Here is a 230,686-nt window from a genome sequence, read left to right as displayed (position 1 = left end):
ATAACGCAAAATTGCTGTGTAACTCAGATTCGTTTTATACCGCTTAGTTCCGGCGATAAGTTTATGGAAAAAGTAAAAATTTATTGGTCGTCTTTACAAAACTCCGGGATTATTCCACCGCCATCAGCTTGCGGTACTCATCCCAGGCATACAAATCGGTCATTCCGCTGATATAGTCCTGGATGAGACGACAGCGATAATAATATTCGAGCACCGGCCACTGCGGTGAGTGGCGATCCAGTTTGCCGATGGCTTCAACGTAAGCCAGACGATGACGGGTAGAAAGTTTCTGATAAAGCCGGGACTCAATCGGTATTCGTCGCACGCGCTCTTGTTCCACCAGCTCGCTGAATTCATCGACCGACAATTGCAGCAGAGGGCGATATATTTCCAGTAAGCCGCTGATTACCCGGTATCCCTGCAGCTCTAACTGTTCAACATCCGGGTGGCTGAATACATGACGCATCGCGACATGTTTATATAACTCAAGCAACTGGCTGAAGCTACTGTCATCCTCCAGCAAGGCATGATTGAACTCGCCGCTAAAAATCATCGGCAAATTATCAATAAAGCGCGAGGCGGCGTAAGGCACCAGTTTATTTAATGTATTGACCCGCAAATACATAAAGAACTGATCTTCGGTGCTCCGGCTTAATGTATTTGCACGCGATTTTTCCCAGGCATTTTCAACCACCTGGGCAAACAGCGAACCTTTTTCATGTTTCCCCCATGCATCATAAAGATGCTGATAAAGCTCCTCGACGCTAAATATTCTTTTTTCAACCGCGTCTTCCAGGTCAGCAACGCAATAGGAGATGTCATCGGCGGCTTCCATAATCCACGTCAACGGGAAGCGGCCATTTGCAGTCAATGAAAGTTCTTTACGTAACCGCTCGATATAGGCCTCTTCGGAGAGGTAATAGCCCGGCTTTTTCATCAGATAGCTGTGCGAAGCGGGCGTTTCGCCCATCCACCAGGCGGGACGGGTATATTTGAGGATGCATCCCACCTGTGCCCAGGTCAGATTCATGCGCATCAGGGAGTGCACCAGCCGTATCCCCTGCGCATTGCCTTCAAAATGACAGAGATCCTGACGCACCTTACGACGCAGATCGTTTAGCCCGTCTTCGCCTTCACGCAGGCGTAAATCCCGCACCACGCAGCGGTCATCACTGAGCGGCTGGCTGACGGCATCCGACGGGAAGAGTCGCTGCCTGAACCAGTCGTTGATCGCCGCCTCGCCAAAGTGACCAAACGGCGGGTTGCCGATGTCGTGCATCAGGCAGGCCATCTCAACAATACTTTCAAAGGGCCCGGTCAACTCATCCAGACCGTAGGTTTCCAGCAAGCGCTGCTCTTTGAGACGGCTTAAAATCTCTTTGGCAATGTAGCGCCCCACCTGCTGAACTTCCATTGAGTGGGTAAGGCGTGTGCGCACGGCAGCGTTACGCTCAAGCGGAAACACCTGGGTCTTTTGCTGCAGACGACGAATGGCAGGCGAGTTAATGATCCGCCCGCGATCGCTTTCGAAGATACGCAGGATCTCATGTTCGCTCTTTTCACCCTGCGGCGAACGGAAACGTCGGTGCCAGTTAATTTTGGTGCGAAAATCGATCTGTGACATGTGCTCCCCCGCGTGAGAATGCGTTTCCCCTTAAGCGCATGATAGACTATGCATCTTAACAAGGCACATCGCGAGTAAATCTATGAAAATCGGCATTATTGGTGCAATGGAAGAAGAAGTTACGCTGCTGCGTGACAAAATTGAGAACCGTCAGACTCTCTCTCTGGGGGGTTGTGAGATCTATACCGGTCAACTGAACGGTGTTGACGTGGCTCTGCTGAAATCAGGCATCGGTAAGGTTGCTGCTGCGCTGGGCGCAACGCTGTTGCTTGAGCGCTGTAAGCCAGACGTGATCGTTAACACCGGCTCTGCAGGCGGTCTGGCACCGACCCTGAAAGTGGGTGATATCGTCGTCTCCGATGAAGCGCGTTACCACGATGCAGACGTTACCGCATTCGGCTACGAATACGGTCAGCTTCCAGGTTGCCCGGCCGGCTTTAAGGCCGACGATAAGCTGGTTGCGGCGGCAGAAGAGTGCATTGCTGAGCTGAACCTCAACGCCGTACGCGGCCTGATTGTGAGCGGTGATGCCTTCATCAATGGCTCCGTCGGCCTGGCAAAAATCCGTCACAACTTCCCGCAGGCTATCGCCGTTGAGATGGAAGCGACCGCGATTGCCCACGTTTGCCATAATTTCAACGTCCCGTTCGTGGTGGTCCGCGCCATCTCTGACGTGGCCGATCAGCAGTCTCATATCAGCTTCGACGAATTCCTGGTTGTCGCGGCAAAACAGTCCACCGTGATGGTGGAGAGCCTTGTGCAGAAACTGGCTCGTGGCTAAACATGCCATCAGGGCGCTGGTCGCCCTGCTTCTGCTCGCACCGGCCTGGCTCTGCGCCGCGCCGCGTGTGATTACCCTCTCCCCCGCTAACACCGAACTGGCGTTTGCCGCCGGTATCACCCCCGTTGGTGTAAGCAGCTTTTCCAATTACCCACCGCAGGCCACGCATATTGAACAGGTCGCAACCTGGCAAGGGATGAACCTTGAGCGCATCGTGGCGCTTAAGCCCGATCTCGTGCTCGCCTGGCGTGGCGGCAATGCAGAGCGGCAGGTTAATCAACTGACGTCGCTTGGGATCAAGGTCATGTGGGTGGATGCCGTGAGCATTGAGCAGGTCGCGCAGGCGTTACGCGCTCTGGCGCCCTACAGCCCAACCCCGGCCAAGGCCGAAGATGCGGCAAAACAACTGCTCAGCGACTATGCGGCACTCAAAGCAAAATACGATACCCCCGTTAAAAAGCGCATCTTTTTGCAGTTTGGCAGCCAGCCGCTGTTCACCACCGGAAAAGGCTCCATTCAGAATCAGGTCCTGGAAGTGTGCGGCGGAGAAAATATCTTTGCGGCCAGCCGGATACCGTGGCCTCAGGTCAGCCGGGAACAGGTTCTTGCTCGCCGACCACAGGCGATCGTTGTGGTCGGAAATGAGAGCGAGATTCCTAAAATTGAACAATTCTGGCAAAGCCAGCTAAAAATTCCGTTGATCCCTCTCACCAGCGACTGGTTTGAACGCGCCAGCCCGCGTATTATCCTCGCCGCAAAACAACTCTGTGCCGCACTGGCCGAGAGTCATTAACATAAGACCCCCTTCGAGGATTTAACGATGCTCGTTTATTGGCTGGATATTCTTGGCACAGCCGTTTTTGCTATCTCCGGCGTCCTGCTCGCCGGAAAGCTGCGCATGGATCCGTTTGGCGTGCTGGTGCTTGGCGTGGTGACCGCCGTAGGCGGTGGAACGATCCGCGATATGGCGCTGGATAATGGCCCGGTATTTTGGGTGAAAGATCCCACCGATCTGGTGGTGGCGATGGTCACCTGCCTGTTAACCATCGTGCTGGTTCGCCAGCCCCGCCGCTTACCAAAATGGATCCTCCCGGTGCTGGATGCCGTCGGGCTGGCTGTGTTTGTCGGCATTGGGGTGAATAAAGCCTTTAATGCGGGTACAGGGCCCATGGTTGCCATCTGCATGGGCGTGCTGACTGGCGTAGGCGGCGGGATTATTCGCGATATTCTGGCACGAGAAGTGCCGATGATCCTGCGTACCGAAATCTATGCTACGGCCTGCATTATTGGCGGGATTGTACACGCCACGGCGTACTATACCTTTGCGATACCGCTGGAAAATTCAGCCATGCTGGGAATGGTGGTGACGCTGGCGATACGTCTGGCGGCGATACGCTGGCACCTTAAATTGCCGACGTTCGCGCTGGATGAGAATGGAAGATAAACGCCAAACGGTAACCGCAAGGTTACCGTTTTTATTCTTTTCTCCCTCTCCCTGTGGGAGAGGGCCGGTGTGAGGGCATCAGCCCGCCCCCGCTTAAATACTGAACGAAGACCCACACCCGCAGGTGCTGGTGGCATTTGGGTTCGTCACCACAAAGCGTGAACCTTCCAGACCTTCTGTGTAATCTACCGAACCGCCCACCAGATATTGCAGGCTCATCGGGTCAACCACCAGCGCGACGCCCTGTTTCTCGATAGTCATATCGCCGTCGTTAACCTGGTCGTCAAAGGTAAAACCATACTGGAAGCCGCTGCAGCCGCCACCGGTAATATAGACACGCAGTTTCAGATCCGGATTGTCTTCGTCGGCAATCAGGGTTTTCACTTTGTTGGCTGCTGCTTCGGTAAACTCCAGCGGCAACGCTACGTCATCACTCATCTTATGCTCCCATGAATACTGCTACTGCAATTGGGTAAAATTCACCCAATTCTTTTTGTCATTATCTAATACCCTGGTAATTCATTCAAGTATTCTGCATTGCGGCCCGTTCTGCCTCCTGCTTCGCCAGGGTGCGTGCAAGAATGGTGGAGTATAGCGGTTTTCCACCCAGGAATTGGGCTAATAGTGTCGCGCCGAGACAGGTAATGATCATTGGCAAAATGAGCTGGTAATTATCCGTCATCTCCAGCACCAGCACGATGCCGGTGAGCGGCGCGCGCAGGGAGGCCGCCAGCAGCGCTCCCATCCCGGCAACGGCAAAGGTACCCGCATCCAGATGGTATGCCGGAAAACCGACCTCAGCGGCCATGCCAAAGGCAGTACCAAGCAGCGTTCCCAGCGCCAGCATCGGAGCAAAGATACCGCCAGGCGCACCGGAGGAAAAACAGAGCACCGTCGTGATGACGCGAGAAATAAACATAAACAGAAGCAGACCCACGCTGAAGTTGCCCGCAGCCGCAATCGGGATCAGCCCGAACCCGCCCCCCGCCGCGTTCGGTTCAATGAACCCCAGCACGCCGCACAGGCCGCCCAGCAGACCGCCCATCAACACCCACTTCGTGGTATTCCCGCCGTGGATGCGCTGGAACATATCCTGCATACGCAGAATAAAAGTGTTAAACAGCGGGCCGACAATGCCGAATATCATGCCGAGGATCAGGTACAGCCACAGCGTGTTGACCGGCGCATTGGTCAGTTTGCCCACTTCGATCACCGGGCTTTCGCCATTGAAAATGCGAAACACAATGCTCGACATGATCACACCGGTAAAGACCGCTTTGATCGAGATAAGGTTGTAACGGAACTGGGCGCGCATCTCTTCGATGATAAACAGGATCCCCGCCAGCGGCGCGTTAAACGCCGCCGAAAGCCCCGCTGCGGCACCTGTCGCCAGCAGCGTATGGCGCGCTTCCGCGCTGCGCATCCGGAACAGATCCCCCACCATGCGCCCGACGTTCCCGCCCAACTGCACGGTTGGCCCCTCTCGGCCCAGTACCATACCCGCACCAAGCGTTCCCATGCCGCCGATAAACTTCACCGGGATGACGCGCCACCAGCGCACCGGGCGCAGCTCTTCCAGCGCGCCTTCAATTTCAGGGATCCCGGAACCGCCCGCTTCCGGCGCAAATTTACGCACCAGAAAGTAACCCACCATGGCAAATAGCGCGGACAACCCGAACGCCCAGACCCAGACCAGCCATCCTTTGTCGGCGAAACCGGCCACCGTACCAATACGCCAGTTCAGCACCGCATTGACTGCCTTTTCAAAGGCGACCCCCGCCAGCCCGGCGAGCGTACCGACTACAGCGGCGGCCAGTAAAATTGCCAGCGGTGTCTTATCGCGGTTGAGCAAGCGCCGGATGCTGATCCGGTGTTGCGCGCGTCGGAACTGTTGTTCTTCAAAAGAGGGAGAGTCTGCTTTCATTACCATGTCTTTTCGTCATACAAATCGCCGCAGGGATTTTACCAGAGTGCGTCAGGTCGTCCCGTGAAAAATACTTAAAAATTGTTTAGCAATGAAAGGGGGCAAAAATTTCATTACCTTCCGCGGATCACTTAGAATAGTGTGCTTAATCATTTTATACGAACCAGGAACGACGCCATGAGCAAGTCTGAAAACCTCTACAGTGCAGCCCGCGAGCTTATCCCGGGCGGCGTGAACTCGCCTGTTCGCGCCTTTACCGGCGTAGGCGGAACGCCGCTGTTTATTGAACGTGCTGATGGCGCGTACCTGTTTGATGTCGACGGCAAGGCCTATATCGATTACGTCGGCTCCTGGGGCCCGATGGTGCTGGGTCACAACCACCCTGCCATCCGCAATGCGGTGATTGAAGCGGCCCAGCGCGGCCTGAGCTTCGGCGCGCCTACCGAGATGGAAGTCAAAATGGCGGAGCTGGTGACCGAGCTGGTGCCAACCATGGACATGGTGCGTATGGTGAACTCCGGTACCGAAGCCACCATGAGCGCTATTCGTCTGGCGCGCGGCTTTACCGGTCGCGACAAAATCATCAAATTTGAAGGCTGCTACCACGGCCATGCGGACTGCCTGCTGGTGAAAGCAGGTTCCGGCGCACTGACCCTTGGCCAGCCAAACTCCCCGGGCGTACCGGCTGATTTCGCGAAACACACCCTGACCTGCACCTATAACGATCTGAACACCGTTCGTGCGGCATTCGAGCAGTATCCACAGGAGATCGCCTGCATCATCGTTGAGCCGGTTGCGGGCAACATGAACTGCATTCCACCGCAGCCCGATTTCCTGCCGGGCCTGCGCGCCCTGTGCGATGAGTTTGGCGCGCTGCTGATTATCGACGAAGTGATGACCGGTTTCCGCGTTGCGCTCGCGGGTGCCCAGTCATATTATGGCGTAGAGCCGGATCTGACCTGTCTCGGCAAAATCATCGGCGGCGGTATGCCGGTGGGCGCGTTCGGGGGGCGCAAGGATGTGATGGAAGCCCTGGCACCAACGGGGCCGGTTTACCAGGCGGGTACGCTCTCCGGTAACCCGATTGCTATGGCGGCGGGCTTCGCCTGCCTGACAGAAGTCTCCCAGCCTGGCATTCACGAAACCCTGACTGAGCGCACGACGCAGCTGGCAAACGGTCTGCTGGAAGCGGCTGAAGAGGCGGGTATTCCGCTGGTGGTAAACCACGTGGGCGGGATGTTCGGGATCTTCTTCACGGAAGCCCAAGCCGTGACAAGCTATCAGGATGTGGTGAAGTGCGACGTTGAACGCTTCAAGCGTTTCTTCCACCTGATGCTGGAAGAAGGCGTCTACCTGGCACCGTCTGCTTTTGAAGCTGGCTTTATGTCCGTGGCGCACAGCGAAGAGGATATCAATAACACCATCGACGCGGCGCGTAAGGTGTTTGCGAAGTTGTAAGCACGTGCGGCGTGATGCCCTCACCCCGGCCCTCTCCCACAGGGAGAGGGAGCAAACCCTAAAACGTCAATCTTAGGATTGACGTTTACTTTTATTACCGACTCTGCTTTCTCAACAGATAAATAAAATACGGCGCGCCGATAAAGGTCGACAGCAAACCCGCCGGGATCTGATACGGGAACAGCACCATTCTTCCGCACCAGTCCGCCACCACCAGCATCACCCCGCCCGTCAGGGCAGACATCACGATATGCGGCATCGTCCGACGGAATCCCATCATTCTGGCGATATGCGGCGCCATCAACCCAACAAAACTCAGTGGACCAATGGTCATGGTGGCCGTGGCCGTCAGGCACGCCGCCAGCAGTAACAGCGCGACGCGCGTTGGCGTTAACGCCATGCCGACCGCACGTGCGGTTTCCCCCCCCAGCGGCAGGATCGTCATCCAGCGGCGGCACAGGGGCACAATCGCCAGCAGCACGATCATTACGATCCCGGAATGCACCACCTGACTACCGGTGGCGTTGTACGTTGAGCCGGAGATCCAGGTCAGGATCTTCGCCATCCGCGGATCGCCGCTCGCCTGCAGCATCATCAGCAGCATGGTAAAGGCGGTGCTGAGCGCCATCCCGGCCAGCAGCATCCGGTGAGGCGAAAACCCGCCGCGGCCTGACGCAATCAGAATGATCATCAGCGTCACCGCCGCCCCGATGCTTCCGGCAGGCATCAGCCAGCCAAAGGCATTTCCCGGCACAAGGAACAGCATCAGCACCACGCCAAACGCGGCTCCCGAACTGATCCCCAGCACTTCCGGGCTGGCCATCGGATTGCCGGTCAGGCGCTGGATAATACAGCCCGCGACCGCCAGCATCACCCCGGCAATCAACGCCGAGAGGATCCGCGGCCAGCGCCACTGCAGCAGTTCCTGGAGCAAATCGCCCGTTGCCCAGTGCCAACCCGTCGCATCGCGCCCGAAAGCAAGCGCCACAAACGAGACGATGATCAGCACCGCCAGCCCGGCGAGGCTGAACCACAGCACCGACTGACGCTCGGCATAAACTTTATCCCCCGCGTCCATCGCGGGAGCGCTCATACTGCGCAGACGTGGCAACAGCCACAGCAACAGCGGCGCGCCAACCAGTGCCGTTACCGACCCGGTAGAGACTTCCATCCAGACGCGCGCCAGCCAGAGAATGATTTGATCGGAAAGCCAGAGGATCAGCGCTCCAATTAGCGGGGCCAGCAGCAGTCGCGCCAGCAGGCGACGCGCACCGAGCATTTTTGCCAGCAGCGGGGCAAACAGTCCGATAAAGCCGATAATCCCAACTGCATTAACCAGCAATGCGCTGAGGACAATCGCCAGCGTCAGCGCCGCCAGACGCGCCAGGGAGAGCGCCAGCCCCAGATTGCGGGCTACACCGTCATCCAGCCCCATCAGCGTCAGCGGACGTAACAACAGCAGCGTCAACATGGCGCCGCCAACAAGCTGCGGCCACAGGCGCTGCACAATACTCCAGTCGGTCTGGGTCAGCGTGCCAGTACTCCACAGGAACATGCTTTGCAGCTGATCGTGATGAAACAGCACCAGCAGCTGGTTGATTGCCCCACAGTAGAGGCTCACCACCAGCCCTGCGAGGATCAGCGTCACTGGCGAGAGGCGTTTCCCCCACGCCACGCCGAAGACCAGCGCGCCTACCACGCACGCGCCCGCAAGCGCGGCAAACTGCGAGGTTAACGCGCCAGGCAGTGCCCACAGCGTGGTCACCGTGATCCCAAGCTGGGCACCGGTCGCGACGCCAAGCGTTGTAGGCTCGGCCAGCGGGTTACGCAAAACCTGCTGGAACAGGACGCCCACCAGCCCTAACCCGGCCCCGACCAGCAGCGAAATCGCCAGACGCGGCAGCAGGCTGTAGTGGAACAGCATTTGCTGAATATTATCGATATCCGGCGCAGCCAGGGCCGCGCCCCACTGCCCGCGCGGTAAGGCGGTCGAGAGGTTAAACCAGGTCAAAGCCAGCGCGGTCAGGAAAATCAGAGCCAGCAACAGCGCCGGGAAACGGGCAATACGCGTACTCATGCTTTTCCCCCCAGCGCGTTATCCAGCACCCGGGCGAAGTGCATGGCCGACAGCGTCGCGCCGTAGAACCAGACCGCCGGTGCACGCGTAAAGCGTTGCTCACGCACGAACGGCATCGCCTGCCACAGTGGTGTCGCCATCAGCGCCTGCATTTCACGCTCGTTGCCGTGATCGAAGCACAGCACGTCCACATCGCGGAACGCCGCCAGACGGTCGATACCGACGGCGGTGCTGCCCCAGAAGGTCATCTCCCCTTCCCAGGCATTAGGAATGCCAAAGCTATCGAGCACTTCCTGGAACAGACAGTTTTTGCCGAAGACCAGCATATGGCGCGCATCCAGCAGCGTCACCATCAGCAGCGGGCGGTCTCCGCGATGGGCAAAACGCGGCTTCAGGGCGTCAATCAGAGCATCAAACTCTGCGAAATGTTGTTTGGCTTCCGCCTCACGGTTGAGGAAATGCGCCATCTCGTTGATGGATTTTTTCGCCATCGTCAGCGGTTTTTTACCGTCACTGAAGGAGAACCCCCGCCCAGGCGCAATACGCGCCATTGTCTCTTCTGACGGGCCATAACCCGCGGACCAGAACAGAAATGACGGCTTCATCTGCGTCAGCAGCTCAAGATTAGGCTCCGTACGCAGACCAATATCAATGACCGAATCGGGTAGCGCCGGCTCGTTCACCCACAGCCGGTAGTTGGGAATATCGGCCACGCCATACGGCGTGACGCCCAGCGCCATCATCAGTTCAACAGGCAGCCATTCCAGCGCCACAATACGGTGCGGATCGACGGCAGCAGCCCGCGCGAGGTTCATCTTTAACAGCAGCGGTGAAAGTGCCATGGCCGTCAGCAGGCGACGGCGGCTCAACAAGGTAGAATTCAGCATCAGTAAACAAAGCTCACCGGAGCAGCCCCGCCAGGATGAGGCAGGATCCCCATAGGAATACCGTAGATGTGTTCCAGCGTTTCGCTCCGCATCAGTTCAGACGGCGAACCCTCGGCAATCATCTCCCCACCGCGAAGGGCGACAAGATAATCACAGTAGCGCGCCGCCATGTTGATATCGTGCAGCACCGCAATAACCGTCAGGCCACGCTGCTGGCTCAGGCGATGAACCAGCGCGAGAACATCAACCTGGTGAGCAATATCCAGTGCGGAAGTGGGTTCGTCGAGCAGCAGGCAGCGGCTGTCCTGCGCGACCAGCATCGCAATCCACGCGCGCTGACGTTCGCCCCCGGAAAGGCTGTCGACCAGACGGTGCGCCAGCGGCTTTAATCCCACCAGCGCAATCGCTTCTTCCACTTTCTCTCTGTCGGCGACACCGAAGCGCCCGAGTGCGCCATGCCACGGATAACGCCCGATTGCCACCAGCTCACGCACCGTCATCCCTTCTGCCTGAGGCAATTGCTGCGGCAGATAGGCGACTTTGCGCGCAAAGGCTTTACTGCTCCAGCTCTCCAGAGGCTGTTCGTCCAGCAAAATATCCCCTTCAGAAGGCGGCTGATGACGGCCCAGCATTTTAAGTAACGTCGATTTACCGGAACCATTGTGACCAATCAGGCCGGTAACTTTACCTGCGGGGAACGTCAACGAGAGCGGATGCAGCAAGGTGCGCCCGGGAACACGAAAGGAGAGTTGATTGAGCGTAAAGGTGGTATCGGATTGCGTTTTATTATCCTGCATATCAGCCAACTTAAATAAAAAGGGCACGGCGAACCGTGCCCGAAGAGAGATTAGAAGCGGAAGGTCGCGGTAGCCACAACCTGACGTCCTGCTCCCCAGTAGCATGCGTATTCGCTATAGCAGCTGGAAACGTACTCGCGGTCAAAGATATTGTTCACGTTAACGCCAACTGAAGAGCCTGGCAGCCCAAAACGCGCCAGATCGTATTTCACCGTCGCGTCCGCCAGCGCGTAACCCGCGACGTTAAACGATTCGTAGGCTTTCGGAGACGTTGAGGAGTAGTAGGAAACGGTGTTGCCGATATAGCGCGCACCCGCCCCCAGCGTCAGACCGCTCAGTGCCGTCTCGTGGAAGGTGTAATCCGCCCACAGAGAGGCCATGTTACGTGGCACTTCCGCCGGGCGGCGGCCTTCAAACCAGGTATCGTGAGTGTATTTCGCATCGGTGAAGCTGTACGAGGCCGTCACGTTCACATTGGCTGATACGGCCGCTTTCGCTTCCAGCTCAACACCACGGGAACGAATTTCGCCCCCTTGTACGCTGAAGCCGCTGGTCGGGTTGGCCGGATCGGCCGTCAGATTATTGTTTTTGGTCAGCTGATACACCGCTGCCGTGACCACAACAGGCAGATCTTTCGGTACGTATTTCACACCGGCTTCATACTGCTTGCCGCGTGCCGGATCGAACGGTTTTCCGCCCTGAGTGGTACCCGAAATCGGTTCGAATGATTCGCTATAGCTGAAGTACGGCGTGATACCGTTGTCGAACAGGTAGTTAATCCCGCCACGCCAGGTGAATGCCTGATCGTTAATTTCCGCGGTAGTACCGGTAGTACGGGTCAGCGCAGAGGTTTTCGCAAAATCATAGCGACCACCCATTGTCAGTACCCACTTATCCCACTCAGCCTGATCCTGAGCGTACAGACCAGTTTGTTCCTGACGATTAAGCACTTTGTACAGGTAGTAAACATCGACGTTCGGATTGCCGTACGCAGGCTTTGTCATGCTGATCGGATCGGCAGTACCGTAGTCTGCGTTGATGTCATTACGCATACGAAGGTAATCGACCCCGGTTAAGAGGGTATGATCCACAGCGCCGGTCGCGAATTTTGACTGGAGCTGAGTATCCACGGTGAACGAGTTGAGATCTTCGTCTGAACGTACATACGCGCGGCTGATTTGCGCCGGGGCAATATAGCCGTTGCCGTAGACGGAACGATACAGCGTGTTGATTTTGGTGTAGCGCAGGTTTTGACGCAGGGTAAAGGTGTCATCAAACGCATGCGAGAAGCTGTATCCCACCATTTTCTGGCGACGGGCGATCTTGTTGTCCTCTTCCCCTTCGTTGAAATTGGTCGGCAGCTTGTGCGCTTTACCGTTGGCATCATAGTAAGGCACAACGGTACCTTCCCGCGGCAGCCAGCCGTAATAGCCCGCATCCGGATCGCTCTGGAAGTTGCTCAGGAAAGTGAAATCGGTTTTATCGTCAGGACGCCAGCTGAAAGCCGGTGCAATGGCATAGCGGGTGGATTTGGCCATCTCCTGCTGCGCATTTTCACTACGGCCCAGACCGGTCAGGCGGTATGACCACACGCCGTCATCATCAATTGCATCGCTAAAATCAAACCCGGTCTGCCACAGGTTATCGGTGCCCATCTTGAACTGAATTTCTTTCAGCGGCTCAGTGGTCGGTCGCTTGCTGACCATGCTCACAACACCGCCCGGATGGCTTTTGCCGTACAGTACAGATGTTGGGCCACGCAGCAGCTCCACGCGCTCAAGGAAGTACGGATCCATGGACGCTTCAGAATAGTTATCGCCCTGCAGCTTCATCCCATCGAGATACTGGTTGGTATTCACGGTGCTGGAAGTGGTGAAACCACGAATCGACACCACATCATATGTCGTTGAGGCGCCGCGGGTGGCAAAAACGCTCGGCGTATAAGCCAGCGCTTGCTTCACCGTTCCCGGCTGCTTCATGTCAATTTCTTCACGCGTGACGACGGAAATCGACTGCGGCGTCTTTTCTATAGGTGTATCGGTCTTGGTTGCCGTTGCGGTACGTTTCGCCGCAATCGTTGGTGCAGGCCCCCAGGCACTTTCCTGTGCAGCCGGAGCGGCAGTGACAGTGATGGTTTCTTCTTTTTTCGGGGTTTCGGCAGCATGGGTATAAGCAGACATGCCTGCAACCGCTGTGGCTACGACAACTGCGATTTTACGCAGCGACGTGTTAATTGGCTGAGCAGTATTGGAAAGCGCCATGGTGTATCTCTGATAGAAAAGTGAATGATAACGTAAACGAGAATTATTATTATGACCGCAGCATAATAGGCGAAACGTTGGCTGCATAGCAAGCAGGAAGCGGCCCTACGAGAATTAAGGGTTTAAGAAATAACCAGGAGAAAACGAAGGGTTAATCAGAATTAAAACGAGGGTTAATAAAATGGGGAAAACGGGTAAAAAAATCCCCCCTTTCGGGGGGACCTTGAACGGTTAGTTACCGCCGAACATATCTCTAATCCAGCCCGCGACACCGTCGCTGTCTTTCTTCTCGTTCTGCTGCTGCGGCTGTTGTTGTTGCTGCGGCTGCTGAGGCTGAGAAGACTGGTCGAACGGGTTGCCCGTCGGCTGCTCTGGCTGGCTCTGCTGGCACAGGGAATCCGGGTTCGTTGTCCAGACAGGCAAGCTACGCATACCGCCGCCACAGACAAAGTTTCCGGAACTGTCCACGCCCATATCCACGATATCCTCCGGCGCAACCAGGTTTAGCGGCACCGGAGACTGATTCGCCAGATAACGCTGGTAAATCGACATCGCCCCGCTCGCACCATACAGTTTGGTTGGCTGGTTGTTGTCGCGGCCCACCCAGGTGATCACCACTTCACGACCATCGATACCGGCAAACCAGGTATCAACGTTGTTGTTGGTCGTCCCGGTTTTGCCCGCCAGATGCAGGCCCGGATACTTCGCCCCCAGCTGACGGCCGGTACCACGCTGCACAACCTGCTGCATCGTCCACAGCGTCATGTAGGCTGCCTGCGCCGGAACGGCGCGTTCCGCCTGCGGGAAGCTCTGATACAGCACGGAGCCATCTTCGGCAATCACCGAGCGCAGGGCTGACAGCGGTGCACGGTTACCACCGCTGGCAATGGTCTGGAACGCCTGTGCCACTTCGATTGGCGTCAGGTTTAACGCCCCCAGGATCATGGCTGGTACAGGGTGCAGCTGATCTTTAGCGACGCCCAGCTTCTGCCATGTATCAACTATCGCAGGCAGACCCAGTGCCATCCCAAGGTTTACCGTCGGCACGTTCATGGAGCGGGTCAACGCATCCACCAGCATTACCTGGCCGCTGAACTGTTTATCATCGTTCTGCGGTGACCAGACCTGGCCGTTAGGCTGACGCAGGGAGATCGGCGCGTCGGCAATCCAGGTATTCAGGCGATAAAGATTTGGCTGGCTCAGGGCAGTGAGATAGGTTGCTGGCTTCGCCAGTGAACCGATCGAACGACGCGCCTGCATAGCACGGTTGTAACCTGCAAACTGCGGCTCAGCCCCGCCCACCATCGCACGGACTTCACCCGTGTTACGGTCAACCACCACCATCGCGGTTTCCAGGTCGCTCAGCTTACGCTGTTTCTTCAGCGCCGGAATGCCCTCAACCGCCGCTTTTTCTGCCGCATCCTGCGCCACGGAGTCAAAGGTGGTAAAGATCTTCACGCCGGAGAGATCTTTCACTTTATCACCGAGCTTGCTCTGCAGCTCCTGACGCACCAGCTGCATAAACGCAGGCTGAGGCGAAATCACACCGCCGCGCGGCTGCACGCCAAGCGGACGTGCGCTCAGCATGTCGTACAGCTCCTGGTCAATCACCTGCTGTTGTTGCAGCAGACGCAGCACCAGGTTACGACGCTCCAGCGCCAGTTTCGGGTTACGCCACGGGTTATAGATGGACGCCCCTTTCACCATACCCACCAGCAGCGCCTGCTGGTCCAGGCTCAGCTCTTCCACCGGACGGCCAAAGTAGTACAGGCTCGCCAGCGGGAAACCGCGGATTTCGTTATCACCGCTCTGACCGAGATAGACCTCGTTCATATACAGCTCAAGGATACGATCCTTGCTGTAACGCGCATCCATCAGCACGGCCATGTACGCTTCGTTGGCTTTACGCCAGTAAGAGCGCTCGCTGGAGAGGAAAAGGTTCTTCACCAGCTGCTGGGTAAGCGTACTTGCCCCCTGTACCGTACGGCCCGCCGTCAGGTTGGCCAGCACCGCACGACCAATGGAGTAGAGGCTGATACCATCGTGCTCATAGAAGTGACGGTCTTCGGTTGCCAGCAGCGTATCCACCAGCAGGTCCGGGAAACCGTTACGGGCGACGAACAGACGCTGTTCACCGTTCGCCGAAGAGAGCATGGTGATAAGACGCGGATCGAGACGGAAGAAACCGAACTGGCGGTTGTTATCCATGTTCTCGATGGTTTCCAGACGATCGCCGTCAAAGGTCAGACGCGCACGCACCTGCCCCTCTTTGCTGTCCGGGAAATCGAACGGACGACGGATCATCTCAATGCTTTTCGCCTGCACGGTAAATTCGCCAGGACGCGTCATTTTCGACACCTGACGATACTGGGTGGCCTCCAGCAGTTTCACCATCTCGTTCTTGCTGATCGACATGTCAGGCTCAAGGTTCACCATGCGGCCATACACTGCCGCCGGCAATTGCCAGACTTTTCCGTCGATACGGCTGCGGATCTTCTGATCCAGATAAACGCCGTAGATCGCCATCAGTACAACAAAAACAATGAACAGCTTCAGCAGCAGCCAGAACCAGCCGCGTTTACCCCGAGGCTTACGTCCTTTGCCTTTTCCTTTACGCGGCATCGGTTCTTCATCCTCATAATCGTCTTCATAGTCATCGTCATAGTCCTCATCTCTGAGGCGACGACGGCTCACCTTTTCTTTGGCCGGACGCGTTGGTTTTCCCTTACGCCCAATTGGCTCGCGGTCATTCCCCGCCATGCTTTTTCTCCGCAACGTTCAGGCGCAAAGGCCCGATTCTCATTTCTTCCACTGACCTGTGAAAGAAGAAATCTCTCAAAGTTTGTTTTCTCCCTCTCCCTGTGGGAGAGGGCCGGGGTGAGGGCATCAGGCCGCACTCCCCTTTTACGAATATTTCTTCGTCCGCCGTGTCGGCGCGGTGTTCGCCGGATCGTCCGGCCAGACATGTTTGGGATAACGCCCTTTCATCTCTTTTTGCACTTCACGGTAGCTCCCCGCCCAGAATGCGCCCAGATCGCGGGTAATCTGCAGCGGGCGATGCGCAGGTGACAACAGCTCAAGCACCACGGCCACGCGCCCTTCGGCAATGGATGGCGTGGTCGCCTCGCCAAACATCTCCTGCATCCGTACCGCCAGCGCCGGTGGATTATCCTCGTGATAACGAATGGCAATCCGGCTGCCGGTCGGCACAGTGTAATGCCCTGGCAGTTCACTATCCAGACGTTGACGTAACGACCAGTCGAGTAAATTCTGTAACGCGACCTTAACATCAAGCGCTTTTAACGCCCGCAGCGAGTGTACACCGCTCATTTGCGGCAGGAGCCAGGTTTCCAGCGACGCAAGTAACGTGTCATCATCCACCGCCGGCCAGGCATACTCGGGCAACCAGCGCGCGGCGCAGTGCAGACGAATACGGTACTGCTCGGCCTCCGGGGTCCAGTTCAGAACACCTAGTCCTTTTTCCCGGATACCGTTCAGCATTGCCTGGTGCAGCTCCTCTTCCGATGGCTTTGCCAGCGGCTTCGTCCCCAGGGTCAGTTTACCTATCTGGCTACGACGAAATGCCTTCAGGGTACCCTGCGCATCATCCCACTCGACGATGTCGGACTGCTGAAGCAGCTGCGGACAGGCGCGCGTGAGGGCATCGATATCCACAGCCACGGCCTGCAAAATTCGGGCATCGGGCGAGTGACTACCCTGCAACAAGAGCGGCGCAATCAGCCATTCATGGCGCGTCAGGGCGTCATCGCTGTCCAGCATAGCCCCCATGCCGTTTGCAAGCTGGTAGCGTCCATCCAGCCCGCGACGACGCGCAATCCTGTCGGCAAATGCCTGCGCCAGGAGAGGCGCAATGCTGTCAGCGTCCGGCGTACCACCACGGCTGTTAAGCCGTTTACAGAGCTGCTGCGCGCGCTGCTGCCAGTTCCCCTGATTACGTGAAAAGGCCTGCACCAGATCGCAATTTGCACCACGAGGCGGCTCCTCAAGGATAGCCGCCAGTTTCGCCGCCGTAGCAATTTCATCATCCCCCTGAGCGGACACCAGCATCGCGGCCAGCCGGGGATCGTTACCCAGCGCGGCCATTTTCTGCCCACGTGATGATAGCCTTTCGCCGTCCAGCGCCCCTAGCTGGGTCAGCAACGCGCGCGCCGCCGCCAGGTTTACCGCGGGAGGTGCATTGAGCCAGGTTAACTGCGCGGGATCGGGGCAACCCCACTGCAACAGTTCCATGATCAGCCCCGAAAGATCGCTTTGTAAAATTTCCGGCGTGCTCTGCACAGCCGCGCGTTCGGCCTGTTCTGCACTGATGAGATGCAAACAGATGCCTGGCTCAAGACGCCCGGCACGGCCAGCTCGCTGAACCATCGACGCCTGGCTGATGCGTTGCGTCAGCAGCTTTGTCAGCCCGGTGCGCGGGTCAAAACTGGCTACTCTCTCCTGGGCGCTGTCCACCACCAGGCGAATGCCTTCAATGGTCAGACTGGTTTCGGCAATATTGGTGGCCAGTACCACTTTACGCTGCCCCGTCGGCGCGGGAAGGATGGCCTTGCGCTGGTCACTCAACGACAGTGCGCCGTAGAGCGGGCAGAGCAATACGTCGCTGCCCACCCGGGCGGCAAGCTGCTCCTGCACCCGCTGGATTTCGCCAACGCCCGGCAAAAACAGCAGCAGCGAACCGGATTCCTGACGAAGCAAATCAGCCGTGGCGATCGCCACCGCTTCATCGAAACGCTGATGGGCAGGAAGCGGCTGATAGCGGCGCTCAACCGGAAACGCGCGCCCTTCGGAGGTGATGACCGGCGCATCCGGTAACGTCTGCTGTAGCCGCTCGTTATCCAGCGTGGCCGACATGATGAGCAGTCGGAGATCGTCCCGTAACCCCTGCTGGACGTCCAGCAACAGCGCCAATGCCAGATCCGCCTGCAGGCTGCGCTCGTGGAACTCATCCAGAATCACCAGCCCGATGCCGGACAGTTCCGGATCGTTTTGCAGCATACGGGTGAGGATCCCTTCGGTCACCACTTCAAGCCGCGTGGACGGGCAGACGCAGGTTTCGGCGCGCATACGGTAGCCTACCGTCTCGCCCGGTTTTTCATTCAGCAGTTCCGCCAGGCGCTGCGCCACGTTGCGCGCGGCCAGCCTGCGCGGCTCCAGCAGGATAATCTTCCCGCTGATAATGCCTGCGTTGAGAATGTGCAGCGGTAGCCAGGTGGATTTACCGGCACCCGTAGGGGCGTTAAGTAAAACCTGCGGGGCATCCTGCAAGGCAGCGAGCAGTTCAGGAAGGACGACGGCGACCGGCAATGAGGACACTAACAGCTCCAGAGGGTTAACATTAGTCGGCGTACATTGTAGCATCGGCGCATATCATTACCGAGTCCCCTGTATGTCTGAGTCGAAACGACTGTTTTTCGCCATTGAGCTGCCCGCGCCGATCCAACGGCAAATTGTTCGCTGGCGCGCCGAACACTTCCCGCCCGAAGCGGGCCGCCCGGTTGCTGCGGCAAACCTCCACCTGACGCTGGCTTTTCTGGGCGACGTCAGCGGCGAGAAACAGCGCGCCCTGGCGGCGATGGCCGGTCGGATTTCCCAGCCGGGATTTACGCTGACCCTTGACGATGCGGGGCAGTGGCTCCGCTCCCGCGTCGTCTGGCTGGGCACGCGCCAGCCGCCGCGCGGATTATTACAGCTTGCGAATATGCTGCGCGCCCAGGCGGCACGTAGCGGCTGTTACCAGAGTCCGCAGCCGTTTCATCCTCACATTACGCTACTGCGCGATGCCGGTCAGGCCGTTGCTATCCCGCCACCGGGCTTTCACTGGGCCTTTCCGGTAACCTCTTTCGCGCTGTACGAATCTTTTTTTTCACAAGGACGCACCCGCTATACGCCGCTCCAGCGCTGGACGCTGGGCGATACCCTAAGGAATTCTGATGAAGTTTAGTCCTGCACTGCAACACGCCACGCTTATTCAACGCTACAAGCGTTTTCTCGCTGATGTCGTCACCCCTGAAGGGGAGCCGTTAACGCTGCACTGCCCCAACACCGGGGCAATGACAGGATGTGCGACACCGGGTGACACGGTCTGGTATTCCACTTCAGAAAATACTAAACGCAAATATCCTCACACCTGGGAAATGACGCAAACCCAACAAGGGGCTTTTATTTGCGTTAACACCCTGCGCGCGAATCAATTAGTTAAGGAGGCTCTGACTAACGGAACCCTTCCCGAACTGGTGGGTTATGGCACCCATAAATCTGAAGTGAAATATGGCGATGAAAGCAGCAGAATTGACTTTATGTTACAGGCGGAAGACCGTCCCGAGTGCTATATTGAAGTCAAATCAGTCACGTTAGCGGATCAGGAAAACGGCTATTTCCCGGATGCGGTCACGCTACGGGGACAAAAGCATCTGCGGGAGCTGATGAGTGTTGCGGCGGCGGGCAAACGCGCCGTACTGCTGTTTGCGGTTTTGCACTCAGCCATTGAACGGTTTTCTCCAGCCCGCCATATTGATCTCAAATACGCGCAATTGTTGAATGAGGCACAAAAGCAGGGGGTAGAGGTTTTGGCTTATAAAGCGGAACTTTCTGCCGATAATATGACTCTGAGATCCTCTCTTCCCATTGTCTTATAAGGGAATAGACGATTGACGAATAAGTGTTCTGGCCGCGTGCGCAAATACGCTTTTCCTCACAGGCTTGTCAAGTGTTACGTTTAGATAATTGCCATACGGAAAAGCATCTGCTATTTATAGCGACCTGATTTTTCCCCCAACACGGGGATCGATAGTGCGTGTTAAGGAGAAGCAACATGCAAGAAGGGCAAAACCGTAAAACATCGTCCCTGAGTATTCTCGCCATCGCTGGGGTGGAGCCGTATCAAGAGAAACCGGGCGAAGAGTATATGAATGAAGCCCAGCTGTCGCACTTCAAGCGTATTCTTGAAGCATGGCGTAATCAACTCAGGGATGAAGTCGATCGCACCGTTAGTCATATGCAGGATGAAGCGGCTAACTTCCCGGATCCGGTAGACCGTGCCGCTCAGGAAGAAGAGTTCAGCCTTGAACTGCGTAACCGTGACCGCGAGCGCAAACTGATCAAAAAGATCGAAAAAACGCTGAAGAAGGTCGAGGACGAAGATTTTGGCTACTGCGAATCCTGTGGTGTTGAAATTGGCATTCGTCGCCTGGAAGCGCGTCCGACCGCCGATCTGTGCATCGACTGTAAAACGCTGGCAGAAATCCGCGAAAAACAGATGGCGGGTTAATCCCGGTCCTGTTTACCCACTCCAAAGGCGGGAGTCTCTCCCGCCTTATTACTGTTGATATGTCTGAATCTCACTATATCGGGCGCTTCGCGCCATCCCCCTCCGGTGAATTACATTTCGGCTCGTTAATTGCCGCTCTCGGCAGCTACCTGCAGGCTCACGCACGCCTGGGTAAATGGCTCGTCCGCATTGAAGATATTGATCCTCCACGTGAAGTTCCCGGTGCAGCAGACACCATTCTGCGTCAGCTGGAACATTACGGTCTTCACTGGGACGGCGAAGTTGTCTGGCAATCAACACGTCACGACGCCTACCGGGAACGTCTGGCCTGGCTCGCTGAGCAGGGGCTCTCATATAACTGCACCTGTACCCGCGCGCGCATACAGAGCGTGGGGGGCGTCTATGACGGCCACTGCCGCACGCTCAACCACGGCCCGGAAAACGCCGCCGTTCGTCTGATCCAGCGTGCCCCTGTGCTCCACTTTAACGACCTGCTCTCTGGCGACATTCATGCGGATGAACGGCTGGCGCGGGAAGATTTTATTATCCACCGCCGTGACGGGCTGTTTGCCTATAACCTGGCGGTGGTGGTGGATGACCACTTTCAGGGCGTCACCGAAATTGTGCGCGGAGCCGATCTGGTTGAACCTACGGTGCGGCAAATAGCGTTGTATCACCAGTTTGGCTGGACGGCACCGGATTACATTCATCTGCCGCTGGCCGTCAACGAGCGGGGCGATAAGCTGTCGAAGCAAAACCACGCCCCCGCCCTGCCAGATGGCGATCCGCGCCCCGTTTTGATCGACGCGTTACGATTTCTCAACCAGAATGTAACCAACGAATGGCAGGATCTTTCCATTGACGAATTGCTGAAACTGGCCGTTGCCACCTGGTCGCTCACGAGCGTGCCAAAAATCCAGCATTCTCAAATGCGTTGCGCTGAGCTATGATTAGCCGCTTTTTTCATAACAAAACACACTACGAGGTGTACCATTTTTACCCGAGTCGCTAATTTTTGCCGTAAAGTGCTAAGCCGCGAAGAGAGCATGGCGAATGACGCTATTGCGCAACCACAGATGTCGGTTATCCCGCGTGAGCAGCACAATATTTCCCGCAAAGATATCAGTGAAAATGCCCTCAAGGTGCTCTATCGTCTGAATAAAGCGGGCTACGAGGCCTATCTCGTTGGCGGTGGAGTACGTGATTTACTGCTGGGCAAAAAACCCAAAGATTTCGACGTGACGACCAGCGCCACGCCCGAACAGGTGCGTAAATTATTCCGCAATTGCCGTCTCGTTGGTCGCCGTTTCCGTCTGGCACACGTCATGTTTGGGCCGGAAATTATTGAGGTGGCGACGTTCCGTGGTCACCACGAAGCGGGCGCATCCGATCGCACAACTTCCCAGCGTGGCCAGAACGGTATGCTGCTGCGCGACAACATCTTCGGTTCGATCGAAGAAGATGCCCAGCGTCGCGATTTCACCATCAACAGCCTTTACTACAGCGTGGCGGATTTCACCGTGCGTGATTACGTCGGCGGCATGCAGGATCTGAAAGAGGGCCTGATTCGCCTGATCGGCACGCCGGAAACCCGGTATCGCGAAGATCCAGTGCGTATGCTGCGCGCCGTGCGTTTCGCCGCCAAGCTGGATATGCGCATCAGCCCGGAGACGGCAGAGCCGATCCCGCGTCTGGCGACGCTTATCAATGACGTACCGCCAGCCCGCCTGTTCGAAGAAGCGCTCAAACTGCTGCAAGCCGGTCACGGATTTGCCACCTATAACCTGCTGCGCGAATACAACCTTTTCCAGCCTTTATTCCCGTCCATTACCCGCTACTTCACCGAAAATGGTGACAGCCCAATGGAACGCATGATTGCGCAGGTGCTGAAGAATACCGACACCCGTATCCGCAACGATATGCGCGTGAACCCGGCGTTCCTGTTTGCGGCGATGTTCTGGTATCCGCTGCTGGAAACGGCTCAGCGCATTACCCAGGAAAGCGGCCTCGCCTATTATGACGCTTTTGCCCTGGCGGCAAACGACGTACTGGACGAAGGCTGCCGTACGCTGGCCATTCCGAAACGTATTACCACGCTGGTGCGCGATATCTGGCAGCTTCAGCTGCGTATGTCCCGTCGTCAGGGCAAACGCGCCTGGAAGCTGATGGAGCATCCTAAGTTCCGCGCGGCCTTTGATCTGCTCTCTCTGCGTGCTGAAATTGAACGCAACCAGGAGCTGCAGCGTCTGGCGCAGTGGTGGGCCGAGTTCCAGGTCTCCGCACCGCCGGAGCAGAAAGACATGCTCACTGGCCTTGATGAAGAGCCGGCGCCGCGTCGTCGTCACCGTCGTCCACGCAAGCGTGCACCGCGTCGCGAAGGCACGGCATGACCCTCGCGTATATCGCTATCGGCAGCAATCTTGCCTCTCCTCTGGAGCAGGTTAATGCTGCCGTTCAGGCGCTGGGTGAGATCCCCCAGAGCCGCATTGTGGCGATCTCCTCGTTTTACCGTACACCGCCGCTCGGCCCGCAGGATCAGCCTGATTACCTGAACGCCGCCGTGGTGCTGGACACCGCGCTGGATGCCGAAACGTTGCTGGATAACACCCAGCGCATTGAGCTGCAACAGGGTCGCGTGCGTAAAGCAGAGCGCTGGGGGCCACGTACCCTTGACCTCGACATCATGCTGTTTGGCAACGAGGTGATTAACACATCACGCCTGACGGTGCCGCATTACGACATGAAAAATCGCGGATTTATGCTCTGGCCGCTGTTTGAAGTCGCCCCCGATCTCACCTTCCCGGACGGCATCCCGCTCAGGGAGATCCTGGACAACCTCCACGCAGAAAAACCCGCTCGCTGGTAAGCCTGTGCCCCCGCGCATTAGCCACAAAATAATTGTGGCTAATAGACGACCTAAAATCATTGTTCCCTCGAATGTTACTGTTAGAATGCGCAAAGATTCGCTTTGGGTTATCAGGAAACAGTATGAAACCAACCACCATCTCCTTACTGCAGAAATGCAAACAGGAAAAGAGACGCTTCGCCACCATCACCGCATATGACTACAGCTTCGCCAAACTGTTTGCCGAAGAGGGGATCAACGTCATGCTGGTCGGGGACTCGTTAGGGATGACGGTACAAGGACATGACTCTACCCTGCCGGTCACGGTCGAGGATATTGCTTACCACACCCGAGCCGTGCGCCGTGGTGCACCTGCCTGCCTTCTGCTTTCCGATCTGCCGTTTATGGCCTACGCCACGCCGGAGCAGGCTTTCGACAATGCGGCGGCCGTGATGCGCGCAGGTGCTAATATGGTCAAAATCGAAGGCGGCGCCTGGCTGGTGGAGACGGTAAGAATGCTCACCGAACGCGCCGTGCCGGTGTGCGGACATTTGGGCCTTACGCCACAGTCCGTCAATATCTTTGGCGGTTACAAGGTGCAGGGCCGCGGTGATGCCGCGCAGGCGCTGTTTGACGATGCCCTCGCGCTGGAAGCGGCGGGCGCACAGCTGCTGGTGCTGGAATGTGTACCGGTTGAGCTGGCAAAACGCATCACCGACGCGCTGTCTATTCCGGTCATCGGGATTGGGGCTGGCAACGTGACCGACGGTCAGATTCTGGTGATGCACGACGCCTTTGGCATCACCGGCGGCCATATCCCGAAATTCGCCAAAAATTTCCTTACTGAAGCGGGCGACATGCGCGCCGCGGTCAGGCAGTATATTGCCGACGTCGAATCCGGTGTTTACCCGGGTGAAGAACACAGTTTCCATTAAGGAGTCTCGTTGTGCTAATCATTGAAACCCTGCCGCTGCTTCGCCAGCATATTCGCCGTGCACGACAGGAAGGTAAACGTATCGCACTGGTCCCGACCATGGGTAACCTGCATGACGGCCATATGAAACTGGTCGACGAAGCGAAAGCTCGTGCAGATATCGTGGTGGTCAGTATCTTCGTTAATCCGATGCAGTTTGACCGCGCGGACGACCTGGCGCGCTATCCTCGTACGCTGCAGGAAGATTGCGAGAAGCTGAAAAAGCGCCATGCGGACTTCGTCTTTGCGCCGGCACCTGCAGATGTCTACCCTCAGGGTACGGAAGAGTCAACGTACGTTGATGTTCCGGGCATTTCGACCATGCTCGAAGGGGCCAGCCGTCCAGGCCACTTCCGCGGCGTATCCACCATCGTCAGCAAGCTGTTCAACCTGGTGCAGCCGGACGTAGCCTGCTTTGGTGAGAAAGATTTCCAGCAGCTGGCGCTGATCCGTAAGATGGTTGCCGACATGGGTTATGATATCGAGATCGTGGGCGTGCCGATTGTACGTGCCAAAGACGGTCTGGCGCTCAGCTCCCGTAACGGCTATCTGACCGCTGACCAGCGTAAGATTGCCCCAGGATTAAGCAAAGTCATGAATACCATGGCAGAGCAACTGTCGGCGAAAGAGTTGACCGCTGAAGAGATCGTGGCCCTAGCTGAACAAGCGCTGAACGATAAAGGCTTCCGCGCTGACGATATTCAAATCCGTGATGCTGACACGCTGCTTGAGTTAACCGACGCCAGCAAGCGCGCGGTTATTCTGGTGGCTGCATGGCTCGGCCAGGCGCGCCTTATCGACAACAAAGTGGTTGAACTGGCATAACCTTCTTACCCTCCCCTCTTACAGGAGGGGTTAACGCATGATTAAAGGTACACGTAATGATTCGCAAAATGCTGCAAGGTAAGCTTCACCGTGTGAAAGTCACGCAGGCCGACCTGCACTATGAAGGCTCCTGCGCGATCGATCAGGATTTTCTCGACGCGGCGGGTATTCTTGAAAACGAAGCGATTGATATCTGGAACGTGAACAACGGCAAACGCTTCTCCACCTACGCGATTGCCGCAGAGCGCGGGTCTAAGATCATCTCCGTCAACGGTGCCGCCGCGCACTGTGCAGACGTAGGGGATATTGTGATCATCGCGAGCTTCGTCATGATGTCCGACGAAGAGGCGCGCCGCTGGCAGCCTAAAGTCGCCTATTTTGAAGGCGACAACGAGATGAAACGCACCGCGAAGGCGATTCCGGTGCAGGTTGCCTGATGCCGCCAGGAGCGGAGCCTTCAGGTTCCGCTCCTCAAAGGTAAAGAAAACATCCTTTTTTTGTATACATAGCCTCTCCTCTATTTATTTCCCCTATTTTCTCCTCTCTCAGCGTTTCTCTTGGTTTAAAAAAAACATTATTCTGAATGATATAATTAAAGGAATGATCTTTGTCATTTATAATCTAAACAATCCAATACAATTTGGCTGCAATAAAAATCGTCTCTCTCCGTTCATTCAAAAAAAATTTAAAGATCATTTTCAATAACTTATCAAACATTCAATTTTTCTAATAATGGCTTTTAGCAATTTTAAATACCCAACCCATTCATAGATCCCTATCATCATTTTGCTTAAATTAAATCTGTACAATGTTTTTTAAATGGAATTTAAATTATGTTAAAAAAAACGTTATTAGCTTCAGCTGTAACTTTGTTTGCAATGGGTTCTTTTTCAGCAATAGCAGACACCGATATCGGTTTAATCACCTTTGACGGTGCGGTAACAGACACAACGTGTAATATTTCCACCGCCAATGGCGAATCACAAAATAATATTACTATTACCTTACCGGTTGTTAAAAAATCTGATGTTGAATCAACCACCGTCGATACCGGTGTCGGCTCTAAAAATTTTGAACTGCTGCTCACCAACTGCCCAGGAACATTAAAGACTGCTTCAGCAAGCTTTATGTCAAAAAATATGGGTGCCATTGCAAACGGTACTATTGAACCTGACGCCAGCGTAGCAGGCGCAGCAACCAACGTTGCACTTGCCTTGTATAATAATGCCCCTACCGAATCTTCTCGTATTATGGTCGGCCAGCCTGCTAATAATACGCAGAAAGCCAATCTCACCGCCGGTTCCGGCAAGCTGTTCTACCGCGTTGCATACGTTCCGGGCTCCAACTGGGTGAAAGACACGAACCCAGTGCAGTCAGGTAAAGTCAGCGCCAACGCGTACTTCACCATGAGCTACGAATAATTTTATCCCTCCCGTTAATGTGCCCTGTTGGGCACATTTTTGCGTATTTATTGAGAGTTTACATGTACGTACTGAATATTAAGAGCGGATTAAAAGCCCTGCTGCTGGCCTCGATGAGCGTGTTTGCTCTTAACGCCAGTGCAGATATTGTGATTTCCGGCACCCGTGTCATTTATCCTGAATCGGCAAAAGACGTAACGGTGTCAATGGATAACCGTGGCACCCGGCCTCTGCTGGTACAGACCTGGCTCGATGATGGAAGAGATACCACTAACCCTCAGGAGCTGAAACTGCCTTTTATTGTGACGCCGCCTGTTTCGCGTGTTGAACCGCAAAAAGGGCAAACCGTCAGAATCACCTGGCTGGGTCAGGCATTGCCAAAAGATAAAGAGTCGCTGTTCTGGTTTAACGTTCTGGAAGTTCCGCCGAAGGCTAAGGAGAGCGATAACCAAAGTATGCTTCAGCTTGCTTTCCGCACCCGCATTAAACTCTTTTTCCGTCCCACTGGGTTAAAAGGGGAACCGACAGACGCGGCCAAAAATCTTAAGTGGTCCCAAACCCGACAAGGGCAAAAAATCGTTTTAAGTGCGAAAAATGATTCGCCTTATTATGTTTCGCTGGCAAGTGCGGCGCTTATTTCAGGCGGTAAAAGTTACGAGATCGAAACGCATTATATTGAACCGTTCTCAAGCCAGACGATGAATGTGAAAAATTACACCTCATCTGGAAATAGCAAAATAACCTGGCAAGCCATTAATGATTTCGGTGGAATTGATAAGTATGAGTCTATACCGCATTGATTCCCTGTCAGCTTCAGAACATTCACAAAAAGTATAATTAGCGTTGCCCTGGGACAGAGTTCATCATGCACTTTAGACGTTCGCTACTATGTTTATCGATAAGTGCGGTATTGCCGTTATGTGCATTTGCTGCTGAAAATAATAACGAAGAAGACGTGCAGTTTAACGAGCAGTTTCTTTATAACACTGGCGCATCCATTGATATCAGTCGTTTTTCAAAAGGCAACCCTGTTATTGCCGGAACCTATAAGGTGAAGATGATCGTTAACGGGAAACCTTCCGTTACCACGGATCTTCTGTTTAAGGAGAATGGCACACCGCGCGCCACTCCCTGCATCACCCCGAAACTACTCACGCAGGCAAATGTCACCACCGAGCAACTGAAACACCCTGAGGAGGATTCTGCTGACACCTGTGTCTCTATGCCAGACGCCTATCCCGGCTCGCGTGTGGCTTACGATCCCTCCACACAGGAGTTAGACCTTTCCATTCCTCAGGCTTTCGTCATTCAGCGTCCTGCGGGATTTGTCGATCCTTCACTGTGGGAAGACGGGATCCCGGTGGCCATGCTCTCATGGGATCTTAACGGCTGGCACGCAGACATGCCGGATTCCAGCACTGATACGGCCTATGCAGGTCTGCGCTATGGGGCAAACCTGGGGCCATGGCGACTCCGGGCGCGAGGCAACCTGAACTGGGATCAGGATTCCGGTACCCATTACGCCAGTCAGGATATCTATCTTCAGCGTGATATCACGCCGCTGAAAGCGCAGTTTATCGCCGGCGATTCCTATACCCGTGGCGACGCCTTCGATTCCATTAGCCTGCGCGGGGCGCGTTTGTATAACGATGACCGTATGCTTCCAAATGGTATATCGACCTATGCGCCGGTGATCCGAGGGGTTGCAAACAGCAACGCCAAAGTCACGATCGCCCAAAGCGGCAATACGATTTACGAAACCTCCGTCCCCCCAGGACCGTTTGAAATCACCGACCTCAGTACAACAGGTTACGGTAGCGATCTCATCGTCACGGTAGAAGAGACGGATGGGAGCAAACGTTCCTTCTCAGTCGCCTATTCTTCCGTCGCACAAATGCTTCGTCCTGGCTATTCCCGATGGGATGTCGGCGTGGGTGAACTGCGTGACGACAGCCTGCGTGACAAACCAAAGGTGGGATATGCGACGGGCTACTATGGCTTAACCAATACCTTCACGGGGTATGCGGGACTGGAATATACCGATAGCGATTTCTACGCCGCATTGTTGGGTATTGCCATGAATACCGGAGTCGGCGCATTCGCTCTTGATGTCACGCATTCAGATGCCCGGATAGACGGCTTACGACATCTCACGGGCGAAAGTTATCGCGTCTCCTACAGCAAACTTATGGAAGCCACGAATACCTCTTTCAACGTCGCCGCCTACCGGTTTTCAACGTCTGACTATCTCAGCCTGAACGATGCGGCCTCGTTGACCAATGAGATCAAATACCGTGACAGGGAGCGTAACCCGGAACGTAACAATAGCGACGTGTATCAGACCTTCCAGCGCATGAAAAACCAGATCCAGGTGAATATCAGCCAACCGCTGAATATTGCCGATCTTGATTTGGGATCGCTGTATGTCAACTCAACCTGGCAGGACTACTGGAATGAAAGCAGTTCGTCGGCGCAATACTCGGTTGGCCACAGTCATTCGTTAAGCTGGGGAAGTTATAGCCTCACCGTGCAGCGCACCTACAATGAGTTTGGGGAAAAAGATGACAGCGTCTATCTGAACCTCACGATTCCATTCGACACGCTGATGGGTAACAGCAAGCGAGCGGGTGGATTCTCCTCACTCACGACGGGCATCGGCAGCGATTTAAAAGGCGGCAGTAGCTTTAACGCCAGCGCCAATGGCAACACCGAAGATAACCGTTTCAGTTACAGCATTACCGAAAGCACCACGCGTTACGACGATACGTTAAATCAGTTAAGCGGGTACGGCAGTTACAACGGCCCGCATGGACCGCTAAGCCTTTCCGTCTCCGCCTCAGATGACGGTACACGACAATATTCTGCCAGCTATAGCGGCGGAATGGTTCTGCACTCGGGTGGCGTAACACTTGCTCCAGGCAGCATCAGCGAAAGCGATACGCTTGCCTTAATTAAAGCTGAGGGGGCAGAAGGCGCCCGCGTCTCTATCGGTAACGGTGAAATCGGCGCCTCAGGCTATGCCCTTATGCCCTATCTGTCCGCTTACCGTGAAAACAGCGTTGGTCTTGATATCAGTGAAATGCACTCTGACGTGGAAGTGAAAAATACCCGCTCCACCACCGTTCCCCGTAGCGGTGCCGTTGTGCTGGTTAACTTTGAAACCGATCAGGGGCGCTCAGTGTTAATGGAACTGATGCGTGACGATGGCGGGTTTATCCCGTTAGGCGCCGATGTGCAAACCGACCAGGGCGTATCCGTGGGTAGCGTGGGTCAGGCCGGGCAGGCCTGGATCCGCGGAATTGAAGATAAAGGGACGTTAAACATCGTCTGGGGAAATGAGCCCGGCACATCCTGTACCGTCTCCTACCACATCCCACCGGATGCGAGAAAGATTGGACCGACAACGCTGCTGACGGGCCAGATCTGCCGCGTCACAGCCTTATAAAGGGAGTTAAAACATGCTTTTTAGAGCCTGGAAAAAAACAGGGTTAGTTATTTTAAGCACGGGGCTAATGGCGCTGTCGCTGGCAACACACGCCGATAATCTCGATATTACTTTTACCGCGAATATCCGTGACACCACCTGCGATATGAAAATCGAAGGCGGCAGCGGTGATGGCACCAGCAACGTTATCCCCATTGGGACTAACGGCAAGGTGCGCCTGGATTACATCATCCTGAAAAATGCCAAAGCCACGACCAACTTTAAACTCAAAATGGTCTCATGCCCGCCGAGTCTGGCATCGCTGAAAACCACCATCAGCGGTAGCGCCAGCCCGCTGACGACGGCCATTAAGAACTCACTTTCCGGCGATGGCAGTGCGGAAAATATTGGCGTGGCGATTTCCCGTACCGCCACCCCGAATACCCCCTTCGTCATTAATTCATCCACCGATACACAGCGCCTCGTCTGGTCGAGCGGAGAGATAAGTGCTGGCGAGGTACCACTTCTGGCGACGCTGGTGGAAACCGCAAACGGCCAGGGCACGACCGGCAATTTTAGCGGTATCGCTACGTTTAATTTCACCTATGAATAACTGGCAGCAATGCGGAGCGTTGATATGAAAATGAAAATGACATTACTGGTGCTTGCAATGACTGCCACCCTGCCTTCCGTTGCGTTAAGTGCGATTACGGGGACGACGAGCGTGCAGGCAACGTTTACATCCACCATAGAGGCCGGGACCTGTAACGCGGAGATTCAAAACGCCAGCGGAGCCCCGATTGACATTTTGCCGTTTGGCGATGTGTTTAAGTCTGACCTGGTGAGCCAGAGCCGACGAGAAACCTTCAAAATCGCCTTCACGAACTGTGCCGGGGTAAAAAACGCCGCCATTCAGGCCATGCCGGGTGCAGGCGGGTCGTGTACCGGTAACGCATATGCAGCCGGGCATAACGTCGGCTTTGAAATCTGGAAAGGCTCTGTCGACTCAGGCTCCATATTGAACTGCGCCACTGTCCCGACGTCTGTCATCAACCTGTCTAACGGGACGGGGAATTTTGAGATGGATGCGCGCATCGTCATTGCAAATGGTAAAACGATTTCGGACGTGACGACAGGTTCGGTCAATGCGCCCGTGACGTTTACCGTGACCTATCAATAATGTTTATTCAGACAGGTAGCTTAAACAGGATGTTCCAGTCCCGCTTAATCTTAAGAAATGCGATGTCATGGCTGGCCCTCTGCATGGGGTTTCCCGCAGCGGGTTTTGCCTCCAGCCTGGAAATGGATATGACGGCAAATATTATCAACAATACGTGCCAGGTCAGTATTCCAGAAAGTGGAAACGTAACGCTGCCAACGGTGGGAAAAACGTGGTTTTATACCGCGGAGGGCACCGATCGGCTTCAACCAGCAGACCCCGCGGGAGGAACACGCTTTATGATTCAGGTTGAGGACTGCAGCGGGGATGAATCGGGATCCGGACAAGCGCTGTACTTTACCTTTAAACCGCAGTCTGCCCAAATTGATGGGATTTCAAAACAGATATTCAGTAATGAAACATCCGCCCTTGCTGGCGGCGCTGAAAACGTGGGGATTGTTATTTTTTCTGAATCCAATAATCAAAACGTCCTCGACAGCGAGGGGCAGTCTGATGTGGAGGTCAAAATAGCGACCCCATCAGACCAACAAAGCTATTTGAAAGCGTATAACTTTTACGCCCGCTACCAAAATTACGGCCCGGTCAGCGCAGGAAAAGTGACCGCGCGCGCATTAGTCAGCGTGACATATCGCTAACAGGCAACGCTAAAAAGGAACAATTATGGCACAGCGTCCTGGGATAACTGTTTCCCCACGTTTTAACGGTTTTATCATTTTATTTATGTTTTTAACCATGAACGCTTTTTACGCCCATGCAGATATTGAGTGTAAATTTCGATTTGGCGACACGCAGTCCATCGGCGACTTTAATGGCGCAAAGCCGACTCTGCAAATCGTGGATAATGTCGCTGTTCCTACAAAAATCAGCTCGCTATATCGCCTGAATCTGAGCCCCGGATTAAGTAGTAAATGCACGATAGGAAAACATGGCGAAAACATTTTCACCCTGGCAGACGCCAGTCTGTTAGTCGGCAGTATTGATGGTAAAGCTTTATTCAAAACCAATGTAACCGGAATAGCCTATGCTCTGGCTTTTGGCACAGTAGACAATACCGCCACGGCCTATTTCGCTCCCAGTACGAGCTGGTTTCTTGCATTACACATGAATGACCAGGATGAGCTGCTGGATAATCGCGCCTGGCGGGTCATGGTCGAATTTTACCAACTTCCCACGTTTGCCGGTATTCCTGCTAACGTAGTATCTATTGGCCCGGTTGGTGGAACAATTGGAAAAATTACCATTGGAGACCCGGTGGGATCCGATCCAGACGATCATCCCAAACCGACCATTACCATAGCTAATATGGCCTTCATTACACCAATAGAAAAACCCACCTGCACGCTCACGGCTCCCAAAACCGTAGACCTGGGGGATTATGGTGTATCCGATATCGAGAACGATAAAACCATAAACGCCGATTTTGGGGTGACAGGGAATTGCACCAACACCCGTAAAGTCACCGTGAAGTTGACCACCAGTAAAACAACCGGGACCGATGGCTCATTACTCGCCAACACCGCATCGTCGAACGCGGCAAAAGGCGTGGGCGTGTTACTGTTGTGGCCGAACAACAAGCAGATAGTGCCTAATTCAACTAGCAGCTTTACCGCACAAGAGAACACTACCCTTGCCCTATTCAGCTGGTTACTTACGGCCCGGTTAGTTAAGTCTGGTACAGAAAAAGTCACCTCAGGCACGTTCAGCGCCATCGGCACCCTGCAGTTCACCTACGAGTAGCTTAGCCCTGCGGCTGGTTGCTGATCAGCCGCGACATGGTCTCCAGCGAATCCGTTCTTAAGATGTACAGGCGTTTCAGTAAGAACGGATTATCCCCCGGCTTGACCTTCCCTTTTACCGTTGTCACTGCGAGGTGAAAACCGGCGTCATTCGCGGCTTTTATGGCTTTATTGTCATAGCCACCAAACGGATAAGAGAGATACAGCACGCGCGGGTTAAACTGCGCCAGCGCCCGGCGCGAGCGTTCGAAATCAAACAAAATCACGTGGTAGCTGCGGCTCAGTAGAATCGGATGCTTGTTACCATCCACGCGGTGCAGGAAATGCGTGTGGGACTGAATATCAAACACGTCCTGGATGCCCTTCAGCTCCTGAACGCTCATAAACTGCAGTGATTTCGGATCCCACTTCTGCGGATGCCGCTTAATGCGGGATGAGATGATAAACGCCGTGGCGTTAAACCCGTACTCTTTCAGAATCGGGTAAGCATAGCGGCTTACGGATTTCAGTCCGTCATCAAATGTGATCACTACCGATTTGGCCGGCAGGTTCAGTTTGTTACGTACATACCCTTCCAGCTGATACATCGTCAGGGTGGTATACCCCTGGTCACGCAGCCAGGCCATCTGGTTATTGAACGCGCGCACGCTGGTGGTGGTAGAGGTATGCCGGAAGCGCGTGTTCTCTTCATCACGCAGAATATGATGGTAGGTCAGCACCGGGAGGCCATTATCTTCCTGCGCGTCCAGGCTGCTGATCCATGCCAGTCGGTTGCCGATACGGATCTGGTACCACGTCTGGTTTAAGCGGTCTTTGAGTTTGCTTAAAACCGGATACCGAAGATTGGCGCTCAGCGTACCGAATGGCGCACTGCCGCTGGACGGCGCGTTGTAGACCGGTGTGTCTTTCCAGGTGATCAGGTTTTGATTACTGAGCGGCTTATTAAGATCGCCAAGGCTGTCCTCAACGCGCTGCTTTCCCTGCACCTGCTCCAGATGGCCTTTATCGATAAATCCTGTCCCGAAGCCGAAGCGAAACTCGTAATAATCCGCAGCGGTAGGCACAACGGCAAGGATCTGTCCGGCTCTGACATGGCCGACGTTAACGACCTCGTTTCCCACCTGCGCCCAGATAGCCGCATCTTCAGTGGTTTGCATGTACTGGGCTGGAAGACCTTGCTGACTTAATAAACTGGCTGATGCCCCGCCAGAGAAAACCAGCAGGCACAGGAACAAAATACGCGTGAACATGTATGTGATATCGGTACGAATAAACTGGTGCCATTGTAACAAATGCACCATCAATACCAATGTTTAATTCTTATACAGGTCGTGAAGAAGAACGAAGGGGGGATTTTTCTGCTGCTGATGCCACAAGCTGCTGACGCCCGGCTTACCCTGCGCCACGATGGCATCGCGAAACTCTGCGCTGCTTAATAATTCACGCCGTGGATACATTAACTCAAGCAGGGGAAGATCAATACCGGAGATCACTTCGCAGCAGTCGTGTTTGTGGCTCAACAGAGCGGCCGCGCGATACGGCGCAGCGCCAGATTTATCGGTAAGAAAGATAACGCCTTCGCCAGTGTCGGTTTCATGCAGGGCATCGCACATCATCCGGCTCAGCATGTTGGTGCTCAGACCTTGCCAGTAATTCACCGCACGACACTGCGCCAGTGGACCAAACCTGGCTTCAAGCTTTATCAACATCTCCTGCGCCTGTTCATCGTGGCAGGTAATGACCCATCCCAGCATAACTCTCTCCTTAGCAGGCGAGTAGTTTAGCGAAGTGAAGATTAGCTTACGGTGATAACAGTCAAAGAAAAGGCCCGGCAACCCGAAAGTCACCGGGCGGAAGGTTAGCTGCGCAGTCCGCGTCCGCGCTGGATTAAGTACCAGCACAGCAGGTAGAAGGCGACGATAAACACCACCAGCACCGCAGCGGTAGTGAACAGCGGTACGTCAGTAATGCCGAGGAAGCCGAAGCGGAAACCGCTGATCATGTAGACAATCGGGTTCAGGTGCGACAACGCCTGCCAGAACGGCGGCAGCAGCGTCAGGGAATAAAACACCCCACCCAGATAGGTCAGCGGCGTCAGCACAAAGGTCGGGATCAGGCTGATATCGTCAAACGTTTTGGCAAACACCGCGTTCAGCAGACCGGCAAGCGAAAACAGGATCGCCGTCAACAGCAGCGTCAGCCCCACGAACAGCCAGGAGTGCACCTGGAACGGCACGAAGAACAAGGAGATAGCCGTCACCAGGATCCCGACGCACAGGCCGCGCGCTACACCACCGCCGACGTAACCCGCGATGATCACATGCGTTGGCACCGGTGCCACCAGCAGCTCCTCAATGTTGCGCTGGAACTTAGCGCTAAAGAAAGACGAAGCCACGTTGGCATAGGCGTTGGTGATCACCGCCATCATGATCAAACCCGGAACGATAAACTGCATATAGGTAAAGCCATGCATCTCACCAATGCGGGAACCAATCAGATTACCGAAGATGATGAAATAGAGCGTCATGGTGATCACCGGCGGCACCAGGGTTTGTACCCAGATGCGCATAAAGCGGTTAATCTCTTTCGCCCAGATGCTTTTCAGCGCGACCCAATAAAGATGCGTCATGCCTTGTCTCCTTGTTTATCCTGCACCAGAGAGACAAACAGCTCTTCCAGTCGGTTCGCTTTGTTACGCATACTTAAAACCTGAATGCCCTGGGCACTCAGCTGGGAGAAGACGCTGTTAATGCCCTGTTCCCGCAATACTTCCACCTCCAGCGTGGAGGTGTCGACCAGGCGATACTGGTACCCTTCAAGCTTCGGCAGCGCGCTTTTTGCCGCCAGATCCAGAATGAACGTTTCTGATTTGAGCTTCGAGAGCAGATCCTTCATTGAGGTGTTTTCCACCAGCTCGCCGTTCTGAATGATGCCGATGTTGCGGCACAGCATTTCCGCTTCTTCAAGGTAGTGCGTCGTCAAAATAATGGTGGTGCCTTTGTCGTTGAGATCTTTCAGGAACCCCCACATTGAGCGACGAAGCTCAATATCTACCCCAGCGGTGGGCTCGTCGAGGATCAACAGTTTTGGCTCATGCATCAGCGCACGGGCAATCATCAGACGCCGCTTCATGCCGCCAGACAGCATACGCGCACGTTCGTTACGTTTTTCCCATAGATCAAGCTGCTTCAGGTACTTTTCGCTGCGAGCTAACGCTTCTTTTCGCTCAACGCCGTAGTAGCCCGCCTGGTTGACGACGATCTGCTGCACCGTCTCAAACGGGTTGAAGTTGAACTCCTGCGGTACCAGACCGAGCTGACGTTTGGCGTTGACCACATCTTTTTGCAGATCGTAGCCAAACACGCAGACCCGGCCAGAGGTCTTATTGACCAGCGAGCTGATAATGCCGATGGTCGTCGATTTCCCCGCGCCGTTCGGCCCCAGAAGCGCATAGAAATCCCCCGCTTCTACTTTGAGATCTATCCCGCGTAGCGCCTGAACGCCGCCCGGATAGGTTTTTTTAAGCTGCTCAAGCTCCAGTGCAATCGCCATGAATTAAACTTACCTTAGGTTCTGACACACGTTGTGTGGTTTCATTAAAAGTCGGGTTACCCTATAGTAGCGCAACGCAATCACTTGGTTACAGGTCGCTAACCTCCATGAACAACATAGATACACTCATCAGCAACAATGCACTATGGTCAAAAATGCTGGTGGAGGAAGACCCCGGTTTTTTTGGAAAGCTCGCGCAAGCGCAGAATCCACGCTTTCTCTGGATTGGATGTTCCGACAGCCGTGTTCCGGCTGAGCGACTGACGGGCCTTGAGCCCGGCGAACTGTTTGTTCACCGTAACGTTGCCAACCTGGTGATTCATACCGATCTCAACTGCCTGTCTGTCGTTCAGTACGCCGTAGACGTCCTGGAGGTCGAGCACATCATTATTTGCGGTCACTACGGCTGCGGCGGCGTGCAGGCCGCTGTGGAAAATCCGGAACTGGGGCTCATCGATAACTGGCTGCTGCACATCCGCGATATCTGGTTCAAACATAGCTCACTGCTGGGTGAAATGCCGCAGGAGCGCCGGATGGACACGCTGTGTGAACTGAACGTGATGGAGCAGGTGTATAACCTGGGTCATTCAACGATCATGCAGTCAGCGTGGAAGCGCGGGCAGAAGGTCTCTATCCACGGCTGGGCGTACGGCATTCACGACGGCCTGCTGCGCAATCTGGAAGTGACCGCCACCAACCGCGAAACGCTGGAGCAGCGTTACCGTTCGGGCATTGCCAACCTCAAGCTTAAGCATGTGAACCATAAATAAAGCGGGGATTTTCTCCCTCTCCCTGTGGGAGAGGGCTGGGGTGAGGGCACCAGGCCGCACTACTCGTCCAGAAGCACAACCTTCCCAACATACGGCAGATGGCGATAACGCTGCGCGTAGTCAATACCGTAACCGACGACGAACTCGTCCGGAATAGAGAAACCAACAAACTCCACCGGTACCTGCACTTCACGGCGGTCTGGTTTATCCAGCAGAGTACAGATGGCCAGGGATTTCGGCTCACGCAGGCTCAGGATCTCGCGCACTTTAGAAAGCGTGTTACCGGAGTCGATGATGTCTTCGACGATCAATACATCTTTGCCACGAATATCTTCATCCAGATCTTTCAGGATTTTCACATCACGGGTTGTGGACATGCCGCTGCCATAGCTGGAGGCGGTCATAAAATCGACCTCATGTGACACCTGCACTTCACGGCACAGGTCTGCCATGAACATGAAAGAGCCACGCAACAGACCAACCAGCACCATTTCGCTGCCGCTGTCCTTGTAATGTTCGGTGATTTGACGACCCAGTTCGGCGATACGCGCTTTGATCTCGGCTTCCGGGATCATCACTTCAACAGTATGTTTCATATTACTAACCATATGATTTTAATGAAAATCTCTCAATGCGGATGAATGTTATTCCGGCATCGATACGCAAGCCAGCCATTATATCAGCAAATGGCTAAGCCTGGCGTATGAGTTATAAAAAGCAAATATTGTGATTCCGATCACACTTGTTAATACCTATAATTAGTTGCTAGCAAATTATTAACAAAAACTGACGAGTACACTTTCTATGGCTGAAACAAACTCTAAACAGCCGCGTCTACTGGTGACACTAACAGCGTTATTCGCCGCCTTCTGCGGCCTGTACCTGTTAATCGGTGGCGTCTGGCTGGTCGCAATTGGCGGCTCCTGGTACTACCCCATTGCGGGCCTGGTTATGCTTGGCGTAACTGTTCTGCTCTGGCGTAGAAAACAATCCGCACTGTGGCTTTATGCGGCATTACTCCTCGCAACCATGATCTGGGGCGTCTGGGAAGTCGGGTTCGACTTCTGGGCACTAACGCCACGCAGCGACATTCTGGTCTTCTTCGGTATCTGGCTGATCCTGCCGTTCGTCTGGCGTCGCCTGATTGTACCTTCCAGCGGTGCCGTTGCGGCGCTGCTTGTCGCTCTGCTAATCAGTGGCGGTATCCTGACCTGGGCCGGCTTTAACGACCCGCAGGAGATCAACGGTACGCTGAATGCGGAATCCACCCCTGCAGCGGCTATCTCGCAGGTGGCTGACGGCGACTGGCCAGCGTATGGCCGTAACCAGGAAGGTCAGCGCTACTCCCCGCTGAAGCAGATCAACGCGGACAACGTGAAAAACCTGAAAGAAGCCTGGGTATTCCGTACCGGCGATCTGAAGATGCCAAACGATCCGGGTGAACTGACCAACGAAGTGACGCCAATTAAAGTGGGCAACATGCTTTATCTGTGTACGGCGCACCAGCGTCTGTTCGCGCTCGACGCGGCCACCGGTAAAGAGAAATGGCACTTCGATCCGCAGCTGAACTCCAACCCGTCGTTCCAGCACATCACCTGCCGCGGTGTCTCTTACCACGAAGCGCGTGCGGATAATGCCAGCCCGGACGTCATTGCCGACTGTCCTCGCCGCATTATGCTGCCGGTGAACGATGGCCGCCTGTTCGCGATTAACGCCGAAACGGGCAAGCTGTGCGAAACCTTCGCCAACAAAGGTATCCTGAACCTGCAGACCAACATGCCGGACACCACGCCGGGTCTGTATGAACCCACCTCACCGCCAATCATCACCGATAAAACCATCGTGATTGCTGGTTCGGTCACGGATAACTTCTCCACCCGCGAAACCTCTGGCGTTATCCGTGGTTTCGACGTGAATACCGGTAAACTGCTGTGGGCCTTCGATCCGGGCGCGAAAGATCCTAACGCGATCCCGTCTGATGAACACACCTTTACCTTCAACTCGCCAAACTCCTGGGCACCGGCTGCGTATGATGCGAAGCTGGATCTGGTCTACCTGCCAATGGGCGTGACCACGCCTGATATCTGGGGCGGTAACCGTACCCCTGAGCAGGAACGTTATGCCAGCTCCATTCTGGCGCTGAACGCGACCACTGGTAAACTGGCGTGGAGCTACCAGACCGTACACCACGATCTGTGGGATATGGATATGCCGTCCCAGCCAACGCTGGCGGACATTACCGTTAACGGCAAAACCGTTCCGGTGATTTATGCTCCGGCGAAAACCGGTAACATCTTCGTACTGGACCGCCGTAACGGCGAGCTGGTTGTGCCTGCACCGGAAAAACCGGTTCCTCAGGGTGCGGCTAAAGGCGATTACGTCACTAAAACGCAGCCGTTCTCCGAACTGAGCTTCCGTCCGAAGAAAGACCTCAGCGGCGCAGACATGTGGGGTGCCACCATGTTTGACCAGCTGGTGTGCCGCGTAATGTTCCATCAGCTGCGCTATGAAGGCATCTTTACCCCGCCTTCTGAGCAGGGCACGCTGGTCTTCCCGGGTAACCTTGGGATGTTCGAATGGGGCGGGATCTCCGTTGACCCTAACCGCCAGGTAGCGATCGCCAACCCGATGGCGCTGCCGTTTGTCTCTAAACTGATCCCACGTGGTCCGGGTAACCCGATGGAGCAGCCGAAAGACGCGAAAGGCAGCGGTACCGAAGCCGGTATTCAGCCGCAGTATGGCGTACCGTTTGGCGTGACCCTGAATCCGTTCCTGTCTCCGTTTGGTCTGCCGTGTAAACAGCCTGCCTGGGGATATATCTCCGGTCTGGATCTGAAAACCAACCAGATCGTGTGGAAAAAACGTATTGGTACACCGCAGGACAGCATGCCGTTCCCGATGCCGGTTCCGGTGCCGTTCAACATGGGTATGCCAATGCTGGGTGGCCCAATTTCCACCGCCGGTAACGTGCTGTTCATCGCGGCAACCGCAGATAACTACCTGCGCGCGTACAACATGACCAACGGTGAGAAACTGTGGCAAGGCCGTCTGCCAGCCGGTGGACAGGCAACGCCGATGACCTATGAGGTGAATGGCAAGCAGTACGTTGTCATCTCTGCGGGCGGTCACGGTTCGTTTGGCACGAAGATGGGCGACTATATCGTCGCGTATGCGTTGCCGGATGACGCAAAATAAATGCAAAACGGCAACCTCGGTTGCCGTTTGTTATGTTTGTTCCCTCTCCCACCGGGAGAGGGCCAGGGTGAGGGCATCAGGCCGCACCTGCGAAATGTAGGCCGGGTAAGGCGAAGCCGCCACCCGGCTTTTTTATACGGTAAAACCCAGCATCATCCCCGTATCTTCATGCTCCAGCAGATGACAGTGCGCCATATAGGCAAACTCCTTTGGCGCCTCGTGGTCAAACTTCACCAGCACCTCGCTGACGCCGCCTTCCACTCTCACTGTATCTTTCCAGCCCGCGCGATGCGCATCCGGCGTTTTGCCGTTCTCTGAAAGAATACGGAACTGGGTGCCGTGAATATGGAACGGATGCAGCATCATGTCGCCTTCGCCTGAAATCACCCAGCGCTCAAACTGCCCTTTTGTAGCAGCAAACATTGGCGTGTTCATATCGAACGCTTTGCCGTTGATCATATTGGCATTGTGGAAATCAAACCCGTGACCGCCGTGATTCATACCGCCCATCTTGCCGTGATCCATGTTCATATGGCCCATCATCTGCCCGTGGTGCATCCCCGCCATCGCCTGATCGCCATACTTTTTCATCAGCACCTGCATGCCCATCATGTCGAGCATCGGATCCATGGAGAGCTGCAGCTTACGTTGCGTAAGCCCAGCCAGCGACGGAAGTCCCGGCAGCGTGGTTAAGGTGTCCGGCAGCGTACCGGAGGCGGTGATCTGCAGCGGCTGAATACGTAAAACCGGGTGCGGCTTATCGAATGGCGCAACGGCCATCCCCATCTGGCTGACCGGGAGCGTCACCAGGTCAAATGATTTACCGTCGCTGATGTCCACCAGCACCTCAAAGCGCTCGCCCATCAGCACAGGGAGTTCATTCACTTTGACCGGCTCAGGCAGCAGTCCTCCGTCGCTCGCCACGACGTACAGCGGACGATTATCGCTGGTGGCAAAGTTCAGCGAGCGCGCGTTGCATCCGTTGAGCAGACGTAACCGCAGCCAGCCTTTTGGTGCAGCGTGCTGGGGGTAGATCGCGCCATTGGTCAGCAGCGTATCGCCAAACCAGCCTACCGCCGCGGTCATCACATCCAGCTGATAATCAATCTGACCGTCTGTGGAGAATTTTTTGTCCTGCACAATGACCGGCACATCGTCGATACCCCACTGTTTGGGCAGACGCAGCAAGCGACTTTCGTCATCTTCAATCAGCACCAGGCCTGCCAGCCCCATGGCCACCTGATGGCCCGTTTTACCATGCTGATGCGGGTGGAACCAGCAGGTCGCCGCCCGCTGCTCGGGGGTAAAGGTCACGGTACGCTTCCCACCCGCTTTTATAATCCCTTGCGGGCCGCCGTCGACCTCACCCGGCACTTCCAGCCCGTGCCAGTGCAGCGTCGTCTCTTCTGCCAGCGTGTTGTGAATATCAACGGTGACGGCTTTTCCTCTGCGCAACTGCAACGCCGGGCCAAGCACATTGCCGTTATAGCCCCAGGTGGTGGCGTTATTTTTACCAAACGCCGTTTTACCGGACTGAACCACCAGCTGGATACGGCCACGGGCATCGGCGGTCAATAAATCAGGAATGGGTAAGGCAGGTCTGTCAGCCGCCAGAACCGCGCGACTCCACAGTGGTAATGCGCTGGCAACCCCCAACGCAACGGAATATTTTAGAAATTCACGACGTTGCATATTCATTTCCTTATTTCGTGCAGACGATCTTTTGAGCATAAACCCTCCCCTTACCGGAAGGTCAAGTAACGCGGCAATAATAAAGATCGTCGCACTGGCACCAAATATGCTAACGTTGATTTTCCGTGATGCAGTGGTAGAAGCAATGAAGACGTTTTTCAGGACAATTTTGTTCACCAGCCTGATGGCAATGTGTGCGAACAGCTATGCGCTCAGTGAAAATGAAGCGGAAGATATGGCCGATCTGACGGCGGTTTTTGTATTCCTGAAAAATGATTGTGGCTACCAGAATTTACCCAACGGGCAAATTCGTCGCGCACTGGTCTTTTTTGCCCAGCAGAACCAATGGGACCTCAGCAACTACGACAGCTTCGACATGAAAGCGCTCGGTGAAGACAGTTACCGTGATTTAAGCGGTATTGGCATCCCAACGGCAAAAAAATGCAAAGCGCTGGCCCGCGATTCGCTTAGCCTGCTCGCCTACGTGAAATAACCTTCCCGACGCCTCTTGTTTCGCCTGGAACCGTGCAACCACGGTTATAGTTAGCTATCATGTTTCGCTCATTTTTCGTGAGTGTAACGGATGTTAACGAAGAGGAGTCCGCGTATGGCCGACCACACGTTGTGGCATGAAACACTGCATGACCAGTTTGGTCAGTACTTTGCCGTTGATAACGTGCTTTATCATGAGAAAACCGATCATCAGGATCTGATCATCTTCGAGAATGCCGCTTTTGGCCGCGTGATGGCGCTGGACGGCGTGGTGCAAACCACCGAGCGAGATGAGTTTATCTATCATGAGATGATGACCCACGTCCCGCTGCTGGCCCATGGCCACGCGAAGCACGTGCTGATTATCGGCGGCGGCGACGGGGCGATGCTGCGCGAAGTCTCCCGCCACCAGTCCATTGAAACCATCACCATGGTAGAGATCGACGCGGGCGTGGTCTCATTCTGTCGTCAGTACCTGCCTAACCATAACGCGGGAAGCTACGACGATCCGCGCTTTAAGCTGGTGATTGACGATGGCGTGAACTTCGTCAACCAGACGACTCAGACGTTTGACGTCATTATCTCCGACTGTACCGACCCTATCGGCCCGGGAGCCTCGCTGTTTACCTCATCGTTCTACGAGGGTTGCAAGCGTTGTCTGAACCCTGGCGGTATCTTCGTGGCGCAAAATGGCGTCTGCTTCCTGCAGCAGGATGAAGCGCTCGACAGCCACCGCAAACTGAGCACCTATTTTGGCGATGTTAGCTTCTATCAGGCTGCCATTCCGACCTACTACGGCGGGATCATGACCTTTGCCTGGGCGACGGATAACGACGTCCTGCGTCATCTCTCCACGGAGATTATCCAGGCGCGCTTCCATCAGGCAGGACTCCAGTGCCGTTACTACAATCCGGCGGTCCATACCGCAGCCTTCGCCTTGCCGCAGTACCTGCAAGATGCACTGTCCTCCCAGGGGGTGAACTAATTGAAAAAGCTTAAACTGCATGGCTTTAACAACCTGACCAAAAGCCTGAGTTTTTGTATTTACGATATCTGCTACGCCAAAACAGCGGAAGAGCGCGATGGCTACATCGCCTATATCGATGAACTCTACAATGCCAACCGACTGACCGAGATCCTGTCGGAAACCTGCTCTATTATCGGCGCAAATATTCTGAACATCGCCCGCCAGGATTATGAACCTCAGGGCGCCAGCGTGACCATTCTGGTCAGCGAAGAGCCGGTCGATCCTAAGCTTATCGACAAAACCGAGCATCCGGGCCCGCTGCCTGAAGTGGTTGTCGCCCACCTCGATAAAAGCCATATCTGCGTGCACACCTACCCGGAGAGCCACCCGGAAGGCGGCCTGTGTACGTTCCGCGCCGATATCGAAGTATCCACCTGCGGCGTGATCTCCCCGCTAAACGCGCTGAACTATTTAATTCACCAGCTGGAATCCGATATCGTCACCATTGATTATCGTGTGCGTGGTTTTACGCGCGATATCAACGGCATGAAGCACTTTATCGATCACGAGATCAACTCCATTCAGAACTTTATGTCCGAGGACATGAAATCGCTGTACGACATGATGGACGTGAACGTGTATCAGGAGAACATCTTCCACACCAAGATGCTGCTTAAGGAGTTTGACCTTAAGCACTACATGTTCCACACAAAGCCAGAAGATTTAAGCGAAGAAGAGCGTAAGGTCATTACCGACCTGCTCTGGAAAGAGATGCGCGAAATCTACTACGGCCGCAATATTCCGGCCGTGTAAGACTCGCACGGAGCAAGGACGCTCCTGTGTGCTATTTCTGTTTCATAAACTCCCGGTACGCCGCCACGACCTGCAGAAAGTCCTCCACGCCACACAGCGACAGGCTCTCTTCGTCGTAATAGCTCATCCCCTCTTCCATCTCGTCGCCCGAGAATTCCAGCTGGTTGGCCCGCACCATCACCTCTTCGCCATCCATCCACAGCGTGTATTCATGACCCGCACGTTGCCAGGAGCGTTCACTGCCTTTTATCGTATTCGCCGCCTGTTCAACTTCATCAAGAAGCGCAAGATTTTCTTTCACCTCTTCGTTAAACCAGTGTCCAACGGCTTCGTGGCCCATCGACATACGCACTTTCACCACCCCGGTGATGTCGCGCAGAAATTCGTAATCCATAGTGTTTTCCTCTGCAAAGCCATTACGGTAATTATCGCAGCAGAGAGGAAGAAAAAAAGCGTGTGAGGTGGGAGGAATGAAAATAAAAAGGTGAGAGCAAGGCCCTGCGGCCTGATGCCCTCACCCCGGCCCTCTCCCACGGGAGAGGGTGCAAACACTAAAAACCGTCTCGTGGAGACGGTTTTGCTTTTATACCGCCGTCTGGAAGATAACCCCGTCAGCTTTTTCGGTGTACTGAGAGAGCTGGTCGAAGTTCAGATAGCGATAGGTATCCACCGCCGTCTTATCAACCTGAGCAACGAAGGTCTGGTACTCTTCCGGCGTTGGCAGTTTGCCAATCAGCGCCGCAACCGCCGCCAGCTCAGCAGACGCCAGGTAGACGTTCGCACCGGTACCTAAACGGTTCGGGAAGTTACGGGTAGAGGTGGAGACCACCGTCGCACCGTCTGCCACGCGCGCCTGGTTACCCATACACAGGGAACAGCCCGGGATTTCGATGCGCGCACCGCTCTTACCAAACACGCTGTAGTAACCCTCTTCAGTCAGCTGCGCCGCATCCATACGGGTTGGTGGCGCTACCCACAGGCGGGTTGGCAGCTGGCCTTTGTGAGTATCCAGCAGTTTACCGGCAGCACGGAAGTGACCGATGTTGGTCATACAGGAACCGATGAACACTTCGTCGATCTTATCGCCCTGCACGTCAGACAGCAGACGCGCATCGTCAGGATCGTTCGGTGCACAGAGAATTGGCTCTTTAATGTCTGCCAGATCGATGTCGATCACCGCCGCATATTCTGCGTCAGCATCGGCTTCCAGCAGCTGCGGATCCGCCAGCCATTTCTCCATCCCCTGAATACGACGCTCCAGCGTACGACGGTCGCCGTAGCCTTCCGCAATCATCCACTTCAGCAGGACGATATTAGAGTTCAGATACTCAATGATCGGCTCTTTGTTCAGCTTGATGGTACAACCCGCGGCGGAACGCTCTGCAGACGCATCGGTCAGCTCGAATGCCTGCTCAACTTTGAGATCCGGCAGCCCTTCAATTTCCAGGATGCGGCCAGAGAAGATGTTTTTCTTACCTTTCTTCTCAACGGTCAGCAGGCCCTGTTTGATGGCATACAGCGGGATAGCGTGAACCAGGTCGCGCAGGGTGATACCCGGCTGCATTTTACCTTTGAAGCGCACCAGTACCGATTCCGGCATATCCAGCGGCATCACGCCGGTCGCTGCGGCAAACGCCACCAGACCGGAGCCCGCCGGGAAGGAGATACCAATCGGGAAACGGGTATGGGAGTCACCGCCGGTACCTACAGTATCCGGCAGCAGCATACGGTTCAGCCAGGAGTGGATAACGCCGTCGCCCGGACGCAGGGAGACGCCGCCACGGTTCATGATGAAGTCTGGCAGCGTGTGGTGCGTGGTTACGTCAACCGGCTTCGGATACGCCGCCGTGTGACAGAAGGACTGCATGACCAGATCGGACGAGAAGCCCAGGCACGCCAGGTCTTTCAGCTCGTCACGGGTCATTGGGCCAGTGGTGTCCTGAGAGCCCACAGAGGTCATCTTCGGCTCGCAGTAAGCGCCAGGACGGATACCGGCCACGCCGCACGCGCGGCCAACCATTTTCTGCGCCAGCGAGAAGCCACGATTGCTTTCTGCTACGTCTTTCGCATGACGGAACACGTCTGAGTGCGGCAGACCCAGCGCTTCACGCGCTTTGGTGGTCAGGCCACGACCGATGATCAGCGGGATACGGCCACCGGCACGCACTTCGTCGATCAGCACATCGGTTTTCAGCTCGAAGCTCGCCAGCAGCTCGTTGGTGTCGTGGTTACGGACTTCACCTTTATACGGGTAAACGTCAATCACGTCGCCCATGTTCAGGTTAGAGACATCCACTTCGATTGGCAGTGCGCCAGCATCTTCCATGGTGTTGAAGAAGATTGGGGCAATCTTACCGCCCAGGCACAGGCCGCCACCGCGTTTGTTCGGCACATGCGGAATATCGTCACCCATAAACCACAGGACGGAGTTAGTGGCGGATTTACGGGAAGAACCGGTACCGACAACGTCACCGACGTAAGCCAGCGGGAATCCTTTTTTCTGCAACGCTTCGATCTGTTTGATCGGGCCGACAACACCTGGCTGATCCGGCTCAATGCCTTCACGGGCGTTTTTCAGCATCGCCAGTGCGTGCAGCGGGATATCCGGGCGAGACCATGCATCCGGTGCCGGAGAGAGGTCATCGGTGTTGGTTTCACCGGTGACTTTGAATACGGTAACGGTAATTTTTTCAGCCAGCGCAGGACGGTTCAGGAACCATTCGGCATCGGCCCAGGACTGCATCACCTGCTTCGCATAGACGTTGCCTGCTTTGGCTTTTTCTTCCACATCGTAGAAGTTATCGAACATCAGCAGCGTTGAAGAGAGCGCTTTAGCGGCAATCGGTGCCAGCTTGTCGTTATCCAGCGCGTCAATCAGCGGATGAATGTTATAACCACCCTGCATGGTGCCGAGCAGTTCAATGGCTTTTTCAGGAGTAACCAGTGGGGAGGTGGCTTCGCCTTTGGCGATAGCAGCAAGGAATCCGGCTTTTACGTAGGCAGCTTCATCTACGCCAGGCGGTACGCGGTTGATCAGCAGATCTAACAGGAATTCTTCTTCGCCCTTAGGCGGGTTCTTCAGCAGCTCGACGAGCGCGGCCATTTGGGTTGCATCTAACGGTTTGGGTACAATTCCCTCGGCGGCACGTTCTGCTACGTGCTTACGGTATTCTTCTAGCACGACGGTTCTCCTCGCTCTCATTGTCATATGCGGCGGGCGTTCTCTTCACGCTCCTGTGAGACAGCAGTTTGTAGGGTAAATGCCCGATACCGCGTCGGGCAGCATAGCAGGATTTCTGCACAGTGTTAATCCGTTTACAAAAAAGCAACATTAAAAAATTTGCTGAATCGTTAAGCATGGTGTAGAGGGCTGACGGGGGGAATGTTGGCAACAAAAAAACCGCCTGAAAGCGGTTTATTTGTTGCCTTGCGGTGGTAGCACACCGGGTTGGCAGATTTGCGGCAACACCAACGTGAAATATTGTGCATCACTCCCTGTGGGCTTGCAAGCTGCTATCACGATTTTGCGTAGCGCCTTCCCATTTCGTATGAAAGCCCATGTAATTGCATTTTTTGCCTTCTTCAGATCCATTGAATTGACTATTCTTCTCCGCGGCCTGCTCCGCTGGTGTAGCAACCAGTCACCGGGCCCGGGAGCAGTTCCGTCATCTACGCGGCAACATCAACTTGCCAGGTTCTGCCTTTCCCGGTGAAGAATAAACCCGCGTAGCCTGTACAGGAACGCACGCAATGGAGATGCGAATCACTGCGCTGATCGTTGCGCTCGGTTTACTGCTTACGGCACTGCACGGTGGCTGGAACATATCCGACATCACAGTGCTGTTTGTTGTCAACCTCGGCAACTAGCTGCTGGCCGCTCGCAAGAGCGGCCTTCTGAAATCCCAGCGGCTTTTCAGCTATCACATATAATTGTGTAATAAATACTCACACTCTTTATCCGGACGTACCGGCAGTTCCCCAACAAAAGTCAAAACAGTAAAAGGCGAGTGAATAATACTCACGCCAACCGTAACGCCTCACGGCACAGCGCCTGTCTCGTTGGAGTCATTTTATGAAGTTGCCCTTTAAACCACATCTGCTTGTTCTTCTGTGCAGTGCCGGGCTGTTTGCCGCCTCAGGTGTCATGTTTGTCAAAAGTCGGGAGACAGAGCCTGTCGTCCCCGCTCCCGTCGCACAACAACCGGTACCCCCCGCAGCAGCGCAACCCGCCCCCGTCGTCGCCCCAGCCTATACGGCCGCGCAAATCGATCAGTGGGTTGCTCCCATCGCACTCTATCCGGATGCCCTGCTGTCACAAATTTTAATGGCCTCGACCTACCCGGCCAACGTCATCCAGGCGGCGCAGTGGTCCAAAGACAACCCTAAAATGGAAGGAGACGCCGCTATCCAGGCCGTTGCCAGCCAGCCCTGGGATCCCAGCGTAAAATCGCTGGTCGCGTTTCCTCAACTGATGTCGCTGATGGGTGAAAACCCGCCGTGGGTACAAAATCTGGGGGATGCGTTTCTCGCGCAACCGAAGGATGTCATGGATTCCGTCCAACGCCTGCGCGCGCTGGCTCAAAAGACCGGCGCCTTACAATCGACGCCTCAGCAGACGGTCACCACCGTGACGAAACCTGCCCCGGCCAAATCGGCCACCAGCGAATCGACGACTTCCACCACGCCTGCCCCGACGGTGATCAAAATTGAATCCGCGGATCCGCAGGTCGTTTACGTCCCCACCTATAACCCCAATACCGTCTACGGTACCTGGCCAAACACTGCCTATCCGCCAACCTATCTTCCTCCTTCACCGGGAGAGCAGTTTACGGACAGTCTGGTTAAAGGCTTAGGCTTCAGCCTGGGTGTGGCGACAACCTACGCCATCTTCAGCAACATCGACTGGGATGATGACGACGACTGGGACCACCATCATGACGATGACTGGAATCACGGCGGCTATAACCGCAACGGTGATAACAATATCAATATCAACGTTGAGAACTTCAACAAAATCAGTGGTCAACGCCTGACGGATGCCAACCGCACCTGGCAGCATAACCCGGCGTATCGGGAAGGTGTGCCCTACCCCACCAGCCAGCTTAATAACCGCTTCCATTCCACTAACACGGTAACGGGGCTCAGTTCTACGCAGCAAAAACCGGTTAACCGCGACAGCCAGCGTCAGGCGGCCCTGAGCCAGATAGAGAAATCGACGGGTAAAACCTTCCCGCAAACCGCGCGTCCGGGAACCAGAGATGCACAGCGCCAGGCTTCAGGCGAACAGCTGAAGCAGATATCCCAGCGCAACAACTACCGTGGCTACGACACCAGACCGCAAACGGCAAAGCGAACCACCTCGCAGCAGCGTGATAATCACCCTGCCGTAACCCAGCGACAGGAGAAACGGATCGCGCAGCCAGCCCAGCAACGCCATATCCCGCAGCGAACCAGCCAGCCTCGCGCAAATGCCTTGAGCGGCAACGACAGCCGCTCTGCCAACTGGCAAGCCCAGCAGCAACGGGGGGCGCAAAGCAGACAACTGGCTGCCCGTCATCAGCAGCCGCGTCAGGCCCCTGCCGGACGTGCTGAACACCGTGAATTCCGTCATCGTTAAGGGAGCCAACATGAAAAAGAATCTTGTCTGTGGAATGGTGTTGTTCATGATGTCCACCGCTGCGATGGCACAGCAATCCTTCAGCACGCCCGCTCAGGCGACCGATGCGCTGGCGCATGCCATCAGTGAGCAGAATGAAACGGCGATGAACAATCTGCTTGGAGAGAACTGGCGCGATTTTCTGCCGCCAGAAGGGGTCGATCCTGATGCCGTCGATCGTTTCCTCCGCGACTGGAAGGTGCGGCACAACACGGTTATCGATGGTAATACGGCGCATCTGGTCGTCGGAAATAACGACTGGCAGTTGCCCATCCCGGTTGTCAAAACCGCTACCGGATGGCAATTCGATATCAAGGAGGGCGCCGAGGAGATCCTGACCCGCGAGATCGGGCGTAACGAGCTTGCCGCCATCGAAGCATTACATGCCTATGTGGATGCCCAGCAGAGCTATTTCGCCATGAATCAAAAATACGCGCAGAAAATTGTCAGCTCTGAAGGGAAAAAAGATGGTCTCTACTGGCCCGTTTCGCCGGGTGAAGCCCCCAGCCCGCTGGGACCAGCCTTCAGCCCCAAAGAGCCCGGTGCAGGCTATCACGGCTATCGGTTCCGTATCCTGCCTGATGAGAAAGGCTTTGCGATGGTGGCATGGCCCGTCAGTTATGGCCAGACAGGCGTCATGAGTTTTGTGATAAACCAGGATGACAAAGTGTACCAGGCCGATCTCGGCAATGACTCTGAGCAGAAAGCCCGGGCGTTAACTACCTATAATCCGGATAAAACCTGGCAGCCTGTGGCTCCCTGAATCCAGCACATAAAAAAAGCGGCCACAGGCCGCTTTTTTTGTCTGAAGAAACTTATTTCTTCTTCGCTTTCGCGTTTGGCAGGTCGGTGATGCTACCTTCAAACACTTCTGCCGCCAAGCCCACGGACTCGTGCAGAGTTGGGTGAGCGTGGATGGTCAGCGCGATGTCTTCCGCGTCGCAACCCATTTCGATCGCCAGACCGATTTCACCCAGCAGCTCGCCGCCGTTGGTACCGACAATCGCACCACCGATAACGCGGTGAGTCTCTTTGTCGAAGATCAGTTTGGTCATACCGTCTGCGCAATCGGAAGCGATAGCACGGCCAGAAGCAGCCCACGGGAAGGTGGCGGTTTCGTAGCTGATGCCTTTCTCTTTCGCTTCTTTCTCGGTCAGACCGACCCATGCCACTTCTGGCTCGGTGTACGCGATAGATGGGATCACTTTCGGATCGAAGTAGTGTTTCATGCCGGCGATAACTTCAGCGGCAACGTGACCTTCGTGAACACCTTTGTGCGCCAGCATTGGCTGACCGACGATATCGCCGATAGCAAAGATGTGCGGCACGTTAGTGCGCAGCTGCTTGTCAACGCGGATGAAGCCACGGTCGTCCACTTCCACGCCAGCTTTGCCCGCGTCGAGGTTCTTACCGTTCGGCACACGGCCGATCGCCACCAGCACGGCGTCGTAACGCTGTGGTTCGGATGGCGCTTTTTTACCTTCCATGGAAACGTAAATACCGTCTTCTTTCGCTTCAACGGCAGTCACTTTGGTTTCCAGCATCAGGTTGAATTTCTTGCTGATACGCTTGGTGAAGACTTTAACGATGTCTTTATCCGCAGCCGGGATAACCTGGTCGAACATTTCAACCACGTCAATGTCTGAACCCAGTGCATGGTACACGGTACCCATTTCCAGACCGATGATACCGCCGCCCATAACCAGCAGACGTTTTGGAACGGTTTTCAGTTCCAGGGCATCGGTGGAATCCCACACGCGTGGATCTTCATGTGGAATGAATGGCAGTTCGATTGGACGAGAGCCCGCCGCGATGATCGCGTTGTCGAAGTTGATTACGGTTTTGCCGTTTTCGCCTTCCACTTCAAGAGTGTTCGCGCCGGTGAATTTACCCAGACCGTTAACCACTTTCACTTTACGGCCTTTCGCCATGCCAGCCAGACCACCGGTCAGCTGAGTGATAACTTTCTCTTTCCAGGTACGGATTTTATCGATATCGGTTTTCGGCTCGCCGAAGACGATACCGTGTTCAGCCAGCGCTTTGGCTTCTTCGATAACTTTCGCTACGTGCAGCAGCGCTTTAGAAGGGATACAACCTACGTTCAGACAAACACCACCAAGGGTGTTGTAACGTTCTACGATGACGGTTTCCAGACCTAAATCAGCGCAACGGAAGGCTGCAGAGTAACCTGCGGGACCTGCCCCAAGTACCACGACCTGAGTTTTGATTTCAGTACTCATCATGACCTCTTATTGATTTCCGGCGGTCCAGGTACTTGTCGCCCTTCATCCACCGGGACGTTCTATCCGCTCGCAGTTTACAAAATTGTTAACAATTTTGAAACAACAAACGGCTCACGAATTGTCGCTTTCGCCAATAACCTCACAAACCACATGAGATTAACAGAAAAAAGCCGGCCGACTGGCCGGCTTTTCACTTACATCACCAGGCGGCGAATGTCACTCAGCATGTTGTTGATGATGGTGATGAAACGCGCACCATCAGCACCGTCGATCACGCGGTGGTCGAAGGACAGAGAGATTGGCATCATCAGACGCGGCACGAACTCTTTGCCATTCCACACCGGCTCCATCGCGGACTTGGACACACCGAGGATAGCCACTTCCGGCGCGTTAACAATCGGTGCGAAGTGGGTAGTACCCAGGCCGCCGATGCTGGAGATAGTGAAGCAGCCGCCCTGCATTTCGCCGGCAGTCAGCTTACCATCACGCGCTTTTTTGGAGATGGTGGTCAGTTCACGGGACAGCTCAGTGATGCTCTTCTTGTTCACGTCTTTGAAGACCGGAACAACCAGACCATTTGGCGTATCAACCGCAACACCGATGTTGATGTATTTCTTCAGCGTCAGCTTCTGGCCATCTTCGGACAGGGAGCTGTTGAAGCGAGGCATCTGCTCCAGGGCAGCGGCAACGGCTTTCATGATGAAGACCACTGGGGTGAATTTCACGTCCAGTTTACGCTTCTCAGCTTCGGCGTTCTGCTGTTTACGGAACGCTTCCAGATCGGTGATATCGGTTTTGTCGAAGTGCGTAACGTGCGGGATCATGACCCAGTTACGGCTCAGGTTAGCACCAGAGATTTTCTGGATGCGGCCCAGTTCCACTTCTTCAATTTCACCGAACTTGCTGAAGTCCACCTTCGGCCATGGCAGCATGCCCGGGATACCGCCGCCTGCGGCTGCAGCTGGTGCAGCTTCAGCGCGTTTCACCGCGTCTTTCACATAAGCCTGAACGTCTTCGCGCAGGATACGACCTTTACGGCCAGTCCCTTTCACTTTCGCCAGGTTCACGCCGAATTCGCGCGCCAGGCGACGAATCAGCGGGGTCGCGTGGACGTAAGCGTCGTTTTCAGCGAACTCAGATTTGCTTTCCGCTTTTGCAGCAGGTGCCGCTGGTTTAGCAGCCTGAGCCGGAGCAGCAGCCGGTGCTGGAGCAGCCGCGGCAGCCGGAGCGGCAGCAGGCGCAGCGCCTTCCACTTCGAAGACCATGATCAGAGAGCCGGTAGAGACTTTGTCGCCGGTGCTGATTTTGATCTCTTTAACGGTACCCGCGAACGGCGCAGGCACTTCCATAGAGGCTTTGTCGCCTTCAACGGTGATCAGTGACTGTTCAGCGGCAACTTTGTCGCCCACTTTCACCATCACTTCGGTCACTTCGACTTCGTCACCGCCGATGTCAGGAACGTTAACGTCTTTCACGCCGCCTGCTGCTGGTGCAGCCGCTGGAGCCGGAGCAGCAGCCTGAGCTGGCGCAGCGGCAGGTGCAGCACCCGCCACTTCGAAGATCATGATCAGAGAGCCGGTAGACACTTTGTCACCGGTGTTGATCTTGATCTCTTTAACGGTGCCCGCGAACGGCGCCGGCACTTCCATAGACGCTTTATCGCCTTCTACGGTGATCAGAGACTGCTCAGCTGCAACGGTATCGCCCACTTTCACCAGGATTTCAGTGACTTCAACTTCGTCACCACCGATGTCAGGCACGTTAACTTCTTTCGCTGCCGCGGCAGCTGCTGGAGCAGCGGCGGCCGGAGCTTCTTTCTTCTCTTCCTGCGCAGGTGCAGCAGCTGCTGCACCGTCGGCGGAATCGAAAATCATGATCAGTTTGCCAGTCTCGGTTTTATCGCCAACAGAGACTTTGATCTCTTTAACGATGCCAGCCTGAGGAGACGGGACTTCCATAGAGGCTTTGTCGCCTTCTACGGTGATCAGCGACTGTTCAGCTTCAACTTTGTCGCCTACTTTGACCAGGATCTCGGTGATTTCAACTTCATCAGCCCCGATGTCCGGTACATTGATTTCGATAGCCATTATTCTTTTACCTCTTACGCCAGACGCGGGTTAACTTTTTCTGCATCGATGTTGAATTTGGTAATTGCGTCCGCAACCACTTTCTTATCGATTTCGCCACGTTTAGCCAGTTCGCCCAGTGCTGCTACAACCACGTAAGAAGCATCAACTTCGAAGTGGTGACGCAGGTTTTCGCGGCTGTCAGAACGACCGAAGCCGTCAGTACCCAGTACGCGATAATCATCAGCTGGAACGTAAGTACGAACCTGCTCAGCGAACAGTTTCATATAGTCAGTAGACGCCACCGCTGGCGCGTCGTTCATCACCTGAGCGATGTACGGAACGCGTGGGGTTTCCATTGGGTGCAGCATGTTCCAGCGCTCACAATCCTGGCCATCACGCGCCAGTTCAGTGAAGGAGGTCACGCTGTACACGTCGGAACCCACACCGTAGTCTTTCGCCAGGATCTGCGCTGCTTCACGAACGTGACGCAGAATAGAACCGGAGCCCAGCAGCTGAACTTTACCTTTGCTACCTTCAATGGTTTCGAGTTTATAGATACCTTTACGGATACCTTCCTCGGCACCTGCTGGCATTGCCGGCATGTGGTAGTTTTCGTTCAGGGTGGTGATGTAGTAGTAAATGTTCTCTTGCGCTTCGCCGTACATGCGCTGCAGACCGTCATGCATGATGACTGCCACTTCGTACGCGTAAGACGGGTCGTAAGAGATACAGTTAGGGATAGTCAGAGACTGAATGTGGCTGTGGCCATCTTCGTGCTGCAGACCTTCACCGTTCAGGGTCGTACGACCGGAAGTACCACCAATCAGGAAGCCGCGAGCCTGCTGGTCGCCTGCCTGCCAGCACAGGTCACCGATACGCTGGAACCCGAACATGGAGTAGTAGATGTAGAACGGGATCATCGGCAGGTTGTTGGTGCTGTAGGAGGTCGCAGCAGCCAGCCAGGATGCGCCTGCGCCCAGCTCGTTGATACCTTCCTGCAGGATCTGACCTTTCTCGTCTTCTTTGTAGTAAGCAACCTGCTCACGGTCCTGCGGGGTGTACTGCTGGCCGTTCGGGCTGTAGATACCGATCTGACGGAACAGACCTTCCATACCGAAAGTACGCGCTTCGTCAGCGATGATTGGCACCAGACGATCTTTGATCGACTTGTTCTTCAGCATCACGTTCAGGGCACGAACGAAAGCGATAGTGGTGGAGATCTCTTTGTTCTGCTCTTCCAGCAGCTGAGAGAAGTCTTCCAGCGCTGGCAGTTCCAGTTTCTCGGTGAAGTTAGGCTGACGAGCTGGCAGGTAGCCTTTCAGCGCCTGACGACGTTCGTGCAGGTATTTGTACTCTTCAGAACCTTCCGGGAAGGTGATGTAAGACAGGTTTTCTACCTGCTCATCGGTCACTGGCACGTTGAAACGGTCGCGAATATAGCGCACGCCGTCCATGTTCATTTTCTTAACCTGGTGAGCGATGTTTTTACCTTCTGCGGTATCACCCATGCCGTAACCTTTGATGGTGTGGGCCAGGATTACAGTCGCTTTACCTTTGGTTTCGCGCGCTTTTTTCAGTGCTGCGTAGATTTTCTTCGGATCGTGACCACCACGGTTCAGCGCCCAGATCTGCTCGTCAGTCCAGTCTGCAACCAGTGCGGCGGTTTCAGGATATTTGCCGAAGAAGTGCTCACGAACGTAGGCACCGTCTTTAGATTTGAAGGTCTGGTAGTCACCGTCAACGGTTTCGTTCATCAGCTGGATCAGTTTACCGCTGGTGTCTTTACGCAGCAGTTCGTCCCAACGGGAACCCCACATTACTTTGATAACGTTCCAGCCAGCACCTGCGAAGATGCCTTCCAGTTCGTTGATGATCTTACCGTTACCGGTTACCGGACCATCCAGACGTTGCAGGTTACAGTTGATGATGAAGCACAGGTTGTCCAGCTTCTCACGGGTAGCGATGGTGATCGCACCTTTAGATTCTGGCTCATCCATCTCACCGTCACCCAGGAAGGCGTAAACGGTTTGCTCAGAGGTATCTTTCAGACCACGGTGTTCCAGGTACTTCAGGAATTTCGCCTGATAGATTGCACCGATTGGGCCCAGACCCATGGATACGGTCGGGAACTGCCAGAATTCAGGCATCAGTTTAGGGTGCGGGTAAGAAGACAGACCTTTACCGTGAACTTCCTGACGGAAGTTATTCATCTGCTCTTCAGTCAGACGACCTTCCAGGAATGCACGTGCATAGATGCCCGGAGAGATGTGGCCCTGGAAGTACACCAGGTCGCCGCCGTCTTTCTCGTTAGCAGCACGGAAGAAGTGGTTGAAGCACACTTCGTAAACGGTCGCAGAGGACTGGAAGGACGCCATGTGGCCACCCAGCTCCAGATCTTTCTTGGACGCACGCAGAACGGTCATGATGGCGTTCCAGCGGATAGCAGAACGGATACGGCGTTCCAGATCCAGATTGCCCGGGTATTCCGGTTCGTCTTCAACGGCAATCGTGTTTACGTAGTTGCTAGCCCCTGCACCTGAAGCAACCTTCACGCCGCCTTTGCGGGCTTCAGAAAGCAGCTGATCAATCAGATACTGAGCGCGCTCAACACCTTCTTCACGGATGACCGATTCGATCGCCTGTAGCCAGTCGCGAGTTTCGATCGGATCCACGTCATTTTGGAGACGTTCTGACATGGGGGTATTCCTTATCTATCTAATACGTTGATTTGTCTGGAACCTGTCCCATTGTATTTTCGTCAGAAAACACAATAAGACAGGTTCTGCGTTTAGTTGCCGCGCTCTAAAAGTACCTGGCGCTTAATCCTTTCGTTGCTGTATGCGGCGTAATGAACGTTCGCGACGCGATTGTTCTCGGCTGCGGTCCAGCAAGATTTCCTCAATGAAAGCCAGATGTCGGTGCGACGCTTCGCGCGCCTGCTCCGGTTCCCCGGCCATTATCGCCTCGAATACTCGGGTGCGATGGTTGCTTACCAGCGGGAGCATGTCCCGACGGGCATACAACAATTCAAAATTTTGACGAACGTTCTGGGCCAGCATCGGCTCCATGCAGCGTAGCAGATGGAGGAGCACTACGTTGTGTGCCGCTTCGGTGACGGCAATCTGATACTGGACGACGGCATTGGACTCGGCGTCTAAATCGCCGGACTGCTGTGCCCGTTCAATGGCCTGATGCAGTTCGCGGATACGCACGCGATCTTCATCAGTGCTGCGAAGGGCGGCGTAATAGGCCGCGATACCTTCAAGCGCGTGACGGGTCTCAAGCAGATCAAACTGGGATTCTGGGTGGTCAGAGAGAAGTTCTACCAGCGGATCGCTGAAGCTCTGCCACAGGCTGTTTTGAACAAAGGTTCCGCCGCCCTGGCGACGAAGCAGCAAGCCCTTTGCTTCGAGGCGTTGAATCGCCTCACGCAGAGAGGGGCGGGATACGTCGAACTGTTTAGCCAGCTCGCGTTCTGGCGGAAGTTTCTCACCTGGACGCAGTGTCCCCTCGAGGATTAAAAACTCCAGCTGCTGCTCAATCACATCGGATAGTTTTGGTTGGCGAATTTTGCTGTAGGCCATATTCCCTGTCTTACGCCTTTTTGCCCGGAGTCAATTGGTCTTACCAATTTAAAGTTCGTATCGCTAAAGTAACAAAGTATTCACCTTCTGTCCATATTGGTTTTGATTGAAATCAGTAAACCCTGCACATTTTAACAACCTTACAGAAATAACGTTTCAGAAATGTAACTTTGCACAAATGAGCTGATTACTACCAAAGAGGGAGTTTTAACCATAATGAAACGAGGGCTTTTGCAATCTGAAGCGATTCAACAACGCAAAAAATGAAAATTCGCCCACTTTTAAGGCATTTCTATTCTATAGGTTGGGGTAGTAAGAATTAACGGTGCGATTTACAAATGCTTTCTTTTTATTCAACTCGTCATCAGCCCTTCATAAAGCAGGTGCATTCACATGCGCTTACCACTATTCTTGCGCTTACGGAAGACATCTCCGCTTTTTTCGGTCTTATTAACCGTAAAGAAATAAATACAGAAAACGGATATTCATAATTACACACGCACAGCGTGAACATAACAACCACACACGAGGTTTCAAATGGAAGCTCAACAGCACGGCGATCAGCTAAAGCGCGGCCTTAAAAACCGCCATATACAGCTCATCGCATTGGGTGGTGCTATCGGCACAGGCCTGTTTCTGGGAAGCGCATCCGTCATCCAGTCGGCCGGTCCAGGCATTATTTTGGGTTACGCTATCGCAGGTTTTATTGCGTTTCTGATTATGCGCCAGTTAGGTGAGATGGTCGTTGAAGAGCCGGTTGCAGGCTCGTTCAGCCACTTTGCCTACAAATACTGGGGCAGTTTTGCCGGTTTCGCTTCCGGCTGGAACTACTGGGTGCTTTACGTTCTGGTGGCCATGGCAGAACTGACCGCCGTGGGGAAATACATTCAGTTCTGGTATCCCGAGATCCCAACCTGGGTTTCTGCGGCAGCGTTCTTCGTCATTATCAACGCCATCAACCTGACCAACGTAAAAGTGTTCGGTGAGATGGAGTTCTGGTTTGCCATCATCAAAGTCATTGCCGTGGTGGCGATGATTATCTTTGGCGGCTGGCTGCTGTTTAGCGGCAACGGTGGCCCACAGGCCACAGTGCGTAACCTCTGGGAGCAAGGTGGATTCCTGCCTCACGGGATGACCGGTCTGGTGATGATGATGGCCATTATTATGTTTTCCTTCGGGGGGCTGGAGCTGGTGGGGATCACCGCCGCTGAAGCCGACAACCCGGAGCAAAGCATCCCGAAAGCGACAAATCAGGTTATCTACCGAATTCTGATCTTCTATGTGGGTTCACTGGCCGTTCTGCTCTCGCTGCTGCCGTGGACACGCGTCACGGCCGACACCAGCCCGTTCGTCCTTATCTTCCACGAACTGGGCGATACCTTCGTGGCGAATGCACTCAATATCGTCGTGCTGACGGCGGCGCTTTCCGTTTACAACAGCTGCGTGTACTGCAACAGCCGCATGCTGTTCGGCCTTGCGCAGCAGGGTAACGCACCGAAAGCCCTGTTGAACGTCGATAAGCGCGGCGTGCCGGTCAATACCATCATTGTTTCGGCTATCGTGACGGCGCTTTGCGTGCTGATTAACTACATGGCACCTGAATCGGCGTTTGGCCTGCTGATGGCCCTGGTGGTCTCGGCTCTGGTGATTAACTGGGCGATGATCAGCCTGGCGCACATCAAGTTCCGCCGCGCTAAACAGCAGCAGGGCGTAACCACACGCTTCCCTGCCCTGCTCTATCCGCTGGGTAACTGGGTTTGCCTGCTGTTTATGGCGGGCGTGCTGGTAATTATGCTACTCACCCCAGGCATGGCGATTTCCGTTTACCTTATCCCGGTCTGGATTGCGATCCTCGGCGTGGGGTATCTGGTAAAACAGAAAAACGGTAAAACCGTAAAAGCACATTAATAGCCCCTCAGCTCAGCACTCGTTTCGCGGGTGCTGAGCGTTTGTTACCTTCCTCACAAATTCACCTCGTCAGCCGCTTTATCCATATCACCGCCCTGATACTGCAACGCATATATCGATTAGCCAGCAAATAATTCTCTCCATACCGTCACCCGGAGAGCAGTCAATGGATAACAATAAACTGTCAGTAAAAGAGAAGATCGGCTATGGGATGGGCGATGCAGGATGCAATATCATCTTCGGCGCCATCATGTTGTTTGTTAATTATTTTTATACCGATATTTTTGGGCTGGCACCTGCGCTGGTCGGCGTGTTGCTGCTGTCCGTGCGCGTCATTGATGCCGTTACGGACCCGATTATGGGGGCCATCGCGGACCGTACCCGCAGTAAATATGGGCGGTTTCGTCCATGGCTTTTGTGGATTGCGTTCCCCTATGCGCTGTTCAGTATCCTGATGTTCACCACGCCAGACTGGAGCTATAACAGCAAAGTTATCTATGCCTTTGTGACCTACTTCCTGCTCTCGTTAACCTATACGGCCATCAACATTCCCTACTGCTCGTTGGGCGGCGTGATCACCAATGACCCAAAAGAGCGCGTGGCCTGCCAGTCCTATCGCTTTGTGATGGTGGGTATTGCCACGCTTTTACTGTCGCTCACGCTCCTGCCGATGGCGGACTGGTTTGGTGGTGATAACAAAGCCAAAGGCTACCAGATGGCGATGACCGTGCTGGCGCTGATTGGTACCTGTATGTTCCTGTTCTGCTTCGCCACCGTGCGCGAGCGCGTACGTCCGGCGGTGCAGACCCATGATGAGCTGAAAAACGATCTGAAGGACGTATGGAAAAACGACCAGTGGGTACGCATTTTGCTGCTGACCCTCTGCAACGTCTGCCCGGGCTTTATCCGCATGGCGGCCACCATGTATTACGTCACCTGGGTAATGGGCCAGAGCACTCACTTTGCCACCCTGTTTATCAGCCTGGGCGTGGTGGGAATGATGCTCGGCAGTATGCTGGCGAAAGTGCTGACCGACCGCTGGTGTAAACTGAAAGTGTTCTTCTGGACCAACATCGTGCTGGCGCTTTTCTCCTGCGCGTTCTATTTCTTCGACCCGAAAGCGACCGTCACCATCGTGGTGCTCTACTTCCTGCTTAACATTCTTCACCAGATCCCATCTCCGCTGCACTGGTCGCTAATGGCCGATGTGGACGACTATGGCGAGTGGAAAACCGGTAAACGCATCACCGGGATCAGCTTCTCGGGCAATATCTTCTTCCTCAAGCTGGGGCTGGCGATTGCTGGCGCGATGGTGGGCTTCCTGCTCTCCTGGTATGGCTACGACGCCGGTGCGAAAGCGCAAAGCGCAGAGGCCATTAACGGGATCGTTCTGCTGTTTACCGTGATCCCGGGCGTGGGGTATTTGATCACTGCGGGCGTAGTGCGACTGCTGAAAGTGGATCGGGAAACCATGAAACAGATCCAGCTCGACCTGGAGAAACGCCGTGCTAATTACAGCGAACTGAACGCCTGGCAGGAAACGAGAGCCGAAACAAAAGAAGGAACGCCGCATGCATAACTGGCCTAACCCGTTCATAGAACAACGCGCTGACCCGTACATTCTGCGTCATGAAGGGCAATATTATTTTATCGCCTCCGTGCCGGAATACGACAGGCTGGCGATCCGCCGGGCAGCGTCGCTGGAAGGTTTGCGCAGTGCCGACGAGGTGGTCGTATGGCGCAAACCGGAGACCGGCCCAATGAGCCAGCTTATCTGGGCACCGGAACTGCATCATATCGACGGTAAGTGGTACATCTATTTTGCCGCCGCGCACACCCAGGCGCTGGATGGTCTGGGCATGTTCCAGCACCGCATGTTTGTGCTGGAGTGTGCCGACCGCGACCCGCTAACCGGCACGTGGACTGAAAAAGGCCAGGTAAAAACGCCGTTCGACACCTTTGCGCTGGACGCGACCACGTTCGTGCATCAGGGGAAACGCTGGTATCTGTGGGCGCAAAAAGCCCCGGATATCTCCGGCAACTCCAATCTCTATTTATGTGAAATGGAGAACCCGTGGACGCTGAAAGGCGAGCCGGTGATGCTCAGTAAACCGGAATATGACTGGGAGTGCCGCGGCTTCTGGGTCAACGAAGGCCCGGCGGTGCTGTTCCACGGCGACAAGTTGTTTATCAGCTATTCCGCCAGCGCGACCGACGAGAACTACTGCATGGGACTGCTGTGGACAGAGATCAATGCCGATCCGCAAAATCCTGCGAACTGGCACAAGGCCTCGCGCCCGGTCTTCGTCACCAGCTACGAAAACCGCCAGTATGGGCCAGGCCATAACAGCTTTACACAAACGCCGGAAGGAGAAGATGTGCTGGTGTATCACGCGCGAAATTACACCGAAATTGAAGGCGATCCGCTTTATGACCCCAATCGTCATACCCGTCTGAAGCTCGTCCGTTGGCACGAAAACGGGATGCCTGATTTTGGCATCCCGCCTGCAGATACGCCGTAACCGCTACGGCACGCGGGTTCAGACCAGCGTGCCGTAAATGGTCAGCAACGCTACGATAACGACCACCACAAACGACGTTTTCTTCGCCATCGAGACCGCCGCTTTCGGCGTTTCTATCTTGTCGGTATGTGGCTCACGCGCCAGAGAGAACTGCGCCAGGCGTGTCAGCACCTGGTACTGCGAGGTATGACGGTCGCCAAGCGAGGCGAACCACGCCGGGAGCGCTTTTTCGCCGTGGCCAATAAGCGCGTAGACCACACCCACCAGACGAACCGGAAGCCAGTCGAGCACGTGCAGGATCGCATCAATGCCGGAGAGCAAACGTTCATGCGGGGTGAGATAGCGGGCAAGCCAGGTCTGCCAGGCGCGCAGGAACGCATATCCCATCAGCAGTACCGGCCCCCACGGGCCCCCCACCACAAACCAGAACAGCGGCGCCAGGTAGTAGCGGAAGTTAATCCACAGCAGCGCGTTTTGCAGTTCACGCAGGAACTCGCGTTCATCGCAATCCGGCGGCACGCCGTGGATCATCGTCAGCTCGCTGGCCATGGCGCTACGTGCATGCGCATCATCACGGGAAGCGGCTTTCAGATAAGCGTGATAGTGCATACGCACTTTGCCTGCGCCAATGCACAGCACGCCGAGCAGGATCCACACCACCAGTAGCGGCACGTTGAAAAAGAGGCCGTATAACGAGCGCAGCAGCAAGAACGTAATCACCATCACGCCCGCGGTCATCAGCAGCGTACGCAGCATGGAAAAATGGTTAATCCGGCGGAAAAGCACCTCCAGCCGGTGATCCAGATGCCAGTGCTCACCGAGTTTGAACAAGCGTTCAGCGATGATAACCAGCAGCATGGTAAACAACGTCATGTTATCTCCTTATTCTGACGACGCGGTAAGCATGGCGCGAAACCGGGGCCAGTCAAATACAGGGCCAGGATCGGTTTTTCGCGCCGGGGCGATATCACAGTGTCCCGTAATGTTCTCTGCAATCGCAGGGTAAAGCCTGATGAGCGTTTGGGTGATATCCACCAACCGCTGGTACTGTGCATCGGTATAAGGGGTGGTGTCCGTGCCTTCCAGTTCAATCCCAATAGAGAAGTCATTGCAACGCTCGCGCCCCTGATACATCGAGACACCCGCATGCCAGGCGCGCTTATCAAAAGGAACATACTGAACCACTTCGCCATCGCGACGGATCAGGCAGTGCGCCGATACGCGCAGATGCGCAATCTCAGCAAAGAAAGGATGGGCATCGGGATCTATCGTTCCCGTGAATAACGCATCGATCCACGGGCCGCCAAACTCACCCGGCGGGAGACTAATGTTATGAACCACCAGCAGTGTGGGCTTTTCATCCTCCGGGCGGCCATCGTGGTGCGGCGAGGGTACACGCCGCGCATCCACCAGCCATCCGTCTTCTAACAACATGCTGGAACTCCTTATGTATGGTGCTGTTACTCGGTTCAGAGTAGCATGTTTCAATATTATGATTCGTTACCAATTTGGAGTTTTATCATGCCGCCTCGCCGCTACAACCCCGACCACCGACGTGAAGCGCTTCTGGAACGTATTAATATGGATATTCCGGCAAGCGTTGCCCATGCTTTGAAAGAAGATCTGGGCGGTGACGTCAGCGCGGACAACGATATTACCGCACAATTATTGCCGAAAGAGACACGCTCACACGCCGTGATCATCACCCGTGAAGATGGCGTGTTTTGCGGCAAGCGCTGGGTTGAAGAGGTCTTTACTCAACTGGCTGGCGATGAGGTGCAAATCACCTGGCATGTTGAAGACGGTGACGCCATTACCGCAAACCAGCCGCTGTTTGAGCTTGAAGGCCCGTCCCGCGTGCTGCTGACCGGTGAACGTACCGCGCTTAACTTTGTGCAGACCCTTTCAGGGGTGGCAAGTGAAGTGCGTCGTTACGTTGACCTGCTGGCCGGTACCCATACGCAACTGCTGGACACCCGTAAAACGCTGCCGGGTCTGCGCACGGCATTAAAGTACGCGGTGCTTTGTGGCGGGGGAGCCAACCACCGTCTGGGGTTGTCCGACGCCTTCCTGATTAAAGAGAACCACATTATTGCCTCTGGCTCCGTGCGTCAGGCGGTGGAGAAAGCCTTCTGGCTGCACCCGGATGTGCCGGTTGAAGTGGAGGTTGAAAACCTCGAAGAGCTGGAGCAGGCCATCAAGGCCGGTGCCGATATCATCATGCTCGATAACTTTGAAACAGCACAGATGCGCGAGGCGGTGAAGCTCACCAACGGCCAGGCACAGCTCGAAGTTTCAGGAAACGTCACCTTCGAAACGATCCGTGAATTCGCCGAAACCGGCGTGGACTACATTTCTGTCGGGGCGCTGACCAAGCACGTTCGCGCCCTCGATCTCTCCATGCGCTTCAAATAACGTCGTTTCCCCTCTCTGCTGGAGAGGGGAAATTTCAGCCCTCCTCGCAATCTCTCTGTTCTTCTCTGCAAGTACGCACAAATTCCCTGAACGCCGCTTCACGTTCTTTTTTTTGCCCCTCGTCTGCTTTTTTCCCCGCTGTCAGAGTAGCGCCACTTAATCCTGAGGAGCAGATATGAACAGACAACAAGGCTTCACACTCATTGAGCTGATGGTGGTAATCGGCATTATTGCCATCCTGAGCGCCATTGGTATTCCCGCCTACCAGAACTACCTGCGAAAAGCGGCCCTGACCGACATGCTGCAAACGTTCGTGCCCTATCGCACGGCGATTGAACTTTGTGCCCTGGAACATGGCGGCGTGACGAGCTGCGACGGCGGCAGTAACGGTATCCCTTCTCCAACGACAACACGCTATGTCTCGGGAATGAGCGTGACGCAGGGCGTCGTGTCGTTAACCGGCCAGGAGAGTCTTAACGGACTTGAGGTGGTGGTGACACCGCAATGGAGCAGTGGCAACGGTATGACGGGCTGGAAACGTAGCTGCAATATCAGCAACGACGGTGCGCTCAAAGAGGCCTGCGAAGATGTTTTCCGTTTCGACAGTAACTGACAGGAGCGGATAATGAATTCAGATCAACTCGTCACCCTGTGCCAGCGCCACCATGCTTTGCTGCTGACCAGCGACGCCGACATGATTAGCATCGCCGTCGTGGGCAATCCCGCCGCTGAAATGATGGAAGCGCTGCGTTTCGCCACGCAAAAACGTATTGATATTGAATGCTGGACAGCGGAGCGCATGGAAAAACACCGGCAGTTAACCGCGCAATCACACCTCCCGGTTGTTTTAACGCCGCACAACACGGTGGATATTCTCAACCACACCCTGCAGCAGGCGATAAACCAGCGCGCATCTGACATTCATATCGAACCGATGGGGGATATCTGTCAGGTCCGCTTGCGTGTTGACGGTGTGCTTTGCCCGCTGCCTCCGCTTTCTGCAGCGGTGGCAAATACCCTCACCGCTCGCTTAAAAGTGCTGGGCCAACTGGATATTGCGGAGCGCCGTTTACCACAGGATGGTCAATTTACGATTGAACTGGCAAGCGAGCCGGTCTCTTTTCGCATCGCCACGCTTCCCTGCAGCGGCGGAGAGAAAATTGTGCTGCGCCTGCTGCATCAGGTTCATCAGGCGCTGGAACCCGAAAAACTGGGAATGAGTGCGAAACAGCTGGCCCGCTTTAACGAGATCCTCCATCAACCGCAGGGGCTGATTTTGGTCACGGGCCCCACTGGCAGCGGAAAAACGGTCACGCTCTATAGCGCATTGCAGGCGCGTAATACCCCTGACGTTAACATCTGCAGCGTGGAAGATCCGATCGAGATCCCGCTTGCGGGGCTGAACCAAACGCAGATTAATCCCCGTGCGGGCTTAACCTTTCAGAGCGTTCTGCGGGCGCTCCTGCGCCAGGATCCGGACATCATTATGGTAGGCGAAATCCGCGATAGTGAAACGGCAGAGATTGCCATTAACGCCGCACAGACCGGGCATCTGGTGCTGTCGACGCTGCACACCAACTCCACGACGGAAACCGTCATTCGCCTGCAGCAGATGGGAGTCGCACGCTGGATGATCTCCTCTGCGCTTTCGCTGGTGATTGCCCAGCGGCTGGTGCGTCGTCTGTGTCCTCACTGTCGGCAGGAAGCCAACAGCCGCGCAGAATTACCGCGCACCGTATGGCCCCGGCCGCTTCCTCGCTGGCAACCTGGCGGCTGCGATCGCTGCTATCACGGCTTTTATAGCCGCGTCGCCATTTTTGAAGTCCTCGCCATCGACACCACGCTCCGGCAGGCCATCGCCCGTGGTGCCTCGATAGAGGTCATCGAAGCCAGCGCCCGTCAGGCGGGAATGACATCGTTATTTGAGCAGGGTTGTCTGGCCGTAGAGCAAGGTCTGACCACGCTCGAAGAGTTGCTGCGCGTGCTGGGAATGCCCAATGAGTATTAATCATCTCTGGCGCTGGCGGGCGCTATCCAGTGAAGGCGAATCTCTGTGTGGGGTGCTGTGGGCGGCAGATCGCGAAACGGCCTTCGTCAGGCTGATGCGTAAAGAGTTACATCCACTTTCGCTCACCCGATGCTCGCTGACGCACCGCTGGCGACCCCAGCATTGCTATGAGATGTTTCGCCAGCTTGCCACGCTGTTGCAGGCTGGCCTGACGTTATCGCAAAGTCTGCAAATGCTGGCCGAGCAGCATCCTGTCAAACACTGGCAGGCGCTGCTGGAAAACATGAATGATGATCTGAGCGAGGGATGCGCCTTTTCCGAGGCGCTGAAGCGATGGCCTGCGGTATTTAGCCCGCTGTATGTCTCGATGGTAAAAACAGGGGAGCTAACGGGGAAGCTGGAAACGTGCTGCCGCCAGCTCGCTCAGCAGCAACAATCCCAGCAGCAACTCACGGCTAAAGTGAAGAAGGCGTTGCGCTATCCGACGATCATCCTGGCGCTGGCCATTCTTGTCGTTCTGGCCATGGTCACTCTGGTCTTGCCGGAGTTCGCGGCCATCTACAAAACGTTTAATACTCCCCTGCCGCTGCTGACACAGATGGTCATGGGCCTGTCGGCGTTTATCCAGACATACGCCATCGCCCTGTTCGTGCTGTTGCTTATTCCCGTGGCCATCGCCTGGGCGCTGCGACGGGATCCGCGCTGGCAACGTATCCTGATGCATATTCCCGTGACGGGAAGGCTGGCAAGAGGGCAAAAACTGGGGCAGATCTTTACCGTACTGTCACTCACCCAGCAGGCGGGCATCCCCTTTTTACAGGGATTACATAGCGCAGAAGAAACTGTTGATAGCCGGTACTGGCAAGGTATATTGCGCAGCGTTCGTGGGGACATTGAACAAGGCTTTACCGTCTGGTCTTCATTTCAGAAAGCGGCCGTCTTTACCCCGCTGTGCATTCAACTCATACGCACCGGGGAGGTATCTGGGTCACTCGACATTATGCTGGAAAACCTTGCCCGCCATCATACGGAGCAAACCTTTCAACTGGCAGATAATCTGGCCGCGCTTCTGGAGCCAGTGCTGCTGATTGTGACAGGGGTGATTATCGGTACGCTGGTGGTGGCGATGTATCTGCCCATTTTCCATCTCGGGGATGCAATGAGCGCGGGATAACGCTGGCGTACGGACATACGCCAGCAGAAACATTACAGGCTATTGAAAACGCGGTTTTCCTGCTCCTGAACGCGGATAAACGTCGTACGTTTTGTCAGCTCTTTCAGACGGGATGCCCCAACGTAGGTACATGCGGAACGCAGGCCGCCCAGGATGTCACGAGCCGTGTTTTCGACCGGGCCACGCAGGGGCAGCTTCACGGTTTTGCCTTCCGCAGCACGGTATTTTGCCACGCCACCTACGTGACGAGTCATTGCTGATTCTGAGCTCATGCCGTAGAACAGCATGAACTTCTCGCCGTTCTCTTCAACCACGGTACCGCCGCTCTCTTCATGACCCGCCAGCATGCCGCCGAGCATCACGAAATCCGCGCCGCCGCCAAAGGCTTTCGCGACATCACCCGGCATGGTGCAACCGCCGTCGCTGATGATCTGGCCGCCCAGACCGTGCGCGGCATCAGCACACTCAATCACCGCAGAAAGTTGCGGGTAACCCACACCGGTCTTCACACGCGTGGTACACACGGAACCCGGGCCAATGCCCACTTTTACGATGTCTGCACCGGAAAGGATCAGCTCTTCACACATTTCACCGGTTACCACGTTGCCCGCGATAATGGTTTTGGTGGGCCAGGCCTCACGCGCCTTGCTGACAAACTGCACGAAGTGCTCGGAGTAACCATTTGCCACATCAATACAGACAAAATTGAGCGCCGGGTTAGCGTTAAGAATCTGTTTGGTCTTCTCGAAATCGGCATCGGAGGTACCGGTGGAAACCATGACATGCTTCACCACATCGTCCGATGCAGAGGCGATAAAGGCATTCCACTCTTCCGGGCTGTAGTGCTTATGCACAGCGGTAAGGATATCGAATTTCGCCAGCGCGGTCGCCATCTCGAAGGTTCCCACCGTATCCATATTGGCTGCGATGATCGGCACGCCAGACCAGGTCTGACCGGAATGTTTAAAGGTGAATTGACGTTCGAGTTCAACGTCTGAGCGACTTTTCAGTGTAGAGCGTTTAGGGCGGATAAGAACGTCTTTGAAACCTAACTTCAGATCTTCTTCGATACGCATGTGCGGATTCCTGGGGTTAGAGGCAAATATGTTAAAAGCACAACTCCAGTGACGTTATCATACGCACTAATACCTGCTCCGCAAGACTGCGAAATTCTCTTTTTTTACGCTACAATCCTATAAATTTACCTGGTAAAAAGCCGGTAAAGAGAGCCAAACAGTGGCTGGCGCACGTTTGAATTTTAACCAACTGATTTTAATAATGAATAATTCCCAGGATTTGATTTAATGGGGTATATCGTCGCATTAACCGGCGGCATCGGTAGCGGGAAAAGTACCGTTGCGGACGCATTTTCTCGTCTGGGTATCACCATAATCGATGCCGATATCATTGCCCGTCAGGTGGTAGAGCCAGATACACCCGCACTAAACGCCATTAAGGCACATTTTGGTCAGGCAATTATCAACGCGGATGGCACGCTAAATCGCCGCAAGCTTCGTGAGTGCATTTTTTCTGATTCTTCAGAAAAGACCTGGCTTAATGCTCTGCTCCACCCCATTATCCACCAGGAAACCCAGCGTCAGATTGCCGCAGCCCGCTCGCCGTATGTTCTGTGGGTGGTTCCGCTGCTGGTAGAGAATCAACTGCACAATAAAGCGGACCGGGTACTGGTCATTGATGTCTCACCCGAAACGCAAATCCAGCGCACCGTGGCGCGCGACCATGTCTCGCGCGAACAGGCTGAACAAATTCTTGCCGCTCAGGCCACGCGCGCTCAGCGCCTTGCCGTTGCGGATGATGTTATTGATAATAACGGCGCACCAGATGCCATTGCATCGGATGTTGCCCGCCTGCACGCGCAGTATCTGACGTATGCCGCGCAGGCCGTTGCACAGGAAAAACCATAATGTCGACCCACATCCTTTTTGAGCATCCGCTCAACGAAAAAATGCGTACCTGGCTGCGTATCGAATTTCTGATTCAACAACTCTCACAACATTTGCCCATCAACGATCATGCGACGGCGCTGCACTTCTTCCGCAATGTGGGCGATCTTCTGGATGTAATTGAACGAGGCGACGTTCGCACAGAGCTACTGAAAGAGCTGGAGCGCCAGCAGCGTAAATTGCAGGCCTGGGCCGAAGTACCGGGCGTTGACCAGAGCCGCATTGATTCACTCCGTCAACAGCTTAAAAACAGCAGCAGTACGCTGATGGCCGCTCCCCGCGTTGGGCAGTTTTTGCGTGAAGACCGCTTAATCGGGCTGGTGCGCCAGCGCCTGAGTATCCCGGGCGGCTGCTGCAGCTTTGACCTGCCGACACTGCATATGTGGTTGCATATGCCGCAGGTCCAGCGTGATGCGCAAGTGAAAAGCTGGCTGGACAGCCTGGAGCCAATGCATCAGACGTTATCCCTGATCCTCGATCTCATCCGTAACTCGGCGCCATTCCGCAAGCAAACCAGCCTGAACGGTTTCTACCAGGACAACGGTGATGATGCGGATCTGCTGCGTCTTAACCTCTCTTTAGGTGAACAGCTTTACCCGCAAATCTCCGGGCATAAGAGTCGTTTTGCGATTCGCTTTATGCCGCTGGATAGTGAAAATGGCACCGTGCCGGAACGCCTCGATTTTGAACTGGCCTGTTGTTAAGGAGTGCCTATGTCTGATGTAACCACCGTAAACTGCCCAACCTGTGGCAAAACTGTTGTCTGGGGAGAGGTGAGTCCGTTTCGCCCATTCTGCTGTAAGCGCTGTCAGTTAATTGACCTGGGCGAATGGGCGGCGGAAGAGAAACGCATTCCAAGTGAAGGTGATCTCTCGGACAGCGATGACTGGAGCGAGAACCAGCAGTAGAGTTCAAAGCCTGCTGGCGCTTCGCTTAGCAGGCCTACAGGTTGCCCGTTAGCCGGGATATGACGGGCGCATTTGCCGGAGGAAATTTTTCGGCATCACTCGCGTGAAGCGAAACCCAGCCACCCGGTTGACCCTCTTTCCCCCAGGGTTCCCCCTCCCAGCTTTCCACAAGCCAGAACCACAACGTGATGTGACGATCCGGAAACTGGTATTCCAGCTTATCAAACAGCGTTGCGCCAATCGGAGTAATGCCGACCTCTTCCTGAAGCTCACGCACCAGCGCCTGCTCCGGCGTTTCACCGGACTCGATTTTCCCACCAGGAAACTCCCACTTGTTTGCCATGTGGGCGTCAGCGGCACGTTGCGTAATGAAGATTTGGTTTTGCGGGTTGCGAATAATCCCGACAGCAATTTGCAGTATTTTCATATTGTCACTTCCATAAAAAAGGCGCAGATTTCTGCGCCTTTTCGTTTTTTATGAACTTAGCTCAGACGGCCGTGGCACGCCTTATATTTTTTACCGGAACCGCATGGGCACGGATCGTTACGCCCCACTTTGCGATCACCAGTTTGCGCGGCGATCGCCGCAGCGGCTTCGCTATCGTCAGTCTGGTGGCTAAGCTGCTGCATCTGTGCCAGACGCTCGGCTTCCTCACGACGCTGTTGCTCCATCGCTTCCACTTCTTCCGGCATACGCACCTGCACTTTGCTCAGGGTGCTGATAACTTCATATTTCAGCGACTCCAGCATGGAGGCAAACATCGAGAAGGATTCGCGCTTGTACTCCTGCTTAGGATCTTTCTGTGCATAGCCACGCAGGTGGATCCCCTGACGCAGGTAGTCCATCGCCGCCAGGTGCTCTTTCCACAGTGAGTCCAGCGTCTGCAGCATCACCCCTTTTTCGAAGTGACGCATCATCTCAGCGCCAACAACCTCTTCCTTACGCTTGTATACTTCCAGCGCGGTTTCGTAGATACGTTCGCGCAGGGTCTCTTCGTGCAGCTCTGGCTCTTTATCCAGCCACTCTTTGATTGGCAGGTCGAGGTCGAAGTCGTTTTTCAGGCGCTCCTGAAGGCCTTCGATATCCCACATCTCTTCCAGAGACTGAGGCGGAATGTGCGCATCGATAGTCGCTTTGAACACATCTTCACGAATGCTGTTGATGGTTTCGCTCACGTCGGATACGTCCAGCAGTTCGTTACGCTGGGTATAGATAGCACGACGCTGATCGTTGGCGACGTCGTCATATTCCAGCAGCTGCTTACGAATATCGAAGTTGCGGCTTTCCACTTTACGCTGCGCGTTGGCAATCGCTTTGGTCACCCATGGGTGCTCAATGGCTTCACCTGGTTTCATCCCCAGCTTACGCATCATGCCGGAAACACGGTCAGAGGCGAAGATACGCATCAGCGCATCTTCCATCGACAGGTAGAAGCGGGAAGAACCGGCATCCCCCTGACGACCTGCACGACCACGCAGCTGGTTATCGATACGACGTGATTCGTGACGCTCGGTACCAATGATGTGCAGACCACCAGATGCCAGAACCGCGTCATGACGCACCTGCCAGTCGGCTTTGATCTGCGCAATCTGTTCCGGCGTTGGGTTTTCCAGCTCAGCCACTTCGGCCTGCCAGCTACCGCCCAGCATAATATCGGTACCACGACCCGCCATGTTGGTGGCGATGGTCACGGCCGCCGGATAACCCGCCTGCGCAACGATATCTGCTTCTTTGGCGTGGAATTTGGCGTTCAGTACGTTGTGCTTGATACCCGCTTTAGTCAGCTCATTAGACACCACTTCGGATTTCTCGATGGAGATGGTCCCCACCAGAACCGGCTGGCCTTTAGCAGTACGCTCACGAATATCTTCGATGATTGCCTGAATTTTTTCCGCTTCGGTCATGTATACCAGGTCCGGCATGTCCTTACGGATCATTGGACGGTTGGTTGGAACGACAACGGTATCCAGTTTGTAGATGGAGCTGAATTCAAACGCTTCGGTATCTGCTGTACCGGTCATCCCTGCCAGCTTCTCGTACAGACGGAAGTAGTTCTGGAAGGTAATAGACGCCAGCGTCTGGTTTTCGTTTTGAATATCCACGCCTTCTTTGGCTTCAACGGCCTGGTGCAGACCGTCAGACCAGCGACGACCCTGCATGGTACGGCCGGTGTGCTCATCAACGATGATGACTTCGCCGTCTTTGACGATGTAGTCGACATCGCGAGTGAACAGCGCATGGGCGCGCAGTGCGGCAGTCACGTGGTGCATCAGCATGATGTTGCTCGGGGAGTAAAGAGACTCGCCCTCTTCCATGATGCCTTCAGCCACTAACAGCTCTTCAATTTTAACCAGACCACGTTCAGTCAGGTTCACCTGGCGCGCTTTTTCATCAACGGAGAAGTGGCCTTCACCCTGGAAGGTATCGGAGTCTTCTTTCTCCTGACGCAGCAGGTGTGGAATGATTTTGTCGACTTTACGGTACATATCAGAGCTGTCTTCGGCCGGACCGGAGATGATCAGCGGGGTACGCGCTTCATCGATCAGAATGGAGTCCACCTCATCCACCAGCGCATAGTGCAATTTACGCTGCACACGTTCTTCAGGACTGAACGCCATGTTGTCACGCAGGTAGTCGAAGCCGTATTCGTTGTTGGTACCGTAAGTGATATCAGCGTCATACGCTTCGCGCTTGGCTGGCGCAGGGAGACCGGACATGTTGATGCCGACGGTCATCCCCAGGAATTCGAACAATGGACGGTTATTTTCGGCGTCACGCTGTGCCAGATAGTCGTTGACGGTCACGACGTGCACGCCTTTGCCGGTCAGTGCGTTCAGGTAGGCAGGCAGCGTCGCGGTCAGGGTTTTACCTTCACCGGTACGCATTTCCGCGATGCAGCGCTCGTTAAGCACCATACCGCCCAGCAGCTGCACGTCGAAGTGACGCATGCCGAATACACGTTTACTCGCTTCACGCACAACCGCGAAGGCTTCCGGGATCAGGCTTTCTAAGGTTTCGCCTTTTTCCAGGCGTGCGCGGAATTCTGCGGTTTTCGCTTTCAGCTCGTCATCAGACAGCTTCTCCATCGCCGGTTCCATACCGTTGATGACAGCGACAGCTTTGCGCATACGGCGCAGGGTACGATCGTTACGACTACCAAAAACTTTGGTTAATAATTTGATTAGCATAATAAATTCTCAAACGCCCCATAACGGGCAGATAAATTAAGGTATTGAAAACGGTTAATTTAACTGAGGCGCTGAGGCCCGGCGCGGATGCCATGAACCTGGCTTATCCACGTCGAGACAGAGAATGTGGCGGGTGAAACAACGATGGATTGCGCTGTCTGCGGAACGCTAACAGCTGGCTGGCTGTCCTGCGTCAACAGCGCGTTGAGCGTATCCAGCAGCGCAAGGTGTTGCGCCTGAACCGGCAGCGTCTCTTCAGCAACCGGTATGGCCTGTGGCGCCATTGCAAATGACAGATGGCGAATAACCGTGCGGATGGCGTGCTGCTGCCAGTAATCTACCGAAAAGTTAGGACGGCGGCTGGCTTCAAGCCACGCAAGATTGGTGAAGTTAACGCGCGCGGTGAGATCGTGTTTGGTGGTTGACGTCTTTGCCGGTGTGGCAGCTTCGGCGCTGTTGCTGAGCGCAGGCAAGCCGAAACTCGCCGCGACCATCCCTAATAAGAGATGCGGCCAGAAGTAACGTCTGCCAAATTGTCGCCAGCGCGTCAGAATTCCGCTCACTTGCTCCACCACATAAGCCCGTCTTACACAGGCTGAGTTCAGTTATTCTTTTAAGCGCCCAGATATTACCACTAAAGCCAATACACAGCAGCAGGAATGACGTACTGCAGCGGGGAAAAACGGTCAAGAATGCAGCTAACGCACAGATTTTCTACGCCTGCTAAGCGAAAGGGGAAGCTGGGGCAAAATGAAGAAAGGTAAAAATAAAAACGACTGGTTTCCCTGGTCGGAGAGAGTACCAGGTTAACCAGTCGATTTTTTACGAAACGGCTTGAACCGTTACGCCAGAACCAGGCCAGGGGCTTTGAAGGCCAGCGGCAGTTCAGCTTCGTCTTCGAAGGTCACATACTCCCAGGCTTCCTGTTTTGCCAGGACGGCTTGCAAGAGTTTGTTATTCAGCGCATGACCGGATTTGAACGCGGTAAATGCACCAATAATGTTGTGACCACACATGAACAGGTCGCCAATTGCATCAAGCATTTTGTGGCGAACGAATTCATCTTCGAAACGCAGACCGTCTTCGTTCAGTACGCGATAATCGTCAACAACGATGGCACAATCGAAGCTGCCGCCCAGGCACAGGCCGCGGGACTGCAGATATTCGATATCACGCATGAAGCCGAAAGTACGAGCACGGCTGATCTGGCGCATAAACGCATCAGCAGAGAAGTTCATCGCATAGCGCTGGGTACTGGCATCAATCGCCGGATGGTTAAAATCGATGGTGAAGTCCAACGAGAAACCATTGTACGGTTTGAATTCAGCCCACTTGTCGCCATCTTCGACGCGAACGGTCTCTTTGATGCGAACAAATTTCTTCGCGCAGTTCAGTTCTTCGATACCTGCATCCAGCAACAGATAAACGAACGGAGCAGCACTACCATCCATGATCGGAATTTCTGGCGCATCGACTTCAACAATAATGTTGTCGATACCCAGACCCGCCAGGGCGGCGTTCAGGTGCTCTACGGTAGAAATCCGCACGTCATGCTCGTTCACCAGACAAGTACAGAGCATAGTATCACGCACAGATTTGGCATCGGCCGGAAAATCTACCGGTGGATTCAAGTCGGTGCGACGATAGATGACCCCGGTATTGGCCGGCGCAGGGCGTAACGTCAGGGTGACTTTCTTGCCGGTATGTAAACCGACACCCGTCGCCTGAACGATACGTTTAAGTGTCCTTTGTTTGATCATCGTATAATCTCGCCAAATTAACTATCCAACCGAGAGTGTATATCACTAACGGTGGGCCAGTTTAGCACAAAGAGCGGAAATCCCCAAATTCCAGCCAATTCTTAGTCAGCTTGCTTACGCAGGAACGCCGGGATATCCAGATAATCTGGCTCTTTCGCCGTTTGCGGCGTTGGGTCATTAACCACTTTCGCGGCCGGTTTTTGCTCCTGAGTCAGAGGAGACATACCGTGCTGCTGGTAACGATCCATTACCGGTTGCTGAGTCTGCTTGTTCGTCACCAGAGTGATTTCAGGGCGCTTGTCCATACCGATACCGGTAGCAACAACCGTTACACGCAGCTCGTCGTTCATTTCCGGGTCAAGGGAGGTACCGATTACCACGGTCGCGTTGTCAGAGGCGAACGCACGGATGGTGTTACCCACGGTTTCGAACTCATCCAGACGCAGGTCGAAGCCAGCGGTGATGTTGACCAGCACGCCACGCGCACCCGACAGATCGATATCTTCCAGCAGCGGAGAAGAGATAGCCATTTCTGCTGCTTCTTCCGCACGGTCTTCACCGCTCGCCACGCCGGAGCCCATCATCGCGTAGCCCATTTCGGACATCACGGTGCGAACGTCAGCAAAGTCAACGTTCATCAGGCCAGGACGGGTAATCAGTTCAGCGATACCCTGAACCGCGCCTTTCAGCACGTCGTTTGCTGCGCCAAAGGCATCCAGCAGAGAGATACCACGACCCAGCACTTTCAGCAGTTTGTCGTTCGGGATGGTTATCAGCGAGTCCACATGCTTGGACAGCTCGGTGATACCCTGCTCCGCGAAGGCCATACGTTTCTTGCCTTCAAAATTGAAAGGCTTGGTCACGACAGCAACGGTCAGGATACCTAAATCTTTAGCCACTTCAGCCACAACAGGTGCTGCGCCGGTACCTGTACCGCCACCCATACCTGCTGCGATGAAGACCATGTCCGCACCTTCCAGTGCAGCGCGTAACGCTTCACGATCTTCTTCAGCCGCATTGCGACCTACTTCCGGGTTAGCTCCTGCGCCCAGACCTTTAGTGATGCCACCACCGATCTGGATAGTCTGGCCGACTGCCGTCTTACGCAGTGCCTGTGCATCAGTGTTAACCGCAAAGAATTCAACACCTTCAATGCGCTCGCGCACCATATGCTCTACGGCGTTACCGCCGCCGCCACCGACGCCGATGACTTTAATCACCGCGTCGTTGGTCAGTTCCATAGGTTCAAACATAATTTCTCTCTCCGTTGTGCCTGTCGCCCGAGACCGTTAATTCTCTCCGGTCTCTTAAAAAAATTAAAACTCTTTTCGCAGCCAGTTGTTCAGTCGTTTGACCCACGACCCCACTGAGACGCGTTTTTCCACTTCTGCTTCACCACTGAGATGGGATTCTTTCCCGTAGTGGAGCAGGCCCACAGCCGTTGAATAGTAAGGCTCCTGGGCATAATCCGTTAAACCGGTAATATTCAGCGGTGCGCCAATACGCACCTGCGTATGGAACACACGCTGCGCACAGGCCGCAAGACCTTCAATTTGCGCTGCACCGCCGGTTAATACAATCCCCGCCGCAAGATGATGTTTTACGCCCTGCTGGCGAAGCTGTTCCTGTAATTGCAAAATCTCTTCGTTGACCAGGTTGAGCAGCTCGGTATAGCGCGGCTCAATCACCTCTGCCAACGTCTGGCGCTGCAGGCTACGCGGCGGACGGCCGCCCACGCTTGGCACTTCAACGCTCTCATCTTTGCCAACGATAGACCCCAGCGCACAACCGTGGCGCACTTTAATCGCTTCTGCATCGCTTGGCGGCGTACCAAACGCGTAGGCAATATCGCTGGTCACCACGTTCCCCGCGTAAGGGATCACTTTGGTGTGGCGCAGGGCACCGCCGGTATACACGGCCATATCCATTGTACCACCACCAATATCGACCACACAGACGCCCAGTTCACGTTCATCTTCGGTCAGCACGGAATAGCTTGCCGCCAGACCGGCGAAAATAAGTTGGTCAACTTTCAGGCCACAACGTTCAACGGCTTTTACGATGTTCTTCGCCATATCGTTGTGACATGTGATCAGGTGCACTTTTGCCTGCATACGCACGCCAGACAGACCAACCGGGTTCTTGATCCCTTCCTGGTAGTCGATCGCATATTCCTGCGGGATCACGTGCAGCACGCGATGCTCATCGCGCACGCGCACGGACTTCGCCGTATGCACTACGTTTTCAACGTCTTCCTGCGTCACTTCTTCTTCAGAAATGGGCACCATGCCGATTTCGTTCTGGCAGCTGATATGCTTACCAGAGAGGGCCAGATAGACAGAGGAAATCTGGCAATCTGCCATTAATTCAGCCTGATCGATGGCGCGCTGTACGCATTTCACCACCGACTCAAGATCGTTTACCCCACCTTTATCCATACCACGGGACGGGCAGCTGCCCACGCCAATGATATTGACCATACCGTCGGGCAGAACTTCCCCTACTAAAGCGGCAACCTTCGCGGTGCCAATCTCCAGTCCAACTACCAGTTTTCTGTCCGTCGCCTTGATCATTGTTGTTCTGCCTGTACCTGTGCCTGATTCTGTTGCTGATTAGGTTCCTCGACCGGAGCCGGTACCCAACCGACTGCTGCGCCTGAGTCATAGCGCAAATCAACGTAGCTTATCCGTTTGCCGTCAGTCTGTGCCTGCTGCTGTAAAACCGGGTAAAGTTCTACAAAACGCGCCAGACGCTTCATCGTGTCGCCGCGGCCAAGGTTGAGCTTAATGCCATTCGTTAAGGTGAGCTGCCACGAACGGCGCGCCGTCATCGCAGCTTCTTTTAACGTAAACCTGTCCTTCGCCAGCACTTGCCCCATCTCGCGAAAACCCTGTAACACTTCGTTTTCGCTGCCTTCAGGACCATACAACATCGGTAAATTTTGCTTGTTGACACGATCGGCCGGGACGCTGAAGGAATTTCCGTCTACGTCAACCATGTGCTGATCATTCCAACGCGCAATGGGCACATATTCAACCAGATGAATCTTCAATTCATCAGGCCATTGCTTTCTTACACTCGCCTGTTTTATCCAGGGCAGACGTTCAATCTGACTCTGGATAATGTTGACATCCTGCGTCATAAAGGTGCCAGGCGACCCCAGTGCCAGAATCGACTGGCGAATATCATCGTTACGCGTGTAGTGGCGTTCACCGGTGACCACCAACTTCGACAGCGGCAACCGCTGCGCATCTTCCATCCAGCCCAGTACCATCCAGCCGCTGATAAACACGGTGCACAGCACCCCGAGCAGGAAAATAATCCCTGCAAGACGCGTTCCATTACTCCGGCGTGAAGAAGAATATTCTTCCTCGTCATCGCGGTTGCGCGTGTTCAATGCAGCCTGAGACATATCAGCCCGCCTGGTCCAGAATACGTACGACTAACTGCGAGAAGCTCATCCCCGCCTGACGCGCGGCCATCGGCACAAGGCTGTGGCTGGTCATGCCTGGAGAAGTATTCGCTTCCAGCAAATAAAATTGCCCATCACTGTCGAGCATCACATCAATGCGTCCCCAGCCACTGCAACCAAGAATATGCCAGGCTTTAAGCACCAGGGACTGTAAATCCGCTTCACGTTCTGCTTCAAGACCTGCTGGGCAGAAATATTGCGTCTCGTCAGAGAGATACTTCGCCTCATAATCATAGAAGACGCCAGCAGGTTGGATGCGAATCGACGGTAAAATTTCTTCACCAAGCATCGCCACGGTAAATTCCGGTCCGCTGAGCCATTTTTCAATCAGAACTTCTTCATCGTGTTGAAATGCCAGCGCTAAAGCTGACGATAAATCGTCAGCTTTATCAACTTTGGACATCCCAACGCTCGACCCTTCACGGCTGGGCTTTACAATAACCGGTAAGCCCAGCTCAGCAATGCGTGCATTAACGCTATCCTGAAGGCCCATTTCAAATTCGCGGCGCGTCAACGCAACCCACGGCGCAACCGGCAAACCCGCTCCCTGCCACAGCAGCTTACTGCGCAGTTTATCCATTGAGATGGCGGAGGCCATCACGCCGCTGCCGGTGTAGGGCATACCGATGAGATCCAGCAACCCTTGCAGGGTACCGTCTTCTCCCCCACGACCGTGCAGAGCAATAAAGACTTTATCGAAGCCCATTGCTTTCAGCTGCGTTACATCGACCTCTTTCGGATCGACCAGATGTGCATTAACGCCAGCCTCACGCAGGCCCGCCAGTACCGCAGCGCCTGAATTCAGGGAAACCTCGCGCTCGGCGGAGGTGCCGCCAGACAGGACAGCAATCTTATCAGCCATGATGCTCATCCTCCTGAGTTTGCGGCTTCAGTTTGATTTCAGCTAAGGTACGGGCGATTTTGCCGATATTTCCCGCGCCCTGAATCAGAATCAAATCGTTACCTGTCAGTACCGGCGCCAGAATTTCGGCGACCTGAGCAGGATCCGAAACCAAAATAGGGTCTACTTTACCGCGTCCGCGAATGGTTCGACACAGAGAACGGCTGTCCGCGCCTGGGATCGGCGTTTCACCTGCAGAATAAACATCCAGCATCAGCAATGTGTCCACCTGGGACAGCACGCTGGCGAAATCGTCATACAGATCGCGCGTACGCGTAAAACGGTGTGGCTGGAAGATCATCACCAGGTTCTTCTCTGGCCATCCCGCACGTGCGGCCTTAATGGTCGCGTCCACTTCGGTTGGATGGTGGCCATAGTCGTCTACCAGCATGGCAGTACCCGGTTTACCGTTTACCGCATCCAGCGGGAATTCGCCAAGGAAGTCGAAACGACGCCCGGTTCCCTGGAAGCTTTCCAGAGCACGCAGGATCGCATCGTCATCAATGCCTTCTTCTGTTGCGACGGCCACCGCCGCGGCTGCGTTCAGGGCGTTATGACGGCCTGGTGCGTTCAGCGTCACGTGCAGCAGCTCTTTGTCCTGACGCGCCAGGGTGAAATGCCCCTGCGCACCAATTTGTTTGTACTCTTCCACGCGAACATCCGCGTCTTCGCTGAAGCCATAGGTGGTGATCTGACGACCAACCCGCGGCAGCAACTCGCGAATGACCGGATCGTCCACACACATTACCGCGCGTCCATAGAACGGCAGGTTATGCAGGAAGTTGATAAAGGTCTGCTTTAAGTTCTCGAAGTCGCCCTGGTAGGTATCCATGTGGTCAGCTTCGATGTTAGTGACAATCGCCACCATCGGCTGCAGATGCAGGAACGACGCATCGCTCTCATCCGCTTCCGCAATCAGATAACGGCTGTGGCCCAGACGCGCATGCACACCTGCTGCTTTTACCAGACCGCCGTTGACGAACGTCGGGTCGAGACCCGCTTCGGCATAAATACTGGAAACCATCGCCGTGGTCGTGGTTTTACCGTGCGTCCCGGCAATCGCAATCCCGTGACGAAAACGCATCAGCTCTGCCAGCATTTCCGCGCGGCGGATCACCGGAATACGCGCTTCATGCGCGGCCACAATTTCCGGGTTATCAGAGGAGATGGCGCTGGATACCACCACCACACTCGCATCGCGCACGTTTTCCGGGCGATGGTTGAAATAGATAGTCGCCCCAAGCGACGCCAGTTGCTGCGTGACAGGGTTTGGCGCCAGGTCAGACCCGCTGATCTGATAGCCTTCGTTAGCTAACACTTCGGCAATACCGCCCATGCCAGCACCACCGATGCCAACAAAGTGAATGTGCCGGACGCGACGCATCTCGGGCACGATTGAACGCAGTTTTGCCAGTTGTTGTGTATTCATTCTCTAAACGCCATCGACTACTTAAAAAATTCGTGCAGCGCAACACGCGCTGCGAGGGTTAAGCCTGGGCTGCCAGACTCACTTCTTTTGCCACCCGCTCCGTTGCATCAGGAATGGCCGCCGCACGTGCACGTTGCGCCATCTCCATTAATGTTTCCCGGTTCCAGCCCGCCAGGGTGGTGGCGACCGCATCGGCGGTAAATTGTGGCTGCTCGAATATTTTCGCGGCACCGGCTTTTTCAAGCGGCAGCGCATTCCAGTACTGCTGACGATCTTTGTGCTGGAACGGCACAAACAGAGCCGGTAAACCCGCGGCGGCAATTTCACTCACCGTTAATGCACCGGAGCGACAGACCACGACATCGGCCCAGGCGTACGCTGCCGCCATATCGTCGATAAATTCCGTCACTTTGTGCTGCGGCTGACCTTCTGCCGCATAAGCCTGCTCAACGGTCTGCTGAGCGCCTTTTCCGCTTTGATGCCAGATGGTCACGGCATCACCCAGCTTTGCGGCAACCTGCGGCATCGTCTGGTTCAGGATGCGTGCGCCCTGCGATCCGCCGACGACCAGCACGCGAACAGGGCCTTCACGGCCAGCCATGCGGGTATCCGGCAACGGCAGCGCCAGCACATCCACACGCACCGGGTTCCCGACGACGTCCGCTTTCGGGAACGCACCAGGAAATGCCTGCATCACTTTGGTGGCGATTTTCGCCAGCCACTTGTTGGTCAGTCCTGCAATACCATTCTGCTCATGCAATACAACGGGAATGCCCAACGACCACGCGGCAAGTCCGCCCGGACCGGAAACATAACCGCCCATGCCCAGCACCACATCCGGCTGAAAGCGCTTCATGATGCTGCGCGCCTGACGCCATGCGTTGAAAATGCGCACCGGCGCCAGAAACTGGGCCTTAATGCCTTTGCCACGAAGGCCAGAAATACGAATAAAGTCGATCTCAATACCGTGCTTCGGTACCAGGTCGGCCTCCATGCGGTCTGCGGTTCCCAGCCAGCGTACCTGCCAGCCCTGATCCATTAAATGGTGCGCAACCGCCAGCCCCGGGAACACATGTCCACCGGTACCGCCTGCCATCACCATTAACCGCTTCGGTTGATTCATCGTGAACCTCGTGTAAACGCCTGGGCTTTTTCCAGACGCGTTTCATAATCTATACGTAACAACATCATGATGGCCGTCGACATGATCAACAGACTGGAACCACCATAACTGATCAACGGCAACGTCAGGCCCTTGGTCGGCAGCATACCCGCTGCGGCCCCGACGTTAACCAATGCCTGGAAGCTAAACCAGATACCAATTGAACAGGCTAAGAAACCTGAGAAGCGGTGATCGATCTCCAGCGCTTTCCGCCCAATCGACATGGCGCGGAAAGCGACGAAGAATACCATTAATAGCGCTAATACCACACCGATATAACCCAGTTCTTCTGCAATAATGGAGAAGATGAAGTCAGTATGCGCTTCGGGTAAATACTCCAGTTTCTGAACCGAGTTGCCCAGGCCTTGTCCCCAGACTTCACCGCGGCCAAACGCCATGAGTGACTGCGTCAGCTGATAGCCACTGCCAAACGGGTCTTCCCACGGGTTCCAGAACGAGGTCACACGGCGGATACGGTATGGTTCAGCAAGGATCAGCAGGACAACCGCTGAAATACCCATCCCGATAATGGCGATGAACTGCCACAGTTTCGCCCCCGCCAGGAACAGCATCGCCAGCGTCGTCACAAACAGTACCACCACGGTACCGAGGTCAGGCTGCGCCAGCAGTAAGACCGCCAGCACCAGAATCACGCCCATCGGTTTCAGGAAGCCGCGAAGGTTGTTACGCACTTCATCTACTTTGCGCACCAGGTAGTTCGCCAGGTAGCAGAACAGGGACAGTTTGGTAAATTCTGCAGGCTGAATACGCAGCGGACCAAAGGCGATCCAGCGCGATGCCCCGTTTACGGAACTCCCCACCACCAGCACGATCAGCAGCATGATGATCGAGGCGATCAGCATCGCGGTACTGTGTCGCTGCCAGAACGCCATTGGCAGACGTAAGGTTATCAGCGCAAGACAGAACGCCAGGATGATGTACAGACCATCTCGCTTGGCAAACAGGAAAGGATCGTTCGCCAGTCGCTGCCCGACGGGCATTGATGCTGACGTCACCATAATAAAGCCGACCGCCGCCAGCCCCAGGGTGAGCCAGAAGAGCGTGCGATCGTACATGATCAGGCTGTCGTTATCTTTCTGACGAGAGCCCATCACCCAGCCTTTCAGTGCCGCAAACAACCACACCAGGACACCAAATCCTGGGAAGCGCGGCATTTTCAGGCGAGGGAGAGATAAACGCATCAGCCTAACTCCTTCGCCAGGCGGGTAAAGAGATCACCACGCTGTTCGAAATTCTTGAATTGATCGAGGCTGGCGCATGCCGGAGAGAGCAGCACCATATCGCCCGGCTTCACGCGAGGAGCAATCAGGCGCATTGCCTGTTCCATGGTTTCGGTCTGCTCGGCGATCTCAGGACGCAGTTCCGCCAGTTCCCTGCCATCACGACCAAAGCAGTAGAGACGGATGTTATCGCCAGAAAGATACTGCTTCAGGGAGGTGAAATCGGCGGATTTACCGTCGCCACCCAGCAGCAGATGCAGAGTACCTTCCACCTGCAAACCATTCAGCGCGGCCTCTGTACTGCCTACGTTGGTGGCTTTGGAATCATTGATCCAGCGTACGCCGTTATGCTCCAGCGCCAGCTGGAAACGGTGCGCCAGTCCGGTAAAGGTGGTCAGCGCCTGCAGGCTGGAGGAGCGTGGCAAACCGACGGCATCCGCCAGCGCTAGCGCCGCCAGCGCATTGGTGTAGTTATGCTGACCGGAAAGCTTCATCTCCTTCACGTTCAACACCTTCTCACCTTTCACCCGCAGCCAGGTTTCACCCAGCTGACGGTTCAGATGATAATCACCCATGGTGATACCAAAGCTGATGCAGCGGTCATCGGCACCGCGTACCGGCATGGTCAGGGCATCATCGGCGTTAACGACGCAGACTTTGGCATTTTCATATATACGCAGTTTGGCTGCGCGATACTGCTGTAGACCAAACGGATACCTGTCCATATGATCTTCGGTCACGTTCAGGATTGTGGCCGCGGCAGCATGCAGGCTGGAGGTGGTTTCCAGCTGGAAGCTGGAGAGTTCCAGCACGTACAGCTCGCAGCCTTTGTCCAGCAGCATCAGCGCGGGCAAACCAATGTTGCCGCCAACGCCGACATTTTTGCCCGCCGCTTTCGCCATCTCACCCACCAGGGTAGTGACGGTGCTTTTTCCGTTAGAGCCGGTAATGGCGATAACAGGCGCCTGCGCTTCGCGGCAGAACAGCTCGATATCACCGACAATCTCAACGCCCGCATCGGCTGCGGCGCTCAGTGAAGGGTGCGCCAGCGCCATACCGGGGCTGGCGACAATCAGATCGGCTGCCAGCAGCCAGTCATCATTCAGACCACCAAGGTGGCGTTCAACCTGTTCCGGCAGTTTGTCCAGACCCGGCGGAGAAACACGCGTATCCATCACCCGCGGCGTCACGCCGCGCGCAAGGAAAAAGTCCACGCAGGACAGGCCAGTAAGGCCCAACCCGATGATAACGACTTTTTTGCCCTGGTAATCTGCCATGATTAACGTACCTTCAGCGTTGCCAGGCCAATCAGCACCAGCATCAGCGAAATAATCCAGAAGCGCACGATGACGCGCGGCTCTGGCCAGCCTTTCAGTTCATAGTGATGGTGAATCGGTGCCATACGGAAGATGCGCTGACCGCGCAGCTTAAAGGAACCGACCTGCAGGATCACCGACAGGGTCTCAACCACGAATACCCCACCCATGATGACCAGCAGGAACTCCTGGCGCAGCAGCACGGCAATAATACCCAGCGCGCCGCCCAGAGCCAGTGAACCGACGTCACCCATAAAGACCTGGGCCGGATAGGTATTGAACCACAGGAAGCCCAGCCCCGCCCCGACAATGGCCGTACAGACGATCACCAGCTCGCCTGCGTGACGCAGATAAGGAATGTGCAGATAGTTGGCAAAGTTCATGTTGCCGGTCGCCCACGCCACCAGCGCGAAACCTGCGGCCACGAACACCGTTGGCATAATGGCCAGGCCATCCAGACCATCGGTCAGGTTCACCGCGTTACCGGTGCCCACAATCACGAAGTACGCCAGCAGAATGTAGAACAGCCCCAGTTGCGGCATGACGTCTTTAAAGAACGGCACCACCAGCTCGGTAGCGGGAGTGTCTTTTCCGGCCAGATACAGCGCGAAGGCCACGCCCAGCGCAATTACCGACATCCAGAAATATTTCCAGCGGGCGATCAGACCTTTCGTATCTTTACGTACCACTTTGCGGTAATCATCAACAAATCCAATGATTCCGTAGCCCACCAGCACAGTCAGCACACACCAAACGTACGGGTTGGATGGATAGGCCCACAGCAGCACGGAAACCACGATCGCGGTCAGGATCATAATCCCGCCCATGGTTGGCGTACCGCGCTTGCTGAAGTGCGATTCCGGACCATCGTTACGCACAACCTGGCCGAAAGAGAGTTTTTGCAGACGGGCAATCATGCGCGGGCCCATCCACAACGAGATGAACAGCGCAGTCAACAGGCTGACGATGGCGCGAAACGTCAGATAGGAAAAGACGTTAAAGCCTGAGTAATATTTGACCAAATGTTCGGCCAGCCAAACTAACATGTCCCGTTCTCCTGTAATGCGTGCACTACCTCTTCCATGGCGGCACTACGTGAACCTTTCACTAACACAGTCACAATTTGTTTTTCAGCAATCAACGTCTTCAGACGTTCAATCAGTGCGGCTTTATCGGCAAAATGTTCGCCAACACCGCTGGCATGGCTAATCGCCTGGCTCAGTTTTCCTGCGCTCAGTACGCAATCCAGCCCGGCCGCTTTCGCGGCTTCACCCACCTGGATATGACAGGCTTCGCTCTCATCGCCCAACTCGGCCATATCGCCAACCACCATCACGCGATAGCCTGGCATTTCGGACAACACCTGTACGGCTGCCGTCATCGAACCGACGTTCGCGTTGTAGGAGTCATCCAGCAGCAGTTTGTTTTCTGCAAACTGGACTGGGAACAGACGTCCCGGTACGGCTTTTAAATTCGCAAGGCCAGTTTTGATCGCGTCATGTGTTGCGCCGACGGCCATCGACAGCGCCGCGGCAGCAAGCGCATTGGCGATGTTATGGCGACCCGGCAGCGGCAGCAGAACCTCAATGCCTCCCGTTGGGGTATTGAGCGTGAATTCCGTGCCATGCGAAGTCACATGGATCTGGGTCGCGGTAAAATCACTGTCTGCCGCATTAGGCGAGAAGCGCCACGTCTTACGTGAACCGATGATGCTCTGCCAGTTCAACCAGTCGTTATTATCGGCATTCATAATGGCAATACCGTTATCCGGCAGGCCGGTATAGATCTCACCTTTGGCTTTCGCCACGCCTTCAAGTGAACCGAAACCTTCCAGATGCGCGGCGGCCAGGTTGTTCACCAGCGCAGCCTCCGGACGCGTCAGGCTGACCGTCCAGGCAATTTCACCCTGGTGGTTTGCCCCTAATTCAATCACCGCAAAGTCATGCTCTTTGGTGAGGCGAAGCAATGTCATCGGCACGCCGATGTCATTATTTAGATTGCCTGCGGTGTAAAGCGTGTTACCGCACTGACTGAGGATCGCCGCCGTCATCTCTTTTACTGACGTTTTGCCCGAAGACCCCGTCAGAGCAACAACGCGAGCTGGCACCTGCTGACGAACCCATGCTGCCAGCTCACCGAAGGCAATGCGCGTATCCTTCACCACAATCTGCGGTAAATCGATATCGAGTTTGCGGTTCACCAGCAGCGCACCCGCACCATTCTCTTTCGCCTGTTCAGCAAAATCGTGGGCGTCAAAACGTTCGCCCTTCAGCGCCACAAACAGGCACCCGGCGGTCACTTTGCGGGTATCTGTCGTCACGGCGTCGATGGTCAGATCCTGACCATGCAGCGTCCCCTGCAGGAGGGTTGCCGCCTTGCCGAGCGTTAAGCTGATCATGCCACCACTCCCAACAGACGCGCTGCCGTTACACGGTCCGAATAGTCCAGACGACGATTGCCAACAATCTGATAATCTTCATGGCCTTTACCCGCCAGGAGCACGACATCGTTCTCCTGCGCCTGCATGATGGCGTTGGTCACGGCTTCCGCACGGCCTTCCACCACGCGGGCACGTCCTGCGTCCAGCATACCGGCCAGGATATCGTTGATAATGGCGCGCGGCTCTTCAGTACGCGGGTTGTCATCGGTCACAACCGGAATATCCGCGAACTGTTCGGCGATGGCACCCATCAACGGACGCTTGCCCTTGTCGCGATCGCCCCCACAGCCAAACACACACCAGAGCTTACCGGCGCAGTGCAGACGTGCCGCTTCAAGCGCTTTTTCCAGCGCATCCGGCGTGTGGGCATAATCGACAACAACGGTCGGTTTACCTGGTGCACTGAACACTTCCATACGGCCACAGACGGGCTGCAGACGCTCTGCGGTGTTGAGCAGTTCGGCCATCGGATAGCCCAACGCCAGCAGCGTTGCCAGCGCCAGCAGGAGGTTGCTGACGTTAAACGCCCCCATCAGGCGGCTTTCAATTTCGCCTTCACCCCAGGAAGAGGCAAAGCGAATCGTCGCGCCGCTGTCGTGATAATTAACCTCAACCGCCTTCAGCCAGCGGCCATGGCAGTTCGGATTGATATGGTCTTCCATCGACACCGCAACCGCATCCGGCAGCTTCGCAAGCCAGCGGCGCCCCACTTCGTCATCAGCGTTGATAATGGCCTGTCCATAGTGATGCGTGGAGAAGAGCAGCCATTTCGCGGCCTCGTAATGCTCCATATCACCATGATAATCAAGATGATCGCGACTCAGGTTCGTGAACACGGAGGCGGCAAATTTCAACGCCGCCACACGATGCTGTACCAGACCATGAGAGGAGACTTCCATCGCGGCAAAGGTCGCACCCTGCCCTGCCAGACCGGCAATCACATGTTGTACGTCAACCGCGGAGCCGGTGGTGTTTTCCGTCGGGCTCACTTTACCCAGCAGCCCATTCCCCACGGTGCCCATTACGGCGCCGGTTTCTCCCAGCAGTTGCGCCCATTGCGCCATCAATTGGGTGGTCGTCGTTTTACCGTTAGTGCCCGTCACGCCCACCAGACGCAGCTGGTCTGAAGGCTCGTTATAAAAACGTCCCGCCAGTGCGGAGAGTCGCTCATTCAACTGGCTAAGGTAGATAACCGGCACACCGTGCATTTCACGGATTTCACCGTCGGTTGCCTCATCTTTAGCCTCAGCAATAATGGCAGCTACACCTTGCGCAATCGCCTGCGGGATATATCGACGCCCGTCCGCCTGATGACCAACTACAGCCACAAAAAGATCGCCGGAAGCAGCCACACGGCTGTCCAGTACCATCTCCCGTAGCGCTCGCTCAGGTGCGTTTGGCACCCACGGAGCGAGAAGGTCGCGCAAATTACGATCTGCCACCTGTACCCTCGCCTTGATTAATTACAAATTCACTTTTTTCGCCCGTTGCCAGCGCGTCCGGTTCAACGTTCATGGTGCGTAATACGCCGCCCATGATGGCGCCGAACACAGGCGCTGAAACGGCGCCGCCGTAGTATTTACCCGCCTGTGGATCGTTAATGACGACCACCAGCGCAAAACGCGGATTGCTTGCAGGCGCAACGCCTGCGGTATAGGCAATGTATTTGTTGATGTAGCGGCCATCTGGCCCCACTTTTTTCGCCGTACCGGTTTTAATGGCGATGCGATAGCCTTTGATCGCCGCCTTCACGCCGCCACCGCCAGGTAGCGCCACACTTTCCATCATATGCACAACGGTACGAACGATAGATTCCGGGAAGATACGCTCGCCCGGAACCGGTGGATCAACTTTGGTAATCGACAGTGGGCGATAGACGCCATAGCTGCCAATCGTTGCGTAGACTCGCGCTAACTGTAACGGGGTTACCATTAGCCCGTAGCCGAAAGAGAAGGTGGCCCTCTCTATGTCAGACCACCGTTGTTTTTGAGGATATAAGCCACTGCGTTCTCCGACCAACCCCAAATTGGTCGCCTTTCCTAGCCCAAAACGTGAGTAAGTCTCTACTAACGCTGAGGACGGCATCGCTAACGCCAGCTTTGAAACACCGACGTTACTCGACTTCTGTAATACCCCGGTCAGGGTCAATTCGCTGTAGCGCGCCACGTCTTTAATCTCGTGGCCATTGATTCGGTAAGGGATCGTGTTCAGAACCGTGTTCTCATTGACGATGCCGCGTTGCAGCGCCGTCATCACCACCATCGGCTTCACCGTGGAGCCAGGTTCGAACACGTCGGTAATGGCCCGGTTACGCATTGCATCTTTTGCGGTACCAGTAAAGTTGTTCGGGTTGTAGGACGGGCTGTTGGCCATCGCCAGCACTTCGCCAGTGTTGACATCCACCAGCACGGCGCTGCCCGACTCCGCCTTGTTAAAGGCCACGGCATTGTTCAGCTCGCGATACACCAGCGCCTGCAGGCGTTCATCAATGCTCAACGCCAGGTTATGCGCGGCCTGACTGTCTGTGGAAGAGATATCTTCAATCACGCGACCATAGCGGTCTTTACGCACGATTCGCTCACCCGGCTGACCGGTAAGCCACTTATCGAAGCTTTTTTCAACCCCTTCAATCCCCTGGCTGTCGACGTTTGTAAAACCAATGAGGTGAGCGGTTACTTCGCCGGAAGGATAGTAACGGCGAGACTCTTCTCGCAGATGGATACCCGGGAGCTTCAGTTTTCTGATGTAATCGGCCATGTCAGGGTTAACCTGACGCGCCAGATAGATAAAGCGCCCTTTCGGGTTGGCATTAACGCGGGAGGCAAGCTGATCCAGCGGCATTTTCAGGGCGTCAGACAGCGCTTTCCAGCGGTTGTCGAGCGTGATACCACCGGCATCGTGCAGCTCTTTCGGATCGGCCCAGATCGCCTTCACCGGTACGCTCACCGCCAGCGGACGACCGGAACGATCGGTGATCATCCCGCGAGATGTGGAGACTTCCTGTACGCGCAGAGAGCGCATATCGCCCTGGCGCACCAGCATGTCAGGCGCGATGATTTGTAGCCACGCCACGCGTCCCAGCAGGAAGCCCAGCGCGAGTAAAATGCAGCCGCAAAGCAACGCAAAACGCCAACTGATAAAGTTGGCCTGTTCTTCCTGACGTTTTGGTTTTAGCGTTTTTGCCGCTGCTCTCATGCGTCGCGTTTTCCCTTATTTTTGTACTACGATATTTTCCTGGGAAGGATCAACATGCTGCAATTGCAGCTTTTCTGTTGCGATCCGCTCGACCCGGCTGTGATCGCCGAGGGCGTTTTCTTCAAGGATCAGGTTTCGCCATTCAATATCCAGCGCATCGCGTTCCAGTACCATCTGCTCGCGTTGCGCAGTCAATAAACGTGTGTGGTGGGCTGTCGTCACCACCGTTACTGCCGTCACAATGATGCAAATGAACAAGCAGAGTGGCAGCTTCCCAAACCGCAAAAGATCGTCGCCGATCACACCAGGCAAAGCATGGCGCTCGTTGCTTCCTAACGAATCCTTAACTTTGCTTAGGGTCTCTGTCACTCTGCCGATCATGCGTTCGTCCTCTCTGCAATACGCAGCACTGAACTACGGGCGCGTGGATTCTCTGCCACCTCTTCTTCGCCCGGCATCAACTTGCCTAATGCTCGCAACTGACGGCCACCCAGCTTCCTGAGTTGTTCTTCCGTCATCGGCAGCCCTGCTGGCACCTGTGGACCGCGGCTTTGTTCACGCATAAAGCGTTTCACAATACGGTCCTCCAGCGAATGGAAGCTGATGATGGACAACCGCCCTCCCGGGGCCAGCACGTCGAGCGAGCTTTTTAGCGCCAGCTCTATTTCCTCCAGTTCACTGTTTACCCAGATGCGAACCGCCTGGAAGGTACGGGTCGCGGGGTGTTTGTGTTTATCCTTCACCGGTGTTGCCGCCGCAATCACCTCGGCCAGCTCTTTCGTGCGGGTCATCGGCTCAATACGATTGCGCTCAACAATGGCGCGCGCGATGCGCTTGCCAAAACGTTCTTCGCCAAAGGTTTTGATCACCCAGGCGATATCGGCTTCATCTGCGGTCTGTAACCACTCGGCGGCAGACTGACCGCGCGTGGGATCCATGCGCATGTCCAGCGGGCCGTCGCGCATAAAGGAGAAGCCGCGTTCAGCATCATCAAGTTGGGGTGAAGAGACGCCAAGATCGAGAAGAATCCCGTCGATCTTGCCCGTCAGGCCGCGCTCAGCAACGTAATCCGCCAGCGCAGAGAAAGGTCCATGCACGATGGAAAAGCGTGGGTCATCGATGGTTTGCGCAACAGCTATCGCCTGCGGATCGCGATCAATTGCCAGCAGACGTCCTTCCGCTCCAAGCTGGGAGAGGATCAAACGCGAGTGGCCACCGCGACCAAAAGTGCCATCAATGTAGATGCCGTCCGGACGAATATTCAGGCCGTTGACGGCCTCATCCAGCAACACCGTTGTATGTTTATAATTTTCCATCATATTTATAGAGACAAGTCCTGCAGCCGTTCCGACAAGGTAGCGGAATCAGACTGCTCAGCGTCGATATCTTCCTTGACCTGTTGATACCAGGTCGTTTCGTCCCACAGTTCAAACTTGTTGAACTGACCGACCAGCATCACTTCTTTGGTCAGACCGGCATGCTGCCGCAGCACAGGCGCAATCAGTAATCGCCCTGCACTATCCATCTGACACTCACTGGCATGCCCCAATAACAACCGCTGCACGCGGCGTTCCTGTGGGTTCATGCTCGACAGTCGCGACAGCTTTTGCTCAATAATTTCCCATTCAGGTAAAGGGTAAAGCAGCAGGCAGGGGGAGTTGATGTCAATGGTGCAAACCAGTTGACCCGAAGCGTTCTCGATCAGCTGGTCGCGGTATCGGGTTGGTACCGATAAACGCCCCTTACTGTCGAGATTGACTAACGTTGCTCCACGGAACATGCCAGTCTCACCCCTCCTCACCACTTTAACCCACAAATTCCCACCTAAAGGAGTTTACGGAGCGAGGGAAAAGCTTGTCAAGCCAGGACTCTCTCTATACGAACCCGAAAGGGCTCTATTTACAGAGATAAACAGTCCTGGTTAATAACTGCACAACTGGCGAGGCAAAATTAACGTTATGAATATTTGTAAGAAAAAAACCGAATATGCACACTAGCGTTAAGGCTCACTCAATATCATCGCATCGAAATATAAAGTGTCAGTTTGCGACGCGGGCAGCATTTTAAGACATATTCACAGGGGATAACAGCGCCACATTCACCACAATGCGCAATGAACGAACCGGCTGGCAGGCAAGCACGCTGGAGCAGGGGAAAAACGTCTGAATATTCATCGACCGGGCAGCTTTGTAACAAAACAATACAAAGACAGGCTTTATAAATCGTATAAATGTTCTTTCAAAGGCATTTTAAAACGCCTGAAAGAATAAAAAAAATAGCAGGTTCTGATTCCTAAGGAATCGTCCTAATTTTTCTCCGGGAATTATTTGACAGAATTATCCAGAAAAAAGAGGGGACAGTTTTCCCTGCCCCGTCTCATTTCATTAATGGCGGCTTAAAATTCCGCGACGGTAGAGATTACGTTTGATGCGCGTCAGCCCCGGCTTCGGTTTACGTGGTTCATCAAGGCTCGCGAGAACGATCTCCAGCACGCGCTCCGCCACATCACGATGGCGCTGCGCGACGGCCAGGACCGGACATTGCAGGAAGTCGAGCAGTTCGTTATCACCGAAGGTGGCGATAGCAAGATCGGAAGGCAGCTTACCATCCCGACGCAAAGTGACATCCATCACCCCCTGCAGCAACGCAAATGAAGTAGTGAACAGCGCCTGAGGCATCGGGTGCGTCTCCAGCCATTTCTCGAACAGCTGCGCAGCGGCTTCGCGTTCATAACTGTTGGCATAAAGGTAGTGAACCTCGCGCGGGTCGTCTTTCCATGCCGTTCTGAAGCCTTGCTCACGCAGGAAACTCACAGAGAGCTCAGGCAACGCCCCAAGATAGAGTACGGTTTCAGCCGGAAAGGTTCTCAGCTCCGCGGCCAGCATTTCCGCGTCATCCTGATCGGCACCGACGACACTGGTAAAATGCTCTCTGTCCAGGGCGCGATCCAGTGCAACGATTGGGAACGGATCGTTCGCCCAGCGTTGATAGAAGGGATGCTCGGGTGGCAAGGAGGTCGAAACGATGATCGCATCAACCTGACGCTGGAGCAGATGCTCAATACAGCGCATTTCGTTATCAGGCTGATCTTCAGAGCAGGCAATCAGGAGCTGATAGCCACGCTGGCGAGCCTGACGTTCAAGATAGTTAGCGATGCGGGTGTAGCTGGTGTTTTCCAGATCGGGGATCACCAGACCAATCGATCGGGTGCGCCCGGCACGTAAGCCCGCTGCGACAGCATTCGGGTGGTAGTTGTGCTCACGAACCACCGCCATGACTTTCTCAACGGTTTTGTCGCTGACACGGTACTGCTTTGCTTTACCGTTAATCACATAGCTGGCCGTAGTTCGTGACACGCCGGCTAGCCGGGCGATTTCATCCAGTTTCACAATTGCCCCTTAAAAAAAGAAAAGAGTCCATGGCCCTGTCAAGGTTATGGTTAAATCTTTTAACATCTAAACGCAGAATAGCTTTCGCGGCAACCGCTTTTATCTGTGTTATCGGCGTATTACGCAAAAAAAAGCCCGGCTTTGGTGACCGGGCTGAAAGAGGCGAACCTTATTGCCTGCTAACGCATGATTTTCTCGCCGCGCGAAAGACCGACAACGCCCGACCGCGCAACTTCAACAATTTTTGCTACATCCCTTACGGACGCCAGGAATGCGTCCAGCTTGTCACTCGTTCCCACCAGCTGAACCGTATATAAAGAAGGGGTAACGTCGATAATCTGCCCACGGAAGATATCCGCGTTGCGTTTAACCTCTTCACGGCCGTAACCACTGGCCTGAATTTTCACCAGCATGACCTCACGTTCTACATAGGCCCCCTGCCCCAGTTCGCTCACGCGCAGAACATCGACAAGTTTGTGTAACTGTTTCTCGATCTGCTCAAGCACCTTGGCGTCGCCGACGGTCTGAATCGTCATGCGCGACAGCGTAGGATCCTCGGTAGGGGCAACGGTCAGGCTCTCAATGTTGTAGCCGCGTTGTGCAAAGAGTCCAATAACGCGTGACAGTGCGCCAGACTCGTTTTCCAGTAATACAGATAATATCCGGCGCATATCAGGTTCTCTCCGTTTTACTTAACCACATTTCGTCCATACCACCACCGCGAATATGCATCGGATAAACGTGCTCTGTGCCATCGACAATGACATCCATGAAAACAAGGCGGTTATTTTTGACGTGTTCAAGCGCTTCAGCAAGTTTCGCTTCCAGCTCTGCCGGCTCGGTCACCCGCATCCCGACATGACCATAGGCTTCGGCCAGACGAACAAAATCCGGCAGCGATTTCATGTAGGAGTGAGAATGGCGGCCAGAGTAGATCATATCCTGCCACTGCTTCACCATACCGAGATAACCGTTATTCAGGTTCAGAACCAGGACCGGCAGTTCATATTGCAACGCGGTGGAGAGTTCCTGGATATTCATCTGAATGCTGCCGTCTCCTGTCACGCAAACGACGGTTTCATTCGGCAGCGCAAGCTTCACGCCCAGCGCGGCAGGTAACCCAAAGCCCATTGTCCCCAGACCACCAGAGTTGATCCAGTGACGTGGTTTATCAAACGGATAATAAAGCGCGGCAAACATCTGATGCTGACCTACATCAGAGGTGACATAGGCTTCACCTTTCGTCAGACGCCAGAGGGTTTCGATCACCGCCTGCGGCTTAATGTTTTCGCTTTGGGTATCGTATTTCAGACACTGACGTGCTCGCCACTGCTCGATCTGTTGCCACCAGTCGCGGATCTCATCCAACGGTTGTGAAGGGGTTTCCTGCGATAGCAGATCCAGCATTTGCTCCAGAACCTGTCGCGCATCCCCAACGATCGGCACATCCGCCGGTACCGTTTTCGAAATAGACGTAGGATCGATATCAATATGCAGCACGGTGGCGTTCGGGCAGTACTTCGCCAGATTGTTGGTCGTGCGATCGTCAAAGCGCACGCCAACGGCAAAGATCACATCCGAATGATGCATCGTCATGTTGGCTTCATAGGTACCGTGCATCCCCAACATACCCAGAGCCTGGCGGTGCGTTGCCGGGAAGGCGCCCAGTCCCATCAGTGACGAGGCGACAGGAAGGTTTAGTTTTTCGATCAGCTCACGCAGTTGCGCTTCACAGGCTGAGTTAACCGCGCCGCCGCCGACATAGACCACCGGTTTTTTCGCCGCCAGAAGCGTGTGTAACGCACGTTTGATCTGGCCTTTGTGGCCCTGTGTCGTTGGGTTGTAGGAGCGCATGCTTACCGTTTCCGGCCAGACATACGGCAGCTTGTTTGCCGGGTTAAGAATATCTTTAGGCAGATCGACCACCACAGGACCAGGCCGCCCACTGGCTGCCAGCCAGAAGGCTTTTTTCAGTACGCCGGGAATGTCTTCGGTTTGCTTCACCAGGAAACTGTGCTTCACAACGGGGCGTGAAATTCCCACCATGTCGCACTCCTGAAATGCATCGTAGCCAATCAGTGACGTTGCGACCTGCCCGGATAGAATGACCAGCGGGATGGAGTCCATATAGGCTGTCGCAATGCCGGTAATTGCGTTCGTCGCGCCGGGGCCGGAGGTGACCAATACCACGCCCACTTCACCCGTTGCACGCGCCAGCCCGTCAGCCATGTGCACCGCCGCCTGCTCGTGGCGCACCAAAACATGGTCAATGCCGCCTACCGTATGAAGCGCATCATAAATATCCAGAACTGCGCCTCCAGGGTAGCCGAACACCTGCTTAACGCCCTGATCGATTAACGATCGGACGACCATTTCCGCGCCAGACAACATCTCCATGCTTTGCCTCCAGGCATTTTGTTATAGACGGACTGCAGAATTCATTTCCACACCGTCTTACGATCGTGATGAACCAATCTTATATATTGCAGAGTGATCGTTACCTTAACCGCTCGTTTTGAGGCAGGCAATTAGCAAACAGGACGCGGCAAACGGGGTCAGAAGCACAAAAAGCAGCGTTACAGGGAGGATATGGTTAATTCCACTGTGATTCGTTCGTGAGGTGATAAATCATCGCTGAAAAGCGCAACCTTTCAGGAAATCATCTATTTTTGCGAGGCTGGCAGCAGCCAGAAAAAATAACAACAGCACAAAATACCGCAAATGAAAAAATATGCAGGATAAACCACACGCGCCGATGTGATTTATCCTGACGCGCTTATCGGCGGCAAATGCTAATAAGCAATTCTTCCATCCACTGATGGCCTTTATCCCGGCCTGCGGCTTCATGCCAGGAAAGATAACAGGTACGGCTATTGAGCTTGAGCGGCAACGGCAGAATTTGCAGATTTAAGGGTTCCGAAAACTCCTCCGCCAGCCAACGCGGGGCAATAGCGACCAGATGGGTCTGGGAAACCACATTTAAGACGCTGACCATGGCCATTCCCTGATAAGCCACGCTCGCCTGTTTATCCGTAGTGTCATACCACGGCAGACTAAATGAGGCGTATCGGTCGAGGGCAACAACAGCGTGCTGCTCGTTATAAACATCACTTTCGCGCAGCGGCATATTCATTCGTGGATGTTTTTTGCTGGCGACCAGTACCATTTCATCTTTAAACAGAGGCACACAGGAAAATTCCGGACGACGGAACTCTTCGTATCCCAGAACGAATTCTGTTTCCTGATATCGAAGCTGATGTTCTGTGTTCTGATTAAGAGAAGATTTAAATACCAGCTGAATATTGGGCGCAATTTCTTCCACTTTATTGTAGATCACGGACGTCAAATAATTATCTAACGGGCTACATACGCAAAGATGGAAAACACGCTCACTGCTTAAGGGCTCAAAACCCGATCCCGGCAGCTCATTTTGCACCAACTGTAATGCCTGGCGGATAGAGCCAAACAGCTGAAATGCACGCGCCGTGGGTTGAATCCCCCTGCCATAACGAACAAACAATTCGTCATTAAACATCACTTTAAGCCGGGATACCGCATTGCTGACGGCAGGCTGCGACATCCCCAGAGACTGCGCTGCCCGCGTGATATTCTGTTCCTGCATCACCGCGTCAAACACGGTCAACAGATTGAGATCCACGGTGCGTAACTGAGGTTTAACCCCATTATAACCCTGAGGTTGATTAATATTATTTTCTGGCACTCCTGGCTCCACTGTCACGCTAAACTCCCTTTGCCAAATTACAGTAATAATTTCGAAAAATATGATTTACCATGCAGATACAACCAGCGAAAGAGAATTGTTTAAAATTCGGAAAATATAAAGAGCGCATCATCAAAAGGGTGACTTCGCCCAGGTCATTGATGGTGAGATGAAATTCCGCATAAATGATATCAATGACATTATGGTTTGCATGAAACCATAATCAAGACAAATACACAATCGCCCTTCGGTTAATGATAACTTAAGTATTATTAAACTATTCACGTGAGCCATGCCAAACAATTAACAAACTCGCATCATTGCTCACGCTTTATTTACTGCATTTTTATTTGCAGCACTAATAAATCAATGAAATTAAAAACAATTCTTCTCAGGGCTCATCCATTACAGACGTATGTTGAATTGATACTAATTATATTTAAATCGTTCCGGAGATGAATCTCCAGTCCAAAAATAGACTTTTCAAAAGGCATGAAAGATAAAAACCAGCACAATTAGCTAAATCAAATTCTCTGGAACGCCGTGCGAACGGGGTCGTTTTTGTTGTCAGGGGTTGACATCAACCCCCATATCCAGTACCACTAAAAGCATATTGAATTTAACGGAGCACGATTCATGATTCGCACCATTCGTTTCACCGGTCTACTACTACTAAACGCATCCTCTATGCGCGGTAGACTGGCGGGCGAAATTCAGCGTTGAATCGTCACCAGTAAGACTAAAAACCCGCGCCACTGCGCGGGTTTTTTTATGCTCGTAGCAAGGCGCCCTAAGACTGACAAGGACCTAACCCATGAGCCAGCAAGTCATTATTTTTGATACCACTTTACGTGACGGTGAACAGGCATTACAGGCGAGCCTGAGTGTGAAAGAGAAGCTGCAGATTGCGCTGGCTCTCGAACGTATGGGTGTCGACGTGATGGAGGTGGGTTTCCCGGTCTCTTCTCCGGGTGATTTCGAATCGGTACAGACCATCGCCCGTACCATCAAAAACAGCCGCGTCTGTGGTCTGGCACGTTGCGTTGAGAAAGACATCGACGTTGCCGCCGAGTCACTGAAAGTGGCTGAAGCATTCCGTATTCATACTTTTATTGCCACCTCCCCCATGCACATTGCCACCAAGTTGCGCAGCACCCTCGACGAGGTGATTGAGCGCGCGGTCTACATGGTCAAACGCGCGCGCAACTATACGGATGATGTTGAATTCTCATGTGAAGACGCAGGCCGCACGCCAATTGAGGATCTGGCGCGCGTGGTGGAAGCCGCCATTAATGCCGGGGCCAAAACCATCAACATCCCGGACACCGTCGGCTACACCATGCCGTTTGAGTTCTCCAACATCATTACTGGCTTGTATGATCGTGTGCCAAACATTGATAAGGCAATTATCTCTGTTCATACCCACGACGATTTAGGCCTGGCCGTCGGCAACGCCATCGCCGCTGTTCACGCCGGTGCCCGTCAGGTAGAAGGTGCGATGAACGGTATCGGGGAACGCGCAGGCAACTGTTCCCTGGAAGAAGTGATCATGGCGATTAAAGTGCGCAAAGACATTATGAACGTGCACACCCGCATCAATCACAATGAAATCTGGCGTACCAGCCAGACCGTCAGCCAGATTTGCAACATGCCGATCCCCGCCAACAAGGCGATTGTCGGTACCGGCGCATTCGCGCACTCTTCCGGTATCCACCAGGATGGCGTACTGAAAAACCGCGAAAACTACGAAATCATGACCCCGGAATCGATCGGTCTGAACCAGGTTCAGTTGAATCTGACCTCCCGCTCCGGCCGTGCGGCAGTGAAACATCGTATGGAAGAGATGGGTTACAAGGACAGCGATTACAATATGGATCAGTTGTACGACGCGTTCCTGAAGCTGGCCGACAAAAAAGGTCAGGTGTTCGACTACGACCTGGAAGCACTGGCCTTCATTAATAAACAGCAGGAAGAGCCAGAGCATTTCCGTCTGGATTACTTCAGCGTGCAGTCCGGCTCCAGCGATATCGCCACGGCATCCATCAAGCTGGCCTGCGGGGATGAGATAAAAGCGGAAGCGGCAAACGGCAATGGTCCTGTCGATGCTATCTACCAGGCGATTAACCGCGTCACCGAATACGACGTGGAGCTGGTCAAATATGACCTGACGGCCAAAGGCCATGGCAAAGATGCGCTCGGTCAGGTGGATATCGTGGTCAATTATAACGGCCGTCGTTTCCACGGCGTGGGTCTGGCGACCGATATCGTCGAATCCTCTGCGAAAGCGATGGTACATGTCCTGAACAATATCTGGCGCGCCGCTGAAGTCGAAAAAGAGTTGCAACGCAAAGCTCAGAATAAAGAGAACAACAAGGAAACCGTGTAATGTCGAAGAATTACCATATTGCTGTGTTGCCGGGTGACGGTATTGGCCCGGAAGTGATGGCACAGGCGCTGAAAGTATTGGAAGCCGTTCGCTCGCGTTTTGCGATGAAAATTACCACCAGCCACTACGACGTGGGCGGTATTGCTATCGATAATCACGGTACGCCGCTGCCAAAAGCAACGGTAGAGGGTTGCGAGAACGCCGATGCAGTCCTGTTTGGTTCCGTGGGTGGCCCGAAATGGGAACACCTGCCACCCGCAGAGCAGCCAGAGCGCGGCGCGTTGCTGCCGCTGCGTAAACATTTCAAGCTGTTCAGTAACCTGCGTCCGGCAAAGCTGTATCAGGGTCTGGAAGAGTTCTGCCCGCTGCGCGCGGATATCGCCGCTAACGGCTTCGACATTCTGTGCGTGCGTGAGCTGACTGGCGGGATCTATTTCGGTCAGCCAAAAGGCCGTGAAGGCAGCGGCCAGCATGAGAAAGCGTTCGACACCGAGGTCTATCACCGTTTCGAAATTGAACGTATCGCCCATATCGCTTTTGAGTCTGCACGCAAACGCCGCCATAAAGTTACCTCTATCGATAAAGCGAATGTGCTGCAGTCCTCCATCTTATGGCGTGAGATCGTCAGCGAAGTTGCTAAGCATTATCCTGACGTTGAGCTGTCGCATATGTACATCGATAACGCGACAATGCAGCTGATTAAAGATCCGTCCCAGTTTGACGTGCTGCTGTGCTCCAACCTGTTCGGCGATATCCTCTCGGATGAGTGCGCGATGATCACCGGCTCCATGGGCATGCTGCCATCAGCGAGCCTGAACGAAGAAGGCTTTGGCCTGTACGAGCCTGCTGGCGGCTCCGCGCCGGATATCGCAGGTAAAAACATTGCTAACCCGATTGCGCAGATCCTCTCCCTGGCTCTGCTGCTGCGCTACAGCCTGGATGCAGGCGATGCGGCAACCGCAATTGAGAACGCCATTAATCGCACGTTAGAAGAAGGCGTCCGTACCGGTGATTTAGCACGCGGCACGGCGGCAGTCAGTACCGATGAAATGGGCGACATCATTGCCCGCTATGTCGCTGAAGGGGTGTAATCATGGCGAAGACGTTATATGAAAAATTGTTTGATGCACACGTTGTCTATGAGGCACCAAACGAAACCCCACTGCTCTATATCGACAGGCATCTGGTACACGAAGTGACCTCCCCACAGGCATTTGATGGGCTGCGTGCGCACAAACGCCCGGTACGTCAGCCGGGTAAAACCTTCGCGACAATGGATCACAACGTTTCCACCCAGACCAAAGATATCAATGCGTCGGGCGAAATGGCGCGTATCCAGATGCAGGAGTTGATCAAGAACTGTAACGAGTTTGGCGTCGAGCTCTACGATCTGAACCATCCGTATCAGGGTATCGTTCACGTGATGGGACCTGAGCAGGGGATCACCCTGCCCGGCATGACCATCGTCTGCGGCGACTCCCATACCGCAACGCACGGCGCGTTTGGTGCACTGGCCTTCGGTATTGGCACCTCTGAAGTTGAGCATGTTCTGGCTACGCAGACCCTGAAACAGGGCCGAGCCAAAACCATGAAGATTGAAGTGAAAGGCAAAGCCGCGCCGGGGATCACCGCGAAAGACATCGTGCTGGCCATCATCGGTAAAACGGGCAGTGCCGGCGGCACCGGGCACGTTGTTGAGTTCTGCGGTGACGCTATTCAGGCGCTGAGCATGGAAGGTCGTATGACTCTGTGCAATATGGCCATCGAGATGGGGGCCAAAGCAGGTCTGGTGGCACCGGATGAAACCACCTTCAACTATGTAAAAGGGCGTCTGCACGCACCAAAAGGTCAGGATTACGCTGACGCCGTCGCGTACTGGAAAACCCTGAAAACCGATGATGACGCGGTTTTTGACACCGTTGTTACCTTGCAGGCGGAGGAGATTGCCCCGCAGGTGACCTGGGGAACCAATCCGGGTCAGGTCATTTCCGTGAATGACACTATTCCCGATCCGGCCTCATTTACCGATCCGGTCGAACGCGCCAGTGCCGAAAAAGCGCTGGCGTATATGGGTCTCAAACCCGGTGTGCCGTTGACCGATGTGACCATCGACAAAGTCTTTATTGGCTCCTGCACCAACTCGCGTATCGAAGATTTACGCGCCGCGGCGGAGATCGCCAAAGGCCGTAAAGTGGCACCCGGCGTACAGGCGCTGGTTGTGCCAGGCTCTGGTCCGGTAAAAGCGCAGGCGGAAGCCGAAGGCCTGGATAAGATCTTTATCGAAGCAGGCTTCGAGTGGCGCTTGCCTGGCTGCTCCATGTGTCTGGCCATGAACAATGACCGCCTGAATCCGGGCGAACGTTGTGCCTCCACCAGTAACCGTAACTTTGAAGGTCGTCAGGGCCGCGGTGGACGCACCCACCTGGTCAGCCCGGCGATGGCCGCCGCTGCGGCAGTTACCGGCCATTTCGCCGATATTCGCAGCCTGAAATAAGGAGACAATCATGGCAGAGAAATTTACCCAACATACAGGCCGGGTTGTCCCTCTGGACGCCGCTAACGTCGATACCGATGCGATCATCCCGAAGCAATTTTTGCAGAAGGTCACCCGCACCGGATTTGGTGCTCATCTGTTTAACGACTGGCGTTTTCTGGATGATAAAGGTCAGGTACCTGACCCGGAATTTGTGCTGAATTTCCCGGAATATAAAGGCGCCTCCATTCTGCTGGCACGGGAAAACTTTGGCTGCGGCTCCTCACGCGAGCACGCGCCATGGGCGCTGACCGATTACGGCTTTAAAGTGGTGATCGCCCCGAGCTTTGCAGATATCTTCTACGGCAACAGCTTCAACAACCAGCTGCTGCCGGTGACGCTGAGTGACGAGCAAGTGGATGAATTGTTCGCGCTGGTTAAGGCAAATCCGGGCATGTCGTTTGAAGTGGATCTGGAAGCGGAAGTGGTGAAAGCCGGGGATAAGACCTACAGCTTCAGCATCGATGCCTTCCGTCGCCACTGCATGCTGAACGGTCTGGACAGCATTGGCCTGACGCTTCAGCATGAAGACGCCATCTCCGCATACGAGAAAAAACAGCCTGCGTTTATGGGCTAAAGGCAATGGCCCGCACGATGCGGGCCATTGATAAGGGTGCGTTGAGGCTCAACCACTCTGGAGGGGCGGGGAACTTTCCCCGCCCATACCGCTAACGTTTTGCTTCGTAAGCCAACACTGCTGCCAGCTCTGTTTTCTCCTGTCTGAAATGCAGTTCACACAGTGAATCACGCACCATCCAGGTGAAGATCAACAGCGTTGTACAGATCAGAAACAAACCTAACAGCAGAGTACGTTTTGGCATTCCAGCCTCCTTATTGCTTTTCGGCAATGAAGAGACTAACCTCGCAATGTTGGTTGTGAAGTTGGTCTCCCCATCAGTTTTTTGATGTGGGACTCTCCACTGTTTGCCTCTTGCGAAAGCCTGAGGCAAACAGCCTCAAGCACCCGCCACGCACTCTATGTGTCTTCTTAAACTCTGTCAGAAAATGGTTTCATTTCGTGAAGGCGCCTTCCAGAATCAGACGTCTTTTACGCGCCAGGTCAGCATCAGCGTGACAATCGACGTTAGTGCAATCATCCAGTACACCGACCCATGTCCATAGCTTTGCGACAACGCCCCCTGAATCACCCCCGCCAGAATTACCCCCGTGGAGATACTGTTGGTAAAGAGTGTGGTCGCCGACCCCGCCCGCCCGGGCATTAAATCCTGGAACCAGAGCATCCCTATCCCGGCCACGATCCCAATAAACACAGCATTAAACAGCTGCAGCGCCAGCAACGCCTCTCGTGAATGGAAGAAAATCAGCCCCAGGTAAAAAAGCACTCCGGCCGCTACGGCTATCAGCATCATCCGGCGTTTCCCGAGATGTTTGACGTAGTATCCCGCCAGAATCATCGCCGGAATTTCCAGCCCGGCGGCCGTCCCCATTAAGATCCCCGCGAGCTTATCCGGCAGACCCAGATCGCTGCTGATCCACAGCGGCATATCGATGATATACATGGTGTTGCAGGTCCACATCAGCGTGGAGGCGATAAACAGCATACGGACGTTTTTATCCTGCCAGCCGCTCACCTGAGTAATGGGTTTATCCGCTGTCTGTTCGACACGCGCCACTGACGGCAGCACGAAGGCAATCAATGCCAGGCTAATGGCAAAAATCCCCGCAGCGATGGAAAACATGGCGGTAAAACCGTAATTCAACGCCAGCATAAAGGCCAGCGGCGGACCAATGACCCATGCAAGAGAGAGCTGCGCACGCATCACCGAGCTAAACATCACCACTTCCCGCGCCGAGTTGTCGGCATATTCCCGGGCAAGCGCGAACAGCTGCGGCATGGCGGTGTTCGCCAGCGAGGCCAGCAGCACGCCGCAGGTGATCAGCGTCAGGTAGTGACGATTAAAGGCAAACAGCAGTGCGTTACCCACAGCCATGGCGCAACAAAATAGGATCAACTTGCGGCGATCGCCCTGGCTGTCGGATCGTTTCGCCAGCCCCAGGCTCACCAAGATCCCGGCGATGGCGTTCACGGTATAAAACAGGCCGACCCAAAACGGCTGCGCCCCCACCTCCCGGCTGAGAAAAAGACTCAGCGTCGGTGCCTGCAGCGCCCCCGCCACGCCCATCATAAAGGCCACCAGCATAAAAGCGGCATACACGCCGTTCAGGCGTCGCCCCATCGTCATTAACCAGAGCATCTGCAAGTCCTTGTGAAAGCGAATCGAATTGGGTGAAAGAATAAACGAAAAAAGCCAGCAAAAAACATTTTGCTGGCGGGTGATAAGCACCAATACTCAGTCACACATGATCGAGGCGAGTTAGCGAGAAGAGGTCGGTTTCGTAACGTCCCACTGCATCAGTTCTTCTAACATTTTCAGCCGTTGCTCAGCACACTGACGGGCCAGCCAGGACGTTCCTTTTGTCGCTGAAAAGTACTGCTGATAAAACTGACGTGCGGTAGACCTCTTCATAATGTACCTCCTCACTTCATCGGGAATCATTATTGGCTTAATATAGGGATTAATAAATTGCTGATTTTTTGTCAGGAGTTCCCCTTTTATGCCTTCTGGTCGTCTGCAACAACAATTCATCCGCCTCTGGCAGTGCTGCGAAGGGCAATCGCAGGAGACCACGCTTAACGAACTGGCTGAGCTCCTTAACTGCTCCCGACGTCATATGCGCACGCTGCTTAACACCATGCAGCAACAGGGCTGGTTAAACTGGGAAGCCGAAGCGGGACGCGGCAAACGCTCACGCCTGACCTTTCTCTATACCGGGCTGGCCTTGCAGCAACAGCGAGCAGAAGACCTGCTGGAACAGGACAGAATCGATCAGCTGGTGCAACTGGTTGGCGATAAAGCCGCAGTGCGTCAGATGCTGGTCTCCCATCTTGGGCGGAGTTTTCGTCAGGGCCGCCACATTCTGCGGGTGCTCTACTATCGCCCGATGAAGAATCTGCTCCCCGGCACGGCCTTGCGCCGCTCAGAAACCCATATGGCGCGACAAATATTCAGCGGCCTGACGCGAATAAATGAGGAAAACGGGGAACTGGAAGCTGATATTGCGCACCACTGGCAGCAACTCTCCCCACGTCACTGGCGCTTCTTCTTACGTCCCGGCATCCACTTTCACCACGGCCGCGAGCTGGAAATGCGCGATGTCATCGCCTCACTGGAGCGTGCCCGCAAGCTTCCGCTTTATTCGCATATTTCGCGCGTTCACTCCCCCACCGCCTGGACGCTGGATATTGAACTGTCTCAGCCGGATAAATGGCTTCCCTGGCTGCTGGGGTATGTCCCATCAATGATTTTGCCAGGAGAGTGGGAATCGCTGCACAATTTTGCCAGCCAGCCCATTGGCACCGGGCCCTATGCCGTGTCGCGTAACACCAATAACCAGCTAAAAATTCGCGCGTTTGATGACTATTTTGGCTACCGGGCGCTGATCGACGAAGTGAACGTCTGGGTATTACCGGATCTCAATGAAGAGCTCAGCGCCGGGCTGACGCTTGAAGGCCCCACAACGGGCGAAAAGGCGGTGGAAAGCCGCCTTGAGGAGGGCTGCTACTACCTGCTGTTTGACAGCCGCACCCACCGCGGGGCCAATCAGGCGGTACGCAAATGGATCAGCCACGTCTTATCTCCTTCCAATCTGATTTACCATGCGGAAGAACAGTATCAGACGTACTGGTTCCCGGCGTACGGGTTGCTTCCTCGCTGGCATCATGCCCGGCCTGCCCACTGTGACAAACCGGCAGGGCTGGAGTCTGTCACCCTGACCTACTACCGCGAGCACGTGGAACACCGTTTTATCGCCAGGATCATGACCAGACTGCTGGCTGCAGAAGGCGTCCGGCTGGACATCAGGGAAGTGGGCTATGACGAATGGCACCAGGGGGAACTGACCAGCGATATCTGGCTGAACAGCGCCAACTTCACCCTGCCGCTCGATTTCTCGCTCTTCTCACACCTGTATGAAGTCCCGCTGATCCAGCACTGTATCGATCGAGACTGGCAGCAGGATGCGGCGCAGTGGCGCGCGGGTGAGATGAACCTGGCCACCTGGTGTCAGGCGCTGCTGGCCGAACAGGCGATCGTGCCGCTGATCCACCACTGGCTGATGATCCAGGGTCAGCGCAGTATGCGGGGGCTACGGATGAATACGCTGGGCTGGTTTGATTTTAAATCCGCCTGGTTTGCGCCACCGGAGCCATAACACTTTCGTAATATTCGCCAAATCATTACAATACCGCCGTTCTCAACGGGGTGCTGCATCACTGATGTGCGCTGAGATAATACCCGTCGAACCTGATCCGGATAACGCCGGCGAAGGGATTTGAGGCTGTCGCTCAAAATCCTTTGCCACTCAACCTTGAGGTGCAAAGTGTTAAAAAAAGTGCTTCCCCTGCTGGCGCTGTTTGCGCTACCTGCTTTCGCAAAACCCGTCCTGACGGTCTACACCTACGACTCCTTTTCAGCCGACTGGGGCCCAGGCCCGGTCGTCAAAAAAGCCTTTGAAGCCGACTGCAACTGCGAACTGAAATTCGTGGCGCTGGAAGATGGCGTCTCGCTGCTTAACCGTCTGCGTATGGAAGGTAAAAACAGCAAGGCCGACGTGGTACTCGGCCTGGATAACAACCTGCTGGATGCGGCCTCGCAAACGAAACTGTTCGCCAAAAGCGGCGTAGCGGCAGATGCGGTTAACGTGCCGGGCGGCTGGAAAAACGACACCTTTGTGCCGTTCGATTACGGATATTTTGCGTTTGTTTATGACAATAACAAGCTGAAGAACCCGCCGAAAAGCCTGAAGGAGCTGGTGGAAAGCGACCAGAAATGGCGCGTGATTTATGAAGATCCGCGCACCAGCACGCCGGGTCTGGGCCTGCTGTTGTGGATGCAGAAGGTATACGGTGATAAAACGCCGGAGGCGTGGCAGAAGCTGGCCGCCAAAACCGTGACCGTCACCAAAGGATGGAGCGAAGCCTATGGCCTGTTCCTGAAAGGGGAGAGCGACCTGGTGCTGAGCTACACCACCTCCCCGGCTTATCACATTATCGCCGAGAAGAAAGACAACTACGCCGCCGCTGATTTCGCTGAAGGTCATTATCTGCAGGTGGAAGTGGCTGCCCGCACTGCCGCCAGCAAGCAGCCGGAACTGGCCGAGAAGTTCCTGAAATTCATGGTCTCCCCGGCGTTCCAGAATGCGATCCCAACGGGTAACTGGATGTATCCGGTCACCAACGTGACGCTGCCTGCTGGCTTTGAGCAACTGACCAAACCGCAAACCTCGCTGGAGTTTACGCCGCAGCAGGTCGCCGCGCAGCGAGCAGCATGGGTAAGTGAATGGCAACGCGCCGTCAGCCGCTAATTCCCGGCTGGTTATTTCCCGGACTGCTCGCCGCCGTAGTGATGGTGGCGGTCAGTCTCGGCGCTTTTCTGGCATTGTGGTTTAACGCGCCGGAGAGTGATCTGCTCTCTCTCTGGCACGACAGCTATCTCTGGCACGTCATCCGGTTCTCTTTCTGGCAGGCGTTTCTCTCTGCCCTGCTGTCGGTGATCCCGGCCATTTTTCTCGCGCGGGCGCTCTACCGCAGACGCTTCCCCGGCAGGGAGGCGCTGTTGAGACTGTGCGCCATGACGCTGATCCTGCCCGTCCTGGTGGCGGTATTTGGGATCCTGAGCGTGTATGGTCGTCAGGGCTGGCTGGCCGCCCTCTTTAACCTGCTTGGTCTGGAGTGGACCTTCTCCCCTTACGGACTCAAAGGTATTCTGCTGGCGCACATCTTTTTCAACATGCCCATGGCGACCCGGCTTTTTTTACAGGCGCTGGAGGCTATCCCCGGCGAGCAGCGTCAGCTTGCAGCACAGCTGGGTATGCGCGGCTGGTCATTCTTCCGCTTTGTCGAATGGCCATGGCTGCGCCGTCAAATCCCTCCGGTTGCGGCCCTGATCTTCATGCTCTGTTTTGCCAGTTTCGCCACCGTGCTTTCTCTTGGTGGTGGACCACAGGCGACCACCATCGAACTGGCGATTTACCAGGCGCTGAGTTACGACTACGACCCCGGCCGCGCTGCGCTTCTGGCTCTGGTACAGATGCTGTGCTGTCTTGTGCTGGTCCTGCTGAGTCAGCGTCTGAGCAAAGCCATTCCACCGGGCAGTCATCAGATTACAGGCTGGCGCGATCCACAGGACAGCCTGCACAGCCGAATCGCGGATGTGATGTTGATCGTACTGGCCCTGCTGTTGCTTCTGCCACCGCTGATGGCCGTCATCGTCGATGGCGTTAACCTTAACCTCGTCTCCGTGTTGCAACAGCCCGTCCTCTGGCAGACGACCTGGACATCCTTGCGCATCGCACTGGCTGCCGGGCTATTGTGTGTCGTGCTGACCATGATGCTGCTGTGGAGCAGTCGCGAACTTTATGCTCGCCAGGCGCGCAAAGCCGGACAAGCGCTGGAGCTGACGGGGATGTTAATCCTCGCAATGCCGGGCATCGTCCTGGCAACCGGCTTCTTTTTATTGTTCAACAGTACGGTTGGTCTGCCGGAAAGCGCCGACGGAATTGTGATTTTTACCAACGCCCTGATGGCCATTCCCTATGCGCTGAAGGTGCTGGAAAACCCCATGCGCGACGTCAACAGCCGTTACGCTTTGCTGTGTCAGTCGCTTGGTATACAGGGCTGGCGCCGGTTAAAGGTGGTTGAACTGCGCGCGCTGAAACGCCCGCTTGCTCAGGCGCTGGCCTTCGCTTGTGTGCTCTCCATTGGAGATTTTGGTGTGGTGGCGCTCTTCGGCAATGAAGATTTCCGCACGCTGCCATACTGGTTGTATCAGCAGATCGGCTCCTACCGCAGCCAGGAGGGGGCCGTCACGGCGCTGTTGCTGCTGTTGCTGTGCTTTGCCTTATTTACCGTTATCGAAAAACTTCCGGGGCGCAATGTTAAAACTGACTGATGTCACCTGGCTCTACCAACACCTGCCTATGCGGTTCAGCCTGTCGGTACGCCCGGGTGAGATGATTGCCGTGCTTGGCCCAAGCGGGGCAGGGAAAAGTACCTTACTCAATCTGATTGCCGGTTTTCTGCAACCGGCAAGCGGGTCGATAATGATTGAAAACAACGACCATACCTACACCCCGCCCGCCAGGCGTCCGGTCTCGATGCTGTTCCAGGAAAATAACCTGTTCACCCATCTGACGGTGCGGCAAAACATCGCGCTGGGTATGGATCCGGGGCTGAAACTGAACGACGCGCAGCGCCAGAAGCTGGAAAAGATTGCCGGGCAGATGGGCATTACCACGTTTATTGACCGGCTCCCCGGAGAGCTCTCTGGCGGACAACGTCAGCGCGTGGCGCTGGCTCGCTGTCTGGTTCGCGAGCAGCCGATACTGCTGCTGGATGAGCCCTTCTCTGCACTCGATCCCGCGCTGCGCCAGGAGATGCTCGCCCTGGTACAGGAGGTCTGCCAGCGTCAGCAGCTGACGATGCTGATGGTGTCACACAGTATTGAAGATGCCGCACGCATCGCCCCGCGATCGGTGGTGATCGCGGAGGGTCGTATCGTTTGGGAGGGTGAAACCGAAGAGTTGATGAGTGGCAAAGCAAGCGCGTCGCACCTGCTGGGGATCCTTAACGGCTGACCACCTTCAACAGGATCTCACCGTACACTGGCATCAGCGGGTGGCGAATCAGCGCGATCAGCGCCACGACGGCAACGCCCAGCGTCAGCGGCGCCAGCCACAGCAAGCGCGAGCGAGGCAGATAACGCGTCAGACGATCGACATTCGCTTTCGCGCTGCGCCATAGCCGCCAGCACAACCATGCAGCGAGCCATAGCAGCAGCGCTGTTGCCAGCAATAACCATTTAAAGCCACCGCTCTGCACATCGTCAGGAATATCAATTGCCGCCCCCGCCAGGATCCCCGGCAGGAAGTAGAACGGCGGCCAGAAGACGCAGCCGATAATGTTCGGCAAAACGAATTTTGCGACGGGCAGATCCAGCATCCCGGCGACCATCGGCACCAGCGGACGCGTTGGCCCGACAAAGCGTCCGACGAGGATCGTAAACATGCTGTGCTGATGCAGCGCATGCTCAGTTTTATCCAGCAACGCTTTGTTCTTCTTCATGAAAGACCAGCGGTGCAGCGGCTTCTTGAAACGCCAGCCCAGCCAGAAGGAGATCCAGTCGCCCAGTAAGCAGCCGATCATACCGGCCAGCCATGCCTGCCAGAAATTGACCTCACCGCTGCCAATCAACGCGCCCAACGCCGCCATCATCACCGTACCAGGCAGGATCAGTCCAACCAGCGCCAGCGATTCCAGAAACGCCACCAGCGCAACGGCGATAAGCGAATACATAACGGACTGGGTAATAAAATGTTCCAGCAATGCCTGCATAACTATTCCGGTCAGAAAACGAATCAGGGATTCTGCTTAGCGCCCTGCACCGCGTCAAGACAACAATTGTCTGAATAGTTTACAGGTTGCTTCCGTTGTTCACCTGCTTGTTTATCTTTTTTTACCGTTTATTCACATCCCGCCCGGAATTCACTGGGGCTGGCGCCAGTGCATTTTTTAAATACGCGGGAAAAATAGAGTTGATCTTCAAAGCCCACATTGCGCCCTACGGTGGCAATGGGCATCCGGGTGGTGCTGAGCAGCAGTTTCGCCTGGCTGATGCGCTGATCTTCGCGCCAGCTCAGCACGCTGACACCCAACTGCTGCCGGAACAGATGCGATAGCCGCGACGGCGACAGGCAGACATGCTGGGCCACGCTGGCGATATCAAACTGGCTGTCGGCCAGGTGGTCGCTGATGTACTGGCAGGCATCACGCACACGGTTATCCAGCGGCGGATTAAGCGACGCGTTAATCGCCTCCATCCGGCGCAGTAACACCTGTTCAAGCAAATTAATTGCCAGTAGCTCAGCGTAGCGCCCACCGGCCTGTCCTGCCTCTATGATCTGAGCAAACAGCTCGCGGAACTGGGCCAGATGAGCGTCGTCCGGGCGGTAAAAACCGGTGTGTGCAAAAATGGCTGGCCACGAAAGCCACTCCTGCCAGTAGGCGCGGGGGCGGAAGTAGACCCACTGGTGATACCACTCTTTGGCATCCGGATGACGCCCGTAATGGTGGATCTCGCCAGGCGGAAACAGCAGCATATCGCCGGGACGACAGACGAACTGCTGATCGTTGTTTTTGATTATCCCTTCCCCACGCACGGTCAGGTTCAGAATGTACCCTTTCATCCCAAGCGGACGGTCAACGTAAAAATCGAGATATCCCTCAGCCTCGATAGGGGTCAGCCCCGCCACCAGGTGGGCGTTAAACGAATAACCCGGCAGTAAGGGATCGTTTTGCGTTTCGGCCATAGATTCAGTTCTCCCAACGGTACTGAAGGAAACCAATTGTCCATATCGTTAAAAGCCGTATAAAAATGGCCTGCGACGAGATCCAAAAAGCATCACGTCTCTTTTACGTCCGCCATGTTTCAGCCTTTCCCCCTGATTTCTCCGCCAGAGTGGGCAGATAAGCAGTAACAAAAGTGTCTATAAGTGCGGCAGAAATGTCCACATTGAATATTTGCACGGCGTCACACTTTCCATCTTAACAGCAATTTAGTCCATAAGATTAGCGGATCCTGCCTGACGATTTTCGCCCCCAGTCTCTAATGTTCTCTCATACCTGTTTTCTGATGGAGCAACACCATGGCAATTGCGATTGGCCTCGATTTTGGCAGCGACTCGGTTCGCGCCCTGGCAGTGGACTGTACGTCCGGCCAGGAGATAGCAACCAGCGTTGAGTGGTACCCACGCTGGCAAGAGGGGCGCTACTGCGATGCGCCAAACAACCAGTTCCGTCACCATCCACGCGACTACATCGAGTCGATGGAAGCGGCAATCAAAACCGTGCTGGCAGAATTGACTGACGCCCAGCGTGCAGAGGTGGTTGGGATTGGCGTAGACAGCACCGGTTCTACCCCCGCGCCAGTGGATGCGGAAGGCCGGGTGCTCGCGCTACGTCCTGAGTTCGCCGACAACCCGAACGCCATGTTTGTGCTGTGGAAAGACCATACCGCCGTCGAAGAGGCCGAAGCCATCACCCGGTTGTGCCACCAGCCGGGCAAAACCGACTATTCGCGCTACATCGGCGGAATTTATTCCAGTGAATGGTTCTGGGCCAAGATCCTGCATGTCACCCGCGCTGACGCAGCGGTTGCACAGGCAGCCACATCGTGGATTGAACTGTGTGACTGGGTTCCTGCCCTGCTCTCAGGTACCACCCGCCCGCAGGATATTCGCCGCGGCCGCTGCAGCGCCGGGCATAAATCCCTATGGCATGAAAGCTGGGGCGGTCTGCCACCGGCAGCCTTCTTCGATGAACTCGATCCGATTATCAACAAGAGCCTGAAGTACCCGCTCTTTACCGACACCTTTACCGCGGATATTCCGGTGGGCACGCTCTGCGAAGAGTGGGCAACACGCCTGGGCCTGCCGCAAAACGTGGCAATCTCCGGCGGTGCGTTTGACTGCCATATGGGCGCGGTGGGCGCTGGCGCCCAACCCAATACGCTGGTGAAAGTGATCGGCACCTCCACCTGCGACATCCTGACGGCGGATAAGGCCAGCGTCGGTGACCGCGCAGTGAAAGGTATCTGCGGACAAGTCGACGGCAGCGTGGTGCCGGACTTTATCGGTCTGGAAGCCGGGCAGTCTGCGTTTGGCGATATTTACGCCTGGTTTGGTCGGGTACTGGGCTGGCCGCTGGACCAGCTGGCGACCGCGCACCCGGAACTGAAAACCCAGATTGCCGAGAGTAAGAAACAGCTGCTGCCCCAGCTCACCGCCGCGTGGGCGAAAAATCCGTCTCTTGAACACCTGCCGGTGGTGCTCGACTGGTTCAACGGCCGCCGTACGCCATTTGCCAACCAGCGTCTTAAAGGCGTTATCACCGATCTCAATCTGGCGACCGATGCCCCGGCCCTGTTTGGCGGCCTGATTGCAGCCACCGCCTTTGGTGCCCGCGCGATTATGGAGTGCTTCACCGAACAGGGCATCGACGTCAATAACGTCATGGCGCTGGGCGGTATCGCCCGTAAAAACCCGGTGATCATGCAGGCCTGCTGCGACGTGCTGAACCGTCCGCTGCAGATTGTCGCGTCCGATCAATGCTGCGCGCTGGGTGCGGCTATTTTCGCCGCCGTTGCCGCGGGCGTACACGCCGATATCCCGACTGCACAGCAGCATATGGCAAGCGCGGTCGAAAATACCCTTCAGCCGCGTGCTCAACAGGCGCAACGCTTTGAACAGCTTTATCAGCGCTACCAGCAATGGGCAAAAAGCGCCGAACTTCACTATCTCCCTGTCGCCGCCCCGTCAAAACACACCGCGGATACGACGGCAACCCTGACCCATTAAGGACACGACGATGACCATTTTTGATAATTATGAAGTGTGGTTTGTGATTGGCAGCCAGCATTTGTACGGACCGCAAGCGTTGCAACAGGTGACGAAACATGCGGAACACGTCGTGAACGCGCTGAACGCGGAAGCCAAACTGCCATGTAAACTGGTGCTGAAGCCGCTGGGCACGACGCCGGATGAGATCACCCATATCTGCCGTGACGCAAACTACGACGATAAATGCGCGGGTCTGGTAGTGTGGCTGCACACCTTCTCACCCGCCAAAATGTGGATCAACGGTCTGTCAATCCTCAACAAACCGCTGCTGCAATTCCATACCCAGTTCAACGCCTCCCTGCCATGGGACAGCATTGATATGGACTTTATGAACCTGAACCAGACCGCGCACGGCGGCCGTGAGTTCGGCTTCATCGGCGCCCGTATGCGTCAGCAGCACGCCGTAGTGACCGGACACTGGCAGGATCAACATGCGCAGAAACGCATCGGCTCCTGGATGCGTCAGGCCGTTTCCAAACAGGATACCCACCATCTGAAAGTGGTGCGATTTGGCGACAACATGCGTGAAGTGGCAGTCACCGACGGTGATAAAGTTGCCGCGCAGATCAAGTTCGGTTTTTCCGTGAACACCTGGGCCGTGGGTGACCTGGTGCAGGTCGTCAATGAGATCGGCGATGGCGACGTGAGCGCGCTGGTTGACGAATACGAAAGCAGCTACCGCCTCACCGCAGCGGCGCAGGTGAAGGGTGACAAACGCCAGAACGTGCTGGACGCGGCGCGCATTGAACTGGGGATGAAACGCTTCCTGGAACAGGGTGGCTTCCACGCCTTTACCACGACATTTGAAGATCTCCATGGTCTGAAACAACTGCCGGGTCTGGCAGTACAACGTCTGATGCAGCAGGGCTACGGCTTCGCGGGCGAAGGCGACTGGAAAACTGCCGCTCTGCTTCGCATCATGAAAGTGATGTCAACCGGTCTGCAGGGCGGCACCTCCTTTATGGAGGACTACACCTACCACTTCGAAAATGGCAACGACCTGGTACTCGGTTCACACATGCTGGAAGTGTGCCCATCCATTGCCGTCGAAGAGAAACCGATCCTCGACGTGCAGCATCTCGGCATTGGCGGCAAAGCGGATCCGGCACGTTTGATCTTCAACACCCGTACCGGCCCGGCCATCAACGCCAGCCTGATTGACCTGGGCGATCGTTTCCGCCTGCTGGTGAACTGTGTGGATGCGGTTGAAACGCCACACGCGCTGCCAAAACTGCCGGTCGCCAACGCCCTGTGGAAAGCGCAGCCCGATCTGCCAACCGCCTCCGAAGCCTGGATCGTCGCCGGTGGCGCGCACCATACCGTCTTCAGTCACGCGCTGGATCTCAACGATATGCGTCAGTTCGCTGAACTGCACGACATCGAACTGACCGTGATCGATAACGATACCCGCCTGCCCGCGTTTAAAGACGCGCTGCGCTGGAATGAAGTCTATTACGGTTCGAAACGTTAAGTACGACGTGCCCGGTGGCACTGCGTTTACCGGGCCTACGATTGTGTAGGCCGGATAAGCGAAGCGCCATCCGGCGGGAGACAACAATGCTAGAAGATCTCAAACGCCAGGTACTCGAAGCCAACCTGGCGCTGCCTAAACATAATCTGGTGACCCTGACCTGGGGCAACGTCAGCGCCGTTGACCGCGAAAAAGGGGTGTTCGTCATCAAGCCTTCCGGCGTGGATTATACGGTGATGACCGCTGATGATATGGTTGTGGTCAGCATTGCAACCGGTGAAGTGGTGGAAGGGAAGAAAAAACCCTCCTCCGATACCCCCACCCATCGCCTGCTGTATCAGGCATTTCCGACCATCGGCGGCATTGTGCATACCCACTCGCGTCATGCGACTATCTGGGCGCAGGCAGGCCAGTCCATCCCGGCTACCGGTACCACGCACGCAGACTACTTTTACGGCACCATCCCCTGCACCCGCCTGATGACCGATGCGGAAATCAACGGCGAGTACGAGTGGGAAACCGGCAATGTGATTGTCGAAACCTTTGAAAAACAGGGAATCGACGCAGCACAGATGCCCGGGGTGCTGGTGCATTCTCACGGCCCGTTTGCGTGGGGCAAAAATGCGGAAGATGCAGTGCATAACGCGATTGTGCTGGAAGAGGTGGCCTATATGGGCATCTTCTGTCGTCAACTGGCACCACAGTTGCCGGATATGCAACAGACGCTGCTGGACAAACACTACCTGCGCAAGCACGGTGCAAAAGCCTATTACGGGCAATAAACTGTATATAAACCCAGCATAAAACCGCTAACCAGGCTATAATCAGGCCTGGTTTTGTTTTATGGGATAACGGCGTGACGCAGGCGCAAGAAGGTTTTTTACTGACCCGACACTGGCGGGATACGCCTCAGGGAACAGAGGTGGAGTTCTGGCTGGCGACGGACAACGGCCCGCTGCGCGTTACCCTGCCGCCACAGGAGTCCGTGGCATTTATTCCTGAAGCCCACATCGACAAAGCAAAGCAGCTACTGCGCGGTGAAAACAACTGGCGCATCACGCCACTTGAGCTAAAAGATTTCCATCGCCAGCCGGTTTACGGTCTCTATTGTCGCGCCCATCGCCAGCTGATGCGCTATGAAAAACTGCTGCGCGAGGCGGGCGTCACCCTGTACGAGGCCGATATTCGTCCCCCGGAACGTTTTCTGATGGAGCGGTTTATTACCGCCCCTGTCTGGGTTGATGGCACAGCGCACAACGGCGGGCTGATTAACGCCCGCCTGAAACCCAACCCGCACTACCGTCCGCCGTTGAAATGGGTCTCACTGGACATCGAAACCACCCGTCACGGTGAACTGTACTGTATTGGTCTTGAAGGCTGCGGCGACCGGGTTGTCTATATGCTCGGGCCACCGAATGGCGATGCCTCCGCGCTGGACTTCCGGCTAGAGTACGTCAACAGTCGGCCACAGCTGCTGGAAAAACTGAACCAGTGGTTTGCCGATCGCGATCCCGATGTCCTGATCGGCTGGAACGTGGTGCAGTTCGACCTGCGGGTACTGCAAAAACACGCCGAGCGTTACCGCATCCCGCTCATGCTTGGGCGGGGTCATAGCGAACTGGAATGGCGCGAGCACGGTTTCAAAAACGGCGTCTTCTTCGCGCAGGCCAACGGTCGCCTGATTATCGACGGCATCGAGGCGCTGAAATCCGCATTCTGGAATTTTTCTTCCTTCTCGCTGGAGGCAGTGGCGCAGGAGCTGCTGGGGGAAGGGAAATCCATCGATAACCCGTGGGACCGAATGGATGAGATCGACCGCCGCTTCAACGAAGACAAACCGGCACTTGCCACCTATAACCTGAAAGATTGTGAGCTGGTTACGCAGATTTTCCACAAAACCGAGATCATGCCTTTTCTGCTGGAACGCGCCACAGTAAATGGTCTTGCCGCTGATCGGCACGGCGGTTCCGTGGCGGCATTCAGCCATCTGTACTTTCCCCGCATGCACCGGGCAGGCTACGTCGCACCGAACCTGGGGGACGTGCCGCCGCAGGCAAGCCCTGGCGGCTACGTGATGGATTCCCGGCCGGGACTGTATGACTCCGTGCTGGTACTGGACTACAAAAGCCTCTACCCCTCGATTATCCGCACCTTTTTGATTGATCCGGTGGGGCTGGTAGAGGGGATGGCGCAGCCGGACGATATGCACAGCACCGACGGGTTTCTGGGGGCGCGTTTCTCACGGGAGAAACACTGCCTGCCGGAGATCGTGGGACAGATCTGGCACGGGCGCGACGAGGCCAAGCGCCACGGCAACAAGCCGCTTTCTCAGGCGCTGAAAATTATCATGAATGCCTTTTACGGTGTGCTGGGCACCAGCGCCTGTCGCTTCTTCGACCCGCGTCTCGCCTCGTCTATCACCATGCGCGGGCATGAGATCATGCGCCAGACAAAGGCGCTGATCGAATCCCAGGGCTATGAAGTGATCTATGGCGATACCGACTCCACCTTCGTCTGGTTGAAAGGCGCGCACGCCGAAGAGGAAGCCGCGCGAATTGGCAAACAGCTGGTCGCCTTCGTGAACGACTGGTGGCAAGCGCATTTGCAAAAAGAGCGGTTAACCAGTGCGTTAGAGCTGGAGTATGAAACCCATTTCAGCCGCTTTTTAATGCCCACTATCCGTGGAACCGATCAGGGCAGCAAGAAACGCTACGCCGGACTGATTCAGGAAGGTGAAAAGCAACGCATGGTGTTTAAAGGGCTGGAGACGGTACGCACAGACTGGACTCCGCTGGCTCAGCAGTTCCAGCAAACGCTCTATCTGCGGATCTTTCGTAATGAGCCTTATCAGGACTACGTCCGCGAGACGATAGCCAGCCTGATGGCTGGCGAGCTCGACAACCAGCTGGTGTATCGCAAACGCCTGCGCCGCCCGCTGGCCGAGTATCAGCGTAACGTTCCGCCACACGTCCGCGCCGCGCGTCTGGCGGATGAAGAGAACGTCCGTCGGGGGCGCGCCCCGCAGTATCAGAACCGGGGCACCATTAAGTATGTCTGGACGACAAACGGGCCAGAGCCCGTGGATTATCAACACTCTGCGCTGGACTACGACCACTACCTGACGCGCCAGCTTCAGCCCGTCGCGGATGGAATTTTGCCGTTCATTGACGACGATTTTGCTACACTAGTGACAGGGCAACTTGGCCTATTTTGACACGTGACGAAATCGCTGCCATCCAGTACCATAGCGCCCTTTCCACTCCCGGACCCATTTTTCGATGACCGTCTTTTTTGACGGTGGTTGAACTATTGCCTGCAATTAAAGATTAGAGCCGAACATATATGCCTTTTACACTTGGTCAACGCTGGATCAGCGATACAGAAAGCGAACTTGGATTGGGAACCGTGGTTGCAGTCGATGCACGCATGGTCACCCTCCTTTTCCCTGCTACCGGTGAAAACCGCCTGTACGCTCGCAATGACTCCCCTGTTACCCGCGTGATGTTCAATCCAGGTGACACCGTGACCAGCCACGACGGCTGGCAGCTAAAGGTTGAAGACGTAAAAGAAGAGAATGGTCTGCTCGCCTACATTGGGACTCGCCTCGACACTGACGAGAGCAATGTCATCCTGCGTGAAGTGCTGCTCGACAGCAAACTGGTTTTCAGCAAGCCGCAGGATCGCCTGTTTGCCGGGCAAATCGACCGTATGGATCGCTTCTCCCTGCGCTATCGCGCACGTAAATTCCAGAGTGAACAGTACCGCATGCCGTGGAGCGGCCTGCGTGGTCAACGCACCAGCCTGATCCCTCATCAGCTGAATATCGCCCATGACGTTGGCCGTCGTCATGCGCCTCGCGTACTGCTGGCAGACGAAGTGGGCCTCGGTAAAACCATTGAAGCCGGTATGATCCTGCATCAACAACTGCTCTCTGGCGCCGCCGAGCGCGTGCTGATCGTGGTACCGGAAACGCTGCAACACCAGTGGCTGGTTGAGATGCTGCGCCGCTTTAACCTTCGTTTCTCGCTGTTTGACGACGAGCGCTACGCCGAAGCCCAGCATGACGCAGACAACCCGTTTGAAACCGAACAACTGGTCATCTGCTCCCTGGACTTCGTGCGCCGCAGCAAGCAGCGTCTTGAGCATCTGTGCGACGCAGAGTGGGATCTGCTGGTGGTCGACGAAGCGCACCACCTGGTCTGGAGCGAAGAGGCACCGAGCCGTGAATACATGGCGATTGAACAGCTTGCCGAGCGCGTGCCGGGCGTCCTGCTGCTGACCGCAACGCCGGAGCAGCTGGGGCTGGAGAGCCACTTCGCCCGTCTGCGCCTGCTCGATCCAAACCGCTTCCATGACTTTGAGCAGTTTGTCGAAGAACAGAATAATTACCGCCCGGTTGCCGATGCTGTCGCCATGCTGCTGGCGGGCAAACGCCTCTCGAATGACGAACTCAACACCCTGAGCGATCTGATTGGCGAACAGGATATTGAGCCGCTGCTGCAGGCAGCCAACAGTGACAGCGACAACGCTGGATCCGCGCGTAAAGAGCTGATCGATATGCTGATGGACCGCCACGGCACCAGCCGCGTGCTGTTCCGTAACACCCGTAACGGCGTGAAGGGCTTCCCGAAACGCGAACTGCATACCATCAAGCTGCCGCTGCCGACGCAGTATCAGACGGCAATAAAAGTCTCCGGCATTATGGGGGCGCGCAAAAGCCAGGAAGAACGTGCGCGCGACATGCTCTACCCGGAGCAGATTTATCAGGAATTTGAAGGCGATACCGGAACCTGGTGGAACTTCGACCCGCGTGTTGAATGGCTGATGGGTTACTTAACGGCTCATCGTTCACAGAAAGTGCTGGTGATCTGCGCCAAGGCGGCCACCGCGCTGCAGCTGGAGCAGGTTCTGCGCGAGCGCGAAGGTATTCGAGCCGCCGTGTTCCACGAGGGGATGTCCATTGTCGAGCGTGACCGCGCCGCGGCCTGGTTCAGTGAAGAAGACAGCGGCGCACAGGTTCTGCTGTGCTCTGAAATCGGTTCTGAAGGGCGTAACTTCCAGTTCGCCAGCAACCTGGTGATGTTCGATCTGCCGTTCAACCCCGACCTGCTGGAACAGCGTATCGGCCGTCTGGACCGTATCGGTCAGGCGCATGATATTCAGATCCACGTCCCTTACCTGGAAAAAACCGCTCAGTCGGTGCTGGTACGCTGGTTCCACGAAGGTCTGGACGCGTTCGAACATACCTGTCCGACGGGACGCACCATTTACGATCAGGTGCATACGGATCTGATCGGTTACCTGGCAGCGCCGGAAAATACGGACGGTTTTGATGAGCTGATCAAATCCTGTCGCGAAAAGCATGAGGCTCTGAAAGCGCAGCTGGAGCAGGGACGTGACCGCCTGCTGGAAATCCACTCCAACGGTGGCGAAAAAGCGCAGGCGCTTGCCGAAAGCATTGAAGAGCAGGATGACGACACCAGCCTGATCAGCTTCGCCATGAACCTGTTCGACATCGTCGGGATTAACCAGGACGATCGCGGCGAGAACATGATCGTGCTGACCCCATCCGATCATATGCTGGTTCCGGATTTCCCGGGCCTGCCGGAGGATGGTTGCACCATCACCTTTGAGCGTGACGTGGCGCTGTCTCGCGAAGACGCGCAGTTCATCACCTGGGAACACCCGTTGATCCGCAACGGCCTCGACCTGATCCTTTCCGGCGACACGGGTAGCAGCACGATTTCCTTGTTGAAAAACAAAGCATTACCCGTTGGTACGCTGCTGGTTGAGCTGATCTATGTTGTGGAAGCGCAAGCGCCGAAACAGCTGCAGCTCACCCGCTTCCTGCCGCCAACGCCAGTGCGTCTGCTGCTGGATAAAAACGGCACCAACCTGGCTGCACAGGTTGAATTCGAGAGTTTCAACCGCCAGCTGAGCGCAGTAAACCGCCACACGGGCAGCAAACTGGTCAACGCCGTACAACAGGACGTGCACGCCATTCTGCAGTTGGGTGAAACGCAGATCGAAAAAGCGGCCAGGACGCTGATTGATGCCGCTCGCGAGGAAGCCGATGAGAAACTGTCTGCAGAGCTGTCTCGTCTGGAAGCGTTAAAAGCGGTGAACCCAAACATCCGTGATGACGAACTGACCGCGATTGAGAGCAACCGTCAGCAGGTGCTGGAAAGCCTGAATCAGGCAAGCTGGCGTCTGGATGCCCTGCGTCTTATCGTTGTGACGCATCAGTAAACGGAGCACAAGATGGTGATGGAGCCTTACAATCCGCCGCAAGACCCGTGGCTGGTTATCCTTTATCAGGATGAACACATTATGGTGGTCAACAAGCCAAGCGGCTTGTTGTCCGTGCCGGGACGTCTGGATGAGCACAAAGACAGCGTGATGACACGTATTCAGCGTGATTATCCCCAGGCGGAGTCCGTTCATCGCCTGGACATGGCAACCAGCGGCGTGATTGTGGTGGCGCTGAACAAAGCGGCTGAACGTGAACTCAAACGTCAGTTCCGCGAGCGTGAACCGAAAAAGCAGTATGTCGCACGCGTCTGGGGCCATCCCGCGCAGGCGGAAGGGCTGGTGGATCTGCCGCTGATTTGCGACTGGCCAAATCGGCCAAAGCAGAAGGTGTGCTATGAGACCGGCAAGGCCGCGCAAACCGAGTATGAAGTGCTGGAGTACGCGCCGGATAACACCGCGCGCGTGCTGCTAAAGCCCATTACCGGGCGTTCACATCAGCTTCGTGTGCATATGCTCGCGCTGGGGCACCCGATTCTGGGAGACCGTTTTTACGCCCCCCCGGAGGCGCTGGCTTCAGCGCCGCGTTTGCAGCTTCATGCCCAGACGCTCACCATCACCCACCCGGCGTTTGGCAACGCAATGACGTTTAAAGCCCCGGTGGACTTCTAAAAAAAATGGCCCGACTGTGTCGGGCCATTTTTTATTTGAAATTTTTCTGCTCTTTTATCAGCTCGTACGCTTTCTGGATTTCCTGCGCTTTTTGCTTAGCCATCTCCATCATCTCTGGCGGTAAACCCTTCGCGACCAGTTTATCCGGGTGATGTTCACTCATCAGCTTACGATAGGCGCGCTTGATGGTTGTCGCATCATCCGAAGGTTTCACGCCAAGCACGTTACAGGCGTCTTCCAGCGTCGGGCCACGCTGCGCCTGCTGCCAGCCGCCGCCAGAGGATTGATGCTGTTGATAGCCGCCACCAAAGTGTGCGCCGCCCTGCATCATGCGCAGGAACTGGTCGAACTGCATGCGGGAGATCCCCAGCTCTTCGGCAATCACGTATAACACATCGCGTTCATTAGGATGAAGAGACCCGTCGGCAAACGCCGCCTGAATCTGGATCTCCAGAAACATCCGAATTAAATCAAAACGGCCGAAACAGATACTGCGGAACTGACGCATTTTTTCGCGCAGCGGATAGTTATCCGATTTACCGATGCGAAACGCATTTTGCGCCGCCACACGAGATTCCCCGTGCAGATTCATGCGGTCCATAAATACGCTGGCAATCTGAATATCGGCTTCCGTCACCCGCCCTTTTGATTTGGTTAAGTGCCCCATCACCTCAAAGGTGGTGGAGAAAAAGAGGGACTGACGCTCGCGCTGGTTGGCGAACCACGCCATTTTGCGGCTGCGTGCCTTATCGAACATATGGCCAATAATCAGGCCAAGTACGATGCCCCAAAACCCGGCACCCATGATGATGGCGAACGCAACGCCGATGATTTTACCCCAATACTGCATATACTCCCCGGATAGTCATGTCCCTTGTCGACGCAACGCCATCATTACAGTGGTCGAGCCACGGTCAATTGAGGGACATCGCCTATAATTTGCATTATCATACTCGTCATTCGATAGCGAGCCTAACACTCTGGCACGCAAACGGGCAGGATTAACGCTGGTACTGCGCTGATGAGTAAGATAGTCTCTGAGCGTTTGTAAGCCGTAGCCACTGATGACGGAACACTAAAATATAACGTATGAAAAAACGTATCCCCACCCTCCTGGCCACAATGATTGGCACCGCCCTGTACAGTCAACAGGGGCTGGCGGCCGATCTTGCCTCGCAGTGTATGCTTGGCGTCCCAAGTTATAATCGCCCACTGGTGAGTGGCGATACAAATAGCTTGCCGGTAACCATTACTGCCGACAGTTCTAAAGGAACCTATCCTGACAATGCCACGTTTACGGGCAGTGTGGATATTAATCAGGGCAATAGCCGCCTGCAGGCAGATGAAGTGCAGTTGCACCAGAAGCAGCCGGAAGGTGCGGCCGAACCGGTACGAACGGTGGATGCGCTGGGTAATGTGCACTATGACGACAATCAGGTCATCCTGAAAGGTCCGAAAGCATGGTCAAACCTGAACACCAAAGATACGAACGTCTGGGAAGGTGATTACCAGATGGTAGGTCGTCAGGGGCGTGGTAAAGCAGATCTGATGAAACAGCGCGGTGAAAACCGCTATACGATTCTGGAAAACGGTTCCTTCACCTCCTGTCTGCCGGGTTCGAATACCTGGAGCGTGGTCGGAAGTGAGGTAATTCACGACCGTGAAGAACAGGTCGCAGAAATCTGGAACGCCCGGTTTAAACTCGGCCCGGTGCCGGTTTTCTATAGCCCGTACCTGCAACTTCCCGTGGGCGACAAACGTCGTTCAGGTTTCCTGATCCCAAATGCCAAATACAGCACCTCGAACTATTTTGAGTTCTATCTGCCGTATTACTGGAACATCGCGCCCAACATGGACGCCACGATCACGCCGCACTATATCCATAAGCGCGGCAACGTCATGTGGGAAAACGAGTTCCGCTATCTGACCCAGGCGGGTACCGGTTTGATGGAACTGGATTATCTGCCATCAGATAAAGTCTTCCAGGATGAGCACCCAACAGAAGGTGATAAACACCGTTGGATGTACTTCTGGCGTCACGCTGGCGTCATGGACCAGGTCTGGCGTTTTAACGTCGACTACACCAAAGTCAGCGATCCTTACTATTTCAACGACTTCGATTCCAAGTACGGTTCCAGTACCGATGGTTACGCCACGCAGAAATTTAGCGTTGGCTATGCTATTCAGAACTTCAACGCTACGGTGTCGACGAAGCAGTTCCAGGTGTTTGATAGCCAGACGCGAAGCACTTACGGTGCAGAACCGCAGCTGGATGTGAACTGGTATCAGAACGATGTTGGTCCATTCGATACCCGCGTCTACGCTCAGGCAGTGCATTTCGTCAATACCAACTCGGACATGCCGGAAGCCACGCGTGTTCATTTAGAACCGACGATCAATTTACCGCTGTCGAACAACTGGTCGAGTCTGAATACCGAAGCCAAGCTGATGGCGACCCATTACCAGCAGAAAAATGTGGACTGGTATAACAACCGTTATGGCACCGACCTTGACGAATCCGTGAACCGCGTTCTTCCACAATTCAAAATGGACGGTAAGCTGATCTTCGAGCGCGATATGGGTCTGCTGGCGGATGGGTATACGCAGACGCTTGAGCCACGTATGCAGTATTTGTACGTGCCTTATCGCGATCAGAGCAAAATCCAGAACTATGACTCCGCTTTCCTGCAGTCTGACTACAGCGGCCTGTTCCGTGACCGTACCTACGGCGGTCTCGACCGTATTGCTTCCGCGAACCAGTTAACGACCGGCGTCACAACGCGCGTTTATGATGAATCTGCCGTTGAACGTTTTAACGTTTCTGTTGGTCAAATCTACTATTTCACCGAGTCTCGTACCGGTGATGACAATATCAACTGGGAGAAAGACAACAAAACAGGTTCGCTGGTGTGGGCGGGCGATACCTACTGGCGCATGACCGATCGCTGGGGCTTACGCGGGGGTCTGCAGTACGACACGCGTCTCGACAATATTGCGACCAGCAGTGCAGCCGTCGAGTACCGTCGCGATGAAGATCGTATGGTGCAGTTGACCTATCGTTACGCCAGCCCGGAATATATTCAGGCAACATTGCCGAACTATGCCACCAGTGAACAGTATAAAGACGGGATTTCGCAGGTGGGTGGTGCAGCCAGTTGGCCAATCGCTGACCGCTGGTCAATTGTGGGCGCATACTACTTTGACACTAACGCCAACAAGCCTGCTGACCAGATGGTTGGTCTGCAATATAACTCCTGCTGTTACGCGCTGCGTGTCGGCTACGAACGCAAGCTTAACGGCTGGGATACTCAAAACAATCAGAGCAAATACGATAACGTGATTGGCTTTAATGTCGAATTGCGCGGCCTGAGCTCAAACTACGGCCTGGGCACGCAGCAGATGCTGCGCTCGAACATTCTGCCGTACCGCAGTTCCTTGTAATGTGCTTGTTTTGCAACGTAATCCGCTTTGCGGTTAATTGAAATGGAAAAAGTATGAAGAACTGGAAAACGCTGCTGCTCGGTGTCGCTATGGTTGCGAATACCAGCTTCGCGGCCCCCCAGGTTGTTGATAAGGTCGCCGCTGTGGTTAACAACGGTGTCGTGCTCGAAAGTGACGTTGACGGTTTGATGAAATCTGTGAAGCTCAATTCGGGCCAGGCGGGTCAGCAACTTCCGGATGACGCAACGCTGCGCCATCAGATCCTGGAACGTCTGATCATGGATCAGATTGTCCTGCAAATGGGTCAGAAAATGGGCGTGAAGATCACTGACGAGCAGCTCGATCAGGCGATCGCTAACATCGCTAAGCAGAACAATATGACCCTGGATCAGATGCGTAGTCGTCTGGCCTATGATGGCATCAGCTATTCAACCTACCGTAATCAGATCCGTAAAGAGATGCTGATCTCAGAAGTGCGTAACAATGAAGTTCGTCGCCGCGTCACCATCCTGCCGCAGGAAGTCGACGCGCTGGCAAAACAGGTGGGCAACCAGAACGATGCCAGCACCGAGCTGAATCTGAGCCATATTCTGATCCCGCTGCCTGAGAACCCAACGTCTGACCAGGCCGCAGAAGCGGAAAGCCAGGCGCGCGCTATCGTTGAGCAGGCACGTAACGGCAGTGACTTTGGCAAGCTGGCCATTACCTACTCTGCAGACCAACAGGCGCTGAAAGGCGGCCAGATGGGCTGGGGACGTATTCAGGAACTGCCATCCATCTTTGCCCAGGCGCTGAGCACGGCGAAGAAAGGCGACATCGTGGGTCCAATCCGTTCAGGTGTTGGCTTCCACATCCTGAAAGTCAACGATCTGCGTGGTCAGAGCCAGAACATCTCCGTCACCGAAGTTCATGCTCGCCACATTCTGCTGAAACCGTCACCGATCATGACGGACGATCAGGCGCGTGCGAAGCTGCAACAGATTGCTGCGGACATTAAGAGCGGAAAAACGTCGTTTGCGAATGCCGCAAAAGAGTTCTCTCAGGATCCTGGCTCTGCTAACCAGGGCGGCGACCTGGGCTGGGCGGCGGCGGATATCTACGATCCGGCATTCCGCGATGCGCTGATGAAGCTGAACAAGGGCCAGATGAGTGCGCCGGTACACTCCTCCTTTGGCTGGCATCTGATCGAACTGCTGGATACCCGCAACGTTGATAAAACCGACGCAGCGCAGAAAGACAGAGCCTATCGTATGCTGTTCAACCGTAAGTTCTCTGAAGAAGCGGCAACCTGGATGCAGGAACAACGCGCCAGCGCTTACGTGAAAGTTCTGAGCAACTAATGAAACAGCATCGTGTTGTGATCACCCCCGGCGAACCCGCCGGGATTGGGCCTGACCTCGTGGTCCAGCTTGCCCAACGTAGCTGGCCGGTGGAACTGGTCGTCTGTGCTGATGCAACACTGTTACAAGACCGGGCTTCACTGCTCGGTCTGCCTTTAACGCTTATCCCCTACGTTGAAGGCCAGCAGCCTGCACCGCAGCAAGCCGGAACGCTCACGCTTCTTCCCGTCCCTCTTCGTACTCCTGTTATTCCGGGTCAGCTCAGCACTGAAAACGGCCACTATGTTGTCGAAACCCTGGCGCGCGCCTGCGATGGTTGCATAAAGGGTGAATTTGCTGCCCTGATTACGGGCCCCGTGCACAAAGGGGTGATTAACGAAGCCGGTATTCCGTTCACCGGACATACCGAGTTTTTTGAAGAGCGATCGCACAGCCCGAAAGTGGTGATGATGCTGGCGACGGAAGCGATGCGGGTGGCTCTGGTAACAACCCATCTGCCGATTAAGGCCATTCCTGACGCCATCACCCCTGAACTGCTGCGAGAGATCATCGGGATACTGCATCACGATCTGCAGACCAAATTCGGTATTAAACAGCCGCACGTTCTGGTCTGTGGCCTGAACCCACACGCCGGGGAAGGCGGGCATATGGGGACTGAAGAGATCGACACCATCATTCCGGTGCTGAATGAAATGCGGGCGAAAGGGATGAACCTGAGCGGGCCATTGCCTGCCGATACCCTTTTCCAGCCCAAATACCTGGATAATGCCGATGCCGTGCTCGCGATGTACCACGATCAGGGCCTGCCCGTGCTAAAATACCAGGGCTTTGGCCGCGGTGTGAATATCACCCTCGGTTTACCTTTTATTCGAACGTCCGTTGACCACGGTACTGCGCTGGATCTGGCAGGCCAGGGAAAAGCGGATGTCGGCAGTTTTATTACGGCGCTTAATCTCGCCATCAAAATGATTGTTAATACTCAATGACTAATCGAGTCCATCAGGGCCACTTAGCCCGTAAACGCTTCGGGCAAAACTTCCTCAACGATCAGTTCGTGATCGACAGTATTGTTTCGGCCATTAATCCGCAAAAAGGCCAGGCGATGGTTGAAATCGGCCCCGGTCTGGCAGCACTGACTGAACCCGTCGGCGAACGTCTGGACGAACTGACCGTTATCGAACTCGACCGCGATCTCGCTGCTCGTCTGCAAACGCACCCGTTCCTTGGGCCGAAGCTGACGATTTATCAGCAAGATGCCATGACCATGAATTTTGGCGAGCTGTCGGAAAAAATGGGTCAGCCGCTGCGCGTATTCGGTAACCTGCCCTATAACATCTCCACGCCGCTGATGTTCCACCTCTTTAGCTATACTGATGCCATTGCCGACATGCACTTCATGTTGCAAAAAGAGGTGGTAAACCGTCTGGTTGCAGGGCCGAACAGTAAAGCGTATGGTCGTTTAAGCGTGATGGCACAATATTTCTGCAATGTGATCCCGGTACTCGAAGTGCCGCCGTCTGCCTTCACGCCGCCGCCAAAAGTCGACTCTGCGGTTGTGCGCCTTGTGCCGCATAAAACGATGCCATACCCGGTCAAAGACCTGCGCGTACTGAGCCGCATCACCACAGAAGCCTTTAACCAGCGCCGTAAAACGATCCGTAATAGCCTCGGCAATCTGTTCACCGTTGACGTGCTGGCCGAGCTGGGCATTGACCCGGCAATGCGAGCAGAAAACATCTCTGTTGAGCAGTACTGTAAATTGGCTAATTACATTAGCGAAAATGCGCCGCCGAAGGAGAGTTAAGCCATGATTGATTCGCCCCGCGTCTGTGTCCAGGTACAAAGCGTTTACGTTGAGTCGCAGTCCTCACCCGATGAAGAACGTTTTGTTTTCGCCTACACCGTGACCATTCGCAACCTGGGGCGGATGCCTGTGCAACTGCTCGGGCGTTACTGGCTTATCACTAACGGCAATGGCCGTGAAATCGAAGTTCAGGGTGAAGGTGTGGTTGGTGAACAGCCCCACATCGCCCCTGGCGAAGAGTATCAGTACACCAGCGGTGCAGTGATCGAAACGCCGCTGGGTACCATGCAAGGCCATTATGAAATGGTCGACGTCGATGGCAATGTGTTCCGCGTTGCTATTCCTGTGTTCCGTCTCGCCGTTACAACACTCATTCATTAATCTAATGTCTACATATCTGATTGGCGACGTTCACGGTTGCTACGATGAACTGATCGCATTATTAAAACAGGTCGACTTTACGCCAGGACGGGATATTCTCTGGCTGACGGGCGATTTAGTGGCGCGTGGGCCAGGCTCTCTGGAGGTTTTACGCTTCGTAAAATCGCTGGGCGACAGCGTTCGCATGGTGCTGGGCAACCATGATTTGCATCTGCTCGCCGTCTTTGCCGGCATCAGCCGCAATAAGCCGAAAGATCGCCTCACCCCGCTGCTGGAGGCGCCAGACGCCGACGAACTGATCAACTGGCTGCGTCGTCAGCCCCTGTTGCAGATCGATGAAGAGAAAAAACTGGTCATGGCACACGCCGGGATCACCCCACAGTGGGATCTTGAGACGGCCAAAACCTGCGCGCGTGACGTAGAAGCCGTGCTGGCGAGCGATTCCTATCCCTTCTTCCTTGATGCCATGTACGGCGACATGCCAAATCACTGGAGTGAAGATCTGAGCGGTCTGGCGCGTCTGCGTTTTATCACGAACGCGTTCACACGGATGCGTTTCTGCTTCCCGAACGGGCAACTGGATATGTACTCAAAAGAGACGCCGGAAAGCGCACCTGCACCACTTAAACCGTGGTTTGCGATTCCCGGACCGGTCACCAGTGAGTACAGCGTGGTGTTTGGCCACTGGGCCGCGCTAGAAGGGAAAGGCACGCCAGACGGGATCTACGGTCTTGATACCGGTTGTTGCTGGGGCGGGGATTTAACCTGCTTACGCTGGGAAGATAAAACATACTTCGTGCAGCCGTCCAACCGACAGCTGGACCTGGGGGAAGGCGAGGCAGTCGCCTCCTGAGAGTGAATTCCCTCTCCCGGCCGGGAGAGGGTCTATCAACTAGCGACGTTCCAGAATCTCGAAGCAGTAGCTGTGTGAGTTCTGCGCATCCGCGTCGTGAAATTCGCTGAATACCGATTCCCACTCGTCCGGATCGTAGTCCGGGAAATGGGTATCGCCTTCCACTTCCGCATCAATATGCGTCAGATAGAGCTTTTGCGCTTTTGGCAGGAACTGCTCATATACACGCCCACCACCAATCACCATGATCTCTTCGGCGTTACCGCACGCGGCAATCGCCTCGTCCACGGATTTCACCCATTCGACGCGATCGTCAGTGCCTGGCTGGCTACTGATCACGATATTCTTACGGCCCGGCAATGGACGACCAATCGACTCCCAGGTCAGGCGGCCCATCACTACCGGCTTGTTTAACGTCGTACGTTTAAACCATGCGAGATCGGCAGGCAGGTTCCACGGCATGGCATTTTCCATACCGATAACACGGTCCACCGCCAGCGCTGCAATCAGACTGATCATTGAAAATTTCCCGGATGCAAAAAATTGCCGCCACTATACGGAAAGCTTAATCTTTCGTCGACTGGCGGCATGGTAAAGAGAGAGAAATTTTTTAATATTGCTGGCAACTCCACTTCACGCGGAAGGTTTACTCTTCGGTTCGTCCGCCGGATCGCCGGTATGCTTGCCCTCCTCCGTTCCCTGCCAGCCATGACGCTGCACCAGCGACAGATGATTACGATCCTCGTTAATGATCTCTGTCAGCATCGCACTGGTGCGTTTAAACACCGCTGCACGCTCTGAGGCCGTACTGCCCGCCATCGCCACCATCTCTTCCACCATATCGGTATTGAAGCGACGGAACAGGTCCGCACGCTCGCGCGCTTCATACGCGCCCAGGCCCAGACTTTCCAGCGCCATGCGGCCAGACTTAAGCGCCCCTTCGAAGGTTTCACGTTCGGGTGCGTCCACCCCCGCCTGTCGCAGCTGGATATAGTGATCCACATCGCGCGCGCGGGAGATAATGGTCAGGTTCGGGAAATGCTCCTTCACCAGCTCAACCAGCTGCATACTGGTCTGGGGATCGTCAATCGCGTTGATGAGGACTTCCGCTTTTGCTGCCCCGGCTGATTCCAGCAGATCGACACGCGTTGCATCGCCGTAGAAGACTTTCATATCGAACTTACGCAGGGTATCCACATGGTCCGGATCGTGATCGAGGATGACCATTTTTACCCCGCTTGAGAGCAGTAAACGACCGGTGATCTGCCCAAAGCGACCGAATCCGGCGATGATGACCCGCGGCTGTTCCTCATCGATCTCATCGGCTTCGCGTTCCTGTTCGCTGCCGGTTTTTTCCAGACGCGTCAGCAGCACCAGCAGGATCGGCGTTGCCGCCATCGACAGCGCGACCGCCAGCGTCAGCGCTTTCGCCCACTCGGGATCGAGCACATTGGCCATTTGCGCTGCGCCGAAGACCACAAACGCGAATTCGCTTCCCTGTCCGAGCAGCACGGCGAACCAAAGACGCTGTCTGCCAGGCACGTTCAGCGGACGGGCGATCAGCCACAGCATCACCATTTTGATGACCAGGAAACCGACCAGCAGGATGAGGATCCGCAGTGGATGCGTGACCAGCGTGCCAAAGTCGATAGACATCCCGACCCCGATGAAAAACAGCCCCAGCAGCAGTCCTTTAAATGGCTCGATATCACTTTCAAGCGCGTGTCGATACTCTGAGCTGGCCAGCAGAACGCCCGCGAGGAAGGCTCCCATCGCCATCGACAGCCCGGCTTCCTCCAGCAGCAGACCAAAACCAAACACCAGGAACAGCGCCACGGCACTGAACACTTCCCGCAGCCCCGAGCGGGCGACGAATCGAAGCAGCGGACGTGTTACATACCGGCCAAGCAGGACAACCAGTGCCAGCGCACCGACCACTTTCAACGCAGAGAGGGCAAAAGCGCCGAGCGTGGTGGAGGCCCCACTTGCGGCCAGCAGCGGGATCATCGCCACCAGCGGAATGGCCGCGATATCCTGAAACAGCAGAACCGAAAACGCACTGCGTCCCATCTGTGAAACAGTCAGGTTTCGCTCGTTCATTGCCTGCATGGCAATCGCCGTCGAAGAGAGTGCCAGCGTCATGCCAATAAGCTCTGCCACTTTCCAGTCCATTCCCAGCAGAATACAGAAGCCGCCCAACAGCAGACCACAGGCCGCCATTTGTAGCGCCCCGCCGCCAAACACTGAGGCGCGCAGCTTCCACAACCTCTGCGGGTCAAGTTCCAGACCAATGACAAACAGCATCAGCACGACACCAATTTCGGCGAAATGCAGGATCGCCTCCGCGTCGGTGACCAGGCGGAATCCCCAGGGTCCGATAACACACCCGGCGATCAGGTAGCCCAGCACGGAGCCCAGCCCCAGGCGAACCGCCACGGGCACAATCAGCGCCGCCGCGCCAAGGTAAATCAGCGCCTGTATCAGCGTATGGCTATCCATTGTGCGTCTCCTGCCACTCAAGTAAGCGTTGTTTATAATGACGAGCCTGCGCCTGCAACGTCTCATCGTCACAAACAAATGTGCAGTGCATAGCAAATGGAGGAAGCCAGGTAAGACCACAGTAGAGTGCTGTCGCCTGAAGCGGTTGTGCCAGCACCTCAAAACCCGGGAAAGAGCCAATATCGAAGTGGCTTTCTCCTCCACCGGTGGTAACAGCCCACATCAGGCTTTTTCCCTTCAGCGCATGCCCGTTGTGACCATACGCCCAGCCGTGGGAAAAGACTTTGTCGATCCACAATTTGAGGAGCGGAGGTATGCTGTACCACTGCATCGGGTGTTGCCAGATGATCAGATCGGCGCGAGTGAGCGCCTCCTGTTCAGCGGCGATGTCGATGTTAAAATCAGGATAAAGTTGATAGAGGGAACGTATCTCTACGTTGTCGAGTGTCCTTACCTGTTCAAGCATGCGCTTATTCGCATGGGAGTGATGCGGATAGGGATGCGCATAAATTATCAGAATCATCAGTTAGCCTGTCTTTACGGTTCCGTTCTCTCTGGTAGCAGTGAGTGTAGACATTTAACTCGCTCACTGAAAGTCTCCCATTGCCTGGTGGCGGCAAATCGCAAGTAGCGTAACTGCTTCTTTAACCATCAATGTTGTTCATATATGTGCGTCTTTGAACAAACAGGAATCCATAGTCGCCAGAAATATCTAACCAATTTTACATTTACCACACTGAAATATTAAGCATTCTTAAAACGACTTTTTAATAAAACAAAGTATACATAACCTATTGAAAAAATAATAATTTTAGATGGTTTTGCGATAACCGCTCTTCAGAAATGTATACGCAATTATTAACCTGAACATTTCACGAACTTTTCATTCAAATGGATGTGTGCATGAGTAATATACGCATTGAACTTAACAGAACAACCAGAATGCTCGGAAGACTGTTCCCCGCCATATTGGCATTCACACCAGCAATAACCTCAGCAGGAATTATTGAACAGTCTACTTCCGTCCCACAAGATTTTTCCGCTGATACCGAATATGTTATCAATAAAGATGTAACGATTTCTTCCTCAAGCAATAAAGCAGCCGTATCCGTATCAGGTATTGATGTCACATCAGTAACAAATAAAGGTAATATATCTGGAGCGGCCAACGGTCTTGATATTAACACCGGCGCCCAGCGTGTTGTTGTTGAAAATGAAGTCGGTGCAACAATTTCTTCTACCAGCGCAAACGCAGTAAATGTGGAGTCTTTACTGGGTGACTTCAATAATAGTGGAAATATAACGGGTGCTGAAAAAGGTATTTTCATTAGTGAGTCATCATCTGCTATCAATATCACTAATACCGAATCAGGATTGATTAAAGGCAAAACGGGTTTGAGCGCCGAGACAGGGTTAGGCATCAACAATGATGGCAAAATCACGGGTATTGACGGTGATGGTATTGCTTTAAGTAGTGGCAATACAAAAGTCTTAAATAGTGGTGTTATTGAAGGCACGCAGAACGGTATTTATGTCTCAGGTAACGCTAAAGTTGATATTACGAATAGCGGTTCGCTCGGGGGTGGAAATGCGGCAGTATTTTTTGCCAGCGATAAAAATAACACCCTGGTGCTTAATACTGGCTCATCATTATCAGGTGACGTTATTTCGACAGTCTCGAAAGGTAACACCCTGACCCTGGTAGGCACCGGTACAGAAGACAGCAATTTTATCGGACTGAACGAAGGCGATGGTTTCGCCTCTGTCAAAATGAACGGTGAAGACTGGACGCTGACGGGTAACGTCGACATTATTGGTGCAGGTGATTCACTGCAGGTGAATAGCGGCAACCTGACCCTGGCGGGTACCGTTTCCAATGCTGGCAATACGCTGGTGGCAAATGAAGCCACGCTCCAGCTGGGCAATGGCGAAGGTATGGCAAGTCTCAGCGGCGGCCTAACCAACAATGGTACGGTTATCTTTAACCAGGGAGGCAATTTTACGTTTTCTACCGACATGACCGGCAGCGGAAACGTAGAGAAAGTTGATGCGAATACGCTGACGCTTACCGGCAACAACAGCTATACCGGCGATACGACCCTGCGAAGCGGCACAACGCTGGTAGCGGCAGGCGCAACGTTAGGTGTTGAAAACAGCAATGCCACTCTCACCGTGCAGAACGGGGCAAAGTTTGCCACCGCAGGAACCGTCTACAACAACATCACTATTCTCAGCGGCGGTACGCTGGCAGCGTGGAATGCAATTGAGGGTAATGCAACCCTCAGAGACGCCGGCATTGATACCATTAACGGCAACGTGACCAACAGCGGCACGCTTTTGCTCAGTGCTGCCGACCACAGCGTGGGTAATGACTTTACCATCAATGGCGACTATACCGGCGCAGAAGGTAGCCAGATTGTGTTAAACAGCGAGCTGGGTACTGACACGGCACCTACCGATCATCTCACAATAACCGGCAGCAGTTTTGGCCAGTCCGGCGTGACCGTCAGCAACATGGGTGGACTTGGCGCACAGACCGTTAACGGCATGGAGATTGTCAGCGTTACCGGCAGCTCTGAAGCACAGCTGACGCTGGCCAAACCGGTTGTGGCAGGCGCATACGAATACTCTCTTTACCAGCATAGTGACGGGAACTGGTACCTGGAATCGAAGGCCACGCCACCTGTCGATCCAACAGATGATACCGATGACGGTGATAATACCGACAACGGTGGCAATACCGACGATGGCGGTAACACTGATAATGGCGGTAACAATGACAATGGCAGCAATACCGACGATGGCGGCAACAGCGGCGGCAATGATAACGGCGACGGTGGTAATAATACCGATAACGGCGGCGGCAATACCCCAGCACCAGAAGTGATGGCACCTGAAGTGGGCGCGTATTTAGGCAACTATCTGGCTGCTCAGAGTATGTTCCTGCACAAACGTGACGATCGCGATCAGCTCACTTTCCGTAACGAAGACGATCTGAATACCTGGATGTATGTTAAAGGTCGTTACCATGAAAATGATGCAGGCGGCGATAAAGTCAGCTACGACACCACGACCACCGTTCTGCAAGTCGGCAGCGATTTCCTCAGCAAGCCAATGGACAGCGGTATCCTGCGTGCCGGTGGCATGTTCGGTGCAGGCCAGGCGAAGACCCACTCAGATGCGAAACACAACGTGCGTGACGCACAGGGTAAAGTCGATGGCTTCAACGTTGGGCTCTACGCCACCTGGCAGGAAGATCAGAAATTACGCCTGGGCAGTTACATTGATACCTGGGCCGCCTACAGCTGGTACAACAACAAAGTGACCAGCAACCGCAACGATGAAGATTACAACAGCGAAGGTTTTGCCGCGTCTGTTGAAGTCGGCCATGCGTGGGTTATCCCATCTGAAAACGAGCGTACCTGGAAGATCGAGCCTCAGGCGCAGGTGATCTACAGCTATCTTGATCAGGAAAATCATACAGATCGTGATGGCGTCCGGGTGACGACTCTGGATAACGACAGCGTCTTCGGTCGTCTGGGTGTGAAATCCAGCTATTTCCAGCAAAAGGACGTCACGGCCTGGCAGCCATACGTTGCGGTAAACTGGCTGAAGGGTGCAGGTCAAAACGATCTGGCCTTCAACGACGAAACCGTAAGTAATGATACGCCGGAGGATCGTGGTCAGGTAGAGCTGGGTATTACCGGCAATCTTAACGAGACCACGACAATTTCACTTCGCGCCAGCGGCGAATGGGGTGAAAACAACTATGCCGCTTATGGCGGTCATATTTTGTTAAACCACCGCTGGTAATCCATCCGCATCAAGCAAAAAAGCAGTGGCGGATGCCACTGCTTTTTTTAATTATCCAGTTCACCCATGGATTTAACCTGGTCACGGTTAATCTGCTCGGTTTGACCAGTTTCCGCGTTTTTATACGACACCAGACCGGTATCGTCATCCACCTGCGGTTTGCCGTCCGTAATGATGGTGCGGCCATCGGTGGTTTTTACCGCCTGATTAGATGAACACCCCGCTACGGTGAACATTGCAGTGGCAGCCAGAAAGGAAGCGATCAGTAGTTTATTTTGCATGGTGTTTTCCCCTGCTCTTAGTTGAATTTCATTATCGACCTAACCATTTTAGGCTAACTGACTGAATGCGGATGGAAAACCAGAAGGTTCTGAAGAGGGGAAGAATGCCCGGTAACCGAACGGTACCGGGCAATTTGTCTTACTTGTTAATCTGGGCGTGCATTTCCTGGACCGAAATCACCTTCTCGGTGGCATCCGCGTTCAGCGCCATGGCTGTTGCGAAACCGCCGTTCAGGGTGGTGTCGTAATGCACTTTGTACTGCAGCGCGCTGCGGCGAATCAGCTTGGAGTCTTCAATCGCCTGGCGGCCCGCAGTGGTGTTGATGATGTAGGTGTATTCGCCATTCTTGATGCGATCCTGAATGTGCGGACGACCTTCATGCACTTTGTTCACCAGACGCGGGTTGATTCCCGCTTCACCCAGCACAATCGCCGTACCGTGGGTTGCATCCAGCTCGAAGCCCTGTTTCAGCAGCTTGGCAGCCAGGTCAACCACGCGCTCTTTATCGCCTTCGCGAACAGAGAGCAGCGCACGGCCAGATTTCTTCATGGTGGAGTTGCTGCCCAGTTGCGCTTTAGCAAACGCTTCTGCAAAGGTGCGGCCCACGCCCATCACTTCCCCGGTAGAGCGCATCTCTGGCCCTAACAGCGGGTCAACGCCCGGGAATTTGTTGAACGGCAGCACCACCTCTTTCACCGAGTAGTACGGCGGGATAATCTCTTTTGTGACGCCCTGCTGTGCCAGCGTCTGGCCGGCCATCACGCGCGCCGCCACTTTTGCCAGCGGAATACCGGTCGCTTTAGAGACGAACGGTACGGTACGTGCCGCACGCGGGTTCACTTCAATCAGGTAGACTTCGTTGTCTTTCACGGCGAACTGGACGTTCATCAGACCGCGAACCTGCAGTTCGAAGGCCAGTTTCTGCACCTGCTGACGCATCACGTCCTGAATTTCCTGGCTCAGGGTGTACGCTGGCAGAGAACAGGCGGAGTCGCCTGAGTGCACGCCCGCCTGCTCGATGTGCTCCATGATGCCGCCAATCAGCACCATTTCACCGTCGCAGATAGCATCCACATCCACTTCAACCGCATCGTCGAGGAAGCGATCCAGCAGCACCGGTGCATCGTTGGACACGCTAACTGCCGTCTGGAAGTAACGACGCAGGTCAGCTTCGTCGTAGACGATTTCCATCGCGCGGCCGCCCAGCACGTAAGAAGGACGCACCACCAGCGGGTAGCCAATCTCTTTCGCCTTCTCAACCGCTTGTTCAATCGCAGTCACGGTGGCGTTTGCCGGCTGTTTCAGCTTCAGACGGTCAACCGCCTGCTGGAAACGCTCGCGGTCTTCTGCACGGTCAATGGCATCCGGGCTGGTACCGATAACCGGCACACCTGCGGCTTCCAGCGCGCGCGCCAGTTTCAGCGGCGTCTGGCCGCCGTACTGCACGATCACGCCTTTTGGCTTCTCGATGCGCACGATTTCCAGCACGTCTTCCAGTGTTACCGGTTCAAAGTAGAGACGGTCAGAGGTGTCATAGTCGGTAGAGACCGTTTCCGGGTTACAGTTGACCATGATGGTCTCGTAACCGTCTTCGCGCAGCGCCAGAGAGGCGTGTACGCAGCAGTAGTCAAACTCGATGCCCTGGCCGATACGGTTTGGGCCACCGCCCAGTACCATGATTTTGTCGCGGTCAACGGACGGATTCGCTTCACACTCGTCTTCATACGTGGAGTACATGTAAGCCGTATCGGTCGCGAACTCTGCCGCACAGGTATCAACACGCTTGTAGACCGGGTGCAGGTCATACTGGTCGCGCAGCTTGCGGATTTCCGCTTCACGCACGCCGGCCAGTTTTGCCAGACGCGCGTCGGCAAAGCCTTTGCGCTTCAGCATGCGCAGGAAGTCAGCGTCCAGGCCATTGATGCCCAGCTCCGCCACTTTCTCTTCCAGACGCACCAGCTCTTCAATTTGCACCAGGAACCAGCGGTCGATGTTGGTCAGGTTGAACACGCCGTCCACGGACAAGCCTGCGCGGAAGGCGTCGGCGATATACCAGATACGCTCTGCGCCCGCGTCTTTCAGCTCGCGGCGGATTTTGGTCAGTGCTTCCGGGTCGTCCAGGCTCACTTTCGGATCGAAGCCGGTCGCGCCCACTTCGAGGCCGCGCAGCGCTTTCTGCAGGGATTCCTGCTGCGTGCGGCCAATCGCCATCACTTCACCCACAGATTTCATCTGGGTGGTCAGACGGTCGTTCGCGCCAGCGAATTTCTCGAAGTTGAAGCGTGGAATTTTGGTCACAACGTAGTCGATAGACGGTTCGAAGGACGCAGGCGTGCGGCCCCCGGTGATGTCGTTCATCAGCTCGTCAAGGGTGTAACCGACCGCCAGTTTCGCCGCCACCTTCGCAATCGGGAAGCCGGTCGCTTTAGAGGCCAGCGCGGAGGAGCGGGACACGCGCGGGTTCATTTCGATAACAATCAGACGGCCGGTTTTCGGGTTCACCGAGAACTGCACGTTAGAACCACCGGTTTCGACGCCGATTTCACGCAGTACCGCCATCGAGGCGTTACGCATGATTTGGTACTCTTTGTCGGTCAGCGTTTGCGCTGGCGCAACGGTAATGGAGTCGCCGGTGTGGATACCCATCGCATCGAAGTTTTCGATGGAGCAGACGATGATGCAGTTGTCGTTTTTATCACGCACCACTTCCATCTCGTACTCTTTCCAGCCAATCAGCGATTCATCAATCAGCAGCTCTTTGGTTGGGGAGAGATCCAGGCCGCGCTCGCAAATCTCTTCAAACTCTTCGCGGTTGTAGGCGATACCGCCGCCGGTGCCGCCCATGGTGAAGGAAGGACGGATAATGCACGGATAACCCACTTCAGCCGCAACGGCCAGCGCCTCTTCCATGTTGTGAGCGATACCGGAACGCGCGGTGTCGAGGCCGATTTTTTTCATCGCCACGTCGAAGCGACGACGGTCTTCTGCTTTATCAATCGCGTCGGCGGTCGCACCAATCATGGTCACGCCGAACTCTTCCAGCACGCCCTGACGCTCCAGCTCCAGCGCGCAGTTCAGTGCAGTCTGGCCACCCATGGTCGGCAGAACCGCATCCGGACGCTCTTTCTCGATGATTTTACGTACCACTTCCCAGTGAATTGGCTCGATGTAGGTTGCATCCGCCATTTCCGGGTCGGTCATGATAGTCGCCGGGTTAGAGTTCACCAGGATAACGCGGTAACCCTCTTCGCGCAGGGCTTTACACGCCTGTGCACCGGAGTAGTCAAATTCACAGGCCTGACCGATAACAATCGGGCCAGCGCCAAGGATCAGGATGCTTTTTATGTCTGTACGTTTTGGCATGGTCTTCTCGGCTCCTGATTATTTAGCGGTCTTACGGTATTGCTCGATAAGTTCGATGAAGTGATCGAACAGCGGTGCGGCATCGTGCGGCCCCGGGCTGGCTTCCGGGTGTCCCTGGAAGCTGAACGCTGGCTTATCGGTACGATGGATCCCCTGCAGGGTACCATCGAACAGGGATTTGTGCGTCACGCGCAGATTAGCCGGCATTGACGCTTCGTCTACTGCGAAGCCGTGGTTCTGTGCCGTAATCATCACCGTGTTGTTGTCGATGTCTTTCACCGGGTGGTTACCACCGTGGTGACCGAACTTCATCTTAATGGTGTTCGCCCCGCTCGCCAGCGCCAGCAGCTGGTGGCCGAGGCAGATGCCGAATACCGGAATATCGGTTTCGAGGAAGGACTTGATAGCATCGATAGCGTAATCGCACGGTGCCGGGTCGCCAGGTCCGTTAGAGAGGAAGATGCCATCCGGGTTCATCTTCAGTACGTCTTCGGCAGAGGTTTTCGCCGGCACCACCGTCAGACGGCAGCCGCGATCAACCAGCATGCGCAGGATATTGCGCTTGGCGCCGAAATCGTAGGCGACCACGTGGAACGGCAGCTCGCTCTCTTTTTTCGCTTCCGGCAGGTCATCTGAAAGCGTCCAGCTACCTTGCGTCCAGCTGTATGCTTCAGTGGTCGTCACTTCTTTCGCCAGGTCCATGCCATTCAGGCCCGGGAAGGCTTTCGCTTTTTCCAGCGCCAGCGCAGCATCGAGGTTGTCCCCTGCGATGATGCAGCCGTTCTGTGCACCCTTCTCGCGCAGCAGACGCGTTAACTTACGGGTGTCGATATCGGCAATCGCCACAATGTTATGGCGCTTCAGATAGGAAGAGAGGTCTTCGGTATTGCGGAAGTTGCTGGCAATCAGCGGCAGGTCGCGAATGACCAGGCCTTGCGCATGTACCTGAGAAGATTCTTCGTCAGCAGCATTGGTGCCGACATTGCCGATATGAGGATAAGTAAGAGTAACGATTTGGCGAGAATAGGAAGGATCAGTGAGGATTTCTTGATAACCGGTCATTGAAGTATTGAAAACGACTTCCCCAACCGCCGAACCCGTTGCCCCTATGGCCCGACCGATAAACTGGGTTCCGTCTTCCAGAACCAATAGCGCTGACTTAATCAAAACACCCTCCAGAGAATATTCACTCACTTTATTTGCATATTAATTCACAACCATGTCATAAATCAATGCAAATGTGTTGCCAGCGGATTTTTGGCAAACGGCGGCATTCTGGAGATTTGCCAGGTAAAAGTCAACTCAAAACGGATATTTTAATTATCCTTTTGCAAGCCTGGCGGCCTGAAAAGATGTTAAGCGGCAAAAAGATCAGGTAAATCACGACAGAAAACGCTTGCGTGGCAAGTTTATTGGAATTTCTGGTGCGCAGATAATAAAAAGTGGACCAAACGGTCAAAATTTACATATCAGCAACACAAAACGAATGGATAACATCTACTTTTAGTGGAAAAAGGGGGAAATTAATATGGAATGGATAAAATAAAAGGGCAATAAATTATTGCCCTATGCAATCAAAAAGTTACGACTGCAATAACCACATCACGATGGGTAATATCCCTTACAAATTGTTGAGATCGAGCACATCACGCATATCAAAAAGACCATTTTCTTTGCCTTTCAGCCACAAAGCGGAGCGAACGGCACCATTCGCAAATGTCATGCGGCTGGATGCTTTATGCGTGATCTCTACACGTTCTCCAATATCGGCGAACATCGCAGTATGTTCCCCGACGATGTCACCCGCACGCACGGTTGCGAAACCAATCGTTCCCGGGACGCGTTCGCCCGTATGGCCTTCGCGGGTATATACCGCGCAGTCTTTTAAATCTTTATCCAGTGCATGCGCAATCGCTTCGCCCATTGCCAGCGCCGTGCCGGAGGGAGCATCGACTTTGTAACGGTGGTGAGCTTCGACAATCTCAATGTCGGTATAATCGCCCATCACTTTTGCGGCCTTCTCCAGCAGCTTAAGCATAACGTTGACGCCCACGCTAAAGTTAGCAGCGAAGACAATAGCAATCTCATGTGACGCATCCTGAATGGCTTGTTTACCGGCTTCATCAAACCCGGTGGTGCCAATCACCATGCCTTTGCCGTGCTGACGGCAAAATGCCAGATGGGTCAGTGTGCCTTCTGGCCGGGTAAAATCGATAAACACATCAAAATCATCTTTCACCGCATCAAGGCTGCTTTGAACGGTAACGCCCGTCTTGCCCGCGCCTGCCAGTTCACCGGCATCGGCCCCAACAAGCGAAGAACCTTCACGCTCCAGTGCTGCGCCCAGCGCTACGCCATCCATCTGAAGTGCCGCCTGAATGAGCTGGCGACCCATACGTCCACCCGCGCCCGCAATGGCGACACGGATCTGTGCATCATGCATAGTTATTCTCTTACGTTAAAATGATGTAAACCGTTTTCAGATTAACCAGCCTTTGTCAGGCCTGCCAACTGAAAACACCGATAATTAGAATTTAACGTGAAACGGACTCAAATATCAGTAAAAGACATGATTTTGTCGTCACGATAAAGTAGCAGATAAAAAAAAGGCCAGCACAGGAGGTGCTGGCCTTTCCTCAGAAGAAGGATTATTCCACTTCGCGTGCATCAATACGCAGCTCTTTCGGGACTTCGAAGACGATGTTTTCTTCGCGGCCTTCCAGCGGAACGGCTTCGCCACCACCCAGTTCCTGCAGACGGGCGATCACGTTCTGCACCAGGATATCCGGCGCGGAAGCCCCTGCGGTGACACCGACACAGGCCGCGTTTTTCACCCACGCTTCCTGAATGTCCGTCGCGTCGTCAATCAGAAACGCCGCCTTGCCCATGCGCTGCGCCAGTTCGGCCAGACGGTTGGAGTTAGAGGAGTTTTTCGAGCCGACCACCAGCACCACGTCCGCCTGTTCAGCCAGCGCTCGCACCGCTTCCTGGCGGTTAGTGGTTGCGTAGCAGATATCATCTTTACGCGGCCCAACGATTTTCGGGAAACGCTGGCGCAATGCGTCAATCACATCCGACGTATCATCAACTGAAAGCGTGGTCTGCGTCATGAACGACAGACGAGCTTCGTTTTTCACGTTCAGCGTCAGAACATCTTCCGGCGACTCCACCAGATACATCCCCCCTTCCGGGTTGCTGTACTGGCCCATGGTGCCTTCGACTTCCGGATGACCCGCATGACCAATCAGGATCGACTCTTCACCGCGACGGCTGGCGCGCGCCACTTCCATATGCACTTTGGTTACCAACGGACAGGTGGCGTCGAACACCGTCAAATCACGGCTTTTCGCTTCGTTACGTACCGCCTGGGAGACACCGTGTGCGGAGAAAATCAGGATCGCGCCGTCTGGCACTTCGCTGATCTGCTCAATGAAGATTGCACCGCGTTCACGCAGGCTGTCGACCACGTAACGGTTATGTACAACTTCGTGACGCACGTAAATCGGCGCGCCGTAAATCTCCAGCGCGTTTTCAACAATGCTGATAGCGCGGTCTACACCGGCGCAGAAGCCGCGCGGGTTAGCCAACAGGATCTGCATTTCAGGCCTCCAGTACCGGATCGATCTCCAGCACTTCAATATCAAAATGGACGGTGCGCCCGGCAAGCGGATGGTTGAAATCTACGGTGATGGAGTCGCCGTTGATTTCGCGGATCACGCCAGGCATTTCGCTGCCATCCATAGCGGTAAAGAGCATAATCGCCCCGATTTCCGGTTCGCCCGCATCCATAAACTCACGACGAGAGAAGTACTGGATAAGATCCGGGCTTGGCACGCCAAACGCCGCATCCGGCTCCAGCGAAAACGCCTTCTTCTCCCCCTCTTTCAGACCCAGAAGCTGCTGCTCCAGACCTTCAGATAACGACGTATCGCCAAGACGAAACAGGGCTGGTTTGCCGTTATTGCGGGTGGATTCGGCCGTTGAGCCGTCATCCAGTTTCAGCGTGAAGTGAACGAGAACCGCGCTATTGCTTTGTACGGATTTAGACATGCAAATTGCTCGCTTGTTTTGGGTCACCTGTTGCCCGGTGGCGCTGCGCTTACCGGGCCTACGGGAGGCCACAAATTCTGTAGGCCGGGTAAGCGCAGCGCCACCCGGCATTTACAATTAAGCCTGCTCTTTCGCGGCGGGTTTCGGCAAGAAACCTTCCAGCACGATTAACGCCGCACCGATACAAATTGCGCTATCGGCGAGGTTAAAGGTCGCAAAGTGCCAGTCGCCGACGTAGAAGTCGATCATATCGACCACAAAGCCATGCCACAGGCGATCGAACAGGTTACCTAACGCGCCGCCAATGATCAGCGCATAGGCGATGTTATTCAGCTTTTGCGTCGCTTTCGAACGGTACATCAGCACCGCCAGCACCACACAGATACCGATAGCAATACCCGCAAAGAACCAGCGCTGCCAGCCACCGCTGTCAGCAAGGAAGCTAAACGCTGCGCCATAGTTACGCGCATAGTGCAGATTAAGCGACGGGAACAGCGGAACCGTATCCCCCAGAGCAAAGTTCTGGAGGATCAGGAACTTGCTGCCCAGATCAATAATCAGCACCACCACAACCAGCCACAGCCAGCGCAGTCCTGTTGAACAGAGAGTTTTACTCATCAGGCAAACTTACGTTTTTCGCCGTCACCGGCGACGTTGCTTACACAGCGTCCGCAGATGTCTGCGTGTTCCGCCACCTGGCCGACATCGGTGGTGTAGTGCCAGCAGCGCGGGCACTTCTCACCTTCGGCTTTGCTCAGTGCGACTTTCAGTCCTTTAAGCAGTTCGCTCTGCTGAGCATCAGCAGAAGCGTCGGCATAATCCGCAACTTTCGCACCAGAGGTCAACAGGACAAATCGTAATTCATCGCCCAGCGCCGTCAGTTTGGCCGCCAGCTCAGGTTCTGCGTACAGGGTCACTGCCGCTTCCAGAGAACCACCGACTTTCTTGTCAGCACGCGCCTGTTCGATTACCTTGTTCACTTCGCCACGCACTTTCAGCAGCTCGTCCCAGAAGGCATCGTTCATCGCTTCGGTACTGGAGAGATCGAACAGACCTTCGTACCACTCGCCGGTAAAGACATACTTCTCACGCTCACCTGGCAGGTAGCCCCAGATTTCATCCGCGGTGAAGGACATAATTGGCGCCATCCAGCGCACCAGTGCTTCTGCGATGTGATACAGCGCAGTCTGGCAGCTACGACGCGCCACGCTGTCCGCTTTCGCGGTGTACTGGCGATCTTTGATGATGTCGAGGTAGAACGAGCCCATCTCGATGGAGCAGAAGCGCATCAGGCGCTGCACCACTTCATGGAAATCGTAAGACTCATATGCCTTAACGATATCTTCCTGCGCCGCTTTCGCACAGCCTACCGCCCAGCGATCCAGCACCACCATCTCTTCCGGTTTCACCATGTCTTTTGCCGGATCGAAACCATTCAGGTTCGCCAGCAGGAAGCGCGCGGTGTTACGGATACGACGATAGCTGTCAGCAGCACGTTTCAGGATCTCATCTGATACCGCCATTTCGCCGGTATAGTCGGTAGATGCCACCCACAGACGCAGAATGTCTGCGCCCAGTTTGTTCATCACGTCCTGCGGAGAAACGGTATTACCGATAGATTTGGACATCTTACGGCCCTGACCATCAACGGTGAAACCGTGGGTCAGTACCTGACGGTAAGGAGCTTTACCTTTCATGGCGGTGGAGATCATCAGGGATGACATGAACCAGCCACGGTGTTGGTCAGAACCTTCCAGATACATATCAGCCGCGTGACCGGCAAACTCAGGGCGCACGTCAACCACGGAGGCGTGAGTAGACCCGGAGTCGAACCACACGTCCAGGGTATCTGGCACTTTTTCGTAGTTGTCCGCGTCAGCGCCCAGGATATCGCGGGCATCGAGATCCCACCACGCCTGAATGCCATCAACTTCAACACGCTTCGCCACTTCTTCCATCAGTTCCAGCGTGTTCGGGTGCAGTTCGTGCGTCTCTTTATGCACGAACAGCGACATCGGCACGCCCCAGGTACGCTGACGGGAGATACACCAGTCAGGACGGTTAGCCACCATGGATTCAATACGTGCCTGGCCCCAGTCCGGGATCCACTGCACGCCTTTGATCTCTTTCAGAGACTGCTCGCGCAGGCCTTTCTGATCCATGCTGACGAACCACTGTGGGGTCGCACGGAAGATGATCGGCGTCTTGTGACGCCAGCAGCACGGGTAGCTGTGCTGCATTTTCTCAACGTGCAACAGCGCGCCGCGCTCACGCAGCATCTCCACGATGATGTCGTTCGCTTTGAAGACGTTGATACCGTCCAGCGATGGATACGTACCAGGCAGGTATGATCCGTCCGGCCCTACCGGGTTCGCGATTTCCAGACCATATTTCAGGCTGATGTTGTAGTCGTCAGGACCGTGACCACCGGCGGTATGTACTGCACCGGTACCGGCTTCCAGCGTCACGTGGTCGCCCAGGATTGCCGGAACGTCGAAGTCCAGGAACGGGTGTTTGAAACGCATCAGCTCCAGCGCGTCGCCCTTCACGGTGCCCAGCACGGTGTAGTCGGTGATGTTCGCGCGTTTCAGCACGCTTTCCACCAGATCTTTCGCCAGGATCAGCGCCTGACCGTCAATCTGAACCAGTGCATATTCGAACTCACCGGAGAGGGAGATTGCACGGTTAGCAGGCAGCGTCCATGGGGTGGTGGTCCAGATAACCAGCGAGATCGGGCCGCTTACGCCCGGCAGACCGAATTTACCTTTGATCGCATCCTGATCGACCGCTTCGAAGGCCACGTCGATTGAAGGCGAGGTTTTGTCGTAATACTCAACTTCTGCTTCTGCCAGCGCAGAACGGCAGTCCACGCACCAGTGCACCGGCTTCGCGCCTTTGTGCAGGTGGCCATTGCCGATGATTTTACCCAGCGCACGGATGATGTTGGCTTCGGTTTTGAAGTCCATGGTCAGGTACGGATGCGACCAGTCGCCCAGCACGCCCAGACGAATAAAGTCTGCACGCTGGCCGTCAACCTGAGTGGCCGCGTATTCACGGCATTTCGCACGGAATTCCGCCGCGGTGAATTTCTCACCCGGCTTACCAAATTCCTGCTCAACTTTCAGTTCAATCGGCAGACCGTGGCAGTCCCAACCCGGAACGTAAGGCGAGTCATATCCCGCGAGTCCTTTGGACTTCACGATAATGTCTTTCAGAATCTTGTTTACAGAGTGACCAATATGAATGCTGCCATTCGCATATGGAGGGCCATCATGCAGAATGAAGGTTTTTTTGCCTTTCTTGGCTGCACGGATGATGCCGTACAGGTCATCATCGGTCCAACGCGCCAGCATTCCCGGTTCGCGCTTGGCGAGATCGCCGCGCATCGGGAACCCTGTTTCCGGCAAATTCAGGGTTGATTTATAGTCACTCATCAGATTCTCGGTTCCGTATTTATCACGTAGGCATTTAAGCCGGGTTCAAAGCCCAAAAAACTCGCGGGCCGTTAATTCATCTCGCGCGATTTGCGCTTTTAGTTCATCCAGCGAGGCAAATCGCTGCTCATTGCGTATTTTTTTACGCAGTATGACATCTATATGGCGACCGTAGAGGTCCATTACAACGTCCAGCAGATGCACTTCTAGCTGCTGCCGCACACCGGCGACCGTAGGACGTGTGCCAATATTGGCGACACCGTAAAAAGGTTTCTCGCCCAGTCCAGCCACTTCCACCGCATATACCCCTTTAACCGGGGAGACCTGACGACGCAGCGGTATATTCGCCGTCGGGAAACCTATCGTACGGCCCAGCGCATCGCCATGAACCACACGACCAGAAATGGTAAACGGATGCCCCAGCAAATTCTCTGCGGTTTCCAGTTCATCATTGGCCAGCGCCTGGCGAACCGCCGTACTGCTGACGCGCACGCCACCTTCGCAAAAGGTCATCGCGCTGGTGACGTCAAAACCATATTCCAGGCCAGCCTTCTGTAATAGCAAGAAATCGCCCTGACGACCAGCGCCAAAGCGGAAATCATCACCCACGGCGAGAAACTGCACGCCAAGGCGCTTGACCAACAGGTCGCCGACGAAATTTTGTGCTGTCAGCGCGGCAAAACGACGATCAAAACGGACACACAATACGTAGTCCACACCGGACTGTGCCAGATAGCGCAACTTCTCGCGCAGGCGAGTAAGTCGGGCAGGCGATTTATCGCCCGCGAACAGTTCCAGCGGCTGCGGCTCGAAAATCATCACTACCACGGGCAGGCCACGTGCCTCCCCTTCTTTACGCAATCCCTGCAACAGCGCCTGATGCCCACGATGCACGCCGTCGAAATTACCAATGGTCAGCACGCACCCGTGGGGGGCTTTGCTGAGATTATGTATGCCGCGTATCAGCTTCATGTCTGGCTCAAAACAGTGAAAATCGCCAAAGTATACCTTGTACAGCGATTAAGGTTAACCGACGATTGTCTGCACAAAACAGAAAGCCGTAATGATTTCATCATGCTGACCTTTCACAGCAAAAAAATCTGTCCGGGAACTGCGATTTTTATGCCGAAAAGCTGTATTCACGAAAGACAAGCTGGTAGAATCCTGCGCCATCACTACGTAACGTAGCGTCGCTAATTAACGGCGCTTATTTGCACAAATCCATTGACAAAAGAAGGCAAAGAGGGCATATTCCTCGGCCTTTGAATTGTCCACATAGATCATATTTGGGAGTTGGACTTGGCTAATATCAAATCAGCTAAGAAACGTGCCGTTCAGTCTGAAAAGGCTCGTAAGCACAACGCAAGCCGTCGCTCTATGATGCGTACTTTCATCAAGAAAGTATACGCAGCAATCGAAGCTGGCGACAAAGCTGCAGCGCAGAACGCATTTAACGAAATGCAACCAATCGTGGATCGTCAGGCTGCTAAAGGTCTGATCCACAAAAACAAAGCAGCGCGTCATAAAGCAAACCTGACCGCGCAGATCAACAAACTGGCTTAATCGCCGCTTGTTGTTGCTTGTTTAAAGAACCCGCTTAACGCGGGTTTTTTTATACCTTCAGTTTGCTGGCGGGGTAAACAGCGCCGAGTAGTCGCGGTTACAGATACGCTGCACCGCCGGGTGTTGAATCATCCTTTCGGCGAAGATGGCGTGGTACTCCTCCATGACGTTATCGACTCTGCCAATCTCGGTAATCTTGTTATCTGAATAGAGATCGTGCATGTACAGCGTCGGCGCAACAAAGATTGCGTTGTGCGCCTCACCAAACGCTTTCATCAGTGCTGCATCATCGAACTCACCCAGGATCTCCACGTTCAGCCCCTGAGAGTTAAACCAGTTCTGCAGCTTACGCCCCAGCATGGAGCGCCTTCCCGGCACCAGCAAGCGGCGTTCTTCCAGACAGGCAGGGAACGGTTTTTCCGGAGGCGGGTTGATGCACCAGAAGCTTACCCCGCATTCACCAATCTTGACCGAAAACAGCCCCTCCTGCTGCGTGGAGTCGATGGGGCAATCCGAGATAATCATATCCAGCTTATGCTGGCTCAACTGCTCCAGCAGCATTTCGTGTGTGGATTCAAAACAGCGCAAATGGATCTGCTCGTCTTCAACCACCGCCGCATCCAGCACGCCGCTCACCAGCCGTTTCGAGAGGGCATCCGCCACGCCCACGTCAAACAGCAAATTAGACTCTTTGCGGTAGTTGACGATATCCAGCATCTCCTGGCTCAGGGTAAACATCTTGTCCGCATAGCGAAAAACCAGTTCACCCAACTCGCTTGGCTCTATCCCACGTCCTTTACGCTTGAACAGCTTGCCTTGCAGGCGTTCTTCCAGAGCTTTGATTTGCCCGGTGATAGTTTGTGGCGTCAGAAAAAGAGCTTCTGCCGCCCCGACCACCGAGCCTTGTTTGTAAACATGCCAGAAGTAATAAAGATGGTTGTAATTCAAATGAGACATCGCGTCTTCTCTCCCTGAGTGTATCGGGAGAAGAATGACCTCCTCCCGGTTTTCCGTTATGCCTGGACGGCCTGCCCGGACAACTTCACCTTCAATAAGGTATAACCAATAACTGCGGCCAGTAATGAACCGATAAGAATGGCGAGTTTTGCCCAGATAATCAGCTCAGGCGCGTTTGCACCAAATGCCAGCGTCGAGATAAAGATCGACATGGTAAATCCGATACCGCACAGCACGCCGACCGCCATAATCTGACCAAATGTTGTGCCGTTCGGCAACGATGCCAGCTTAAGCTTCAGCGCCAGCCAGCAGAACAGGCTGATCCCCAGCGGTTTACCAAAAAACAGCCCGGCAATAATACCCAGCGGCAGCACGGAAGTGAGCCCCTCAAGCGTAACCCCTCCCAGGGAAACACCCGCGTTGGCAAACGCAAACAGCGGCAGGATCATAAAGGCGACCCACGGGTGCAGCACATGCTCCAGTTGTTTGGCCGGAGATTTACCCTCCTGCGGCTTAAGCGGCACAAAGAAGCCGACGATCACCCCGGCCAGCGTGGCATGGACACCCGATTTCAGCACCGCCGTCCACAGCACCATCCCCACAAGGATGTAAATTCCAATGCGACGGACATTGAAAATGTTCAACAGCGCCAGGACTGCAATCGCCCCTGCTGCCACGCTCAGCGACAGAATCGACAGATCGCTGGTGTAGAACAGCGCGATAATGACGATAGCCCCCAGGTCATCAATGATCGCCAGCGCCATCAGGAAGATTTTCAGTGCAACCGGAACCCGGCTCCCGAGCAACGCTAAAACGCCAAGCGCAAACGCGATATCCGTTGCCGCCGGGATCGCCCACCCGTCACGCGCGACAGGATCCTGCCAGGCAAACGCGAGGAAGAGCAGCGCCGGAACGACCATCCCGCCAATGGCGGCGATCACCGGAAATGCTGCGCGCTGGCGGCTGGCTAACGAGCCCATCACCAGCTCACGTTTCACCTCAAGCCCCACCAGCAGGAAGAACACCGCCATCAGCGCATCGTTGATCCACAGCAGCATGTTCTTGTTAATTTCCAGCGCGCCGACCTTAAGCTCGACGGGCGTTTCCAGAAATGCGTGATAGAGATCGCGCGTCATGCCCATGTTGGCGAGCAGCATCGCGGCCGCAGCAGCAATAATCAGGATCACGCCGCCGGATGCTTCACTGCTAAAGAAACGGTGTAGTAATTTCACGTTAATTCTCTCTTTTACAACAATACCTCGATAAAACCATAATATCAGCGCAAACAAATCGGTAAAAAAAGATTAATATTGAATATATACTCAGTTTAACCGAGCTTTTAACAAGAAATAAAAAACCCGGAATCGCTTCCGGGTTTTTAAAGGATAGTTACCAGCTAACGATTTAGCGGGTCAAATCATCGAAGAATTTTTTGACGCCATCGAAGAAGCTTTTGGAGCGTGGGCTGTTTTTCTCACCCGTCGGGCCGCCAAAGCTTTCCTGCAGCTCTTTTAACAGCTGTTTCTGCTTGTCGTTCAGGCCAACCGGGGTTTCAACCACCACGCGGCACAGCAGGTCGCCCTGCGCACCACCGCGAACGGATTTCACGCCTTTACCGCGCATGCGGAACAGCTTACCGGTCTGCGTTTCGCCTGGGATTTTCAGGTTCACGCGCCCATCCAGTGTAGGCACTTCAATTTCGCCACCGAGCGCTGCCATAGCAAAGTTGATCGGGACTTCACAGTAGAGGTTGTTGCCTTCACGCTCAAAGATAGCGTGCTGTTTCACCTGCACCTGAACGTACAGATCGCCTGCTGGTGCGCCGTGCTCACCTGCTTCGCCTTCACCTGCCAGACGGATGCGGTCACCCGTATCTACGCCAGCCGGGATTTTAACGGACAGGGTTTTGGTTTTCTCAACGCGACCGTGGCCGTGGCATTTGGTGCATGGATCTTTAATCAGCGTCCCACGACCATGACAGTGCGGACACGCCTGCTGGACGGCGAAGAAGCCCTGACGCATCTGCACCTGACCGGAACCGTGACAGGTTGGACAGGTTTGTGGCTGCGTACCCGCTTTCGCACCGCTGCCATGGCAAACGTCACACTCTTCCAGCGTCGGGATACGGATCTCTTTGGTGACACCGCGAACGGCCTCTTCCAGCGTCAGCTCCATGTTGTAGCGCAGATCCGCACCACGCGCTGCGCGTTGACGACCGCGGCCACCACCGAAGATATCGCCGAAAACGTCGCCAAAGATATCGCTGAAATCAGCGCCGCCGCCAAAGCCGCCGCCACCGAATCCACCGCCACCCATGCCGCCCTGTTCAAAGGCTGCGTGACCGTACTGGTCATAGGCCGCACGTTTTTGTGCATCGGTCAGGACTTCGTAGGCTTCTTTGATCTCTTTAAATTTAGCTTCAGCCTCTTTGTCACCCTGGTTGCGATCCGGGTGGAATTTCATGGCCAGGCGCTTATACGCCTTTTTGATTTCACGCTCTTCCGCAGTTTTCGGAACGCCTAAAATCTCGTAATAGTCTTGCTTTGCCATTGGTTTTTTTAAGCCCCTTAACATGCGAGCACGGGCGTGGAGAGTTCTCCTACGCCCGTGCCGATTAATTACCCTGCATCAGGGCGATTATTTTTTGTCTTTAACTTCTTCGAACTCAGCGTCGACAACGTCGTCGTCTTTCGCGTTGTTCGCTGAAGCGTCAGCGCCTGCCTGCTGCTGGGCATGCTGCTGCTGAGCGATTTCCATCAGCTTCTGAGAAGCCTGTGCCAGCTCCTGCATCTTCGCTTCGATATCCGCTTTGTCTTCGCCTTTCAGAGACGTTTCCAGCGCGCTCAGTGCAGCTTCGATAGCAGTTTTGTCTTCCGCTGGCAGTTTATCGCCTGCTTCTTCAACCTGCTTACGGGTGCTGTGCAGCAGATGGTCACCCTGGTTACGGGTCTGAACCAGTTCTTCGAACTTACGGTCAGATTCCGCGTTGGCTTCCGCTTCACGAACCATTTTCTGGATCTCTTCCTCGTTCAGACCGGAAGAGGCCTTAATGGTGATTTTCTGCTCTTTACCGCTGTTTTTGTCTTTCGCGGAAACGTGCAGAATACCGTCAGCATCGATATCGAAGGTCACTTCGATCTGCGGCATGCCGCGTGGTGCCGGGTTAATACCATCCAGGTTGAACTGACCCAGAGATTTGTTATCAGACGCACGCTTACGCTCACCCTGCAGCACATGGATGGTTACCGCAGACTGGTTATCTTCGGCGGTAGAGAACACCTGGCTGTGCTTGGTTGGGATGGTGGTGTTTTTGCTGATCAGCGCCGTCATTACGCCACCCATGGTCTCGATACCCAGAGACAGTGGGGTAACGTCCAGCAGCAGAACGTCTTTAACATCACCGGTCAACACGCCGCCCTGAACCGCAGCACCAATTGCCACTGCTTCATCCGGGTTAACGTCTTTACGTGGTTCTTTACCAAAGAATTCAGCCACTTTCTTCTGAACCATTGGCATACGGGTCTGGCCACCAACGAGGATAACGTCGTTGATATCAGACACGGACAGGCCAGCATCCTGCAGTGCAACTTTCAGTGGCTCGATAGAACGGTTCACCAGGTCTTCTACCAGGCTTTCCAGTTTTGCACGGGTCACTTTGATGTTCATGTGCTTAGGACCGGTCGCGTCTGCAGTAATGTACGGCAGGTTCACGTCGGTCTGCTGAGCGGAAGAGAGTTCGATCTTCGCTTTCTCAGCGGCTTCTTTCAGGCGCTGCATAGCCAGCGGGTCGTTACGCAGGTCAATGCCCTGATCTTTCTTAAATTCGTCAACGAGATAGTTGATCAGACGGGTATCGAAGTCTTCACCACCCAGGTGCGTATCACCGTTGGTTGCCAGAACTTCGAAGGTTTTTTCGCCGTCTACTTCGTCAATTTCGATAATAGAGATATCGAAGGTACCACCACCCAGGTCGTAAACCGCGATAGTACGGTTGCCAACTTCTTTATCCAGACCGTAAGCCAGAGCAGCAGCGGTTGGTTCGTTGATGATACGTTTTACTTCCAGACCTGCGATACGGCCAGCATCTTTGGTTGCCTGACGCTGAGCATCGTTGAAGTACGCAGGAACGGTGATAACTGCTTCAGTTACCGGCTCACCCAGGTAATCTTCTGCGGTTTTCTTCATTTTTTTCAGCACTTCAGCAGAGATCTGAGGTGGTGCTGTTTTGGTGCCTTTCACATCAAGCCATGCATCGCCGTTATCTGCTGCGATGATTTTGTAAGGCATGATAGAAACGTCACGCTGAACTTCTTCGTCCTGGAAGCGGCGGCCAATCAGGCGTTTAATCGCAAACAGGGTGTTTTGCGGGTTCGTCACTGCCTGACGTTTAGCCGGCTGACCAACCAGAGTTTCACCATCCTGGGTATAGGCAATGATAGAAGGCGTGGTGCGATCGCCCTCGGCGTTCTCCAGCACACGTGCAGTAGTGCCATCCATAATCGCTACACAAGAGTTGGTAGTACCCAGGTCGATACCAATAATTTTACCCATCTAAACGTCTCCACTAAAAATTCAGTCAACATGTGGTTGTGTACCTGTAATAAGGGCAGAACGTGCTTTTTCAACTGCCCAGATTTGATTTTTTTCAGGTCCACACACTGCGGTTGCTTACAAGATGGGGTCGCAACGTCATCCATCAAGGGGGGAAGGATAAAAAAAATTTTAATTTCACCCTGACGAGATCATAGACGGCATCGTTTGCGCCCATTATGATGCCGCGCCCCTTCAGGGAGTACTGTCGCGGGTTTAACCATTTCACCATATTAATGATGATTTTTTGAGGACTTATGGGCAACACTAAGTTGGCTAATCCGGCTCCGCTGGGCCTGATGGGTTTTGGCATGACCACCATTCTGCTGAACCTGCACAACATCGGGATGTTCCCGATGGACGGCATTATCCTGGCGATGGGCATTTTTTACGGCGGTATCGCGCAAATCTTCGCGGGCCTGCTGGAATATAAGAAAGGCAATACCTTCGGCTTAACCGCCTTTACCTCTTACGGTTCCTTCTGGCTGACCCTGGTCGCCATTCTGCTGATGCCTAAAATGGGCCTGGCAGAGGCGGCAAACGCCCATTTCCTGGGCGTTTACCTGGGCCTGTGGGGTGTCTTCACCCTGTTCATGTTCTTTGGCACCCTCAAGGGTAACCGCGCACTGCAGTTTGTCTTCCTGAGCCTGACCGTGCTGTTCGCCCTGCTGGCGATTGGTCATCTGGTGGACAACGAAGGCATCGTTCACGTTGCAGGCTGGATTGGTCTGGTTTGCGGCGCAAGCGCTATCTACCTGGCAATGGGTGAAGTGCTGAACGAGCAGTTTGACCGCACCATTTTACCGATTGGTGAAAAACACTGATCCCTCTGTCGTGTCCGCCTCGCGGGCACGACATTCTCCCATCTGGCGAAGCCAAATCCCCAACACCAGCCCCATCAGCGACAACGCCAGCACATACCAGGCAGGTGCCAGCGGTGACACGCCCATCAATACCGTAACCGCAATCGGCGTCAGTCCACCGAAGATGGCATATGAAACATTGTATGAGAATGAGATCCCGGTGAAGCGGACTTCTGGCGGGAAGGCCCGAACCATCACATAAGGCACCGCCCCCACCACGCCAACGCACAGCCCTACCACGCCGTATAAAAGGAACAGCTGTTCAGGATGACTCCCGGCCAGATGGTAAAACGCCCAGCTTGAGCCCGCCAGTAACAGGCTGCCAACGATAAAGGTTACGCTGGCACCGAAACGATCCGCAGCCAGCCCGGCGGCCAGGCAGCCGAAGCAGAGCATAACCGTGGCGATACTGTTCGCCTGTAAGGTCACCGCCGGGGCAAAGCCGTACTGCTTTTGCAGCCAGACCGGCGACATCAAAATCACCACCACAATGCCTGCCGAGAGCAACCAGGTAAGCAGCATCGACACCACCACCGCTTTTTTATGACGCACCACGACGGCTTTAACGGGCAACTCTTGTGCCAGCGCTTTGCGCTGCTGCATTTCGAGGAAAATCGGTGTTTCCTGGAGCCAACGGCGCAGGTACATCGCCACCAGGCCAAACGCCCCGCCCAGCAGGAACGGCAGACGCCAGCCCCAGTCGTGTACGGCCTGTTGCGTCATGCTGGTATTCACAATTGTCGCGACCACGGAACCGAGCAAAATCCCCACCGTTAGCCCCGCGGTTAAGGTTCCGCAGGCGATACCAATGCGGCGCGCCGGAACATGCTCCGCGACAAACACCCACGCCCCCGGCACTTCACCGCCGATGGCCGCCCCCTGAAGAATACGCATCAGCAGCAACAATAACGGGGCGAGAATGCCCATCGAGGCGTAGGTTGGCAGCAGACCAATGGCCAACGTCGGCACGGCCATCAGCAGGATACTGAGGGTAAACATCTTTTTGCGCCCGACAAGATCGCCAAAGTGCGCCATCACAATCCCCCCAAGAGGACGCGCCAGATACCCAGCAGCAAAAATACCGAAGGTTTGCACCTGACGCAGCCATTCCGGGATATCCGCCGGGAAGAACAACTCCCCCACCACAGCGGCAAAGAAAACAAAGATGATGAAATCGTAAAACTCCAGCGCGCCGCCCAGGGCCGCGAGCGTAAGAGTTTTGTAGTCCTGTCGATTCAGAGGTCGGGTGTTATGTGACATAGCGAACCATTTAGCGTGTGTTGTGGAATTATTATTACAGCTATCGTAAAGAAAAAATTACTATACCGTAAAACTTTTAGCACACCACAGCAGCTTCAGCTAATGTCACATAATGATTATTTTCAGGAGATTGTTTCGCGGTGTGCGCTTTTAGGACGAAATGCTGCTACTACTTTGTCATCGGTTTCGACATACGGCCCGTCCAGCAGCTGTATACAATACGGTACACTTGCAAAGATCCCATGGACGATCACGCTGCCGTCATCCGCTTTTAACCCTTCCAGCGTCTCTTTGATCGACTTAGGCTGGCCCGGCAGATTCAGGATCAGCGCCTGCTTGCGAATCACCCCCACCTGACGGGAGAGGATCGCCGTTGGAACAAAGTACAGGCTAATCTGGCGCATCTGTTCACCGAAGCCCGGCATTTCACGGTCAGCTATAGCAAGCGTAGCATCTGGTGTCACATCACGACGTGCAGGACCGGTTCCGCCGGTGGTCAGCACCAGGTGGCAGCTCATCTCATCCACCAGCTCACACAACGTCTGCTCGATGATCGGCTGTTCGTCCGGGATCAGGCGGGTCTGGATTTCAAACGGGGTGGTCAGCGCGCTACCCAGCCACTCTTCAAGAGCAGGGATGCCTTTATCCTGATAAACACCGCTTGAGGCGCGGTCAGAAATCGACACTAAGCCGATGCGTAAGGTATTCATATCCATTCCATTCAAAAAGTACTGATTAAAGGGAATGATACACGCAGAGGGGAATTTCAGACAGAGTACGAAAGAAGTCGCGTGACCGGGAGCCCGGTCACGCAGAATGATTACAGCAGATCGCCGATCATTTTTTCCAGTTTTTCCTGGTCAATAGCAAACTTACGGATACCGTCAGCCAGTTTGTCTACCGCCATTGGATCCTGGTTGTGCTGCCACAGGAACTCGGATTCAGTGATACGCTCTGGACGCGCTTTCACTTCACCGGTGTAAGACAGTTTACGCTCAATGGTACCTTCGCTCTCAGCCAGCTCTTTCAGCAGCGCTGGTGCGATGGTCAGGCGGTCACAGCCAGCCAGTTCGATGATTTCGCCGACGTTACGGAAGCTTGCGCCCATAACAACGGTCTCATAACCGTGCTGTTTGTAGTATTCGTAGATTTCAGTCACGGAAATCACGCCTGGATCTTCAGACGCGGCGTACTCTTTCTTGTCGGTATTGGCTTTGTACCAGTCCAGAATACGACCCACGAACGGAGAAATCAGGTATACGCCCGCTTCCGCACATGCACGCGCCTGCGCGAAGGAGAACAGCAGCGTCAGGTTACAGTTGATACCGTCTTTTTCCAGCTGTTCAGCAGCGCGGATACCCTGCCAGGTAGAAGCCAGTTTGATCAGGATACGGTCATTGCTGATACCCGCATCGTTATACATTTTGATCAGACGTTTGGCTTTCGCGATAGACGCTTCGGTGTCGTAGGAGAGACGCGCATCCACTTCGGTAGAGATGCGGCCAGGAACCAGTTTAAGGATCTCCAGACCGATGTTCACTGCCAGTTTATCAGTGGCATCCACAACCTGCTGCGCGCGGTCGTTGCTCTGTGCTTTCGCCCAGGTCACAGCGTCGTCAATCAGTTTGCGATACTCAGGGATCTGCGCGGCGTTAAGGATCAGAGAAGGGTTAGTTGTGGCATCCTGCGGCTGGTACAGCTTCATTGCCGCGATATCTCCGGTGTCAGCTACGACAGTGGTGAACTGACGAAGGGAGGTCAATTTATCCGTCATGATAGTGTTTCTCTTTTAACGTGCCCTGGATAATTCACGCTACCGACAGCATGCCTGCAGCGGAAAAATGACAGGTTTACTTGTTAGGGGGATGTAACCGGTCTGCCCTGATGATAACACGACAGAGGGGTAGCGCAACCGCAGACAGTGCGCTTAGGCAATGTATGATAAACTCGGAATATTAAGAGGTAGCTACGTAACAGTACGCCCAATATGTGGTAGCGCTTACATCCTTATCCTGGCATCAACATGAGGGACGTTAATGCCTGATTTCTTTTTCTTTATTAACGAAGTGCTCTGGGGTTCGATAATGATATACCTGCTTCTGGCAGCAGGTATATGGTTTACGTTACGCAGCGGTTTTATCCAGTTTCGTTATATCCGCAAATTTGGCAGAAGTCTGAAAAACAGCGTCACGCCACAACCCGGTGGATTAACCTCGTTCCAGGCGCTGTGCACCAGCCTTGCGGCACGGCTTGGCAGCGGTAACCTGGCGGGGGTCGCGCTGGCTATCAGCGCCGGTGGGCCGGGGGCGGTTTTCTGGATGTGGGTGACGGCAATTATCGGCATGGCAACTTCCTTTGCCGAATGCTCTCTCGCCCAGCTCTACAAAGAAAAAGATCATCATGGCCAGTTTCGCGGTGGCCCTGCCTGGTACATGGCGCGCGGCTTAGGGATGCGCTGGATGGGCGTGCTGTTCTCGCTTTTCTTACTCGTCGCTTATGGCCTGATTTTCAACACCGTCCAGGCAAATTCTGTCGCCCATGCCCTGCGCTATGCCTTCGCCTGTCCGGAATGGCTCACCGGCGCGGGGTTAGCCCTCTGCATACTGCTGACCATCTCTACCGGTCTTAAGGGTACAGCCCGCCTGATGCAGTGGCTGGTTCCCATTATGGCCTTGCTCTGGGTTGCGGCCAGCCTGCTGGTCGCTGCGTTGCATATCGACCAGGTGCCGGATGTGATTGCGACCATTTTCAGCAGCGCCTTTGGCTGGCGTGAAGCGGCTTCGGGTGCGCTGGGCTATACCTTTAGCCAGGCGCTGATGGCGGGTTTTCAACGCGGTATGTTCTCTAACGAAGCCGGAATGGGGTCTACCCCCAATGCCGCGGCGGCGGCCGCTTCCTGGCCCCCTCACCCGGCCGCGCAAGGCATTGTGCAAATGATTGGCGTCTTCACGGACACGATTATTATCTGCTCCTCCAGCGCCATGATCTTGCTGCTGGCAGGCCCGATCTCTCACTCATCGGAAGCCGGCGGGATACAGCTTCTTCAGCAGGCGCTGGTGAACCTTACCGGTGGCTGGGGAGCGGGATTTGTTTCGCTCATTCTGCTGTTGTTCGCCTTCAGCTCGATGGTCGTCAATTACCTTTACGCCGAGAACAACCTCATTTTCCTGAAGCTCAACTCTCGCCCCATGCTCAACCTGTTGCGCCTGGGCATGTTGCTGATGGTCATCGTGGGTTCTCTGCTCAGCATGCCGGTGGTCTGGCAACTGGCGGACGTGATTATGGCGCTGATGGCGATCACCAACCTGACGGCGATTTTGCTGCTCTCGCCCGTAGTCACCCTCATCGCCCGGGACTACCTTCGCCAGCGCAAGCTGGGGGTTCCGCCGGTGTTTGACGCCTCGCGCTATCCCGAAATCAAGTCGCAGATTGCGCCCGGCACGTGGGATGATTTGCCGCGGCAATAACAGCTATCGATCAATTCAGGGCGATTTTTTGCTAAAGTCGCCTTAAATTTCCTGCAAGGACTGGATATGCTGATTCTGATTTCACCTGCAAAAACGCTCGACTACCAGAGCCCGCTCGCGACCGAGCGTTATACCCAGCCTGAACTGCTGGACTACTCGCAACAGCTGATTCACGAGGCGCGTAAGCTCTCCGCGCCGCAAATCGCCTCGCTGATGAGCATCAGTGATAAGCTCGCCGATCTCAACGCGACCCGCTTCCATGAGTGGCATCCTGACTTTACTCCTGCGAATGCGCGCCAGGCGCTTCTGGCCTTCAAGGGCGATGTCTATACCGGCCTGCAGGCAGAAGAGTTCAGCGAAGCCGATTTCGATTTTGCCCAGCAGCATCTGCGTATGCTTTCAGGCCTGTACGGCGTGCTGCGCCCGCTGGATCTGATGCAGCCCTATCGTCTGGAGATGGGCATCCGCCTGGAAAACGCCAAAGGCAAAGATCTGTACCATTTCTGGGGCGACATTATCACCGATAAGCTGAACGCAGCCCTGCACGCGCAGGGGGATAACGTGGTGATTAACCTCGCCTCCGATGAATACTTCAAATCGGTGAAGCCGAAGAAGCTCGATGCGGAAATTATTAAACCGGTCTTCCTTGATGAGAAAAACGGCAAGTTTAAGGTCATCAGCTTCTATGCCAAAAAAGCGCGTGGCCTGATGAGCCGCTACATCATTCAAAACCGCCTGACGAAGCCAGAGCAGCTCACCGGATTCAACAGCGAGGGGTATTTCTTTGACGAGGAAGCGTCAGGGAAAGGGGAACTGGTATTTAAGCGTCACGAACAGTAAAAAAACAACCCCGCCTGCTGGCGGGGTTTGTATTAGTGATGCTTCCAGTCCGGGCCTGGTCGGTGATCGTCGTGGCGGTGGTCATGACGATCGTCATGATCGCGATGCTCATCATGTGGACGCCAGTGGTTATCGCGCCACTCATAATGCGCCTTCCACCAGTCATGGTCGCGCCAGCGGCCGCCGTCCCAGTAATGGCCGTTATTATCCCGATCGCCAATCTGCAGTTTGACCGCCGGAACCAGGGTGATTTCGGATGCCTGTACCGCCATGGGAGCGACCAGCATCAGTGAAAGCGCAATCAGCGCAGGTTTCAGTTTAGACATCGGTGACTCCTTATGATTCTTACCCAACGTGGGCCGATGTAAGGAGATTACGTGAGGGGAACCGGGGATGTTATTCTCTGCAATCCTAAACGCTAAGTGACCGCATTTATTGGGAATTTCTGCTTTTTCCCTGCTATTTTTCTCCTTATTTTCTTCACAAAAAAGCCGGGTGATGCTTCGCTTACCCGGCCTACGATTGAGATTGTTGCAGGCCCGGTAAGCGCAGCGCCACCGGGCAAAAAATCACGCTCGAGTCATCATCAGCTTACGCAGCGCGGCAAAATCCGCCGGCAGCTCATGAGAGAGCAGCGGCAGGTCAGCGCGATCCGCCAGCTCTTTCGGCAGCGGCAGCGTTTCACCCAGAATCTCTTCCACGCTCTCTTTGAATTTTGCCGGATGCGCCGTCCCCAGGAACAGGCCATACTCGCCAGGATTAAGCTGGTCGCGCAGCGCACGGTAAGCAATCGCCGCATGCGGTTCAGAGGTATACCCCACCGCTTTCAGCTCACGCATAGTGCTTTTGGTGGTTTCATCGGTGACCGCCGCATAGCCCAGATCGCCCAGACGCCACACTTTACGGCGGAACAGCTCTTCCACGCGCGGCCAGTTGTTTGGCTGTGACACGTCCATCGCGTTAGAGAGCGTCGCCTGGGTCGCGTTCGGCGCCCATTTACCGTCTTTCAGGAAGCGTGGCACGGTGTCGTTGGCGTTAGTCGCCGCAATAAAGCGTTTCACCGGCAGCCCGAGTGATTTCGCCAGCAGGCCCGCGGTCAGGTCGCCAAAGTTTCCGCTCGGTACCGAAACCACCAGCTGATTACGCGCCTCTTGCGGCAGTTGGGCAACCGCTTCGAAGTAGTAGCAAATCTGCGCCAGCAGGCGGCTGATGTTAATGGAGTTAGCAGAGTTGAGCCCCAGCGCGGCTTTCAGCTCTTCATCGTCGAAGGCCTGTTTCACCAGCGCCTGACAGGCATCGAAGTCGCCATCTACCGCCACGGTTTCAATGTTGCCGCCGAGGGTGCAGAACAGTTTTTCCTGGAGCGGGCTGATCTTGCCTTTCGGATAGAGGATCACCACGCGGACGTTCTTCAGACCGTAAAAAGCATGCGCCACGGCGGCACCGGTATCCCCGGAGGTGGCGGTCAGAATGGTGACCGGCTTGTCGCCGCTGATGTGGGTAAGCATCTGCGCCATAAAGCGGCCGCCGAAGTCTTTAAACGCCAGGGTTGGGCCGTGGAACAGCTCCAGACAGCCCACATCCGGCTCAACCTGCTGAACCGGTGCCGGGAAGGCGAACGCCGCACGTACGCGCTCTTCCAGCAACTCCTGCGGGATTTCGTCGCCGATAAACGCAGACAAAATTTTTGTGCTGCGAGTGACAAAGTCCTGCTTCAACAGCTCATCAATGTCGGTCAGCTGGAATTCAGGGAGATCGTGAGGGAAGAACAGCCCCTGATTTTTGCCCAGTCCCTGAGTCACCGCCTGCGCGAAGCTGACCTGCTCGTTATGATCTTTCAGATTGTAGAGTTTCATTCGTTATCCCAGTACTCGTGCGCCAGCCGTGTCCAGACGGCAAATATGAACAAAGCCTTCCTGATTTTGCAGGTAGTGTTTAGAGAGCCAGTCCGCCACGCGCTGCGCGGTGTCTGGCTTATCGCACAGGGCGAACAGCGTCGGGCCGGAGCCGGAGATGCCGCACGCCTGCGCGCCAATATCAAGCGATGCCTGTCGCGCCTCATTAAAGCCAGGCAGCAACTTCGTACGATACGGTTCGGCAATCACATCTTTCATCAATTTCGCCGCCAGCTGTGGCTGACGGGTATAACAGGCGTGAATAAAGCCTGCCAGGTGACGTCCGTGGGCGATGCAGTCCTGACGACGATACTGCGCAGGCAGGATCGCACGCGCTTCCGCAGTAGAAACTTTGATACCCGGGTAGGCCAGTACCCACAGCCACTCATCAAACCCTGGCACCTGCTGGCTGATGATGCCATTTTCTTCGATCATCAACTGCATACCGCCGAGGAAACACGGCGCGACGTTATCGTAGTGGATACTGCCAGAGATGCGGCCTTCCAGCTCACCCATTAACCCCAGCAGACGGCTATTGTTCAGGGGTTTGCCGCAGTGCTCATTCATCGCCACCAGCGCGGCCACAACAGAGCAGGCACTTGACCCCAGGCCAGAGCCAATCGGCATACTTTTTTCCAGCGTCATGGCGACCGGCACGTTTTTCCCGATCTCCTGACAGAAACGCTCCCAGCACTGATAGACAATATTCTCGCGCGGTTCGGACGGCAGCTTGCTGGCAAAACGTCCCACGTTATTCAGGCTGAAGCTTTCTGCTGCTTCCACCGTGACCGTATCGCCCAATAGTGAACCGTCCACCGGCGTCACCGCCGCACCCAGCACATCAAACCCTACGCTCATATTGGCGCTGGAAGCCGGGGCATAAACTTTGACCATGTTAAACTCCTAACTTCCATGACAGGGTACGCAGCAGATCGGCAAACACACCCGCCGCCGTAACATCGTTCCCTGCGCCATAGCCGCGAAGCACCAGCGGCAATGGCTGATAATAGTGGCTGTAAAACGCCAGGGCGTTTTCGCCGTTTTTGACTTTGTACAGCGGATCGTTGCCATCGACTTCGGCAATCTTCACCCGGCACACGCCATCTTCTTCAATGTTGCCAACATAGCGCAATACCTTACCTTCATCACGGGCTTTCGCCACGCGTGCGGCAAAAGCGTCATCCAGCTGCGGTAAATTATCCATAAAGGCGCTGACGTCACCGCTGCTGTCAAATTCAGCCGGCAGCACGGGTTCTATCACGATATCGGAAAGCTCCAGTTCACGGCCCGTTTCGCGCGCCAGAATAAGCAGTTTGCGCGCCACGTCCATACCGGAGAGATCGTCACGCGGATCCGGCTCGGTGTAGCCCAGTTCACGCGCGGCGCGGGTTGCTTCTGAGAGGCTCATCCCTTCATCCAGCTTACCGAAAATAAAGGACAGCGAGCCGGAGAGAATGCCGGAGAAACGTTGCAGTTCGTCGCCCGCGTTCAGCAGGTTCTGCAGGTTTTCGATAACCGGCAGGCCCGCCCCCACATTGGTGTCGTACAGGAACTTGCGACGCGATTTGCTCGCCGCCAGACGCAGCTGGTGATAGTAATCCATCGACGAGGTGTTGGCCTTTTTGTTCGGCGTGACCACGTGGAAGCCTTCGCGCAGGAAGTCCGCGTACTGATCGGCAACCGCCTGGTTCGACGTACAATCGACAATCACCGGGTTCAGCAGGTGATACTCTTTCACCAGACGGATCAGACGCCCAAGGTTGAACGGCTCTTTTGCCTCGTTCAACTCGGCCTGCCAGTTTTCCAGGTTCAGCCCGTGAACGTTGGTCAACAGCGCTTTTGAGTTGGCGATCCCGCAGACGCGCAGATCGATATGCTTCTTCTTCAGCCACTCCTGCTGACGCTTCACCTGCTCCAGCAGCGCACCGCCAACGCCGCCCACGCCAATCAGGAACAGCTCAATCACCTGATCGGTGTTGAACAGCATCTGATGAACCACGCGTACGCCGGTAGTCGCGTCATCGTTATCAACCACCACCGAAATAGAACGCTCGGATGAGCCCTGGGCAATGGCCACGATATTAATATTGGCGCGCGCCAGCGCGGCAAAGAACTTGGCGGAGATACCGCGCAGCGTGCGCATACCGTCGCCAACCACGGAGATAACCGCAAGACGTTCCTGAATGGATAATGGCTCCAGCAGCTCTTCTTTCAGCTCCAGATAGAACTCTTCTTCCAGCGCACGACGGGCGCGCAGACAGTCACCCTGCGGCACGCAGAAGCTGATGCTGTATTCCGATGAGGACTGGGTGATCAGCACCACAGAGATCCCATTGCGTGACATTGCGGCAAACACGCGCGCCGCCATGCCAACCATCCCTTTCATACCAGGCCCGGAGACGCTGAACATTGCCATGTTGTTGAGGTTGGAGATGCCTTTCACCGGCAGGCCATCTTCGTCGGTGCTGGCGCCAATCAGCGTGCCAGGCGCTTGCGGGTTACCGGTATTTTTAATCAGGCAAGGGATCTGGAACTGGGCAATGGGGGAGATGGTACGAGGGTGAAGCACTTTCGCGCCGAAGTAGGAAAGCTCCATCGCCTCCTGGTAAGACATCGACTTCAGCAGCCTGGCGTCCGGTACCTGGCGCGGGTCGCAGGTGTATACGCCGTCAACGTCAGTCCAGATCTCGCAACAGTCCGCGCGTAAACAGGCGGCCAGCACAGCAGCAGAGTAATCAGAGCCGTTACGGCCCAGCACCACCAGTTCACCCTTTTCATTGCCGGCGGTGAAGCCCGCCATCAGGATCATATGGTCAGAAGGAATTTTGCTCGCAGCGATGCGGCGGGTTGATTCAGCAATATCAACGGTGGATTCGAGGTAGTGGCCCACCGCCAGCAGTTTTTCAACCGGATCAATCACCGTGACGTGATGCCCGCGCGCTTCCAGCAGGCCCGCCATGATGGCGATAGAGAGTTTCTCACCGCGGCAAATTAACGCCGCGTTGATGCTGTCCGGGCACTGACCCAGCAGGCTGATACCGTGCAGCACATGTTTAATCTGGGCAAATTCTTGTTCTACGAAGGCTTTCAGCTGTACGAGCGGGAAACCTGGCTGTGCCTCCGCCAGCCCCTGCAGCAGCTCGGCGAAGATACGCTCGGCATCACTAATGTTCGGAAGTGCATCCTGACCGCCAATGGTCTTTTCAATCATCGCCACCAGGTGGTTAGTGATTTTTGCCGGCGCAGAGAGAACGGTCGCGACCTGTCCCTGCCTGGCGTTGCTCTCCAGGATATCGGCAACACGCAGAAAGCGTTCTGCATTTGCCACTGATGTACCGCCGAACTTCAACACTCGCATGGTTCTACCTCGTTTCCTTTAGCCGAAAAAAAAGCCCGCACTGTTCAGGTGCGGGCTTTTTTCTGTTTTTCCTGTACGCGTCAGCCCGCATCGTTACCTGTGGTAATGATGATGGTTGTGGTAATGGTGGTGATGCTGATGCGTTTCATGGATGTTGTGTACTCTGTCATTATTATCTGTCTGTGCTGTATTCTTTTAGGGTTAAAGGATCGGGCACCTTAAGTCAATGAATTTTTAATTTGATCACAATTCAGTGCATTCTTACGTCCCGCTGCGTGCAGATTTATTTTCATCCGATTCCGCCAGAGGCAACCCTTAACGTCAGACGCTTACGCCATAGTAAAAACTTATGGCAGCATTTTACTCGGATAATTTTTTTTCGATATCGTGCAGCAAACGGTGCAGCATTGCCGTATCGCGCTGCTCCAGACGCCCAAGACGCTGCTGCAGCCAGTCAGCCATTTTTTGGTCATCCGCCACGCCAAGTTGCATCAGCAGGTTGTCAACGCGCGTACGCAGCGCGGCCAGTTGGTTTTCGTCGGTACCCACCGCTTGCGGTTGGGGAATTTGTATTAAGGACGCTAATTGATAGCAATAGACCATCACCGCCTGACCTAAATTCAGGGACGGATAATCCGCGACCATCGGAGCCCCCGTCAGCACATCCGCGAGCGCCAGTTCGTCGTTTGTTAATCCTGAATCTTCCCGCCCAAACACCAGCGCCGCTTTTTCCAGCCACTGGCTTTTCTCGCTCATCATCGGTACCAGTTCCGCTGGCGTGGCGTAATAGTGGAACTTCGCCCGACTGCGCGCCGTGGTCGCAACGGTAAACGAAATATCTTGCAGCGCGTCGGCGAGCGTGTCGTAAGTGGTTATATTATCAAGAATATCGCCCGACCCGTGCGCCACCCAACGCGCCGCGGGCTCCAGGTGAGCAGCGCTGTCCACAATACGCAAATCGGTGAACCCCATGGTCTTCATGGCACGCGCCGCAGCGCCTATATTTTCAGCTCTGGCTGGCGCGACCAGTACAATCGACAGATGCATTTATGCTCTCTTTTTAATCAGTTAGCGGGGATTAATGTGATGCGCGTCAACATATTACGCGGCGCGAATTTACAATTTTGCAACACAAATCACCGAAATAGCGTTTCATAACAAATTAAAAGCGCTAAACTATTTTGTAGCTGAACAATCATTTAGAATGTTAACAGAACCTGATTATCCTTATGTTTTATAATGATAATGACAGGGTGAATACGCGATTTAAGTTGGATTCGTAACGTTTATCAATCAAGATCCGCAACTAGTTGGTTTATTGAAAAATTGTGACAAAGGCTAGCATTTAGCTATGATGATTTCATCAAACTGTTAACGTGCTACAATTGAACTTGATATATGTCAACGAAGCGTAGTTTTATTGGGTGTCAGGTGTCACTTAGCCTGTTATGTTGCTGTTAAAATGGTTAGGATGACAGCCGTTTTTGACACTGTCGGGTCCAAAGGGAAAGTACCCACGACCAAGCTAATGATGTTGTTGACGTTGATGGAAAGTGCATCAAGAACGCAATTACGTACTTTAGTCACGTTAGCCCGGTCATGTTAATTTGCGACATGCATCAGGCAGGTCAGGGACTTTTGTACTTCCTGTTTCGATTTAGTTGGCAATTTAGGTAGCAAACATGCAGACCCCGCACATTCTTATCGTTGAAGACGAGTTGGTAACACGCAACACGTTGAAGAGCATTTTCGAAGCAGAAGGCTACGATGTCTTTGAAGCGACCGATGGCGCAGAGATGCATCAGATCCTTTCTGAAAATGATATCAACCTGGTCATTATGGATATCAATCTGCCAGGTAAAAACGGCCTTCTGCTGGCGCGCGAACTGCGTGAACAGGCGAACGTCGCATTAATGTTCCTGACAGGCCGTGATAACGAAGTTGATAAGATCCTTGGCCTGGAAATCGGTGCGGATGACTACATCACCAAACCGTTTAACCCACGCGAGTTAACCATTCGTGCACGCAACCTGCTGTCCCGCACCATGAACCTGGGCACCGTCAGCGAAGAGCGTCGTAGCGTAGACAGCTACAAATTCAACGGCTGGGAACTCGATATCAATAGCCGTTCACTGATCAGCCCGAACGGTGAGCAGTATAAACTGCCGCGCAGTGAATTCCGCGCGATGCTGCACTTCTGTGAAAACCCGGGCAAAATTCAGTCCCGTGCAGAACTGCTGAAGAAAATGACCGGCCGTGAGCTGAAGCCACACGACCGTACTGTAGACGTGACCATCCGTCGTATTCGTAAACATTTCGAATCTACGCCAGATACGCCGGAAATCATCGCCACAATTCACGGCGAAGGCTATCGTTTCTGCGGTGACCTGCAGGAGTGATCCCGCAGTCAGCACCATAAAAAACGGCGCGAAAGCGCCGTTTTTTTTATTCCCGCCACGGCATAATCGGCACCGCGCTAATCGCGTTTTTCGGTGAGCCTTCTACTACTTTGTCGGAGTAGGCAAGGTAGGCCAGGGTGTTACGTTTAGCATCGTAAAAACGCACCACCTGCAGCTTTTTGAAGACCAGCGACGTCCGTTTCTGGAACACCACATCCCCCTGCGCTTTGCCGTTTTTGATTTTCTCGCTCAGTTCAACCGGCCCGACCTGCTGGCAGGAGATGGCCGCATCGGATGTATCCTCGGCCAGCCCCAGACCGCCTTTTATCCCCCCGGTTTTTGCCCGGCTAACGTAGCAGGTGACGTTTTTTACATCCGGATCGTCAAACGCCTCCACCACAATTTTGTGGTCCGGCCCAAACATTTTAAACACGGTATCGACAGAACCAATCTGTTCCGCCTGCGCCGCGCGGCCCGCTATCAGCAGTAAGGCTGTTAAGAGCAATGTCTTATATTTCATATTGTTACCATTTCTTAATATTACGTTGAGCGATTATTCAACACGTTAGACAAAAATGTAGCAAGATCACAGGATTAGAATATATTCACCCAAAACGCAGGACAAAAAGCATTAATGAGCAAAAAAAACACTGAATGCTAAAACATCAAAAAATGCTATTATCCGCTAACCTGTTATCAGGCACCTGCTGTTTTAAGGATGAGGATAGTATATGGATCAGGCTGGAATTATTCGCGACCTGCTAACCTGGCTGGAAGGTCATCTTGACCAGCCTTTGTCACTGGATAATGTGGCGGCTAAAGCAGGCTATTCCAAGTGGCATCTGCAAAGGATGTTCAAGGATGTCACCGGTCATGCTATCGGTGCCTATATTCGCGCACGTCGTTTATCTAAATCTGCGGTGGCCTTACGCCTGACCGCGCGGCCCATTCTTGATATTGCCCTGCAGTATCGTTTCGACTCGCAACAAACATTCACCCGAGCTTTTAAAAAACAGTTCTCGTTGACGCCAGCACTCTATCGCCGTTCACCTGACTGGAGCTCATACGGTATGCGTCCGCCGCTGCGTCTGGGCGAGTTCGCCATGCCGAAGTACGAAATCATTACCCTGCCGGAAACCCATTTGATCGGTACGACACAGAGCTACACCTGTTCTCTGGAGCAGATTTCTGAGTTCCGCCATCAAATGCGCGTTCAGTTCTGGCGCGACTTCCTGAGCCATGCCCCGGCGATCCCGCCTATCCTGTATGGTCTCAACGAAACGCATCCAAGCCAGGAAAAAGACGACGAGCAGGAGGTGTTCTACACCACCGCGTTAACGCCGGAGATGGCCAATGGCTATATTCAGGGCTCTAAACCGGTCGTGCTGGAAGGCGGAGAGTACGTGATGTTCTCCTACGAAGGGCTGGGAACGGGCGTACAGGAATTCATCCTGACCGTTTACGGAACATGCATGCCTATGCTGAACCTGAATCGCCGTAAAGGTCAGGATATTGAGCGCTACTACCCGGCAAGCGATGCGAAACCGGAAGAAGGCCCCATTAATCTGCGGATGGAATTCTTAATCCCGATCCGTCGTTAACGCTGCAGTTCATCCAGTGCAGGGGCATCAAGATGCGAAATGTCCCCTGCCATCTCAACGACCCAACCCGACGCCAGCCACGCGCTTTCCTGATAATCAATACGGGAAATAGAGCAGTTGCGCAGACGCAAACGGCGCTCCGCATAGGCCGGTAACCCCAGAATGGTGCTGACCAGACATCCCAGCGCAATCCCGTGACTCACCAGCAGTGGACGGCTTCCGGCGGGCAGCTTCAGGCATTCCGCCAGCGCAGCATGCACACGCACGCTCAGCTCCTGCATGGATTCGCCCTCAGGGATACGGCCATCTTCGGTACCGTTAACCAGCGTGCGGCGCCAGCCCTCTTCCGTTTCCGTCAGCGTATCGATATGGCGTTTTTCGAGCACCCCCATATCCAGCTCGCGCAGGCGCGGTTCAAGCAGCACATCACAACCACAGGCATCAGCAATAATGCGCGCCGTCTGCTGCGTGCGACCTAGATCGCTGGTGATGACATGGGTAATGCCCAGCGTTCTGGCACGTTCTGCCACCTGCCACGCTTGCTGCACACCCTTTTCAGTGAGAGGACTGTCGGACTGGCCTTGAATACGTCGCTCGGCGTTCCACTGCGTTTCACCGTGGCGAACAAGGTATACCTGTAACATGCTTTTTTTCCGTTATACTGCGATGAGTTTTTTTGAATCGAGCTTAATTATGCACCATGTTGTCTCTGCTACCACCAATCCTGCCAAAATTCAGGCAATTCTAAGGGCATTTGAAGAGATTTTCGGCGAAGGATCCTGCCATATTGATGCCGTCGGCGTCGAGAGTGGCGTTCCTGAACAGCCGTTTGGCAGCGAAGAAACGCGCGCTGGCGCACGAAATCGCGTGTTAAATGCGAAAGCGGCCGCACCCGATGCCGACTTCTGGGTCGCCATTGAAGCGGGAATTGACGAAGGCGCGACGTTTAGCTGGGTGGTTATCGAAAGCCGTGAACAGCGCGGTGAAGCACGCTCGGCCACCCTGCCGCTGCCGGACATCATTCTGGAAAAAGTGCGCGCAGGCGAAGCGCTCGGGCCAGTGATGTCGCAATACACCGGCATTGATGAAATAGGCCGTAAAGAAGGAGCGATTGGCGTCTTTACTGCTGGCGCGCTTACGCGCTCAAGCGTTTACCATCAGGCAGTGATCCTGGCGTTAAGCCCGTTCCATAACGCCATTTATCGTTGAACGTGTAGGCCGGATAAGGCGCAGCCGTCATCCGGCGTTTTTCAGCAATACCGCTTCCAGCCACTGACGCAGCTCAACCGGCGCAGACTTCAGGCTGTTTGAACCGCGGGTGATCGTCGCGATCCCCGCGCCCAGCTCGTTTTTGAGCTCACGCTGGCTCATCTCACCGCGCAGTAACTCTTCGATGATCCGCACGCGCGTGCCCAACGCCTCACGCTCGTCCGGCGTCAGCATCAGTTGCAGCAGGGGTAAATGCAGATCCTGGTCGTAAGACTGGCGGAGCAACTCCACAAAACGAAGCCACTCCTGATGACGTTGTTCGGCCAGTGCCGAGGAATACGGGGAATGCTGGGTCATGTTATGCCGCCTGTTGTACTCATTAACGAGTACAGCATAACACAACCCATCCCAATCAGTAACGTCTCTGCCACTCCGCATCGCTCATCAGGGTATCTTTTTGCCCCATGAAGTAACGGTAATAGGCATCATACGCCAGCACGTTCTTCACGTAGCCGCGCGTTTCTGAGAACGGAATGCTCTCGACAAACGCCACGGCGTCGATGCGTCCGGCGCTGTTACCCAGCCAGGTACGCACACGCCCTGGGCCCGCGTTATACGCCGCAGAGGCGAAAATGCGGTTGTTACCAAACTGCTGATAGACGTACTGCAGATAGCTGGTACCAATGTTGATGTTGGTATCCGGATCCAGCAGCTGTGATGGACTGCTGTATCCCGGGATATTAAACATCTTCACCGTATGCGTCGCCGTGCCCGGCATAATCTGCATCAGGCCGCTGGCCCCTACCGGGGAACGGACTTTCGGGTTCCAGGCGCTCTCCTGACGGGCAATCGCCATGGCATAGCTTTGCGGAATATCTTTACCGCTGGTGTAGCGATCGAACAGATCTTTGTAGGCCAGCGGGAAACGTTCTTCGAGATGATCCCACAGCTTACCGGCGATCGTCGCCTGAACGCTCAGATCCCACCAGTGGTTATCAAAGGCGTAACGGGCAAGCTGGGCTTTCTCATCCGTAGTGCGGCTGGTGACCAGATTCGCCCACTCGCTACGGGCGGTGTTGTCCATATTCCAGTACATCAGCTCGCGCACGCGCGCCATTTCCGGCCCCTGGGTCAACGCCGGGCTGGCGTTACCCGGCGCTTTATCAATGCGGAAGGTGTACTCCTCACCCAGACGCTGCGCGGCCACCATTGGATAGAAGCCTCGCTGCTGCATCAGCGTGTGGAGGATCTCTTTGGCTTCGTCATCGCGTCCCCGCTCCATCAGCAGATCCGCCTGCCAGTAGCGCCATTCGTCTTTCTCTTTGGCTTCCATCGGCAGACGCGCAAGCCAGGTATTGAGGCCTTTACGATCGCCCGTCCCCAGCGCCATGCGCACGCGACGTTCCACCAGCGACGTGGAGTTGGAGCGCATAATGGCATCGTCCCGCCAGCGGGCCTGTTCGTCGGTTACGTCCGAGCCCATCAGTCTCCACGCCACGATGTCGCGCAGTTCCTGGGTTTGCTCTTCATTGAGCTGCTGTGCCTGCACCAGCTGCGGGATCATCAGCCGCGCGTTTTCGACATCGTCACGCGCCACGCTGGCAAAGGCCACCGCCGCCATCTGTCGGGTAAAATCGGTCGCTCCCGTGCTGCGGGCAAAGGTCAGAACGCTGTTGGGATCGTTAGCCAGCGACATCACGGCCGTGGAAATGGTCTGGTAATCCGACGGCATTTGTCCCGCCAGAGCCATCACCAGACGCGTGTTTCCGGCTTTCATCGCCAGACGGATACGTTCAAGGTAAGCCAGCGGATCCTGTTTACCGGAAGCACGCCAGGCACCAAAGAGCGAATCACAGGCGTTAGGCTGGCTTTTCCCGGTCAGCCACAGCTCTTTTGCCCCGGCCCAGGCTTCCTCCTGCTGACCGGTGGCCCATTTTGCATAGTAATAGTTACACTGGGCTTCCGTGGTGTTCGGTTTTTCCGGGCTGAACGCCAGCAGTCCGCGCCAGTCTTCACGACGCGCCAGCTCGTTTACAAAACGAGACTGCAGGTTCCGGGCGGGCGGCAGGGTCGGGTTCGCCTGAATGAAATTATTCACGGTGACCGTGGGTTGATTCATGAGATCGTCAGTAATCTGGCGATACTCCAGATAGGGATAGAGAGGATAGTCTTTCAGCGTCGGCATCAACGCCTGCACAGTATCCATCTGTTTGTTGTCCCACGCCTGTTTAATCTGGGCGTAGCGGTTACGTTGTTCATCCAGTGAATCGGCATGCACCGCCTGGCTTACCGCCATTACGCATACGCTGGCCGCCAGCAGACGCCAGACCACCCGTTTGGCTTTTTCCACAAGCTCTTCCTCATTGTTTTTTCGTCAATTGCAGCGTCTTGCCACGTCAAAGTCTAATTAACTTATGCTAACCAGGCATCCCGGAACGCGCCACGTTAAGGACACTTTTTTACCTTTCCTGCGCGTTTTAACACTCCCGACGTTCCTGGCTGGGATTAGGGCGGGAAAAAGGCTACACTTCGAGGCTGAAATTCCTTTTCATCACGATAAAAGAGGCGAAGTCCAACGTGGCTCAATTCGTTTATACCATGCATCGTGTCGGCAAAGTGGTACCGCCGAAACGTCATATTCTTAAAAATATCTCGCTGAGCTTCTTCCCGGGCGCAAAAATCGGTGTTCTGGGCCTCAACGGTGCCGGTAAGTCCACCCTGCTGCGCATCATGGCCGGCATCGATACAGACATCGAAGGTGAAGCCCGTCCGCAGCCAGGCATCAAAATTGGCTACCTGCCGCAGGAACCTCAGCTGAACCCTGAACACACCGTTCGTGAATCGGTTGAAGAAGCGGTATCCGAAGTGGTTAACGCGCTGAAAGGTCTGGATGAAGTGTATGCCAAATACGCCGAGCCAGATGCGGACTTCGATAAACTGGCCGCTCAGCAAGGCAAATTTGAAGAGATTATCCAGGCGCACGACGGTCACAACCTGAACGTGCAGCTGGAGCGCGCCGCTGACGCTCTGCGTCTGCCGGACTGGGATGCGAAAATCGCCAACCTCTCCGGTGGTGAGCGTCGCCGCGTGGCGCTGTGCCGTCTGCTGCTGGAAAAACCAGACATGCTGCTGCTCGACGAACCCACTAACCACCTGGATGCGGAATCCGTGGCGTGGCTGGAACGCTTCCTGCACGACTTCGAAGGTACCGTGGTGGCGATCACCCACGACCGTTACTTCCTCGACAACGTGGCGGGCTGGATCCTGGAGCTGGACCGCGGCGAGGGTATCCCATGGGAAGGCAACTACTCTTCCTGGCTGGAGCAGAAAGATCAGCGTCTGGCGCAGGAAGCGTCTGCTGAAGCAGCACGCCGTAAGTCTATTGAGAAAGAGCTGGAATGGGTACGTCAGGGCACGAAGGGCCGTCAGTCTAAGGGCAAAGCCCGTCTGGCACGCTTCGAAGAGCTGAACAACACCGAATACCAGAAACGTAACGAAACCAACGAACTGTTTATTCCACCTGGCGCGCGTCTGGGGGATAAAGTGGTCGAAGTCAGCAACCTGCGTAAATCTTACGGTGACCGCGTGCTGATCGACGATCTCTCCTTCTCCGTACCGAAGGGTGCCATCGTCGGTATCATCGGTCCGAACGGCGCGGGTAAATCCACCCTGTTCCGTATGATGTCCGGTCAGGAGCAGCCAGACAGCGGTTCTATCACCCTGGGTGAAACGGTGAAACTGGCGTCCGTTGACCAGTTCCGTGACGCAATGGATAACAGCAAAACCGTGTGGGAAGAAGTGTCCGGCGGGCTGGATATCATGCGTATCGGCAACACCGAGATGCCAAGCCGTGCCTACGTGGGCCGCTTTAACTTCAAAGGTACCGATCAGGGTAAACGCGTCGGCGAGTTGTCTGGTGGTGAGCGTGGTCGTCTGCATCTGGCGAAGCTGCTGCAGGTTGGCGGTAACGTACTGCTGCTCGATGAACCAACCAACGACCTCGACATCGAAACCCTGCGCGCGCTGGAAAACGCCCTGCTGGAGTTCCCGGGCTGTGCCATGGTTATCTCGCACGACCGTTGGTTCCTTGACCGTATCGCCACCCACATTCTGGATTACCAGGACGAAGGTAAGGTAGAGTTCTTCGAAGGTAACTTCACCGAATACGAAGAGTACAAGAAACGCACGCTGGGCGCAGACGCACTGGAGCCGAAGCGTATTAAGTACAAGCGTATTGCGAAATAAAAGTAAAACGGCAACTTCGGTTGCCGTTTTTTTATCTTTGTGCCCTCTCCCCGTGGGAGAGGGTCAGGGTGAGGGCAACAGGCCGCACATAATCACCCACCCACGTAAAACCGCTTCACCTCATCAAACTGCATCGCAAAGTCGATATAGCTCATCAGCGCAGGCGAATTGAGCTTACGGCTCGGATAGGCGAGCCAGAGATCGTTTCCTTCAACGTTCCACTCCGGTAGCACCTGCACCAGCGCCCCTTTTTCAATTTTATCTTCCAGCAAAAAAGCGGGTAAGAGTGTGATTCCCGCACCAGCTACCGCGCACTCACGAGCATACACAAGATTATCCGTCATATGCGCATTGTCCGGCAGATAGCGGTAATCCTCACTCTCGCTTTGCAGGAGCCATTCAGACCAGGCCTTGTGGGTAATACAGCGGTGATCCACCAGCTGGCGGGGATGATACAGCGGCTCCCGGCGTGCCAGGTATTCCGGTGAGGCCAGCATATAGCGCGGGCAGTGGCCAATCATGCGGCCAATCAGCGAGGAGTCCTGCGGTTTACCGGTACGCAGCGCCACGTCAAAGCCAGACTCCACCAGATCGAGCACATCGTCAGAAATAGAGACATCCAGTGAAACGTCAGGATAGCGGAGCTGAAACTCGGCATTCAGGTGTGCCAGTAACGTCGCGCCAATGCCCGCCGGGCAGGTGATGCGAAGCCGTCCGCTGGGGTTTTCACGCAGCCGCTGAATGGCATACTCCGCCCTTTCACTGGCCGCCAGCATCTCGCGACAATGCACCAGATAGTGCTCCCCCGCAAAGGTCAGATTCAGCCTGCGCGTGGTGCGGTTCAGCAGGCGGATCCCCACCTGCTGCTCAAGCTGGCTAATCCGCTGGCTAACGCTGGATTTCGGCAGGTCTGCTTTCTGCGCTGCGGCGGTAAAACTCCCCATCTCCGCCACCAGCGCAAACAGCGCCATATCCTGCAGCTGTTTAAACATGATTGTTCACCCCATACGAACACTCCGTTCTTGATTGTCCATCTTATCATGCGCATGACCACTTAATAGACTAGCCTCAACAAAACGCATTCCATTGAGGAGTTAATCATGTCTGTTAAAGCCATTGCCGTTAATCCTGAAAATCCCGCAGCTTTTATTGAGATCACCCAACCGATGCCACAGCCCGGTGAACACGATCTGCTGGTGGAAGTAAAAGCCGTTTCCATCAACCCGGTCGATACTAAAGTGCATGCGAGTCTTGTTAAAAACGGCCTGCAGGCGCCACGCATTCTCGGCTGGGATGCCAGCGGTGTCGTCAAAGCGGTGGGGACAAGCGTCACCGGTTTCAAACCGGGCGACGAAGTGTGGTACGCCGGCGACATTACCCGTCCGGGCAGTAATGCCACGCACCAGCTGATTGATGCGCGTATTGTCGGACACAAACCGACAAGCCTTGGCTGGGATGCCGCTGCCGCATTGCCGCTGACCGCGCTCACCGCCTGGGAAGGGCTGTTTGAGCGCCTGAATATTCAGGATGCCGGGTCGGACAAAACGCTGCTGATCATCGGCGGTGCCGGCGGCGTAGGCTCCCTTGCGATCCCGTTTGCGAAGCACAACAGCAAGGTCAGGGTCATCGCCACCGCGTCGCGGGAAGACTCAGCCCAGTGGTGTCGCGATCGCGGCGCGGATCTGGTGGTGAATTATCGCGATCTGCAAGGTGAACTGGCCAAACAGGGCATCACCTTTGTGGATTATATTTTCATCCTCAATGATACCGATGGCCACTGGGACGCGGTCAGCGAACTGATTGCGCCGCAGGGACACATCTGCTCCATCGTCGAAAATGCGCACCCGCTGAACCAGGACAAGCTGAAATCCAAATCCGCCGCCCTGCACTGGGAATTCATGTATACCCGCAGCATGTACCAGACTGCCGATATGGGGCGTCAGGGCGAGATCTTAAACGAGGTGGCAAAGCTGGTGGATAACGGCGTAGTGGAGAGCTCGCTCAGCGAAACGCTGCACGGGCTGAGCGTGGAAAGCATTACCGAGGCCCACCGCAAAGTGCTGGACGGGCATATGCGCGGGAAGGTGGTGGTTGCGTTCTGAGTGGATAATTCCCCCTCACCCTGCCCTCTCCCCATGGGGGAGAGGGTTAGGGTGAGGGGCAAACCTGTGACTTTACCCCTGCTCCCCCATCATCTCCTTCACCAGCTCGACGCAGCGCAGGAAACGGGTGTCGTAATCCGACGCTTCAACGTGGACAAACTCCACGTTGTTCTCATGAAGCATCTCCACCAGCATCGTCTGGAACTCTTTCCTGTCCACTGAGCTACCGAGGCTGCGCATCCCGTCGGCGACCCACGGCGTGTTGTTTTCCAGCAGGATCACCAGGTCGAAGCGATATTCATCGATCAGCGCCTGTACGAACGGGTGCTCGCGTCCTTCATACTTCTTACAGAAGGCTTGTGTGGTGACAAAATCGGTGTCGATGAAGGCCACTTTGTTGGCGTATTTCACCGCGAAATCAATGTACTGAGCATGGCCTAGCGCGATTTTATCGTAATCAGAATACTGCAGCGCCATCTCGTCTCCCCCCAGATGGGAAAAGACATAATCACGTCCGTATTCCCACGCGCTGGTAGTATTGAAGATATTTGCCAGCTTGTTGACCAGCGTCGATTTCCCGCTGGATTCACCGCCCAGAATCGCAACTGTGCGCACAAAGAACGGCTTCACTTCGGTCGGGATGTAATCCCAGTAGCGGAACGGGTTTTCGCGGATCTGCGCCCCGCTGATGTTCATGAATGTACGCTTAGGATCGATCAGCACCGTTTCAATGCCCAGATGCTCGCGGAACTGCGGTGCGTCGGACTCTTCAGAGGTGTAGATCCAGTTGGGCGCAATGCCCTTCTCTTCCATAAACGCTTTAATGCCGTTGCTCCACACGTCCCAGCCGTGTGGATACGGCTCCATGCCCTCTTCGTTAAAGGCATGAATGCGAATGTTTTTCTGATATTTGAAGGTCTGAAGCAGCCAGCGCAGGCGATCCGGCACCGTCGGCTGCTGCGACATGGCGCTGTCTTCAAACAGCTGACGGTCACGGGTTTCATCGTAACCCATGATGATGTGCAGTTCGTCGACCTGGCTACAGGCGCGCTGGATCAGGTAGATATGGCCGGTATGCAGCGGGTAAAACTTGCCAAACACCACGCCGATGTTCTTTTGCATACGCGGGAATTCAAGCCCCAGAAAGCGATGTAACGCTTCCAGCTTTTGCGCGCTGGGGCTTTTGATTTTGGCGTTCAGCAACTGGCTAAGATAGCCTTTCGTCATGCCGCTGGCGTCAGCCACCTGCTGTAGCGTGCAGCCTTTCTGACGGATTGCGGTCTTGATGTAGTCAAATGATGACATAAATTACGGTGCCTCCTGCAAAATCGAATACGTAATTATAAGTCGTCAAAGACATTTAACGCATCTGCGAGTTTTTTAACGCCAAAGACCTGCATCCCTTCGGGGATCTTCTTCGGCACGTTGGCCGCCGGCACAATCGCCCGGCGGAAGCCATGTTTCGCCGCCTCGGAGATGCGCTCCTGGCCGCTGGGCACCGGGCGGATCTCCCCGGCCAGCCCCACTTCGCCGAAGACCACCAAATCCTGCGGCAGCGGTCTGTCGCGCAGACTGGAGACCATCGCCAGCAGCAGCGCCAGATCGGCACTGGTCTCTGAAACTTTCACGCCCCCGACCACGTTGACGAAGACATCCTGATCGGCCATTTGCAGGCCACCATGACGGTGTAGCACCGCCAGCAGGATCGCCAGACGGTTCTGTTCCAGACCGACCGCCACGCGCCGCGGGTTACCCATCATCGAGTGATCCACCAGCGCCTGAATTTCAACGAGCAGCGGGCGCGTCCCCTCCCACAGCACCATCACCGAACTGCCGGAGGTGACTTCATCTCCCCGGCTCAGGAAGATGGCCGACGGGTTGCTGACTTCGCGCAGCCCCTGCTCGGTCATGGCAAATACGCCCAGTTCATTCACCGCACCAAAGCGGTTTTTGTGGCTGCGCAGGGTACGGAAGCGGGAGTCCGCGTCGCCGTCGAGCATCACGGAGCAGTCGATACAGTGCTCAAGCACTTTTGGCCCCGCCAGGGAACCGTCTTTGGTAACGTGGCCGACCATCACAATCGCCACGCCGCGGGTTTTGGCAAAACGCGTCAGATACGCGGCGGTCTCACGCACCTGCGCCACGCTGCCCGGCGAGGACTGAATATCCGCCATGTGCATCACCTGGATGGAGTCGATCACCATCAGTTTCGGCTGCTCTTCTTCGGCAATCATGCAGATCTGCTCAATGCTGGTTTCTGACAGCATATTCAGATTGCCGGTAGGTAACCCCAGACGGTGTGCTCGCATCGCCACCTGCTGCAGGGACTCTTCGCCAGTGACGTACAGGGTTTTCATCTGCTCGGCGAGCTTGCAGAGCGTTTGCAGCAGCAGGGTCGATTTACCCGCCCCCGGGTTACCGCCGATTAGGATCGCACTGCCCGGCACCACGCCGCCGCCAAGCACGCGGTCAAATTCTTTGAAGCCGGTGGAGAAGCGCGGCAACGCTTCCAGACTGATTTCTGACAGTTTTTGGACTTTTGCCACACCGGCATTACCCGCATAGCCGCTCAGGCGTTCATTGCGGGCCACGCTCGGCGAAGCCGCCACACCACGCACTTCGGTGATGGTGTTCCAGGCATGACAGGCGCTGCATTGCCCCTGCCAGCGCGGATAATCCGCACCACATTCATTACAGACAAATGCGCGTTTTGGGGCTTTAGCCACGGTTTACCTCGTTATTTCAGTGCGGCCTGCACGCCGGGTGGCGCTAACGCTTACCCGGCCTACAATCGCATACCGTTATTTCTGATTCAGGCTGCCGGAGAGGATGCAGAATACACCCATCAGGTCAGCGTGACGGATTGTCACTTCCGTCTTTTCATTCACTTTTGGCTTGGCATGGTAGGCAATGCCAAGACCGGCAACTTTGATCATCGGCAGATCGTTTGCGCCATCGCCAATGGCAACGGTCTGGGCAACCGGAATTTCATATTTCTCGGCCAGTCGGCTCAGCGTATTGGCTTTATACTGCGCATCCACGATATCGCCGAGCACCTGCCCGGTCAGCTTACCGTCCATGATCTCCAGCTCGTTGGCGACCACGGTGGTCAGATGCAGTTTTTCCCGCAGGTAATCCGCGAAGAAGGTAAAGCCACCGGAAGCGATTGCCACTTTCCAGCCCAGCGACTGGAGCTTCAGCACCAGTTGCGTCAGCCCGGGCATCAGCGGCAGTTCATCGCGCACCTGACGCAGGATATTGGCATCGGCCCCTTTGAGGGTCGCCACGCGCTGTCTCAGGCTGGCAGTAAAATCCAGCTCGCCGCGCATCGCGCGCTCGGTCACTTCCGCCACCAGCTCGCCGCTGCCCGCCAGTTTGGCAATCTCATCGATACACTCAATCTGGATGGCGGTAGAGTCCATATCCATCACCAGCAGACCCGGCGTTTTCAGATGGGGGATTTTACCCAGCGGGGCAACGTCCAGCCCGGCGTCGTGTGCCAGACGCGTCGCGCGCTGCGTCAGGGAACCGGCCAGGCGAATGACCTGATAATCTTCCACACACCAGGCGGCGACAATCACCATCGCCGCACCCAGTTTAGTTTGATATTGGGTAAGGCGTTGCTTATCCAGGCCGCGTCCGTACAGCAGCCAGCCGCTACGGCCAGCGTGGTAATCCAGAGGCATCACCTCATCGCCACTTAAAGAGAGCGGCAATCCTGGCCATAAAGAGACATCCGTTGGCAGGTCGCACCAGGTAATGTTCGGCATTGAAGCTCCTGTAATTTCGTTCGCGCCGGAAGGTTCCAGAGGGAAAATAACGCATGAGGCTACCCTGTAACCATCACTTCTGGCAACATTAAGCCGTAAATTTTCAGCAGGTGGAATATGGCTCGCGCAAAACTGAAATTCCGGCTTCATCGTGCCGTGATCGTCCTTTTCTGTCTCGCCCTGTTAGTGGTGCTGATGCAAGGGGCGTCGTGGTTTAGCCAGAATCATCAACGGCAACGGAATCCGCAGTTTGAGGAGCTGGCCCGCACGCTGGCGCGTCAGGTTACGCTTAACGTCGCGCCCGCTATGCGTACCGAAACGCCGGATGACAAACGCATCAGCCAGGTTTTGCGTCAGTTAACCGAGAACAGCCGTATCCTGGATGCCGGTGTCTACGATGAAAAAGGCGATCTGATTGCCCGCGCGGGCGAGCATGTCGACGTACGCGACAGGCTGGCGCTGGACGGTAAAAAAGCCGGGGGCTACTTTAACCAACAGATCGTCGAACCTATTCAGGGCAAAAATGGTCCGCTGGGGTATCTGCGCCTGACGCTCGACACCCATACCCTGCCCACGGAAGCCAAACAGGTGGATAACACCACCAATATACTCCGTCTGATGCTCCTGCTCTCCCTCGCCATTGGCGTGGTACTGGCCCGCACCTTGCTGCAGGGCAAGCGCACCCGCTGGCAGCAGTCACCCTTCCTGCTGACCGCCAGCAAATCCGTTCCTGAAGACGAAGAGAGCGAAAAGAAAGATTAGTGATAAAGTAGGCTGATGATTCGGAAAAGGAACTCTGCCATGACGACGTTACGCCTGCTGCTCTCTGACTCTTACGATCCGTGGTTTAATCTTGCAGTGGAAGAGTGCATCTTCCGCCAGATGCCCGCCACCCAACGCGTGCTGTTTCTCTGGCGCAACGCCGACACGGTGGTCATTGGCCGCGCGCAGAATCCGTGGAAAGAGTGTAACACCCGGCGTATGGAAGAGGACAACGTCCGTCTGGCGCGCCGCAGCAGCGGCGGTGGTGCGGTATTCCACGATCTGGGCAATACCTGCTTTACCTTTATGGCAGGTAAGCCGGAATACGACAAGACCATCTCAACGTCCATTGTCCTCAACGCGCTCAATTCGCTCGGCGTGACGGCAGAAGCCTCCGGGCGTAACGATCTGGTGGTCAAAACGCCCGATGGAGATCGCAAAGTGTCAGGCTCAGCCTATCGCGAAACACTGGATCGCGGCTTCCACCACGGCACCCTTCTTCTTAACGCCGATCTCAGCCGTCTGGCGAACTACCTGAATCCCGACAAGAAAAAACTGCAGGCCAAAGGGATCACTTCCGTGCGGGGGCGCGTGGCCAACCTGGTTGAGCTTCTGCCGGACATCACTCACGCGCAAATCTGCGAGGCGATCCAGGAAGCCTTCTTTGCCCATTACGGTGAGCGCGTAGAGGCAGAGGTGATCTCCCCGGATAAAACCCCGGATCTGCCCAATTTCGCCGAGACCTTTGCCCGCCAGAGCAGCTGGGAGTGGAACTTTGGCCAGGCGCCTGCCTTTTCGCATCTGCTGGACGAACGCTTTACCTGGGGCGGCGTGGAGCTGCACTTTGACGTAGAGAAAGGTCATATCACCCGCACGCAGGTGTTTACGGACAGCCTTAACCCGGCGCCGTTAGAGGCGCTGGCGGCTCGTTTGCAGGGCTGTTTGTATCGGGCGGATATGCTGCAGCAGGAATGCGATGCGTTGATCGGGGATTTCCCGGAGCAGGAAAATGAGCTGAGGGAGTTGTCAGCGTGGATTGCACGGGCCGTGCGCTAGGTGCGACCTGGTGCTCTCACCCCAACCCTCTCCCACAGGGAGAGGGTCGGAAGAGACAGAATTACTCTTTATCGCCCAGCAGAACGGATTCCAGCGCGATTTTGATCATGTCGTTGAAGGTGGTCTGACGCTCAGCAGCCGTGGTCTGCTCGTGGGTACGGATGTGGTCAGAGACGGTGCAGATGGTCAGCGCTTTCGCACCGAACTCAGCCGCGACGCCGTAGATGCCCGCCGCTTCCATTTCCACGCCCAGGATGCCGTATTTTTCCATCACGTCGAACATCTCGCCGCCGTCCGGCGCATAGAACAGATCCGCAGAGAACAGATTACCCACGCGAGCATCAACGCCCAGCGCTTTAGCCGCGTCAACCGCGTTACGCACCATGCCGAAGTCAGCAATCGCCGCGAAGTCGTGATCTTTGAAACGCATACGGTTGACTTTGGAATCGGTGCAGGCACCCATACCAATCACCACGTCACGCAGTTTAACGTCCATGCGCACCGCGCCGCAGGAGCCAACACGGATGATTTTCTTCACGCCGAAGTCGGTGATCAGCTCTTTGGTGTAGATGGAGCAGGATGGAATACCCATACCGTGGCCCATCACGGAGATTTTGCGGCCTTTGTACGTTCCGGTGAAGCCCAGCATGCCGCGAACGTTGTTCACTTCACGCACGTCTTCCAGGAAAGTTTCTGCAATGTGTTTCGCGCGCAGCGGGTCGCCCGGCATCAATACGACGTCAGCGAAATCACCCATTTCTGCGTTAATGTGAGGAGTTGCCATCTTCAGTTCCTTTTCATTGTAAATTCGCCCTCTCCCCGTGGGAGAGGGTTGGGGTGAGGGCATCAGGCCGCACCCAACATAACTCAGAACATCGCCTTGCCATATTCCATGTCAGACGTGCCAAAATATTTCGCAATCGTCTGGCCGATGTCCGCGAAGGTTTCACGGTGCCCCAGCGAGCCCGGTTTCACTTTCGGGCCATACACCAGCACCGGAATGTGCTCACGAGTGTGGTCAGTACCGGTCCAGGTTGGGTCACAGCCGTGGTCAGCGGTCAGGATCAGAATGTCATCTTCACCCACCAGCTCCATCAGCTCTGGCAGACGACGGTCGAACAGCTCCAGGCCGGCCGCATAACCCGCCACGTCGCGACGGTGGCCCCAGGAGGAGTCGAAGTCGACGAAGTTGGTGAAGACGATGGTGTTATCACCCGCTTCTTTCATCTCTTTGACGGTCGCGTCAAACAGCGCATCCAGGCCAGTGGCTTTCACCTTTTTGGTAATACCGCAGTTAGCGTAGATATCGGCGATTTTACCCACGGAAACCACATGGCCGCCTTTCTCATCAACCAGTTTCTGCAGCACGGTAGGTGCCGGTGGCTCAACGGCCAGGTCGTGACGGTTACCGGTACGCTGGAAGTTACCCGCTTTGTCGCCGATAAACGGACGCGCGATAACACGACCAATGTTGTAGCCGCCTTCGGTCAGCTCTTCACGGGCGATTTCGCACAGCTCGTACAGTTTATCCAGGCCAAACGTCTCTTCGTGGCAGGCAATCTGGAATACGGAGTCAGCTGAGGTGTAGAAAATCGGCTTACCGGTTTTCATGTGCTCTTCGCCGAGCTGATCCAGAATCACAGTACCGGAAGAGTGGCAGTTACCGAGGTAGCCCGGCAGGTTGGCGCGTTTCACCAGCTTATCAAGCAGTTCCTGCGGGAAGCTGTTCTCGTGATCGGAGAAATAGCCCCAGTCAAACAGAACCGGCACACCGGCGATTTCCCAGTGTCCAGACGGGGTGTCTTTACCGGAAGAGAGCTCATGCGCCCAGGCGTAAGCGCCCACCACTTCCGCGTTGCCGTCCATACCGGCAGCGATTTTACCGGTAGAACCTTCGTGCGCTTTCACCAGACCGAGGCGGGTCAGATTGGGCAGAGTCAGAGGGCCTTTACGACCGTTGTCCGCTTCGCCTTTCGCACAGGCTTCCGCGATGTGACCCATGGTATCGGAACCCACGTCACCAAAACGTTCTGCATCTTCGGTTGCGCCGATGCCGAATGAGTCCAGCACCATAATAAATGCACGTTTCATAATTGTTCTCCGTACGTAGTGCTAAAAATGATTGATCAGATCAGTATACCGCTATTCGGTGATACGACGATAGACCGAAGGCGAGCTTTCTGGTGCTTTATCCGCAAGCGTAATAGCCGCTTTCACCGCCTTCGCCGCCTCCTGCCAGCTGGCTTCGTCTTTGGCGTGGATCACCGCCAGCGGACGTTCTCCGTCAACGCTGTCGCCCAGACGGGCCATATCGGTAAAGCCAACGCTGTAATCAATGGTGTCCGATGCCTGACGACGGCCGCCGCCCATCGAGACCACCGCCATACCCAGTGCACGGGTGTCCATAGCAGAGACAAAACCTTCGCTATCGGCATAAACGGCTTTGCTGAGCGTCGCGGTCGGCAGGTATTTCGCGTAGTTTTCCACGAAGTCGGTCGGGCCTTTTTGCGCCGCAACCATGCGGCCAAAGATCTCTGCCGCTTTGCCGTTATCCAGCACCGCCTGCAGCTTCGCGCGCGCTTCAGCGTCGTCTTTCGCCAGTTTGCCTGAAATCAGCATCTCGACGCACAGCGCCATGGTCACGTCGAACAGTCGTGGGTTGCGGTATTCGCCTGTCAGGAACTGAACGGCTTCGCGCACTTCGACGGCGTTACCGGCGCTGGAGGCCAGCACCTGATTCATGTCCGTCAGCAGTGCGGTGGTGCGCACGCCTGCGCCGTTGGCAACGCCAACGATCGCTTCAGCAAGCTGAGCAGAGAGTTCATAGGTTGGCATAAACGCGCCGCTGCCCACTTTTACGTCCATTACCAGCGCGTCCAGCCCTTCTGCCAGTTTCTTCGCCAGAATAGAGGCGGTGATCAGCGGGATGGAGTCAACGGTTGCGGTGATATCGCGGGTTGCGTAGAAGCGCTTGTCTGCCGGGGCAAGCGAGCTGGTCTGGCCGATGATCGCCACGCCAACGTCTTTAATAATTTCGCGGAAGCGGTTGTCATCCGGGAAGATATCGAAGCCCGGAATGGCTTCCAGTTTGTCGAGCGTACCGCCGGTGTGTCCCAGGCCGCGCCCGGAGATCATCGGGATATAACCGCCGCAGGCCGCCACCATGGGGCCGAGCATCAGAGACGTTACATCGCCTACGCCGCCGGTGGAGTGTTTGTCGACAATCGGGCCGTTGAGGTTGAGGCTCTTCCAGTCCAGTACGGTTCCTGAATCTCGCATCGCCATGGTCAACGAGACACGCTCAGGCATCGACATATCGTGGAAGAAGATGGTCATCGCCAGGGCTGCAATCTGCCCTTCTGAGATGGTGTTATCTCGAATGCCGTTGATAAAGAAGCGGATCTCTTCGTCGCTTAATGCATGACCATCACGTTTTTTACGAATAATTTCTTGTGCGAGAAACACGGTAACCCCCATGAGGAATCGGGTGAATGATGGCGGGTACGATATACCCGACCACGATCCTGTAGGCCGGGTAAGCGTAGCGCCACCCGGCAATTCAAACTTAATAGCTGCTGGCGCTCTTACCGTCGCCATGACCCAGCGCTTTCAGCAGGCTTGCCAGCAGGCTGGACGCGCCGAAGCGGTAGTGACGTGAGTCCGCCCACTCTTCGCCGAACAGCTCGTCGGCAATCGCCAGGAACTGCTGCGCGTCTTCCGCAGTACGCACACCGCCCGCCGGTTTAAAGCCCACAGTTTTGGACACGCCCATATCGCGGATCACTTCCATCATGATGCGCGCGCTTTCCGGGGTCGCATTCACCGGCACTTTACCGGTAGAGGTTTTAATGAAATCCGCACCGGCTTTGATGGAGATTTCGGACGCTTTACGAATCAGCGCTTCTTCTTTCAGTTCGCCGGTTTCGATGATCACTTTCAGCAGCACGTTTGCCGCCGCGCAGGCGTCTTTACAGGCTTTCACCAGGTCAAAGCCCACCTGCTCGTTGCCCGCGATCAGCGCACGGTACGGGAATACCACGTCAACTTCGTCTGCGCCGTAGGCAATCGCCGCGCGGGTTTCCGCCAGCGCGATCTCGATATCGTCGTTGCCGTGCGGGAAGTTAGTTACGGTTGCAATGCGCACGTCCGGGGTACCCTGCTCTTTCAGCGTTTTGCGGGCAATCGGGATAAAGCGCGGATAGATGCAGACAGCGGCAGTGTTGCCCACTGGCGTTTTCGCCTGATGACACAGGGCGATGACTTTTTCATTGGTGTCGTCATCGTTCAGGGTGGTCAGGTCCATCAGTTTCAACGCGCGCAGGCTGCTTGCAGTTAAATCGGTCATAACATTCTCCAACGGCGGTGCCGTATCAATTTTACCTTGCGGGTCTGTGAGTATTCTAACATCCACCCGCATTCACACTTCGACATTCATCACAGTTAATGAAAACTACGTACAAATTTGCATTACTGTAATGAGATCTGATTCAAAATTTTATGCGTGAACTGCTGACGAATGCAGCGATTCCCCTCGTCAGATCAAAAGCCCTGACAGGATGGCTTCCTACAATCCGTTCATCATCCGCAGAACAATCAAGGAAGCGAACATGCCCCACGCCAGCCCCGACGCCCTGCAACAACGTTGCCAGCACATTGTGACAAGCCCGGTGTTAACCCCGGAACAGAAACGTCATTTTCTGGCGCTGGAAGCGGAAAACAATCTGCCTTATCCGGCACTTCCTGAGGCGGCTCGTGCCGCGCTGGACAAGGGATTTATCTGCGACATGTTTGAAGGCCACGCGCCCTATAAACCCCGTTATGTTCTGCCGGATTACGCAACGTTTCTGGCTAAAGGTTCAGAATGGCTGGAGCTGGAGGGGGCGAAAGATCTGGATGACGCGCTCTCGCTGTTAACCATTCTCTACCATCATGTGCCTTCAGTAACATCAATGCCGGTCTATCTCGGTCACCTTGATGCCTTACTGCAACCCTATGTTAGAATTCTAACACAAGAAGCGATCGATAGCCGAATAAAACGTTTCTGGCGCTATCTCGACAGAACGTTGCCGGACGCCTTTACGCACGTCAACATCGGTCCGGCAGATACCCCCATCACCCGCGCCATTTTGCGTGCCGATGCAGAATTGAAGCAGGCTGCACCGAATCTGACGTTTATTTATGACCCGGACGTGACGCCGGACGATCTCCTGCTTGAGGTGGCAAAAAATATCTGTGAATGCAGCAAACCGCATATTTCCCATGGCCCGGTGAATGATAAAATTTTCACAAAAGGCCGCTATGGCATCGTGAGCTGTTACAACTCGCTGCCGCTGGCGGGCGGCGGCAGTACGCTGGTCCGCCTCAATCTGCGGGCGATTGCTGAACACAGCGCGTCACCCGACGATTTCTTCACGCGTATGTTGCCGCACTACTGCCAGCAACAAATGGCCATCATTGATGCCCGCTGCGCGTTTCTCTATCAACAATCCGGCTTCTTTGAGAATAGCTTCCTGGTGAAAGAGGGGCTGATTGATGCCGATCGCTTTGTACCGATGTTTGGCATGTACGGCATGGCAGAGGCAGTGAATACGCTTTGCGAAAAAGCGGGTATCGACGGCCGTTACGGGATGAGCGAGCAGGCCAACGCGCTGGGCTATCGCATCAGCGAGCAGCTGGCGGCGTTTGTGGAAAACACGCCGGTGAAATACGGCTGGAAACAGCGTGCGATGCTCCATGCACAGTCGGGAATAAGTTCAGATGTCGGTACCACTCCGGGTGCGCGTCTGCCGTACGGCGACGAGCCGGATCCCATCACTCATCTGCTGGCCGTGGCGCCGCATCACCCGCACTACTCCGCCGGGATCAGCGACATTCTAACGCTGGATGAGACGGTAAAACGCAATCCGCAGGCGGTCGTGCAGCTGTGCCTGGGGGCGTTTAAGGCCGGTATGCGGGAATTTACCGCCAACGTAGCCGGTAACGATCTGGTGCGCGTGACCGGCTATATGGTGCGGCTGTCGGATCTGGCACAGTATCGCGAAGCCGGATCGCGCACCAATACCACCTGGCTTGGCGAAGAAGCCGCACGCAATACCCGCATTCTGGAACGTCAGCCGCGCGTGGTCAGCCATGAACAGCAGATGCGCTTTAGTTAGTCAGGTTATCCCCTTCTCCTGCGTGGACGGGCCGGGCAGCCGCCTGGCCCTCTTCCTGCAGGGCTGTAACCTGCGCTGTAAAACCTGCCACAACCCGTGGACCATCGGGCGCTGCAACGACTGCGGCGACTGCGTGCCCCACTGCCCGCACGATGCACTGAACATTCAGGCCGGGCGCGTCTGGTGGCAGGAGAGTCGGTGCCAGCAGTGCGATACCTGCCTGCATCTGTGCCAGCAGCAGGCAACGCCAATGGCGCAGCACCTGAGCGTGGAAGAGATCCTCGCGCAGGTCCGTAAAGCCGCCCCTTTTATTGAAGGGGTTACCGTGAGCGGCGGCGAAGCCACTACCCAGTTGCCGTTTTTGATCGCCCTGTTCACGGCGATCAAAACGGATCCCGCCCTGCGCCACCTTACGTGTCTGGTGGACAGTAACGGTCTGCTGGGGGAAACCGGCTGGCAAAGACTGCTGCCGGTACTGGATGGCGCGATGGTGGATCTCAAGGCGTGGGGAAACGAACATCACCGCGTGCTGACCGGACGCGAAAACCCGCAGATTAAGCAAAGCATTCGCTGGCTGGCGCAGCATCAGCGGCTGACGGAACTGCGTTTACTGATGATCCCTGAGCAGTGCGATTATCTGGAGCATCTTAAGCCCCTGACAACATTTATCCTCGGGCTGGGGAATGTGCCGGTACGCATTAACGCGTTTCACGCGCACGGGGTTTACGGCGAGGCGGCGTCATGGCGCAGCGCTACACCGGAGGACATCGAGCCGCTGGCGCTGGCGCTCGAAAAACAGCACATCACGGTGATCCGCCCGGCACTTTACCTATAGCGTGATGCCAAACAGCGCGCGGGTATTTTCCAGCAGCGCATCTGCAATCTCCGTTTCCGGCTCCTCACGCAGTTCACACAGCGTGGTAAACACGCGTGCCGCCTGTTCCGGGCGGTTCGGCTGTCCCTGAAAACCGTTTAATGGCATATCAGGAGCATCCGTTTCCAGTAACAGAGCAGACAGCGGCAACTGTGCCATTACGTCGCGTGTTTTGCTGGCCCGGGGATAGGTAATGGTACCGCCCACGCCAATCTTATAGCCCAGTTCAATAAAACGCTGCGCCTGCTGCAAGCTACCGGAGAAACCGTGCACCACTCCTTTTCGCGGCAGATCGATGCGTTTCAGGTGCATCGCCAGTTTGTCGTGCGTACGTCGTGAGTGGAGGATCACCGGCAGATCGTGACGCTTTGCCAGCCTGAGCTGGGCATCAAGGATCGTCTGCTGGCGTTCAAACTGCGGATTATCGCGATAGAGATCGAGGCCGATCTCACCCATCGCGACCAGTTTGTTTTCGCGGGTTTGCAGCGCCGCATCCAGTACGTCGAGATGTTCGTCCAGATGGTGTTCTATCACTATAGGATGCAGACCCAGTGCGGCATACAGCGCATCATGGCGGCGGGCGAGATCAAGCACGCGCTCGAATCTGTCCACTTCGATTGCAGGCACAATCATCGCGTGGATACCCGCCTGAGCGGCGCGCTCAATGCTCTGCGTCTCGTCCCCCGTAAACGGCGGAAAATCAAAGTGGCAGTGGGTATCAACAAAACGGTGCGTCACGCCAGATCCTCGTTATCCAGTAAAGCGTCATTCGCCTGCGGGACATCCACCAGCGGCACGGTCAGCGGATCGTTAGCCACAATCGCAGGCGGCGTAATAATGTGTTTGTGCCGGTGCAGCGGCGGTTGCTCTGCCAGCATTTTTCCAACCGTCGCCAGGAAGTAGCGTCCGCACAGTCGCCCCGTTTTATAATCTGCACGCAGCGCGGGAACACGGCTGCCGAGCGCCATACTGACCAGCGGTTTCGGCGGATAAATTTCAAAAATACGCAGCTTACCCGGCGGTTTTTCGATAAAGCGTTGCATCGCGCCGTAGGTGGTTTCATGCTGCTTCGCGATATTCACCAGCGGCTGCAAACTGCTGTCGCCCAACCAGCGCTCCATCCGTTTAAACCACTGCGGCGTGTAGTACATTTGCGACGGCACAGTGCGGATCACCACAATGGTTTTTGCCCCCCGCCGGGCCGCTTCCTGCACCGGCACCGCGTCACTGATGCCGCCGTCGAGATAGCTGATGCCGTCCAGCAGCGCGCCGGTCCGATAAAAACCGGGAATGGCGCTGGAGGCACGGATGATATCCAGCCAGTTCTCTTTTTGCGGAGAGAAATAGCCCGGGGAATAATCATCGCCCCGGCTGGCGCACATCCAGAACGCTTTGCCGCTATCAAACAGGCGTGCGGCGGTATCCATCGCCAGCGGCATCTGGCTGGAGGTGGATTCCAGCAGCCAGTCGAGATCGATCAGGTTGCCGCCCCGCACGAAGCGCACCGGGTTAAAAAATTCTTTCGCCGTGGTGTAGCGCATAATGACTTTTCGCGCGTAGCCAGGCTGGTTACAGACATAGGCAGACAGGTTCTGCGCCCCGGCAGACGTGCCGAAGTAAAGGTCAAACGGGTTGAATTGCGCGCGCATAAATTCATCCAGCACGCCGGCGGTAAAAATGCCGCGCTGCCCGCCCCCCTCGCAAACCAGCGCAAGTTGACCAGCACGAAACGGTTTTAACGTCAGCGGCGTAATATTGCCGAGCGTAACGGGAATTCGTTGCCCCACCTCTGCTTTCCTGTTTTGATTATTTTCTCTCTCCACAGTAACGCACCCGACCAGCAACGCAAATAAGAAAAAGCCAGTCATCACGACTGGCTTTTTTTTGTTTAAGGAATATTGCGTTTGCTACGGACGTCTGCGTCCCGTAAACAGGCTCACCAGGAACAGGATGATACCGACAACGAAGACAATTTTAGCTGCCCAGGCCGCTGTACCCGCCAGTCCGCCAAAGCCCAAAGCGGCGGCAATTAACGCGATAACCAGAAATATAATGCCCCAACGAAACATAAGCCTCTCCTTTACCATAGTTAATGTCGGCCGCTAAATATGAGCGCTCAGGTCACTCACCGGCGTTTTTCCAGAGTCATTTTTATTTCGCCCGCAGGGCTGGCCTGTCGGGCGAATCGTGCAGGTTTACTTCGTTTTCAGATCGTTTTTAACGCTTTTCACACCATCAATCGCTTTCGCAATGGATTCGGCGCGGTCAATTTGCGCCTGAGAATCTACCGTACCGGAAAGCTGAACCACACCGTCGGTGGTTTCCACTTTGACTTTACGCGATGGCACGATGTCGTCAGCTAACAGTTTAGCTTTGATTTCGCTGGTCGTAGCGGCATCGCCTGCATAGCCTTTCACCGACGCGTTTTTGCTGTCACGGACGTGCAGTTTGTCACTTACAGACGCAACGCCTTCAACTCCCTTCGCCACTTTGACCGCCTGTTCGGCCTGGGCCTGGCTTTCAACAAAGCCACTCAGGGTGACAACTTTTTGCTCGGTTTTTACGGAAATATCGGTGCTCTTGATAGCTTCATCATCTACCAGCGCGGCTTTCACTTTTGCTGTGATTGAGCTGTCATCCATGAAATTACCGACTTTATTCATAGAGCTATCGATTTTTTCCCCTGCGGTATTAGCGGTGTTTTGCGCTTTATCCATGGTGCTGGATTCCGCCAGAGCGGAGCCGCTTACCAGAACGCTACCCAATGTCACCGCCAGCAGAGTTTTAGAAATCTTCAGTCTTGTCATATTCATCGATGTATTCCTGTGTTTTGCCCGTTATTCGGGCTACATACTTCCTTAGTAGTTTTATATATTGCGAATAGACACACGGGCAAAATGGAGAACCTAAAGTCATGCATTGAACAGTTTATTCATCCACGCCCGGAGCTAAACACTGAGTTAAATATAGATCACTCTCACAGAGGTGCTTTCAGTTTCGGGCAAAAAACGAGCAAAAAGCGCGAAAATGCGATGAATTAAGAACATTCCGCAAGGGACTAATAAGACAGGAAATAAAGAAGAGCACGGCGGCTGCCGTGCTCTGAGAGGGGATTAGTGTTCGCGCGTTTTGCGGAACTGTACGTCAGGATAACGTTCCTGCGTCAGATTCAGGTTAACCATGGTTGGGGCGATATAGGTCAGATTATCACCGCCATCCAGCGCCAGCTGAACTTCGTTCTTACGCTTGAACTCTTCGAATTTCTTCACGTCAGCACATTCAACCCAGCGCGCGGTCGCCACGTTGACCGATTCGTAAATCGCTTCCACGTTGTATTCGCTCTTCAGACGCGCAACCACCACGTCGAACTGCAGCACACCCACCGCACCCACGATCAGATCGTTATTCGCGATTGGACGGAAGACCTGCACAGCACCCTCTTCGGAAAGCTGCACCAGCCCTTTCAGCAACTGTTTCTGCTTCAGCGGATCTTTCAGGCGAATGCGGCGGAACAGCTCTGGCGCGAAGTTCGGAATCCCGGTGAACTTCATCATTTCGCCCTGCGTGAAGGTATCGCCGATCTGGATGGTGCCATGGTTATGCAGACCGATAATGTCACCCGGATACGCTTCTTCCACGTGCGAACGGTCGCCCGCCATGAAGGTCAGCGCGTCGGAGATCACCACATCTTTACCGATACGCACCTGACGCAGCTTCATACCCTTTTCATACTTGCCGGACACCACGCGCATAAAGGCCACGCGGTCACGGTGTTTCGGGTCCATATTAGCCTGAATTTTAAAGACGAAGCCGGTGAACTTCTCTTCTTTCGCTTCCACTTCACGGGTGTCGGTTTTACGTGGCATCGGCTGCGGCGCCCACTCCACCAGACCGTCGAGCATATGGTCGACGCCGAAGTTACCCAGAGCGGTACCAAAGAAGACCGGGGTAATTTCGCCGCTCAGGAACAGCTCTTTATCGAACTCATGAGATGCCCCTTTCACCAGCTCCAGCTCGTCACGCAGCTGTGCAGCCAGCTCGTCACCCACCGCGGCGTCCAGATCCGGGTTATCCAGACCTTTCACGATGCGCACTTCCTGAATGGTGTGGCCTTTACCTGTCTGATACAGATAGGTTTCGTCTTTATAAAGGTGGTAAACCCCTTTGAACAATTTACCGCAGCCAATTGGCCAGGTGATGGGCGCACAGGCAATCTTCAGCTCGTTTTCCACTTCATCCATCAGCTCCATCGGATCACGGATGTCACGGTCGAGTTTGTTCATAAAGGTGAGGATTGGCGTATCGCGCAGACGGGTCACTTCCATCAGCTTACGGGTACGGTCTTCTACACCTTTTGCGGCGTCGATCACCATCAGGCAGCAGTCCACCGCCGTCAGCGTACGGTAGGTATCTTCGGAGAAGTCTTCGTGGCCTGGGGTGTCCAGCAGGTTCACCAGGCAGTCGTGATACGGGAACTGCATCACGGAGGTGGTAATCGAAATACCACGCTGTTTTTCCATCTCCATCCAGTCAGATTTTGCGTGCTGGCTGGAGCCACGGCCCTTTACGGTACCGGCGGTCTGGATGGCCTGTCCGAACAGCAGCACCTTCTCGGTGATGGTGGTTTTACCGGCATCCGGGTGCGAGATAATGGCAAAAGTGCGGCGTTTGGCCACCTCTTGCAGATAAGGAGACAACGTCATAATCAAATCTTCTTATATAAGCGCGACAGCAGGCCGCGCATCATGGAATACGAAAAATGCGGCTATTTTACCCATCAATGGGGGGCAGGCAATCATTGTTTACACAGGAGCTGCTCCAGTTCGTTCAACGACGTTACGGTCCAGGTTGGCTCAATACCTTCTGGCTTCATGCGGCCATGCGCATTCAACCAGACGGTCGACAGACCAGAATTCATGCCGCCCAGAATATCCGACTCCGCGGTATCACCCACCATCAGCACACGGTCGCGATCGGGGTTGCCGGCTTGCGCCAGTGCATAATCAAAAATACGTGGATCCGGCTTCGGCACGCCCACCTCTTCTGAGATCACCAGCGCGTCGAAATGATCGCGCAGGCCCGTGCGCTCAAGGCGAATCTGCTGCAGCGCGGTAAAACCGTTGGTGATGATCCCCAGTTTGACCTTGCCTTTCAGCGAATCAAGCAGGGAAACCGCCCCCGGCAGCGGGGCGCAGATATCGGCCATCGCATTGAGGAATGCCTCGTTTAACGCGCCTGGACTCACATTTAACCGTTCGGCCCAGACATCGAAACGCTGGTGCTGCAGTTGTAACGCGGTGATGGCACCGTTCTGGTAATCCACCCACAGCGGTTTATTCACCGCCTGATAGTCCTGAAAATCTTCAGCGGTGAAGGTCACGCTATAGTCCAAAAACATCCGCTGTAGACCACCGAACGAATCGAACGTAAAGAGCGTTTCGTCGGCGTCAAAGAAAATCCAGTCCCATTTCATCGTTACAACCTTATTTTTCGTTATCCAATCGGCAGAGCCATAATAATGGCGTCTTCACGTCCCTCTGCGGTCGGGTAGTAGTTACGGCGAATTGTCGCCTCGTTAAAGCCTAAGCTTTCATAGAGCGCGATGGCGGCGACATTTGACGCGCGCACCTCCAGCCACAGGGTGAAAACGTCACGGGTTTCGAGCTCACGAATGAGATGCGTAAGCAGTTCTCTTCCCAGCCCACGGCGCTGAAACGCGGGATCCACCGCGATATTAAACAGCGTGGCCTCATCCAGAACGACCTGGGTTATCGCAAATGCGGCCAGGGTGCCGTCAACGTCCAGGCGGTAATTCAGATACCGTTCGCCCTGATTGCTGGCGAGTGTCTTTTCGCTCCACGGAAACGCATGGGCGCGTGTTTCAATCGCATACGCCGCAGGCAGATCAGGCGTCGTGAGGGAAGAAATCGTGTTCATATTCGCAGATTTGTTGCCATAGCGCGCTTCGCGCTTTTGGGTTGGCTTTCAGCTCTTCCAGCACGGGGGAGCTGATCTGGCTCCCGGAAAGGGATATGTCGTTTGTCTCGCCCATTCGCCAGCAGTTGCAATGGCTGTCAGGAGGAAGCATGGCGACCCTGTCCGGCGTCAGCTGTAAAACCTGGTCGGCCGTCAGCTTCAGGCTGCGAAGGACATCACCAATCAGGGCATCATTCAGGGCAGGCAGTTCTTCCGCCACCATCACCAGACGCACGTGCGCAGGGATGGCGATGGCGATTTCCCCCTGCAACGCCGTCGGGCGACGCAAGGCCCACTGGGTGATACCCAGCTGCTGCAACTGCCAGTCACGTCGGGATGTCATAGCGAAAACTCCTGTCTCTCAGGCGCGCAAATATAGCAAATGTGTCGAAAGTGCGCCATCTACCTACTATAATCCCCGCCTGAGTTTATTGAGGAACAATTCATGTCTGCATTTACCCCGGCAAGTGAAGTCTTGCTGCGTCACAGTGATGATTTCGAAGAAAGCCGTATTCTGTTTGCCGGAGATATGCAGGATGACCTGCCCGCGCGTTTCGACTGTGCTGAAAGCCGTGCCCATACCCAATACTACCACCACTGGCAGGTGCTGAGCCGCCAGATGGGCGAGCGCGCACGCTTTAGCCTGGTGGCGGAACAGAGTGATGTTGCTGACTGCGACACGCTGATCTACTACTGGCCGAAGAACAAACCGGAAGCGCAGTTCCAGCTGATGAATCTGCTCTCTCTGCTGCCGGTCGGGTGCGATATTTTCGTGGTCGGTGAGAACCGCAGCGGCGTGCGAAGCGCAGAGCAGATGCTGGAAGCGTACGCCCCGCTCAATAAAGTCGACAGCGCCCGTCGCTGCGGCCTGTATCATGGTCGTCTGGAAAACCAGCCTTCCTTTGATGCCGGGACATACTGGGATGCGTATCAGCTTGATGGCCTGACCATTAAAACCCTGCCGGGCGTTTTCAGCCGTGACGGGCTGGACGTGGGCAGTAAGCTGCTGCTCTCCACGCTGACGCCGCACACCAAAGGCAAAGTGCTGGACGTAGGCTGCGGTGCAGGGGTACTGGCCACGGTGCTGGCAAGCCACTCACCAAAAGTCCGCCTGACGCTCTGTGACGTCAGCGCGCCAGCAGTTGAAGCCAGCCGTGCGACGCTTGCCGCAAACGGCTTCGAAGGGGATGTCTTCGCCAGCAACGTCTTCTCGGACGTTACCGGTCGGTTCGACATGATTATTTCAAATCCGCCGTTCCACGATGGCATCGAAACCAGCCTTGAAGCAGCGCAAACGCTGATCCGTGGCGCTGTACGTCACCTGAACAGCGGGGGGGAACTGAGGATCGTCGCCAACGCGTTTCTGCCGTACCCAAAAGTGCTGGATGAAACCTTCGGCTTCCATGAAGTTATCGCGCAAACAGGCCGTTTTAAGGTCTACCGTACCGTGATGACGCGCCAGGCTAAAAAGTAGTCCACGGGTATTGTTTGCCGGAGAAGGGCCATCCCCCTCCGGCCATTTTTGCAGCAATCAAAACAACGCGCGCATTTTTCTATTGACGTAAAGCTCAAAACATCTAGAATGCGCCTCCGTGGTTACGATACTTTTACAGTATCGATGGTATGCGAAGGTGGCGGAATTGGTAGACGCGCTAGCTTCAGGTGTTAGTGTCCTTACGGACGTGGGGGTTCAAGTCCCCCCCCTCGCACCATAAATCACGTTGATATTGCTCGCACTGGGCGAAGGTGGCGGAATTGGTAGACGCGCTAGCTTCAGGTGTTAGTGTTCTTACGGACGTGGGGGTTCAAGTCCCCCCCCTCGCACCAACGAGGCGATATCAAAAAGTAAGATAACTGTGCGAAGGTGGCGGAATTGGTAGACGCGCTAGCTTCAGGTGTTAGTGTCCTTACGGACGTGGGGGTTCAAGTCCCCCCCCTCGCACCAATTATCTTGCATCCCCTCTGAAGTCCTTCATATTATTCCCTGTTATTTCAAACTCATCAGTATCACCAGAATTCCACTGACCAGCGCGACGCATGATGGCAACAAAACAAAGTGCCGTAATTGCTTATGCCAGATCATGGCTGAGGACATCAGCAACCCTGACACGATGATGGCTTTCCAGAGTTCAATGGAGAGATCGGCAAACATCAGACCGCCGAGGATGGCTCCCGGCAGTAATACCCCCCAACCACTTCCTAACACCCGGTTCAACATGGTTTGCCCTTTCGAATCGATAATGATAACCAATATCATATGACAAGCATTATCATTTGTCAGCACCGATAATTAAAAACCGTGGCCGTTTACCTTTCCCGTAATGACAGGCATTGTTTAAGGTGATAAATTGCCCACCTGTTAACTACTCATAAAGTTTCTCTGATAATTACTCGTTGATTTTTTTTGCTTCCATTATTGCGAAACAACACCCATTTATCTGTTTTAATTAAATTTTAATAAAAACGCACTACTATGACATCACAATCCTGGCGGTCTTTGGTCAACAGCAAATATCAATTATCGTTACGTTTATTTTTATTTTTGAACGCAACCTCAGCGGTGTTCTCGGTAACAAATCCGCTCTATTCTGTTCAGCTGTTATCTTTCCCCCTGCTGGCTATTTTTACGCTCAGCACCGGATTGCTGCTCTGGCACTGGCAAAAGTGTACCCGCAAGATAAATATTCCTGTGGTTTCAGCGATATTCGGTATTTTATGGGCCTGGCAAATCGCCTCAAAATTTTCGCTAATTACGCACGATCGGGCGACATATTTGATCATGGCGCTATTAACGGTGCTTTTTATCGGTTCGCTGGCATTCGCCATTAATATCAAAGCGTTTACGCTCCACTCATTACCCGCATTTATTGTCTGCCTGTGGTTAAGCCCCTCTGAACACTGGTTGAGAATGATCTACTCTTTCATTCTTCCGGTCGTAGCTATCGGCGTTCACCACGTACTACAAAGACGTAACGATCGCTTCGCTCAGGAGCTCCTCTCCCGGTTACTGGAAGAACGAGAAACCCTGACCGATCTCAGCATGATGGATCCACTTACCGGCCTGTATAACCGTCGCGGCTTGCAAAGCCGACTGGAGAATCTGCCTGCGGTAGAAAACGGCGAACATTTTGTCCTGCTAATGGATATCGATCACTTCAAGGCCTATAACGACCACTACGGCCATATGATGGGTGACCAGGCGTTAATCCGTGTCTCGGCAGCCATTCGTGATGCCGTACGCTCGCGGGATATTGTTGCGCGGTTTGGCGGGGAAGAGTTTATGGTACTGCTGACGAACATCTCGCTGGAACATGCCCGCCAGACGGCAGAGCGCATTCGTCAGAAAGTGTACGACTTAAAAATCCCCCACATGTTCAATGAGCGCGTCGCGACTAACGTCACCATCAGCATTGGTATTGCCATTTTTGAGAATGAAGACGCAGAAGGCGCGCTGGAAAAAGCAGATAAAGCCCTCTACGAAGCAAAGCATCTTGGGCGGAATAACATTCTGCTCAGCGAAGAGCTACAGGCGGTTTAAGCACAGCATTCTCTCTCCAGGACAAAAGTCTTGCCATCGGTATGAGCAATAGTTAGGATTGGCAATCATTATCATTTAGATTTCTATCTATTATGGCCACTCATACCGTACAGACTGTTGAACCCCTCCTCTGGCGAGCCCGTCTCACCACGGGAGACTCTTCGCTTGCGGAAGCCATACGCGAAAAGATAGCGGCAACCCGAGCCCATCTGCTGGACTTTATCAAACTGGATGAGCCGCATCCGCACCACGCCATGACACTGGCACAGTGGCAGCAGCCGGCAAAACGCCAGTCGCTGCTGGCAACCTATTCTGACCATATCTATCGCAATCAACCCACCCTTACGCGGGAAAATAAGCCCCTGCTCTCTCTCTGGGCGCAATGGTACATCGGCCTGATGGCGCCTCCGCTCATGCTGGCATTGCTCACCCAGGAGACCATGCTGGATCTCTCCCCGGAGTATTTTCACGTTGAGTTCCACGAGACGGGGCGTGCGGCCTGCTTCTGGATCGATCTTCACGAAGACCCAACGGCCATGCATCTTTCTGCCACGCAGCGGATGGAGCGGCTCGTGACCCGCGCCCTTATGCCGGTGGTGAATGCTCTGGAAGAGACAGGTGAGATCAATGGGAAGCTTATCTGGAGTAATACCGGCTATTTAATCCACTGGTATTTGACGGAAATGAAGCCCCTGCTCGGTGATGAGAAGGTGGATGCCCTGCGTCAGTCCTTGTTCTTTACGAAACAGCTTGCGGATGGCCGCGATAACCCGTTATTCCGTACCGTGGTGCCGCGTGACGGGCTTCTGGTGCGCCGCACTTGCTGCCAGCGCTATCGCCTGCCGGACATTCAGCAGTGCGGGGATTGTACGCTGAAGTAGTCGTACCCGGCCTGATGCCCTCACCCTGCCCCTCTCCCACAGGGAGAGGGAACAAACACTAAAAACGGCAACTTATGTTGCCGTTTTGCTTTTACCTAGGCCACCTGCTGATTTTCCGCTTCAGCATTACGCTGCGCTTCTTCCGCTTCCTGCTCCAGCAGCTGCTTCTCGTACACTTTAAAGAACGGGAAGTAGATGATGGCGGAGACACACGCAAGCACCACTACCAGAATGGCCGCGCGGAAATCCCAGCCCAGCGCCCATGCGGCACCCACAGGCGCGGGTGCTGTCCATGGCACAACAGAGATCACGCGGCTTATCAAATCAAACTTCATTGCCGCCCAGGCCAGCACGGCGTTGACCATCGGCGCCAGCAGGAACGGAATAAAGAACACCGGGTTCATGACGATCGGCGTACCAAAGATGACCGGTTCGTTGATGTTAAAGATGCTCGGCACCACGCTCAGACGTCCGATTGAGCGCAGATGCGCTGAACGGCTGCGCAGGTAGCAGAACACCAGCCCCATTGTCGCCCCCGAGCCCCCAATCACGATAAAGAACGTCCAGAACGCTTCCATAAAGATATGGGGAAGAGGCTGGCTTGCCGCCAGGGCGGTCTGGTTAGCCCCGAGATTGGTCAGCCAGAACATCTGCAGCATCCCGGAGACAATTGCCGCCCCGTGGATCCCTGCGAACCACAGTAAATGACCAATCAACACCGCCAGCAGGATGGCAGGCAGAGAATCCGCAGCGGAAACCAGCGGTTTGAAGATTGACATAATGGCCTGCGGGATCAGCATGCCAAACTGAGACTGAATCAACAAACTCAGCGGATAGAGCGTCAGTACAACCACCAGCACCGGGATCAGCAGATCAAAGGAGTTTTTGATCATCGGAGGAACCTGGTCCGGCAGACGGATACCGATATTGTGCGCTTTGAGGAAACGCATCATCTCAACGCAGTAGATTGCTACCAGAATCGCAGTAAAGATCCCCGTGCCTCCCAGGCTGTCTACGGGCAGCGTGCCTTTGGTCTTAGGTGCAGCCACCAACAGAAACGCCATCAGCGACAGCATGGCGCACATGAACGGATCTAACTGATGCGATTTCACATAGTGTTTGCCGAGGTTATAGGCAATGGCCGCACAAATATAAATGGACATAATGCCCATCGTCATATCGAACGGCGTCAGGATCTGGCCTTCAAATTGCTTTGCCATGTCCAGCCAGGCGCGCGCGAAGCCCCAGGTGGTGTCTGGCGAAAACGGTGGGTAAGCAAACACTAACAAAAATGAACCGACAATCATGAAGGGCATCGCGGAGATAAACCCGTCGCGGATAGCCATAACATGACGCTGGGAAGAGATCCGCCCGGCAATGGGACTGACGTAATTTTCAACGAAACGGAATATCAGATTAAACGCAGCATGGTTGGCAGACATAGCAGATCTCCTGTCAGACGTTCGATACGGGCGCTTTCACGCCACACGTTGTTCCATAAATCAGCTTCACAACCTTGCTGGCTCGTGTACCAGCGGTACTGCTCAGACGGAATGGTTTCATAATGTGCTCTTATTATTGGATACAGGGGACGTTACGTCCTCAGTATTAATCTCTGATTCACGCTCTGCAACCGGTTACTGTAACCGGTTTCTGTGAATGTGAAGGCGATCCAGAAATCGGCCATGTAGGATATTTGTTACTTAAGAGATATTTACAGCAGATAAATTCTTATGACAGATTACGCAGGATATTTGTCAGGAGGAAACAATGAGTTTGCAGTCTGTACAGCAGTTTTTTGCCGACAACGCGCCGGATATAGAAATCATTGAACTGAGTCAGAGTACCGCGACCGTTGCGCTGGCTGCTGCCGCTCATCGCGTTGAGCCGGGACAAATCGCCAAGACGTTATCGCTAAAAGTAAAAAATGAGGTGATTCTGGTAGTGGCGAAAGGCGATGCGCGTCTGGACAACAAAAAACTGAAAGATACCTTTGGTGCAAAAGCGCGCATGCTCAGTAGTGATGAAGTGGTGACGATTACAGGCCATCCCGTCGGGGGAGTCTGTCCGTTCGGGCTGGAAAACCCACTTTCTGTTTACTGCGATATTTCGTTAAAACAGTACGCGGAAGTGCTGCCCGCTGCAGGTGCCATCCACAGCGCCGTACGCATTTCTCCAGACCGGATGGCTGAGCTGACGTCCGCAAAGTGGGTCGATGTATGCATTTAATTGATGTGCCAGAATGTATCTGGCGTATCAAAAAATCACCGATTATAAAAATGCCGGCGAGCCCGACACCGAACAGCGCATGTCTCTTGCCGGAAGATGGGTAAGAATATCCGCCGCATCAAGCAACCCTACGTCAGAATTCACCCCCAGTTTCACCATCGCATTAAACTTGTGCGCGCGGATGGTTTTAATATTGCGTTCAAGTTGTGTCGCGATTTCAGGAATGGAAAACCCGAAAGACATATACCGCAATATCGCCCGCTCCGTTGGGCTTAACAATCTGTTTTGATTGACATACCAGTGGCTTAGCATATTGTCATTGATATGATGCGTCTCTCTCAATAGCACCACCAGCTCCTCCTGCAGGTGGCTCAGCGGTACCGATTTACTCACAATGCCATGCAGACGAGAAGGCGACAGATGGCTTATCAGGCGCGCTTCCATGTCATCAGACGCAAGTACAATTCGCTGAATATCGCTATGGGTGAAAGCGAGATCCCGCAGGGAAGCCAGGCAGTTACGACGCTCTTCACGCGCATCCGAGAGCGAATAGATCACCGAGAAAAAAGAGATGTTGGTCAGCGCCTTTTTAAAGCTTTCGAACTGACTGAAGAGGTGCAGTCGATAATGGCTGAGCATCGGCATCGCAAAAAGATGCTGCAGCCCAACGGCACTCATTGTGCAATTTTCGATGACAGCGATATGTCCTGGTGTATCGGTTTTTTCCATTCCTCATACTCTCCATAGGCTGACATTAAACTCAGCTCTCTCATTCCCTGTGCACTGTTAATCCAGGCGTACATATCGGCATTGCTGCGCAGCGACAACCGTCGCATCGCACTGTTTTTCTGCGCACTGATCGTTTTGTTGCTCTTCTTGAGCAAGGTAGCAATTTGGTTAATTCCCCAGCCCTTACCTAGCAGGCGTAACACTTTGCGTTCAGAGTGGGTCAGCGCAACAAACGGTTCGTCTTCGGTTTCCGCCTCGGCGGGTTCAGGAGACAATAACGTCTGGCTTATCCGCTCCGCCCGCTCGCTACCTGCACGAATAGCATTAATCACGCCTTCAATCGGTTCCATTTCAGAAAGCAACGTGCTTTCCGGGCGCATAAGCAGTTCCACTGCAATGGGATAAAGGGGACGAGAGACCATAAAAATCCAGTGAATATCCCGGTATTGGTTCAGTAAGTTGTAATATTCTTCTAACGTTCCCCGGGGTTTCCTGTATTCACCTGAAATATCAGCAATAATGACATTAGCCCGGCGAAGCTGAAGTAACGTTAACTCCTGCAGCGAACGACAATAAGTCAATTCAAATTCTGGGAAATGGTTTGCCATAACGCTGCCTAACCCGTTTTGCATAACGGGTACCCTGCTAATAACTACGCCATGTTTACCATTCAATGACAACATAGACCCTCCGTGTCCATTTTTCATTTGATGAGTAGCGTCTAAACGCATCAAGATTTATGTTTTTTCGTCCCTGAGTGTAGACTGATTAATACAAGCAGAAGATGAGATATGTTCTTAGCTTAAGAAAGGCCTAAAACAACGCTAATATCTCACAAAGCGCAATTAAATTTAATTGCAAGAGCATTAAAATAATGAAAATATAAAATAAGAATAACTTAATATAAATATTCTATATTTCTACTCATATAAATTCATCGCATTTATATTTAAACCTCATTCTCTTTCGCGAACCGGGCTGCAACTGTTTGCAGGAATCTTGATCTGACCCAGAGCAAGGGATACCGCACTCTGTGCTAAAAGTAAGCATCAGGGGCCAACAGGCAAGCGACTCACCAACACTTCGGGACACTACATGCAGGCAGAAATATCGATGCAGCGTGCCACCACGCGGCTGTGTATTCAGTGCGGACTTTTCCTGCTCCAGCACGGGGCGGAAAGCGCCCTGGTCGAGGAGCTTTCGACGCGTCTGGGGCTGGCATTGGGGATGGATAGCGTCGAAAGCGCGATTTCATCGAACGCTATCGTGCTGACCACCATCAAAGATGGCCAGTGCCTCACCTCTACCCGTAAAAACCACGACCGCGGCATTAATATGCATGTGGTAACCGAAGTGCAGCACATCGTCATTCTGGCTGAACATAAGCTACTCGACCTGAAAGAGATAGAAAAACGGTTCAACCAAATTAAACCCCTACGTTATCCGCGCTGGCTGGTGGTGTTGATGGTGGGGTTATCGTGCGCCTGTTTTTGTAAGCTCAATAAAGGGGGCTGGGACGGCGCGTTCGTGACCTTCTGCGCCAGCAGCATCGCCATGTATGTACGCCAGGTACTGACGCACCGGCAGTTGCACCCACAAATTAACTTCTGCATCACCGCGTTTGTTGCCACCACGGTGTCGGGGCTGCTGCTGCGCCTGCCACAGTTTGCCAACACACCCACCATCGCCATGGCCGCCAGCGTGCTCCTGCTGGTTCCGGGCTTCCCGCTGATTAACGCCGTTGCCGATATGTTTAAAGGGCACATCAATACCGGTCTGGCGCGCTGGGCGATTGCCAGCCTGCTTACGCTGGCAACCTGTATCGGCGTAGTGATGGCCATGACGCTGTGGGGGTTACGCGGATGGGCGTGATAACGTTTCTGCTGGCACTGATGCAGGACATGATCCTGGCCGCCATTCCCGCCGTCGGCTTTGCGATGGTCTTCAACGTCCCGCAGCGCGCTTTGCCATGGTGTGCGCTGCTGGGCGCCATCGGTCATGGCTCGAGAATGATCATGATGACCGCTGGTTTTAACATCGAGTGGTCAACTTTTATGGCCTCCATGCTGGTCGGCAGCATTGGTATTCAGTGGTCGCGCTGGTATCTGGCGCACCCTAAGGTGTTCACCGTCGCGGCCGTCATCCCGATGTTCCCCGGCATTTCAGCCTATACGGCCATGATTTCAGCGGTAAAAATCAGCCACTTTGGCTACACCGAGCCACAAATGATCCTGCTTCTGAGCAACTTTCTTAAGGCCTCATCTATTGTTGGCGCACTCTCGATCGGGTTGTCGATCCCGGGACTGTGGCTTTACCGCAAACGCCCGCGCGTTTGATGTTTGTGTTATTTCGCTGCCATGGGGATAATCTTTCTATTCCGTTTAGTGACGATAAGGAAAGGATGTGGCAAACCCTGGCAGCGAACTCCCGGAGCACAGTGAAGAATCCAGCCTGAAGGAAAAAATCTTTCAGAGCGCTATCGCCCTTTTTGCCGAATATGGGTTGAACGGCGCCCGCATGGAGCAGATCGCAGAGAAAGCAGGCACCACTAAACGGATGGTGGTTTACCATTTTAAGAACAAAGAAAATCTTTACCTTCTCGTTCTTGAGTACGTCTACACCCGGATCCGCGCCAGTGAAAAAGCGCTCAGCCTTGCAGACATACCGCCGGTTGAAGCGCTGGTGCACCTGGTGGAAGCCACCTTTGACTACCACGCAGACCACCCGGATTACATTCGTATTATCTGCATGGAGAACATGCAGCGTGGTCGCTTTATGCAGCAATCCAGCTACCTGCGCCAGGTCAACCGCAGCGCGCTCGATCTGCTCGACGATATCCTGCGGCGCGGAAAAGAAAAGCAGCTGTTCAGCCAGTCTGTTGACCCGCGGGATCTTCACCGCCTGATCAGCAGCTTCAGCTTCCACTATGTTGCCAACAGCTACACCTTTACGCTGCTGTTTGAAGAGGGAGCAGACGAGCAGTCTCAGCGCCAGCACTACCGGAAAATGGCCGTTCAGGTGGCGCTTCGTTATACCTGTCCATAAAATTGCTTGCAATTATATCGCGCACTATCTATATTCAACTCATGAACGCAAAAACGAACGACACCACCAACGCGCTTCTGCTGGATAACCAGCTCTGTTTTGCCCTCTATTCGGCAAACCTGGCGCTTAACAAGCTGTACCGGCAACTGCTGGCGCCGCTTAACCTGACCTACCCGCAATACCTGGTGATGCTGGTACTGTGGGAGCAGGATGACATTACGGTGTCGGACATCGGTGAGCGGCTGTTTCTTGACTCTGCCACCCTGACGCCGCTGTTGAAGCGTCTGGAAAGCGCCGGGCTGATCAACCGTCAGCGTTCGCGTAAAGACGAACGCCAGGTTGCCGTCACGCTGAGCGATGCGGGACGTGAGCTGCAGCAGCAGGCCTCCGGGATCCCTCACGCGGTGGGATGCGCAGCGCAATGTGACACTGACACCATGCTGGCACTCAAGCAGCAGCTTGAACTTTTGCGACATCAGTTACATCACGCGTAAGGCTATACTTTACGCGTATTTATTTACCCAAATACATCGTGTGCTATTTAATAGCACACACCAACGTAAGATGAGGAACCTGCCATGTCTTTAGAAAAAGTTGTCTACACTGCCAAAGCAAAAGCGACCGGAGGCCGTGACGGCCGCGCAACCTCTTCCGATGGCGTCCTGGACGTCAAACTGGGTGTGCCAAAAGAGATGGGCGGCATGGGGGGCGAAGTGACCAACCCTGAACAGCTGTTTGCTGCCGGCTACTCTGCCTGTTTCCTGGGGGCGATGAAATTTGTGGCTGCGCGCGACAAATTTACGCTGCCAAAAGAGGCCTTCATTGAAGGTGAAGTGGGCATTGGTCCACTGCCAACCGGTTTTGGTATCGAAGCCAAACTGAACATTCACGTTGAAGGCATGGATCCTGCAGAAGCCAAAAAACTGGTGGATGCGGCGCACATTGTGTGCCCGTACTCTAACGCGACCCGCGGCAACATCGACGTGACCCTGAATATCATCGCGTGATAAATGCCTGATGGCGCTGCGCTTATCAGGCCTACGACTGTAGCCCCGGTAAGCGCAGCGCCACCGGGGAAATCCCCTCCATTCCCTCATCCTCTCTGTGCTACCATAAGCCCATATCACGCCCGTAGTAATCAGTAGAGAAAGCGTTATGTCCTCCAGAATTCTGACCACCAGCATTGCTGGTATTGATGCCTTTATGCGCGATCCCCGCGGTGTGTTGACGCACGCCGAAGGCGGCACGCTTGCAGTGTTGGCCGACAACGCCCCGGCGTTTTACGCCCTCACCCCGGAGCGTCTGGCGCAGCTTCTGGAGATAGAAGCGCGGTTGTCGCGCCCGGCAAGTGACGTCACGCTCGATAACCAGTTCTTTGAAGAGCCGGGTAACGCCCCCGTCACGGTACCGATGGGGAAATTTGCCCTGTACGCGGGCTGGCATCCGGATGTGGATTTTCAGCGGCAGGCGGCATTGTGGGGCATTGCGCTGACGCAACCGGCTACCCCTGAGGAGCTTGCCGCCTTTATTGCCTGGTGGCAGGCAGAAGGCAAAGTCTTTACCCACATTCAGTGGCAGCAAAAGCTCGCCCGCCATCTGCAAATTAACCGCGCCAGCAATAACGGCCAGCCAAAACGCGATATCAACGCTTTTTCAGAACCGGATAAACAGATCCCTAATGGATTCCGAGGTGCGAAATGAAAAACGTCGGCGACCTGATGAAACGACTGCAAAAGATGATGCCAGCCAATGTGAAGCCTGCCTTCACAACGGGTGAAGAACTTCTGGCGTGGCAAAAAGAACAGGGTGAGATCCGCGCTGCCGCCCTCGCCCGTGAAAACCGGGCGATGAAAATGCAGCGTACCTTTAACCGCTCCGGTATTCGCCCCCTGCATCAGAACTGCTCATTCGATAACTATAAAATTGAGACCCACGGGCAGATGAACGCCCTGGCCGCCGCCCGGCAGTACGTGGACGAATTCGACGGCAACATCGCCAGCTTTATCTTCAGCGGTAAGCCCGGTACCGGTAAAAACCACCTGGCCGCCGCCATCTGCAACGAACTGCTTCTGCGCGGGAAATCGGTGTTAATCATTACCGTGGCCGATATCATGTCTGCCATGAAAGATACCTTCAGCAACCGTGAAACCAGCGAAGAGCAGCTGCTTAACGATCTGAGCAATGTGGATTTGCTGGTTATTGACGAGATTGGTGTTCAAACCGAATCCCGCTATGAAAAGGTGATCATTAACCAGATTGTCGATCGCCGCTCTTCTTCCAAGCGTCCCACCGGCATGCTGACCAACCACAATATCGACGAGATGACCCGCTTACTGGGCGAGCGCGTGATGGATCGCATGAAGCTGGGCAACAGCCTCTACGTCATCTTTGACTGGGAAAGCTATCGCAGCCGCGTCACCGGTAAAGAGTATTAAGACAGTTCCATGAATCGCCGCCGGAGCGGAGGTATATACTGGACCCCTTCCGGCCCAAAACGGACCTTTTTGAGAAAGCCATTATGAAAAAACAGATTCTTTTCAGCACACTTTTAGGCGCCCTGCTGGTCACCGGCATGGCCCATGCCGCGTCATGGCAGGAGTCCCTCTCCAGCGCCGCCAGCGAACTCACCAAAGAGAGCGGCAGCACTCAGGGCGGGCTGTCAGCCTCTTCCCTCACCAGCCTGCTGGGCAATAGCTCCCAGAGTCTGAGTGCCGGCACCATGAACAACGCAGCAGGCATCCTGGAATACTGTGCGAAGCAAAAGCTGGCTTCCGTGACTGATGCGCAAAATGTGAAAAACCAGGTGCTCGGTAAGCTGGGTCTGGACACCCAGGAGCAGAAAGCCGACACCAACTACATGGACGGCATTCAGGGTCTGCTGAACGCGCAAAATGGTCAGCAGCTGAATCTGAGCACCCTTGGCAACTCATCTCTGGCGAAACAGGTGAAAACCAAAGCCTGCGATCTGGTGCTGAAACAAGGCGTTAATTTCATCTCCTGATTGGCCCCATTTCCTGCCACAACACGCCGCGTTTAATACGTTAGTCTTGCAACGCGGCGTGAAACCGGCATTTTCCCCTTCTGCCCTCGTCTCAGCATCCGTACAACAGGATGCGACCGCCTTCAAAAAAACGATTTTCTAAACCAATTCCTAACAACGGCACACTTTCGTGACACTAAAATTGCAGCTTAGCGACATCACCATTACATTGTATTACCCAAAAAATAATCAATTAGCCAGCGAAGCATCTGGCGTCATGAGGATATGCTGTTGTCAGAGTTAATGTCCCTTGCCCTTTTTCTGGCCTCCATCGGCGTTTACGCCTGGAAAGCTGGCCGTAACACCTGGTGGTTTATCGCCACGCTGGTGGTGCTCGGCATTTTTATTGTTTTAAACATTACGCTCTACGCCAGCGATTACTTTACCGGAGACGGGATAAACGATGCGGTGGTCTACACCCTGACCAATAGCCTGACGGGCGCAGGCGTGGGTAAGTATATTCTCCCCGGTCTGGGCCTGGTGCTGGCGCTGGTGACCATTTTTGGCGCGCTCGCCTGGGTGCTGCGCCGCCGCCGTCATCTTCCGCACCATCATGGCTACAGCCTGCTGGCGCTTTTCCTTGCGCTGGCCTCCGTGGATGCCAGCCCGGCATTTCATCAGATCACCGAGCTGGTGAAATCCCAGTCGCGCGACGGTGACCCGGATTTCGTGGCGTACTATAAAGAGCCATCGAAAACGATAGCCAACCCGAAGCTTAATCTGGTGTACATCTACGGCGAGAGTCTGGAGAGGACCTATTTCGATAACGACGCCTTCCCGAACCTGACGCCGGATCTGGGCGCGCTGAAAAACGAAGGCCTCGACTTCAGTCACACCATGCAGCTGCCCGGCACCGACTACACCATTGCCGGAATGGTCGCCTCCCAGTGCGGCATTCCTCTGTTTGCCCCCTTTGAAGGCAACGCCTCAGCTTCAATGTCGAGCTTCTTCCCGCAGAATATCTGCCTGGGCGACATCCTGAAAAACTCCGGTTACGAGAACTATTTTGTCCAGGGGGCCAACCTGCGCTTTGCCGGGAAAGATGTGTTCCTGAAATCACACGGGTTTGATCATTTGTACGGCTCAGAAGAGTTAAAAACGACCGTCGCCGATCCCACTTACCGCAACGACTGGGGCTTCTACGACGATACCGTACTGGAGGAGACCTGGAAAAAATTCGAAGAACTGTCCCGCGCCGGGAAACGCTTCTCCCTCTTTGCCCTGACGGTAGATACTCACCATCCTGACGGTTTCGTCTCGCGCACCTGCAAGCGCAAACGCTACGACATTGACGGCAAAGATAATAAATCCTTCAGCGCCGTCACCTGTAGCCAGGAACATATCGCCGCCCTTGTTCAGAAAATCAAAACCTCACCCTGGTTCAAAAACACGGTGATCGTGGTCTCTTCAGACCATCTGGCGATGAAAAACAGCGCGTGGGATCAGCTGAACAAACAGGATCGCAGCAACCTGTTCTTCGTTCTGCGCGGCGACAAACCGCAGCAGGAGGTGATCGCCACCAAACGAAATTCGATGGATAACGGCGCCACGGTGCTGGATATCCTTGGCGGTGACAACTTTATTGGCCTGGGCCGCAGCACGCTGTCGGGACAATCGCTGTCCGAAGTGTTCCTCAACATGAAGGAAAAAATCCTCGCCTGGAAGCCGGATATCATTCGTCTGTGGAACTTCCCGAAAGAGATGAAAGACTTCACTATCGATCAGGATAAAAAAACGATCGCCTTCTCAGGCAGCCACTTCCGGCTGCCGCTGCTGCTGCGCGTGTCGGATAACCGCGTTGAGCCGCTGCCTGAAAGCGAATACTCGGCGCCGCTGCGCTTCCAGCTGGCGGAGTTTGCCCCGCGAGATAACTTTGTCTGGGTCGATAAGTGCTACAAAATGGGCCAGCTCTGGTCGCCGCCGCTGGCGCTGTCGACGGACTGGTGCGTCTCTCAGGGGCAGCTTGGCGGGGAGCAAACCGTGCAGCACGTGGACAAGCCAGTATGGAAGGGCAAAACCGCCTTCAGGGATACGGTTATCGATACCGCCCGCTATCAGCGCAACATTGATATGCTGAAAATCGTCGACAACGATATTCGCTATAAAGCCGACAGCTTTATCTTCAACGTCGCCGGTGCGCCGGAAGAGGTTAAACAGTTCAGCGGTATCTCTCGTCCGGAGTCCTGGGGTCGCTGGTCCAACGCACAGCTGGGCAATGAAGTAAAAATTGAGTATGCCCACCCCTTGCCGCAGAAATTCGACCTGGTGATCACCGCCAAAGCGTATGGCGCTAATGCTAACCGCCCTGTTCCGGTACGGGTGGGCGACAGCGAGCAGACGCTGACCCTTGGCAACGAAGTCAGCACCACCACGCTGCATTTCGATAATCCTTCACGGAGTAATACCCTGGTGATTGTGCCGCCAGAGCCGCAATCCACCAATGAAGGCAATATTCTCGGCCACTCACCGCGCGAGCTCGGGATTGGCATGGTCGAAATTAAAATCGTGGGTAACGCAGGCTAATGCGTGTCGGCCTTAACATCACCGTTCGCCCAACACGCCCCGGTGACGTCACCGCCCTGCCCGCCATAGAACGCGCAGCGGGCGAGCGTTTCCGGGATTACCCGGAACTCGCCTGGCTTGCAGAGGGCGAGGTCATTTCCGCTGAGCAGCATCTCGACTACGCCGAACGCGGACTGAGCTGGCTGGCGCTGGCCAACGACCAGCCGGTCGGTTTTATCCTCGCAGAATTGCACGTTTCGTCGCTGTTCATCGTGGAGCTTTCGGTGCATCTGGACTGGCAGGGAAAAGGGATCGGCCGACGGCTCATCGCCTGTGTCGCTGACCAGGCCCGCAAAAGGGGGCTGGCATCGCTGACGCTGACAACCTTCCGGGACGTGCCGTGGAATGCGCCGTTCTATGCGCGGCTGGGGTTTGAAATGATAACGACGCTGACGCCTGAACTGCGTGAAAAACGCGAAGAAGAGATGGCGCACGGTTTAGCGTATGACGCTCGCTGTGCCATGCGCCTGCCTCTGTAATATCGTCCGACGGCGCACCGTCATTGCGTAGGCCGGGTAAGGCGTAGCCGCCACCCGGCACCACATACGGCGTTAGAAGGTTTCCCAGTTATCGCCCGCATCCGCGGTCGCCGGTTTACGCATCACCACCGGTGCAGCAACGCTTTTGGCTGCGGCAAACTCACGTGCTTTCATCTGCTCCTGCTGAATACGGAACACCGCGACGGCCTGCGTCAGGCGGCTCGCCTGCTCTTCCAGCGCCGCAGCGGCAGCAGCAGACTCTTCCACCAGCGAGGCGTTCTGCTGAGTCACGCGATCCATCTCCGCCACCGCCAGACCAACCTGATCGATACCGCGGCTCTGCTCATCAGAGGCAGAGGCGATTTCGCCCATGATATCGGTCACGCGGGTCACCGCATTAACGATTTCACCCATCGTTTCACCGGCGCTTTCCACCAGCGTTGAGCCCACTTCCACACGACCGACGGAGTCTTCAATCAGGCTCTTGATCTCACGGGCAGCCTGGGCACTGCGCTGGGCCAGGTTACGTACTTCACCTGCCACGACGGCGAATCCGCGACCCTGCTCACCCGCACGTGCAGCTTCAACCGCCGCGTTCAGTGCCAGAATGTTGGTCTGGAAGGCAATACCGTCAATCACGCTGATAATATCGGCGATTTTCTGCGAACTGCCCGCGATGTCGCGCATGGTTTGCACCACGTTATCCACCACTTTCCCGCCCTTCTGTGCGGTTTCAGACGCACTCAGCGCCAGGTTGCTCGCCTGGCGGGCATTTTCGGCGTTCTGCTTCACGGTCGCCGTCAACTGCTCCATGCTGGCAGCGGTCTCTTCCAGGGAAGCGGCCTGCTGTTCAGTACGGGAAGAGAGATCGTTATTGCCCATCGCGATTTCGCTCGCGCCGCTGTAGATGGCGTTTGCGCCGTTACGCACGTCACCAACGGTACGCACCAGTTCGCTCTGCATATGACGCAGCGAGTCGGCCAGTTCACCCATCTCGTTAGCGCCTTCCACTTCAATGCGCTTCACCAGATCGCCGCTGGCGATATGGCGGATGTTGTCGATGAGACGGGTCAGCGGAGAGATCAGCGCCTGCTTGATACCCAGCCACACGCCCACGATGACCACCAGCACAACGATCAGCACGCTGATCAGCACCCAGATCGCCTGGCTGTAAGAGCTGTTGCTGTTTTCCACCGCCATCTGATACAGCTTGTCGTTCTGCAGCAGGTAGTTCACATACTGCTTCTCAAAACCATCCTGATAGCTCTGGGTAGGCTGATCGAAGAAAGCGTTAATTTTGCCTGCCCCCAGCAGTTGAATCAGCTCCGCCAGCGCGCCGTGATAAATATCGTAGTTACGCTTAATTTCCATCGCTTCAGCGTCGCTCTGACGCGGATCGCGCGGCAGGGCTTCGTAGGCGGCCCAGTTTTTTTCCGCCTGTTTCAGTGACACAGAGGCAATTTGCATCAGATCGTTCACGGTCGCGCCGCTGCCGATATTGTTCTGATCCATCATGTAGCGGATGCCCGCGCGGTTCAGGGTGTTACGGGTTTGCAGCAACGCCACCCAGCTGGCGTTCAGCGTGGATTGTTGCTGGCGAATGGTTTGCAGGACGGTGAAATTCTCTTTGTCATGCTTCAGGGCATTGAAGAAAAGGCCACCGGAGGTCAGTTGTAAAAGGCCAAATATCGCTAGAACCAGCATTAAGCTGGTGACAATCTTGATACGGTTTAACATGTTTTCTCTTCCTTCAGACAGATACAGAATTTTCGGCCTGGAAAGGGAAAACTTTACGAAAATCATCCTTTAATTTGTGGTTTTTACTCTTCGTCACGCGCTGCGTTATGGCGGTTTCCCAGCGCGATAAACTCCTCAAGCAGCGCCGTCAGCTGTTTCATCTTCTCCGGCGTATATTCCGCCTCTATTTGCTGGTACGCCTCTTCCACCTGCGCCTGAGCGTGCTCGTACAGCGCGTTGCCCTCTTTGGTCAGCGACACGTACAGTTTGCGCTGGTCATTGACCGGTTTTAAGCGCAGCACCAGACCGTCGCGCTCCATGCGCGTCAGAATGCCCGTCAGGCTCGGGCGCAATATGCAGGTCCGAAACGCCAGATCGTGAAAATCCATCGAGGGATGTTCAGCCAGCACTCGCACAATGCGCCACTGCTGCTCGGTCAGGTTATGCCGCTTCACAATTGGTCGGAAGTAGGACATTGCCGCTTCCCGCGCCTGCAACAGGGCGATAGTTAAAGAATCATGCATAGCCACTCCCGCTTATTGTTAACAAGTAAACAATTCAAAATCGCTGTTCTAATCAACCGCTTTTTGACCATCGAAAAGTCTAACAGAAACAACAGCACTTTATTAACACGATGATAAATATATCATTTCAAACGAAAATGTAAATTTATTGTTATTCATATCACAAATATTTCACTTCTGATTGCGAAATAATCAGCAAAAGCATAAAACCAGATCATTAATATATTAACAAAATCAACACCGGCGTTCCGGCCTGAGGAGTATGTCAATGAAAGGTACCGTTTTTGCCGTGGCGCTGAACCACCAAAGCCAGCGCGACGCCTGGGCTGAGGCGTTTGAAAAAGCCCCCTACAACACCCCGCCAAAAACCGCGGTGTGGTTTATCAAGCCACACAACACGGTGATCCGCGCAGGTGAACCCATCCCGTTCCCGCAGGGTGAGACGGTGCTGAGCGGCGCAACCGTCGCGCTGGTGGTGGGCAAAACGGCCAGCAAAGTTCGCGTCGAGGATGCGGCGGCCTACATCGCCGGATACGCGCTGGCCAACGAGGTAAGCCTGCCGGAAGAGAGCTTTTATCGCCCGGCAATCAAAGCCAAATGCCGGGACGGGTTTTGTCCGCTGGGTGAGCTGGTCGCCGTCGACAACGTGGATAACCTGACTATCATCACCGAAATCAACGGCCGCGAAGCGGACCACTGGAACACCGCCGGGCTACAGCGCAACGCCGCCGAACTGCTGAGCGCCCTGAGCGAGTTCGCGACCCTGAATCCGGGCGATGCGATCTTGCTCGGCACACCGCAAAGCCGCGTCGAGATCCGCCCGGGCGATCGGGTACGCATTCTGGCGGAAGGGTTCCCGGCACTGGAAAACCCGGTGGTGGATGAACGCGACGTGGCGATGGCTCAGGGCGCGCACCCTCACCCCACGCTGTTCGCCCTCGGCCTGAACTACGCCGATCACGCCAGCGAGTTGGCATTCACGCCACCGACCGAGCCGCTGGTGTTTATCAAAGCGCCCAATACCTTCAACGGCGACAACCAGACCTCGGTACGCCCGGACAACGTTGAGTACATGCACTACGAGGCGGAGCTGGTGGTGGTCATCGGCAAAACCGCGCGTAAGGTCAGTGAAGCCGAGGCGATGGATTTTGTTGCGGGCTACACGGTCTGTAACGACTACGCCATTCGCGACTATCTCGAAAATTACTACCGCCCGAATCTGCGGGTCAAAAGCCGCGACGGGTTAACCCCCATCAGCCCCAACATCGTGCCAAAAGCAGCCATTCCCGATCCGCATAACTTAACCCTGCGCACCTTCGTCAACGGTGAATTACGTCAGGAAGGGACCACGGCGGATCTGATCTTCAGCATCCCATACCTGATTGCATACCTGAGCGAATTCATGACTCTGCAGCCGGGCGACATGATCGCCACCGGCACGCCAAAAGGACTGTCCGACGTGGTACCGGGGGATGAAGTGGTGGTGGAAGTGGAAGGCGTGGGTCGCCTGGTAAACCGGATTGTGAGTGAGGAGACGGTAAAATGAAAAAGATTAACCACTGGATCAACGGCAAAAACGTGGCGGGAAGCGACTACTTCCACACCACCAACCCGGCCTCCGGCGAGGTGCTGGCAGAAGTCGCCGCCGGCGGGGAAGCGGAAATCCATCAGGCCGTGGCGGCAGCAAAAGAGGCTTTCCCAAAGTGGGCCAACCTGCCGATGAAAGAGCGTGCGCGTCTGATGCGTCGCCTGGGCGATCTGATTGATCAGAACGTGCCGGACATTGCCGCGATGGAAACCGCCGACACCGGCCTGCCCATCCACCAGACCAAAAACGTGCTTATCCCGCGCGCCTCGCACAACTTTGAGTTCTTCGCCGAAGTGTGCCAGCAGATGAACGGCAAAACCTACCCGGTTGACGACAAGATGCTGAACTACACCCTGGTGCAGCCGGTGGGCGTCTGCGCGCTGGTGTCGCCGTGGAACGTGCCGTTTATGACCGCTACCTGGAAGGTCGCCCCTTGTCTGGCGCTGGGGAATACCGCCGTGCTGAAGATGTCTGAACTCTCGCCGCTGACCGCCGACCGTCTGGGCGAACTGGCGCTGGAGGCGGGGATTCCGGCGGGCGTGCTGAACGTGGTGCAGGGCTACGGCGCCACGGCAGGCGATGCGCTGGTGCGCCATCACGACGTGCGGGCCGTCTCCTTCACCGGCGGCACCGCCACCGGGCGCAATATCATGAAAAACGCCGGGCTGAAGAAATACTCCATGGAGCTGGGCGGCAAATCCCCGGTGCTGATTTTTGAAGATGCCGACATTGAGCGCGCGCTGGACGCCGCCCTGTTCACCATCTTCTCCATCAACGGCGAGCGCTGCACCGCGGGCTCGCGCATTTTCATCCAGCAGAGCATCTACCCGGAATTCGTCAAACGCTTCGCCGAGCGCGCCAACCGCCTGCGCGTGGGCGATCCGACCGATCCGAACACCCAGATTGGCGCACTGATTAGCCAACAGCACTGGGAGAAAGTCTCCGGCTATATCCGCCTGGGCATTGAGGAGGGCGCGACCCTGCTGGCGGGCGGCCCGGACAAACCGGCCGACCTGCCTGCGCACCTGAAAGGCGGTAACTTCCTGCGCCCGACGGTGCTGGCGGATGTCGACAACCGCATGCGCGTGGCGCAGGAGGAGATCTTCGGCCCGGTAGCATGCCTGCTGCCGTTCAAGGATGAAGCGGAAGGGCTACGCCTGGCCAACGACGTGGAGTACGGCCTGGCGTCGTACATCTGGACCCAGGACGTCAGCAAAGTGCTGCGTCTGGCGCGCAATATCGAAGCGGGCATGGTGTTCGTGAATACCCAGAACGTGCGCGATCTGCGCCAGCCGTTTGGCGGCGTGAAGGCCTCCGGCACCGGGCGCGAAGGCGGCGAGTACAGCTTTGAGGTGTTCGCGGAGATGAAGAACGTCTGCATCTCCATGGGCGACCATCCGATTCCAAAATGGGGGATCTAAAATGGGAAAGTTAGCGTTAGCGGCAAAAATCACGCACGTACCGTCAATGTATCTCTCTGAGCTGCCGGGTAAAAACCACGGCTGCCGTCAGGGGGCCATCGACGGGCACAAAGAGATCGGCAAGCGCTGCCGCGAGCTGGGCGTCGACACCATCATCGTCTTCGACACCCACTGGCTGGTGAACAGCGCCTATCACATCAACTGTGCGGACCATTTTTCAGGCGTCTACACCAGTAACGAGCTGCCGCACTTTATCCGCGACATGACCTACGACTACGACGGCAACCCGGAGCTCGGGCAGCTGATCGCCGACGAGGCGGTCAAGCTTGGCGTGCGCGCCAAAGCGCATAACATCCCGAGCCTGAAGCTGGAGTACGGCACGCTGGTGCCGATGCGCTACATGAACGCGGATAAGCACTTCAAAGTGGTCTCCATCTCGGCGTTCTGCACGGTTCACGACTTCGCCGACAGCCGCAGGCTGGGCGAGGCCATCGTCAGCGCCATCGAAAAGTATGACGGCACCGTGGCGGTGCTCGCCAGCGGCTCACTGTCGCACCGCTTTATCGACGACCAGCGTGCGGAAGAAGGGATGAACAGCTACACCCGCGAGTTCGACCGCCAGATGGACGAACGGGTGGTGAAGCTATGGCGCGAAGGCCAGTTCAAAGAGTTCTGCAGCATGCTGCCGGAGTACGCCGATTACTGCTACGGCGAGGGCAACATGCACGACACGGTGATGCTGCTGGGTATGCTCGGCTGGGACAAATACGACGGCAAGGTTGAATTCCTCACCGAGCTGTTCGCCAGCTCCGGTACCGGCCAGGTTAACGCCGTTTTCCCGCTGCCCGCGTAAGGAGCCACCATGCCGCATTTTATCGCTGAATGTACCGACAACATCCGCGAGCAGGCCGACCTGCCGGGGCTGTTCGCCAAAGTGAACGAGGCGCTGGCCGCCACCGGTATTTTCCCCATCGGCGGTATCCGCAGCCGTGCCCACTGGCTGGATACCTGGCAGATGGCGGACGGCAAGCAGGATTACGCCTTTGTGCATATGACGCTGAAGATTGGCTCCGGACGCAGCCTGGAGAGCCGCGAGGCCGTGGGGGAGATGCTGTTTGCGCTGATCAAAGCGCATTTTGCCAACCTCATGGCGAGCCGCTATCTGGCGCTGTCGTTTGAGCTCGACGAACTGCACCCGACGCTCAATTACAAACAAAACAACGTACACGCGTTGTTTACGTAATACCGTCCCCTCTCCCTTTGGGAGAGGGTTAGGGTGAGGGGAAATCTCTGCGGCCCGATGCCCTCACCCCGTCCCTTTCCCACTGGGAGAGGGAGAAAACAAACATAAAACAGGATATCGCCATGCTCGACAAACACACCCATACCCTGATCGCCCACCGCCTGCATCAGGCGGAGCAGTCCCGGGAGCAGATCCGCGCGATCTCGCTGGAGTACCCGGAGATCACGATTGAAGACGCCTACGCCGTCCAGCGCGAATGGGTGAACCTGAAAATCGCCGAAGGCCGCGTGCTGAAAGGCCACAAGATCGGCCTCACCTCAAAAGCGATGCAGGCCAGCTCGCAGATCAGCGAGCCGGACTACGGTGCGCTGCTGGACGATATGTTCTTCCACGACGGCAGCGACATCCCCGTCGATCGCTTTATCGTCCCGCGCATTGAGGTGGAGCTAGCCTTCGTGCTGGCAAAACCGCTGCGCGGACCGAACTGCACGATCTTCGACGTCTACAACGCCACAGATTACGTGATCCCCGCGCTGGAGCTGATCGATGCCCGCTGCCACAACATTGACCCGGAAACCCAGCGCCCGCGCAAGGTGTTCGACACCATCTCCGATAACGCCGCCAACGCGGGCGTGATCCTCGGCGGCCGTCCGATTAAGCCCGACGAGCTGGATCTGCGCTGGATCTCCGCCCTGCTCTATCGCAACGGCGTGATCGAAGAGACCGGCGTCGCCGCGGGCGTGCTCAACCACCCGGCTAACGGCGTGGCGTGGCTGGCTAACAAGCTTGCGCGGTACGACGTGCAGCTTGAGCCAGGGCAGATCATCCTCGGCGGTTCGTTTACCCGTCCGGTCGCGGCCAGCAAAGGCGATACCTTCCACGTGGACTACGGCAACATCGGCTCCATCAGCTGCCGCTTTGTCTAGGAGATAACCATGCAAAACGCATTCAAAACGGCGCTGAAAGCCGGAAAGCCGCAGATTGGTTTATGGCTGGGGCTGACCAGCAGCTACAGCGCCGAACTGCTGGCGGGGGCTGGTTTCGACTGGCTGCTGATTGACGGCGAGCACGCACCGAACACCGTGCAGACCGTCTTAACCCAGCTGCAGGCCATCGCCCCTTATCCGAGCCAGCCGGTGGTACGCCCGTCGTGGAACGATCCGGTGCAGATCAAACAGCTGCTGGATGTGGGCGCGCAAACCCTGCTGGTACCGATGGTACAAAACGCCGAAGAAGCCCGTCTGGCGGTCCGTTCCACGCGCTATCCGCCTGCGGGTATTCGCGGCGTGGGCAGCGCCCTGGCGCGGGCCTCGCGCTGGAACCGCATCCCGGACTACCTGCACCAGGCCAACGACGCCATGTGCGTGCTGGTGCAAATCGAAACCCGCGAGGCGCTAAAAAACCTGCCGCAGATCCTGGATGTGGACGGCGTCGACGGGGTGTTTATCGGCCCGGCGGATCTGAGCGCCGACATGGGCTTTGCCGGTAATCCTCAGCACCCGGAAGTGCAGGCGGCCATTGAACAGGCGATCGCGCAGATCCTGAGCGCCGGCAAAGCGCCCGGCATCCTGATGGCCAACGAGCAGCTGGCAAAACGCTATCTCGAACTCGGTGCGTTGTTTGTCGCCGTCGGCGTCGACACCACCCTGCTCGCCCGCAGCGCCGAAGCGCTGGCGGCACGTTTTATCGATCACCCGGTTACGTCAGTTAATAACAATAAATCCGTCTACTAAACGTAAGATCTGGAGCGCACCATGACGACCTCTACCCTGCAAGATAATAAAGCTGTTGAACATCGCGTTATAAATAAGCTGTTCCGTCGTTTGATCGTGTTTCTCTTTATCCTGTTTGTCTTCTCGTTTCTCGATCGCATCAACATCGGCTTTGCCGGGCTGACGATGGGCAAAGATCTGGGCCTCACCTCCACGATGTTTGGCCTGGCCGCGACGCTCTTTTACGTCACCTACGTGCTGTGCGGGATCCCGAGCAACATCATGCTGGCGAAGATCGGCGCCCGGCGCTGGATCGCCGGGATCATGGTGGTGTGGGGGATCGCGTCCACCTGCACCATGTTCGCCACCAGCCCGGAAACGCTCTATGTGCTGCGCATGCTGGTGGGCATTGCCGAGGCTGGCTTCCTGCCGGGGATTTTGGTCTATCTCACCTGGTGGTTCCCGGCCTATCACCGCGCCCGCGCCAACGCACTGTTTATGATTGCCATGCCGGTAACCATGATGCTCGGCTCTATTCTTTCCGGCTACATCCTGGCGATGGACGGGCTGTGGAATCTGAAAGGCTGGCAGTGGCTGTTCCTGCTGGAAGGGTTGCCGTCGGTGGTGCTCGGCGTGGTGACCTGGTTCTACCTTAACGACACCCCGGATCAGGCCAGCTGGCTGGATGATGAAGAAAAGCAAACGCTGAAAACCATGATCGCCCGTGAGCAAGAGCTGGCGGTGGCGCATGCCGCCACGCCGCGTTCAACGCTGCGTGAAGTCCTGACCCCGGCGGTACTGCTCTATACGCTGGCCTATTTCTGCCTGACGAACACGCTGAGTGCGATCAACATCTGGACGCCGCAGATCCTGCAAAGCTTCAACACCGGCAGCAGCAACATTGTGATCGGCCTGCTGGCGGCGATCCCGCAGTTTTGCACCATCCTCGGCATGATCTGGTGGAGCCGTCGCTCTGACAGGCTGAAAGAGCGAAAAAAGCACACCATCCTGCCGTATCTCTTCGCGGCGGCGGGATGGATGCTGGCCTCGGCCACCGATCACAGCCTGATCCAGCTGCTTGGCATCATCATGGCCTCAACCGGATCGTTTACCGCCATGGCGATATTCTGGACCACGCCGGATCAGGTTATTAGCCTGCAGTCCCGTGCGGTGGCGCTGGCGGTGATCAACGCTATCGGCAACGTCGGATCCGCCGTCAGCCCGCTGCTGATCGGCACTCTGCGTGATGCCACCGGCAGCTTCAGCTCCGGGCTGTGGTTCGTCGCCGGGCTGCTGGTGGTGGGCGCGCTGGTGCTGACGCGGATCCCAATGACCCGCCAGGAAAGCCTCGGGCGCGATCCGGGGATGGCGGCACAGAAGATCCACTGAGGAGGAGCTATGTGCCAGAGCCCCGTCGCCAATATCGATATCAGCAAAGAGTACGACGAAAGTCTGGGCACCGACGATGTGCACTATCAGTCGTTCGCCCGCATGGCGGCCTTTTTTGGCCGCGACATGCAGGCGCATCGTCACGACCAGTATTTTCAGATGCACTTTCTTGATACCGGGCAGATAGAACTCCAGCTCGACGATCATCGCTACTCGGTGCAGGCTCCGCTGTTCGTCATTACCCCGCCGTCGGTGCCACACGCGTTTATCACCGAATCCGACAGCGATGGCCACGTTCTGACGGTACGCGAGGATCTCATCTGGCCGCTGCTGGAGGTGCTCTACCCCGGCACACGAGAAGCGTTTGGCCTGCCGGGGATCTGCCTGTCGCTGGCCGATAAGCCCGACGAGCTGGCGGCGCTCAGGCACTACTGGCAGCTGATTGCCAGGGAATCCACCGGGCAACTTCCTGGGCGCGAGCATACCCTGGTGCTGCTCGCGCAGGCGGTCTTTACCCTGCTGCTGCGTAACGCCAGGCTCGACGACCACGCTTCAGGCGGCATGCGCGGTGAGTTAAAACTGTTCCAGCGCTTTACCCAGTTGATTGACACCCACTATCATCAGCACTGGACGGTGCCGGACTACGCCTGTGAACTCCACCTGACCGAATCCCGCCTGACCGATATCTGCCGCCGCTTCGCCAACCGTCCGCCGAAGCGGCTGATCTTCGACCGCCAGCTGCGCGAAGCCAGACGGCTGTTGCTCTTTTCCGACAGTACGGTCAGCGAGATTGCGTGGCAGTTGGGCTTTAAGGATCCGGCCTATTTTGCCCGCTTTTTCAATCGCCTGACGGGTTGCTCGCCCAGCGCGTATCGGGCGCAGAAAGTACCGGTGTCGTAATCCCCCGGTGGCGCTACGCTTACCGGGGCTACGGTCCGTAGGGCGGGTAAGCGTAGCGCCACCCGCCTAAAAGCCGCACAGATCACAAAACCACATCTCACCCGAAAAGTACCTGCCGTTGTCCCAATCGTCCCTTCACGTTCCGCCCCTCTCACGCTTCAATTAAACAACAAAAACAAAACATAAATTTAACAAACCAATTCCGATACGAGGTCCCTATGAAGCCTGAAGAGTTCCGCGCTGATACCAAACGCCCGTTAACCGGCGAAGAGTATTTAAAAAGCCTGCAGGATGGCCGCGAGATTTATATCTACGGCGAGCGCGTTAAAGACGTCACCACCCATCCGGCGTTTCGCAATGCGGCGGCCTCCATCGCGCAGATGTACGACGCGCTGCACAAACCGGACATGCAGGACACGCTGTGCTGGGGCACCGACACCGGCAGCGGCGGTTACACCCATAAGTTCTTCCGCGTGGCGAAAAGCGCCGACGACCTGCGTCAGCAGCGAGACGCCATCGCCGAGTGGTCTCGCCTGAGCTACGGTTGGATGGGTCGCACGCCGGACTACAAAGCCGCGTTCGGCTGCGCGCTTGGCGCGAACCCGGCCTTCTACGGCCAGTTCGAGCAAAATGCCCGTAACTGGTATACCCGCATTCAGGAAACCGGCCTGTACTTTAACCACGCTATCGTCAACCCGCCTATCGACCGCCACAAACCGGCGGACGAGGTGAAAGACGTCTATATCAAGCTGGAAAAAGAGACCGACGCCGGGATCATCGTCAGCGGTGCCAAAGTGGTTGCCACCAACTCGGCGCTGACCCACTACAACATGATCGGCTTTGGCTCCGCGCAGGTGATGGGCGAAAACCCGGACTTTGCGCTGATGTTCGTCGCGCCAATGGACGCCGAAGGGGTGAAGCTGATCTCCCGCGCCTCCTACGAGATGGTGGCTGGCGCTACCGGCTCGCCGTACGACTACCCGCTCTCCAGCCGTTTTGATGAGAACGACGCGATCCTGGTGATGGATAATGTACTGATCCCATGGGAAAACGTGCTGATCTACCGCGATTTCGACCGCTGCCGTCGCTGGACTATGGAAGGCGGTTTTGCCCGCATGTACCCGCTGCAGGCCTGCGTGCGTCTGGCGGTGAAGCTCGACTTCATCACCGCCCTGCTGAAAAAATCGCTGGAGTGTACCGGCACCCTGGAGTTCCGCGGCGTGCAGGCAGATCTCGGCGAAGTGGTCGCCTGGCGCAATATGTTCTGGGCGCTGAGCGACTCCATGTGTTCCGAAGCCACGCCGTGGGTGAACGGTGCGTACCTGCCGGATCACGCGGCGCTGCAAACCTATCGCGTGATGGCGCCAATGGCCTACGCGAAGATTAAAAACATCATCGAACGCAACGTCACTAGCGGGCTGATCTACCTGCCATCCAGCGCACGGGATCTGAACAACCCGCAGATCGATCAGTATCTGGCGAAGTACGTGCGCGGCTCCAACGGCATGGATCACGTCGAACGCATCAAGATTTTGAAGCTGATGTGGGATGCCATCGGCAGCGAATTTGGCGGCCGTCACGAGCTGTATGAGATCAACTACTCCGGCAGCCAGGACGAAATTCGCCTGCAGTGTCTGCGCCAGGCGCAAAGCTCCGGCAACATGGACAAAATGATGGCGATGGTCGACCGCTGCATGTCTGAGTACGACCAACACGGCTGGACGGTGCCACACCTGCACAACAACAGCGATATCAACATGCTGGACAAGCTGCTGAAATAACGCAGCGGGAGGTTTCAATGCATTCAGATGAACAACGCCTGCGTTTTCGCGACGCCATGGCCAGCCTGTCGGCCGCGGTGAATGTCATCACCACGGCGGGCGATGCCGGACGCTGCGGGATCACCGCCACTGCCGTCTGCTCGGTAACGGATTCCCCGCCGTCGATTATGGTCTGTATCAACGCCAACAGCGCCATGAACCCGGTGTTTCAGGGCAACGGCAAACTGTGCGTGAATGTGCTCAACCACGAGCAGGAGATCATGGCTCGCCACTTCGCCGGTATGACCGGGATGGCCATGGAGGAGCGCTTTACCCTCTCCTGCTGGCAGAAAGGTCCGCTGGCGCAACCGGTGCTGAAAGGGGCGCTGGCAAGCCTGGAAGGCGAGATAAGTCAGGTGCAAACCATCGGCACGCATCTGGTTTATCTTGTTGAAATTAAAAATATCATCCTCAGTGAAGAGGGCCACGGCCTGATCTATTTCAAACGCCGTTTCCACCCGGTAATGATGGAGCCGGAAGCAGCCGTGTGATCCCCTCTCGCGCTGGCCCTCCTGAGGCCAGCGCGCCTTTCTGCAAAAATTCCTAAGGTTTCCGCTAAATCACGCCGTTATATAGCCATAAGAGAAATTTTCTGTGCCTGAATACTGACACGCTGTGTCAGTGCTATCCGCATCATTCAGCGCATACCCTAATATACAGGAAGACCTTATGGCTAAAACGACGCGGAGCCGCTCGGCTGAACGTCTGGTCGATATTCTCCTTGAGCTACATTTAAACGGTGTGATAAACCGCAGCGCGCTGATGGAGAAATTTAATATTACCGAGCGTACCGTCTACCGGGATTTAAATGCGCTCTCCCCGATTGTGGAACATACCGGAAACGGGCTATATCGGCTGATCCATTCCGCGCAATCGCCCGGCGGACAAGGATTACACCATACCCTTGCTAACTTCCTGAATGCTGATAGCTTTTTCCCCGAAAGAAACGCGGAGTTTTGGGAGAAACTCGAAAACCGCGTTGACGAAAATCATATTCTTATTCTCGCCAACGAGGCGGAGCACACGGCGGAACGTGATATTCGTCGCCATTTATCCAACATTGAAAAATCGATTAAAAACTGTAATGTTTGCCAGATCGTTTATAAAGGCAAAACCCGGCTGATTAACCCCTATAAACTCATTAACAAAAAAAATATATGGTATTTACAAGCTACCGAAAATAGCCGGTTAAAATCCTTCTCATTGAGTCAGATTCGCTGGCTTGATATTCAGAAACGCACCTTTACGCCGGACGAAAATGTGATCGGGCTGTTGGAAAAAAACCTCGATCCGTGGGTATCGGAAGATACTTTCGAGGTGAAAATATTTATTAAGGATAATATTTCACACTACTTCCTGCGCCGCGATCTCCTCCCGGCACAAGAGCTGCTGGAGGAGCAACACGACGGCGTGACGCTGCGCTGTCAGGCAGCACATGAAAACCAGATCCTGCCGCTGCTGTTCTACTGGTTACCCAACATTCAGATCCTGGAGCCAGCCTGGCTTAAGGAAAAGCTGGTTAAAACGCTGGAAGGCTACCTGGCGGGGAGCGCAGCCACGGTAACCGGGTGATCTGTATCACATTATTTCTCCCGCTGGCGGCGAGCCTGAACCACTCGCCGCCCCCTTTGACCGCTCACCAGGCACTTTCAACCACTCACCCATTTTCTCCCCTTTACGCGCGCAAGCTTCTGGCACGATCGCTCCAGCATTACTCAATACCTCCTCACAACGAACCCTGACCCTTTTTTCTTTACATAAAAAACCAGGTCTTACTATGGATACTAAAAAACTACTGAAGCACGTGCCCTGGGCCTTACTCGGGATCCTCGGCGCTTTCTGTCTGGCGGTTGTCGCATTACGCCGGGGCGAACACGTAAGCGCCCTGTGGATCGTGGTCGCGTCGGTTTCCGTCTACCTTGTGGCTTATCGCTACTACAGCTTATACATCGCGCAGAAGGTCATGAAACTCGACCCGACGCGTGCCACCCCGGCGGTCATTAACAATGACGGCCTGAACTACGTGCCAACCAACCGCTATGTGCTGTTTGGTCACCACTTTGCCGCCATTGCAGGCGCTGGCCCGCTGGTCGGCCCGGTACTGGCCGCGCAGATGGGCTACCTGCCGGGTACCCTGTGGCTGCTCGCTGGTGTAGTGCTGGCGGGTGCAGTGCAGGACTTTATGGTGCTGTTTATCTCCTCGCGCCGTAACGGTTCGTCGCTGGGTGAGATGATCAAAGAAGAGATGGGCCGCGTGCCGGGTACCATCGCCCTCTTCGGCTGCTTCCTGATTATGATCATCATCCTCGCGGTGCTGGCATTAATCGTGGTGAAAGCGCTGGCTGAAAGTCCGTGGGGCGTCTTTACCGTCTGCTCTACCGTGCCGATTGCGCTGTTCATGGGGATCTACATGCGCTTCCTGCGCCCTGGCCGTGTCGGCGAGGTGTCGGTCATTGGTATCGTGCTGCTGGTTGCCTCTATCTACTTCGGCGGTGTGATTGCGCACGACCCGTACTGGGGTCCGGCGCTGACCTTCAAAGACACCACCATCACCTTTGCCCTGATTGGTTACGCGTTTATCTCTGCCCTTCTGCCGGTATGGCTGATTCTGGCTCCGCGTGACTATCTGGCGACCTTCCTGAAAATCGGCGTCATCGTCGGGCTGGCGATCGGTATTGTGATCATCAACCCTGAACTGAAAATGCCGGCGGTGACCCAGTACATTGACGGTACCGGTCCGCTGTGGAAAGGCGCCCTGTTCCCGTTCCTGTTTATCACCATCGCCTGTGGTGCCGTTTCTGGCTTCCACGCGCTGATCTCCTCCGGCACCACGCCGAAGCTGATGGCCAACGAAACCGACGCGCGTTTCATCGGTTACGGTGCCATGCTGATGGAATCCTTCGTGGCGATCATGGCGCTGGTGGCTGCGTCTATCATCGAACCGGGTCTTTACTTCGCGATGAACACCCCGCCGGCAGGCCTGGGCATCACCATGCCAAACCTGCATGAGATGGGCGGTGACAACGCGGCGCTGATTATGGCGCAGTTGAAGGACGCCAGCGCCCACGCGGCGGCGACCGTCAGCTCCTGGGGCTTTGTGATTTCGCCTGAGCAGATCATGCAGACCGCGAAAGACATCGGCGAACCGTCCGTGCTGAACCGCGCCGGTGGCGCACCGACGCTGGCGGTAGGTATTGCACACGTGTTCCACAAAGTGCTGCCATGGGCGGACATGGGCTTCTGGTACCACTTCGGTATTCTGTTCGAAGCGCTGTTCATCCTCACCGCGCTGGACGCCGGTACCCGTGCAGGCCGCTTTATGCTGCAGGATCTGTTGGGTAACTTCGTGCCGTTCCTGAAGAAAACCGACTCGCTGGTGGCGGGTGTGCTGGGTACTGCGGGCTGCGTTGGCCTGTGGGGTTACCTGCTGTACCAGGGCGTTGTTGACCCACTCGGCGGCGTGAAGAGCCTGTGGCCGCTGTTCGGTATCTCTAACCAGATGCTGGCAGCCGTTGCCCTGGTGCTCGGCACCGTGGTACTGGTGAAGATGAAACGCACCAAATACATCTGGGTCACCGTGGTGCCTGCGCTGTGGCTGCTGCTCTGCACCACCTGGGCGCTGGGTCTGAAACTGTTCAGCAGCAACCCGCAGCTGGAAGGCTTCTTCTACATGGCTAACCAGTACAAAGCGAAAATTGCCGCCGGTGGCGCGGATCTCACCGCCCAGCAGATTGCCAACATGAACCATATCGTGGTGAACAACTACACCAACGCGGGTCTGAGCATTCTGTTCCTGGTGGTGGTGTACAGCATTATCTTCTACGGCATCAAAACCTGGATGAAAGTGCGTAACGCTGAAGGTCGTACGGACAAAGAGACCCCGTACGTGCCGGTACCGGAAGGCGGCGTGAAGACCTCTTCGCACCATTAATCTACTAATACCCCTCACCCCAGCCCTCTCCCCATAGGGGAGAGGGTGTAAAAGTTCCCTCTCCCCTATGGGGAGAGGGTTAGGGTGAGGGGCTTTTCCTGTCTGGAATCCACAATGTTTGGTAACTTAGGCGAAGCAAAAAAATACCTCGGTCAGGCAGCGAAAATGCTGATTGGCATTCCGGACTATGACAACTACGTTGAGCATATGAAAACCAACCACCCGGATAAGCCCTACATGACCTACACTGAATTCTTCCGCGAGCGTCAGGAAGCGCGCTACGGCGGAAGTGGAGAAGGCGGCGTCCGCTGCTGCTAAAGGAGAGACCATGACCCCGATTGCCGTCACCCTGTTGACCGGTTTCCTCGGCGCCGGTAAAACCACCCTGCTGCGCCACATTCTCAACGCACAGCACGGTTTCAAAATCGCCGTGATCGAAAACGAGTTCGGCGAAGTCTCCGTTGACGACCAGCTGATTGGCGATCGCGCCACGCAGATCAAAACCCTGACCAACGGCTGCATCTGCTGTACCCGCTCTAACGAACTGGAAGATGCCCTGCTGGACCTGCTCGACAGCCGCGATCGTGGGGACATCCACTTCGACCGCCTGGTGATTGAATGCACCGGCATGGCCGACCCCGGCCCGATTATTCAGACCTTTTTCTCGCATGACATCCTTTGCCAGCGCTACCTGCTGGACGGCGTGATTGCCCTGGTCGACGCGGTTCACGCCGACGATCAGATGAACCAGTTCACCATCGCCCAGTCTCAGGTGGGCTACGCCGACCGCATCCTGCTGACCAAAACCGACGTGGCGGGCGAGAGCGTTAAACTGCGC

General features: G+C 55.1%; 205 protein-coding genes, 3 tRNA genes, 1 pseudogene, 1 riboswitch and 1 other annotated feature (1 of these 211 cut by a window edge). Of the genes and pseudogenes, 102 read left to right on the top strand and 107 right to left on the bottom strand.

From position 1 onward, the window contains the following. Positions 1-109 precede the first annotated feature (109 nt). Positions 110-1,624: a dGTPase gene (gene dgt / locus EQV24_RS17790; RefSeq protein ID WP_013095647.1), complete on the bottom strand. Its 1,515-nt coding sequence runs from the start codon at positions 1,622-1,624 to the stop codon at positions 110-112. An 82-nt stretch (positions 1,625-1,706) separates the two neighbouring features. On the opposite strand from dgt, the gene mtnN reads away from it, so the two are divergent. Genes mtnN through EQV24_RS17775 form a run of 3 tightly spaced genes read left to right on the top strand, consistent with a single transcriptional unit; the run spans position 1,707 to position 3,849 of the window. After that, positions 1,707-2,405: a 5'-methylthioadenosine/S-adenosylhomocysteine nucleosidase gene (gene mtnN, locus EQV24_RS17785; protein WP_013095646.1), complete on the top strand. Its 699-nt coding sequence runs from the start codon at positions 1,707-1,709 to the stop codon at positions 2,403-2,405. Then, positions 2,398-3,198 (top strand): vitamin B12 ABC transporter substrate-binding protein BtuF, encoded by an 801-nt coding sequence (btuF, locus tag EQV24_RS17780; RefSeq protein ID WP_130626893.1) that lies wholly within the window; start codon positions 2,398-2,400, stop codon positions 3,196-3,198. Before mtnN ends, btuF begins: the two co-directional genes overlap by 8 nt. A gap of 27 nt (positions 3,199-3,225) precedes the next feature. Further along, positions 3,226-3,849, top strand: a complete 624-nt coding sequence (locus tag EQV24_RS17775) for a TRIC cation channel family protein (protein WP_013095644.1) — start codon at positions 3,226-3,228, stop codon at positions 3,847-3,849. A 93-nt stretch (positions 3,850-3,942) separates the two neighbouring features. Here EQV24_RS17775 and erpA read toward each other — a convergent pair whose 3' ends face one another. Both erpA and clcA read right to left on the bottom strand, forming a co-directional pair. Then, positions 3,943-4,287: an iron-sulfur cluster insertion protein ErpA gene (erpA, locus tag EQV24_RS17770; RefSeq protein ID WP_013095643.1), complete on the bottom strand. Its 345-nt coding sequence runs from the start codon at positions 4,285-4,287 to the stop codon at positions 3,943-3,945. A gap of 85 nt (positions 4,288-4,372) precedes the next feature. Continuing rightward, entirely contained in the window at positions 4,373-5,773 is a 1,401-nt protein-coding gene (gene clcA, locus EQV24_RS17765; protein ID WP_038418710.1) for a H(+)/Cl(-) exchange transporter ClcA, read from the bottom strand. A 177-nt stretch (positions 5,774-5,950) separates the two neighbouring features. Between clcA and hemL the strand changes: the two genes are divergently transcribed. Then, positions 5,951-7,231, top strand: a complete 1,281-nt coding sequence (gene hemL, locus EQV24_RS17760; RefSeq protein ID WP_061772297.1) for a glutamate-1-semialdehyde 2,1-aminomutase — start codon at positions 5,951-5,953, stop codon at positions 7,229-7,231. 94 nt (positions 7,232-7,325) lie between these two features. Here the strand turns inward: hemL and fhuB are convergent, their stop codons facing one another. The 6 genes from fhuB to hrpB all read right to left on the bottom strand — a co-directional run bounded on the left by fhuB (position 7,326) and on the right by hrpB (position 18,587). Next, on the bottom strand, positions 7,326-9,308 hold the full coding sequence (fhuB, locus tag EQV24_RS17755; RefSeq protein WP_013095640.1) for a Fe(3+)-hydroxamate ABC transporter permease FhuB: 1,983 nt from the start codon (positions 9,306-9,308) through the stop codon (positions 7,326-7,328). Beyond that, on the bottom strand, positions 9,305-10,195 hold the full coding sequence (gene fhuD, locus EQV24_RS17750) for a Fe(3+)-hydroxamate ABC transporter substrate-binding protein FhuD (protein WP_058679361.1): 891 nt from the start codon (positions 10,193-10,195) through the stop codon (positions 9,305-9,307). The genes fhuB and fhuD overlap by 4 nt, the downstream gene beginning before the upstream one ends. Then, positions 10,195-10,992: a Fe3+-hydroxamate ABC transporter ATP-binding protein FhuC gene (gene fhuC / locus EQV24_RS17745; protein WP_023620747.1), complete on the bottom strand. Its 798-nt coding sequence runs from the start codon at positions 10,990-10,992 to the stop codon at positions 10,195-10,197. The genes fhuD and fhuC overlap by 1 nt, the downstream gene beginning before the upstream one ends. A gap of 50 nt (positions 10,993-11,042) precedes the next feature. After that, positions 11,043-13,253: a ferrichrome porin FhuA gene (gene fhuA / locus EQV24_RS17740; RefSeq protein WP_038981238.1), complete on the bottom strand. Its 2,211-nt coding sequence runs from the start codon at positions 13,251-13,253 to the stop codon at positions 11,043-11,045. A gap of 231 nt (positions 13,254-13,484) precedes the next feature. Next, complete coding sequence (gene mrcB / locus EQV24_RS17735) at positions 13,485-16,013, bottom strand: bifunctional glycosyl transferase/transpeptidase (protein WP_029883630.1); 2,529 nt, start codon at positions 16,011-16,013, stop codon at positions 13,485-13,487. Positions 16,014-16,157: 144 nt separating this feature from the next. After that, a complete protein-coding gene (gene hrpB, locus EQV24_RS17730) occupies positions 16,158-18,587 on the bottom strand; it encodes an ATP-dependent helicase HrpB (RefSeq protein WP_061771480.1) in 2,430 nt (809 codons plus the stop codon). A gap of 73 nt (positions 18,588-18,660) precedes the next feature. On the opposite strand from hrpB, the gene thpR reads away from it, so the two are divergent. The 16 genes from thpR to EQV24_RS17650 all read left to right on the top strand — a co-directional run bounded on the left by thpR (position 18,661) and on the right by EQV24_RS17650 (position 32,946). Further along, positions 18,661-19,215 (top strand): RNA 2',3'-cyclic phosphodiesterase, encoded by a 555-nt coding sequence (gene thpR / locus EQV24_RS17725; protein WP_061771479.1) that lies wholly within the window; start codon positions 18,661-18,663, stop codon positions 19,213-19,215. Further along, positions 19,205-19,909, top strand: coding sequence for a DNA/RNA nuclease SfsA (gene sfsA, locus EQV24_RS17720; RefSeq protein ID WP_130626892.1), 705 nt, complete (start codon positions 19,205-19,207; stop codon positions 19,907-19,909). Before thpR ends, sfsA begins: the two co-directional genes overlap by 11 nt. 176 nt (positions 19,910-20,085) lie before the next feature. Then, on the top strand, positions 20,086-20,541 hold the full coding sequence (dksA, locus tag EQV24_RS17715) for an RNA polymerase-binding protein DksA (RefSeq protein ID WP_013095632.1): 456 nt from the start codon (positions 20,086-20,088) through the stop codon (positions 20,539-20,541). 59 nt (positions 20,542-20,600) lie between these two features. Then, on the top strand, positions 20,601-21,491 hold the full coding sequence (gene gluQRS, locus EQV24_RS17710) for a tRNA glutamyl-Q(34) synthetase GluQRS (RefSeq protein WP_061771478.1): 891 nt from the start codon (positions 20,601-20,603) through the stop codon (positions 21,489-21,491). Between the two features lie 42 nt (positions 21,492-21,533). Further along, a complete protein-coding gene (gene pcnB, locus EQV24_RS17705; protein WP_072193776.1) occupies positions 21,534-22,931 on the top strand; it encodes a polynucleotide adenylyltransferase PcnB in 1,398 nt (465 codons plus the stop codon). Further along, on the top strand, positions 22,928-23,407 hold the full coding sequence (gene folK, locus EQV24_RS17700) for a 2-amino-4-hydroxy-6-hydroxymethyldihydropteridine diphosphokinase (RefSeq protein ID WP_047352019.1): 480 nt from the start codon (positions 22,928-22,930) through the stop codon (positions 23,405-23,407). The genes pcnB and folK overlap by 4 nt, the downstream gene beginning before the upstream one ends. 122 nt (positions 23,408-23,529) lie before the next feature. After that, entirely contained in the window at positions 23,530-24,321 is a 792-nt protein-coding gene (gene panB, locus EQV24_RS17695; protein WP_013095628.1) for a 3-methyl-2-oxobutanoate hydroxymethyltransferase, read from the top strand. 11 nt (positions 24,322-24,332) lie between these two features. Continuing rightward, on the top strand, positions 24,333-25,184 hold the full coding sequence (panC, locus tag EQV24_RS17690; protein WP_013095627.1) for a pantoate--beta-alanine ligase: 852 nt from the start codon (positions 24,333-24,335) through the stop codon (positions 25,182-25,184). Between the two features lie 56 nt (positions 25,185-25,240). Further along, positions 25,241-25,621: an aspartate 1-decarboxylase gene (panD, locus tag EQV24_RS17685; protein ID WP_003856284.1), complete on the top strand. Its 381-nt coding sequence runs from the start codon at positions 25,241-25,243 to the stop codon at positions 25,619-25,621. Positions 25,622-26,017: 396 nt separating this feature from the next. Beyond that, positions 26,018-26,605 carry a fimbrial protein gene (locus EQV24_RS17680; RefSeq protein ID WP_058679366.1) on the top strand — a complete coding sequence of 196 codons (588 nt, stop codon included), beginning with the start codon at positions 26,018-26,020 and terminating at the stop codon, positions 26,603-26,605. 62 nt (positions 26,606-26,667) lie between these two features. Next, positions 26,668-27,405 (top strand): fimbrial chaperone, encoded by a 738-nt coding sequence (locus EQV24_RS17675; protein WP_013095625.1) that lies wholly within the window; start codon positions 26,668-26,670, stop codon positions 27,403-27,405. A 65-nt stretch (positions 27,406-27,470) separates the two neighbouring features. Next, the gene (locus EQV24_RS17670; RefSeq protein WP_061772964.1) at positions 27,471-30,050 is read left to right on the top strand and encodes an outer membrane usher protein; all 2,580 of its coding nucleotides are present in this window, start codon (positions 27,471-27,473) and stop codon (positions 30,048-30,050) included. A gap of 13 nt (positions 30,051-30,063) precedes the next feature. Further along, entirely contained in the window at positions 30,064-30,642 is a 579-nt protein-coding gene (locus tag EQV24_RS17665; RefSeq protein WP_061772965.1) for a fimbrial protein, read from the top strand. Between the two features lie 24 nt (positions 30,643-30,666). Next, entirely contained in the window at positions 30,667-31,209 is a 543-nt protein-coding gene (locus EQV24_RS17660) for a fimbrial protein (RefSeq protein WP_058650414.1), read from the top strand. A 29-nt stretch (positions 31,210-31,238) separates the two neighbouring features. Further along, a complete protein-coding gene (locus EQV24_RS17655; RefSeq protein ID WP_130626891.1) occupies positions 31,239-31,844 on the top strand; it encodes a fimbrial-like protein in 606 nt (201 codons plus the stop codon). Positions 31,845-31,869: 25 nt separating this feature from the next. After that, complete coding sequence (locus EQV24_RS17650; protein WP_061772093.1) at positions 31,870-32,946, top strand: fimbrial protein StkG; 1,077 nt, start codon at positions 31,870-31,872, stop codon at positions 32,944-32,946. A gap of 1 nt (position 32,947) precedes the next feature. On the opposite strand, the gene EQV24_RS17645 is transcribed toward EQV24_RS17650, so the two are convergent. The 4 genes from EQV24_RS17645 to EQV24_RS17630 all read right to left on the bottom strand — a co-directional run bounded on the left by EQV24_RS17645 (position 32,948) and on the right by EQV24_RS17630 (position 36,497). After that, positions 32,948-34,195: a polysaccharide deacetylase family protein gene (locus EQV24_RS17645; protein ID WP_061773063.1), complete on the bottom strand. Its 1,248-nt coding sequence runs from the start codon at positions 34,193-34,195 to the stop codon at positions 32,948-32,950. A gap of 63 nt (positions 34,196-34,258) precedes the next feature. Beyond that, positions 34,259-34,699: a PTS sugar transporter subunit IIA gene (locus EQV24_RS17640; protein ID WP_029883643.1), complete on the bottom strand. Its 441-nt coding sequence runs from the start codon at positions 34,697-34,699 to the stop codon at positions 34,259-34,261. 104 nt (positions 34,700-34,803) lie between these two features. After that, positions 34,804-35,574 (bottom strand): ABC transporter permease, encoded by a 771-nt coding sequence (locus EQV24_RS17635; protein ID WP_130626890.1) that lies wholly within the window; start codon positions 35,572-35,574, stop codon positions 34,804-34,806. Beyond that, entirely contained in the window at positions 35,571-36,497 is a 927-nt protein-coding gene (locus EQV24_RS17630; protein ID WP_013095616.1) for an ABC transporter ATP-binding protein, read from the bottom strand. Before EQV24_RS17630 ends, EQV24_RS17635 begins: the two co-directional genes overlap by 4 nt. Positions 36,498-36,604: 107 nt before the next feature. Here EQV24_RS17630 and can point away from each other — a divergent pair, with 107 nt between their 5' ends. Next, positions 36,605-37,267: a carbonate dehydratase gene (gene can, locus EQV24_RS17625; RefSeq protein WP_013095615.1), complete on the top strand. Its 663-nt coding sequence runs from the start codon at positions 36,605-36,607 to the stop codon at positions 37,265-37,267. Positions 37,268-37,326: 59 nt separating this feature from the next. On the opposite strand, the gene hpt is transcribed toward can, so the two are convergent. Continuing rightward, positions 37,327-37,863 carry a hypoxanthine phosphoribosyltransferase gene (gene hpt / locus EQV24_RS17620; protein ID WP_013095614.1) on the bottom strand — a complete coding sequence of 179 codons (537 nt, stop codon included), beginning with the start codon at positions 37,861-37,863 and terminating at the stop codon, positions 37,327-37,329. 208 nt (positions 37,864-38,071) lie between these two features. Here hpt and EQV24_RS17615 point away from each other — a divergent pair, with 208 nt between their 5' ends. After that, positions 38,072-40,462: a pyrroloquinoline quinone-dependent dehydrogenase gene (locus tag EQV24_RS17615; RefSeq protein WP_013095613.1), complete on the top strand. Its 2,391-nt coding sequence runs from the start codon at positions 38,072-38,074 to the stop codon at positions 40,460-40,462. A 132-nt stretch (positions 40,463-40,594) separates the two neighbouring features. Here EQV24_RS17615 and cueO read toward each other — a convergent pair whose 3' ends face one another. Beyond that, positions 40,595-42,154, bottom strand: a complete 1,560-nt coding sequence (gene cueO / locus EQV24_RS17610) for a multicopper oxidase CueO (RefSeq protein WP_130626889.1) — start codon at positions 42,152-42,154, stop codon at positions 40,595-40,597. 145 nt (positions 42,155-42,299) lie between these two features. Here cueO and EQV24_RS17605 point away from each other — a divergent pair, with 145 nt between their 5' ends. The 3 genes from EQV24_RS17605 to speD all read left to right on the top strand — a co-directional run bounded on the left by EQV24_RS17605 (position 42,300) and on the right by speD (position 44,426). After that, positions 42,300-42,647, top strand: coding sequence for a YacC family pilotin-like protein (locus EQV24_RS17605; RefSeq protein ID WP_014830675.1), 348 nt, complete (start codon positions 42,300-42,302; stop codon positions 42,645-42,647). Between the two features lie 114 nt (positions 42,648-42,761). Further along, positions 42,762-43,631 (top strand): polyamine aminopropyltransferase, encoded by an 870-nt coding sequence (gene speE / locus EQV24_RS17600; protein WP_013095610.1) that lies wholly within the window; start codon positions 42,762-42,764, stop codon positions 43,629-43,631. After that, on the top strand, positions 43,632-44,426 hold the full coding sequence (gene speD / locus EQV24_RS17595) for an adenosylmethionine decarboxylase (RefSeq protein ID WP_013095609.1): 795 nt from the start codon (positions 43,632-43,634) through the stop codon (positions 44,424-44,426). Positions 44,427-44,457: 31 nt separating this feature from the next. On the opposite strand, the gene yacL is transcribed toward speD, so the two are convergent. Then, the gene (gene yacL / locus EQV24_RS17590) at positions 44,458-44,820 is read right to left on the bottom strand and encodes a protein YacL (RefSeq protein WP_013095603.1); all 363 of its coding nucleotides are present in this window, start codon (positions 44,818-44,820) and stop codon (positions 44,458-44,460) included. Positions 44,821-45,009: 189 nt separating this feature from the next. After that, a complete protein-coding gene (gene acnB / locus EQV24_RS17585; RefSeq protein ID WP_013095602.1) occupies positions 45,010-47,607 on the bottom strand; it encodes a bifunctional aconitate hydratase 2/2-methylisocitrate dehydratase in 2,598 nt (865 codons plus the stop codon). 891 nt (positions 47,608-48,498) lie between these two features. Here acnB and EQV24_RS17580 point away from each other — a divergent pair. Beyond that, positions 48,499-50,043 (top strand): DUF3300 domain-containing protein, encoded by a 1,545-nt coding sequence (locus EQV24_RS17580; protein ID WP_130626888.1) that lies wholly within the window; start codon positions 48,499-48,501, stop codon positions 50,041-50,043. Between the two features lie 10 nt (positions 50,044-50,053). Then, positions 50,054-50,845, top strand: coding sequence for a DUF2950 domain-containing protein (locus EQV24_RS17575; protein ID WP_045902552.1), 792 nt, complete (start codon positions 50,054-50,056; stop codon positions 50,843-50,845). A gap of 52 nt (positions 50,846-50,897) precedes the next feature. On the opposite strand, the gene lpdA is transcribed toward EQV24_RS17575, so the two are convergent. From lpdA to pdhR, 4 genes are all read right to left on the bottom strand, one after another. Beyond that, entirely contained in the window at positions 50,898-52,322 is a 1,425-nt protein-coding gene (gene lpdA, locus EQV24_RS17570) for a dihydrolipoyl dehydrogenase (RefSeq protein WP_014830669.1), read from the bottom strand. A gap of 197 nt (positions 52,323-52,519) precedes the next feature. Beyond that, positions 52,520-54,412, bottom strand: a complete 1,893-nt coding sequence (gene aceF / locus EQV24_RS17565) for a pyruvate dehydrogenase complex dihydrolipoyllysine-residue acetyltransferase (RefSeq protein ID WP_023620930.1) — start codon at positions 54,410-54,412, stop codon at positions 52,520-52,522. A gap of 14 nt (positions 54,413-54,426) precedes the next feature. Then, positions 54,427-57,090, bottom strand: coding sequence for a pyruvate dehydrogenase (acetyl-transferring), homodimeric type (gene aceE, locus EQV24_RS17560; RefSeq protein ID WP_013095597.1), 2,664 nt, complete (start codon positions 57,088-57,090; stop codon positions 54,427-54,429). A 123-nt stretch (positions 57,091-57,213) separates the two neighbouring features. Then, on the bottom strand, positions 57,214-57,978 hold the full coding sequence (gene pdhR / locus EQV24_RS17555) for a pyruvate dehydrogenase complex transcriptional repressor PdhR (protein WP_013095596.1): 765 nt from the start codon (positions 57,976-57,978) through the stop codon (positions 57,214-57,216). Positions 57,979-58,515: 537 nt separating this feature from the next. Here pdhR and aroP point away from each other — a divergent pair. The 3 genes from aroP to EQV24_RS17540 all read left to right on the top strand — a co-directional run bounded on the left by aroP (position 58,516) and on the right by EQV24_RS17540 (position 62,408). Further along, positions 58,516-59,886 carry an aromatic amino acid transporter AroP gene (gene aroP / locus EQV24_RS17550; protein ID WP_013095594.1) on the top strand — a complete coding sequence of 457 codons (1,371 nt, stop codon included), beginning with the start codon at positions 58,516-58,518 and terminating at the stop codon, positions 59,884-59,886. A gap of 166 nt (positions 59,887-60,052) precedes the next feature. Continuing rightward, on the top strand, positions 60,053-61,465 hold the full coding sequence (locus EQV24_RS17545) for an MFS transporter (RefSeq protein ID WP_058683668.1): 1,413 nt from the start codon (positions 60,053-60,055) through the stop codon (positions 61,463-61,465). After that, positions 61,458-62,408: a family 43 glycosylhydrolase gene (locus tag EQV24_RS17540; RefSeq protein WP_023619996.1), complete on the top strand. Its 951-nt coding sequence runs from the start codon at positions 61,458-61,460 to the stop codon at positions 62,406-62,408. Before EQV24_RS17545 ends, EQV24_RS17540 begins: the two co-directional genes overlap by 8 nt. An 18-nt stretch (positions 62,409-62,426) precedes the next feature. On the opposite strand, the gene ampE is transcribed toward EQV24_RS17540, so the two are convergent. Continuing rightward, positions 62,427-63,281: a beta-lactamase regulator AmpE gene (gene ampE / locus EQV24_RS17535; RefSeq protein WP_020688508.1), complete on the bottom strand. Its 855-nt coding sequence runs from the start codon at positions 63,279-63,281 to the stop codon at positions 62,427-62,429. A 9-nt stretch (positions 63,282-63,290) separates the two neighbouring features. After that, a complete protein-coding gene (ampD, locus tag EQV24_RS17530; protein WP_130626887.1) occupies positions 63,291-63,842 on the bottom strand; it encodes a 1,6-anhydro-N-acetylmuramyl-L-alanine amidase AmpD in 552 nt (183 codons plus the stop codon). A gap of 87 nt (positions 63,843-63,929) precedes the next feature. Here ampD and nadC point away from each other — a divergent pair, with 87 nt between their 5' ends. The 4 genes from nadC to hofC all read left to right on the top strand — a co-directional run bounded on the left by nadC (position 63,930) and on the right by hofC (position 68,005). Further along, the gene (gene nadC / locus EQV24_RS17525; protein WP_013095589.1) at positions 63,930-64,823 is read left to right on the top strand and encodes a carboxylating nicotinate-nucleotide diphosphorylase; all 894 of its coding nucleotides are present in this window, start codon (positions 63,930-63,932) and stop codon (positions 64,821-64,823) included. A 175-nt stretch (positions 64,824-64,998) separates the two neighbouring features. Further along, on the top strand, positions 64,999-65,436 hold the full coding sequence (ppdD, locus tag EQV24_RS17520; RefSeq protein WP_023620000.1) for a prepilin peptidase-dependent pilin: 438 nt from the start codon (positions 64,999-65,001) through the stop codon (positions 65,434-65,436). 12 nt (positions 65,437-65,448) lie between these two features. Continuing rightward, positions 65,449-66,831: a type II secretion system protein GspE gene (gene gspE / locus EQV24_RS17515; RefSeq protein ID WP_130626886.1), complete on the top strand. Its 1,383-nt coding sequence runs from the start codon at positions 65,449-65,451 to the stop codon at positions 66,829-66,831. After that, positions 66,821-68,005, top strand: a complete 1,185-nt coding sequence (gene hofC, locus EQV24_RS17510; RefSeq protein WP_130626885.1) for a protein transport protein HofC — start codon at positions 66,821-66,823, stop codon at positions 68,003-68,005. Before gspE ends, hofC begins: the two co-directional genes overlap by 11 nt. Before the next feature lie 32 nt (positions 68,006-68,037). Here hofC and EQV24_RS17505 read toward each other — a convergent pair whose 3' ends face one another. Further along, on the bottom strand, positions 68,038-69,081 hold the full coding sequence (locus tag EQV24_RS17505; protein WP_020688503.1) for a GMP reductase: 1,044 nt from the start codon (positions 69,079-69,081) through the stop codon (positions 68,038-68,040). Positions 69,082-69,309: 228 nt separating this feature from the next. Here EQV24_RS17505 and coaE point away from each other — a divergent pair, with 228 nt between their 5' ends. From coaE to yacG, 3 genes are read left to right on the top strand one after another with little or no spacing between them, the layout of a single operon-like run. Further along, positions 69,310-69,930 carry a dephospho-CoA kinase gene (gene coaE / locus EQV24_RS17500; RefSeq protein WP_048972710.1) on the top strand — a complete coding sequence of 207 codons (621 nt, stop codon included), beginning with the start codon at positions 69,310-69,312 and terminating at the stop codon, positions 69,928-69,930. Continuing rightward, positions 69,930-70,673 (top strand): cell division protein ZapD, encoded by a 744-nt coding sequence (gene zapD / locus EQV24_RS17495; protein WP_013095583.1) that lies wholly within the window; start codon positions 69,930-69,932, stop codon positions 70,671-70,673. The genes coaE and zapD overlap by 1 nt, the downstream gene beginning before the upstream one ends. 9 nt (positions 70,674-70,682) lie before the next feature. Next, entirely contained in the window at positions 70,683-70,877 is a 195-nt protein-coding gene (gene yacG, locus EQV24_RS17490) for a DNA gyrase inhibitor YacG (RefSeq protein WP_003856332.1), read from the top strand. A gap of 34 nt (positions 70,878-70,911) precedes the next feature. Here the strand turns inward: yacG and mutT are convergent, their stop codons facing one another. The 23 genes from mutT to leuO all read right to left on the bottom strand — a co-directional run bounded on the left by mutT (position 70,912) and on the right by leuO (position 98,092). Further along, positions 70,912-71,304, bottom strand: a complete 393-nt coding sequence (gene mutT / locus EQV24_RS17485; protein WP_013095582.1) for an 8-oxo-dGTP diphosphatase MutT — start codon at positions 71,302-71,304, stop codon at positions 70,912-70,914. 56 nt (positions 71,305-71,360) lie between these two features. Continuing rightward, the gene (secA, locus tag EQV24_RS17480) at positions 71,361-74,066 is read right to left on the bottom strand and encodes a preprotein translocase subunit SecA (protein WP_130626884.1); all 2,706 of its coding nucleotides are present in this window, start codon (positions 74,064-74,066) and stop codon (positions 71,361-71,363) included. Positions 74,067-74,125: 59 nt separating this feature from the next. Next, a complete protein-coding gene (gene secM, locus EQV24_RS17475) occupies positions 74,126-74,629 on the bottom strand; it encodes a secA translation cis-regulator SecM (protein ID WP_013095579.1) in 504 nt (167 codons plus the stop codon). Between the two features lie 279 nt (positions 74,630-74,908). After that, positions 74,909-75,826: a UDP-3-O-acyl-N-acetylglucosamine deacetylase gene (gene lpxC, locus EQV24_RS17470; protein WP_013095578.1), complete on the bottom strand. Its 918-nt coding sequence runs from the start codon at positions 75,824-75,826 to the stop codon at positions 74,909-74,911. A gap of 101 nt (positions 75,827-75,927) precedes the next feature. Beyond that, on the bottom strand, positions 75,928-77,079 hold the full coding sequence (gene ftsZ / locus EQV24_RS17465) for a cell division protein FtsZ (protein WP_008501978.1): 1,152 nt from the start codon (positions 77,077-77,079) through the stop codon (positions 75,928-75,930). A gap of 63 nt (positions 77,080-77,142) precedes the next feature. Further along, entirely contained in the window at positions 77,143-78,399 is a 1,257-nt protein-coding gene (ftsA, locus tag EQV24_RS17460) for a cell division protein FtsA (protein ID WP_006173845.1), read from the bottom strand. Continuing rightward, the gene (gene ftsQ / locus EQV24_RS17455) at positions 78,396-79,238 is read right to left on the bottom strand and encodes a cell division protein FtsQ (protein WP_013095577.1); all 843 of its coding nucleotides are present in this window, start codon (positions 79,236-79,238) and stop codon (positions 78,396-78,398) included. Before ftsQ ends, ftsA begins: the two co-directional genes overlap by 4 nt. Position 79,239: 1 nt before the next feature. Further along, a complete protein-coding gene (locus tag EQV24_RS17450; RefSeq protein ID WP_038981206.1) occupies positions 79,240-80,160 on the bottom strand; it encodes a D-alanine--D-alanine ligase in 921 nt (306 codons plus the stop codon). Then, complete coding sequence (gene murC / locus EQV24_RS17445; RefSeq protein WP_013095575.1) at positions 80,153-81,628, bottom strand: UDP-N-acetylmuramate--L-alanine ligase; 1,476 nt, start codon at positions 81,626-81,628, stop codon at positions 80,153-80,155. The genes EQV24_RS17450 and murC overlap by 8 nt, the downstream gene beginning before the upstream one ends. A 58-nt stretch (positions 81,629-81,686) precedes the next feature. After that, positions 81,687-82,751: an undecaprenyldiphospho-muramoylpentapeptide beta-N-acetylglucosaminyltransferase gene (murG, locus tag EQV24_RS17440; RefSeq protein WP_130626883.1), complete on the bottom strand. Its 1,065-nt coding sequence runs from the start codon at positions 82,749-82,751 to the stop codon at positions 81,687-81,689. After that, a complete protein-coding gene (ftsW, locus tag EQV24_RS17435; RefSeq protein ID WP_013095573.1) occupies positions 82,748-83,992 on the bottom strand; it encodes a cell division protein FtsW in 1,245 nt (414 codons plus the stop codon). Before ftsW ends, murG begins: the two co-directional genes overlap by 4 nt. After that, the gene (gene murD, locus EQV24_RS17430; RefSeq protein ID WP_023620010.1) at positions 83,992-85,308 is read right to left on the bottom strand and encodes a UDP-N-acetylmuramoyl-L-alanine--D-glutamate ligase; all 1,317 of its coding nucleotides are present in this window, start codon (positions 85,306-85,308) and stop codon (positions 83,992-83,994) included. Before murD ends, ftsW begins: the two co-directional genes overlap by 1 nt. Before the next feature lie 2 nt (positions 85,309-85,310). After that, positions 85,311-86,393, bottom strand: coding sequence for a phospho-N-acetylmuramoyl-pentapeptide-transferase (gene mraY / locus EQV24_RS17425; RefSeq protein WP_008501985.1), 1,083 nt, complete (start codon positions 86,391-86,393; stop codon positions 85,311-85,313). Then, positions 86,387-87,745, bottom strand: a complete 1,359-nt coding sequence (gene murF, locus EQV24_RS17420; protein ID WP_130626882.1) for a UDP-N-acetylmuramoyl-tripeptide--D-alanyl-D-alanine ligase — start codon at positions 87,743-87,745, stop codon at positions 86,387-86,389. Before murF ends, mraY begins: the two co-directional genes overlap by 7 nt. After that, positions 87,742-89,229: a UDP-N-acetylmuramoyl-L-alanyl-D-glutamate--2,6-diaminopimelate ligase gene (murE, locus tag EQV24_RS17415; protein WP_013095570.1), complete on the bottom strand. Its 1,488-nt coding sequence runs from the start codon at positions 89,227-89,229 to the stop codon at positions 87,742-87,744. Before murE ends, murF begins: the two co-directional genes overlap by 4 nt. Beyond that, entirely contained in the window at positions 89,216-90,982 is a 1,767-nt protein-coding gene (locus EQV24_RS17410; RefSeq protein ID WP_130626881.1) for a peptidoglycan glycosyltransferase FtsI, read from the bottom strand. The genes murE and EQV24_RS17410 overlap by 14 nt, the downstream gene beginning before the upstream one ends. 15 nt (positions 90,983-90,997) lie before the next feature. Continuing rightward, entirely contained in the window at positions 90,998-91,363 is a 366-nt protein-coding gene (ftsL, locus tag EQV24_RS17405) for a cell division protein FtsL (RefSeq protein WP_008501989.1), read from the bottom strand. Then, the gene (gene rsmH, locus EQV24_RS17400; protein WP_013095568.1) at positions 91,360-92,301 is read right to left on the bottom strand and encodes a 16S rRNA (cytosine(1402)-N(4))-methyltransferase RsmH; all 942 of its coding nucleotides are present in this window, start codon (positions 92,299-92,301) and stop codon (positions 91,360-91,362) included. The genes ftsL and rsmH overlap by 4 nt, the downstream gene beginning before the upstream one ends. A 2-nt stretch (positions 92,302-92,303) precedes the next feature. Continuing rightward, the gene (gene mraZ, locus EQV24_RS17395) at positions 92,304-92,762 is read right to left on the bottom strand and encodes a division/cell wall cluster transcriptional repressor MraZ (protein ID WP_014830641.1); all 459 of its coding nucleotides are present in this window, start codon (positions 92,760-92,762) and stop codon (positions 92,304-92,306) included. A gap of 604 nt (positions 92,763-93,366) precedes the next feature. Continuing rightward, positions 93,367-94,371 (bottom strand): catabolite repressor/activator, encoded by a 1,005-nt coding sequence (gene cra, locus EQV24_RS17390; RefSeq protein ID WP_013095565.1) that lies wholly within the window; start codon positions 94,369-94,371, stop codon positions 93,367-93,369. 179 nt (positions 94,372-94,550) lie between these two features. Then, positions 94,551-95,042, bottom strand: a complete 492-nt coding sequence (ilvN, locus tag EQV24_RS17385; RefSeq protein ID WP_008501994.1) for an acetolactate synthase small subunit — start codon at positions 95,040-95,042, stop codon at positions 94,551-94,553. 1 nt (position 95,043) lies between these two features. Next, positions 95,044-96,768 carry an acetolactate synthase 3 large subunit gene (gene ilvI / locus EQV24_RS17380; RefSeq protein ID WP_013095564.1) on the bottom strand — a complete coding sequence of 575 codons (1,725 nt, stop codon included), beginning with the start codon at positions 96,766-96,768 and terminating at the stop codon, positions 95,044-95,046. A gap of 379 nt (positions 96,769-97,147) precedes the next feature. After that, on the bottom strand, positions 97,148-98,092 hold the full coding sequence (leuO, locus tag EQV24_RS17375) for a transcriptional regulator LeuO (RefSeq protein ID WP_130626880.1): 945 nt from the start codon (positions 98,090-98,092) through the stop codon (positions 97,148-97,150). Between the two features lie 814 nt (positions 98,093-98,906). Here leuO and leuA point away from each other — a divergent pair. Genes leuA through leuD form a run of 4 tightly spaced genes read left to right on the top strand, consistent with a single transcriptional unit; the run spans position 98,907 to position 103,588 of the window. After that, a complete protein-coding gene (gene leuA / locus EQV24_RS17365; protein ID WP_013095562.1) occupies positions 98,907-100,478 on the top strand; it encodes a 2-isopropylmalate synthase in 1,572 nt (523 codons plus the stop codon). Continuing rightward, positions 100,478-101,569, top strand: a complete 1,092-nt coding sequence (gene leuB / locus EQV24_RS17360) for a 3-isopropylmalate dehydrogenase (RefSeq protein ID WP_130626879.1) — start codon at positions 100,478-100,480, stop codon at positions 101,567-101,569. The genes leuA and leuB overlap by 1 nt, the downstream gene beginning before the upstream one ends. A 2-nt stretch (positions 101,570-101,571) precedes the next feature. Then, positions 101,572-102,972: a 3-isopropylmalate dehydratase large subunit gene (gene leuC / locus EQV24_RS17355; RefSeq protein WP_013095560.1), complete on the top strand. Its 1,401-nt coding sequence runs from the start codon at positions 101,572-101,574 to the stop codon at positions 102,970-102,972. Positions 102,973-102,982: 10 nt separating this feature from the next. After that, complete coding sequence (leuD, locus tag EQV24_RS17350) at positions 102,983-103,588, top strand: 3-isopropylmalate dehydratase small subunit (RefSeq protein ID WP_013095559.1); 606 nt, start codon at positions 102,983-102,985, stop codon at positions 103,586-103,588. A gap of 91 nt (positions 103,589-103,679) precedes the next feature. Here leuD and EQV24_RS17345 read toward each other — a convergent pair whose 3' ends face one another. The 3 genes from EQV24_RS17345 to sgrT form a co-directional block, all read right to left on the bottom strand. Further along, positions 103,680-103,832 (bottom strand): Hok/Gef family protein, encoded by a 153-nt coding sequence (locus EQV24_RS17345; protein ID WP_010427008.1) that lies wholly within the window; start codon positions 103,830-103,832, stop codon positions 103,680-103,682. A gap of 216 nt (positions 103,833-104,048) precedes the next feature. Beyond that, on the bottom strand, positions 104,049-105,227 hold the full coding sequence (locus tag EQV24_RS17340; protein ID WP_013095558.1) for a sugar efflux transporter: 1,179 nt from the start codon (positions 105,225-105,227) through the stop codon (positions 104,049-104,051). Positions 105,228-105,347: 120 nt separating this feature from the next. Continuing rightward, entirely contained in the window at positions 105,348-105,500 is a 153-nt protein-coding gene (gene sgrT / locus EQV24_RS17335; protein ID WP_013095557.1) for a glucose uptake inhibitor SgrT, read from the bottom strand. Between the two features lie 88 nt (positions 105,501-105,588). Here sgrT and sgrR point away from each other — a divergent pair, with 88 nt between their 5' ends. The 4 genes from sgrR to thiQ all read left to right on the top strand — a co-directional run bounded on the left by sgrR (position 105,589) and on the right by thiQ (position 110,667). Further along, a complete protein-coding gene (gene sgrR / locus EQV24_RS17330) occupies positions 105,589-107,244 on the top strand; it encodes an HTH-type transcriptional regulator SgrR (protein WP_130626878.1) in 1,656 nt (551 codons plus the stop codon). 36 nt (positions 107,245-107,280) lie between these two features. Then, a riboswitch (TPP riboswitch) is annotated at positions 107,281-107,381 on the top strand. Positions 107,382-107,412: 31 nt separating this feature from the next. Next, positions 107,413-108,396 (top strand): thiamine ABC transporter substrate binding subunit, encoded by a 984-nt coding sequence (gene thiB / locus EQV24_RS17325; protein ID WP_130626877.1) that lies wholly within the window; start codon positions 107,413-107,415, stop codon positions 108,394-108,396. Next, positions 108,372-109,982 (top strand): thiamine/thiamine pyrophosphate ABC transporter permease ThiP, encoded by a 1,611-nt coding sequence (thiP, locus tag EQV24_RS17320; RefSeq protein ID WP_130626876.1) that lies wholly within the window; start codon positions 108,372-108,374, stop codon positions 109,980-109,982. The genes thiB and thiP overlap by 25 nt, the downstream gene beginning before the upstream one ends. Further along, positions 109,966-110,667: a thiamine ABC transporter ATP-binding protein ThiQ gene (gene thiQ / locus EQV24_RS17315; protein ID WP_029882691.1), complete on the top strand. Its 702-nt coding sequence runs from the start codon at positions 109,966-109,968 to the stop codon at positions 110,665-110,667. The genes thiP and thiQ overlap by 17 nt, the downstream gene beginning before the upstream one ends. Here thiQ and EQV24_RS17310 read toward each other — a convergent pair. Both EQV24_RS17310 and araC read right to left on the bottom strand, forming a co-directional pair. Beyond that, positions 110,657-111,424: a DedA family protein gene (locus EQV24_RS17310; RefSeq protein ID WP_013095552.1), complete on the bottom strand. Its 768-nt coding sequence runs from the start codon at positions 111,422-111,424 to the stop codon at positions 110,657-110,659. The two genes, thiQ and EQV24_RS17310, sit on opposite strands and share 11 nt — an antisense overlap. 128 nt (positions 111,425-111,552) lie before the next feature. Beyond that, positions 111,553-112,398 (bottom strand): arabinose operon transcriptional regulator AraC, encoded by an 846-nt coding sequence (gene araC / locus EQV24_RS17305; protein WP_013095551.1) that lies wholly within the window; start codon positions 112,396-112,398, stop codon positions 111,553-111,555. A gap of 336 nt (positions 112,399-112,734) precedes the next feature. Here araC and araB point away from each other — a divergent pair, with 336 nt between their 5' ends. From araB to rluA, 6 genes are all read left to right on the top strand, one after another. Continuing rightward, positions 112,735-114,444: a ribulokinase gene (gene araB / locus EQV24_RS17295; protein ID WP_130626875.1), complete on the top strand. Its 1,710-nt coding sequence runs from the start codon at positions 112,735-112,737 to the stop codon at positions 114,442-114,444. Between the two features lie 10 nt (positions 114,445-114,454). Continuing rightward, entirely contained in the window at positions 114,455-115,957 is a 1,503-nt protein-coding gene (araA, locus tag EQV24_RS17290) for an L-arabinose isomerase (RefSeq protein ID WP_130626874.1), read from the top strand. 86 nt (positions 115,958-116,043) lie between these two features. Beyond that, positions 116,044-116,739, top strand: a complete 696-nt coding sequence (gene araD / locus EQV24_RS17285; protein ID WP_013095548.1) for an L-ribulose-5-phosphate 4-epimerase — start codon at positions 116,044-116,046, stop codon at positions 116,737-116,739. Between the two features lie 74 nt (positions 116,740-116,813). Continuing rightward, complete coding sequence (gene polB, locus EQV24_RS17280; RefSeq protein WP_126347496.1) at positions 116,814-119,171, top strand: DNA polymerase II; 2,358 nt, start codon at positions 116,814-116,816, stop codon at positions 119,169-119,171. A gap of 128 nt (positions 119,172-119,299) precedes the next feature. Then, a complete protein-coding gene (gene rapA, locus EQV24_RS17275) occupies positions 119,300-122,206 on the top strand; it encodes an RNA polymerase-associated protein RapA (protein ID WP_045292756.1) in 2,907 nt (968 codons plus the stop codon). Positions 122,207-122,218: 12 nt separating this feature from the next. Further along, the gene (gene rluA, locus EQV24_RS17270; protein WP_020688480.1) at positions 122,219-122,878 is read left to right on the top strand and encodes a bifunctional tRNA pseudouridine(32) synthase/23S rRNA pseudouridine(746) synthase RluA; all 660 of its coding nucleotides are present in this window, start codon (positions 122,219-122,221) and stop codon (positions 122,876-122,878) included. 31 nt (positions 122,879-122,909) lie between these two features. Here the strand turns inward: rluA and djlA are convergent, their stop codons facing one another. Beyond that, the gene (gene djlA, locus EQV24_RS17265; protein WP_013095544.1) at positions 122,910-123,728 is read right to left on the bottom strand and encodes a co-chaperone DjlA; all 819 of its coding nucleotides are present in this window, start codon (positions 123,726-123,728) and stop codon (positions 122,910-122,912) included. Between the two features lie 239 nt (positions 123,729-123,967). On the opposite strand from djlA, the gene lptD reads away from it, so the two are divergent. Genes lptD through apaH form a run of 6 tightly spaced genes read left to right on the top strand, consistent with a single transcriptional unit; the run spans position 123,968 to position 130,697 of the window. Next, on the top strand, positions 123,968-126,319 hold the full coding sequence (lptD, locus tag EQV24_RS17260) for an LPS assembly protein LptD (RefSeq protein ID WP_029882686.1): 2,352 nt from the start codon (positions 123,968-123,970) through the stop codon (positions 126,317-126,319). Between the two features lie 53 nt (positions 126,320-126,372). Next, positions 126,373-127,659, top strand: a complete 1,287-nt coding sequence (gene surA, locus EQV24_RS17255; RefSeq protein ID WP_013095542.1) for a peptidylprolyl isomerase SurA — start codon at positions 126,373-126,375, stop codon at positions 127,657-127,659. Beyond that, on the top strand, positions 127,659-128,645 hold the full coding sequence (gene pdxA / locus EQV24_RS17250) for a 4-hydroxythreonine-4-phosphate dehydrogenase PdxA (protein ID WP_013095541.1): 987 nt from the start codon (positions 127,659-127,661) through the stop codon (positions 128,643-128,645). The genes surA and pdxA overlap by 1 nt, the downstream gene beginning before the upstream one ends. Beyond that, positions 128,642-129,463 carry a 16S rRNA (adenine(1518)-N(6)/adenine(1519)-N(6))-dimethyltransferase RsmA gene (gene rsmA, locus EQV24_RS17245; protein ID WP_013095540.1) on the top strand — a complete coding sequence of 274 codons (822 nt, stop codon included), beginning with the start codon at positions 128,642-128,644 and terminating at the stop codon, positions 129,461-129,463. Before pdxA ends, rsmA begins: the two co-directional genes overlap by 4 nt. 3 nt (positions 129,464-129,466) lie before the next feature. Further along, the gene (apaG, locus tag EQV24_RS17240; RefSeq protein ID WP_013095539.1) at positions 129,467-129,844 is read left to right on the top strand and encodes a Co2+/Mg2+ efflux protein ApaG; all 378 of its coding nucleotides are present in this window, start codon (positions 129,467-129,469) and stop codon (positions 129,842-129,844) included. A 4-nt stretch (positions 129,845-129,848) separates the two neighbouring features. After that, a complete protein-coding gene (gene apaH / locus EQV24_RS17235) occupies positions 129,849-130,697 on the top strand; it encodes a bis(5'-nucleosyl)-tetraphosphatase (symmetrical) ApaH (protein WP_020688477.1) in 849 nt (282 codons plus the stop codon). Positions 130,698-130,736: 39 nt separating this feature from the next. Here apaH and folA read toward each other — a convergent pair whose 3' ends face one another. The 4 genes from folA to EQV24_RS23865 form a co-directional block, all read right to left on the bottom strand. Further along, positions 130,737-131,216, bottom strand: a complete 480-nt coding sequence (folA, locus tag EQV24_RS17230; protein WP_008502023.1) for a type 3 dihydrofolate reductase — start codon at positions 131,214-131,216, stop codon at positions 130,737-130,739. A gap of 114 nt (positions 131,217-131,330) precedes the next feature. Beyond that, positions 131,331-133,196, bottom strand: a complete 1,866-nt coding sequence (kefC, locus tag EQV24_RS17225; protein ID WP_095907326.1) for a glutathione-regulated potassium-efflux system protein KefC — start codon at positions 133,194-133,196, stop codon at positions 131,331-131,333. Then, positions 133,189-133,719 (bottom strand): glutathione-regulated potassium-efflux system oxidoreductase KefF, encoded by a 531-nt coding sequence (gene kefF / locus EQV24_RS17220; protein WP_048972731.1) that lies wholly within the window; start codon positions 133,717-133,719, stop codon positions 133,189-133,191. Before kefF ends, kefC begins: the two co-directional genes overlap by 8 nt. 364 nt (positions 133,720-134,083) lie before the next feature. Continuing rightward, entirely contained in the window at positions 134,084-134,524 is a 441-nt protein-coding gene (locus EQV24_RS23865) for a hypothetical protein (protein ID WP_162185059.1), read from the bottom strand. Positions 134,525-134,591: 67 nt separating this feature from the next. On the opposite strand from EQV24_RS23865, the gene EQV24_RS17215 reads away from it, so the two are divergent. Continuing rightward, positions 134,592-137,009 carry an autotransporter outer membrane beta-barrel domain-containing protein gene (locus EQV24_RS17215; protein WP_230210020.1) on the top strand — a complete coding sequence of 806 codons (2,418 nt, stop codon included), beginning with the start codon at positions 134,592-134,594 and terminating at the stop codon, positions 137,007-137,009. A 47-nt stretch (positions 137,010-137,056) separates the two neighbouring features. On the opposite strand, the gene EQV24_RS17210 is transcribed toward EQV24_RS17215, so the two are convergent. From EQV24_RS17210 to EQV24_RS23860, 10 genes and pseudogenes are all read right to left on the bottom strand, one after another. Then, the gene (locus tag EQV24_RS17210; RefSeq protein WP_130626873.1) at positions 137,057-137,290 is read right to left on the bottom strand and encodes a YgdI/YgdR family lipoprotein; all 234 of its coding nucleotides are present in this window, start codon (positions 137,288-137,290) and stop codon (positions 137,057-137,059) included. 139 nt (positions 137,291-137,429) lie between these two features. Further along, entirely contained in the window at positions 137,430-140,654 is a 3,225-nt protein-coding gene (gene carB / locus EQV24_RS17205) for a carbamoyl-phosphate synthase large subunit (RefSeq protein ID WP_013095532.1), read from the bottom strand. Positions 140,655-140,672: 18 nt separating this feature from the next. After that, the gene (gene carA / locus EQV24_RS17200; RefSeq protein ID WP_023620045.1) at positions 140,673-141,821 is read right to left on the bottom strand and encodes a glutamine-hydrolyzing carbamoyl-phosphate synthase small subunit; all 1,149 of its coding nucleotides are present in this window, start codon (positions 141,819-141,821) and stop codon (positions 140,673-140,675) included. 454 nt (positions 141,822-142,275) lie between these two features. Then, positions 142,276-143,097, bottom strand: a complete 822-nt coding sequence (gene dapB, locus EQV24_RS17195) for a 4-hydroxy-tetrahydrodipicolinate reductase (RefSeq protein WP_130626872.1) — start codon at positions 143,095-143,097, stop codon at positions 142,276-142,278. A gap of 205 nt (positions 143,098-143,302) precedes the next feature. Next, positions 143,303-144,253: a 4-hydroxy-3-methylbut-2-enyl diphosphate reductase gene (gene ispH / locus EQV24_RS17190; protein ID WP_028015471.1), complete on the bottom strand. Its 951-nt coding sequence runs from the start codon at positions 144,251-144,253 to the stop codon at positions 143,303-143,305. 1 nt (position 144,254) lies between these two features. After that, entirely contained in the window at positions 144,255-144,704 is a 450-nt protein-coding gene (gene fkpB, locus EQV24_RS17185; RefSeq protein ID WP_013095528.1) for an FKBP-type peptidyl-prolyl cis-trans isomerase, read from the bottom strand. A 117-nt stretch (positions 144,705-144,821) separates the two neighbouring features. Beyond that, positions 144,822-145,322: a signal peptidase II gene (lspA, locus tag EQV24_RS17180; protein WP_013095527.1), complete on the bottom strand. Its 501-nt coding sequence runs from the start codon at positions 145,320-145,322 to the stop codon at positions 144,822-144,824. Continuing rightward, positions 145,322-148,138, bottom strand: coding sequence for an isoleucine--tRNA ligase (gene ileS / locus EQV24_RS17175; RefSeq protein WP_029882680.1), 2,817 nt, complete (start codon positions 148,136-148,138; stop codon positions 145,322-145,324). Before ileS ends, lspA begins: the two co-directional genes overlap by 1 nt. Before the next feature lie 45 nt (positions 148,139-148,183). Next, on the bottom strand, positions 148,184-149,110 hold the full coding sequence (ribF, locus tag EQV24_RS17170; RefSeq protein WP_129252045.1) for a bifunctional riboflavin kinase/FAD synthetase: 927 nt from the start codon (positions 149,108-149,110) through the stop codon (positions 148,184-148,186). Between the two features lie 7 nt (positions 149,111-149,117). Next, a pseudogene (locus tag EQV24_RS23860) lies at positions 149,118-149,336 on the bottom strand (DUF2575 domain-containing protein). A gap of 101 nt (positions 149,337-149,437) precedes the next feature. On the opposite strand from EQV24_RS23860, the gene rpsT reads away from it, so the two are divergent. Continuing rightward, a complete protein-coding gene (gene rpsT / locus EQV24_RS17160) occupies positions 149,438-149,701 on the top strand; it encodes a 30S ribosomal protein S20 (protein WP_003856458.1) in 264 nt (87 codons plus the stop codon). Between the two features lie 57 nt (positions 149,702-149,758). On the opposite strand, the gene nhaR is transcribed toward rpsT, so the two are convergent. The 4 genes from nhaR to dnaK all read right to left on the bottom strand — a co-directional run bounded on the left by nhaR (position 149,759) and on the right by dnaK (position 155,209). Further along, positions 149,759-150,658: a transcriptional activator NhaR gene (gene nhaR, locus EQV24_RS17155; protein ID WP_020688469.1), complete on the bottom strand. Its 900-nt coding sequence runs from the start codon at positions 150,656-150,658 to the stop codon at positions 149,759-149,761. Between the two features lie 56 nt (positions 150,659-150,714). Continuing rightward, positions 150,715-151,890: a Na+/H+ antiporter NhaA gene (nhaA, locus tag EQV24_RS17150; RefSeq protein WP_130626871.1), complete on the bottom strand. Its 1,176-nt coding sequence runs from the start codon at positions 151,888-151,890 to the stop codon at positions 150,715-150,717. A 172-nt stretch (positions 151,891-152,062) separates the two neighbouring features. Continuing rightward, positions 152,063-153,208, bottom strand: a complete 1,146-nt coding sequence (dnaJ, locus tag EQV24_RS17145) for a molecular chaperone DnaJ (protein WP_014830600.1) — start codon at positions 153,206-153,208, stop codon at positions 152,063-152,065. Between the two features lie 87 nt (positions 153,209-153,295). Then, positions 153,296-155,209 (bottom strand): molecular chaperone DnaK, encoded by a 1,914-nt coding sequence (gene dnaK / locus EQV24_RS17140; protein ID WP_013095521.1) that lies wholly within the window; start codon positions 155,207-155,209, stop codon positions 153,296-153,298. Positions 155,210-155,505: 296 nt separating this feature from the next. On the opposite strand from dnaK, the gene satP reads away from it, so the two are divergent. Next, complete coding sequence (gene satP, locus EQV24_RS17135; protein WP_013095518.1) at positions 155,506-156,072, top strand: acetate uptake transporter; 567 nt, start codon at positions 155,506-155,508, stop codon at positions 156,070-156,072. Here satP and EQV24_RS17130 read toward each other — a convergent pair. The 3 genes from EQV24_RS17130 to tal all read right to left on the bottom strand — a co-directional run bounded on the left by EQV24_RS17130 (position 156,049) and on the right by tal (position 159,145). Continuing rightward, positions 156,049-157,371, bottom strand: a complete 1,323-nt coding sequence (locus EQV24_RS17130) for an MFS transporter (RefSeq protein WP_020688467.1) — start codon at positions 157,369-157,371, stop codon at positions 156,049-156,051. The two genes, satP and EQV24_RS17130, sit on opposite strands and share 24 nt — an antisense overlap. A gap of 122 nt (positions 157,372-157,493) precedes the next feature. Beyond that, positions 157,494-158,081: a molybdopterin adenylyltransferase gene (gene mog, locus EQV24_RS17125; protein WP_130626870.1), complete on the bottom strand. Its 588-nt coding sequence runs from the start codon at positions 158,079-158,081 to the stop codon at positions 157,494-157,496. 110 nt (positions 158,082-158,191) lie between these two features. Further along, positions 158,192-159,145, bottom strand: a complete 954-nt coding sequence (gene tal, locus EQV24_RS17120; protein ID WP_013095515.1) for a transaldolase — start codon at positions 159,143-159,145, stop codon at positions 158,192-158,194. Between the two features lie 262 nt (positions 159,146-159,407). Here tal and EQV24_RS17115 point away from each other — a divergent pair, with 262 nt between their 5' ends. Together EQV24_RS17115 and yaaA are read left to right on the top strand one after the other, a co-directional pair. Continuing rightward, positions 159,408-160,838, top strand: a complete 1,431-nt coding sequence (locus EQV24_RS17115) for a sodium:alanine symporter family protein (RefSeq protein ID WP_023621215.1) — start codon at positions 159,408-159,410, stop codon at positions 160,836-160,838. 66 nt (positions 160,839-160,904) lie between these two features. After that, positions 160,905-161,678, top strand: coding sequence for a peroxide stress protein YaaA (gene yaaA, locus EQV24_RS17110; protein ID WP_013095513.1), 774 nt, complete (start codon positions 160,905-160,907; stop codon positions 161,676-161,678). 32 nt (positions 161,679-161,710) lie between these two features. On the opposite strand, the gene EQV24_RS17105 is transcribed toward yaaA, so the two are convergent. The 7 genes from EQV24_RS17105 to yjjY form a co-directional block, all read right to left on the bottom strand. After that, positions 161,711-162,004 carry a DUF2502 domain-containing protein gene (locus tag EQV24_RS17105; RefSeq protein ID WP_038981154.1) on the bottom strand — a complete coding sequence of 98 codons (294 nt, stop codon included), beginning with the start codon at positions 162,002-162,004 and terminating at the stop codon, positions 161,711-161,713. A 243-nt stretch (positions 162,005-162,247) separates the two neighbouring features. Next, positions 162,248-163,534, bottom strand: coding sequence for a threonine synthase (gene thrC / locus EQV24_RS17100; RefSeq protein WP_013095511.1), 1,287 nt, complete (start codon positions 163,532-163,534; stop codon positions 162,248-162,250). Between the two features lie 3 nt (positions 163,535-163,537). Continuing rightward, the gene (thrB, locus tag EQV24_RS17095; RefSeq protein WP_013095510.1) at positions 163,538-164,467 is read right to left on the bottom strand and encodes a homoserine kinase; all 930 of its coding nucleotides are present in this window, start codon (positions 164,465-164,467) and stop codon (positions 163,538-163,540) included. A gap of 1 nt (position 164,468) precedes the next feature. Continuing rightward, a complete protein-coding gene (thrA, locus tag EQV24_RS17090) occupies positions 164,469-166,931 on the bottom strand; it encodes a bifunctional aspartate kinase/homoserine dehydrogenase I (RefSeq protein ID WP_013095509.1) in 2,463 nt (820 codons plus the stop codon). A 24-nt stretch (positions 166,932-166,955) separates the two neighbouring features. Continuing rightward, positions 166,956-167,073 (bottom strand) — a sequence feature (Thr leader region). Beyond that, positions 167,012-167,080 carry a thr operon leader peptide gene (thrL, locus tag EQV24_RS17085; protein ID WP_015572623.1) on the bottom strand — a complete coding sequence of 23 codons (69 nt, stop codon included), beginning with the start codon at positions 167,078-167,080 and terminating at the stop codon, positions 167,012-167,014. It overlaps the preceding feature by 62 nt. Before the next feature lie 211 nt (positions 167,081-167,291). Continuing rightward, complete coding sequence (locus EQV24_RS17080) at positions 167,292-167,978, bottom strand: tRNA/rRNA methyltransferase (protein WP_130626869.1); 687 nt, start codon at positions 167,976-167,978, stop codon at positions 167,292-167,294. Positions 167,979-168,377: 399 nt separating this feature from the next. After that, a complete protein-coding gene (gene yjjY, locus EQV24_RS17075; protein ID WP_001541509.1) occupies positions 168,378-168,518 on the bottom strand; it encodes a protein YjjY in 141 nt (46 codons plus the stop codon). Positions 168,519-168,613: 95 nt separating this feature from the next. Here yjjY and arcA point away from each other — a divergent pair, with 95 nt between their 5' ends. Then, a complete protein-coding gene (gene arcA, locus EQV24_RS17070) occupies positions 168,614-169,330 on the top strand; it encodes a two-component system response regulator ArcA (protein ID WP_003856501.1) in 717 nt (238 codons plus the stop codon). Between the two features lie 46 nt (positions 169,331-169,376). Here the strand turns inward: arcA and creA are convergent, their stop codons facing one another. Continuing rightward, the gene (gene creA / locus EQV24_RS17065; RefSeq protein WP_013095506.1) at positions 169,377-169,850 is read right to left on the bottom strand and encodes a protein CreA; all 474 of its coding nucleotides are present in this window, start codon (positions 169,848-169,850) and stop codon (positions 169,377-169,379) included. 211 nt (positions 169,851-170,061) lie between these two features. Between creA and robA the strand changes: the two genes are divergently transcribed. After that, entirely contained in the window at positions 170,062-170,931 is an 870-nt protein-coding gene (gene robA, locus EQV24_RS17060) for an MDR efflux pump AcrAB transcriptional activator RobA (RefSeq protein ID WP_013095505.1), read from the top strand. Here robA and gpmB read toward each other — a convergent pair. Continuing rightward, positions 170,928-171,575, bottom strand: coding sequence for a 2,3-diphosphoglycerate-dependent phosphoglycerate mutase GpmB (gene gpmB, locus EQV24_RS17055; protein WP_130626868.1), 648 nt, complete (start codon positions 171,573-171,575; stop codon positions 170,928-170,930). The genes robA and gpmB overlap by 4 nt on opposite strands. Before the next feature lie 49 nt (positions 171,576-171,624). Between gpmB and yjjX the strand changes: the two genes are divergently transcribed. Next, positions 171,625-172,140, top strand: coding sequence for an inosine/xanthosine triphosphatase (yjjX, locus tag EQV24_RS17050; RefSeq protein ID WP_029882672.1), 516 nt, complete (start codon positions 171,625-171,627; stop codon positions 172,138-172,140). A gap of 27 nt (positions 172,141-172,167) precedes the next feature. Here the strand turns inward: yjjX and trpR are convergent, their stop codons facing one another. After that, the gene (trpR, locus tag EQV24_RS17045) at positions 172,168-172,497 is read right to left on the bottom strand and encodes a trp operon repressor (RefSeq protein WP_013095502.1); all 330 of its coding nucleotides are present in this window, start codon (positions 172,495-172,497) and stop codon (positions 172,168-172,170) included. A gap of 55 nt (positions 172,498-172,552) precedes the next feature. Further along, positions 172,553-174,490: a murein transglycosylase gene (sltY, locus tag EQV24_RS17040; protein ID WP_038418653.1), complete on the bottom strand. Its 1,938-nt coding sequence runs from the start codon at positions 174,488-174,490 to the stop codon at positions 172,553-172,555. Positions 174,491-174,717: 227 nt separating this feature from the next. On the opposite strand from sltY, the gene ettA reads away from it, so the two are divergent. Next, complete coding sequence (gene ettA / locus EQV24_RS17035; RefSeq protein WP_013095500.1) at positions 174,718-176,385, top strand: energy-dependent translational throttle protein EttA; 1,668 nt, start codon at positions 174,718-174,720, stop codon at positions 176,383-176,385. A 92-nt stretch (positions 176,386-176,477) separates the two neighbouring features. Here ettA and EQV24_RS17030 read toward each other — a convergent pair whose 3' ends face one another. Further along, on the bottom strand, positions 176,478-177,377 hold the full coding sequence (locus EQV24_RS17030; RefSeq protein WP_038418651.1) for a LysR family transcriptional regulator: 900 nt from the start codon (positions 177,375-177,377) through the stop codon (positions 176,478-176,480). A gap of 108 nt (positions 177,378-177,485) precedes the next feature. Here EQV24_RS17030 and EQV24_RS17025 point away from each other — a divergent pair, with 108 nt between their 5' ends. After that, positions 177,486-178,487 carry a zinc-binding alcohol dehydrogenase family protein gene (locus tag EQV24_RS17025; protein WP_062729713.1) on the top strand — a complete coding sequence of 334 codons (1,002 nt, stop codon included), beginning with the start codon at positions 177,486-177,488 and terminating at the stop codon, positions 178,485-178,487. A 72-nt stretch (positions 178,488-178,559) separates the two neighbouring features. Here EQV24_RS17025 and nadR read toward each other — a convergent pair whose 3' ends face one another. The 3 genes from nadR to serB form a co-directional block, all read right to left on the bottom strand. Continuing rightward, positions 178,560-179,792, bottom strand: coding sequence for a multifunctional transcriptional regulator/nicotinamide-nucleotide adenylyltransferase/ribosylnicotinamide kinase NadR (gene nadR / locus EQV24_RS17020; protein ID WP_014830583.1), 1,233 nt, complete (start codon positions 179,790-179,792; stop codon positions 178,560-178,562). 35 nt (positions 179,793-179,827) lie between these two features. Continuing rightward, positions 179,828-181,213 carry a DNA repair protein RadA gene (radA, locus tag EQV24_RS17015; RefSeq protein WP_013095496.1) on the bottom strand — a complete coding sequence of 462 codons (1,386 nt, stop codon included), beginning with the start codon at positions 181,211-181,213 and terminating at the stop codon, positions 179,828-179,830. Positions 181,214-181,288: 75 nt separating this feature from the next. Beyond that, positions 181,289-182,257, bottom strand: coding sequence for a phosphoserine phosphatase (gene serB / locus EQV24_RS17010; protein ID WP_013095495.1), 969 nt, complete (start codon positions 182,255-182,257; stop codon positions 181,289-181,291). 117 nt (positions 182,258-182,374) lie between these two features. Here serB and EQV24_RS17005 point away from each other — a divergent pair, with 117 nt between their 5' ends. Beyond that, positions 182,375-183,019, top strand: a complete 645-nt coding sequence (locus EQV24_RS17005) for a YtjB family periplasmic protein (RefSeq protein WP_013095494.1) — start codon at positions 182,375-182,377, stop codon at positions 183,017-183,019. 39 nt (positions 183,020-183,058) lie between these two features. Beyond that, the gene (gene lplA / locus EQV24_RS17000) at positions 183,059-184,075 is read left to right on the top strand and encodes a lipoate--protein ligase LplA (RefSeq protein WP_094085093.1); all 1,017 of its coding nucleotides are present in this window, start codon (positions 183,059-183,061) and stop codon (positions 184,073-184,075) included. A 61-nt stretch (positions 184,076-184,136) separates the two neighbouring features. Here lplA and deoD read toward each other — a convergent pair whose 3' ends face one another. From deoD to deoC, 4 genes are all read right to left on the bottom strand, one after another. Next, on the bottom strand, positions 184,137-184,859 hold the full coding sequence (deoD, locus tag EQV24_RS16995; protein ID WP_013095492.1) for a purine-nucleoside phosphorylase: 723 nt from the start codon (positions 184,857-184,859) through the stop codon (positions 184,137-184,139). 83 nt (positions 184,860-184,942) lie between these two features. Further along, positions 184,943-186,166, bottom strand: a complete 1,224-nt coding sequence (gene deoB / locus EQV24_RS16990; protein WP_013095491.1) for a phosphopentomutase — start codon at positions 186,164-186,166, stop codon at positions 184,943-184,945. A gap of 51 nt (positions 186,167-186,217) precedes the next feature. Continuing rightward, positions 186,218-187,540, bottom strand: coding sequence for a thymidine phosphorylase (deoA, locus tag EQV24_RS16985; RefSeq protein WP_013095490.1), 1,323 nt, complete (start codon positions 187,538-187,540; stop codon positions 186,218-186,220). 100 nt (positions 187,541-187,640) lie between these two features. Then, on the bottom strand, positions 187,641-188,420 hold the full coding sequence (gene deoC / locus EQV24_RS16980; protein WP_013095489.1) for a deoxyribose-phosphate aldolase: 780 nt from the start codon (positions 188,418-188,420) through the stop codon (positions 187,641-187,643). 262 nt (positions 188,421-188,682) lie between these two features. Here deoC and EQV24_RS16975 point away from each other — a divergent pair, with 262 nt between their 5' ends. Together EQV24_RS16975 and EQV24_RS16970 are read left to right on the top strand one after the other, a co-directional pair. After that, positions 188,683-190,230, top strand: coding sequence for a YjjI family glycine radical enzyme (locus tag EQV24_RS16975; RefSeq protein ID WP_020684445.1), 1,548 nt, complete (start codon positions 188,683-188,685; stop codon positions 190,228-190,230). Beyond that, positions 190,205-191,065 (top strand): YjjW family glycine radical enzyme activase, encoded by an 861-nt coding sequence (locus EQV24_RS16970; RefSeq protein WP_130626867.1) that lies wholly within the window; start codon positions 190,205-190,207, stop codon positions 191,063-191,065. The genes EQV24_RS16975 and EQV24_RS16970 overlap by 26 nt, the downstream gene beginning before the upstream one ends. Here the strand turns inward: EQV24_RS16970 and EQV24_RS16965 are convergent. The 8 genes from EQV24_RS16965 to EQV24_RS16930 form a co-directional block, all read right to left on the bottom strand. Then, entirely contained in the window at positions 191,060-191,842 is a 783-nt protein-coding gene (locus EQV24_RS16965) for a TatD family hydrolase (RefSeq protein WP_023621924.1), read from the bottom strand. The two genes, EQV24_RS16970 and EQV24_RS16965, sit on opposite strands and share 6 nt — an antisense overlap. Further along, positions 191,839-192,891, bottom strand: a complete 1,053-nt coding sequence (locus EQV24_RS16960; RefSeq protein ID WP_130626866.1) for a patatin family protein — start codon at positions 192,889-192,891, stop codon at positions 191,839-191,841. The genes EQV24_RS16965 and EQV24_RS16960 overlap by 4 nt, the downstream gene beginning before the upstream one ends. A 120-nt stretch (positions 192,892-193,011) precedes the next feature. Further along, positions 193,012-193,173 carry a DUF1328 domain-containing protein gene (locus EQV24_RS16955; RefSeq protein WP_003856556.1) on the bottom strand — a complete coding sequence of 54 codons (162 nt, stop codon included), beginning with the start codon at positions 193,171-193,173 and terminating at the stop codon, positions 193,012-193,014. Between the two features lie 126 nt (positions 193,174-193,299). Continuing rightward, the gene (gene osmY, locus EQV24_RS16950; protein WP_013095484.1) at positions 193,300-193,917 is read right to left on the bottom strand and encodes a molecular chaperone OsmY; all 618 of its coding nucleotides are present in this window, start codon (positions 193,915-193,917) and stop codon (positions 193,300-193,302) included. 300 nt (positions 193,918-194,217) lie between these two features. Continuing rightward, positions 194,218-195,807: a peptide chain release factor 3 gene (gene prfC, locus EQV24_RS16945; protein ID WP_023621922.1), complete on the bottom strand. Its 1,590-nt coding sequence runs from the start codon at positions 195,805-195,807 to the stop codon at positions 194,218-194,220. Positions 195,808-195,899: 92 nt separating this feature from the next. Continuing rightward, positions 195,900-196,577, bottom strand: a complete 678-nt coding sequence (yjjG, locus tag EQV24_RS16940) for a pyrimidine 5'-nucleotidase (RefSeq protein WP_045292816.1) — start codon at positions 196,575-196,577, stop codon at positions 195,900-195,902. 20 nt (positions 196,578-196,597) lie between these two features. Further along, the gene (gene rimI, locus EQV24_RS16935) at positions 196,598-197,041 is read right to left on the bottom strand and encodes a ribosomal protein S18-alanine N-acetyltransferase (protein WP_013095481.1); all 444 of its coding nucleotides are present in this window, start codon (positions 197,039-197,041) and stop codon (positions 196,598-196,600) included. Beyond that, entirely contained in the window at positions 197,010-197,423 is a 414-nt protein-coding gene (locus EQV24_RS16930) for a DNA polymerase III subunit psi (RefSeq protein ID WP_013095480.1), read from the bottom strand. Before EQV24_RS16930 ends, rimI begins: the two co-directional genes overlap by 32 nt. Positions 197,424-197,525: 102 nt before the next feature. Here EQV24_RS16930 and rsmC point away from each other — a divergent pair, with 102 nt between their 5' ends. The 4 genes from rsmC (at position 197,526) to EQV24_RS16910 (ending at position 199,025) form a co-directional block, all read left to right on the top strand. After that, entirely contained in the window at positions 197,526-198,554 is a 1,029-nt protein-coding gene (gene rsmC / locus EQV24_RS16925; protein ID WP_013095479.1) for a 16S rRNA (guanine(1207)-N(2))-methyltransferase RsmC, read from the top strand. A gap of 151 nt (positions 198,555-198,705) precedes the next feature. Further along, a tRNA-Leu gene (locus EQV24_RS16920) sits at positions 198,706-198,792 on the top strand. Between the two features lie 28 nt (positions 198,793-198,820). Next, positions 198,821-198,907, top strand: a tRNA-Leu gene (locus tag EQV24_RS16915). Between the two features lie 31 nt (positions 198,908-198,938). Beyond that, positions 198,939-199,025, top strand: a tRNA-Leu gene (locus EQV24_RS16910). Between the two features lie 42 nt (positions 199,026-199,067). Here EQV24_RS16910 and EQV24_RS16905 read toward each other — a convergent pair. Then, positions 199,068-199,337: a DUF1435 domain-containing protein gene (locus EQV24_RS16905; protein ID WP_013095478.1), complete on the bottom strand. Its 270-nt coding sequence runs from the start codon at positions 199,335-199,337 to the stop codon at positions 199,068-199,070. A gap of 216 nt (positions 199,338-199,553) precedes the next feature. Here EQV24_RS16905 and EQV24_RS16900 point away from each other — a divergent pair, with 216 nt between their 5' ends. Both EQV24_RS16900 and fhuF read left to right on the top strand, forming a co-directional pair. Beyond that, the gene (locus tag EQV24_RS16900) at positions 199,554-200,618 is read left to right on the top strand and encodes a GGDEF domain-containing protein (RefSeq protein WP_038418641.1); all 1,065 of its coding nucleotides are present in this window, start codon (positions 199,554-199,556) and stop codon (positions 200,616-200,618) included. 92 nt (positions 200,619-200,710) lie between these two features. After that, positions 200,711-201,499 (top strand): siderophore-iron reductase FhuF, encoded by a 789-nt coding sequence (fhuF, locus tag EQV24_RS16895; protein WP_130626865.1) that lies wholly within the window; start codon positions 200,711-200,713, stop codon positions 201,497-201,499. A 95-nt stretch (positions 201,500-201,594) separates the two neighbouring features. Here the strand turns inward: fhuF and EQV24_RS16890 are convergent, their stop codons facing one another. Next, on the bottom strand, positions 201,595-202,941 hold the full coding sequence (locus EQV24_RS16890; RefSeq protein WP_013095475.1) for a PTS cellobiose transporter subunit IIC: 1,347 nt from the start codon (positions 202,939-202,941) through the stop codon (positions 201,595-201,597). Between the two features lie 328 nt (positions 202,942-203,269). On the opposite strand from EQV24_RS16890, the gene EQV24_RS16885 reads away from it, so the two are divergent. Next, a complete protein-coding gene (locus EQV24_RS16885) occupies positions 203,270-203,728 on the top strand; it encodes a YbaK/EbsC family protein (RefSeq protein WP_013095474.1) in 459 nt (152 codons plus the stop codon). A 42-nt stretch (positions 203,729-203,770) separates the two neighbouring features. Here EQV24_RS16885 and bglJ read toward each other — a convergent pair whose 3' ends face one another. Together bglJ and EQV24_RS16875 are read right to left on the bottom strand one after the other, a co-directional pair. Further along, on the bottom strand, positions 203,771-204,406 hold the full coding sequence (bglJ, locus tag EQV24_RS16880; protein WP_130626895.1) for a DNA-binding transcriptional activator BglJ: 636 nt from the start codon (positions 204,404-204,406) through the stop codon (positions 203,771-203,773). Beyond that, on the bottom strand, positions 204,403-205,140 hold the full coding sequence (locus EQV24_RS16875) for a LuxR C-terminal-related transcriptional regulator (protein ID WP_020688833.1): 738 nt from the start codon (positions 205,138-205,140) through the stop codon (positions 204,403-204,405). The genes bglJ and EQV24_RS16875 overlap by 4 nt, the downstream gene beginning before the upstream one ends. Before the next feature lie 412 nt (positions 205,141-205,552). On the opposite strand from EQV24_RS16875, the gene EQV24_RS16870 reads away from it, so the two are divergent. From EQV24_RS16870 to EQV24_RS16825, 10 genes are all read left to right on the top strand, one after another. Further along, positions 205,553-206,329 carry a threonine/serine exporter ThrE family protein gene (locus EQV24_RS16870; RefSeq protein ID WP_029882175.1) on the top strand — a complete coding sequence of 259 codons (777 nt, stop codon included), beginning with the start codon at positions 205,553-205,555 and terminating at the stop codon, positions 206,327-206,329. Next, positions 206,320-206,793, top strand: coding sequence for a threonine/serine exporter (locus EQV24_RS16865; protein ID WP_013095466.1), 474 nt, complete (start codon positions 206,320-206,322; stop codon positions 206,791-206,793). The genes EQV24_RS16870 and EQV24_RS16865 overlap by 10 nt, the downstream gene beginning before the upstream one ends. 67 nt (positions 206,794-206,860) lie before the next feature. After that, positions 206,861-207,502, top strand: coding sequence for a TetR family transcriptional regulator (locus EQV24_RS16860; RefSeq protein WP_045902512.1), 642 nt, complete (start codon positions 206,861-206,863; stop codon positions 207,500-207,502). Positions 207,503-207,543: 41 nt separating this feature from the next. Then, positions 207,544-207,996, top strand: coding sequence for a MarR family transcriptional regulator (locus EQV24_RS16855; RefSeq protein ID WP_013095464.1), 453 nt, complete (start codon positions 207,544-207,546; stop codon positions 207,994-207,996). A gap of 84 nt (positions 207,997-208,080) precedes the next feature. Continuing rightward, complete coding sequence (locus EQV24_RS16850; RefSeq protein WP_013095463.1) at positions 208,081-208,509, top strand: organic hydroperoxide resistance protein; 429 nt, start codon at positions 208,081-208,083, stop codon at positions 208,507-208,509. Between the two features lie 148 nt (positions 208,510-208,657). Next, entirely contained in the window at positions 208,658-209,203 is a 546-nt protein-coding gene (gene dnaT, locus EQV24_RS16845) for a primosomal protein DnaT (protein WP_014830554.1), read from the top strand. After that, complete coding sequence (dnaC, locus tag EQV24_RS16840; protein ID WP_023620778.1) at positions 209,200-209,937, top strand: DNA replication protein DnaC; 738 nt, start codon at positions 209,200-209,202, stop codon at positions 209,935-209,937. The genes dnaT and dnaC overlap by 4 nt, the downstream gene beginning before the upstream one ends. A gap of 83 nt (positions 209,938-210,020) precedes the next feature. Then, complete coding sequence (locus EQV24_RS16835) at positions 210,021-210,503, top strand: DUF2501 domain-containing protein (RefSeq protein ID WP_013095460.1); 483 nt, start codon at positions 210,021-210,023, stop codon at positions 210,501-210,503. A gap of 270 nt (positions 210,504-210,773) precedes the next feature. Beyond that, positions 210,774-213,065, top strand: coding sequence for a phosphatidylglycerol--membrane-oligosaccharide glycerophosphotransferase (gene opgB / locus EQV24_RS16830; protein ID WP_130626864.1), 2,292 nt, complete (start codon positions 210,774-210,776; stop codon positions 213,063-213,065). Beyond that, positions 213,065-213,583 (top strand): GNAT family N-acetyltransferase, encoded by a 519-nt coding sequence (locus EQV24_RS16825; RefSeq protein WP_130626863.1) that lies wholly within the window; start codon positions 213,065-213,067, stop codon positions 213,581-213,583. The genes opgB and EQV24_RS16825 overlap by 1 nt, the downstream gene beginning before the upstream one ends. A 72-nt stretch (positions 213,584-213,655) precedes the next feature. Here the strand turns inward: EQV24_RS16825 and tsr are convergent, their stop codons facing one another. Beyond that, positions 213,656-215,320 (bottom strand): methyl-accepting chemotaxis protein, encoded by a 1,665-nt coding sequence (gene tsr, locus EQV24_RS16820; RefSeq protein ID WP_029882181.1) that lies wholly within the window; start codon positions 215,318-215,320, stop codon positions 213,656-213,658. Positions 215,321-215,403: 83 nt separating this feature from the next. Further along, positions 215,404-215,844 (bottom strand): homoprotocatechuate degradation operon regulator HpaR, encoded by a 441-nt coding sequence (gene hpaR, locus EQV24_RS16815; RefSeq protein WP_013095456.1) that lies wholly within the window; start codon positions 215,842-215,844, stop codon positions 215,404-215,406. Positions 215,845-216,112: 268 nt separating this feature from the next. Between hpaR and hpaG the strand changes: the two genes are divergently transcribed. From hpaG to yjiA, 14 genes are all read left to right on the top strand, one after another. Next, the gene (hpaG, locus tag EQV24_RS16810; protein WP_048970790.1) at positions 216,113-217,390 is read left to right on the top strand and encodes a 4-hydroxyphenylacetate degradation bifunctional isomerase/decarboxylase; all 1,278 of its coding nucleotides are present in this window, start codon (positions 216,113-216,115) and stop codon (positions 217,388-217,390) included. Then, positions 217,387-218,853, top strand: coding sequence for a 5-carboxymethyl-2-hydroxymuconate semialdehyde dehydrogenase (gene hpaE / locus EQV24_RS16805; RefSeq protein ID WP_013095454.1), 1,467 nt, complete (start codon positions 217,387-217,389; stop codon positions 218,851-218,853). Before hpaG ends, hpaE begins: the two co-directional genes overlap by 4 nt. A 1-nt stretch (position 218,854) precedes the next feature. Next, positions 218,855-219,706 (top strand): 3,4-dihydroxyphenylacetate 2,3-dioxygenase, encoded by an 852-nt coding sequence (hpaD, locus tag EQV24_RS16800; RefSeq protein ID WP_029882183.1) that lies wholly within the window; start codon positions 218,855-218,857, stop codon positions 219,704-219,706. A gap of 9 nt (positions 219,707-219,715) precedes the next feature. After that, the gene (locus EQV24_RS16795) at positions 219,716-220,096 is read left to right on the top strand and encodes a 5-carboxymethyl-2-hydroxymuconate Delta-isomerase (RefSeq protein ID WP_108453468.1); all 381 of its coding nucleotides are present in this window, start codon (positions 219,716-219,718) and stop codon (positions 220,094-220,096) included. Positions 220,097-220,218: 122 nt separating this feature from the next. Then, the gene (hpaH, locus tag EQV24_RS16790) at positions 220,219-221,022 is read left to right on the top strand and encodes a 2-oxo-hept-4-ene-1,7-dioate hydratase (RefSeq protein WP_130626862.1); all 804 of its coding nucleotides are present in this window, start codon (positions 220,219-220,221) and stop codon (positions 221,020-221,022) included. Positions 221,023-221,031: 9 nt separating this feature from the next. Continuing rightward, the gene (gene hpaI, locus EQV24_RS16785) at positions 221,032-221,829 is read left to right on the top strand and encodes a 4-hydroxy-2-oxoheptanedioate aldolase (protein ID WP_061771701.1); all 798 of its coding nucleotides are present in this window, start codon (positions 221,032-221,034) and stop codon (positions 221,827-221,829) included. A 21-nt stretch (positions 221,830-221,850) separates the two neighbouring features. Beyond that, positions 221,851-223,197, top strand: coding sequence for a 4-hydroxyphenylacetate permease (gene hpaX, locus EQV24_RS16780; protein WP_130626861.1), 1,347 nt, complete (start codon positions 221,851-221,853; stop codon positions 223,195-223,197). A 9-nt stretch (positions 223,198-223,206) separates the two neighbouring features. Next, the gene (gene hpaA / locus EQV24_RS16775; protein ID WP_045295466.1) at positions 223,207-224,097 is read left to right on the top strand and encodes a 4-hydroxyphenylacetate catabolism regulatory protein HpaA; all 891 of its coding nucleotides are present in this window, start codon (positions 223,207-223,209) and stop codon (positions 224,095-224,097) included. A gap of 218 nt (positions 224,098-224,315) precedes the next feature. Beyond that, a complete protein-coding gene (gene hpaB / locus EQV24_RS16770) occupies positions 224,316-225,878 on the top strand; it encodes a 4-hydroxyphenylacetate 3-monooxygenase, oxygenase component (protein ID WP_013095447.1) in 1,563 nt (520 codons plus the stop codon). 17 nt (positions 225,879-225,895) lie between these two features. Then, on the top strand, positions 225,896-226,408 hold the full coding sequence (locus EQV24_RS16765; RefSeq protein WP_020688846.1) for a 4-hydroxyphenylacetate 3-monooxygenase reductase subunit: 513 nt from the start codon (positions 225,896-225,898) through the stop codon (positions 226,406-226,408). Positions 226,409-226,586: 178 nt separating this feature from the next. Continuing rightward, entirely contained in the window at positions 226,587-227,489 is a 903-nt protein-coding gene (locus EQV24_RS16760; protein ID WP_020688847.1) for a WYL domain-containing protein, read from the top strand. 205 nt (positions 227,490-227,694) lie between these two features. Continuing rightward, on the top strand, positions 227,695-229,848 hold the full coding sequence (locus tag EQV24_RS16755) for a carbon starvation CstA family protein (protein ID WP_029882188.1): 2,154 nt from the start codon (positions 227,695-227,697) through the stop codon (positions 229,846-229,848). Between the two features lie 114 nt (positions 229,849-229,962). Further along, positions 229,963-230,166: a YbdD/YjiX family protein gene (locus EQV24_RS16750; RefSeq protein WP_003856610.1), complete on the top strand. Its 204-nt coding sequence runs from the start codon at positions 229,963-229,965 to the stop codon at positions 230,164-230,166. A 10-nt stretch (positions 230,167-230,176) separates the two neighbouring features. Then, positions 230,177-230,686 carry the 5' portion of a GTPase gene (gene yjiA / locus EQV24_RS16745; RefSeq protein WP_130626860.1) on the top strand. 444 nt of this gene lie beyond the right edge of the window, so the window shows 510 of its 954 coding nt (coding positions 1-510); its start codon is at positions 230,177-230,179; its stop codon lies off the right edge, out of view.

It is taken from the genome of Enterobacter sp. A8 (assembly GCF_004296595.1).
Lineage (GTDB): Bacteria > Pseudomonadota > Gammaproteobacteria > Enterobacterales > Enterobacteriaceae > Enterobacter > Enterobacter cloacae.
This window is presented reverse-complemented; position numbering and strand designations above follow the sequence as displayed.

Bases quoted from the DNA above. Each gene is read 5' to 3' on its own strand.
- dgt (WP_013095647.1), bottom strand. From the start codon at position 1,624: ATGTCACAGATCGATTTTCGCACCAAAATTAACTGGCACCGACGTTTC.
- mtnN (WP_013095646.1), top strand. From the start codon at position 1,707: ATGAAAATCGGCATTATTGGTGCAATGGAAGAAGAAGTTACGCTGCTG.
- EQV24_RS17775 (WP_013095644.1), top strand. From the start codon at position 3,226: ATGCTCGTTTATTGGCTGGATATTCTTGGCACAGCCGTTTTTGCTATC.
- erpA (WP_013095643.1), bottom strand. From the start codon at position 4,287: ATGAGTGATGACGTAGCGTTGCCGCTGGAGTTTACCGAAGCAGCAGCC.
- clcA (WP_038418710.1), bottom strand. From the start codon at position 5,773: ATGAAAGCAGACTCTCCCTCTTTTGAAGAACAACAGTTCCGACGCGCG.
- hemL (WP_061772297.1), top strand. From the start codon at position 5,951: ATGAGCAAGTCTGAAAACCTCTACAGTGCAGCCCGCGAGCTTATCCCG.
- fhuB (WP_013095640.1), bottom strand. From the start codon at position 9,308: ATGAGTACGCGTATTGCCCGTTTCCCGGCGCTGTTGCTGGCTCTGATT.
- fhuD (WP_058679361.1), bottom strand. From the start codon at position 10,195: ATGCTGAATTCTACCTTGTTGAGCCGCCGTCGCCTGCTGACGGCCATG.
- fhuC (WP_023620747.1), bottom strand. From the start codon at position 10,992: ATGCAGGATAATAAAACGCAATCCGATACCACCTTTACGCTCAATCAA.
- fhuA (WP_038981238.1), bottom strand. From the start codon at position 13,253: ATGGCGCTTTCCAATACTGCTCAGCCAATTAACACGTCGCTGCGTAAA.
- mrcB (WP_029883630.1), bottom strand. From the start codon at position 16,013: ATGGCGGGGAATGACCGCGAGCCAATTGGGCGTAAGGGAAAACCAACG.
- thpR (WP_061771479.1), top strand. From the start codon at position 18,661: ATGTCTGAGTCGAAACGACTGTTTTTCGCCATTGAGCTGCCCGCGCCG.
- sfsA (WP_130626892.1), top strand. From the start codon at position 19,205: ATGAAGTTTAGTCCTGCACTGCAACACGCCACGCTTATTCAACGCTAC.
- dksA (WP_013095632.1), top strand. From the start codon at position 20,086: ATGCAAGAAGGGCAAAACCGTAAAACATCGTCCCTGAGTATTCTCGCC.
- gluQRS (WP_061771478.1), top strand. From the start codon at position 20,601: ATGTCTGAATCTCACTATATCGGGCGCTTCGCGCCATCCCCCTCCGGT.
- folK (WP_047352019.1), top strand. From the start codon at position 22,928: ATGACCCTCGCGTATATCGCTATCGGCAGCAATCTTGCCTCTCCTCTG.
- panB (WP_013095628.1), top strand. From the start codon at position 23,530: ATGAAACCAACCACCATCTCCTTACTGCAGAAATGCAAACAGGAAAAG.
- panD (WP_003856284.1), top strand. From the start codon at position 25,241: ATGATTCGCAAAATGCTGCAAGGTAAGCTTCACCGTGTGAAAGTCACG.
- EQV24_RS17680 (WP_058679366.1), top strand. From the start codon at position 26,018: ATGTTAAAAAAAACGTTATTAGCTTCAGCTGTAACTTTGTTTGCAATG.
- EQV24_RS17675 (WP_013095625.1), top strand. From the start codon at position 26,668: ATGTACGTACTGAATATTAAGAGCGGATTAAAAGCCCTGCTGCTGGCC.
- EQV24_RS17670 (WP_061772964.1), top strand. From the start codon at position 27,471: ATGCACTTTAGACGTTCGCTACTATGTTTATCGATAAGTGCGGTATTG.
- EQV24_RS17665 (WP_061772965.1), top strand. From the start codon at position 30,064: ATGCTTTTTAGAGCCTGGAAAAAAACAGGGTTAGTTATTTTAAGCACG.
- EQV24_RS17660 (WP_058650414.1), top strand. From the start codon at position 30,667: ATGAAAATGAAAATGACATTACTGGTGCTTGCAATGACTGCCACCCTG.
- EQV24_RS17655 (WP_130626891.1), top strand. From the start codon at position 31,239: ATGTTCCAGTCCCGCTTAATCTTAAGAAATGCGATGTCATGGCTGGCC.
- EQV24_RS17650 (WP_061772093.1), top strand. From the start codon at position 31,870: ATGGCACAGCGTCCTGGGATAACTGTTTCCCCACGTTTTAACGGTTTT.
- EQV24_RS17645 (WP_061773063.1), bottom strand. From the start codon at position 34,195: ATGTTCACGCGTATTTTGTTCCTGTGCCTGCTGGTTTTCTCTGGCGGG.
- EQV24_RS17640 (WP_029883643.1), bottom strand. From the start codon at position 34,699: ATGCTGGGATGGGTCATTACCTGCCACGATGAACAGGCGCAGGAGATG.
- EQV24_RS17635 (WP_130626890.1), bottom strand. From the start codon at position 35,574: ATGACGCATCTTTATTGGGTCGCGCTGAAAAGCATCTGGGCGAAAGAG.
- EQV24_RS17630 (WP_013095616.1), bottom strand. From the start codon at position 36,497: ATGGCGATTGCACTGGAGCTTGAGCAGCTTAAAAAAACCTATCCGGGC.
- can (WP_013095615.1), top strand. From the start codon at position 36,605: ATGAACAACATAGATACACTCATCAGCAACAATGCACTATGGTCAAAA.
- hpt (WP_013095614.1), bottom strand. From the start codon at position 37,863: ATGAAACATACTGTTGAAGTGATGATCCCGGAAGCCGAGATCAAAGCG.
- EQV24_RS17615 (WP_013095613.1), top strand. From the start codon at position 38,072: ATGGCTGAAACAAACTCTAAACAGCCGCGTCTACTGGTGACACTAACA.
- cueO (WP_130626889.1), bottom strand. From the start codon at position 42,154: ATGCAACGTCGTGAATTTCTAAAATATTCCGTTGCGTTGGGGGTTGCC.
- EQV24_RS17605 (WP_014830675.1), top strand. From the start codon at position 42,300: ATGAAGACGTTTTTCAGGACAATTTTGTTCACCAGCCTGATGGCAATG.
- speE (WP_013095610.1), top strand. From the start codon at position 42,762: ATGGCCGACCACACGTTGTGGCATGAAACACTGCATGACCAGTTTGGT.
- yacL (WP_013095603.1), bottom strand. From the start codon at position 44,820: ATGGATTACGAATTTCTGCGCGACATCACCGGGGTGGTGAAAGTGCGT.
- EQV24_RS17580 (WP_130626888.1), top strand. From the start codon at position 48,499: ATGAAGTTGCCCTTTAAACCACATCTGCTTGTTCTTCTGTGCAGTGCC.
- EQV24_RS17575 (WP_045902552.1), top strand. From the start codon at position 50,054: ATGAAAAAGAATCTTGTCTGTGGAATGGTGTTGTTCATGATGTCCACC.
- lpdA (WP_014830669.1), bottom strand. From the start codon at position 52,322: ATGAGTACTGAAATCAAAACTCAGGTCGTGGTACTTGGGGCAGGTCCC.
- aceF (WP_023620930.1), bottom strand. From the start codon at position 54,412: ATGGCTATCGAAATCAATGTACCGGACATCGGGGCTGATGAAGTTGAA.
- aceE (WP_013095597.1), bottom strand. From the start codon at position 57,090: ATGTCAGAACGTCTCCAAAATGACGTGGATCCGATCGAAACTCGCGAC.
- pdhR (WP_013095596.1), bottom strand. From the start codon at position 57,978: ATGGCCTACAGCAAAATTCGCCAACCAAAACTATCCGATGTGATTGAG.
- aroP (WP_013095594.1), top strand. From the start codon at position 58,516: ATGGAAGCTCAACAGCACGGCGATCAGCTAAAGCGCGGCCTTAAAAAC.
- EQV24_RS17545 (WP_058683668.1), top strand. From the start codon at position 60,053: ATGGATAACAATAAACTGTCAGTAAAAGAGAAGATCGGCTATGGGATG.
- EQV24_RS17540 (WP_023619996.1), top strand. From the start codon at position 61,458: ATGCATAACTGGCCTAACCCGTTCATAGAACAACGCGCTGACCCGTAC.
- ampE (WP_020688508.1), bottom strand. From the start codon at position 63,281: ATGACGTTGTTTACCATGCTGCTGGTTATCATCGCTGAACGCTTGTTC.
- ampD (WP_130626887.1), bottom strand. From the start codon at position 63,842: ATGTTGTTAGAAGACGGATGGCTGGTGGATGCGCGGCGTGTACCCTCG.
- nadC (WP_013095589.1), top strand. From the start codon at position 63,930: ATGCCGCCTCGCCGCTACAACCCCGACCACCGACGTGAAGCGCTTCTG.
- ppdD (WP_023620000.1), top strand. From the start codon at position 64,999: ATGAACAGACAACAAGGCTTCACACTCATTGAGCTGATGGTGGTAATC.
- gspE (WP_130626886.1), top strand. From the start codon at position 65,449: ATGAATTCAGATCAACTCGTCACCCTGTGCCAGCGCCACCATGCTTTG.
- hofC (WP_130626885.1), top strand. From the start codon at position 66,821: ATGAGTATTAATCATCTCTGGCGCTGGCGGGCGCTATCCAGTGAAGGC.
- EQV24_RS17505 (WP_020688503.1), bottom strand. From the start codon at position 69,081: ATGCGTATCGAAGAAGATCTGAAGTTAGGTTTCAAAGACGTTCTTATC.
- coaE (WP_048972710.1), top strand. From the start codon at position 69,310: ATGGGGTATATCGTCGCATTAACCGGCGGCATCGGTAGCGGGAAAAGT.
- zapD (WP_013095583.1), top strand. From the start codon at position 69,930: ATGTCGACCCACATCCTTTTTGAGCATCCGCTCAACGAAAAAATGCGT.
- yacG (WP_003856332.1), top strand. From the start codon at position 70,683: ATGTCTGATGTAACCACCGTAAACTGCCCAACCTGTGGCAAAACTGTT.
- mutT (WP_013095582.1), bottom strand. From the start codon at position 71,304: ATGAAAATACTGCAAATTGCTGTCGGGATTATTCGCAACCCGCAAAAC.
- secA (WP_130626884.1), bottom strand. From the start codon at position 74,066: ATGCTAATCAAATTATTAACCAAAGTTTTTGGTAGTCGTAACGATCGT.
- lpxC (WP_013095578.1), bottom strand. From the start codon at position 75,826: ATGATCAAACAAAGGACACTTAAACGTATCGTTCAGGCGACGGGTGTC.
- ftsZ (WP_008501978.1), bottom strand. From the start codon at position 77,079: ATGTTTGAACCTATGGAACTGACCAACGACGCGGTGATTAAAGTCATC.
- ftsA (WP_006173845.1), bottom strand. From the start codon at position 78,399: ATGATCAAGGCGACGGACAGAAAACTGGTAGTTGGACTGGAGATTGGC.
- ftsQ (WP_013095577.1), bottom strand. From the start codon at position 79,238: ATGTCTCAGGCTGCATTGAACACGCGCAACCGCGATGACGAGGAAGAA.
- EQV24_RS17450 (WP_038981206.1), bottom strand. From the start codon at position 80,160: ATGGCTGATAAGATTGCTGTCCTGTCTGGCGGCACCTCCGCCGAGCGC.
- murC (WP_013095575.1), bottom strand. From the start codon at position 81,628: ATGAATACACAACAACTGGCAAAACTGCGTTCAATCGTGCCCGAGATG.
- murG (WP_130626883.1), bottom strand. From the start codon at position 82,751: ATGAATCAACCGAAGCGGTTAATGGTGATGGCAGGCGGTACCGGTGGA.
- ftsW (WP_013095573.1), bottom strand. From the start codon at position 83,992: ATGCGTTTATCTCTCCCTCGCCTGAAAATGCCGCGCTTCCCAGGATTT.
- murD (WP_023620010.1), bottom strand. From the start codon at position 85,308: ATGGCAGATTACCAGGGCAAAAAAGTCGTTATCATCGGGTTGGGCCTT.
- mraY (WP_008501985.1), bottom strand. From the start codon at position 86,393: ATGTTAGTTTGGCTGGCCGAACATTTGGTCAAATATTACTCAGGCTTT.
- murF (WP_130626882.1), bottom strand. From the start codon at position 87,745: ATGATCAGCTTAACGCTCGGCAAGGCGGCAACCCTCCTGCAGGGGACG.
- EQV24_RS17410 (WP_130626881.1), bottom strand. From the start codon at position 90,982: ATGAGAGCAGCGGCAAAAACGCTAAAACCAAAACGTCAGGAAGAACAG.
- ftsL (WP_008501989.1), bottom strand. From the start codon at position 91,363: ATGATCGGCAGAGTGACAGAGACCCTAAGCAAAGTTAAGGATTCGTTA.
- rsmH (WP_013095568.1), bottom strand. From the start codon at position 92,301: ATGATGGAAAATTATAAACATACAACGGTGTTGCTGGATGAGGCCGTC.
- mraZ (WP_014830641.1), bottom strand. From the start codon at position 92,762: ATGTTCCGTGGAGCAACGTTAGTCAATCTCGACAGTAAGGGGCGTTTA.
- ilvN (WP_008501994.1), bottom strand. From the start codon at position 95,042: ATGCGCCGGATATTATCTGTATTACTGGAAAACGAGTCTGGCGCACTG.
- ilvI (WP_013095564.1), bottom strand. From the start codon at position 96,768: ATGGAGATGTTGTCTGGCGCGGAAATGGTCGTCCGATCGTTAATCGAT.
- leuA (WP_013095562.1), top strand. From the start codon at position 98,907: ATGAGCCAGCAAGTCATTATTTTTGATACCACTTTACGTGACGGTGAA.
- leuB (WP_130626879.1), top strand. From the start codon at position 100,478: ATGTCGAAGAATTACCATATTGCTGTGTTGCCGGGTGACGGTATTGGC.
- leuC (WP_013095560.1), top strand. From the start codon at position 101,572: ATGGCGAAGACGTTATATGAAAAATTGTTTGATGCACACGTTGTCTAT.
- leuD (WP_013095559.1), top strand. From the start codon at position 102,983: ATGGCAGAGAAATTTACCCAACATACAGGCCGGGTTGTCCCTCTGGAC.
- EQV24_RS17345 (WP_010427008.1), bottom strand. From the start codon at position 103,832: ATGCCAAAACGTACTCTGCTGTTAGGTTTGTTTCTGATCTGTACAACG.
- EQV24_RS17340 (WP_013095558.1), bottom strand. From the start codon at position 105,227: ATGCTCTGGTTAATGACGATGGGGCGACGCCTGAACGGCGTGTATGCC.
- sgrT (WP_013095557.1), bottom strand. From the start codon at position 105,500: ATGAAGAGGTCTACCGCACGTCAGTTTTATCAGCAGTACTTTTCAGCG.
- sgrR (WP_130626878.1), top strand. From the start codon at position 105,589: ATGCCTTCTGGTCGTCTGCAACAACAATTCATCCGCCTCTGGCAGTGC.
- thiP (WP_130626876.1), top strand. From the start codon at position 108,372: ATGGCAACGCGCCGTCAGCCGCTAATTCCCGGCTGGTTATTTCCCGGA.
- thiQ (WP_029882691.1), top strand. From the start codon at position 109,966: ATGTTAAAACTGACTGATGTCACCTGGCTCTACCAACACCTGCCTATG.
- EQV24_RS17310 (WP_013095552.1), bottom strand. From the start codon at position 111,424: ATGCAGGCATTGCTGGAACATTTTATTACCCAGTCCGTTATGTATTCG.
- araC (WP_013095551.1), bottom strand. From the start codon at position 112,398: ATGGCCGAAACGCAAAACGATCCCTTACTGCCGGGTTATTCGTTTAAC.
- araB (WP_130626875.1), top strand. From the start codon at position 112,735: ATGGCAATTGCGATTGGCCTCGATTTTGGCAGCGACTCGGTTCGCGCC.
- araA (WP_130626874.1), top strand. From the start codon at position 114,455: ATGACCATTTTTGATAATTATGAAGTGTGGTTTGTGATTGGCAGCCAG.
- araD (WP_013095548.1), top strand. From the start codon at position 116,044: ATGCTAGAAGATCTCAAACGCCAGGTACTCGAAGCCAACCTGGCGCTG.
- rapA (WP_045292756.1), top strand. From the start codon at position 119,300: ATGCCTTTTACACTTGGTCAACGCTGGATCAGCGATACAGAAAGCGAA.
- rluA (WP_020688480.1), top strand. From the start codon at position 122,219: ATGGTGATGGAGCCTTACAATCCGCCGCAAGACCCGTGGCTGGTTATC.
- djlA (WP_013095544.1), bottom strand. From the start codon at position 123,728: ATGCAGTATTGGGGTAAAATCATCGGCGTTGCGTTCGCCATCATCATG.
- lptD (WP_029882686.1), top strand. From the start codon at position 123,968: ATGAAAAAACGTATCCCCACCCTCCTGGCCACAATGATTGGCACCGCC.
- surA (WP_013095542.1), top strand. From the start codon at position 126,373: ATGAAGAACTGGAAAACGCTGCTGCTCGGTGTCGCTATGGTTGCGAAT.
- pdxA (WP_013095541.1), top strand. From the start codon at position 127,659: ATGAAACAGCATCGTGTTGTGATCACCCCCGGCGAACCCGCCGGGATT.
- rsmA (WP_013095540.1), top strand. From the start codon at position 128,642: ATGACTAATCGAGTCCATCAGGGCCACTTAGCCCGTAAACGCTTCGGG.
- apaG (WP_013095539.1), top strand. From the start codon at position 129,467: ATGATTGATTCGCCCCGCGTCTGTGTCCAGGTACAAAGCGTTTACGTT.
- apaH (WP_020688477.1), top strand. From the start codon at position 129,849: ATGTCTACATATCTGATTGGCGACGTTCACGGTTGCTACGATGAACTG.
- folA (WP_008502023.1), bottom strand. From the start codon at position 131,216: ATGATCAGTCTGATTGCAGCGCTGGCGGTGGACCGTGTTATCGGTATG.
- kefC (WP_095907326.1), bottom strand. From the start codon at position 133,196: ATGGATAGCCATACGCTGATACAGGCGCTGATTTACCTTGGCGCGGCG.
- kefF (WP_048972731.1), bottom strand. From the start codon at position 133,719: ATGATTCTGATAATTTATGCGCATCCCTATCCGCATCACTCCCATGCG.
- EQV24_RS23865 (WP_162185059.1), bottom strand. From the start codon at position 134,524: ATGAAAATACCTTTTTCAGCACCCGTTATATTTCCACTATTATTGAAG.
- EQV24_RS17210 (WP_130626873.1), bottom strand. From the start codon at position 137,290: ATGCAAAATAAACTACTGATCGCTTCCTTTCTGGCTGCCACTGCAATG.
- carB (WP_013095532.1), bottom strand. From the start codon at position 140,654: ATGCCAAAACGTACAGACATAAAAAGCATCCTGATCCTTGGCGCTGGC.
- dapB (WP_130626872.1), bottom strand. From the start codon at position 143,097: ATGCATGATGCACAGATCCGTGTCGCCATTGCGGGCGCGGGTGGACGT.
- ispH (WP_028015471.1), bottom strand. From the start codon at position 144,253: ATGCAGATCCTGTTGGCTAACCCGCGCGGCTTCTGCGCCGGTGTAGAC.
- fkpB (WP_013095528.1), bottom strand. From the start codon at position 144,704: ATGTCTAAATCCGTACAAAGCAATAGCGCGGTTCTCGTTCACTTCACG.
- lspA (WP_013095527.1), bottom strand. From the start codon at position 145,322: ATGAGTAAAACTCTCTGTTCAACAGGACTGCGCTGGCTGTGGCTGGTT.
- ileS (WP_029882680.1), bottom strand. From the start codon at position 148,138: ATGAGTGACTATAAATCAACCCTGAATTTGCCGGAAACAGGGTTCCCG.
- ribF (WP_129252045.1), bottom strand. From the start codon at position 149,110: ATGAAGCTGATACGCGGCATACATAATCTCAGCAAAGCCCCCCACGGG.
- nhaR (WP_020688469.1), bottom strand. From the start codon at position 150,658: ATGTCTCATTTGAATTACAACCATCTTTATTACTTCTGGCATGTTTAC.
- dnaJ (WP_014830600.1), bottom strand. From the start codon at position 153,208: ATGGCAAAGCAAGACTATTACGAGATTTTAGGCGTTCCGAAAACTGCG.
- dnaK (WP_013095521.1), bottom strand. From the start codon at position 155,209: ATGGGTAAAATTATTGGTATCGACCTGGGTACTACCAACTCTTGTGTA.
- satP (WP_013095518.1), top strand. From the start codon at position 155,506: ATGGGCAACACTAAGTTGGCTAATCCGGCTCCGCTGGGCCTGATGGGT.
- EQV24_RS17130 (WP_020688467.1), bottom strand. From the start codon at position 157,371: ATGTCACATAACACCCGACCTCTGAATCGACAGGACTACAAAACTCTT.
- mog (WP_130626870.1), bottom strand. From the start codon at position 158,081: ATGAATACCTTACGCATCGGCTTAGTGTCGATTTCTGACCGCGCCTCA.
- tal (WP_013095515.1), bottom strand. From the start codon at position 159,145: ATGACGGATAAATTGACCTCCCTTCGTCAGTTCACCACTGTCGTAGCT.
- EQV24_RS17115 (WP_023621215.1), top strand. From the start codon at position 159,408: ATGCCTGATTTCTTTTTCTTTATTAACGAAGTGCTCTGGGGTTCGATA.
- yaaA (WP_013095513.1), top strand. From the start codon at position 160,905: ATGCTGATTCTGATTTCACCTGCAAAAACGCTCGACTACCAGAGCCCG.
- EQV24_RS17105 (WP_038981154.1), bottom strand. From the start codon at position 162,004: ATGTCTAAACTGAAACCTGCGCTGATTGCGCTTTCACTGATGCTGGTC.
- thrC (WP_013095511.1), bottom strand. From the start codon at position 163,534: ATGAAACTCTACAATCTGAAAGATCATAACGAGCAGGTCAGCTTCGCG.
- thrB (WP_013095510.1), bottom strand. From the start codon at position 164,467: ATGGTCAAAGTTTATGCCCCGGCTTCCAGCGCCAATATGAGCGTAGGG.
- thrA (WP_013095509.1), bottom strand. From the start codon at position 166,931: ATGCGAGTGTTGAAGTTCGGCGGTACATCAGTGGCAAATGCAGAACGC.
- EQV24_RS17080 (WP_130626869.1), bottom strand. From the start codon at position 167,978: ATGCATCTGTCGATTGTACTGGTCGCGCCAGCCAGAGCTGAAAATATA.
- arcA (WP_003856501.1), top strand. From the start codon at position 168,614: ATGCAGACCCCGCACATTCTTATCGTTGAAGACGAGTTGGTAACACGC.
- creA (WP_013095506.1), bottom strand. From the start codon at position 169,850: ATGAAATATAAGACATTGCTCTTAACAGCCTTACTGCTGATAGCGGGC.
- robA (WP_013095505.1), top strand. From the start codon at position 170,062: ATGGATCAGGCTGGAATTATTCGCGACCTGCTAACCTGGCTGGAAGGT.
- gpmB (WP_130626868.1), bottom strand. From the start codon at position 171,575: ATGTTACAGGTATACCTTGTTCGCCACGGTGAAACGCAGTGGAACGCC.
- yjjX (WP_029882672.1), top strand. From the start codon at position 171,625: ATGCACCATGTTGTCTCTGCTACCACCAATCCTGCCAAAATTCAGGCA.
- trpR (WP_013095502.1), bottom strand. From the start codon at position 172,497: ATGACCCAGCATTCCCCGTATTCCTCGGCACTGGCCGAACAACGTCAT.
- EQV24_RS17030 (WP_038418651.1), bottom strand. From the start codon at position 177,377: ATGTTTAAACAGCTGCAGGATATGGCGCTGTTTGCGCTGGTGGCGGAG.
- EQV24_RS17025 (WP_062729713.1), top strand. From the start codon at position 177,486: ATGTCTGTTAAAGCCATTGCCGTTAATCCTGAAAATCCCGCAGCTTTT.
- nadR (WP_014830583.1), bottom strand. From the start codon at position 179,792: ATGTCATCATTTGACTACATCAAGACCGCAATCCGTCAGAAAGGCTGC.
- serB (WP_013095495.1), bottom strand. From the start codon at position 182,257: ATGCCGAACATTACCTGGTGCGACCTGCCAACGGATGTCTCTTTATGG.
- EQV24_RS17005 (WP_013095494.1), top strand. From the start codon at position 182,375: ATGGCTCGCGCAAAACTGAAATTCCGGCTTCATCGTGCCGTGATCGTC.
- lplA (WP_094085093.1), top strand. From the start codon at position 183,059: ATGACGACGTTACGCCTGCTGCTCTCTGACTCTTACGATCCGTGGTTT.
- deoD (WP_013095492.1), bottom strand. From the start codon at position 184,859: ATGGCAACTCCTCACATTAACGCAGAAATGGGTGATTTCGCTGACGTC.
- deoB (WP_013095491.1), bottom strand. From the start codon at position 186,166: ATGAAACGTGCATTTATTATGGTGCTGGACTCATTCGGCATCGGCGCA.
- deoC (WP_013095489.1), bottom strand. From the start codon at position 188,420: ATGACCGATTTAACTGCAAGCAGCCTGCGCGCGTTGAAACTGATGGAC.
- EQV24_RS16975 (WP_020684445.1), top strand. From the start codon at position 188,683: ATGCCCCACGCCAGCCCCGACGCCCTGCAACAACGTTGCCAGCACATT.
- EQV24_RS16970 (WP_130626867.1), top strand. From the start codon at position 190,205: ATGAACAGCAGATGCGCTTTAGTTAGTCAGGTTATCCCCTTCTCCTGC.
- EQV24_RS16955 (WP_003856556.1), bottom strand. From the start codon at position 193,173: ATGTTTCGTTGGGGCATTATATTTCTGGTTATCGCGTTAATTGCCGCC.
- osmY (WP_013095484.1), bottom strand. From the start codon at position 193,917: ATGAATATGACAAGACTGAAGATTTCTAAAACTCTGCTGGCGGTGACA.
- prfC (WP_023621922.1), bottom strand. From the start codon at position 195,807: ATGACGTTGTCTCCTTATCTGCAAGAGGTGGCCAAACGCCGCACTTTT.
- yjjG (WP_045292816.1), bottom strand. From the start codon at position 196,577: ATGAAATGGGACTGGATTTTCTTTGACGCCGACGAAACGCTCTTTACG.
- rimI (WP_013095481.1), bottom strand. From the start codon at position 197,041: ATGAACACGATTTCTTCCCTCACGACGCCTGATCTGCCTGCGGCGTAT.
- EQV24_RS16930 (WP_013095480.1), bottom strand. From the start codon at position 197,423: ATGACATCCCGACGTGACTGGCAGTTGCAGCAGCTGGGTATCACCCAG.
- rsmC (WP_013095479.1), top strand. From the start codon at position 197,526: ATGTCTGCATTTACCCCGGCAAGTGAAGTCTTGCTGCGTCACAGTGAT.
- EQV24_RS16905 (WP_013095478.1), bottom strand. From the start codon at position 199,337: ATGATATTGGTTATCATTATCGATTCGAAAGGGCAAACCATGTTGAAC.
- EQV24_RS16900 (WP_038418641.1), top strand. From the start codon at position 199,554: ATGACATCACAATCCTGGCGGTCTTTGGTCAACAGCAAATATCAATTA.
- fhuF (WP_130626865.1), top strand. From the start codon at position 200,711: ATGGCCACTCATACCGTACAGACTGTTGAACCCCTCCTCTGGCGAGCC.
- EQV24_RS16890 (WP_013095475.1), bottom strand. From the start codon at position 202,941: ATGTCTGCCAACCATGCTGCGTTTAATCTGATATTCCGTTTCGTTGAA.
- EQV24_RS16885 (WP_013095474.1), top strand. From the start codon at position 203,270: ATGAGTTTGCAGTCTGTACAGCAGTTTTTTGCCGACAACGCGCCGGAT.
- bglJ (WP_130626895.1), bottom strand. From the start codon at position 204,406: ATGAGTGCCGTTGGGCTGCAGCATCTTTTTGCGATGCCGATGCTCAGC.
- EQV24_RS16875 (WP_020688833.1), bottom strand. From the start codon at position 205,140: ATGTTGTCATTGAATGGTAAACATGGCGTAGTTATTAGCAGGGTACCC.
- EQV24_RS16870 (WP_029882175.1), top strand. From the start codon at position 205,553: ATGCAGGCAGAAATATCGATGCAGCGTGCCACCACGCGGCTGTGTATT.
- EQV24_RS16865 (WP_013095466.1), top strand. From the start codon at position 206,320: ATGGGCGTGATAACGTTTCTGCTGGCACTGATGCAGGACATGATCCTG.
- EQV24_RS16855 (WP_013095464.1), top strand. From the start codon at position 207,544: ATGAACGCAAAAACGAACGACACCACCAACGCGCTTCTGCTGGATAAC.
- EQV24_RS16850 (WP_013095463.1), top strand. From the start codon at position 208,081: ATGTCTTTAGAAAAAGTTGTCTACACTGCCAAAGCAAAAGCGACCGGA.
- dnaT (WP_014830554.1), top strand. From the start codon at position 208,658: ATGTCCTCCAGAATTCTGACCACCAGCATTGCTGGTATTGATGCCTTT.
- dnaC (WP_023620778.1), top strand. From the start codon at position 209,200: ATGAAAAACGTCGGCGACCTGATGAAACGACTGCAAAAGATGATGCCA.
- EQV24_RS16835 (WP_013095460.1), top strand. From the start codon at position 210,021: ATGAAAAAACAGATTCTTTTCAGCACACTTTTAGGCGCCCTGCTGGTC.
- EQV24_RS16825 (WP_130626863.1), top strand. From the start codon at position 213,065: ATGCGTGTCGGCCTTAACATCACCGTTCGCCCAACACGCCCCGGTGAC.
- tsr (WP_029882181.1), bottom strand. From the start codon at position 215,320: ATGTTAAACCGTATCAAGATTGTCACCAGCTTAATGCTGGTTCTAGCG.
- hpaR (WP_013095456.1), bottom strand. From the start codon at position 215,844: ATGCATGATTCTTTAACTATCGCCCTGTTGCAGGCGCGGGAAGCGGCA.
- hpaG (WP_048970790.1), top strand. From the start codon at position 216,113: ATGAAAGGTACCGTTTTTGCCGTGGCGCTGAACCACCAAAGCCAGCGC.
- hpaE (WP_013095454.1), top strand. From the start codon at position 217,387: ATGAAAAAGATTAACCACTGGATCAACGGCAAAAACGTGGCGGGAAGC.
- hpaD (WP_029882183.1), top strand. From the start codon at position 218,855: ATGGGAAAGTTAGCGTTAGCGGCAAAAATCACGCACGTACCGTCAATG.
- EQV24_RS16795 (WP_108453468.1), top strand. From the start codon at position 219,716: ATGCCGCATTTTATCGCTGAATGTACCGACAACATCCGCGAGCAGGCC.
- hpaH (WP_130626862.1), top strand. From the start codon at position 220,219: ATGCTCGACAAACACACCCATACCCTGATCGCCCACCGCCTGCATCAG.
- hpaI (WP_061771701.1), top strand. From the start codon at position 221,032: ATGCAAAACGCATTCAAAACGGCGCTGAAAGCCGGAAAGCCGCAGATT.
- hpaX (WP_130626861.1), top strand. From the start codon at position 221,851: ATGACGACCTCTACCCTGCAAGATAATAAAGCTGTTGAACATCGCGTT.
- hpaA (WP_045295466.1), top strand. From the start codon at position 223,207: ATGTGCCAGAGCCCCGTCGCCAATATCGATATCAGCAAAGAGTACGAC.
- hpaB (WP_013095447.1), top strand. From the start codon at position 224,316: ATGAAGCCTGAAGAGTTCCGCGCTGATACCAAACGCCCGTTAACCGGC.
- EQV24_RS16765 (WP_020688846.1), top strand. From the start codon at position 225,896: ATGCATTCAGATGAACAACGCCTGCGTTTTCGCGACGCCATGGCCAGC.
- EQV24_RS16760 (WP_020688847.1), top strand. From the start codon at position 226,587: ATGGCTAAAACGACGCGGAGCCGCTCGGCTGAACGTCTGGTCGATATT.
- EQV24_RS16755 (WP_029882188.1), top strand. From the start codon at position 227,695: ATGGATACTAAAAAACTACTGAAGCACGTGCCCTGGGCCTTACTCGGG.
- EQV24_RS16750 (WP_003856610.1), top strand. From the start codon at position 229,963: ATGTTTGGTAACTTAGGCGAAGCAAAAAAATACCTCGGTCAGGCAGCG.